Source organism: Streptomyces sp. NPDC038135 (genome assembly GCF_055601245.1).
The window spans coordinates 169,713-391,741 of record NZ_JBVJXS010000010.1 but is presented as its reverse complement, the minus strand read 5'-3'; the positions used below and the strand labels follow the sequence as shown (position 1 = coordinate 391,741).

The following is a 222,029-nucleotide window of genomic DNA, read 5'->3' as shown; positions in this document are numbered from 1 at the left end:
AAACCACCCAAACCATCAACATCCACCAGTAACACCCCCACCCCCGACACCCCACCCCCGACAACCAAAACCCAAGACACAAACCAGAATTGACCGAGACCGGAGCCGGGGCCGGGTCAGGCCGAAGCCACGCCGGGGCAGCCCGGACCGGGATTCAAGGCCGGGGCCGGGTGAAGCCAAGGCCGGGCCGCGGCCCGGACCGGAATTCAGGGCCGACATAAGGCCCGGACCGGACCAGGAGCCGGCCCTGAGACCACAACCAGAGCCGGGACAGGACCCGGCCCGAGGCCGGGCCCGCCCCGAACCAGGACCGGGGGCCGGGATAGGGGCCGGGACCGGACCGACAAACACACCCGACCCCGGCCCCACCCCTCCGCACACCACGCCCATGTGTCCAACCGTCAACCGCGCCCAGGAGAAGACCATGCCGGCGTCCGACGACCAGAGCCGCGCCACCCTGCAGGCCCACTCTCCACACCCCGGGCAGATCCCCGGCCAGGCAGCCGCCCCCCTCGCACCCGACGGCCACGCATCCGACGACTCGGCGCACTCCGCACCCTTCGCGACGGCCCGTACCCCCGCACCCCTGCAGGGCGCACCCGTGCCGCGGCCGAGCCAGGGTCTGCAGACTCTCGGTGAGTACCAGGGATCAGGCTTCACCGAACGCCGTTACATCGTCCGCCGCGGTGACGGACAGATGATTCAACTCTCCCGCCTGCTGTATCTCGTCGTCGCCAGCATCGACGGCATCCGCGACGCCGAGGCCATCTCCCACCGGGTCAGCGGCCGCTACGGCGACGAAGTCACCACCGACAACATCCTCCATCTCGTGGAGCACAAGCTCACCCCGCTCGGTATCACCCTCCCCCTTCACGGGCAGCCCGCTGAGATCGCCGCGCCTCGCTCCGATCTGCTGCTGGCCCTGCGCGGCCACAGGACGATCTTCCACGAGAGGCACGTGGCCCGTATCGCCGCCGCCCTCGCCTGGCTGCACCGCCCTTCGGTCGTGGCACTGACGCTGGCCGGCGCCGTCGTCATGGACGTCTGGCTCTTCGCCGTCCACGGCGCCATGACCGCCGTGTTGCAGGTACTCGAACAACCCCTGTGGATGCTCATCGTCTTCCTGCTGACCGTGGCGTCCCTCCTCTTCCACGAGTTCGGCCACGCATCCGCCTGCCGCTACAGCGGAGCGGTACCGGGAAAGATCGGCTGCGGCATTTTTCTGATCTGGCCGTCCATGTACACCGACGTCACCGACGTCTATCGGGTCGGGAGAGCCGGCCGGCTGCGCACCGGACTCGGCGGCGTCTACTTCAACGTCCTTTTCATGCTGGCCCTCACCGCCGCCTATCTCCTCACCGGCCAGCCGTTCCTCCTCGCCGCCGTCTATCTCGCCCACTTCGAGGTCCTCGAACAGCTCATGCCCGCCGTCCGCCTTGACGGCTACTACATCCTCGGTGACCTCGCCGGCGTACCCGACCTCTACGGCAAGATCAAACCGATCCTGCTCAGCCTGCTCCCCGGCAGACGACACCGCGCCGCCGCCGCACAGGTAACCGAGCTCAAACGCTCCGCACGCACCATCATCACCGCGTGGGTCCTCACCATGGTCCCGCTGCTTCTCGCCGAAGCCGCCTACGCCCTGTGGAACCTGCCCCGTCTCGTCGCCACCGCCGCCCGCGCCCTGCACCAGCAAGTCCTAGGAACCATCGCGGCGTTCACCGACGGGCACCCGGCGGCCGGGCTGGTCGGAGTCGTCGGCACCGTCATGCTGCTGTGCCCCCTGGCGGGAGGCGCCTACCTCACCGCCCGCATCACCACCCGCCTCTGGCGCGCCGCCGCCAAAGCCACCCGGGGAAAACCCCTGATGCGTCTGGCGCTGGCCACCGCCACCGTCGCGGGCTGCGCCGTCCTCGCCACCGCCTGGATCCAGGGCCTCACCCCGAAGCCGCTCCCTCAAGCGGCCCCCGCCACCCCCGCTCTGCAACCCGGCACACCCACCCGCACCCCCGACGCCAGCCCCAGACAATCGGCCACCGCCGGCCCGGCCAGCAGTCCTTCCCCGGCCGCCACGCCCGGTCAAAGCCACTCCGTACAACTTCCCCGCCCAAGCGAGGGTGTTCAGCGCACCCCCACGGCGACACCCTCCACCACACCCCTGGCAAGCGAGGCCTCTGGCACCCGCACACCCAGCCCTACGACGTCGCCCCGCGCCACCCCCACCCGCCCACGGCCCAGCACATCACCGACTCGCACCCCCACCGAAACCCCCTCCCAGACCTCCTCACCCTCACAGCCTCCCCCCACCTCGCCCTCACCGACGGCGACCACGCCGCCGAACCCGAGCCAGTCCTGACACCACGTCACGCATCCCTTCGCAGGAGAAGACCATGCACCACCGCAAGCCCCGCACCCCCAAGAGCAGCACGACGGCTGTCCGGCTGGGCGCCGTCGTCACCGCCGGCCTCGCCATCACCGCCGCCACCACCACAGCACGCGCCACACCCAACCGCACCGGCTTCCCCCACCAGGTCGCCATCGCCGTCGACACCGCCCTCAGCCACGCCGACAGGACCCACGTGAACCAGTCCGACAGTTCCTTCGCCATCCACGAGTACGGCCCCACCATCGCCGTGACCGCCAACAACCGCGCCACCGCCGTCTCCGCCGGCTGCTCACTGAACAACCCTTGCCGCTCCGTCGCGCTCTCCTACCAGATCGTCACGACAGCCGGCCGCAACGCTCGCCTCATCAACGCCACCAACATCAGCAGGTCCGTCAATGAGCACTGCCCGGCCTGCGAGACCGTCTCCGCCGCCTACCAGTTCGTCGTGGCCACCCCCCGGCAGTTCAGCCTGAGCCGCCAGGCGCGCAGCGAACTCAACGGCATCAACCGCCAGGTCGACGCCCTCAGGGCGTCCCGCCTGCCCATCGACCAGATCACCCACCACGCCGACGAACTCGCCCGGCAGGTCAAAGCCATCCTCGACCGCGAAGCGGCACGCGCTCCCCGCACCAGCGGCACCACCGACCCGCTGGCCAACTTCGCCCCCACCGTCACCATGCACCGCCACATCCGCTGACCTGCCAAGCCCAAACCCCGGCCGGCCCGGACCTTCGACTTGCCGTCGAGGGCCGGCGCCGGCGTCGTAGAGGGTGTGCTGCACCCGGTCGACCCGGTGCCCGTCGGCGGTCATCCCCGGGATACTGGTCGGCCATGGACGAGGTCGAAGTCGTAGTCGCCCATTCCGAGCGCGCGACCCTACGCGTCGGCGACACGTTCCTGAAGGTGGACGCCGATCGGGGGCGCATCGACGTCGAGGTCGAGGCGATGGCTCTGGCGCCGGTTCCGACGCCGGAGGTGCTGTGGTGCAAACCGCCGGTACTCGCGATGGCCGCTCTCCCAGGGACGACGCTCGGGCGCCTCGGCGGCCCCTCGACCGGGTCGCCGGCGGCGTGGGCCGCGGCGGGCGCCGCCATCCGGACGCTGCATGACGCGCCGTTGCCGGCCCGGCCCGGCAGGGCCGGCCGGAGCATCGTCGCGCTGGCGGCGGAACTCGACGACGAGTGCGAGTTGCTCGTGACGAACGGCGTCCTGCCCGCCGACCTGGTCACGCGCAACCGCCAGGTCGCCGAGGCCGCGCTCCGGCCCTGGACTCCGGCGTTCACGCACGGCGACCTGCAGATCGACCACGTCTTCGTCGACGGCGACGAGGTCACCGGCATCATCGACTGGTCCGAGGCGGGCCGGGGCGACCCCCTGTACGACCTCGCCACCTTCACGCTCGGGCACGAGGAGCACCTCGACGACGTCATCGCCGGGTACGGCGTCGACGTCGACCTCGAGGTGATCCACGCGTGGTGGTCGCTGCGAAGCCTGCTGATCGTTCGCTGGCTGACCGAGCACGGCTTCGACCCCTTCGCGCCGGGCTGTGAGGTCGACGTGCTGAGAGCCCGGATGTGAGGCCGCGCGGGCCCGCCGCCGAAGCCGTCTGACCTGCAGCATCGATCATGGGCCGGATGATCTCGGCAGGTCGCATCCAGTCGCGAAGATGTCTCTGTGTTTGTCGTGAGCGACTTGTGATGGCTGCGCCGTGAGGGCTGCTGTCAGTGGGCTCTGCGATCGTGTGCACCGTGGACGAAGTCGTGGAACGCGTTGACGCACAGGACCGCGCGCTGGGGCCGGTGAGCCGGAGGGACGCCGTCCGAAAGGGCTGGCTGCACCGGATCGCCGTGGCCGTGTGTCACGACCGGCAGGGTCGGATCCTCGTCCATCGGCGTGCTGATCAGGTGTCCAGATTCCCTGGGTGCTACGAGGTCGGAATCGGCGGGGCTTTGGGAGTTGGGGAGTCTTATGAGCAGGCAGCCACCCGTGAACTGGAGGAGGAGCTGGGGGTGTCGGTGGCAGTGCGCTACCGGTTCAAGTTCCTCAACCGAAGCGGTCTGAGCCCTCACTGGCTCGGGGTGTGCGATGCCGTCGTTCCGCGGGCTGTCATGCCGAACTCGGGCGAAGTCGCCTGGCACGGCTGGCTGAACGAGTCCGACCTGCCGCGGATCCTCCAGGAGTGGACCTTCACTCCCGACAGTCCGGAGATACTGCATCGGTATTTCGATGATCGCCCCGATGGGACCTCTGTGCGGTGACCGTGCTCTGGAGCTGGCGGTCTCGTGATCCGGCTAAGCGTCGAGGTAGCGGTAGTCCCCATCGGGAGGGCCCATCACCAAGCCGCCGTTCTGGACCCTCCACTCGCTCATGCCGTCGACGTCGTGGCTGACCAGAAACAGGCCCCGGGGCCTCTCGTCGTACTCCTCGTCCTGGTAGGAGGCCGGTATTCGGGCTATCTGACGCAACCTCTCCTCGAACCAGTCGAGGGACACGGCGCGGATGTCGCCCCCGTAGAAGGCCCACCTGACGTTGTTGTACTGCCGAGCGGGGAAGGCCCAGCCACCGCTGTAGGTGCGCTCCGGATCGTCCGCTTCCACGATCTCCTTGATCTGGGCCAGCTGTCCGTCGTCACACTGCAGCCAGCCCCTGACCGAGACCATGGTTCCCACGGCGGTTGCCCCTCGTGCGTGTGGTGCGCTGCCCCGGCGCACCGTTCCTGTGCGCTTGCACGCTAGGTGTGAACTGCTCCGTCAGGCAAAGGGTTTGGCAGGTGGGTCAGCCGCCTCGGGCGGGCGGGTGGCAGGAGGGCGCCATCTCCATACGGTCGGAGGGCCCTCACGAGTGGAGTGTCAGGGGGTACCGCGTCGGCAGAAGGATCGGGCGTCATCTCACGCTGTGGCCTCCGTTGGCTCCTGCACCGAAACCGACGGCCTCGGTGGCGCGGATCAGGTGGTCGAGGCTATCGCTCGGGTGACGGCCCTGATCGCCGAGGTGGGGCGCCCCGGGAGTCGGGCCACGAGGACCCGGCGGATCTCGGGCGGTGCTCCTTCGACGTGCAGCAGGCTCACCCCGGGCGGCAGCACGGGCGAGAGTCGCGAGGGCACCGTGGTCACTCCGAAGCCGCCGGCGACCAGCTGGAGCTTCGTCAGCCAGTCGCGTGCGGTGTGGACGATGTTCGGCCGTCCGGGCAGGCCGGGCCAGACGCCGAGCAGTGGTTCGGCGTTCGACGCCGGGGTGGCGATCCACCGGGCGTCGACCAGTTCGTCGATGTGCACCGCGGTGCGGCCGGCGAACTCTCCGGTCGAGGGCACCGCCACGACCAGTTCGGCGTCCGCGACGGTCTCGACGTGCAGGCGCGGCGACTCGCCGTCCAGCGGCCGGTGAGGCGGGCGGGACGTCAGTACGGCCAGGTCGATCGAGCCCGCGCGCAGTGCCCGGATCAGGGAGGGTGTGGTGCCCTCGGTGGTCGTGACCGTGATCTGCGGGTCGGTCGCCGCGAGGCGGGTGAGCGCGGGAGGCAGGAGGGCCGCGCCCGCGCTCAGGAACAGCCCGAGCCGCACCAGTTCGGTCCGCGGGACGGTGCCGGTGAGGTCGCGCTGGGCAGCCGTCAGGCAGTCCAGGATCGTGCGAGCGTGACGCAACAGAGTCAGACCCGCGGGGGTGAGCCGCACACCGTCGGGGCGGCGTTCGAACAGGGCGGCGCCCGCACTTCGTTCGAGGGAGGCGGCCTGGCGTGAGACCGCCGACTGGGTGTAGCCGAGCCGGGTGGCGGCTGCGGTGAAGCTGCCGGACTCGGCGATCTGCCGCAGGACCCGTAGGCCTGCGCTGGAGATGTCCATGCGCCAGAGGCATACCACAGATGCCTGATCGTCGCTTCCCGCATGCCTGCCGGGCTCCTAGTGTCGATCTCGACGAACCAACACGGAGGTCATCACGTGCGAGCAGCAGTTCTGACGGGGTTCGGCGCCCCGCTCACAGTGCGGGAGGTTCCCGACCCGGAGGCGGGCGGCGGCGAGGTGGTGGTCGAGGTCCTCGCCGCCACCGTGGCGCCCTACGCCGCCGAGGTCTTCAGCGGCGAGCGGAAGTACCCTCTGGTCCCTCCCGTCGTGCCCGGGATCGGGGGCGTGGGACGGATCGTCCACGTGGGCCCGGACGCCACCCGGCTGCGCTCCGGCGACCTGGTGTGGTGCGACTCGACGGTGCGCTCACGGGACGACGCCCTGACGCCCGACATCACGCTCCAGGGCTGGAGCTCCCGCGGCGAGGGCGGCGCGCGCCTTGCCCGGTACCTGCACGACGGATCGTTCGCCGAGCTCATGAGGGTCCCGACGGAGAACGTCTTCCCGCTCCCCACAGCGGCCGGGGACGACCCGGCCCGTTGGGCCGCGCTCGGCGTGCACGTCATCCCTTACGGCGGGCTGCTGGCCGGCGGGCTCGCAGCCGGTGAGACGCTGCTCGTCAGCGGGGCCACCGGCAACCTCGGCAGCAGCGCGGTCGCGGTGGCGATCGCCATGGGGGCGGGCCGCGTGGTCGCCCCGGGCCGCAACCAGGCCGCGCTGGACCTCCTCGCCGACCGGTTCGGACCGCTCGTGCGCCCGGTCACGCTCACCGGGGACGAGGCCGGCGATCGCGCGGCCATGTGCGCGGCGGCCGACGGTCCGATCGACATGGTGATCGACCTGCTGCCGCCGAGCGCACCCAGCTCGGCGGCGCGTACGGCAGCCATGACCGTGCGCGAGCAAGGCCGCGTCGTCCTCATGGGCGGCGTCGGCATGCTCGGTGGTGACGACCTCGCGCTCCCCTACCCATGGATCATGCGCAACTCGATCACCGTGCGCGGCCAGTGGATGTACCCGCGCACAGCGAACGTCGGCATCATCCGGCTCCTCACCTCGGGCACCCTGGACCTCGCCCCCGAACGAGTCCGGTCGTTCGGCCTGGACGCGGTCAACGACGCGGTTTCGTACGCGGCCTCACATGGCGGCCCGTTCGACCGCACAGCCCTCATCCCGGCAGCTCGCTGAGGCGGTATAGCCAGTCATCTGCCTCAGAACGCCCCGAGAATCGAGAGCCTGGGCAAGCCGGCGCCCGCCACGCACACGTTCGCTACTCACCCGTCTGATGCTCCGAACGGTCCTGAGTGAGAGGCTCGTTGTACGTGATCACGACCGGCGCGTTCGCCTCCGCCCGTGCGCGGTCGGAAGCCGCTGCTATCTCCTCGTAGGTCCATTCCTTGTACAGCCGCTCTCCGTTCGCATCGGTGATGTCGATAACCAGGCCGGTCCATTCCTCGGCGGGCTGTTCGGGGACGAGCCCCAGTTCGTACGTGGCATCCTGAAGGAGGGATTCGGTAACGCGTATGCCGGTGAGCCTCTCGGTCAGAGCGAGGACCGCCGCCTTCCCGTCGACGCCCGGGGCGTTCTCGTCGTGTTCTCCCTCGGGGGTCAACGGAAAGCCGACTTGCCGCAACAGGGCGATCAGTTCATCGGGGCTGCTGCCATCGCGCGCCGAGGGGCCCTCGAACGTCGTACGGAGTTCACCGTCCTCGAACCAGTGGAAGAGGTGGATGGGTTTGCCGCCGTTGCTCGAGTGCGCCACGACCCGGCCGCCCACCGATAGCGTCTCCGCACACGGCAGCCCGAGGCCGCCGTCGAAGCCGAGGACGACTGTCCAGTCGCCGCTCTCGCCCGGGGCTTCGAAGGCGCCCGCGACATAGGAATCGTCCCAGTAGTCGTGATCCACGCCGGCACGGTGAGCGTCGTCGGCGTTGATCAGCCCGGCCGTGCCTTCCCCGGTGCCGCGCGGTTCCGCCTCCATCGCGCGCAGCACCTCCTGGGGGCTCCTCCCCCGTATCAGTGTCAGGGTGTATCCGCTTCTCATCATGTGGCGGAAGAGTGGCGAGGTGCGGATCCAGGCGTAGTCGTGTGCGGTTACCGAGTTCATACGGCGCAGTGTGCCGGACGCCCCTGACAGTGCACCTGGCAGGAGCTTCCCCGCAGTAGAAGTGACTGACCGCTGCAGCCGACGCGGCGAGCTCTCAGGCCGTGTTCATCCGTATCTCAGGACGCCCGTCGGTCCACTATGTGTGGAAACACCCCATTCATCTGGAGGCCTTGCATGCACCGTGAGGGTTTTCCTGCCCCGGATTCCGGGCTTCTCCTCACTCACTTCCTGACGGTGGCCGACGTGGACCGGTCTCGCGCCTTCTACACCGACGTGCTCGGCGGGGAGGTGGTGCTCGAGGAGAACCCTTGCACCATCAAGCTCGCCAACGGATGGATCATCATGAATCCGGGCGGCGGCCCCACCCCGGACAAGCCGGACGTCACCCTGCGGCCACCCTCCGACCCGAGCACGGTCAGCAGCTTCCTCAACCTCCGCGTAGCCGACATCGAGGCATGTCACCGAGAGTGGAGCGCGAAGGGGGCCGAATTCCTCACGCCGCCCATCGATCGCAAGGCCGAAGTGCGGTGCTACCTGCGCGACCCGGACGGCTACCTCATCGAAGTGGGGCAGGCCACCGGCATGCTGCGGGGCGTCTACGCGGACCCGCCGGCCGGTAGAGGCTAGGCCGTGTCCGCAAAGTCGCGTCTGCGTCACGACGCCCGGCACGCACTCTCGCCGCGACGCCCGCCCTGCGGGCGAACGACGCGACTTTGCGGACACGACCTAGGGCCTCGTCGTCGGACGGACCCTGCCGCGCGCGGGAACGGAGCGGGACTGGCCGCTGTCTCCTGGGAGGCGGCGGTCAGCCGCGCGCCGCCCCACGCCGTTCGTGCTCGGAAGTATGGTCAGCCGCCATGGCCGGCGCTGCCCACCGGACCGACCGTCACCTGGGAGGCGGTGCCGTCCGTGACGGGCAGCGTGGCGGCGCCGGGCCACTTGAGGGTGACCGTACGGGTCTCGTTCGGCGGCGTCACCTGCAACCCCGTGACGCGGACGCCGGAGCCGCCCGAGTCGTTGGACGGGTAGTGGATGCCGAAGGCGATCGACTGCCCGTTCCTGAGGACCGACGAGGTGGCCTTCTCGCCCGTGCGCTTCGCGGACAGCGAGCCCTCCCTGAGCTTCAGGTCGACTCCCGCGTACCCCGAGATCGTGCAGTCCCGGCCACCGTGGTTCTTCATCGTCACGGCGACGGTGCGGTCGGGATCGCCGTCGATGGTGCTGTCCACCGCCGTGATCTCCAGCTCGTCGGTACGGCACCTGGCGGCCTTGCCGGTCCCGTCCGCCGCGCCGGATCCGCCGCCCGCGGCCGCGCCCTGCGCGGAGGAGCCCTTGCCCGCTGAGCCGTTTCCGGCGGAGCCCGCGCCGTCGGAACCCTGCGCGCCGCCGCTCTGACCGGAGCCGCTGCCCGCGCCCTTACCACCGTCCGAAGAAGAAGCGGTGGACGCGGCCGACGGTTCGTTCCGTCCCGTCGTGCCGCCGTCGCCTTCCTGGCAAGCGGTGAGCGAAAGGCTCGTGGCGACTGCCAGAGCGGCGAGGGTGAGCTTGTGAACGCGCATCGTCAGTTCCTCGGATCGGTTGTGGGGACCGGCCGCTCGGTACCGTCCTGCACATCTCCGTACGAGGTGGTGTCAGTCGGTACCGGCGAGCGTTTCTGACCAACAGGAGTGGTCGGGCACGGCGAGCCGTTCCCCCGGCGGACCGCTGGGTACATGCCTGTTACACGCGCGCCGTGGCATCGCATGCCACCACCGGCCACGCCCCTCCTCCGCCTGTCGGAGACCGGTACCCGCTGGGACAGAACCGGGACCTTCGTGCCTTGGGCCGGCCGCACTGATGTCCCGGCCCCCGGCGGACGTTGGGTCAGTGAGTCTCCTGCAGGTGGCTCAGAGCCTGGCGGAAGTCGTCGAGGGCGCCCCCGAACTCGTGGGCTGCCGCATGGAAGGTCGATCGGTCGATCAGCGCTCTGGCCAACGCTCGCGCTCCGTCCGCCGGAGCGTGCTGAAACAGGCGACGGGCCAGACCCACCCCGTCGTCGAACAGAGGGCGCACTCGCTCTGCGAACTGATGGGTGCGGTGCTCCCAGTGAAGGGCGGAGCGGATGGTGAAGGCCCTCTGCAGCCGGACCAGTTCGGCCAAATCCTCGTCCGGGTTCTCCATGGCTCGCACCGCAAGGGAGTCCACCGCTTCCCGGAGAGCGTGACGGCCGTCGACGTAACGTCGCCTGGCATCGGGCGACCAGGGCATTGGTGCCGCCCCTGAGTCGAGACGCGGTTCACCGGGCGCGGGCCGATCGCTCTCCGTGCCGGAGAAGGACAACAGCACCGCCCAGAAGGACGACTGATAGCCACTCCAGACCTTCCGCTCACCGGTGTCGGCCAACTCCGTCAGCAAGGCGAGTGCCTCCTGCCGGACGAGGGTCGCCTGTGCGCCTCGGCCATAGGTGTCCAGCATCAGGGCGTACCCGATGAGCGAATAGAGGTGGCAGGCCATCGGGCCGCGGTCGTGCGCCGCTTCGTCGGCTTCCAAACTGACGAGTCTCCCGAACGCGGCGAGTGCCTCGTCTGCCCGGCCGGCGTCATGGAGAGCGCCTATCCAATCCAGGAGCGACCAGGCGAGAGAACCTTGATGGGGTCCGTCGGGCAGGAGCGCCGAGACCAACTCGGTCATGGCATCGGCAGCCTCGGCGTACCGGCCTTCCTCGGCAAGGCCGGCGGCCCACTCACGTAGCCCCTTGACCACGGGATCTCCGGACAGTTCGGCTCGGGCGCGGCCGATGGCGAGCATCTCCGCACGCATGGCGAGTCCTTCGGCGCTGCGCCCCTGGATGTACAGCTCGCTTTGGCATGCGTCGAGAGCCCTGTACAGAACCTCCGCACGGGTCGGCTCGGCGGGATCGATGGACCGTGCCGCGGTCACCGCCTCCTCGTACAGCGCGAGACAGGCGGCATGCTTTGTTCCGGTGCTGGTGTCATAGCTGAGGCGGTGCAACGCCCTGACCAGGAGCGGCAGGTACGAGGCGGGACCGACCTGGGCGAGCACCCTGTAGGCGTCGACCTCCTCGCGCGCGGTGCGGCGCCCCGTCCCGAGCAACGCATTTCTGGCTCGCAGGACGTCGTCTTGGTCGATTTTCCCCGTGTGATTCATGACGGAGATTCTGAGTGTCCGGGAGAGGGCCGAACAAGGGTGGTCAGCTGTGCCGTTCCTCCTACGAAATGCCACTACGACCTGTCATGATGGGTGTGGCATCACTCTTTCTCCTTACTTTGCTCATGGCTCTGGGTTCCAGCAGTTTCCAGCTCCCTGCGGAACAACCCTCTACAGTGCGGTACCGGCACCGACGCCTCGATATCCGTGGGAGCCGCTCTCATCGGAGAAGGTGATTCAGGGTCTGGTCGTTCACAGGGTAGGGGCGTTCGCTGGGCAGGAGTTGCCGTGCGGCGTCCAGGTCTCCGTCTCGTACGTGCGCGTGGATCGTGTGGGCGAGCGGTGTGACGTCGGTGATGGAGACGGTCCACTCATCGGCGTAGAGACGCGCGGCTTCGCCTGCGAGGCCGAGTTGAAGCGACCGGTGGGCGAGCGGCTGTAGGCGCAGGTCGCGCTCGGGGTCCCATTGCACCCGGGCCGGGGCCTTCCTCAGTTGGTGTTTCCATGCGGCTCGGTCGGCGTGGAGCCCGCGCTCATAGTGGGACAGGCAGGCGTTTTCCAGTGCCCACTCGAAGCCGTCACGGGAGATCTCGACGGCGAGGACGGTCTCCTGTCCTTCTTTGGTGCCCCAGCCGCAGCGGTACATCATCCATAGGAACGACGGCTTGATCCATGTCATGCGGTCCCGCTTCCACACCGCTGGGAAACGGCCCTCCCGGGCCGCCGGGAGGCCTATCTCCTGGGCGTACGCCTGGTACACGGTGACCGTGGAGTCCGTGTGCAGGGCTCGAATCTGGTACTTGGGTTCTGACACGGGAACCAGGGTGGGCGCGCTGTTCGATACGCGCCATCCAATTACGGTGACGCGAGCCGCCGTTCCTGCAGGGTGGGTGCCAATTTCGGGCTCGGGATGCGCCATGATGCCTGGACGAGTCCGGGTTGGGCTTTCGCGGTGGTGGCGAGCGCGGGGTCGTTTCTGGAGGAGGAGGGCGACGACGTTCGGCTCCCCCACCGGTGGACGCCCGGCGGCGTCGGGGTGCGGTCGGCGTTCACCGGTGGCCACGTGCTGAACCTGGCGGTTAGCGGCGTGCGTACTCAACGACCTCTACCGTGAGGCCGAGGCCGGCGGGGTGGAACTACGGGGTGTCCGGGTCCGGGCAGAGGGCGGCTTCGACACTTCCTGCTGGAAGTCCGGTCCTCACACTGGAGCTGCAACACTGAAGGTGCTCACTCATCGGCTCAGCGGTACTTCCGAACCGTCTTCACCATGGCCTCGGCCTCTCCTGAGCAGCCGGCCAGCTCCCCAGCATGACGAATGTCCTCGTCGGTCAGGCTGCGCGCGAGGGTGATCGCATCGTGGAGCACGTCGGCGTCGCCCGCGTGGATCGCCGCGAAGTAGCACGTCAGGGCCTCGACGCTCTCGCCCATGGCGGTGAGCAGGTCACCGAGCGGGCCGTACGCCTCTTCGACCCCGCCCTCGGCGGCGGAGCGCAGGAGCTCGGCCACGGTCTGAGGGTCGCGCTTGCCCCACCACAACCGTGCCAGGTTGAACCGGGCGTGAGCGTCGTCGGCTGCCTCCTGGAACAGTCGCTCTGCCTCAGCGAGGTCTTGGGTAACCCCCAGCCCGTCGGCAAGGAGATGACCGAGGCTGCGCTTACCCGCGGGACTGCCCGCCCCGGCGGCTTTGCCGAACCAGAAGGCGGCGCCGGAGGGATCCCCTATGTGTTCGAGGAGGATGCCGCCGAGCACGTTCTGAGCACCCGTGTCACCCGATTCCGCCGCGGCGGTGAGGGACGGCATCAGATCGCCCAGCTGGTCGGCGGCGGCCGCGTCCCCGTTGTGCGCCGACTGCAATAAAGATAGAGCGGTTGCGGCTACGTCGGAGAGGTGGTCTGTCATCTCAGTCATCCTACGTAGGTGCCACTGCGGCCGTGGTGCGCATGTGGCCGCACTCACGATCTGACCGCCGCACGCACCCACCGGATCATCCGAATCTGCGAGCGCCAGGGCATTCCCATCGTGGCCGATCTCGCCTACCAGGGCGCCGGCCCGTGGCTGACCACCGGCATCAAGCGCAGGCCCCTCCAGGAGCTCACTCCTGCCGACAGGACCCGCAACCGTACCCTGGCCGCGGCACGAGCACCCGTCGAACGCGGCGTCGCCCGCCTGAAGTCTGGCGGATCTTCCGCAGATCCCGCTCCAGCCCCAACCGCATGACGTCAATCGCCAAGGCCGTCCTCACCCTGGAGCGGCAACGCTGAAGAAACTCACTGATCGCAACCGTCGACGAGGTCGCCGAGGTCCCCCTGCGCCAGGGTGCCGCGGTCACCCGCTCGGCGGGCTGAGAGGCACTGGCAGGGTGGCGGATGGGTTCTCCGGACTCCACGCTGCGGAGCCAGGCACGAGCGGAGGCCGGGGTCCCGTGGACGGGTGGATGCCCGCGAAGCGGCAGGGGTTTTCAGCGTCGGCCCTTGACCTCGTCGAGCGTTACTTCGACCGGGCCCGCCAGGACGTCGAGCAGGCCGTAGCGGCTCCGGACCTCGCGGTTCGTCTGCTCGGAGAAGGTGCGGTTCTCCTCGCCCACCGGCGCGATGACCGGCACAACGTCGACACCGTGCACGCCGAAAGACCAGTAGGTAGTGATGCGGCGTTTGTGTCTCGTGAATTGATCAATCGCGTTGTTTTCTTGCATATTGGCCGTTTGAATGATGGTGTCGAACTTTTTCTCCTTCTGCTCCTTCTTCATCCATTGCGGTACAGCACTGCCCCGCCAGGAGTAGCTGAAACCTGCGAATTGATCCATCCTGAGCCGGTCTTTACGCGCCAGGTTCAAGGTAGCGTAGAACGTCAGCTTGTCGAAGTCCGTGTTGCTGGGAAGCTGAACAACGGTTCGCGTGAGCAACTCGTCGTTCGCCTCGACCCAGTATCCGGGCAGCATCCACGGCTGCGCCGCCACCAGCTTGCCCGGTTGGTAGACCTCCCTGCGGGTGAGCGGGTGCTTCTCCCTGTATTGAGCCCATTGCTCGGCGTCCCGTCGCCACTTCTCCGAGGCCTGGTCCCTCGGGCTCACCGCGACGTCCTCTCCCATGGCATGGAACTCGGCGCCCAGCACGTAGAAGCCCATGTCGTTGTGATTCACGAGCTTGATGTCGACCGGCACGGAGAGCACCTTGCCGTCCGCGCTGAGCACAGCCTTGCCCGGATTGAGCTGCACGAGAGGGGTGGCCTCGCGTCGGTACGGCTGGAAAAGGTACTGGTAGCTGAAATTGGCGACCGCTACGAGCGTGGAGATGATGAGCGCCGCAGCCACCCGCTTCGGAGTGGGGACCTCATCCAGCCTTCGCCACACCAGGGCGACAGCGGACAGCGAACTTACGCTGAGCACAATGGACAGCACTTGGTAGACGACTTTCTCGCCGTCGTTCCATGCCTGTAAGGCGAGCAGGACGTTCGTCAACAGCGCCACGCCGGTGGAGATCAGCGCGACCACCCGGAAGTTGGAAGTCGGCCCGCGGAGCCAGCAGTCCACGACCGCTCCGACGCCCACGAGCATGATGAGAGCCGCCATCATGAGGGCCGCTCCGGTGACGCACCCCGCGAAAGTCAGGGCCTGGCTGAAGTCCTGGAAGCCACACCAGCCCACGGGCACCGCGGTCGCGAGCAGGACCAGCACGACCCATGCCATTTCGGTCCGCGAGCACGGGCATCTCAGGCCTCTTCGCCCCATCACGTAGGCGCCGAAACGGGCCTCTGGGTCGGGCCCTGCGGAAGTCGTCACGTGATCACCTTCCTGGTACACACCGGCATCCGATCACCATGCTCCGAGTGATCAACGCGGTGCAGTGAGCGATCCACGCGATCACTGCGCACATTCCGCCAAGATCACTACACGCATTCCATCGGTCGGCCCACTCGTCCGGCGCGACGGCATGCGGTGTTGCCGCCTTTACCGGGTCAGCGTTCCGGGCCGCGGATGCCCTCGAGAAGACCGGTGGCATGGCCTTCCCGCCAGTGTCGGCTGTCGGGGGGTGCCTGCGGGACGGTGAGCCGGTGCGGCGATTGGCGTCTGGGGCGTGCGTGGGTACGTATTGAGGACCCGTGGCTACGCTGACGCGGTGACAGCGATGAGTACGGCCGCGATCGCGACGGACGAGACCGATCCACCAATGCGTCCCCTCCCCGGGCGCGCCGCGGAGCTGCTGGCCGGCGTCGACGCCTCGCCGCGGCTGGTGGCCCACCTGCGGGCGGTGCACGATGTGGCGGCCCAGCTCGTTGAGTGGGTGGAATTGCGGTGTCCAGCACTGGAGTTCGATGTCGAAGCGGTGCTGTTCGGGGCCGCGACCCACGACATCGGCAAGGCCCTCCACCCGGCCGAGCTGTCCGGCCCCGGTGCCCGGCACGAGGAGGCGGGCCGTGAGCTGCTGCTCGGGCACGGCGTGGAGCCGGACCTCGCCCGGTTCGCCGGCACGCACGCCTCTTGGGCCGCCCCCGGCGTCGGGGCGGAGGATCTGCTGGTGAGCCTCGCCGACAAGATCTGGAAGAACAAGCGCGTCACCGAACTGGAGGACCTGATCGTCGCCCTGCTGGCCGGCGCCGACGAGCGGGCCGCCTGGGAGTGGTTCATGGAGCTGGACGAGGTGCTCACGGAGATCGGAGACGGCGCCGACCGCACCCGCTGGCGTACCAGATGTCCCACTCACTCACCGGGTGACGCCAGCGCGCCCGGCCGCCCCCGGGGTTGCGAGGAACCACCCCGGCCGGGTTCACCAGGTCCGCCCCTCCCGCACCAGCAGTTCGCGGACGCGGACCACGTCCGGGTTGTCGGAGGCGCCGGGGCGCTGGACGAGGAAGCCGGTGTTGATCGGCGCGTCCTCGGGCTCCAGCAGTTCCACCAGTGCCCCGGATCGCAGCGGCTCCGCGCACAGATAGCGGGGCAGAACGGAGAATCCCGCGCCCGCGACCACCGCCGCCAGCACCCCGCGCAGGTCGGGCACGGTGACGGCGGCGGTGCGAGACAGCCGCTGACCGAAGACGTGCCGCCAGTAGCGGCGGGCGATGGGCAGGTCCTCGGCGTAGGTGATCAGCGGGACCGGCTGCAGGGCGGCCGGGCCCTCGGCGGACAGCCGGCCGGCCAGCCGTTCGGCCCAGACCGGGGCGGCGACCAGCACGAACTCCTCGTCTCCGAGGGGCACGGCGTGAAGCGTTCGGCCGCGCGGGCGGGCGGTGGCGATCACCAGGTCGTGGCGGCCCGCTCGCAGCTCGTCGAGCAGCGGCTCGGTCAGGCCGGTGGCCACCCGCAGCCGTACGCCCTCCGCGATCAGCGGTGCGAGGGCGGGCAGCACCTGCGTGCACAGGAACTCGGCGGGCCCCGCGATGTGGACGGGTTCCGGGCGGGCGCCTTCCAGGGGGTCGGGGCCTGCCACTGCGGCCAGTTCGTCCAGGGGTGCGGCGACGCGGGCGGCCAGTTCGTCGGCCACCGGCGTCGGAGTGACCCCCCGCGGCAGCCGTTCGAACAGTTCCCGCCCGCTCAGCCGTTCCAGCGTGCGCATCTGTGTCGTCACCGTCGGTTGCGACAGGCCCAGCAGGCGGGCGGCGCCGGTGAAGGAGCCGGAGCGGTAGACCGCGAGGAAGGTACGCAGCAGGTTCAGGTCGAGCGAGGGGGTGTCCACACGACCGAGTATTCCGCGCGCCCACGCCTCAGTGACCCATAGAGGATCCAATGTCTGTCATCCAGGACTTCATTGGTTGCCTATGGGTCGGCTCGCCTACGTTTTGCCCGTAAGCCGCACTTACCGAGAGAAGACGACCATGACGAAGATTCTTTTTGTGCTGACCGGCGCCGACCGCCTGACCCTTGCCGACGGTACCAAGCACCCCACCGGCTTCTGGGCCGAGGAGGCTGTGGTCCCCTACCGCGCCCTGAAGGCCGCCGGCCACGAGATCGTCGTCGCCACGCCGGGCGGCACGCTGCCCCCGGTCGACCGGGCGAGCCTGGCCGCCGAGGTCAACGGCGGCCAGGACCGGGCCGACGACATCGCGCGCGGCCTTGAGGAGATGACCGAGCTGCGGGAGCCGGTGAAGCTGGCGGAGGTCGACCTCGACGACTTCGCCGCGGTCTTCTACCCCGGCGGGCACGGGCCGATGGAGGACCTGGCCGTGGACGAGGACTCGGGGCGGCTGCTCGTCGCGGCCCTCGACTCCGGCAAGCCGCTCGCCGTCGTCTGCCACGGTCCGGCCGCGCTGCTCGCGGCGGTGCGCGCCGACGGGGCGAACGCCTTCGCCGGGCGCCCGGTGGCCGCCTTCACCAATGAGGAGGAGACGCAGGGCGGCCTGGCCCCTCGTGTCCGGTGGCTGCTCGAGGACCGGCTGACCGAGGCGGGCGTCGACGTCCGGACGGCCGCGCCGTGGGCGCCGCACGTGGTCGTCGACCGCAATCTGATCACCGGTCAGAACCCGGCCTCCTCGGCGGGGGTGGCGCAGGAGCTGCTGAAGCGGCTGGGCTGATCCCGGGGCACCCCGGATGCGGTGACGGCCGCGCGCCGGTGAAAGGGCTCGCCCCGAACCACCCAGGAGCGCGCGGCCGACCACACGCTTGAGCCTCGTCCGAGCGACGTCGTACAGGGAAGAGCTGAAATCGCTTCCCCCGGTGTCTCTGACATCGCGTGTGATGCACTGCGCCGAGTGCCATGATCGAGGGGCTCGGGGCGCAGAGTCACGGTGAGTCCACGATTGGGGGGGCGTTGTGGAGGGCCAGCTACTAGGGGGCCGGTACCGGTTGGTCCGGCAGCTCGGCGAGGGCGGCATGGGCGAGGTGTGGGAGGCGCGGGACGAGACGCTGGACCGGCCGGTGGCCGTGAAAGTGATCTCCCTACTCGCCGGCGGCGGAAGCCGTGGCGATGAGGCCCGCGCGCGCTTTCTGCGCGAAGCGCGGATCACGGCCCGGCTGGAGCATGCGCACATCGTGACCGTCCACGATCTGGGCGAGAGCACTACGCAGAGCGGCACGGCGCCCTTTCTGGTCATGGAGTTGGTGCGTGGCGAAGGCCTCGATGCCAAGATCCGCAAAGGGGCCGTCGATCTCGCTGAGGCGGCCCATTGGGGTGCTCAGATCTGTGACGCACTGGGTGACGCGCACGCTCACGGCATCCTGCACCGGGACATCAAACCGTCCAACATCCTTGTCACACCTGCCGGATCGGTGAAGGTGCTCGACTTCGGTGTCGCTCGCGCCGCCGACCCCTACGCGACCGCGGACCGGCTGACCCAGACCGGGTTCATCGTGGGCACGCCCCCTTACATGGCACCGGAGCAGGCGCGCGGCTACCCGGAACCGAGGAGCGATCTGTACGCCCTGGGCTGCCTGCTCTTCGAACTGGTCACCGGCAGGCTGCCGTTCCAGGCCCCGGACAGTGTCGGCTACCTGACGGCGCACTTGAGTCAGCAGCCGCCCGCGCCCAGTTCCGCGGCCGAGGGTGTGCCAGGGGCATGGGACGCTCCCTTGCTCAAGCTGTTGCGCAAGGACCCCGCAGAGCGGTACGCGGACGCCGCCGACGCCGCCCGGGCCCTGCGCAGGCTCGCGGCCGCGTCCGATCCCGTGCCGGCGGCGACCGCGCCGCTGCCGGAGCCTCTGCCGTCGCCGCCTTCGGTCGGCTCGGCTTCCGGGAAGCCTGCTGTGGCGCGCTCCTGGATCGCGGTTGCGGTCTGGTTCCTCGCCACGCTGGTGGCCGCCACGGTGACCGCGGTCAATCTCGACGGAGTCTCCGACGGTCGCGACGTAGCCAGCGGCGCCGGTGCGGTCGCCGTCGCCACTGGAGGGCTGATCGCGTGGTTCGCCGTCCGGGCACGACCCCACTGGCAGGCACACGTGGCCCTGTCGCTCCGATTCCTCGCGCCGATGCTCCTCTTCGGCGCCTACGCCGTGGTGGTCGCGGTGTCCATTGCCGACGACGCATCGCTTGGCGGGATCGACTGGAGTCGCTGGCTTCGCGTCGGCGGGATCTCCACTCTCGCGTTGGCAGGTCTCCTGGCCGTGACCGCAGCCCTCACCCCCCGGGCGAGGCGCCGGACGCGTGGAATCGGCTACAGCCTCGTCGGCGTCAACACCCTCGCGGTACTCGGCACGTTCAGGGAAGTGGTGTCGGATCATCGGTTCTGGTTCCAGTACGTCTGGTTCGTCTCACCGGAATGGGTCCCCCTCGCCGTGGGCGTGTCGGCCATCGCGCTCTACTGCACGCGCGAGATCACGACGCGCCGGGCGAGTTCGGCGTCGGTGCGTGCCCAGACCGTGGCTCACACACCGGACCGCGTCTGACCGCCGTGGAGTTTGCTGCGGCCGTGCATCGAGGACTGACGCCGCCGTTCGGTCGTCGGATGTGCCGCGTTCCTGGCCTTGCGGGTGCGATCAGCGAGGGGGACCCATCGACCGGGAGACCAGGGTGTCGAAGGCGCGGTCGCTGAGGAGGCGCCGTAGGCCGATGAGGGGGCGTGCGCCGAAGCCGGTAGCGTAGCGGGTCCTGGGCCGGCGTCCCGTGACGGCCTTGCCGATGGCGTCGGCGACGACGGTGGGCGGGGACATGCGCTTGGTCATGTTCCCGGAGCGCATGGCGGCGGCTACGGCCTCGGCCTCGTCGGAGTAGGCACCCGTGGCGGAATACTTCTCCAGCCGGTCGGCGACGATGCCGCGCCACTCGGTGCGGATGGCGCCGGACCCAGACGCCGGCCTGACGCGCTCCTCGCCGACCGCGGCTACGACCACGACAAGCACCGGCGCCTCCTCTGGCAGCGCGGCACCCGACCCGTGATCGCTGAGCGAGGCGTGCAACACGGCTCTGGCCTGGGTATTGTCCGCAGCGTGGTGGAACGCACCATCTCCTGGCTCCGTGGCTTTCGCCGCTTACGCATCCGCTGGGAACGACGCGACCACATCCTCGAGGCCTTCCTCTGCCTCGCCACCTGCCTCATCACCGCCACGTCCAACGCCTTTGTCAGGACCTTTTAGCAGCGGAAGTCTCGGTCATCACGCAAACGAGCAGCTTGCTCTCGCAGAGAGGCCACCGTTGCAGCAGTTTCCGCCCGTAGACGAGCGGCCTGCTGACGCAGCGCTTCCAAAGACGCAACTGTCTCTTCCTCGAGCCGATCCGCAAGCGCTTCTAGCACCTCCGGCATCGGTGTCTCGGCAACCTCAGCCCCATCAGGCCGCATATTCTCGCTCCCTCCCCACTAGACGACTTCGCGGAACCATACCGTCGATCTTGCTCGCCAGGCTTGGGGAAACACTCACCGACGGACGGCAGGCCTGGAGGACGAAGACTAGGTCGGCGGAGTCTTAGACGTCGTTTCTTATGGCTCCGGTGAGGGTTGGGCGGCCTGGGGAAAGCCCAACTCGTCCAGCAGCGCGCTGAAGAGGTCCTCCGCCAAGGTCTCCCGCGAGCGCAGTAGCTCTTCGATCCGGGGCTGCTGCCCTGTGGCTGGGATGCCAGCCGCTGCCGCCCAAACAAGGGCGCCTTCAGCGTCGGCTGGAACTTTCACTTCGAGCTCCGCGCGCTTGCGCCTCACAGCCTCGTTGAACTCGGGTGTGCCCACCCAAAGGCTCACGTCGTCCAGATCCTCGGGTTCCTCGGTGAGGAGTGCCGCAGCGTTATCCAGGTTGAGCCACGCCTGCCAATGCTGCCTGTTGGTTCCCAGCCCGGTCACGAGGGCGATGTCGCTCTCAGAGACGTCTGCGACGCAGGCCGGTGCGCCGGTCCATCCGACCAGGGCGGACAGGTACTCCTCTTCCCATAGTCCGTGATCGAACTGGAGGGTCTGCCAACCGCCCGGTCGCGGCCACCACGCACGCACGGTGTCCTTCAGCTCCTGATGAATGCCGTCGAACACGGGAGCTTCCAGCAGCGGACGCTTGCTACGAGCAAAGACCAGGTGACCCGAAAATCCCACGGAACCTCCTCCTCGGAGACGCTGCGCGCACCTTATGGGTTGCCACCGACACAGCAGGCTTGAGCCGGCTCAGCTGCTGAGCCGGCGGTAGCCAATGGGGGCGGCAGCTATGCCGACGAGAGCGAGGAAGTGCTCGGCCTTGCCCTCGCAGCGGCGGTGCACTTGTGTGGCCAGGTCCGCGGTGATGCCCGCGGCCGTGTCCTGTCGCGGCCGCGCAGTTGGATGTGCTGGGCATGCACTGCGGTGAGAGCGATGGCGGCGACCGTTTCGGCGTGGCGCACGCCTCGTGCGGCGAGCCAGCGGGTCAGACGGGCCTGGCCGCAGCCGCGCAGGGCGCCGGAGGTCTGGTAGCCGGTGAGCAGGACCAGGGCGCCCTTGTGGCCGGCGTGGTCGAAGGCCGCTTCTAGGGCAGGGCTGATGCCGCTGAGCACGTCGTGGAGACGGCTGAGCAGAAGGACCCGGTCGGCGATCAAGTGGGAGCGGTGTGTCGTGAGCAGAGCCAGGTCAGCAATCTGGTTCGTGGGCACCTCGACGGGGGGCGAAGTCCCTTCTCAAACGGTCTGTCTCGGCGATGAGGTAGGCGTCGCGGGCATCGGTCTTGGCCTCGCCCCGGTAGGCGCCGGCCATGCCGTTGACCGTCCGGCCTGGTACGTAGACGACTCGTTGGCCGTGGTCGGCTCATCGGCCCGGACCGGGTGGTCGGGGTCGGCGGGGTGGATGCGATCGGCCAGCTCGTGCTGCGCGGGACCGCGCAGAAGGGTGGTGCGGGCGACCATGCGCGGCTGCGGCTCGCCGTCGTAGCGGGCGAGGAGCAGCGTGGGGGCGCGCTGGCGGGTCTGGTGCGCGCCTACTGGTGAAGATTCAGTATCTCAAGCCTGCGCAATTCGCGCATGAAACAGGACATTGACCTCCGTCGGCGAATCGGCAGCGGTCATAGGCGGCAACGTTACATCCAGGACATTTTGGGCACTGGTGAGCGCCGGGGTATCCGACGAGGAGGGTCCGGTCATGCGGGAGTCGTCGCAGGGCGTTACGGTCGTGGCTCTCTTGGCGGATCCGGATGCGCCGACGGAGATCGCGCAGCATATGGCCCGGGTACTTCCTGCCCGGCTCGCCAAAAAGTCGGGGCAAGGGCGGCGGTTCGCGGTGGAGGTGGTCAGTGAGCCCTTCACCGCGGGGACCGAGGACCTGTCCACACTGACGCGCAGGATCTTGGACCGCAGGCGAGGGGAGAACTGGGACATCGTCGTGGCCCTCACCGATCTTCCGCTGCACACGCACGGGCGCAAGCTCGTCGTGGATCTGAGTCATGAGCACGGCTTGGCGCTACTGTCCCTTCCTCCGCTGGGAGGCCTGCGTCTTCAGACAAGAGCCATGCGGGCGGTGGAAGAAACCGTGCTCAGCTTGGCGAGTCCGCAAGCCACCGGGGCTGAGAAACCTCCGGAGCGTCAGCCGCTGGGGCGCTTCGTCAGTCGTCTCGCGCCGATTCACCGGGGCCCTATCGGTGAGGAGGAGACCGCTGATCTGCGGTACGTCGTCAGCGGGCCGCGCGGTTACCTGAGGGTGCTCGGCGGTATGGTCCGCGCCAACCAGCCGTGGCGCTTGGTGCCGGGGCTGACGAAAGCCCTGGCGGCCGCCCTCGCCACGGGAGCCATCGCCACCATGAACTCCACCATCTGGAGCCTGTCCGAGGCCCTGAGTACGCCACGCCTTCTGATCGCCATGGTGGGGTCTGTGACGCTCATGATCGGCTGGCTGATCGTGAACGCGCACTTGTGGCATCGATCAACAGACACCTCGCCGGAGGAGAGGAAGAGGACGAGCCTCTACAACGCCTCGACGGTCATGACCGTGGGTATCGGGGTGATCGTCTGCTACGGAGGCTTGATCGTCATCAATTTGGTGTGGGCCCTGTTCATCCTCAACGACCGCGTCTTCGCCTCCATGACACGGACCCCACTGCATGCCGCGGAGTATTGGACTCTGTCCTGGTTCGTCGCTTCGGTCGCCACGGTGGGCGGCGCGCTGGGCTCGGGCTTCGAGAGTGACGAGGCGATCCGGGCAGCCGCCTTCTCCAAGCGCGAGCAGGAACGTCGCGACACGCTCCGCGACGACCACGGTGACCAGCCCTCGAAGTGAACCGAGTGAACCGATACCGGTGTAAATGGTTTCTGGGTGCGTGTGCCCGCATCGCCGCTCACCGCTGGCGAGCGTGTCGGCGGTACAGGCTGCACACGCCGGTCATTCCAGACCAGCCCACGCCTGTTTCGCTTGAATGACCGCTGTGCGGGTTCAGCTTTGCGAGCGTCCGCGTACCGGCGTGACGAATGCCCTCGCGGCAGCCGCGAGGGCGTGAGCCAGCGTGCGCTGAGGGCCACGTCACCCGGATGGCCCTGAGCGGCGCCACCCGTACGACCTCGGGCATACCATCCGGACGGGCCATAAGCCGCCGCGGCTGGACTTCGAGCGTGCTCCAATCCCTATAGTTCCGGTCACGGACTTCCGCCCACGGGTACGCCCTGCCACCGAGGACCACGGTCGGGAACGGCGACTGTCAACGCGGCGGTGGGCGCGACCGTTGACCTGCCAGGCCGGTTCTCAGGACAGAGGTAATCCGATGAAAGTGCTGGTGACCGGCGGGACGAGCGGACTCGGACTCGCCATGGCCTCCGCCCTGGCCGCGACGGGAGCCACCGTCGCGCTGACCGGACGGTCCGGCGAGCGTGCGGAGTCCGTCGCCGCAGGGCTGCCAGGGGCGACCGGCGTCGAAATGGACGTGCGGGACGAGTCGTCGGTGGCCAGGGCCGTCGACCGAGCGTGGTCGCGGCTCGGTGGCATCGACATGCTGGTGAACAACGCCGGCATCGGCATGCGCACAGTCAACCCGCGCTTCATGACACAGCCGCAGGGATTCTGGGAGGTACCGTCCGACGCTTTCCGCGCGGTGATCGACACCAACCTGACCGGCTATTTCCTGGTCGCCCGCGAGATCACGCCACGGATGCTGGCATCCGGCGGTGGCCGCATCGTCAACATCTCGATCAACCACTCGACCATGCGACGCGCCGGCTTCGTTCCCTACGGGCCGTCGCGTGCCGGCAGCGAGGCGCTGTCCCGCATCATGGCGGCCGACCTGCGGGGCACGGGCGTCACCGTCAACCTGCTGCTGCCCGGAGGCGCGACGGCCACCGGGATGCTGCCCCAGGACGTCGTCGCCCCCGAGGGCCACGGGTTCCTGAGGCCGGCGGTGATGGGCCCGCCCATCGTCTGGCTGACCTCCGACGACGCAGCCGGCGTGCATGACGAGCGCATCGTCGCCACGGAGTTCGAACAATGGCTGCGGGACTGGGAGAGCCGACAGTGAGGGCGTGAGCGTGCGTCTGGGCCTGGAGGCGTGGGTTAGCGAGCGCCGCCAAGCAGTGACTCTCAGACACGGAGCAATCACACGGGGTACTGGGGTTCTCTCATCGTCGCCCGCCATCGGCACCCGCTCAACAGGGCGGCAACCTTCACGGACGGGGTGGACATGGAGCTGCTTCAGGAGCGCGCTGATGACTGGCGGCTCTGGTCGCTGGAAGGGCAGACCTCACTCAACGAGGAGACCCTCATCGAGCTTGTGGGAGTCACTGGCCGCCCGGTCCTTGCCGGATCACCTCGCGGATCGGTTCACGGGTCGTGCCGCCCTCGCTGACGGGTCGCTCTGCGCGAGCCCATGCTGTGTGCACTTCCTATGCCCGGCGGCGGTTCACCGGACTGCAGTAGCGCGGGGGCCTCGGCCGCTGTAGGCGACGGGGTCGCCACACCATGCGCAGGTGCGTTCCGGAAGCTCCTCGCGGATGGGCCATGTCTCGTGCGCGTCGCGCGGTTCCGTACCGTCGCGCTCATTGGCACTGGGCTCGTTTTCGTCACCCGGTCCAGGATCGGCAGCCGAAGGAGCGGGCCCTGGCTGGAGTGGCCGGCCAGGGCCCGCGGTGCACGCGGCGCACCCGATCAACGATCAGGCGCACGCCTGCCGGTCACCGCTCACACCCCCGGAGACGGCGGCTTCGCCATCACCATCCGCGCCTCTTCGAAGAAGAGGCCACGCAGCTCGTGCAACTGCTGCAGTCGCTCCACCAGCTCCATCCCTTTGTCATCCACCTCATCCGGTGTTCGCTCATCACGAGCGAACGTGACCAACTCGTTCACCACGTCGTTCAAGCCGTCCCCCATCGCCCTCGCCCTGGCCGCCGCGTCCGCCGGACCGAGCAACTGCACACTCTCCACAGCCTTCACCGCCGGCCCCGTCGCACCGAGAAGGTCCCTCACCACTGTCGCTACGTTCAGCGCCCAGCCCTGCATGCCGCGGCTTCCGCCGAGCCTGAGGTGGTCGCTCAGGTGGGTGAGGATCGGTCCAGTCTGGTTGATGGCGGTATCCCAGGCGGCGAGGAACCGGGTGTAGGTCTGTTGCCGTTGCCCGCGTATCCACTGCTGGTGTTCGACGTCGGCTTGGTCGCTCGTTTGTCGGCGGCCGACATAGATGCCGGCGAGGATGCCTGCGATGCCGAATACACCGCCGGCAATGGCCGCGATGATGGCGGCCCATGCTTCGTTCATGCCCACATCCTGCCGTGATGGGGCGGGGGTTGGGGATCCCTAACACCTCCGGCACTCCGCCACACCGGGCCGCGTGCGGACCCACGCCCTGACCCTCATGCTGCGGCGCGCCAGGACGACACCCCATGAGCGCGGAACACCGAAGGCGGACCGCACCTAGTGGGTGCGGCCCGCCTTCGGTGGAAGTTCTCAGCTTCAGCTCTGGGGCACCTGGAGTCGCTCGACGAGCCACTGGTCGACCTCGATCGCGCCTCGCACCCAGCTGACCGTGGAGGAGACGGCGTGCTCCAGGCTCACCCCCGTACCGTCCAGATGCTCCTCTCCCGGTGCGCTGCCTGGTCACGATTCACCTGCCCCGGACACAAACTGAGGGGCAGGCCGGTAGGTGAAGCGGGCTGGAGGGTCGGTGGTCAGCGGACGAGATGGAGTCGCGGGGCTTCATGCCCACTTCGCGGGCGTCAGGAGTCGGCTTTCGCCGACTCGTCGTCCGCGCTGAGCACCGGGGCACTGCGAATGAGGCGCAGTCCGGTCGTCAGCAGGAGGCCGCCGACGATGTTGCCAAGGACCGCCCAGGCCAGCCACCTCAGCCAGTCGGCGTAACCGTAAGACGTCCTGCCGGTGTGCAGGCCGGCGAACGCGATCAGGGAGTCCAGCACTGAGTGCCACAGCCCGAGCCCCGCCAAGACGAACGCGGTGGTGATCGATGCGATGATCTTCCCGGTCATGGACTCGGTGCCGTGATGCATGCGAGTCATGAGGGTGATGACGCCGCCGCCCAGCACGGTGAGGCAGAAGGTGCCCAGTGTGTAGCCTGCGTCGACGAAGTGCGCGCCCAGAGCAGCCGCGGTGCGGTGCAGGTCCGGGTAGGCCTGCATGACCAGCCACATGAAGAGCCAGCCGCCGATCAGGTTCATCACCAGGACCGTCGCCCACATGCGCACCAGATCGAGCCAGGTGGCCGCGCCGGCGATGACGGTGGCGACGGGCACCAGGAACCCTTCCGTGAAGAGCTCGCTGTGCCCGAGCAACAGAGCGATGAGCCCTACGGAGAAGGCCAGTCCGGCCAGAAGTTCGCTGCCGGTCGTGTGCCGCACGAACAGCAGCGTCATGACACCGACACCGACGTCGATACCGCCCAGCAGCGAGGTCGCCACCAGCGACGTCCAGGTGCGGTGCAGCCGTGGCCGGCCCTCGGCCACGATGCGTTCCGCCGCTTCAGCGACTCTCTGCTCCCCGGGACCCCGCATGATCTGGTCATCCGGCTCCATGGCGGTTCCTCCGGTCTCGCGTCAGCACGGAAACGTTCCCCGGCCCAGTGACGTGAACGTTCCCCGAGAGATCTTCGGTCAGCCCGCCTCCGGATTCCGTCACCCACGCCATCCGACCCTGCAGAGTTCACAGACCTGATCGAGCCGCCGACTACGGCTGAACCCGCGTAGTGCCGCCAGGCAGCACTGCGCGCCCGCCGCCGGCGCGAGCAGGACCGCGCGCGAGGTCAGATCCACCCCGCGCAGCGGTGAGGATCCCGCCCGTCCGGCCGCCGCAGGCGGCGGGGCCACGCACAGCGACTGCCCCGGCACCGGACGGGCCCGCCGGAGGACCGCGCAGCGGGCACGGTGGGGTTGAGGGGCAGGAAAAGCGTGCGCAGGGCGCGTCCGGGGCGCGCAGCGACCCGGCCTCTCACCCGGGCGTGAGCGCGCGCAGCGCGCGATCCGCGAGTGCGCAGCGCGCGCGGGCACGCCCCAGCGACACGACGGCCGGGCCCCGCCCCGCTGCTCCCCAAAGGGAGGGCCCACTCCCCCGACCGGCGGCCGCCGGACCGCCGCACCCGAGCCGCCGTCAGACTCCCGGCCTCGGCAGCTGACTGGGGTGCTGGGTACGCGCACGTAGCGACTCGGCTGAATTAGGCTCACCTGCGCACAACAATGGGTGCTCGAGCACATCCTCGGCATCGCACGGCCGGTGAGGGAGAGAAGCCCAAGCCGCGGCGCAGCCAGGCCGACACATGGGCCACCGGCCTCACCACCGGGGTCGGCCTCGCCACCCCGTGAATCGTTTATGACACGACCCGCATCGGATGTCTGTCCTGGGTCGGTCACCGGGTGCGGAGACTGCCGGTGTACACATCCGTGCGGTTCGATGGTGAGCCGGAGTGGGTCTCGGTGAGTACCGCTCGTACTCGCTTTGCGTCCGCCACCAGGCCTTGGTAGTCGCCGAGGAAGTAGCCCCCGGCGAACGGCGCCTGCAGCCAGTCAAAGACCCGTGAGATCCGTCGTTCGGTCCGGCGCTCGGGGTCTCCATGCGGCAGTGTGACCAACTGGTAGGCGGTGGGCAGGGTGGTGGTGTCACCCGGCTTGAGAAAGCGCAGGTCATAGTAGGTGAGCGCGACTGTGCCCCGTTCGTCGACCGCGATCGACGGTGAGAAGGCCGGCACGCCTTCCGGGCTGATCAGCTGCGGGGTCTCCCAGGTGCGTCCGCCATCGGTGGAGCGCACGAGCTGGACGGAGTCGAACTTACCGCCGGAGAAGTCTGAGCCCTCGTAGGCCATGTACAACGCGCCGGTCTCGGGGTCAACGGCCGGGCTGGGCAGGGTGGCCGCGGCGCGCAGCGGTTTGTCGGGGTCGTTCGGGTCGACCTCTGGTACAGAGGTGTCCCGGGCCACGATCACCGGCGCGCTCCAGGTCTTTCCGGCGTCGGTCGACGTGACCATCGCGTAGTGGGCTTCTGTCACGGTGTTCAGGTCATCGGAGTAGGTGATCTGGTCGAAGTAGTCATACAGGGTGGCGGTGCGCCGGTTGGCGACGATCACATGGCCGATGGTCTGAGTGTTGGGGACGGTGCTGGTGTCGACGAAGGCGCGGCCCTTGCTCCAGGTGCGGCCACCGTCGCGGGTGAGCGAGATGTAACCCGGACCGTCGAGGGAGCTGGGGCCGGGCGGATCGTTGTCGAGGCGGTTCCAGACCTGGTAGGCGGTGCCGTGGCGGACCGGGTCGGCGGTGAGCGAAGGCTTGTCGTTGAAGAACGGCTGCTGGTCGACGTGCGTGGTGGTGAGGTTCTGCCAGGTGCGGCCGCCGTCGCGGGAGGTGGCGGCCAGGAGGGCGCTGCGTGTGCTCCTCGTGAAGTCGACGCCCTCTCCGCTGGCGTAGACGGTACCGTCCGGTCCGGTGCTCACCCAAGGGTCGGAGGCCCGTTCAAAGTCCGCGCCGCCGGGGGCACACAGGCTGAACGGCAGCGCGCTCCGGTGGAAGGTGTGGCCGTCAGTTGTCCAGCTGGCCGCCAGGCCACGGGCGCCGCCATCATTCCAGCGATCCTGCTGGAACACAGTGACCACGCGCTTGGGGCGCGCGGATCAACGGACAGATACGGTTCGACCTCGGTGCCCGGGTAGACGACGCTGTCGGGGGACCTCCTACCGATGGTGCAATCCGCATACGGGTCGCCCCGGGACACCTTGATCAGTGGTGTGCTGTCCGGGTTTCGGTCCGCTGCGGCGGGATTGGCGCCGGCGACCGCGTTGAGGAGGAGTGCGGCGGTGGTGACGGCGGTCAGGGGCAGGAAGACACGCATGCGGAAACTCCTCCGGGCCTGACGGCCGGAATACGGGACCGCCGTATCACGGGGCGGCCAGTGACGCGGAGGGATGCTGGACCGGCAGGAGCGGGGCGACTCCGCCTGATCCTTTTCGGCGTTGCGTCCGGCGCCCTTGATGGGCTGAACGGCGGAGTTTCCCCCAGGGGCCGACGACGATATCGGTCCCGGGCCGCAGGGCATGGCCGATATCGTCGCCGGCCCCTCCCCCCACCACCCCACCGGCCGGTACCTGCTCACCCTGAGACTCAAGGCGTACGCGAGTAACGGCGTTCAAGCCATCCGCCCCAACCCGTAGCCGCCAGTCGGCCGGATGCCAGCCCGACCTCCTTGTGCGCCCGCGGTACGCGTACTTCAGGCATGTCCTCGGGGGCACCTGAAGCACTACGCACCTCTTCTGCGGATGGTTTGGAACGACCACGATCCACGGCCTCTCGTGCCTGATCCACGGTTGCTGCTTCCACGGCGGGCCGTCCAACGATGCCGGGAGTAGCGTCCTGCAGCCCGAGCCCCGGCCAAGGCGCACACCGTGAAGGTCCCGGCGCCCCGCCGGCCGCCCCGCCCCTCTCCACAGGCAAGTGGTGACCGCCACCCCCTCGAGCGGGCTGGGCTCGGGTCGCGCGACTTCCCCGGTCGGAGCGCAGCCGTGCGCGCCGCCCTTAGGGTGCGGGCACGACGGCCCCCGCCCCGCTGTCCGCCCTCCTCGCCGACCGGCTCATCGCCGCCCTGCGGCACGGCCAGGCCGTCGACGAAGCGGCCGCCGGGCTGGGCATCGACCTGCGTGCCGTCTGAGTGCGGCCGCACCAACACCCACTTGGCCGTCGCGCTCGCCGGCCGGAACCGGGACGCCCTCGACGAACGCGGCCGCGCCCTGCGCGCCGACTACCTCCGCCTCCTGGCCCTCGGCCTGCCCGTCCCGCGCCGAGCTGATCCTGGGCACCGGAGACCCGGGAACGTGGCGCGTGACGACCCGGCTTTCGCGGCCGCCTGCGACGTCATCAGCGCCGCCTCGGTGCCGCACGGCTTCCTCAAGCCCATGCGGCTGGCCCCGGAGCGCGTCGCCCGGTTCCTCGCCGAATTGCGCACTCCGGGGACGACCGTCCTCGCGGCCGCGGCCGCTGTCGGCGTCTCCGACGCCGCGATCTACCAGCGGCGCACCCGATCAGCAACGAGGCGGTCCGACCACCGGTGAGGGGCCCTCAGGAGCCGTACAGCGCTTCGATGTCGGCCGCGTACGCCTGCACGATCGCGGCGCGACGCAGCTTCAGCGACGGCGTCATGAGGCCGTCGGCCGTGCTGAACTCGTTCGGGATGATCCGGAACGCGCGGATCGCCTCCGCCTGGGAGACCGCCGCGTTCGCCATCGTCACGGCCCGCTGGATCTCGCCACGCAGTTCCTCGTTGATCGGCGCCTCCCCGGGGCGGGCGTGCTGCTGTGCGCGAAGCCGGCACCAGTGCTGGGACGCCTCGGGATCCAGGGTGATCAGTGCCGCGATGAAGGGACGGTTGTCGCCTACGACGAGGCACTGGGAGATCAGGGGATGTCTGAGCAGCCGCTCCTCGAGCACCCGGGGATTGACGCTCTTGCCGCCACTGGTGATGAGGATGTCCTTCTTGCGTCCGGTGATGACCAGGAAGCCGTCGTCGTCCAGCCGGCCCACGTCGCCCGTCGCGAACCACCCGTCGCGCAGCACCGACCCGGTGGCCGCCGGATCGCCGAGGTAGCCGGAGAAGACGACGTCCCCGCGGACCCAGATCTCCCCGTCCCGTGCCACGTGGACGGAGCAGCCGGGCAGGGGTCTGCCGACGGTCCCGAAGCGGGGCCGGCCCGGTGGCTGGCTGGTGACGGCGGCGGTCGTCTCGGTGAGCCCGTATCCGTCGTGAATGGTGACCCCGGCTCCGGCGAAGAACAGGCCGAGTTCCCGGTCGAGACTCGACCCGCCGGAGGTGGCGTACCGGACCCGGCCGCCGAGGACGGCCCGCAGCCGCCCGTACACCAGACGGTCGAAGACGGTGTGCGAGGCCTTCAGCAGCGGTCCGGGCCCCGAGCCCTCGCCCCTGTCCCGGCGCTCCACTTCCTCGGCGTAGCGCACCGCGACGTCCGCGGCCCGGTCGAAGAGCGCCTCCCGGCCGGCTGCTTCGGCCGAACGCCTGGCCGAATGGAAGATCTTCTCGAAGATGTACGGCACGGCGAAGACGTACGTCGGCCGGAACGACGCCAGGGCGGGCAGCAGCGCGGCGGGGGACAGGTCCGGCTGATGCCCCAGCCGGATGCCACCGCGCATGCAGACGACCTGCACCATCAGACCGTAGATGTGGGAGAGGGGCAGGAAGGCCAGAACGGCCGGCTGTTCACCGGGCTCGGCGAGGACCTCCCGCCAGCCCGCGTTCAGGGTGTCGCATTCGGCCGCGAGACCGGCGTGGGTGATCAGGCAGCCCTTGGGGTGGGGGCCGGTGGTGCCGGAGGTGTAGGCGATGGTGGCGACCGAGCCCGGCTGCACTGCGCTGCGGTGCTGGTGCACCACGTCGTCGGGGATGCCCCAGCCCGCGTCCGCCAGCCACTGGACGCAGTTGGCGTCCAGTTGCCATATCGCCCTCAGCAGCGGCAGCTGGTCGCAGACCGCCCCCACGGTCATGGCATGGTCCTCGTGTTCCACCACGACGGCCACCACCTGCGCGTCCGACAGGATCCAGCGGACCTGGTCCGCCGAGGAGGTGGGGTAGACGGGGACCACCTGGGCGCCGAGGGACCACAACGCGTAGCTGAAGAGCGTCCACTCGTAACGGGTGCGGGACATCACGGCGACGCGGTGACCGAATTGGATCCCGCCGGCCAGCAGCCCCTTGGCCAGCGCCAGGACCTCGTCGCGGAACTCGGCCGCGGTGACCGCACACCATCTCTGGTCGTCCAGGGGGTCGCACCGCGCCAACTGCTCCAGTTTCGGGTCGCGTTCCGCCACCTCGTACACCGAGTCCGCAAGGCCTCCCGCCGCCAGGGTCTCCACCAGTGCCGGAAGGCTGAAGTCGCGCACGCTACCCCCATGATGAGCCGTTCACCGTGCCCGCCTCGCGGCGGGCAGGGGCGCAACATACCGGCCGTCATCCCGGGAGCCTAGGGGCTGTCCGCCAATTCTCGTTGCATTGGTGCGCGGTGTCCGGTGCCGGGGGTTCTCCCACGCCGTAGAAGCCGGTGCAGCCGGCGCGGGACCGTCCCCGCGGGCGCGGGGAGCACGGAGCCGCGGCGTCGGTCCGCGACGTGATGTTGGGACTATCCGCGCGGGCGCGGGGAGCACGAGTGCCCGTGGGCGGCTCCCTTGACGTGCCCCCAGGAATCGTCTCGCCCCGATCATGCCCCGACAGCCACGAGCAGCGCTTGAGGCCACCCCTCTCGAGGCCGCGCCGCCATCGCCGGTCGCGTCCGCGACGACGGTGCCCTGCGACCGCAGCGGGGCAACTGCCACTGTCAGACCCAAGTGGCAGCATTACCGAAGTGAACGCCCTGAGGCGTCCTCAACTCACCTCCGTAGCAAACGAAGAGGAGCACTCCCCTTGCGACTTCATCGCGTAACGCCCTGCATCGCCGCGGGCATCCTCGCCCCGGCCCTGCTGCTCGCCACCCCGTCCTTCGCCGCCACGGCGGCACCGACCGCGGTGACGGCGTCTCCGGTGCCCTCGTCCGCGGACGAGCCGGACGCCGACGACCTGAGGGTGGCCATAGTCCGGATCCTCGCCGACCCGGACAGCGGCCGGCGTGTGACACGAGAAGCCAACGCCCTCCTGGACGCCAACGACCCCGAGGCTATGCGCGCCTGGCTGGAGACCGGCTACCGCATCGCCCAGGCCGAGGACGACCGCGTCGCCATCACGCGCCTGCTCGCCGACCCCGACAGCGGCCGGCGCGTCATCGCCGAGGTCAACGCCCTCCTGGACGCCGACGACTCCGACGCGATCCGCGCCTGGCTGGAGACCGGCTACCGCATCGCCCAGGCCGAGGACGACCGCGTCGCCATCGCCCGCATCCTCGCCGACCCGTCCGTCAGCCCGGCCCTGCGCGCGGCAGCCAACGCCGCCCTCGACGACAACACACCCGAAGCACTGCGCCACTTCCTGGAAGTCGGCAGGTACCAGGTCGCCTGACCGGCACAGCGCGCCGCACCACAGCGGGTAGCCCGGGCGGCACCCCCTGCCGCACGCACGGTCGCCGGAACGCCGAGAACCCGGGCGAGGTCGCCTGCACCTCTGTGTGCCGGCGGCCCCGCCCGGCAGGCCCTGTGCCGGATCGACGCCCTCCGCAGAGCTCTGTGGCCTCGCCGCCCGGTGCGGCACGGGCCACTGACCCCTCCGACAGCAGAAAGCACATTCTTCGATGACCACACAACCCCTACGCACCGAACGCAGCGGTCCGCGGACCGCTTCCGTCGTGACCGACCTGCCCTTCAGGCCTCAGCTCGTCAAAGCGGTGTTCAGGGACGTGACCTCGTTGCCCGTCTCCCGGCCGGCCGCGTGGGCCGCCGCGTCGGTGACACGGACCGTGCTGACGGAGATCATCGACGGGGCCAGAAGCGCGGCGGCCGAGGAGACCATGAAGAGGCTGATTCCCAAGGACCTCATCTCGGCGATCGACCGGAACGTCGAGTTGGAGGTGGGATCGGCGTGGTACCTGCACAGCCCGACCTTCCACGGCCTGATGGGCGAGGTACGCAACGCCGATGGTGCGCTCGTGTCTCTTCGTGAGCGCCGCGGGGCGCGTACACCGAGTGGTGTGGCCGGCGCCCACCGGTTCGAGGCCGGAGTGAGAAGGCTGCTGAGGAGCCGGCGGGTAAGGGCGGTCCCGGCGATGGTCCGCGACCTGGACGGCATCGCAAGCGTGTTCCTGACGGACCTGGCCCGGGACGCGGCCAAGGTCGTCCGCGAGGGCGGGGTCAAGCAGTTCGGGACAGTCAGCCTGGTCATGCCCGGCGAGCCAGCCCCAGCCCCGCTGCTCAAGAACCCCCTCCTCACCCTGTCCACCCGCCGCGGGGACGGGCGGACTGTTGGCGGGGACGACGTCCTGGCCGCCGTCACGATGCAGCTGTTCGGCGATCTCAGACAACGCGCCATCACCGAGGCAGCCGAGATGACACGGACCACGTCGGCCAACTGATCGGGCTGCGCTTGTCGGGGTCTGGGGTCTTGCCGTCGGAGCCGAGAACGCGGTCACTGTTCATGCCGCGCAGGTAGACGGATACTTGCCTGCTCTGTGTGCCGGTGGAGATACCGGTGAGGTGGGTGACCTGCTGGTAGCCGCGCCATATGGACCAGGTGCGCTCCTTGGCGGGAGTCAGAGCAGACCTGCCAGTAGTACCAAGCCTGTTGCGCTGGCGATACGCGCGGACCAACGTCTTCTGGCCCTAGGCCCACGACCCTTCCGGAGGCCGCGGTATGGCAAACGGGTTCATGATGGGTTCTTCCTACGCGGCGCCTGGGGGCTGGCCTGGCCGGGCGCGTGCCGTTGAGAACGGGAGTGCAAGAACGGTGTGGCGGGACTGGGGGGATGGCTGTTCGGGCGGCCTGCTCGCTGAGCGGGCCGCCCGTCGAAACGCGTCCTACATCCCGTCGAGGGTGCCCAAGACCTGGGAGTGCACCTGGTCGTAGGTCATGGCGCCCGTCCAGACCCTCAAGTCCTCCAGGCCGCCGGGCAGGTAGTGGCGAGTGTCTAACTGCGTGACAAGGCAGACGAACAGCAGCGGACAACCGCTGACGCCTGTGGACCGTTGCACTAGGTGAGAGCCAGATCAGCCCAAGGCCACACCCCCGCCGTAGTTGCTTCGGGACGAAGAAGTCATTACCCATCTCTCGCCGTAAGCCGTCGCGGTCGGCTTGGAGTACGCGACGCTTGGGGCATGGCCCCTGAACCCAGCGCTGCCCCGTCGACGAACACTCACCAACGCCGGACCCGCACCTAAGGGAGCCTGCCGCCAACCGTGGCGCACCGCACACAGCGGGCGGCACCTCCTCCGGACAGGAAGGGCCGCCCCGCTCATGGTCGTCACCGCGTCGCCGATGGCTGCGGGGGCTCCAGCACGGGCTCCGCGGGAAGCCCGCCGTTCTTCTCGCAGCGCAGTTCCTTGGCCATGGCCAGGGAGACGGAGTGCGCCACAGTCGCGTAGGCGTCCTTCAACGCCTCGACGTCGCCCTCGGGCGGCTTCGGCATGTCCCAGCGCTCGACCCCCACGACGATGTGGGCCGCCTCCGACGAGCCGGCCAGCTTGTCGCTCCGGCACGCGAAGAAGACGTACGCCATGTCCGCCGCCGTCACGGCTCGCTCCCCCATCTTCAGCACCGTGAATTTCGGGGCCGAGGTACCGGTCGGGGCGCCGTCCTTCAGATCCCAGGTGATCCTGAGCTGGACCTCCGGCGTGCCGATGGGCGTGAAGACACGGCAGACGTCCTCGGTCACGGTGGAGCCCGCGGAGGCCTCGACAAGGTTCGCCGCAGCTTTTGCCACGGAGTACTCCTTGCCCGACGCCTCGAACCGCGACGACCCTGTGATCACCTTCAGTGCCTTGGATGCGTCGGCGGACACGGCATTGCCACCGCAGAGCTGTGTCCCCGCGACCGCCTTGTAGTCCTTGGGCGTTTTCTCCTCGTCCCCGTCCCCGTCCCCTCCGCAACCGGTGGCTCCGAGAACCAGCGAGCCGGCCACGGCCGCGGAGAGCAGTCCCGCGCGTACCGACCCACGACTGATCACTGTCCGCATCCTCATGTCTCCTCGGCCGGCCACCGGAATCAGCCGGTCTCCGGGTCGTTGCCCTGCTGGTTCTCCCGGTCGTTACCGACCCCGTAGCCGATCAGCATCGACTCGCGCAGATCCTGGCCGAACACGCTGTCCTTGCCTACACCGTGACGATCCAGGAACTCCCCCATCGGGGCCTCGGCCATGCTCTCACCACCGGAGTAGATCTTGGTCTTCTCCTCCCTGGTGAGCTCCTCCAGCTTCTCCTTGTGCTCATCTACCGAGTTGTCGGAGAAGTCGCCGACCATCTGGCCGATGACCTGCTCGGCGGCACCACTGGCGGTGTCCGTCGCCAGCGGGATGAGTACCGCGGCCGTGCCCACGGCCGCGGTCGCGGGCAGGAAGGCGACACCTGCCGCGAGGCCCGCCGTGGCCCCGAACTCGACCCAGCCCGACCGCTTGGCGACCGCCTTCTCGTAGTCCTCGTGGGTCTTGAGGTTCGTCGCCTCTACTTGGTCGGCACGGGACTGGTCGAGCATGCCCTGCACCTCGGCGCCCACGCGCATGGTCGCCCTGGCAGCGCCCTCGTGGATCTTTCCGTCCGGGCCCACTGTGTCTTCCAGCGCGCTTCGGGTGTAGACCTGCTCCGCGGTCGAGACGGTCGCGTAGGCGTCCGGGTGCTGGCCGAGGGTGCTGAGGAAGCCCCGGACGGCGCTCCGCCCGTTCCCGTCCGCGGTGTCCGCGAAGTCGATGTGCCCGTCCGCGTTCCCGCCGGGCGCGAACACGCTGTCCGGATCGTTCTTGTCCAACGCCCAGTTGATGTCGTCGATGTAGCCGGCGCCCATGACGCCCAGGCTGTCGGCCATCGTCTCCTGGTGCTCCTTGAGCAGACCCGGGTCCGCGCCGTACTTCTCGATGACCTTCTGCATGACCGCGGCGTTGTCCCCGTCCCGCTCCACGCCGGCGTCCGGGTGGCCGGCAGGGTAGCCGAGGGTCGCCGCCTCCAGGGCGTGGCCGAGGGCGTCGGGCATCTGGCCGAGCGACGCCTTGAGTTCCTTGTCGTCGAGCGAGTTGACGTCGGGGAAGGACTCCCACTTCTCGTTGCCGAAGAAGTCGAGGTAGTTGTCGATCGCCTCGCCGTCCTTGTTCTTGCCGAGGCCGGCCGTGGCACCGTGGTTGACCGTGCCGTCCTCGTTGTACGCGGTCGGCGGATCGGCGAAGAACCTCTTCGCCGCTTCCGGACTGTTGCCGAGCGCTTCCAGCATGGCGGTGGTGGGGCCCAGCCTCGCCGGGCCCCACGGGGCCAGGCGTTGCACCTGGCGCATCGGCACGGCCAGCCTACGGGCGCCGGAAGCGTCCGTGCCGCCCGGGCCGAGCTGCAGGAGGCTCTTTCGGCGACGGAGCAAGTGGAGGCGGCGAAGGAGCGGTTGGAGGACATACGAACCCGCCAGGATGCGGACGTCAAACTCCCGAAGGCGCGCCTGGCCCTGGATGACGCTCGGCGTGCGTGGCAGAGCCGTACGGGACAACGTCCTCGGTAGGCGTGGCTCGGTGACGGGCGCAGCCAGCGCCCATCAGGGTGCCGCCCCAGACCGGTTTCGAGCCTCTCCCCCACCGGTTGGGAGGCCCCCATGGGGCGCAGGCTCACCGGTCGGCGTCACCTACAGCTACTGGCAAAGGGGGGATCAGTGGCGGTGCTCGCGGTGGCAACCCACCCGGACACCTCGTCGACGAACCGGCCCCGGTCGTTACGCAGCATCGCGGTGTCGTGGTCGTTGTTCAACACGTACGCCCGCCGGTCCTGGAAGACGTCGGTGACGCCCCCGGGGTGGACGCGGGCCGTGGAACGCCCGTCGAGGCGAAAGTGGGAATGTGTAGGAGTGACCCTCCTCGTCCTTGAGGGTCCAGCCGTCCTGGTTCACCACCCGGCGGGTGTGCTGGTCTTCCGAATCCTCATTGGAACAGCAAGCGGTCGCGTACGCAGAAGTCCGGAGTTACCTGGATCTCCAGTGCGCCGGCACTTTCGCCCATGTGGAAGTCGACTGAGATGTGCATGGCCGCAGAAATCAATGCTAGCCGCGTCCCGCCCTCGCGAAAGATGTCCAGCAGCAGCTCACCGCCATTCGTCCAGTGGACTCTCACGGCCGAGCCTGCCGAGCGGTGGGGCGGTGGCCCAGGCGGAGACGCCGCCCAGCATAGCGAGAGCGGCGACGGCGGGATTGGCATTCGGCCTCCAACACAAGATCGCGAGAGCTCGTGCAGCGGTGAGACAGCGAAGCGAGAACGTGTGAGTCCGGCGGCGTGCACGGTGAACTCGTTCAAGGGACCTTCGGCTGTCCGGTCCTGCTGGTCCCGCAGCCATCCATTCGAACCTGCTCGAATCATGGCACCAACCGTCGCGGTACCAGGCCTGACCGACTCAAGCTAGTGGCCAGCTGTCGGTGGTCGGAACGCCGGAGCATCACGACCCGCACACCTGACCCATGTCTCTCGCGCTTGGAGGACGATCGTTTTGAACCGTACGAGCCGGTGCCTAGTCGCCGCTGCCGTCACTGGTGCCGCCGCCCTCGGAGGTCTTGTGCCCGGCACTGCCGCGGCGGCTCCACAGGCCGTCTGCGCGCCCAACTACCTGCACTACAAGTACTACACGTCAAGCGGCACCATCGCCGACTGGGCCAAGAACTGTGAGGGCAGCTACACCCTCAACTCCGGTGGCTACAGCATCCAGGCAGGAGAGTGGTCGGGGTACGTCTACTTCAAGGACGGCACCTCCAGCACGTTCTGCCAGGGGGAGACGCGATACCTGGGTGGCCGCCGGGTCATCAGGATCTACATGGTGCACGACAGGATCGAGCCCTGCTTGTAGACACCTCAACGAGGCAGACCCGCCGGCATTACAGCACTCCAGCTGCGGCGGTGTGCTGAAGGCGGCAACCTCATGCAGCATCCGTGACTGGGCCTGCTGCGAGCACCGCTGCCCTACTCACAACGAACGCATGGACGATCGCATGGCGTCCATCTTTCGCGCCCCGTGCGTACGCCGGGGGTTGCTGGCTGGGTCGCCCCGAGCGGCGGCCCAGCCAGCGCCGCATCAGCCGAGGAGCCAGTCCAGTCCGAGCAGTCCACCACCGGTCAGACGACCGCTGTTGACTCCCGCCGTGGCCTGGGTGCCGTATGTCGTCACGTCGTCGGGGTCCGCCATGCTGCCGCTGCTGGAGAAGTAGGACCCACCGTCCCCGTAGGTGAGGACGAGGAGGACGGGCGGCAGACCCAGGCTGATGAGATGGCGGGCAAGCTGCGGGGCTGCCTGGAGGAGCCGAACTGCACATCGTTCTCCACATGGGGATTCACCGACCGGTACGGTTCCACCGCCGACACCAAGATCTATCCTGCGCGCACGGCCGATTCTCTGCCATGGGACGCAGCCCTACGGCCGAAGCCGGCGTACGAGCGCCTGCTCGAGGCCTTTGACGAGGCGTGAGGAAGCAAGGTGCGATCTCTCGGTTTGGAGATGCTCGCCGGGCCCCTGCCCGGCATCTACGAACCCGCCGGTCCGAGGAAACTTCTGTTCGCGTTTTTCGCGGCGATGGCGGAGACCGAGCGGGAGAACATCTGCGAGTCGACGCTGGAGGGCTCGACACCGCGGCCCGCAAGGGCAAGCACGGCGGCCGGCCGCCGGTCATCACCGACGACATGCTGCACACCGTGCTCCGGCGCCGCGCAAGCGGCGAGTCCGTCGAGCAGATCCAGCCCGACCTGATCATCCCCACCGGCAAACGCCAGGGACACCACCCTTCGGTGGCCAGCATCCACCGGGCGCTCGCCTAGCACGCCAAGCGCGAGGCGTACCCGGAAGCCGTCGAGCAGGCCCACACCGCGGCCCTGCCGACCCTGCGGCTCAACGCGCCCAAGCAGCGGCAGGCCGCCCCGCACCGCCTTCCGCCGGCTGCATCCACGGGCGCTCCCCGGCCGGAGAGCGCCACGGGCAGCCCGGGGTCAGCCGCCAGCCGAGCCGGCCGAGGCCGAACCGCCGGAGGTCCAGCCGGAGTTGGACAGCGGCCGAGGGCGCGTGCTGCGCTCGGTGCGCAGCTCCACCACGACCCCTGCCGGACCGAGCAGGGCCTCCAGCGCGTCGGCGAGCCGCTGCGGGTCGCCGCCGAACGGGAGCGGGGCGAGCCGCTCCCGGCCGCCCCGCAGGACGAGTTCCAGCGCGAGCGTGGAGACGGTCGGCTTGCGGTCCCCCTCGTACGGCTCCACCACCTCGTGCGTCAGCCGCACCTCGCGCAGGGTGTCGACGGGAAGCCAGTCGTCCGGCCTGGCGGCCCGGACCAACCGCAGGGACGCGGGCACCCCGGCCGGCGCGAACTCCACCCGCAGGATGCGCCGGGCCCGGGAATAGGCCACCGCCGGCCAGCCGAGCAGGTACTCCAACCCGGCGATCACCCCCACCACCACGAACACGGTCGACGCCCGCGCCCCGGCCAGCGCCATCCAGAAGGCGACGAGCAGAGTCGGCACGACCAGGGCGAGCGGAGTGAACAGCGCCGGCCCCGCCGAGGTCAGCGCGATCCGCGCCGGCCCGGCCGGCGAGCCGCCGCGCAGGATCAGATCCGTCGAGTCGGGACCTTGTCTGAGCAAGGGATCGGTGGCCATGCATCCAGCGTAGGACCGGTCCGCAAGAGCGCCCCGACCCCACCACGGCCGCCGTCCTGCTGAGCCTGCTGGTGTCTCAGCAACTCAATGCGCTGAAGGCACCGGATCCAACCCGGCTCACTGCCATAGCCGCACGGCCCGGCGCCCGGCCAGCACTACCGCGCGCCAAGGTGCCGGGGACGGGTACATCGGAGCAGTGGCTCAACGCCTCGGCCGGCGCGGACCGGGCAGGCTGCGGCGTCGGCCGAAGCACCGCTGCCTCCCCGGCGGGGAAGTCCGCACTGAGGGCGCTACCACTCGCAACGCGAGGATCGATGGGTCTTCGGTGACCGGAGACGGAGAGATAGCTGTACAAGTTCGCCTGGACCAAGATCGTGAGGCACATCCCCGTCAAGGGAACGGCATCAAAAGACGATCCGAGCCTCATGGACTACTGGGCCGAACGCACCCGGAAGCGCAAGCATCCTCAGGCGGACGGAGCCAAGCGCTTGGGCCGGCCTCCCGCCTGGTGCCCCCGCTCGCCGTGGACTTTCCGGCCTGACCCACCAGGCGAGAACCACCGCGCTGCTGTCCACCGTCGTCCGCGCTGCCAGGGCGAACTGGACGGAAGCCCGTGAGGGGATGGACGCCCTGCAGGCCGCCCCACTCGGCGGCCAGTTCACGTTCAGGGGCCGTACCTACACGCGCCAAAATAAGGACTCGTCGACTCCGTTCCGGGCCTACGACGAGTCCGGCCGACGCCTCCATCCGGGGCTGCTCGAGGAGCGGGCGTTCTGAGCCTGGGCCACGATCGACTTCCTGCAGCACACCGGCGTCCGGATCGAGGAGATGCTGGAGGCCAGCCATCACGCCCTGATCCAGTACAAGCTGCCCACCATACGACGACCAGGTTCAACGGGGCGGGCGGGGCCGGGCGGTAGCGGCCGATGTGGCAGCGGACCGCCTCGGCCAGGCGCGGGGGGTCGTCGGTGACGGTGGCCCGGCCTTCGAGGGTGACCCAGCCGAAAGCCGTCCGCCTGGCAGAGCGCGACGCGGACCGCCGGGCAGCCCGCCGCCACATTCCGGGGCTTTCGGGCCTTGGCCCGGGTGGTGACCTGGGCCAGGCCGGTGGACGCGTCGAAGGTGAAGGGGACTGGGGTGACGTGCGGGGTGCAGTCGCGGCGGAGGGTGGTGAAGGTGGCCGGGTACGTGTGCCTGCAACTCGAACCGTCTCCCGGGCATTGGGGCCGTATCAGCGAAGGCTGCCCAGCCATCGCCACTGGGGGGAACACGCGGCTGCAGGCGACGAGCCGGTGCATGACGTGCATGGGGACTCTCGGCGGCTGACGATCGGCAGGGATGCTGGGCCGTGGGGTACCAAGCAGAACGGGTTCTTCCTCTCGCAGCCGTTCCTCGACGCGGAGGTCGTGCCCACGATGCGCCGGCTGCCCGCCGCAGCCACGTTCCGTCCGGGCTTACGTCCACGGCCTGCGGTCGCACGGCGACGAGTTCATCGACCTCTGCCGCTGCGCACGGCATCCGCTCACCGCGGAGATGTTCGACACCGACACGCGCTGCCAGGTGGTATGGGAGGCCCGGCTGGGCATGGGCACTCCCGCTCTGGGACCGCCGAACAGCTCGCCGGCCTCGTGGCCCGGCTGGAGAGCCTGCCGGACGAACGATCCGCGGCATCCGGCGCGGGCGTGCCGGTCATCGTTGGTTCTTGATGTCCCACAGGGTCGTCTCAACCGGACCCGCGGACACCACGCGTACCCCGTACCGGTTCTCCACCACTTCCTGGGACTCGTCCTTTCCGGTGCCCGCAATGTTGATTGTTTCCATGATGTTGACGCCGTGCAGACCGAACTGCCAGTACACGGTGATGTACCGCGGCTTCCTCGTTCTTGCGTCGACCGAGTTGTTTTCCCGTATCTCGCTCTTGTATATGACGGAGTCGAAGTCCTTCTGACTCTTCACCCATGCGGGCACCTGGGCTTTCTTCCAGGTGAACGCAGGGGGACCGAAACGCACTACGGAAGAGAGGTCCTTGCGTGTGAGGTGCGCGTTGGCGTAGAAGGTCAGCTGGTCGTACGGGGTCCTCTTGGGGAGCTGAACGACCACTCGCGCGGAGAACTTGTCCCTGGCGTAGATCCATCGTCCCACGGGCATCCACGGCTGCGCCGACACCAATTGGCCGGGCTGGTGGATCTCCCTACGGGATACCGGGTTGAACGCTTGGAAGTCCCTCCATTTCTCCGAGTCGCCCTGCCATTCCCGACGGGACCTGTCCTTCCGGCTCAGGTGCACCGTCTCCGCCATGGCGTGGAATTCGGTGCCCAGGACGTAGAAAGCCGCATCACCGCGGTTCTCGATCTCGATGTCCACCGGCACGGAGAACGACTTGCCGCCCCGGTTCTGCATGCTTTTCCCCACGGTCAGTTTGACGACCGGCGTGGTTTCGTGCTGGGACGGTTGGTAGAGGTTCTGGTAGCCGAAGTTCGCCACCGCGATGACCGTGGTGACGATCACCGTGGCGGCCACTCGCTTGGGAGCGGGGATCAGAACCGATGTGCGGAACACCGCAAAGGCAGCCCAGGCCGAGCCCACCGTCAGGACGATGAACAGCGCCTTGAAATACCAGTAATCACCGTCCTTCAGGATCTCGGCCGCGACGAGGAGGTTGGTCAGCGCGGCCGCGAACGAGGCCATCAGAGCGATCACCCCGGAGTATTCGTACTTGTGCGACAACCAGTGGTCCGTGGCCGCGATAGCGCCCAACAGCGTGGTGAAGGCCACCGCCATGAGCACGGCACCGGTGAGGCGGCCGGCGAACGTCAGCGCCCCCACGAAGTCCTCGTAGCCGAACCAGGCCAGCATCCCGATCGTCACGAGGAGAACCAGCGTGATCAACGCGAGAGAGACGGGCGATGGTCTGGGCCACGCCTGTGCCAGCGTCCGTTGCGCCCGCTGGCGAGAGCTGGCGGGTGAGTTGCTGTGAATCCTCACGGGACCACCTCCTCGCGGCCGATCGGAGCCCGGGCAGCGAGACCGTGTCCGTGAACACGATTCGTTCCTTGCTCTCGTCCGGCGTGGACGTGCGCAGGAACGCGCCCTCGCGGGGTTCGTCATGTGGGATGAACTCGACCTCGCGGACCCGTACCTGCAGGGGCCCCGGTGCCCGGGGGCGGCCGGAAATCGCCCGTCCACTCCCTGACCCGCGACAGGCCGACCACGACCGTCTTCGGGGCCGGACTGAGCACGTACTCGCGCTGCCATGCCGGGGCCGCGGCGGGGCTCGTGGGAAGCGACGAGGTCGACCTGAACCGCCGGCCCGTTCGTCGGCGGACGGCAGGGTTCCAGGACTATGTCGACCCGGCGGATGCGCGCCGCGGACTCGCTCACTCCCACGCTAGTCACCGTGCGGGCGTGCTGCACCCCGGCGGAGGCGGCGGAACCGCCTGGTGCGGCCAGCCGCGGGTCGCGGTGACGGTCACCTCGCCGCCCGGGGCGGCCAGGACGCGTGCGTCGCCGGCGGCCGTGACGCGCCAGGGGCCCGGCGGCAGGGACAGGGTGGTCGTCCGGGGACCGTGGGGGCCGCGCGGTAGGTGAGGCGGTAGACGCCCGCCCCGGGGTCGTACCCGGCGGAGCGGATCGTGCCCGCCACCGCCTCCGCGGACGGTTCGGCGGTCAGCTACTTGTGGGGGCGGAAGGCGCCGGTGTCGTCCACGGCGCAGCACCCACCGCCATAGCACCACACGTAGCCCGCCCAGCCGGAGTCTCAACGGCGCAGGGAGGCCAGCGCGTCCCGGTAGAAGAGATTCATGTGCGGCACAGCGTGCTGTCCGGCGGCCCCCACTTGCCGACGACCACCCGGACCCGGTAGCGCCTGGGGTACCCGGTGACGGCCCGCTGGTGCGCCTCGACCCAGCCGGCCCCGGGGTCGTAGTCGGCGCCTCCTCCATGGCGGTGCCGTAGAAGTGCGGCGCGTACACCACCCGAGGGGCCTCCACGCGGCCGAGGCCGGTCGGTACGCCCTCGCCCACGACCGGGGCAGGCTCCACGAACAGCCAGGCGTCCCGGTCGGCCGAACGGACGGCGTGGGCGAGGCGGTTGTACATCGGTGACAGCGGCTCGCGTTCGACACGGCGCGCTGCCGTCGCCAAGTCTTCTCCCGGCCGCTGCTCGCCCATCGGTTCCTTGATCAGGTCGTAGCCGAGCAGGGCCGGGTGGTGGGCGAACCGGGCGGCGAGGGTGCGCCACATGGCAGCCTGGGCGCGCCGTAGGTCCGCTTCCTCGTACAGGTGGGTGAAGGCCCGCTGCACGGCGGGCTCCAAGTACTCGGCGAACCAGTCGTGCGGGTGCGCGGTGCACGGCAGTCCGTCGGTCCTGTTCGCCGACTCGGGTATGCCGCGGTGGCCGAACGCGGGCCGTAAGACGTCCTGGTGGGGGTCGAAGACGACCTTCACGTCGCGGCTCCAGGTCGTCCCAGAAGACCAGCAGCCGGGCGAAGTCCAAGCCCCGGGCCCGCAGGTCGCGAAGATGGCGTTCGGTGACGGCGGTCAGGCCTCCTCGCCCCGATGCGTCTTGTCCCGATGTTCCAGTCGTGCCCGGTGAGCACCCGCCCCTGCCGGTCGGTGAGCCGGGGGACGTCCTGCCCGGTTTCCTCGGCGTGGGTGGTGGCGCGGGCCAGGAAGCCGGCGAGGACCGCGTCCGCCGTCAGCATCGCAGGCAGTACAGGAGACCTCCGGTGAGCCGGCGTCGGGTTCCGTGACTTCGCGTGCACTTCAAGCCGAACACTCCCGTGCTGCCAGCCATGCACGGGGAGGACCAGCATGAAGTACCGCACCGTCGGCACCGATCCGGCCACCCGCCGCGACGTGAGCGTGCCCGCCCTCGGCGCGATGCTGTTCGGGTCGCGCACCGATGAGAAGACCTCGTTCGGCGTCCTCGACCGCTATGCCGAGGCCGTCGGGACCCTCGTCGACACCTCCGACAACTACGCCTTTCACACGGATGGGTCTAGACGGTCAGCGTGATCGACACGACATTGCGGAGCCCGCGTCAGCGATGTGCCCTGAGAGTGCCTCGGGGAGGGCGGCCGGCCCGGAGTCCCCTGCTGTGCGCAGAGGGTGCCGCCTCTCCGTGTATGAACTCTGACCCGGTGCCTCCCGGGCTGCTGCTCGATGCACCCATCAGCGAGGACGGTCAGACGTTGGGGACCTGCAGCTTGTCCCAGCTGATCTTGCCGGGGATGCCGTTGGCGTCGTCACCTGTGAGGCCGAGCTTTCGCTGAAAGGCGGCGTAGGACTTCACATCGCCCGGGCCCCAGACGTCGGTGTTGGCGCTCGACTGGTACCGGTCGCAACCTTCGGCGACGAGCCGACGGTGCATTGCGGCGATGATCGGCGATTTCCGTCCGGTCTGGAAGAACGACGCACCCGGGAACGGCTCGGTGTGCGGCCCGGGGGCCGGGTGTGAATCCTTGAAGTGGTCGTACGCCTCCTGAGCCGCCGCGAGGACCTTGTCGTAGATCTTGTCCATGTACGGGCCGGCGCAGGCGGTCGAGGACCAGTGGTGGTGGTAGAAGAGGTTGTTCCTGCTGGGGCGTTCGCCGATCACCTTGGCGAAGTGCCAGCCGGCGAGACGTGCGGCGTTCTTCCAGGTGGCCTCGGTGATCGTCCAGCCGGGCGCGAGCGTTTCGTTCGCCATTTCGATGCTGATGGTGCTCTGGTTGCCGGCCGTGTCGCCGACGGCCCAGGCGTACTCGTTCACCTTGACGTACTGAGCGACGGCACCGGCGGCGTCCACGTCGAAGTGGGCCGAGGCCGGACGCGTCTTCCAGACGTTGAGCACACCCTGGTGCGAAAGCCGGGCGCCGTTGTGGTGCAGCGTGACCGACGTCTTCCTGTAGGACTTGTGGGTGACGTGGCCCGTCGCGCTGAGCTCGTCGATGAGGTTCGAGACGGCACGGTCGTAAGCGATGGTGGCGGTCACTTGGAGTCCTCCGCGTCGTTCTCGACGTCGTCCTCGGCGAAGGCGACGAAGTCGCTTTCCGGAAGGCCGTCGAGGTTGTCGGTTCCGGGTCCATCGCCGGTATCGGTCTTCTCGAGGGCCGCCTTCACGTCCTCGTCATCGAAGTTCTTGTGGGGCATGAGCTGTCCTTTGAGTTCCACAGATTCGCGTCGCCGGTTCACATTCGACGAGCGACCGGGGACGAATTCCCTCGTCGCCGCTCCTCCGATCGCTTCTGCGACGACCATGGCCTCGGCCTCTAGACGTTGGGGACCTGCAGCTTGTCCCAGCTGGTCTTGCCGGGGATGCCGTTGGCATCGTCACCTGCGAGGCCGAGCTTTCGCTGAAAGGCGGCGTAGGACCTCACATCGCCCGGGCCCCAGACGTCGGAGTTGGCGCTCGACTGGTACCGGTTGCAACCTTCGGCGACGAGCCGACGGTGCATTGCGGCGACGATCGGCGATTTCCGACCGGTGTGGAAGAACGACGCCCCAGGGAACGGTTCGAAGCTGCTTGGGGTGGCGGGCCCGCCGTCCATGTACTTCTTGTAGGCCCCGCTCGCGAACGTGGACCATTGATTCCAGTCGTGTGCGTCCTTGATGGCCTTTGCCGTCTTGGCGTTGTAGAGCGGGTCCTTGAGCTTTCCCTCAATCCTGAGCGTGTCCGGCGGGGAGAACTGCCCTGGATGCTTGAGGGAGCGTATCTGGAAGAGACCAATGGACGGCCCCCACTTGTGGTCGACCAGACCCTGGTCTCCGATGATGCCTGGGTCTCCTTTGGACTCTGCCATGGCGACGGCCGCCGCGATTTTGATGTCACTGTCGGTGAACCCGGCCTGTTTGGCGAGGGCGCGCAGCTCGGTCAGGCTCATTGTCATTATTTCGACGCCCCTCTAACTTGTTGATCAGACTTGTGATCAGAAGTCGTGCCCGCATGGCGCATGGCGCATCACGGTGGGATCGAGAAACCGGGAACTGCCCGGAATTCGAACCGGGAGGGGATATTGCCGAAATGTGCTAACTAGGCCTGCGGGTTAAGGGATGATATTCCGCCGCGAGCTTCCCCCAATTGACACGCACACACATAGGAGATCACGGATCCTCTTAACCGCGCCTCCGTGGAGTACGGGGCGGCTGCACGAGGCGTGAAAACGTCACTTATTTCCACCGTATGACGATGCCGGGGGTCGCGCAAACAGAGCGGGGAGGTCCGAAGCTGCCCGGCGCTCTTCCATTGGGAGATCGACCCGCTTGGAGGACGGGAAGGCTACCGAGCCCTCCACACCTCACTTTTGATTAAGAAGGCCTGACTGCCGGCACGAGGGAAGCCGCTGCTGAAGGTGCCCTGAAAGTGACTTGGTAGAGGCGGCAGTTGGAAGGTTCCCGGCTCAGGTTGCTGTTCTTACACCCTGTGCGGGGGTGCCGCCCCTTCGCACGCCGTCCGCGGAGACTTCTCGGCTACGCCGGGAAGGCTGCCGCTCGTTGGCGTCGGTCGCCGCCGAACCGGCCCGAAGCCGCTGTGCCATAGGTGTGGCCGTAGATGCGGGCGGAGGCGCCCGGGGCGCGGACGGGGAGGTAGGCGTTGAAGATGGTCAGCAGGACGTACAGGCGGTTGCCGGTGGCCCGCGCCGGGGCCCGGTGGACCTCGACGTCCGCGAGCTGGACGGCAGCACGTCGGACGCGTCCCCGACGGCCGAGAGCAGTGCGCGCAGTTGGTCCCGCTGCCGTTCGGTCGCGCGGGCGGCGGCGCGTCCGGCGATCAACGTGTCGATGTGGCATCGCACTTCGCAGACCTCGCCGATCCAGTCGGGGCTGTGCCGGACGAGCATCGGCAGCAGGTCGGCCCCGCCGAGCCGCAGGTAGTGGCGGACGCGGGTACCGAGGCCGTGCCGGGTCTCCAGCAGACCGGCCTGCGTCAGACGGCCGAACGCGTGCCTGAGCGTGATGCGCGTGACACCGTACCCGTCGGCGAGGGTGCGCTCAGGTGGCAGGTGACTGCCCGCCGGATGACGGCCAGCGAGGATGTCCTCCCGCAGCCGGGCCCTCCAAACCGTCGACGATGGTCTCGCGGGGCAGTGCCTCCACGCCGTTCTCCTGAATGGCTCAGTGGATGAGTCCTCAACCAACACGAGCCCGAGCAGTCAATGGCCGGGCGTGAAGATCGGCTACTCGGCCAACGGCTCCTGGTGCGAACGGGTTCGGTAGCGGGCGCGGAACTCGGCCAGCAGCTCGTCGGTGGCCTCGGCGCCGGCGCTCACGGCAGCGTGGACGTCGCGGAAGTAGTCCTCGTAGCCAGCGGGCGTGTAGAGGCACAAGGCGCGCGCCGTGACGTCCCCGGCGTTGCGGAAGCCGTGCGGGGTGCCCCGGGTCGCGGCGAGCAGGGCTCCTGGAGGGGCGGCTGTCTCGCCGTCCCCGGTGTGGAGTGTCAACTCGCCCTCCAGGACGTAGAAGTACTCGTCGTGCCCCTCGTGCACGTGCGGCCTGGCACCGATGGTGCCGGGGGCGAGGCTGAACTCCTCGAAGGCGAACCGCCCGCCCGTGTGCTCGCCGGTGAGCCGGAAGAAGTGCGCGACCCCGGCGATGTCGATCAGCTCACCCTCACCGGGGCGGCGCAGGAGCGGGTGGTCGGGCGTGCGGGGCTGGTCTGCGGTCATGGAGGCATGGTGACAGGCCGGGGCGCGCGTACCGGGCGGTCGGCGTGGCGCGCCCCGTCACCCGACCGGCCGCGCTCACCTTGATACCCGACCGGCGTGGTCCCGTACTGACAGTGAGGGCCTCCCGGTCGGAGCTGCCCTGTGGGGGGATGCCATCAACTCCCATCTCCCGATCCCATGGAGGCGCCATGACGGTGCAGCAGCACGCCGCGATGCCCACGGTTCTGGTGTACGAGGACGACCCGGGATTTCCTCCCGAGGTCCACATGCCCGTACCGCATCCGGTCCCGCACCTCGACGGCCAGCCCTTCCCGATGGCCATAGCCGATCCCGCGCCGCAACCCGACGGCGCCGGACCGGGCACCGAGGCCTTCCGCTACTGGGTGGCGGCCGACGGGCTCAGCAGGGCCGGCCAGACCTGGGGCCCGCTGGTCCCAGCCGGAACGCGGTGGCACGCGTCGGTCGGCAGCGCCCTCACCGCGCACCTCGACGCGGGCGACGACCTCAACGCCTTCTACGACCGCGAGGGCCTGTGGTTCTTCCGCCACACGGTGGCGGGTGTCACCGTCGCCGCATGCGAGAGCACCGAGGTCGTCGCACACGAGACGGGACACGCGATCCTCGACGCGCTGCGCCCGCAGCTGTTCAACACGGCGAGCGCGGAGACGGCCGCCCTGCACGAGGCGTTCGGCGACATCAGCGCGCTGCTGACCTCGCTCAGGCTGGAGTCCCTGCGGGTCGCGGTGCTGGCCGAGACGCAGGGCGACCTCGAACTGTCCTCGCGGGTGTCGCGGATGGCCGAGCAGCTGGGTGCCGCGATCCGCAAGGGCCACCCGAACGCGGTCGACCAGGACTGCCTGCGCAACCTGGCGAACAGCTTCTTCTACCGCGACCCGGTACAGCTGCCGCCGAGCGGACCGGCGAACACGCTGTCCAGCGAGCCGCACTCCTTCTCCCGGGTGTTCAGCGGCGCGTTCCTGAAGGTCGTCGCCGGGATCTTCCGGCAGCAGGACCCGCAGGACCAGGCGGGCCTGGCCAGAGCCGCCGAGATCGCCGGACAGCTGCTGGTGGACGCAGCGGTAGCCACGCCCGTGGTGGCCGCGTACTACGCGCAGCTCGCGGGTCACATGATCGCGGCGGACCAGCGCCGCAACGGTGGCCTGTACGGCCAGGCTCTGCGCTCGGCGTTCATCCGGCACGGCATCCTCTCCCTGGAGGCCGCCGCGTCCCTCACCGAGCCCGAGGTGACGCGCCGGGCCGCCGGGATCGACGAGTCGATGCCGGGCGGTGCCGACGACGACGGGCTCGCGGACGTCACGGTCCACGGTGCGCCGTACGGCGTCACGCAGCCCGTGACCCTCTCCGCTCCTTCGGGGGAACGCCGGTTCGGCATCGCCGGTTCCGACCCTGCCGGCGGCTCCCTGCAGCCCGCCGATCCCGACCGGGTGGCCACGTCGTACCTGGAGGACCTGTTCCGCCGCGGCCGCGTCCACGTGCCCGCCGAGCACCGCTCCGCCGCCGCGTTCGTCGACGACAGCCCCTCGCGGATCAAGACGCACGAGATCGTGCCGAGCACGACCGGTGAGGGTCTCGCCCTGGTCCGGCGGGGCTTCGACTGAGCGGTCGGCCGGACCGGCGGACGACCGGATCAGTGGAAGCGCAGACGACGGACGGTCAGCCGTCCGTCGTCCTCGCGCCTGACGACGTGCGTGGTCCTGGCCGTCGGCTCCTCCCCTTCGAATACCGCCTCACCGCGCGCCAACAGATCGGTGACGAACCTCTCGGCGGCCCGGCGCTCGGCGTCACCGCCCTGCTCCCCCGCGTCGCCGCCCGCCGGGTCCTCCTCGCCGCTCGCGGTCGTACCGGGCACGGTGTCACCGGCCGGGTCGCGGCGCGTTCGCGAGCGGCGCCTGCGGCACCGGACGGGCCTGCGCCGAGGGGAAGGTCTCCGTGGCGTCGACCGGGCCGCGCGGTTCCACCGTGAAACCGGCCCGCTCCAGCGCCTGGGCGCCCTCGGTGGTCACCATGGCGAGGGCGAGCCGCTCGGAGACGGTCTGCACGACGACGGCCTCGGTCTCGTTCATGGCCGTGGTCAGCTCGGACAGGTCCCGTCCGTCCGGCAGTGCGACGCGCGCCCGGAGCACGGCCCGGTTCTGCGTCGCGGCGAGGGCGAACACCGGGTGCGCCGCCGTCCGTATCCCCGCCTCGCGCGCGAAGGCGCGCTCCTGGGCGTCCTCGCCGACGAAGACGCACGCGTCGGGCGCCGTTTCGCCGGTGCTCGCGACCGCCCGGTCGAAGATGCCACGGCCGTCCTTCACGCCCCAGTGCAGCAGCGCCCCCTCGCTGAACCGGCCGGGGAACGCCGTGTGCAGCGCGGCCGCGACGCGCCGGACGTCGTCCTCGCTCGGGCCGGGGTTGGAGATGATGCCCTGGCGCACCTCGTGGAGGGCGTCGAGCACGGCCATGACGCGCGGCAGGGGCCGGAGCACCAGGGAGCCGTCTGGTCCCGTACGGACGTCCGCCAGGGTTGCCCCGATGTCGAAGAAGATCACAGGCATGTGCGGTGCCTGCCCTCGGTGAACCCTTCCGAGTCGGTCCGCCCGGGTGAAAGAGCCGCGGCGGGCCGCCCGGACACGGCGACGCCGCGGGGGCCCGGGCCGGTCGGCCCGGGCCCTCGCGGGGGTGTCGCGTGGTCGTCACACAGTGGTGGCCCGCAGGCTCGCGCCCGCCGTGACGCCCTGCGGGGAGGCGACGGCCAGGAGGTCGACGCCGACTGTCCCGAGCGGGGCTCCAGGTAGAGGCAGCCGGCACCCGCGGCGGCGAGACCGCCGGAAACCCCGCGGCCGAGCTCCCGCCGATCGAGCAGCTCCTTGCATGGCCGTGGCCGGAGTGGGTCACTGCCCCCTTGAACGATGGTGTTGAGGTGTTCGCTCTGCCGCCGCGGTTGATCCGGGCATTGGCCGACGCCACCTCCGTTGAGCTGGAGGAACTGGCAGATCGCTGGACCGCGATGCTCAGGTCCGCCGACGGGGACGAAATGACCGACGAAGATCTCCTGGCGGTCCTGCAGGCAGTGTCCCGGCTTGCGGCGTCTGCGGGGACCACGGGCGGCGGCCTCTACAGCTGGAGTTTCTGACCGTCCAGTGAACCTCTTCTTGGGCGGCGGCGTCGCCGTTTCTGGCTGGGCGAGCCGGGAAAAGGACACGGCGCTGGGAATCCAGCACACGACATGGCGTGGGAAGTCCAAGAACCGTCGAGGTCAGAGGTACGGCAGATGACACGGGTCGAGGGAACCTACACCTCTTTTCGGCGCTGGCCCACACCGGCCGGGGCGATGAAGCTGCCGCAGGTGCTGCTCGCGTCCGTTGCCGGCTGAGGCGTGGTCCGGCCTGTCGGGGCCTGCCATCGAGTTTGGAGCGGTTACGGGCTGCACCATCCTCATCGAGCCGGTCACGTTTCTCCTGATGGCGCTCGGGCGCCGGGGCCAGTGGGGTCCCCTCGCTCAGGGCCGCATCCTGGTCGGGGGCGCAAGCCCTGGCTCGCTCCGCGTTTCCCGGCTCTGTTCAAGGCGCCCTGAGCGCGACGGGCCGCGGCGGCCCGACGGTGGCCGGCTGCCTGTGGTCGTACGGGCTCGGTGGTCACCCGGGTTCGGGGGCGGTGACGGCCGGGGCGGCGCCGAGGAGGCCGAGGAGGGTCTCGCGGTGGAGGTCCGCGATCGGGCCGAGGAAGTCCGGGTGGCGCAGCAGGGGGGCCGCGCGGTGGTCGCGCGGGCTGGGGATGGTCAGCCGGCGCGCGTCGCCCACGCTGTCGGGGCCGTGGTGGGTGGCGGCCAGGCAGGCGGCGGCCAGGGCGGCGAGGTCGGCGTCGGCCAGCAGGCAGGCAGCCCAGCTGACGACGGTCTCGTCGACCTGGGTGCGCCAGGCGTGGGTGGCGTCCGTCAGCGGGGGTGCGTCGGCGCCGGTGACGAAGTCCAGCCGGCCGGAGCCGCCGGGGCCGAGAAGGTCCAGCAGTTCGGCGTCCAGCGCGGTGGGGTAGCGCAGGGCGGCGGCGATGGTGGCCGCATGGCCTGCCTGGGCTTCGGCCAGGGCCTGGTTCAGCGGGCCGGTGGCCGGGGGGAAGGCCGCCAGCAGCCAGCGTGCGGAGGCGGCGATGACGGGCGAGAGCGCGGTGGGCATGGTGGACCGTCCTGTGCGTATGCCCGCCTGTCCTGGGTGTTCCGGTGTGGGTGATTCGGTCGCGGGCACTGCGCGCCCGGGCGGGGAGGTGCGGACAACGGTACGGCGGCCTCCCCCGGGGGCGACAGGAGCTGCGTCACAGCCGGGGTCGGTGGGGCCTGGCCGGGCGCGGTCTAGCCGGGCATGTCCGCCCCTGGATGATCAACGTATCCGATGCAGCTTTGAGGTCTGCCCTCATCATTATCAGGTCGACACGGGGGGCCGGCGACGTCGATCAACCGGCTGAAATCCTCGGCTGATCGGTCGTCGACGTTCGGCACAGGTCGCGGTTGTCCGTGCCTTTCGAGCCTTCCGTCGCTGGACCGGACTCACCCCGGAGGCCGCACGCGCCGGCGGCCGTCTCGCCCGTGCATGATCGGTGTATCGATCCACATCGCCCGGACGATCACAAGGGGTGTCCGCGGAGGGTGCGGGAGCGGGCGGTCAGGCGTCGGGGTCGACTTCGGGGTGCGTGAACCGCACGGGCCTGCCCAGCGACCGGGCGTAGGCGATTTCGGCTCGGGTGCTGTCCCCGATGTAGTCGCCGACTACGAGCACCTCGTCGGCGAGCCGGATCTTCGCCCGGTGCAGATCGTCGAGTCGGGCCTTCAGCGCCTCGGCCTCGACAGGATCGGACCAGAGTTCGTGCGGCGACTTCATGTCGAGACCCGGCTTGACGACGATCTTTCCGGCTGTGGTCTCCCGGAGATCGGCCTCGGCCATCTCGGTCATGAAACGGGTGGAGCCGCAGATCACGACGATGCGCGGGAGGCTCAACTGTCTTTTGGCTTCGACGAGTTGTTCATCGGGGGTGAGCGGTTGAGGGTACGACACTGGTTCTTCCTCCTGGTGGTGCGGTCCACGGAGGCCTGCGGAGACGAGAACCTCGCGACCAGGGAAGGCGATCCGGGTAAGGCTGCCTAGTCCTGCGGTGCCAACGTGCGCACGACGTCGAACTCGTTGCCCTCCGGGTCGGCCATGACGACCCAGCTCCGGTCCGCTCCCTGGCCCACGTCCACCTTGACGGCTCCGAGACCGAGCAGTCTGGTCACCTCGTCCTCGGTGCTGACGTCGATCGGGCTGACGTCGAGGTGAAGCCGGTTCTTGACGGTCTTGCCCTCAGGCACACGGATGAACACCAGGGTGGGCGGCATCTGGCGGGCCCGGACATCCTCGACGGTCGGCTCCCAAGAGCCGATCTCGACCTTGTCCTCGCCGCGGTCGATCACCTTGAAGTCCAGGACCTCGCACCAGAAGGCCGCGAGCCTCTCCGGATCGTGGCAGTCGACCGTCAGCTCGGTGAACCTGCTCGTCATGCTTCCCCCCAGGTAGTGCGGACGGGGCTCAGCCTAGGCCGCCCGCCCGGCAGGTCCGAGATCCTTTCGGCCAGAGACTTCGAACGGGCTTGATCTGGAGGAGACCACCCAAGGGGGCGCCGACCTTGCGCTCGCCCGCGGATGCAGGGCGCCGGGAGCGCTCTACCGGCGGACCGCCGAGATCAGACCCCCGGGTCCCTCCTCGTGCTGCGGCGGTGTGCTGATCGGGCGGCCGTAGGCGGCGGCGCGGTCGCGCAGGGTGTGGCTGCCGGCCTCCCAGCCGTGCTCGGCCAGCCAGCGCACCGGGTCGTCGGGCGCCTCCGAGATCCACATGGACGCCGCCGATCCTGGCGCGGCGTCCGCGCCGAAGCGCTCGATGACGCCGCGCGAGCCCAGTGTCAGCCCCATCCGGCTGCCCGCCGCCGACTGCGAGCTGATGCGGGCCAGCAGCAACTCCACCGCGTCCTCGGGCAGATAGATCAGTAGTCCTTCGGCGATCCACACGGTCGGCGCGGCCGGGTCGTGGCCGGCGGCGGCCAGCGCGCCCGGCCAGTCCTCGCGCAGATCCACCGCGACGGTGATCCGCTCGCAGCGCGCGACGGCCCGCTCCTGGCGCAGCACCGAGGCCTTGAAGTCCAGTGGGGCGGCGGTGTCGACCTCGAACAGCCGGGTGCCCTCGGGCCAGTCCATCCGGAAGGCCCGGCTGTCCATGCCGGCGCCGAGCAGCACGACCTGCCGGATCCCGGACGCGCAGGCCTGCCGCAACAGGTCGTCGAGGAACTTCGTCCTGATGACGATGGAGAGCGACACGGCCAGCCGGCGGCGTCGCGCGGCCTCGTCATCGGGCAGCGGCGACGAGGAGGGCCACAGGCCGCCGGCGGCGGCGAAGGCCCGGGCCAGTGGGTCGCGGAACAACGCGTTCTCCCGCTCGGTCTCCAGCGCCCGAACCCTGGCCACACCCACCGCCGTTGCCCACACTCCCGACGGCCGCACGGGCCCCTGCTCATCAGTCACCGCGCCAGCCTAGGTGATCGACCACTCGGCCGCGCCGGGCCGCTGCGTTCGATTCCTGGCCCCCCGCCGGCTCGTGTTCGGCTTCTGCCGCCGTGGGTGAGAGCCTTGACCCTCACGTGGCGTCAGGCTGCACAGTCGGTGCCGTGGAAGATCACTGGACCGTAGGACGCGTGGCCGAGCTGGCCGGCGTGAGCGTCCGCACGCTGCACCACTACGACGCGATCGGGCTCGTCCGCCCTTCGGCGCGGACCGCGGCCGGGTACCGGGCCTATTCGGCGGCCGACGTGGAGCGGCTGCGGGAGGTGCTGGCCTACCGGCGGCTCGGCTTCGGGCTGCGTGAGGTCGCGGAACTGGTCGGTGACGCGTCCGCCGACGCGGTCGCGCGCCTGCGTCGGCTGCGCGGCCTGCTCCTGGAACGGCGTGATCGCGCCGATGCCATGGTGGCGGCCATCGACAGGGAACTCGAAGCACGGTCGAAGGGACTGACGGTGACACCGGAGGAGCAACTGGAGATGCTCGGTGCACGGCTGTACGACGCGATCGGCGGCGCCTACACCGCGACACGGCGTACCGAGCCGCGGATCGCCGCACAGATCTGGGACGCGCTCGGGGACGCGCGGACGGTGCTGAACGTCGGGGCGGGCACCGGCTCCTACGAGCCTGCCGACCGCGACGTGACCGCGGTGGAGCCCTCGGCGGTCATGCGCGGGCAGCGGCCCGCAGGCTCGGCGCCCTGCCTGGCCGCCGCCGCGGAGAGCCTGCCGTTCGGCGACCGGTCCTTCGACGTCGCGATGGCCGTCTCCACCGTTCACCACTGGGGTGATCCGATAGCGGGGCTGCGCGAGATGCGGCGCGTGGCCCGCCGCGTGGTGGTGCTCACCTTCGACACCGACGAACCCGGATGGCCGGACCGGTTCTGGCTCACGCGCGACTACCTGCCCGAATTCGTGGCTCTCCTCGCGGAGTTCCCCTCCCTCGCCGCGATGGCCGACGCGATCGGCGCCCGCGCCGAGCCGGTGCCCATCCCGTGGGACTGCGCCGACGGGCTGTTCGAGGCGTACTGGCGCCGACCGGCGGCGTATCTGCAGGATCACGTGCGCCGTGCCATGTCGGTGTGGACGAGGGTCGGGCCGGAGGCCGAGCAGCGGGCGGTGCGCGCCCTCGGCGACGACCTGGCCTCCGGCCGCTGGACCGACCGCAACAGCGACATCGTCGACCTCGACACGGCGGATCTCGGCCTCCGTCTGCTCGTAGCCTGACCGCGTCCCGGTTCGCTGTTATGGCTGTCTTGGCGGCTCACGTCTGTCCGGTCCGCGCTTGTCCATGGTGGTGCAACCGACCGACGGCACAACCGGTCTTCCTCTGATGAGGCCGCGGCCTCGCGGCCGGAGGAGGAGCGAGGATGCCGAGAGCGCGGTCGTTATGGACGGAGTACTGGCCCCTGGCCGTACTCCCCCTCGCCGCCGGGGCCATGGATCTGTTCCTGTGGTGGCGCGGCGAGCCGTGGAGCTGGTCGGACTGGGCGTCCAGCTTCGGTTTGGGAGCCGTCACCACGATGATCGTCGGCATGCTGCTCGCCCGGCGGCAGGGGAACATCCAGGAGGCACTCGCCGATCTCGAACTCACCGAGAAGGTCGCCTACTTGACCTTCTCCCTGTCCCAGTTGCGCGCAGCCGGCGCGCCCGAGCTCACCTACCGGGCGCTGTACGACTGCAGAGCCGGCCTGTCACTCGTGCCCCTCGCCCGGCGGCCGATGCAGGAGGAGTATCTGCGGACGGTGTCGAGAGTGCTGGAGACGATCACCGACAGGCTCAGCTCCTCCCTTCGTTCCCGTGCTCAGTGGACGCACGACGACTGGTCCGATTTCGCCTCGGTGGTCGGGACACTGCGGGAGACCGCCGTGTTCCATGCGCGGAGATCGAAGATCGTGGCTGCTCACTGGGCCGGCGGAATCGACACCAGGACGCAGGAGCTCCTGCGGATCGGGACCGATCCCGTGCCGTTCGACGTGTTCCGCGCCCACTTCACCGAGGGCGCCGACCGGATCCGCACCACCCTGGACTGGGAGGCGTTGTCGGAGATGGCCCGACGGGACGACGGAACCGTCCGGCTGTCCATGATCACCACCGAGCTCACGCCGTACCGTCCGGCCGCCCTGGAGGGCTACCACGCCCCCTGGTACCGGGACGCGTCCTGGTCCGGCGAGGTCGCGTACGACCAGCACGACGCGGTGCCGATCCGCCACACGGAGCTCGTGACGGACTTCTCCGTCCTCAAGATCGACCGGCGCCTGCGGATCGGGGCGTTGCGGGACCAGTACGCGACCCGGCTCGACGACCAGGGTGTCTCACTGATCCTCGCGACATATGCCCTGGGTCCGGACCGGTTCCTGGTACTCGACGGCAACCACCGCCTGACCGCTCTCGCGCAGCTGGTCGCCAAGGGCTGTCCGGCCCGGCTGATCGAGTTCCGGCTGACTGCTCCGGTGAGTCCCGCGATCCTGCCGGACCTGATCCACTACCGGACTGGCTGATCACCCTCGCCCGTGCCGTCGGCACGTGTGTCGCGCCCTCTTGTGTGGCGGTGCTCCCGGTCGCGCACGAGACTGGGAGGGGCCGGGCCCGGCAGGCGACGACGCGTGGCGAGACGGGGTGGCAGATGGCGAGCGGCACACCGGGGACCATGGGGGCGTGGGAGGTGGCCGAGCCCGGCCCCGTCGAGGGGACGCCGCTGCGTTTCGTCGAGAAGCCCGTGCCGGTTCCGGGCCCCGACGAACTCCTCGTGCGTGTGCGCACGTGCGGCGTGTGCAGGACCGATCTTCATGTCGTCGAGGGCGATCTGCCGCTGCACCGGCGGCATGTGACGCCGGGTCACGAGGTCGTCGGTCTGGTCGTGGCCATGGGCGAGGCGGTGAGCGGGTACGCCGTCGGGGACCGGGTCGGTGTCGCCTGGCTGCGGCGCACGGACGGCACGTGCGCGTACTGCCGGCGCGGGAACGAGAACCTCTGCCCGGACTCGCGGTACACCGGCTGGGACGCCGACGGCGGCTACGCCGAGTACACGACCGTACCGGGCGCTTTCGCCTATCCGCTGCCCGGTGAGGTGGAGGACGTCGCGTTGTCTCCGCTGCTGTGCGCGGGCATCATCGGCTACCGCGCGCTGCGCCGGGCGTCGCTGCCTTCGGGCGGGCGGCTCGGGTTGTACGGGTTCGGGGGCAGCGCCCATCTGTGCGCCCAGTTGGCGCTCGCGCAGGGCGCTGTCGTACACGTGCTGACGCGTGGCGAGGCGTCGCAGCGGCTGGCGCTCGAGCTGGGTGCCGCGTCCGCCGGCGGAGCCTACGACATGCCGCCGGAACCCCTCGACAGCGCGATCCTTTTCGCGCCGGCCGGTGAACTGGTCCCGGTCGCGCTGCGTGCCCTGGATCGCGGCGGAGTGCTGTCCGTCGCGGGCATCCATCTCACCGACACACCGCCGCTGGACTACCAGCGAGAGCTCTTCTACGAGAAGGAGTTGCGCAGCGTCACGTCCAACACCCGGGCGGACGGCCGCGAGTTCCTGGTGCTGGCCGCGCGCTACGGGGTACGCGCCACCATCCACCCGTATCCCCTGTCCCAGGCCCCGGTCGCCCTGCGGGACTTGAAGGCGGGCCGGTTCGACGGGGCAGCGGTGCTGGTCAACGACATCGGCTAGGCTGCGCGGGCCCCGTCGGATCAGCCGGAGGTGACCGGCGAAGGCGATGCGGGTGGCGCCCCTCCCCCACGCCGGACGACGCGGCGCGCGTCGTCCGGCGTGGGGGCTTTCACGGGGCGGGGGCCCTGCGGCCGGGCGTCAGCCCTGGCGGGCCTTGAAGCGGGGGTCCTTCTTGTTGATGACGAAGGTCACGCCCCTCCGGCGCACCACTTGGGCGCCGGGCCTGGCCTTCAGCGAGCGCAGGGACTTGCGCACCTTCATGAGGGCTCCTCTCGGGAGATCGAACGGGGCCCGCGGTCAGTGGCGGGCCGGGGTGGTACGGCCGTAGCGCCGCTCGAAGCGCTGCACGCGGCCCGCGGTGTCCACGACGCGCGTGTTGCCGGTGTAGAACGGGTGGCTCGCCGACGAGATCTCGACGTCGACGACCGGGTAGGTGATCCCGTCCTCCCACTCGACCGTCTGCCGGGTGTCGACGGTCGAGCGGGTGAGCAGGTGGAACCCCGACGCCCGGTCGCGGAAGACGACGGGGCGGGAGACGGGGTGGATGCCGGGCCTCATGGAGTGTCCCTCCTCGGGAACCTCCGTCGCCGGGCGACGAAGGCGGGTGTCAGCGTTCCTCGCGGAACGGGACGTGCTTGCCGATCACGGGGTCGTACTTGCGCAGGACCAGCCGGTCGGGATCGTTCAGACGGTTCTTGCGGGTCACGTGGACGGCTCCGGTACCGGCCGTCGACTTCAGCGTGACGACGAGCCGCGCCGTGCTGCGTGCCATGGGGGTCTCCTTCCGTCGTCCCACATCCCGAGTCCATGACTCGGTCATGTCAGACAGCCTGCTCAACAACACCCCCCGGCGGTCCATTCCCACCGGCCGGTCCCCTCGACGCGATCATGGTCGGGGCACCGCCCTCTCAGAGGCGGGGCTGCAGGACCTCCAGGGCGCCGGTCTCCGTGTCGTAGCTGCGCAGGGTGACGAGCCGGACCGACAGCGGTGGCGCCGGCAGCAGGTCGAGGACCCGTCTGCCGGTGAAGGCGCCGGCTCGCCGGGTGCGGCCGAGAGTGATGTGCGGGCTCCAGCGCGCGGGCTGGTGGAAAGGGTTCAGGGCCGCGGGCGGAGTGTCCGAAGCCACCGCCTCCCACACCCGCCGGTGCAGGTCGGCGAGGACGGAGTCGAGGTCCAGCGCCCACGCCAGCACCGAGGTCGGCCGTTCGAAGCGGACCACTCCGGTGAAGCGCACCGGCAGCGGCAGGGCGGCGGCCACCTCGGCGAGCTCCCAGCGGATCGGGGCGGTCAGCTCCGGGCAGGCGGCCAGGGTGAGGTGCGGACTGTTGGTCGGTGAGCGGTGGCGCGCCTGACTGGGCAGCCCCGCGTCCGCGAGCCGTCGCCAGGCCTCCCGGACCTCCAGCTCCGCCGCCTCGTCCAACAGGAGCTCGACCGTGCGCACCGCCGCAGCCTACCGGCGTGTGGGACCGTGCCGCACGGCCGGGAGGAGCGGCGGTGGGCGGCGGGCCAGGTCGCCGCGGAGAGGGGGCCGCGCGCCGGCCATCGGGCCAGTGGCGTCTATCCGCCGGATCCGCGCACCGCGCTCCGCAGGTACCGCAGGTGTTCCTCCGCGGCGGCGCGCTCCTCACGGGTGGCGCTCGGGTGCGCGGCCGGCCAGTTCTCCCAGTGGCGGATCGCGCGTTCGGCCATGTGTGCGGTGGACGGCTCGTCCGTCCCACCGGGGAGGCCGGGCCGGGGTCTGGTCGGCGTGCCGCCTTTGTGCCGCAGTCTGTGTGTCACCTGTTGCAGCAGGGCGGTGGCCCGGGCGTCCTCCGGCCAGGCGTCCAGCCAGTCGAGCGAGACGCGCACCACCTTCTCCATCGGTGTCCCGCCGTCGGCCTCCGCCGCCGGGAGGGCGGCGAGGTCACCCTGGCGGAGGAGCTCCAGGAGCAGCCCGCCGCCTTCCCGCTTGCGCACGGTGTCCGGGGAGACCATCCGGCAGCCGGCCGCGGAGACGGTGCGCCGGGCGGTCGCCGAGAGCGGGCGGGTGGTGAGCACGGTGCGCAGGAGGGCGAGCGCGGTCGAGGACAGCGGGCGGACCTCGCACCAGGCGGCACACGTCGCGAACAGGGCGTCCCTCGTCGGCTGGTCCAGTCTGTCGGCGCCCTCGAGCATCGGGCGCAGCACGGTCAGGCCGGACGGGGGGAAGCCCGCGGCGGCCAGCACCTGACCGGCGCGGGCCACGAAGCGGTTCCATTCGGGGACTATCTCGTCCCGGTGCGCGAGGAGGCGCTTGGTGAGGCGGTGCTGCGCGTCGGTGGCGAGGAGTTCGGCGGAAAGCAGCTCGATGACGCGCCCGGCCAGCCTGCTGCGTTCGGCCGGTCCTGCCAGGGGGCTGTTGAGGGCGCCGGACAGGAGACGGAAGGCGCTGGTCTGTCTGGGGTGGGCGTCGATCCAGTCGAGGGTCGCGGTCATGACGTCCTGGAACTGCCGCTCGGTGAGGTCCTGGCGGGAGACGAGCACGGTCAGCGGAAAGCTGGTGTGCTCGCTTCGGGGATGGCGCCGGAGGTAGCCGAAGGTGGCCTCCAGTACGGCCTCCCTGTCCTGGGCCGGAAGCGAGTTCTTGGCCAGGAGCGGTGGCAGCAGCGCCCGTGCCGCGGTGGGGACCGGGGATCGCCGCAACAGCTCCAGTGCCTGCCCGGCGAGGCGGGGCAGCTCCTCGTCGTCGCCGTCGAAGAGCCGGGTCCGGAGCAGCGCGCCGAGGAGACTGATCTTGTTGCGGGGTTCCGCGCCGGGCTCGCGCAACCAGGACACCGCGTGGGTCGCGAGCTCCGCGCACTCGTCGTCGGTGAGCATCGCCTCGGCGCGGGTGGCGGGCTTGCGGACCTTGGTGAGCAGCGGAGCGAGCACGCGCCAGGCGTCGGGATGGGTCGCCCGCGTCTCCAGCCAGTTCAGGGCGCACTGCGCGGCACGGGGGGCGTCGTCGCGGCCGGGCAGCTCGCGGCGCAGGAGCTCCCCCAGTACGTAGGCGGCCTCGGGGAGCAGCCCGAGGTTGCCGTCCTCCAGCCAGGCGAGGGCGTCCTTCACCGTCTGCTTGAAGACCGGGTGGGGCAGGTCCCGGCGCAGCCGGTGCCGTTTGAGCAGCGGCTCCAGGGAGTAGCTGGCGTTGCCGCGGGCGCGGGGAATCACGGTGTCGAGCAGGTACTGCGCCGTGGTGGCGAGTCGCCGGCCGGTGAGTTCGGGCCGGAGCACCAACTGGGGTGCGAAGTAGCCCGCTTCGGTTCTGGTGGGATGGCGCCGGAGCCAGGTGAGGGCCCAGTCGATCACCTGCGCGACGCGCGGGTCGCCCTCGCTCAGGGCCAGCCCCTTGGCGCTGTCGAGCAGCCGGTCGTAGACGCGCGAGGCCTCGGGGCGGTCCCAGTTGCGGGTGAGGTACTCGTACATGCCGTCGACGGTCCACTCGGTGAAGGCCGGGTCCGCGTCGGCGGCGGGGACCGCGTGGTGGAAGACGTAGGCCGCTTCCGGCAGGACGGCGTTCTTGTCGATCCAGCCCATGAGGTACGCCATGCTGTGCGAGGCGTCGAGGTGGGACCGCACGGCCACCAGGGCGTGCCGGGCGGCGGAGTCACGGTAGTGGGCGCGGAGCCAGGGCTCGACCATCTGCTGCGGGTACCGCTGGGCGAGGTGCCGCCAGGGGCGGCCGCGCAGCAGGGTGAGCAGGGCGCGGCCCCGCGGGTCCGCGGCGATGAGCTCGCCGGCCCGGGCGGTCCGTGTTCCGTCCGCCTCCCCGAACCACTGGGCGACGGCTTCGGCGAGCAAGTCGCTGCGGGACTCCCCCAGTGCGTCGTGGAGCCGGCTGACGGACCTCAGGACGTTGCCGAAGAGTTGCGGACGAGCGAGGCCGGTGTCCAGCACCGTGCCCAAGGCTTCGTGGCGTACGGTCTCCTCGTCGCCCATGAGGACGGCGCGCGCCAGCAGTTGGTCGGTGAAGAGGCCGTGCACCATGTGCACTTCGCCGCCGCGCTCCTCCAGCAGTCCGCGCAGGCGCAGTCCGTTGACGCACTTCTCCGCCGTGTCCTCGCCGAGGACGCCGGCCAGTTCGCGGGAGGCGCAGGGGGTGGCGGCCGCGACCCTGGCGGAGTCCATCAGCAGGGGGGAGGGCGGCGGCTCGTCCTCCCACTGGTCGGCCGCGGTCCGGACGCCGGGTCCGGCGAGGCCTTCCGCGTCCAGCACGTCGCCCATCCACACGGTGACCCGGCGCGCGTCGAGGGGGACGGCGCGGCGCAGGTCCTGGCCGCGGGAGGCCTGCAGTCCGCGCAGGTGGGCGAGGTGGAGCGCGATCGCCGGCGGGCCGCCGCAGAGCCGCATGGTCCGCCGCTCCCCGATCTGGCGTACCGCCGGGCCGGCCAGGGCGCGTACCGCGGCGCGGCGGACGCCGGCGTAGTAGGCCGAGTCGTCGGGTGCCTCGATCCGCTGGAAGAACGGCTTGAGGCGCGTCTGGTGCAGACGCCAGGCCGTCGTCCGGGCGGCGACCATCACGGCCAGCTCGACGTTCTTGTCGTCGGCGGCCCAGCAGAGCCGGTCCGCGACACGGCGGCTGAGTTCCGAGAGCGACGCGACGTCCTCCACGACGAGCAGGATGCGCCGGGCGAGGGGGTGCACGCACGACCAGGCGGCGTCCAGCGGGACGTCGTCGAGGTGGACGACCAGCCAGCCCTCCCGGTCGGCGAGCCGGGCCGTCTCCAGGCAGATCCGGCTCTTGCCGGTGCCCGCCGGGCCGGTGAGCACGACGCCGAGCGGCGCCTGGACGTCGCCGGCGAACTCGCCGAGCTTCCTGAGGACGTTCTTGGGGGCCGCGGGGTGACCGGGTTCGGGGTCGACGAAGGGCAGCGCGTGCCGGGTGAACACCGACTCGTTGCCGGCCAGGGCCGCCATGTGCTGATGGTGGAGGACCAGGCGGCCTCCGGTGGTGTTCCAGCCGTCCGGCGGGGCCAGGCGCGGTTCGGGGTGGACGCCTTCCTCGTCCAACAACTCGCGCCACCGGGTGTCGTCGATGGCGGCCAGGTCGGTGACGTCGTGTGCGCTGACGCCCATCGCGGGCACGTGCTCGCGGAAGACCCCGACGAGCAGTCCGCTGTCCCGGGTGACGACGGCCGCTCCCGACATGCCCCGCCACGGGCTGTCGCCGCCGGCATAGGGGTCCGGGGTGCTGTCGAGCTCCAGGCGCAGGGTCTTGGGGCGCCCCCTGGCCGCGGTGACGACCCGGCACCGCACGTGCTGCCTGCCGCGGTAGTGATCTCCGGTGAGGTCGTCGACGACGAGGGCGTGGACGGGGTAGCCGAGCGCGTCGGCGGTCACCCGGCCGGCTGTGGTGCCGTCCACCCGGCCCAGGTGCACGGGCGTCACCGTGGTGTCCGGCGTCGGCTCCAACCGCAGTAACGCGACGTCGACTTCGGGGTCCTCCCACACGCGCTCGGCAGCGGACCACTCAACGTCGTCGCCGAGACTCACCAGGACGTCGCCGTCGCCCTCGACGACGTGGGCGGCGGTCAGCACCAGCCGGTGGGAGATGTGGTACCCGGTGCCCAGGGCGTAGTTCCCCTGACGGGTGTCGTGGACGGCCACCCGCGCGACGCGGGAGGGCTCGACGGCGGCCTGGGAGGCCTGCCCGCCCGTCATCGCGGCAGCTGGGTCAGCCGGTCCTTGGTCTGCACCGGGGTGCCCGCGGTGGTGCGGGCGTCGAGCTGGATCCGCAGGGTTTGCACCGCGCTGTCGCTGTGCGAGCGCTTGCCGCCCGCGGAGATGACGTGGACCTTGATGCCGCCGTTCAGGTCGCTGCTGCGGGTGAGGGTGGTCTGCAGCTCGAGTTCCAGCGAGGTGACGCCCAGGCGCACCGGACCGCCCTCGTGCTCGGCTTCCGCCATGGCCTCGGCCAACTCGCGGCGAATGGCGCCCAGAGCGGCCGACAGGCCGATCTCCTGGAACTCCTCCGAAGAACTCACTGCCCCTCCTCCGAGGTCCGCCGGACCGCCCCGCTTCCGGCCGCTCGCAGGCGGCCCAGTGCTGACGATGGTAACCCCACGCATGTTCTCCAGGTCAGGGGTTGACGGATCTTCGGGACTCGCGGGCGGGGCCGTCGCCCTTCGACCATCCTTCGTTCTGCCGTCGGGCAGGGCGAGCCCGAAGGCAGGTCACTACTCTGCACGAGTGCTCTCATACGACGAGTTGGCGGCCCCGGAGCGGGAGTTGTGGGACGCGTTCCCCGAGGGGTGCCGCGTGGACCTGCGCACGGGCTCGCAGGAGGACGACCGGGTGGACGCGGGCGGGCGGTGGGGCCATGAGCGGAGGGTGCGGGCTGCCGTGATCGCGGCGCTGCTCCTGGGTGCGAACACCACGCAGCCGGGCGCCGTGGCGTGCCTGAGACTCGCCGGGGCGCGGATAACCGGACGTCTCAATCTGGCCGGCGCGCAGATCGCTCACGCCTTGTGGCTGGACGGCTGCTGGTTCGAAGAGTCGGTCGACCTGCTAGGAGCGTCGACTCGGACCGTCGTGATCTCGGACAGCCGGGTGCCGGGCATCGAAGCCGACGCGGCCAACATCGAGGGGGTCCTCGACCTGCGGCGCTCCGTCGTGGAGAGCCTCGACTCCTCGCCTTTCAACCACATCGGCACCGCGCTGTCGCTGACCGACGCCCGGGTGAGCGGCGGCATCCTCCTCAGCGGGGCCGAGATCAGCGCGCCCGGAGGATGGGCCGTGGCCGCCGGCGGCCTGGTCATGGAAGGCGGCGTCTTCTGCAACCGCGGGTTCGTGGCACGAGGTGAAGTACGGCTGCTGGGCGCTCAGTTGCCGGGCGGACTGTTCATGAAAGGCGCCCGCCTGGAGGGCCCCTCCGAGCGCGGAGTGGCTCTCGCCCTGGACAACGCCGTGGCCTCGACGATCGACCTCTCCGGCGGGTTCACCGCGAACGGGACCGTACGGCTGCGGGGCGCCCGGATCTCCGACAGCCTGTCCTTCGCGGGAGCCGTCCTCAACGGACCGGCCGAGGGCCACGGCCCGTCGCTGGTGGCCCCGCTGGTGCAGACCGTCGACCTCGACTTCACCCTCGCCCAGGCGCCGTCCGGCACGGTGGACCTGCGGGGCGCGCAGGTGTCCTACCTCTATGACAGTGAGCGCAGTTGGCCGGAGGTGGTGGAGCTGGACGGATTCGTCTACGGCTCCATCAAGACGGACGAAGCAGGCGAGCGTCGGGAGGCGGTGGGCCAGCGGGACTCCGTCGCCCGCCGCGTGGCGTGGATACGCCGCAGCCCGGGGTACAGCCCGCAGCCCTACGAGCAGTTGGCGAGCTGGTACCGGAAGGCCGGCCACGACGACGACGCCCGCCGTGTGCTCCTGGCCAAACAGCGCCATCGTCGTGGGACTCTGCACGCGGCCGCGCGCGGGTGGGGGCACCTGCTCGACCTGACCGTCGGTTACGGATACCGCCCCTGGCTGGCCGGCGTCTGGCTCCTCGCACTGACCCTGCTCGGCACGCTGTCCTTCAGCGCCAGCACCCCCAAGCCGGTGCAGAAGGGCGAAGGCGCGCCGTTCCAGTCCTTCGTCTACACGCTCGACCTCCTGATCCCCATCGGTGGTTTGGGCCAGCGCTCGGCCTGGTACTGGCCCGACGGCAGCCTCCAGTGGCTGGCCTATCTGCTGACCGCGTTCGGCTGGGTGCTGACGACCGCCGTCATCGCGGGTGTCACCCGCACCGTGCAGAAGAGCTAGCGGGCGCTGCTCATCGAGCCAGTGCGCCCAGGGCGGTGAGGCGTCGCGGAGGTCGATGCCGGGCGGGGGTAAGGGGCGGACTCGGCCAGGAGCAGCGGACAGGCCCTAGGCCGTGTCCGCAAAGTCGCGTCTGCGTCGCGACTTTGCGGACACGACCTAGTAGGGGCCGCCCCGGAACAGCATGCTGCGGTGGTGGCGCGGGCGGTCGCCCCGGTCGTGGGCCGCGTCGGAACGGTCCGCGGGCGTCGAGAGCGCGGCGAGGGACCGGAGGGCTGCCAGGCCGGCCAGTACCTCGTCACGGTGCCCGGCCGACTTCATCCAGGCCGGCAGGCGGGCGAACATCCCCATCGTCGGGGAGGCGTGGCGCTCACGGAGCCGGGCGCGCACGTAGGCGTCGAGGGCGTCCACGTGCTCCTCGTCGTAGGCCCACAGGACGCGTCCCGCACAGCGGGTCTGCAGCCAGAGCGGCCGCCGGAAGAAGGGGTCCTCGGTGCCGCCGGGTACCGCGCCTACCAAGCCGGCGCCCCGCTCCTCAGCCGTCCAGTCGGCGGTCGCGCCGCAGTGGGCGCAGGCGAGGCGGCGGGGCTGGAAGAGCAGTGCGCTGAAGTACTTCGGCGGCGCGACGCCGGGCCGGGGGACGACGAGGGCGCGGCCACCGCACCTCGGGCAGACCACGAGCACCTGACCGGTGAACTGGACGAGCCACTGGCCGTGGTCGCGGTGGCGGACCGGGGCGGGATGGGCGGGCTCAGTGCGCATGAAGGACACCCTGCCAGGCCGCCGTCCGCTCCGGCGACCGAGATACCGCGCGACGGCGAGAGGCAGATCGCTGCCGTCGGCGGCCGACGAGAGGTTCGCTGTCCTCGGCGGTCGGCGCAAGGCCCTTCACTGACCGTCCTCGGCGGCCGGCGCGGGGCGCCGCACACGGCGCTACCGCCCCGCCTCGGCGCCCAGTTCGGCCAGGCGGGTCAGGGCCGGCAGGGCCGCGGCGATCGCCTGTCGTTCCGCCGGTGTCAGCTGGGCGATCAGCGGGACCAGGTGGCGGCCGCGGTCCTCCTGCCGGGACTGGCCGATCCTTCGGCCGCTGTCGGTCAGGACGACGAGGACGGCGCGGCCGTCCGTCGGGTCGGGGCGGCGTTCCACGAGACCGTCGCGCTCGAGCCGGGTGACCAGCTGGGTGAGGCCCGGCTGGCTGATCTGCTCCGTTCTGGCCAGTTCGGTCAGCCGCTTCGGGCCGCCGACGGCCAGGGTGTCCAGCACGGACAGCGTCGTGAAGGACAGCTTCTGCACGGCTGGCAGCCGGATGTAGTAGCGGTTGAAGTTCTCGATCGCCGTGGTGAGGTCACCGACGTCCAAGTCGGTCTCGTGGTCGGCACGCTGAGGAAATGTCACCCTGGAAATATATCGCAGACTTATATAAGCTCCTGATCGATTGCGCACCGGCCGTCTCGTCCAGGCGCACGGTTCGCAGTGCAGCTCGGCGCAACGGCGCGTCGCTGGATTTGTAGAGCGCTAGGTGAGGAACACACCCATGACTGTGCGAATCGGCATCAACGGCTTCGGGCGCATCGGCCGCAACGTCTTCCGTGCCGCGGCCACGCGGGCTTCGGAGCTGGAGATCGTCGCCGTCAACGACCTGGGCGACGTGCCCACGATGGCCCACCTGCTGGCCTACGACTCGATCCTGGGACGCTTCCCCGAGGAGATCACCGCCGAGCCGGGCGCGATCCGCGTGGGCGACCGGACGGTCAAGGTCCTCGCCGAGCGCGACCCCGGCGCCCTGCCCTGGGGCGATCTGGGAGTGGACATCGTGATCGAGTCCACCGGCATCTTCACCGACGCCGCGAAGGCGCGCTCGCACGTCGACGGCGGAGCGAAGAAGGTCATCATCGCCGCTCCGGCCAGCGGCGAGGACTTCACCGTGGTGCTGGGCGTCAACGACGGCGGCTACGACCCCGAACGCCACACCATCATCTCCAACGCCTCCTGCACCACCAACTGCCTCGGCGTGCTGGCCAAGGTGCTGCACGACGCCGTCGGCATCGACTCCGGCATGATGACCACGGTCCACGCCTACACGCAGGACCAGAACCTCCAGGACGCCCCGCACAAGGACCTGCGCCGGGCGCGGGCCGCGGGCCTGAACATCGTGCCCACCTCCAGTGGCGCCGCCAAGGCCATCGGCCTCGTCCTGCCGGAACTCGCCGGCCGGCTTGACGCCTTCGCCCTGCGCGTGCCGGTCCCCACCGGTTCGGTCACCGACCTCACGGTCACCACCCGACGCGGCACCACTGTGGAGGAGGTGAAGGAGGCGTACGCGGCGGCTGCCTCGGGACCGTACAAGGGCCTGCTCTCCTACGTGGACGCGCCGTTGGTCAGCACCGACATCGTGGGCGACGCGGCCTCCTGCGTCTTCGACGCCGGGCTCACCCGGGTGTCCGGCCCCCAGGTCAAGGTCGTCGGCTGGTACGACAACGAGTGGGGCTACTCGAACCGCCTCATCGACCTGGCGCTGCTCGTCGGGTCGTCCCTGTAGTACGCCGCCGCGGGGCTCAGTGGCATCGCCCTCGTGGTGGTGCTCGTCGGATGCGTCCTCCTCTGAGGCTCCTCAAGTCGCTTGGTCCGCGGTGGGCTTGACCGTCAGGCTTGTTCTCATGACAGGAATCATGGGACTGAGCAGGAAGAACAGCGTCGTGCTGACGATTCGGGACGCGGACGTGGTCGGGGCGGCTCTGCGCAGGGCGCTGGCCGAGGCCTCGCCGGAGGAGCGCCCCGGTCTGGAACGGGCCGCCGCGCTTGTCGAGGCCACTGCCGCCGCCAGCGAGGGCGAGCTGCGTGCGCGTTGGGTCCGCTCCCGGCTGGCCGCCGTCGGCTTCACCGGCGACATCGCCTCGGTCTCGGCGGTGAGGGCGCTGCGCCAGGCGGCTCCGGAGCTGAGCCTGCTCGCGGCGGTGCAGCTTCAGAAGGAGGCCGTGGCTCGTCCGGAGTGATCCGGTGCCCCTGGGGTGGTGTGGGCTTCGGTCGGCGGGTGCGACCCCGATGACGGGTTGCTTCCGCTGATCGGGCGTCCCAGGCAGTCCTTCGGCGGTGCGTTCAGCGCGGTAGCACCCAGTCCGGTGTCCACGTCCCGGGGGCGTCGTGGCCGGTCGTCACGGCGGCGAGGTGGGCGCGGAGGGTGGGCAGGGCCGGGTGGGGGTTGTCGCGGTGCCAGAGGAGCGAGTGCGGGTAGACGAGCGTCGGGTCGGTCACCGGGATGCGGCGCAGGCCGTGTCCGGCGGGCCAGACGAGGCGGGTGTGCTCGCTCATGAAGGTGGCCAGGGCCGGGGTGTCGGCGATGGTGTCCAGGAGCGCGTCGGAGCCGAAGTTGGGGCCGGTGGCCTCGATGGTGAGCCCGTATTCCGCCACCAGGTCGTCGTAGTAGGCGGCCCACTCGGTGCCGGGGACGATGCCGGGCATCCAGATGCGGTGCCCGACCAGCTCGGCGACGGTCACCGACGTGGCGTCCGCCAGCGCGTGGGCGGGGCCGGTGAGGAGCTGGAGCGGCTCGTCGAGCACGCGGACGGACTCGATGTCCTCGGGAAGGGGCCGGCCGGGCGCGGCGACGGCGCGGAAGGACGCGTCGACCATGCCGGAGCGGATGGCGGCGACGGCCGTCTCGACGTCGAACAGCATCACCACGTCGAGGTCGACCTCGGGGCGCGCCCGGTGGAAGCCGCGCATCAGGCCCGAGGCCGCGCCGCGTGAGTTGATCACGTCGACGCGCAGTGGGCGGTGCCCGGTGCGCACGGACGCGACCGCGCGCTCCGCGACGCGCAGCAGCTCGCGTGCGTGCGGGAGGAACGCCTGCCCGTCGATGGTGAGTTCGGCGCCGCGCGGCGTGCGGGTGAACAGGCGCACGCCGAGCTCGCGCTCCAGCGCGGCGACGCGCTTGGAGACGGCCTGCTGGGTGACCGCCAGGTCGACGGCCGCCTTCTGGAACTGGCCGGTTCGCGCGATGGCGGCGAAGGTGCGCACTGCTTCGAGATCCACGCCGCCACCTTAGGAGACAACCGGTGGTTGTGCGAAGTCGGCTGGGTGGTTGTTTGACCTGCTGTTGTGCCGCCCGGTTTGCTCTCGTGGGTCAACGCCGGTTTGTTCGGCGGGGACGGCGGAGGGAGTGGACGAGCATGGCGGGCAGGAGACGGCTGGGCCGGGAGTTCGGTTGGCTGTGGGCGGCGTACGCGGTGAGCGCGTACGGGTCCGGGCTGGGGTTCGGGGCCCTGCCGCTGATCGCCGTACTGGTGTTGCACGCCGGCCCCGCCGAGGTGTCGGCGCTGTCCGCGGTGGGGCCTGCGGTGGGCGCGCTGATCGCGGTGCCGCTGGCGCCGTGGGTGGAGTTCCGGCGCAAGCGCCCCGTCATGATCGCGATGGACCTGACCCGGTTCGCGGCCATGGCGACGCTCCCGGTCGCCTATGCCGTCGGCCGGCTCGGGTTCGTCCAGCTGCTCGTGGTGTCGGTCGTGGTCGCCGCGGCCAAGATCGCTTTCAACGCGGCGAGTGGCGCCTACCTCAAGGCCCTGGTCCGGCCGGGGGACGACCTGCTCGTAGCCAACGCGCGGTTCGAGTCGACCAACTGGAGCTCCATCGCGATCGGCCCACCACTGGGCGGGGCGGCGATCGGCCTCTTCGGGCCGGTCACCACCGTGGTGGCCGACGCGCTCAGCTATCTGCTCTCCGCGCTGGGCATCACCGCGATCCGCGGCCGGGAGGAGGCACCACGGCAGAAGACGGTGCGGGCGGGCGCGATCCTCGGCGGCTGGCGGCACATCATGGGCGAGCCCGGCCTGCGGGCGCTCTACCTCAACAACATGCTCGTCGCCGGGCTGATCATGGCGACCGAACCGGTGCTCGCCGTGCTGCTGCTCCGCCAACTCCACTTCGCACCCTGGCAGTACGGCCTCGCCTTCGCCGCCCCCTGCCTCGGCGGACTCATCGGCTCACGGCTGGCCCAGCGGGTCGTGGCCCGCTACGGCCGGCACCGGGTCCTGAGGACCGCCGGCACTCTGCGCGCCGTCTGGCTGATCGGCCTGGCCTTCGTCCGCCCCGGCGTCGTCGGCCTCGTCACCGTGATCGCCGTCGAGCTGGCGATCATCATCAACATGAGTCTGTACACCCCGGTGCTCGCCACCCACCGGCTCGAACTCACGCCCCAGCACCTGGTCGCCCGCACCCTGTCGGCCTGGGCGATCGGCCAGCAGGCGGCCATCGCCGTGCTCACCGCGCTCGGCGGGCTGCTCGCCGACCTCACCAGCCCGCGCACCGCTCTGACGGCCGCGGGGCTGCTCATCCTGGCCACGCCGCTCCTGCTGCCCCGGCGCGAGCACGCCTCGCGAAACGAGCCGGAGCCGTCCCGCAGCCGCGTATGACGCACCGCCTCACGCCGCGGCGGCGGCCCGCGGGTCACGGCATCTGGACGACGAACGCAGGACGCGGCCGATCACCGGCGCATGTCCTGCGACCGGCCCGGCCGCGCGTGTCGTCAGCGCGTGGAGTCGGCGCCGGAGGCGTCGTCGGCGAGGGGCAGACGGGCGGTGACGCGTTTGCCGACCGGCTCCCGTACGGCTTCGACGCTCCGGCAGACGGCCGTCACGATCTCCAGGCCGTGCTGTCCGACCCGGCTGACGTCGGCGTCCCGGGCCACCGGCATGTCCGGGCTGGAGTCCCACACCTGCACCTCCACCAGGTCACCGACGATGCTCAGATCGAGCAGGATCGGGCCCTCGGCGTACTTGCGGGCGTTGGTGACCAGCTCGCTCACCACCAACTGGGTCAGCTCCAGAGCACGCTGGGAGACCGGGATCCGGTGCTCGCTCCGCATCCGGGACAGGAAGCCGACGGCGAGATGGCGGGCCTCGGCGATGCAGCCGCCCCGTCCGTCCAGGGCCGCCGCGGCACGTAGGTGACCGTCGTCGCGGGACATGGTGCTGTCCTCGCCCGACAAGGTCCGATTCATCCGGTTCGCCTCAACCACCTCACAAGTCCACACCCGGATACCCGTGATCGGCCGCCGTACACAAAGGATTTCACGCGTCGATTCGGCCGAGGGCAACGACGTGTGCCGGTGAGTCCTGGCTGACCGGCAGGGCGGACCGCTCCGGCCTTGTGGCACGAGCCGCGGGCGCCTCACCGGGCGCCGTCTTCACCCTCGTCGGAGTCGGCTGTGCGCTGACCCTGTGGTCCACGGCCGCCTGGTCCATCGCCGGGGCCAGACGGGCCGCCGCCCGGGCGTAGCGAGATTGCGGGGCGGGCGTAGCGAGATGGCCGAGCGCGCCGACGTCAGGGGCCCCGCTTACCGTCGGAATCCTCACCCGGCCCGCTCGTCCCACGGGGCCGACCGGCACCTGAGTACCTTCTGAGTAGGCGCGCTCATGCCCTGCGGGGCGGCGCGGCCCACACTTTCGAACCATGACACCTGTTCCGCCACCGGCCGAGGAACTGCGGCTCATCGACGCCGAGCTGTGGCAACTGGACGCCCGCCGCGTCCAGTTGCTGGCGCGCCGCGCCTGGCTGCTCGGCCTTCTTTCGTCACCGCCGCAGCCCGGTGCGGTGCCGCCCGCCGCCGCGGCGGCACCGCAGCGCCCCGAGGCCACCGCGCCGCGCGTGCAGAATGTGCTGCTGCTCCTGGGCGGCCTGCTGCTGACCATCGCCGCGGTCGCGTTCACGCTGGTGGGCTGGGGGCATCTCGGCATCGCCGGACGCTCCCTGGTGCTGGGCGCGGTCACCGTGGCCGCCCTGGCCGCCCCGCTGCCGCTGCTGAAGCGCGGCCTGCGCTCGACGGCCGAGGCGGTGGCCGGCCTCGCGCTGGCGCTCACCGTGCTCGACGCCTACGCGCTGCACGCGGTCGCCCTCACCGGCGTGGACGCCACGGCGTACGCGGCCTGGGCGTCGGCGGTGCTGGCGGCCGTGTGGTCGGGCTACGGACTGCTGCCGCGCGTGAGGACGCTGCGGCTGCCGCTTCCGGCCGCGCTGACCGCGGCCCAACTGCCGCTGCCGCTGGGGGCGGTGGCGGCCGACGCGGGGACGCTGGCGATCACCGGTGCGCTGCTCCTGATCGCCGCGCTCGACACGGCGGCGGCACTTCGCGCTCCGGCCGGCCTGATACGGATCACCGCCACGGCCGGCGCGTACGGCGTGGGGGCGTGGGGAGCGCTGGGTGCGGTCTGGCTCTCGTGGACGGCGGGTGGTCCTGGTGCCGGCGCCCGGGCGGCCGCGCTGCTGGTGTTCGCTGCCGGTGTCGCGCTGGCCGCGGCATGGCGGGACCGTGCCGCCGGGCACGCCGTCGGGCTGTCCATCGCGGCCGGTCTGCTCGCCGTCATCGCGCTCGGCGGCGTCGTCCGCCCGGTGCTGCCGGCCGTCTGGGCGGTTCCCGCCCATCTCCTGCTCGGGGTGGCGCTGCTGGCGGCGGTACGGGCCGATCGGCTGCCGGAGCGGGTGCGGCGCGGGCTCGCCGTCGCCTCCGCAGTCGTGCAGGCCCTCGCGGTGCTGTGGGCGCTGCCGCTGCTCGCGCTGACGCTGCTGGGGCCGGCCGGCTGGGCGGCACAGGTGTGGTCGGGGGCGCCGAGTGGGGCCCGGCAGGCCGTGTCGGTGTCCGCGCCGTGGCTGCCGTGGGCGCTGCCCGCGCCGCTGGTCCTGGCCACCGTCGCCACCGTCCTGGCACTCGCGATCCGTAGCGAGGCCTGGCGGCCCAAGGCGCTCACGGGCGCGCTGGTCCTCGGATGGGCCGCGGTCGTGGTCGTCCCGGTGGTGACGGACCTGCCCTATCCGGCGGTGCTCGTGATGGAGTCGCTGACGACGGCGGTCCTGCTCGCGATGGCGACACGACCCCGGCTGACGGAGCGCACCGGCACGCTCCCGGCGCTGGTCCTCGCCCTGCTGACGTCCTTCTCGCTGGCGCTTCTCTCACTGCCGACGAGGTTCGCGACCGTGGCCGTGCTCACCGCTCTGACGGCGCTCTTCGCGGGCGTGTCCCGCAAGCGGCGTCTCGCCGCGGTCACCGTCCCGGCCGCGCTCGGGTACGGCGCCGCCTGGGCCTGCGCTGTGGGCGCCGCGGCGGGCTGGGCACCGCAGCACACCGCCCTGCTCGTCCTGCTGGTACCGGCGGTCGCGGCGCTGTTCGCCGCACGCGCCGCCGACGCGCGCACGACCGTGGTCGCCGAGGTGACGGGTGCGGCCGCCGGTCTCCTCGCGATCGGGCTGGCGCTCGGCGATCCGGCGGTCCTCTCCCTGACGCTGGGCCTGTGCGCGGCGATCCTGGCCGGGACTGCCCTGCGCGCGGACCGCCGCCCCGCCGCCCACGCGGCCACCGCGCTGTTCGCGCTGGCTGCCTGGGTGCGTCTGGCGGCCTGGGGCGTGACGGCGCCGGAGGCGTACACGGCGCCCGTGTCCGTCGTGGCGCTCGTGCTGGGCGTCCTGCGGCGGCGCCGGGACCCGCAGGCGTCGTCGTGGGTGGCGTACGGCCCGGGGTTGGCCACCACGCTCGTCCCGAGTCTCGCGGCCGCCTGGACCGACGCCTACGCCACCCGCCCGTGGCTGCTCGGCGCGGCGGCTCTGCTGGTGACCCTGGCAGGCGCCCGCCACCGGCTGCGGGCGCCGCTGCTGCTCGGCGGCGGGGTGCTCGTGCTGGACGCGCTGCACGAACTCGCCCCGTATCTGGTGCAGATCACCGGCCTGCTCCCCCGCTGGGCGCCCCCGGCGCTCGCCGGTCTGCTGCTGCTCGCCGTCGGCGCGACGTACGAACAGCGGCTGCGGGACGTGCGGCGGGCGCGGGACGTGCTGAGCCGGATGAACTAGGGGTGTCGCCGGCGGGGGCCGGGCGGGAGGTCTGCCGTCCGGCAGCTGGTGCGCGGCCCTGCCCCACCGTGCCGAAAGGGCCGGCAGCAGTTCTTCGCGCCAGCGTGCTGAAAGCACTTCTGATCGCCGCCAGAGTTCGGCCGTGTTGGATAGGCCCATGAGCCAGACAGCAGCCCTGCGCCTTCGGCAGGCCATCGCCCGGACCGAAGATGCGACGCGAGAACGTACCCCCGTCGGGCGCCGCCCGGAGGAAGCCGACGATCTACTGGGCACCTTCGCCACCGACGGGGCACTCGGCTTCGACCCTTTCCCCTTCCTCCAAGCAATCCACGACGCCGGCTCGCGCGCGATAGTTGTCGGCCAGGTCGCCGGCATCATGCACGGCTCCACCGAATTGACCGGAGACCTCGACCTGCTCTGGGACGGCACCCGTGACGAGGCGCAAGCCCTGCGCGACGCCCTGACCCTGTGCGGCTGCTCCGAACTGCCCGATCTCGACCGCTCACAAGCGGGCTACCGAGTCACCGGCGCCAGCGGAGACCTGTGCACTCCCGAGCTGCGCTGGGGTGCGATGGATGTCACCCCCTGCCTGACCTCGGCGGAAACCACCCGCGACCCCGCAGGATTCGTCATCCGCTACGCCGCACTCGAAGACCTGATCCGCATGCGTCGGGCCCTCGGTCGCCCAAAGGACCACCGTCGAGCAGACGAACTCGCCCGACTACGCACCTGACTCGATATGACCAGCGCTCACCGTCGTTTTCCATGAACAGCCGTGCTAGCGGGGCATCGTCGGCGTCATCCGCTCTTGGCGTACCTCCAACTGAGACGACGTTTTATGCGTGCGGGTCCCCTGCCGAGTGGGTCTGTCCCAGCATCGCCCGTGCCCCGCGTCCCTGCATGGGCAGCGGGAGTCGCCGGAGAAGCAGGATGGCCAAGAAGAACCAGGGGCCGCACAGCGGCGGGTTCTCGCTGTACTGAGCCCTCGCCGCAGGGGTCAGCTCCGCTGCCGGCGGTACAGGTCGATGGCCGTATGCGTCGGGTAGTTGGGCACGGTGACGGCCTCGCCGGTCTCCTTGGAGACCACGATCCTGCTGCCGCCCGGGGGAGCCGGCTGAGGCCGTCCCGCGGCATCCGTGCTCGCACCTTCTGGCCGAGATCGAGACGGTCTGTGACGTCCTGGTCGTCATCCGTTTCGGCCACGGCCTCACCCCGCGCGGCCGAGCGAAGTGCCTGTGCCTCCTTCTCCGCCTGGTCCTTCTCGCGGACCGGCTGAACGCCTTTCGCATCTCTCAGTGCGCCGTCCCACCGGGACATCGCCAGAGCCTAGGTGCAGTGCCTCCCAGTACGCCATGACGGCCGCATCGCCACCGTCCCCCACCAGCTCGGAGCCACTCTCCGTAACGAGCCCGACCCCCTCTGTTCGCATCCCCGCACGCTAGAACGCACCCGTACCGCACACTCGTGGAATCGGGCAGAACGATCCCGAACGCCCTGCGGCGTTCAGCTCCGCATCCCTGCACAGGCCATGTGACCTGCAACGAACGGGTTCATACGCGGGCGACCTGAGCCCTGTCGCCAGTCCCCGGCGCACCCGACGATGACCGTGCACCGCACCCCCGCAGCCGGCGCCGGGCCGCATGAACATGCGCAGCCACGGAACACCAGACGCCCCGGCAAGGCGAAGCGAGGCCGCCCACCAGACTGCCTCCAGGCCATGGCAGCGGCCTGCTCGCAGGCGCTCGCCTCGCCAACCTTGTCCAGGCGTTTTGTCATGGAGGTAGGGGGCATTTGCAGCCTGCGCCGCAGCGTTCATCGTTACCGCGAACCGGCGACCAGGACGGGACCGGCCGAAACAGATGACGAGGGACTGATCACGATGACCACGGCACGGCAGCAGGGCGGTGGAGGCGGTTCCAGCGGCCTGTACGACGTCCTGGAACTCATTCTCGACCGCGGGCTGGTCATAGACGCGTTCATACGCGTCTCCGTCATCGGCATCGAGCTCATCACCATCGACGTCCGGATAGTCATCGCCAGCATCGACACCTACCTACGCTTCGCAGAGGCATGCAACCGCATGGACCTGGAATCCGGGCCGCGTAGACCAGTCGGCATCCCCCAAACCGCCGAAGACCCTGCGGGCCAGCCCGACGCCGAGGGCGAGAAGTCCAAAGGCGTCCTCGCCGACGCAGCCGAAACTCTCTTCGACGCCTACCAGCAGGCCCGCGACCAGAGCGCAGAACGCACTGGCGGGCGCACTTCCCCCGAGAGTGTCGGCGACCGCTGAAAAGGGACCGGTAGCGACGCTTGAAGTTGACCCTCCAAGGGGTCTGGCTCGTTGAGTCAGGCCGGGTCGAGTGGTGATCAGCGTCGAGGATTACGGACGCGCGGCCACCGAGACCCTGATCGCCCTGAGCCCGCGGCCGCGATACCTGGCACCACAGCGACCGCACCGCGTTCGAACTCGGAGCCCAGCGGCTCACCTACGCCGATCCGCACGCCTTCGCCGGCCGCACCGCCGCCTTCCTCGCCGCCCGTGGCGTCCGCCCCGGCGACCGGGTGGGCCTGATGCTGCCCAGTGTCCCCGAGTTCCCCGTCCTGTACTACGGCATCCTGCGCGCCGGCGCCGATGAACCCACTGCTGTGGCACCGCGAAACCTCTGGCGTATCGACATCGACTGGCCGGTGTCGGTTCGACTCCGACACGATGACGGTGCTTCAGGAGATCACCGAGCGGTACGCAAACGGCATATATGTCGGCACCACCTACGTCTACACGCTCTGTCGCGCGGACGGTACGACGCTCAAGGTGACCGGCTTCTACGACCAGCCCGAGCGCTGGGGCCCGGCGTTGCAGCAGGAGATCACCCACGCAGCTCCCCGGACTGCTCACCGGGCTGGAGCAGGGCGGGACCCTGACCTACGGGGAGCTCTCGGCTACGGCGGGCCGCGCCAGGACGCGTGACCACCGGAGCGCCGTCAAGGGCAACGCGTGGAGGGGCAGTCGCAGATGTGGAGGCTTCCCAGCCGGCGTACTGCTGCCAGCAGCGCCTGGCGGGAAAGAACGGGGAACCACGGCGAGCCCTCCACATACCAGGCCTCGTGCGTGGACGGGTGCTTGACCAGTAGAGGCAGTTGCAACTCAGCCGCCATGGCTGGTGCTTGGGTCAGTCCCCCTTCGAGCTTCCGCGATGTGGCGGACCGTGTTCGGCAGCTCGTAGCAGTGACTGGGCCACCCGTTCGGCATCGTCGGGGTGCAGGTAGATCTGCTGGGTCCACAGGTCCGCCCGGGACGTGCCGCGGGAGGGAATCTCGCGGCACGTCGGGCACTCGAGCACCGCCGTGACCGAGGAGGCCTACCGGAAGCAGATCCGGCCCGTGCTTCAAACCGGTGCCTGGTCCACGACCTCCTCGTCCCGAAGCAACTTAGGCGAGGGATCCGCCTGATTCACGGGCGCCATGGCCCGAGCATGTCCTTCATCACGTCCGCCAAGGCGAGTTGCAGCAGTGGGCCGTTGGTGATGCGTCCGACGCCGAGGCGGCGGAAGCGGTCGAGGTCGTGCGTTCCCGGATGGGCGGTGGAGTTCACAGGAACGGCGACGGCGCCGGTCACCGCCGCGAGCAATTCGTCGTTGTCCTGGATACCCACTGGATACACACTGTCGGCGCCTGCCTGCTCCAGGGCCCGCAGTCGCTCGATCGCCTCGTCGAGGACAGCGGAGGCGTCGGCGGCGTGTTTGAAGAGGTCGGTGCGTCCGTTGACCCACACCGGGATCCCTTTGTCGTCTGCCGCCGCACGCAGACCGGCAACATACTCCGCGTGCTCCTGCGTGCTGCGCACACGTCCGCCCTCCGAGTGGACGGTGTCCTCGATGTTGAGGCCGGCGCCGCCGGCTTCGGTGAGGCCGGCGATCAGTTCCGCAGGCGTCTGTCCGTACCCGGACTCGAGGTCGACGGACACGGGAATATCGACCGCCGCGATGATCGGCCGGACAGCGACGAGTACCTCCTCGAAGGTCTGCCCTTCCTGGTCGGCCGCCCCGCGAGAGTCGGCGAGCGGATGGCTGCCGATCGTCAGCGCGGGGAATCCGGCCCTGGCCGCCGTCCGCGCGGACCAGACGTCCCACACGGTCGGCAGCACGAGAGGCTTGTACTCAGCGTGCAGGCGCCCGAGGCGCTGAGCGCGCTCAACAGTGGTGCGGAAATCCATGATGTGCTCCTTAAATGAGCGAGACTCCGCCCACCCGGCGCTGGGTGGGCCAGGAAAACGGTGACAGATCGGCCCCCTTAGGCCTGCCCACCCATGGCCGATAACGGTGTCCGCCACGCAGGTGTACCCGAGGAGAACGGGGCGCCGTGTTCGCTGCCTCGGGCGCCGGCTCTCCCCTGCTGGTCGTCGAAACGGCGGGGAGGTCCCCCGCTCCCATTTCTCTCGGCCGGACGGCCCGACCAGCCCAGAGGTTCCCGGTGTCGAAGCCGGTGCCGTGCCCCCTTAGGCGCAGGCGTCACCGCTGTGTAAGAAGACCGCATGCCAAGGGCTGCCGTACTCGAACGTGTCCCTGCAGTCCCGGGACACGCAGCCGCTGACTGCCATATGGCGAAAGTCGTCGAAAGCCCTCAGCCACGTGGGGGCAGCGCCATACCGCAGCTTCTGCGTGTGGCCGCCTCAGCGACCACCTCCGCCCTGGTCCGAGAAACGCGAGGCTGGTGTTCGTGGACGGTGGACGGATTCGCCGCGGCCACCATCGTGCCGCAGCTGGTCTGCACGGGCGTGGGGCGGTCACGGCGTCTTCGGGTCTCCCTGCGGGAGACCGAACGGTCCCGCATCCAGTAGCCTCCCTGAGCGGATCGGCTGCAGACCCTCGATAAGGCGCGTATTACCCCGTTGCGGCGGCGAGTTGACTCCGCTACCGCCCTCGGCGACGGGCCGCCCCGTACCGCGGGGCATGGCCGCGGCTTCCCATGTCGACAGTGTGGTGAACCAGATCGCCCAGCGGCGCATTTTCGGTGGTCAGCAGCCACAACGAGAGCACGGCTTCAGGGATGAAAATGCTCACCACGGACTCACTTGCCCCGCGTCAAGCTCGCTCGCGCTGTGTTGGCCCTGAAGGTCGCGGCAATCGTCGTCGGACGACGAAGCGAGGTGAAGCACCACGTAACCAGCGAATGGCATGAGGCGGATCCACGCCGTCGACAACCCGGCGACCCCATAGGGCAGACCAGGTGAGGCCAGGTCGTGTATACGACTTTCCGACCCCTACGGGCCCGCATCGGACAGCGTCTCCTGGCTTCATGTCGTTGAAGGCTGGTCAAAGATGAGGCATAAGAGTCGAGGTCGAGGTTGAGGGAGCGGCTGGTGGTGGAGGCGTCGGTGACGAACTCGCCCGCGAGGTGGTGCATGAACCAGGTGTCGTTGGTGGTCACGACTCCCTCGCGCGTGAGGTTGCGGCGCAGCCAGGCCCTCTTCGGGGCGGAGAAGTACGGGTCGAGGACCAGGCCGGTGCGCTGGGCCAGGGCTTCACCGTGCTCGGCGAGCACCCCGCAGATGCTCTTCGCGGGGCGGTCCTGGAGGACGATCGCCGGGGTCAGGGGCGTTTCCGTGGCCGGACTCCAGGCCAGGACGGTCTCTCCCTGGTTGGCCAGCGCCACCGCGTCGATGGGGCGGCTGGCCAAGCCGACCTCCCGGCGCCCGGCGGTGAGGACGGAGTCGAGCAGTTCGTGCAGGTTCTGCTCGACGCCTCCTCCATCGGGGTAGGTGGGGCGGACGGCTTCCTCGGCGACGACGACGGTGCCGTCCTCCGCGTCGAGGACGATCACCTTGGTGCCCGAGGTGCCTTGGTCGATCGCGAGGATCGCGGTCATCGCGCAGTCCTTTCGGTGGCGGCCGCGGGCGGTGTGCCGACGGCGCCGTCCAGGGCGCGGCCGACGTCCGCTCCGCCCGGGGTGGCTCGGTGCGGCGGGGCTGTGCCGGGCGACGACGCGGCGGCCGGCGTCGATCGCGCACGGCGCCGGGATGCGGGTCCCGGGTCCGCGCAAGGAATCGTGGCGGAAGCCGAGCGGTTCGTACGCCGGCCCTACGGCGGCCAGGGCGCGGACCGGAACCTGCCGGAGGGCTCGGGCAGAAGCCGCGGGAGGGTGGCGGGGAACGCCGCTCGAACGCGTTCGTCGCATCGTCGTGGGCTGATCACTGCGGCCCGGCCCAGCCCCCGGGTCTTTCGAGATGCCGCCGAGGGCCGCCCGGAGCACGCTGTAGATGGGCGGCCGAGAAGTACCGGCGCGGCCGGCACCGCCCGCACGGTCCTCCGTCGCGGCGGAACTCCGCGTCCTGGTCGTGGGCCTCATTCAGCAGGGCCGGAAGGACGGTGTCGCACGATGGCCGCTAGTGGGACGGCCGAGCGGGTCCTGGCGGGTCTGGACGCCACTCTGACCCGGGATCTCGAAGCGCTGTACCAGGATCTGCACGCCCACCCCGAGCTTTCCTTCGCCGAGCACCGCACGGGCGCGGAGGTCGCGCGTCGTGGCCGCGAACTGGGTTACGAGGTCACCGAGGGTGTGGGGCGTACCGGTGTGGTGGCCAGGCTGGTGAACGGGGCCGGCCCGACCGTGCTGCTGCGCGCCGACTTCGACGCGCTGCCCGTGACCGAGCGGACCGGACTGCCCTACGCCTCGACGAACCAGGGCGTCATGCACGCCTGCGGGCACGACGTGCACGCCACCTGTCTGCTGGGCACCATGGCCCTGCTCGCCCGGGCACGCGACGAGTGGGCGGGGACGGTCCTGGCCGTGTTCCAGCCCGCTGAGGAACTCGGCCAAGGGGCTCAGGCCATGGTCGACGACGACCTCTACGCCCGCTTCGGGCCCCCCGAGGTGGTTCTGGGCCAGCACGTGATGGCGATACCGGCGGGCACGGTGGCCTGTCATCCCGGTCTCGCCTTCGCCGCCACCGACGCGTTGAAGGTGCGCATGGCCGGGCGTGGCGCCCACGCGTCGATGCCGGAGGCGGCCATCGACCCGGTGGTGATGGCGGCGTCCACCGTGATGCGGCTGCAGACCGTGGTGTCCCGTGAGATCGCGTCCGAGGACCGGGCCGTCGTCACGGTGGGCGCCCTCCAGGCGGGCACCAAGGACAACGTCATTCCGGACCTGGCGGAGCTGCAGCTGAACATCCGCCCCTACACCCCGCAGGTGCGGAAGGCGGTCCTGGCCGCCGTCGAACGGATCGTGCGCGGCGAGGCGGCCGCCGCCGGAGCGGAGGAGGAACCTGGGATCAGCACCATGCACACCTTCCCCCTCATGGTCAACGACGAGGGCGCCTGCACCCGCACCATGGCCGCTATCGGTGACGTGATCGGCCAGGACAGGCTGACCGACCCCGGCGCCTCCTCCGGCAGCGAGGACGTCGGCGTCTTCGGCACCAGCGCGGACGTCCCGGTGTGCTACTGGCTGATCGGCGGCGTCGACCCGGACGTGTATGCGGAGGCCGACGCCGCGGGCACCAGGAACCGCGACATCCCGCAGAACCACTCACCGTTCTTCGCACCCGTCATGCAGCCCACCCTCACCAACGGTGTCACGGCGCTGACCGCCGCGGCCCTCGCATGGCTCGGCCCGCTCCCGGATGCGTCCTCACCAGCCGCGTGACCACGCCGTACGACCCGGCGGGCCGTGCGGCGGCGCGGGCGCATGAGCCGACGGGTCCCACACCGGAGGAGGTACGACGATGAAGGTCGGGGTCATCGGGGTGGGGGCGGTGGGATCGGCCACGGCCCTGTCACTCGTCGAACGCGGGGGCATGTGCAGGGAGATCGTGCTGATCGACCGCGACAGGGCCCGCGCCGACGGGGTGGCCGCCGATCTGCGCTACGCGGCCCCGCTGTCGCCGACGGTCGATCTGCGGTCGGGCGACTACCGGGACCTCGACGGCGCCGTTGTCGTCGTGATCACCGCAGGGGTGAACGAGAAGGCCGGCGGCGCCACCGACCGGTCCGACCCCGAGGGGCGCCTGCGGCTGCTGGAGACCAACGCCAGGGTCTTCGCCGACATCGTGCCGCGGGTGATGGAGGTCGCGCCGCAGGCCGTGCTCATGGTCGTGACCGACCCGCCCGATCCGCTGGCCGACCTCACCCGCCATCTAGCGGGCCACGACCGGGTGTTCTCGACCGGCACGCTCATCGACAGCCTGCGCTTCCGCGTACAGCTCGCGGACCGCCTCCGGGTCCGGGCGCGTGACGTGCAGGCTCTGGTGGTGGGCGAGCACGGCACCTCCGAGGTGCTGCTGTGGTCCTCCGCGAGCGTCGGCGGCATCCCCGTCACCGACCTGCTGGCCCGGGACGGCCGGCCGGTGGACCGGATACGCGCGGACGTCGAGGACGGCATCCGGTACGCCAACATCACGATCATCGAGGGCACCGGCGCGAGCCAGTACGGGATCGGCGCCGTCTCCGCCCGGCTCGTCGACGCGGTCCTGCGGGACGAACACGCGGTGCTGCCCGTCGCGGCCTACTCGGCCACCCGTGAGGTCACCCTCTCCCTGTCCGCCGTTCTCGGCGCGGGAGGCGTGCAGCAGATGCACGAACCCGCGATAACTCCGGAGGAGTCCCGGGCGCTTGACGACAGTGTCGGCGTGCTGCGCGAGGCCGCCCAGCGAGCCATCGCCATGGGGAAGGCCTGACACGGGCAAGGCTCGAAGGGCGGGTTGGTGTTCGTCGGGCGGTGTGCTCGGAAGACTCCGCACCCCGGGGCTCCCGGCCGGGCGGCGGCACCCGCCGCCGAGCCGGGGGCCGGGGCGGCGCGGTGTTCACCGCACCAGGCAGGGCCGCTTGGGGTCGAACTCCCAGCCGGGAACCAGTTGCCGCATCCCGGCGGCGTCGTCCCGGGCGCCCAGCGCCTTCGTGCGGTAGAGCTCGTGAGCGGCCAGGAGGCGGTCCATGTCGAGTTGTACGCCGAGGCCCGGGGCCTTGGGTACGGCGATCTCGCCGTCGACGATGCGGGGCGGGGCGACGGTGAGCCGCTCCAGGCCCTCCTGCCAGATCCAGTGCGTGTCCAGGGCGTTGTACTCCCCGGGCGCCGCGGCTCCGCAGTGCGTGACCATCGCCAGCGAGATGTCGAAGTGGTTGTTGGAGTGGCAGCCCCAGGTGAGCCCCATCGCGTTGCACAGTTGCGCCACGCGCACGGAGCCCTGCATGGTCCAGAAGTGCGGGTCGGCCAGGGGGATGGAGACCGACTGCAGGGCGAGGGCGTGGGTCAGCTGCCGCCAGTCGGTGGCGATCATGTTGGTCGCGGTGGGCAGGCCGGTGGCGCGGCGGAACTCGGCGAGCACCTCGCGTCCGGAGTAGCCGCCTTCGGCTCCGCAGGGGTCCTCGGCGTAGGCGAGCGTGCCCACGAGCGGCTTGCACAGTTCGACGGCTTCCCGCAGCGACCAGGCGCCGTTGGGGTCGAGGGTGATGCGGGCCTCGGGGAAGCGGGCCTTCAGGGCGCGGACCGCCTCGACCTCGTCGGCGCCGTCCAGGACTCCGCCCTTCAGTTTGAAGTCGCGGAAGCCGTAGCGGTCGTAGGTGGCTTCGGCCTGGCGGACGATGGCCTCGGGGGTCAGCGCCTCTTCGTGGCGGATGCGGTACCAGTCGACGTCCGCGTCGGGTGCGCGGTGGTACTCCAGGTCGGTGCGGCCCGGGTCGCCGACGTAGAAGAGGTAGCCCAGTACGCGGACGCTGTCGCGCTGCCGGCCGTCGCCGAGGAGCGCTGCGACGGGCACGTCGAGGTGCTGGCCGAGGAGGTCCAGCAGGCCCGACTCGACGGCGGTGACGGCGTGGACGGTGGTGCGCAGGTCGAAGGTCTGCGCACCGCGTCCACCGGAGTCGCGGTCGGCGAAGCGGTCCCCGATCTCGCGCAGCACCCGCTTGTAGTCGCCGACCTTCGCCCCGACCACGAGGGACTCCGCGTCCCGCAGGGTCTGGGTGATCCTCTCCCCGCCCGGCACCTCGCCGAGGCCCGTACGTCCCTCGGAGTCGGTGAGAACGACGATGTTGCGCGTGAAGTAGGGGCCGTGGGCGCCGGAGAGGTTGAGTTCCATGCTGTCGCGGCCCGCGACGGGATAGACGGAGTACCCGGTGACGGTCGGCCGGCTCGTGCTCATGCTGCCTTCAGACTCCTTGGACGAGGGTGAGCGGGAAAGGGGTTGGGAATCGGGCGAGGGGTCACAGGCCGAGGGCGCCGACGGCCCACTCGCCTGCGAGGACGCCGCCCAGGCCGAGGACCGACAGTACCGTCGTGTACGTGGTGCGAACCTTGAGCGCCTGGACGACGGAGAGGTCGAAGTACTCCTTGAACAGCCAGAACCCGGGGTCGTTGACGTGCGAGAAGGCGATGGAACCGCAGGAGACGGCGAGCACCATCATCTCGGGGCTCGCGCCGCTGCCGGCCATCAAGGGCAGCACCACACCGGAGGCGGTGACGACGGCGACCGTCGCCGAGCCGAGCGCCACGCGGAGGATGACCGCGACGAGCCAGGCGAGGACGATCGGTGAGACGGACCAACCGCTGGTGAAGTCCTTGATGTAGTCGGAGATGCCGCCCTCGACGAGGACGTTCTTGAAGGCGCCGCCGGCGCCGATCACCAGCAGGATCATCGCCATCGCCTGGGCGGCCGAGGAGCACGAGGAGCTGACGTCCGACAGGCTCCGGCCGATCCTCGGCCCGAACGCCCAGACGGCCAGGACCAGGGTGAGCAGGAGCGCGATGGGCGCCGAGCCGATGAAGGCGACGGTGTGCAGGAACGGGTTGTCCCCGGGGACGGCCATGTCGATCACCGCGGCGCCGGCGATGAGGACGACGGGGAAGAGGGCCACGAACAGCGACCAGCCGAGGCCGGGCATCTCCTCGTCGGTGAACTCGCCGTCGCTGACGAGCCCCTTGGGGATGGAGGGGGACATGGCCCTGACGAACGGCAGGCGCGGCCAGAGCAGGGCGATGAACGCGCCGACCGGGACCGCGATGAACAGTCCGTAGAACAGGGTGAGTCCGGCGGAGGCGTGGAAGGTCGCGGCGACGGCGGTGGGTCCGGGGTGCGGCGGCAGGAAGCTGTGCATCGTGGACAGGGCGATCGACATCGGCAGGCCGACCCACAGCAGGTTCGCGCCGGTGACCCTGACCAGGGTGAAGGCTATGGGCACGATGATGATGAACGCGACCTCGTAGAACATCGTCACGCCGATGAGCATCGAGGTGACGACCATGGCGACCTGGACCCAGCGCGGGCCGAAGGCGTCGAGGAGTTTGCCGGCTATGCGCTGGGCCGCGCCGGAGTCGCCCATGACGCGGCCGACCATGGCGCCGAGCCCGATGGTCAGCATCGTGTCGCCGACCTGGCCGCCGATGCCCTCCGAGAGGACGTCCGGGATGTCCTTGACCGGGATGCCCTGGACCACGGCGACCCCGACCGCCACCAGCAGGAGGGCCGCGAAGCCGTTCAGCCTGAGTCTGGTCATGAGCAGGAGCAGAACCAGAACGCTGATACCGACTACGACAAGTGGCATGTCAGTTCCCCTTTGAACTGTGGTTCGGGCGGGCGGGCTTGAAACGGCGGTTCGGCGTGGTCGGGTGGTGCGGCGAGGCGTACGGCGGGACGGCGCCGCGGCGGGTGGGGGCGCGCCGCGGCGGTCGAGACGCGGGCACCGCACGGTCGGGCAGCTCCTTGTGAGGGGTCCGACGGCCGTGCTTCAGCGACCGCGCGCCGCCTGCGCTTCGGGGCCCGCCACCGGCCGTGCGCTCCCCGACGCGGGTCGCGCCGACGGGGCTCGGTGCCGGTGGCCGCCGGCTCCTCCCGCCGGACCCGAGCGGGCATGATCCATCTCTCCCGGACCCTGGTCGCGCGGCAGCGGCGCCGTGCGCTCCGAGCCACGCGACCGGCGGCTGCACCGACCGTAGAGACGGTTCTGATTCACGTCCATGTCAAGTTTTGTTGGGTGCGATACCTTGCCCGCATGACCGCCGTCCGCCGGGCCGGGCGGCCGGGTGTCACATGTGCCGCAGCAGGGCCTCGAGAGCCGGGTTGTCATTGCCCTTGCGCCACACGACGTTCAGCTCGACGGGGTTCGGGTCGGGCAGGGTCACCGGCCGGAAGGCGATTCCGCCGAAGCGCATCCGGGCCGCCGACTCGGGTACGAGGGCGATGCCCCAGCCCCCGTCGACCAGGGCGAGGATGCTGTGCACCTGGGTGAGGTACTGCGTGAAGACCGGCCGGACCCGCGCCGTCCGGAAGATGCTGACCAGCAGCTCGTGGAAGTAGCGGGCCTCGACGGGCGAGTACATCAGGAAGTCCTCGCCCGCGAGGTCCGCCACCGGCATGGGTCCCGTCTGCGCGGCCAGCGGGTGCTGGGCGGGGAGCGCGGCCAGCAGCCCTTCGCGGACCACCATGTGGGCGGTGAGATCGGCTCCCACGGCGGCCGGCCGGATCAGCCCGAGGTCGAGCGAGCCCTCCGCGAGCGCTTTCAACTGGTCCCTGGTGACCAGTTCCTGCAGCAGGATCTCCACGCCCGGCAGGGCGGCCCGCGCGGTTTCCAGCAGACGGCCGAGGGCCGAGTACGCGCTGGCGGCCGTGAACCCTACGGCGATCGTGCCCGCCTCCCCGGTGGAGACCCGGCGCACGGCGAGGGTGGCCTGCTCGGTCTGGCGCAGGATCCGGCGCGCCTCGACCAGGAAGGCCCGGCCGGCCGGGGTCAGCCGCACGGAACGGTTCGTGCGGTCCAGCAGTTGGACGCCCACCTCGTTCTCCAGCAGCTGGATCTGCCGGCTGAGCGGCGGCTGCGTCATGTTGAGCCGTTCCGCGGCGCGGGTGAAGTGCAGTTCCTCGGCGACGGCTATGAAGCTGGTCAACTGTGTAAAAGTGAACACTGATGCTCTCCGGGTATCGCCACATCCAAAATCCGTGTTGGACGTGAATCATTCGCGGAGCGTAGCGTCAGCCGTCGACGGGCTGCGGGGCGCCGGTGGTCGCACCCCTCGTCGGACAGGGACCGGCGTCTGCGCCGCCGGCGTCCGCGGGGACCGGCGCTGACGGCTCGGACGACGAACGGCCGCCCCTCCCCCGCCGGTTGCACGTCACGGCGGCGCCCGTCCGGCACCCGGCCGACGACTGCGGTGCACGCCGCACCGGCACACGACTTCGACCCTCAGGAGCAGTCCGATGACATCGTTCAGCCCGGCAGAACTCGGCCGCCGTATCGGCTCCGGGCTGCTGTCCTTCCCCGTGACGCACTTCCGGGACGACCTGTCCTTCGACGAGGACGCCTACCGCGCCCACATCGTCCGTATGGCCGGGTACGACGTGGGCGGTCTCTTCGCGGCCGGCGGCACGGGCGAGTTCTTCTCCCTCACGCCCGCCGAGGTCGAGCGCGTCGTCACCGCCGCAGCCGGCAGCGCGCCCGCCGGCACGCCGGTGCTGGCCCCGGCCGGCTACGGCACCGCGACCGCCGTCGAGTTCGCCGCGGCCGCCGAGCGCGCCGGCGCCGACGGCATCCTGCTCTTCCCGCCGTACCTGACCGAAGCCTCCCAGGAGGGCCTGGTCCGGCACGTTCAAGCCGTCTGTCGCGCCACCTCCCTCGGTGTCGTGGTCTACAGCCGCGCCAACGCGGTCTACTCCGCGGACAGCGTCGCGCGCCTGGCCGAGTCGTGTCCCAACCTCGTCGGCTACAAGGACGGCGTCGGTGACATCGACACCATGACCCGCATCCACGCCCGGCTCGGTGAGCGCCTCACCTACATCGGCGGCCTGCCCACCGCCGAGCTGTTCGCGCTGCCCTACCTGCAGTTGGGCGTGACTACGTACTCCTCCGCGATCTACAACTTCCTGCCCGAGTTCGCCTTGGCCTTCTACGCCGCCGTACGCGAACTCCGGCAGGCCGACGTCACGCGGATGCTGTCCGACTTCGTGCTGCCGTACACCGAGATCCGCAACCGCCGGGCCGGTTACGCGGTCAGCGTGGTCAAGGCCGGTATGACGGCCACCGGTCACGGCGCGGGTCCGGTCCGGCCGCCGCTCACGGATCTGACCGCGCAGGAACTCGACGAGCTCAGGGCACTGATCGCCAAGCTGCCCTCCCCCGCGGCCTGACCGCGCACCGGCCGTCGCGGAAGGACGGCTCCGCGTCCGGGCGCGGGGCGGGATGTCCCCGACCACTCGGGGGCGGGGGCCTCGCCTGGCCGGACAGACTCTCGGACGACGAGCCCACCCCGATGCTCTACAGCGGCACGGCCGGGATCGTCCCCGTCCTGCTGGAGGCGTGGCGGCACTTCGGCGACGACTCCTACGCCGACACCGCCCTGCGTGCGGCCCGCGGCATCGCGGACCGCGTCGACGGCATGGACGACGACTCGCTCTACTTCGGACGCACCGGGATGGCGCTCGTCCTGCGGGCCGTGCACGACGAGCTCGGCGACACGGCCGCCGGCGCCGCCGCGGACCGCGCGCCGGCACTCGTGCGCTCACGCTTCGACGGCACCCGCTGGGGCGAGCTGTTCGAGCTGATGGGCGGCAACGCGGGGATCGGTCTCGGCGCCCTCGTCGCCGGCGACGCCGAACTGGCCGTCCTCGCCGTGGAGCCGGACCTGCTGACGGCCGAGCGGACCCCGGCGGGTGTCCATTGGGCGTGGCGCACGGATACCGACTCCCGACTGCACCACGTCTCGCACGGCACGCTCGGCATCGCCCTGGCGCTGGCCCGGGTCGGCCGGGCCGTCCGCCGCGCGGACCTGGTCGAACTGGCCCTGGCCGGGGCCGCGGACGTGACGGCGCGGGACGAGGCGCCGCCCGAGGGCTTCCTGGTGCCGCACTCCACTCCGCGGTACCGCCCGGACGTGATCGATCCCGTCAGCTACGGCTGGTGCCACGGCCCGGCGGGCGACGCCCAGGCCTTCCGGCTGCTGCGGGACGTCACGGCCGACCCCGGCTGGGCCGACCTGGCCGACCGCTGCTGGCACACGGTCGCCCACTCCGGTCTGCCCCGGCGGCTGCGCCCCGGCTGGGCGATGGGCAACGCGGGCATCGTCCGCGAACTCCTGCGCTTCGTACGACTGAGCCGCGGGGGCGACCCCCGGTACGCGTTCGCCTGGCCGGACCAGCCCCCGGTCGCGATGCCCCGGCCCGGTTCCGACGCCGGCCCCGCCACGGCCGACGCCCGGGCGCTGTGACGCACCGCCGCGTACGCGGCCGTAGCGTGTCGTCGCCGTCGGGACCGTCCCCCGTTCGACCGCCGTGTGCCGGGGCGACGACGCGATGCCCGATCCCGCCGCCGACCCTACGGTGGGGTCATGGTGGTGATCAGCGACCAAAGTCGGAAAGCGCCGGCCCGGACCAGTGTGGCCGAGGCGCTGGGCCTGGCCGTCCTCTTCCTGCTGTCCGTGGTGGCCGCCTCGGTCGTCCCGCATGAGCACCGGTTCTCGTTGCGCTGGTCCGCCGTGCTCCTGGCGGGCATCGGCTGCTCCGCGCTCGTCCGGCGGCGCAGTCACCCGATCGGCGTACTGGCCGTCGCACTCGGCTGCGGGGTGAGTTTCCTCGTCCTGGGGTTCCGGGAGAGCCCGCTGGTGCTCGGCCCTGTCCTGCTGTCCGTCTACACCGTGGCCCTGCTGACCGACCGGCGTACCACCTGGATCAGTGCGTCCGCCTCGGCCGCCATCCTGGTGGGCGCCGCCATCCTGTGCGCCCCACGTTCGTGGCTGAACCCCGACAATGTGGCGCTGCTGGCGTGGACGGCGCTGCCGGCCGCGGTCGGCGACGGCCTGCGCTCCCGCCGCGCCTACGTGGCGGCCGTGGAGGAACGCGCGGTGCACGCGGAGCGCACGCGCGAACAGGAGGCGCAGCAACGGGTGGCGGCCGAACGGGTGCGCATCGCCCGCGAGTTGCACGACATCGTCGCGCACCACATCGCACTGATCAACGCCCAGGCGGGCGTGGCCGCCCATCTCGCGAAGCGGCAGCCGGAGCAGATACTGACGGCCCTGGAGGACATCCGGGACACCAGCCGGTCGGCGCTGGACGAGCTGCGCGTCACCGTGGGGCTGCTCAGGCAGTCCGGCGATCCGGTCGCCCCGCGCACCCCGGCGCCGGGGCTGGCCGACGTGCCGGTGCTGCTGGCGTCCTTCGCCCGGGCCGGCCTGGCCGTCGACCACACCCGGCAAGGCACCGCCGCTCCCCTGACGCCGGCGGTCGATCTGACCGCGTACCGCATCGTCCAGGAGGCCCTGACCAACGTGCGCAAGCACGCGGGCGCCGACCACGCCCGGCTGATCCTGCACCACCACCCGGAGCGGCTGACGATCACCGTGGAGGACGACGGGGGGACCGCGCGGAACAACCCGCCGCCCGCCGGTACCGGGCACGGGCTGATCGGGATGCGGGAGCGGGTGGCCACGGTCGGGGGCCGGCTGCACGCGGGACCGCGACCCGGTGGCGGCTTCAGCGTGACGGCGGACCTGCCGCTGCGTCCCGGCCGGCTGGTCGGCGAGACACCGAGGAGAGACGGGCATGACGATTCGCGTACTGCTTGCCGATGACCAGGCCCTGCTGCGGGGCACCTTCAGGATGCTGTTCGAGTCCACCGGTGACATGGAGACGGTGGGCGAGGCGTCCAACGGCCAGGAGGCGGTGGAGCTGGCGCGGACCCAGCACCCGGACGTGGTGCTGATGGACATCCGGATGCCGGAGATGGACGGCCTGGAGGCCACCCGGCTGATCAGCGAGTCCGAGGACCTCGCGGCGGTGAAGGTGCTCATCCTGACCACGTTCGAGGACGACGAGCACGTGGCCGAAGCGCTGCGCGCGGGTGCGAGCGGGTTCCTGGGCAAGGGCGCGCGCCCGGAGGAACTGGTCGAGGCCGTCCGCACGGTGGCCGCCGGCGACGCCCTGCTGTCACCGGCGGCCACCGGCGCGCTGATCAGGCGTTTCCTCGCCCAGCCGGACCTCTGCCCGGGTGAGGTGCACGAGCGGCTCGAGTGCCTGACGCCGCGGGAACGCGACGTCCTGGCGCTGGTCGCCCTCGGCCTGTCGAACGACGAGATCGCCGAGCACCTGTTCGTGAGCCCGCTGACCGCGAAGACGCACGTCAACCGGGCCATGACCAAGCTGGCGGCGCGCGACCGCGCACAGCTCGTGGTCATCGCCTACCAGTGCGGCCTGGCCAGTGCGGTGTCGTGACCGCGTCCCGGGGTGCGGGCCGGCGGGTCTGTCGCGGCTGTAGGCGGGCGCTCCGGCTACCACGGCCGTGGTAGCCGGGAATCGCTGCGGCAGGACGACGCGCGAGGGGGTGCCGCTGAGGGAAGGTGAGAGGGCGAACGGAGGTCTCACCATGATTGAAGCTCCCAGCCGGATCAGCGAAGGCGACCGGACCACGGCGGCGGACCGCCGGCAGGACGACTGCCTCGAGGCCGTGGCACCGCATCTGTCCCTCCTGCGGCATTCTCTGGCCGGCGGAACCCGCCGTGACCGGTACGGACGCGCCGGCGGCCGATCGGAGCGCGGTCACGTGCAGCTTCCGCGCCGCAGGCCGGCTCCCGCGGCCGGGCGGCTCACGCTGCCGCAGTGGGTCAGCAGGACCAAGAACGTGGGCTGACGGCGCCGGCCCCGCGGAGATAGGAGGCGCAGGGTTCCACTGCGGCTTCCGCGGGGCCGGTGCATGGCACACATACCCCGCGGCGCGCCCGATACGCCCGATCCATCCCGGGGACCTTCAGCGGTCCCCGCCCGCACGACGAACGTGGGGCCCGGCCGTACCCGGCCGGGCCCCACGTCGATTGCCGTCACCGGCAGCGCTTCTCACACCGGAGCCGCGCCTACCAGCGATACCAGCGGCCCTTGCGGCCCGCGCCGTCCGCGGATCGGACGACGAAGCCCAGCAGCCACACGATCAGCACGATCACTGCGATCCACCACAGTGCCTTCAGGGCGAAGCCCGCACCGAAGAGGATCAGAGCCAGCAGAAGAACCAGAAGCAGGGGAACCATTGTTATCAACCTCCTGGCCACCGGTTGCCCTTATCTCATCCCTACAAGCCCACGAAATATGAGTTATTTCCGCAGGGTGCGGGGAACGCACGCCACGCACGATTCCCCCTCCCTGGCATCTGATGCACCGCCGCCGCGCCTTCACGATGCACTCAGCGCGAATCTCTGGCCCAAGGTTTGCCGGGGTCGAGCGGGGTCATGCGCACAGTCAGCACCGCACGCGAGAGCCAAGGAGGGTGAGCAGCATGGCCGCCAGTGAGAAGGCCCGTGCCAAGGCCGAGCAGGCCGTCGGCAAGGCCGCCCAGGCAGTCGGACGAGCCACGGGCAACGAGAAGCTGATCGCCAAGGGCCACGTGGCCGAGGCGGCGGGCCACGCCCGCGAGGGCAAGGAGTCGCTCAAGGACACGGGCCGACCCTGACCGGCATACGTCAACCGCGTGGGGCGGTCCCGGTATCGGGGCCGCCCCACTCCTTTTCGTGAGGCTCGGCGGGAACACCTGGTCCGGCCGGTGATGTTGCACCACCCTGGGGACCGGCGCCGGGGCGGGAACGGATCGAAGAGGCCGAGAGGCCGTCCGCTGCGGCATGATCCGGGCCCGATGCCCACTCACACAGGAGGACAGTTTCATGAGTGACCGACCCTTGACGCTCATGGCGGTGCACGCCCACCCCGACGACGAGGCCACCGGTACGGGAGGCGTCCTCGCGCGGTACGCGGCGGAGGGTGTCCGTACGGTCCTCGTGACGTGTACCGACGGCGGTTGCGGTGACGGACCGGGGGGCGTCAAGCCGGGCGATCCCGGCCACGATCCCGCTGCCGTCGCCTCTATGCGGCGTGCGGAGCTCGAGGCCAGCTGCGGCATTCTGAAGGTCGGTCACCTGGAGACGCTGGACTACGCCGACTCCGGGATGATGGGCTGGCCGGCGAACGACGCCCCAGGGTCCTTCTGGCGGACGCCCGTGGAGGAGGGCGCCGCCCGGCTCGCGGAACTCATGCGCCACTACCGCCCCGATGTGGTCGTCACCTATGACGAGAACGGCTTCTACGGCCACCCCGACCACATCCAGGCGAACCGCATCACGATGAAGGCGCTGACGATGACCGAGCTGACGCCCAAGGTGTACTGGACGACGGCGCCCCACTCCATGATGCGGCGGTTCGGGGAGCTCATGCGCGAGTTCGGCGGCGACTGGGAGGAGCCGGACCCCGCCGAGACCGACGCGATGGCCGAGATCGGGCTCCCCGACGAGGAGATCACCACCTGGGTGGACACCACGGCGTTCGGCGCTCAGAAGTTCGACGCGCTGGCCGCTCACGCCAGCCAGGGCGAGAACATCTTCTTCCTCAGGATGGGCCAGGAGAGGTTCACCGAGCTGATGGGCGTCGAGACCTTCGTACGCGTTCGGGACACCACCGGCGCGGCCGTGCCCGAGAACGACCTTTTCGCCGGTCTGCGCTGAGCGACCGCGCGCGGGGTCCGCCCCGGCGGACCCCGCGAAGCGGCCCCGCCCGGTGGCGGGGGTGAGGTCAGGCGGGTTCGAGTTGCGGTTCGGGCTGCTGTGCCGGCGCGGTCGCCGGTTCCCACAGTTCGGTGGTCCGCACATAGCCGTAGATCACCGAGACCATCGCCAGAACGAGAAGCGGCCCGAAGAGCCACGGATGTCCGGCCAGCTGCGTCGGCAGGTAGCGGTAGGAGACCAGGAGCGCGGCGAAGACCGTGACGCCGTAGCAGGCCAGTTGGATTCCCGCGCGGTCCCAGCCCCGGTCGAATGAGCGCAGGGCCGCCTCGACCGTCAGGGCGAAGACCACGCCGGCGATCAGGTCCGCTCCGTAGTGGTAGCCGAATCCCAGCGTCGCGCTGAGCGTGGCGACCAGCCAGAACGTGCCCGCGAACCGCAGGATGCGTGGCGCCCTGCGGGAATGGATGAAGATCGCGGTGGCCCACGCGGTGTGCAGACTGGGCATGCAGTTGCGGGGGGTGATCCCGTCGTACGGCATCGAGTGCGGAGTGCCGAGCGCCGGCGGCGCGTCCGGCCACAGATCGGCCACCGCCCACTGCACGCCGCCGGTGCCGGAGGCGCCCGGGCCGTAGGCGAAGACGGGCCCGACCACCGGGAAGATCATGTAGATGGCCGGCCCGAGAAGGCCGATCACCAGGAAGGTGCGCACCAGGTGGTGGCGTGGGAAGCGGCGTTCGGCCGCCACGTCACGCAGCTGGTAGAGCGCGACGACGACCGCGGCGACCGCGAGCTGCGCGTAGACCAGGTGGAGAACGTGGGGGCCGATCGGGTCGGTGGCGTCGACGATCCGGCCCATCAGCCACGACGGGTTGCCCAGCGCGTGGTCGGCGGTCGCCACGTACTGGTCGAGCACCGCCGGTCTGGACTTCGCGGTGATGAGCAGCCAGGTGTCGCCGGTCTTGCGGCCGGCCACCAGCAGCAGGCCCAGACCGACGCCCTTCAGCAGCAGGGTGCGTTCGGCGCCGGTGCGGCGCGTGACGGCGACGACCGCGCAGCCCAGCATCACCCAGAGCGCACCGTTGCCGAAGAAGCGGCCGTCGGCCGTCTCGGCCCCGACCGCCCACCGCACCAGCACGAAGACGGCGTCGATACCGACGGCCGCACCAGCCGCGATGAACCGCTGCCGCCAGGTGAGGACCACCATCATCAACGCCAGACCGCCGTACAGCGGACCCGGTTTCGGGGCGAACAACAGCCCGCTCAACTGGTCCGTGATCGGACCCGGTTGACCGTAGCGGCGTGCGGCGATCTCCAGTGCGACGAGGATTCCCAGGGCAGCGACGCCCGCCACGGCCCACAGCACGGCCCGTCGTTGACGGCAGGCCGCCAACGCGGCGCCGGCGTCTATTCGTGAGAACACCCGCGATGGTTTGAGTATCAATCGTTTGGCCGATTTGCTCGATATGGAGTGAATGGACGGAAAGCGATGACGGTCGCCATCGCGAGTTCGAACATGCTATCGGAGCGTCGCACGGCTTCCACGGCTCAGCCCTCCCGCTCCCGGAAGGCCCTCCGTACGGCTGCCAGCACGGTGTCCTCCTCGAAACCCAGGGCGGCCGCCCAGGCCACGAAGTCCCTTGTGCCCGCACTCAGTTCCGGTGATTCCCGGAGGCCGGCGCCCGGCAGCGGCGGAGCCACGCGGGTTCCCGCGCCGCGGCGGGTACGGATCAGGCCGGCCGCCTCCAGCTCGCGGTAGGCCCGGGCCACGGTGCCCGTCGCGAGGCCGAGGTCCGAGGCCAGTTGCCGCACCGTCGGCAGCCGCTCGCCCTCGGTCAGCCGGCCGGCGCCGATCAGGTCGGCGAGCTGGGCGCGTATCTGCTCGTACGGCGGGACGGGTGTGGTCGTGTCGACCCGGACGGCGGCGCCGGTCACCCGCGCGCCCCCCGGTCCGTACGGTGCCACCACGCGGCCCGGGGCGAGCAGACGGTGAAGAGCATCCAGGGCGCGGTCACCAGGGAGACGAGCGCCAGGGGCAGGAGGACCGCGTTGGCGGCCGTGCCGGCGGCGCCGTCGCACGTCATATCCGACAGGGCGCCCGAGGCCGTCGAGGCCGCGCCGAGCAGCGAGGTGGAGACGACGACGCCCCATGCGGCCACGATCGCCAGTGAGCGGTCGCGCCGCGAACGGTCGTCGCCGGGCCGGGTGGCGATACGCCGCAGCGACCAACCGCACGCCGCCGTGGCGATGGCGAGGGCGGCCAGCATGGGCGCACCGTAGTGGAACCCGGGCCAGGCTCCGTGCCCCTCGGCCACTCCCCCGCAGGTGAGGATGAGTCGCCGACCGGCCCGCCCGAGGTCGTCCGGACCGGCCACCGCGCCCGCGACCGCCAGCAGGGCCACCAGGGCGACGGCGAGGACGAGCAGCAGGACGGTCATGCGAGGCGGTACGTAGTCGCGCACCCGGCGCGGCGTGAGGCCGGCGGCGCGGACGGCGCCGCGGGCCGGCGCGGTCAGCGCGTCCCCCAGCAGCACGCCGCCGACGGCGCAGAGGCCGAACGCCGGGATGGCGTAGAGCACGCCGTCGCCGTCGCGGAGCGGGGACAGCAGGCCGCCGGCCAGGGCGCCCACGGCCAGACCCGTGTACCTGGCGTAGCGGTCGACGGGACCGTGGGATGCGGTCGGCGCGGTGCGCACGTCGGAATCAGCCATGGAAATACCCCCCGTGTCGGGGCGACTTGCGCCCCCTGTTTGTATCAACCCCTGGATACAAGATGGCCGCCTCAAGGGGCTTGTGTCAACACGTCGCTACAAGTCGGCGATCATTCCCCAGCTCGTCCCGCCTGCCCGTGAAAGGCCGTCAGACCGCGGGGCGGCGCAGCTCGGTGAGAAGGGGCGGCTTCGGCGAGGAAGCCCACCGCATGGGGCCAGACCACGTCGGCGTCCCGGGACATGTGCGGACGCGACCGGGCCGCCTCACGCCTCCGAGCGACGGCGTCCGGGGCGGAGTCGAGGCGAAAACACGAAGGCGAGGAGATCCCTCTCCTCGCCACTCTCAACTTATAGCGCACCGGGGGGCTTGCGGCAAGGCCCCGGTCCTGGCGCAGAATCGTCCGCCGAGCCCACAAGCTGCGGAAACGAGGCACGACCTGTGTGTCGTGGCCGACGTACGGGGGGCGAGGCGACGTCGATGCGGTGGTGGGAGAGGTCATGACCGAGCGGTATGTGCTGGATCTTCGAGAGGTCGACGAGAGCCAGGTCGAGGCGGTCGGCGGCAAGGGCGCGAACCTGGGCGCGCTGTCGCGTGTCGCGGGCGTGCGGGTGCCGGACGGCTTCTGCGTGACGACGGGCGCCTTCCGGCGGGTCATGGCGCAAGCGCCGTCGCTCGACGCCCGGCTGGAGGAGCTGTCACGGCTGCCGCTGAACGACCCGGAGGCGATCCGGACCCTCAGCGCGGAGATCCGCCGGACCGTCGAGGACATCGCCGTCCCCGACGACATCGCGGCACAGATCACACGCGCCCTCCTCGGCGACGGCGAACAGGCCGCCTACGCCGTCCGGTCGAGCGCGACGGCGGAGGACTCGCCGACGGCCTCCTTCGCCGGCCAGCAGGACACCTATCTGAACGTCGTGGGGCCGGCGGCGGTCCTCCGGCACGTCGGCCGGTGCTGGGCCTCGCTGTTCACCGAGCGCGCCGTCGTCTACCGCCTGCGCAACGGCATCGACCACCGCACGGTGCGCATGGCAGTGGTCGTGCAGCGGATGGTCTTCCCGCAGGCCGCCGGCATCCTGTTCACCGCCGACCCCGTGACCGGCGACCGGAAGACGGCCACCGTGGACGCCGGGTTCGGCCTCGGCGAGGCACTGGTCTCCGGCCTGGTGAACCCGGACGTCTTCCGGGTGCGGGACGGCGAGGTCGTCTCCGAGGCGGTCGCCGCCAAGCGGCGCGCCGTTCAGGCCCTGCCCGGTGGCGGTACGCGGGAAGTCGCGGTCGACGCACAGCGACAGGAGGAGCCGGCGCTGACGCGTGCGCAGGTGGTCCGGCTCGTGCGGCTCGGACGGCGGATCGAGGCGTACTTCGGCCGGCCGCAGGACATCGAATGGTGCCTGGTCGACGACGACTTCCGGATCGTCCAGAGCCGGCCGATCACGACGCTGTTCCCCGTCCCGGAGCGGGACGACCAGGAGAACCACGTGTACGTCTCCGTCGGTCACCAGCAGATGATGACCGACGCCATGAGACCCCTGGGGCTCTCCATGTGGAAGCTGACGGCCATGATCCGGATGCACGACGCCGGCGGCCGGCTGTTCGTCGACGTCACCGGGCGTCTGGCGTCACCGGCGAGCCGCGGCGCCTTCCTGGACCTGGTGGGGAGGTCCGATCCGCTGATCAGGGACGCGCTGGACACGGTGCTGGAGCGCGACGGCTTCGTCCCGTCCCTTCCGGAGGCCGCTCCCGCCGGGCCGCCCGCCGGCGGCGCCTCCGCCTCCCCCTCCGTCGAGACCGATCCCGCCGTCGTCACCGAACTGATCGAACGCAGCCGGAGGTCGGTCGCCGCCCTGGAGCGCGACATCCGGACGAAGACCGGACCGGAGCTGTTCGACTTCCTGCTGGACGCCTTCGAGGAGCACAAGCGGGTCCTCGCCGATCCGCTGAGCATTCAGGTGATCATGGCGGGGATGGAGGCCACCTGGTGGCTCAACGACAAGCTGTACGAGTGGCTGGGCGAGAAGAACGCGGCCGACACCCTCACCCTGTCCGCTCCGGGCAACGTCACCTCGGAGATGGGGCTGGCGCTGCTCGACGTCGCGGACGCCGTCCGCCCGCACGCCGAGGTGGTCGCCTTCCTGCGGGGTGCAAGGGACGAGGGCTTCCTGGAGGAACTGGCGAAACTGCCGGGCGGGACCGAGGCCCGCGACGCCATCGAGGGCTATCTCGATCTGTACGGCATGCGCTGCGTCGGCGAGATCGACATCACGAGGCCGCGCTGGCGTGAGCGCCCCACCGCGCTCGTACCGGCGATCCTCGACAACGTGCGGAACTTCGCGCCGGGCGCCGCGCGACGGCGTTTCGAGCAGGGGCTCCGGGAGGCGGAGAAGAAGGAACAGGACGTGCTGTCACGTCTGCGGGCCCTGCCGGACGGGGAGCGGAAGGCGGGCGAGGCCAAGCGCATGATCGACCGGGTCCGCACCTTCGCCGGATACCGGGAGTACCCGAAGTACGGCATCATCAGCCGCTACTTCGTCTACAAGCAGGCCCTGTTGGCGGAGGCCGAGCGCCTGGTGCACGCCGGTGTGCTCGCCGAGCGGGAGGATGTCTTCCACCTCACGTTCGAGGAGTTCCGCGACGCCGCGCGTTCGAACCAGGTCGACCACCGGCTCGTCCGGCGGCGCAGGGATGCCTTCCGGTCGTACCAGGCGCTGACGCCGCCCCGGGTGCTGACATCGGACGGGGAGTGCGTCACCGGCGCGTACCGGCGTGACGACGCGCCCGACGGCGCCCTGCTCGGCCTGCCGGTGTCCGCCGGGACGGTGGAGGGCAGGGCCCGGGTCGTCCTCGACATCTCCGAGGCCGACCTCGAGCCGGGCGACATCCTGGTCACGGCCTACACCGACCCCAGTTGGTCGCCCCTGTTCGTCGGGATCGCGGGCCTGGTGACGGAGGTGGGCGGCCTGATGACCCACGGTGCGGTGATCGCCCGGGAGTACGGTCTGCCCGCCGTGGTCGGTGTCGAGCGGGCCACCCGGCTGGTCCGCGACGGGCAGCGGATCCGGGTGCACGGCACCGAGGGGTACGTCGAGATCCTTCCCTGACGGGCCCGTCGGCGTCAGGTCCCCGGGCGTTGAGCACTCCGGCGTTCACCGTGCCCTCCGCCGCCGCCTGATGGGCTCTCCGACCCGGTGCAGATGGGTCAGCGCCTCGCGGTAGGAGCGGAGCAGTCCTGTCTCGTGGTAGGGCACGCCGATCTCGGCGCAGTACCGCCGGACGACGGCCTGGGCGCGACGCAGGTGGGGCGTGGGCATGCTCGGGAACAGGTGGTGCTCGATCTGGTAGTTGAGGCCGCCGAGCAGCGCGTCGGTGATCCGGCCGCCGCGCACGTTGCGGGAGGTGACGACCTGGCGCCGCAGGAAGTCGGGCCGCTCGTCGCCGGTGAAGGTGGGCATGCCCTTGTGGTTCGGGGCGAAGGTGCAGCCGAGGTACACGCCGAACAGGCACTGGTTCAGCGCCAGGAACGCCACCGCCTTGCCGGGCGGGAGAACCAGGAACAGGGCGGACAGCACGCCCGCGATGTGCAGCAGGAGCAGGGCGCCCTCCAGCGTCCGGTTCCTCATGTACGGCGAGCGCAGCGCCCGCAGGCTCGCGACGTGCAGGTTGAAGCCTTCGAGGGTGAGCAACGGGAAGAACAGCAGGGCCTGGTGGCCACCGATCAGACGGGCCACCCCACGGCTGGCCCGCGCCTGATCGGTGGACCACACCAGGATGTCGGGGGCGACATCGGGATCCAGGTCCTCGTGGTTGGGGTTGGCGTGGTGGCGCGTGTGCTTGTTCATCCACCAGCCGTAGCTCATGCCCACGCCCAGATTCCCGAACAGCCGGCCCATGATTTCGCTGGGGCGGCGTCGCCGGAAGACCTGGCGGTGGGCCAGGTCGTGCGCGAGCAGGGCGACCTGCCCGAAGACGAAGGCCAGGAAGGCCGCGACGGCCAGTTGCCCCCAGGTGTCGCCCAGGGCGAAGAAGGCTCCCCAGCCCGCCGCGTACAGCGCGACCACCAGGCCGACGCGCGCCGCGTAGTAGCCGGGGCGCCGGCGCATCAGGCCGGCCTCGGCGATCCGCCGGGAGAGCCGTGCGAAGTCACTGCCGCCGGGGGCGCCGGACCCGTCCGCGACGGAACTGTCCGTGACGGACCTGTCCGCGGCGGCAGGACGGGACCGGGACGAGGAGATGTCGGTGGATGTCGTCATGCCCGGAAGTCTTCTGTCGGGCGGTGCCCGGAGTAAGCCTGCCAGCCACCCACTGCCCGCCGGGCATTCCCCCTGGCCGGCCGGGGGTTATCCCCCGCCACGACGGCCCGGCGACGCCGAGCCGGGCGGTGTGCGGGAACGGCTCGGACGACCATGAGGCGGACGGCCCTGGAGGGCGCGTCCGTTACGCTCCCGGCCACGCCGGAGAAACGGGCGCCGAAGGGGAGCCGCCGGCTCCGGCCCGCCCTACTACTCTCGCTCAAGGGGGACTTGGCGATGTGGCCCAGCATCGTTGCCGTGGTCGGCACACTGCTCGGAGGCGCCCTGACGGGGCTGCTGCAGATCAGGAGTACGCGGATCGCCCAGAGCGCCGCCCGTGCCGACCAGAGGGCGGAAGCCCTGCGCCGGGCGCTGGGCGAACTGGTGGCCTCGCTCGGCGACCATCGGCGGCCCATGTGGCACCGCGAGGTCCTCCGTCTGGACGGCGCGGGCGAGGAAGCCGTCGAGGCGGCCCGCACGGCTTCCCGTGCCACGCGTTCGGCCGTGACCGCCCCGCTGGTCGCGGTGTCCGTCCTCGACCGCTCCCTCGCCGAGCCGGCCCGGCAGGCCGCCCTGGCCGCGTTCGGCCTGCGCGAGGCCTCCGACCACACCGACCTGGCCGCCCGCCGTGAAGTCGCGATCGCGGCGACCGACGAACTGGTCGCCGCCGCCGGCCGCGCGATGGCCTGACGTCCCGGCCCGGACGGCCCCGCTCGCCGCCCTCGTACTGGTGTTTTGTCCCAGGTGGCGGGGGCATCCGCACCTTGAAGCCCAGGTCGCGGCGGGCGCCCGCGAGGCCGTCGCGCCGCCGACGGGCTCCACCCACCACAGCATGCCGGAACCGGACGATGAGGGGTTGGTCGCGATGACCGTGGCGACACAGCAGGGCGGCGGAGGCGGTTCCAGTGGCCTGTACGACGTTCTGGAGCTCATCCTCGACCGCGGGCTGGTGATCGACGCGTTCGTGCGGGTCTCCCTCGTCGGTATCGAGATCCTCAAGATCGACATACGGATCGTGGTCGCGAGCGTCGACACCTATCTGCGCTTCGCGGAGGCGTGCAACCGGCTCGACCTGGAATCGGGGCCGCGCAAGCCGGCCGGGCTCACCGAGCTGAAGGGCAAGCTCACGGAGTCCGGCGCGCAGGGTGCGGCCAAGGGAGCCCTCTCCGGTGCCGCGGAGACCATTTCGGACGCCTTCAAGCAGGCACGAGACGAGCACAGGGCGCGATAGGGCGACGGGGCCCGGCCGGTTCGCGAGACCGCGCCGGGCCCCGCAGCAGAGGGCCGCGGGCAGGACTCGCGCAGGACCGCCCGGCGGCCGGGCTACCCGAGGCGCGCGGCGTCCTCGCAGACGGGGTCCGCGAGCGCGAGTCGTGCGGTCATGCGCTTGCCGACCGTTTCCCGCACCGCTTCGACGCTCTGGCAGACGGCTTTCACGATCTCCAGGCCGTGCTGCCCCACCCGGCCCGCGTCGGCCGCCCGCACAATCGGCAGCGCGGGGTCGGAGTCCCACACCTGGACCTCCACCGAATCGTCGGCCAGCCGCAGATCGAGCAGGATCGGCCCGGAGGCGTACTTGCGGGCGTTGGTGACCAGCTCGCTCACCACGAGCTGGGTCAGCTCGACGGCTCGCTGGGAGACCGGGACACGGTGTTCGGCGCGCATCCGGGACAGGAAACCGGCGGCCAGTCGGCGGGCCTCCGCGATGCAGGGGCTCTGCCCGTCCAGGGCTGCCGCGGCACGTGGACGACCGTCGTCGTGGAGCGTCATGCTGTCCTCACCGACCAGATTCGTTCGGTCCGCTCGCGGCTGATGCCGCTGCCTCCACGTCCAGGTACCCGAAGACGCCGGGTACATCACACGTGCGTTGCGCGGCATTTGTCGGGGCGGACGGGGTACGGATACGGACTCGCGCGCCGCCGAGCCGTGATTCGGGGATGCCTCGGCCGCTACCGGGCACTAGTGCGAAGAGGTATGCGCGCTCGTATCTGATCTCGAGGATGTTGAGGAACGCCGTGGTGGAGACCGACACCGACAAGCCCCAGGAGCCCGAGCTGCTGGAGGTGGTGACGAGCACCACCGACGGCGTCACGGTGGTGAGCGCGGCCGGTGAGATAGACCACGGCAGCGCCGGCCACCTCGTCCGGGCCCTCGACGTCAGCGGTCTCGGTCAGCGGCCCCGCGTGATCGTCGACATGGCGGGGGTGACCTTCATCGACTCCAGCGGCATCAACGTCCTGCTCGCCGCCCACCGCGACCTCACCGCGGCGGACGGCTGGCTGCGCCTGGCGAACGCCTCGGCGTACGTGCTGCGCACCCTGCAGATCGTCGGCATCGACACCCTCGTCCCCTGCTGCGGCAGCGTGCGCGAAGCCCTCACGGCCTGACTCGGCGGGCCGGCCCGCCGCTGCCGTTCCGGCGGGGCTACGGCACCGTGCGCCAGGCGCTCGGTGTGCGGCCGGTGTGGGTGTTGTTCCAGTCCAGGCGCAGGACGGCGAGATCGTCGGTGTGCCGGTCGGCGTTGAGCGTGCGGCTGCGGGCGATGAGCTGGTCCAGGTGGGAGCCGGGATCCGGTGTGTCGATGGTGCCGATGATGTCCAGCAGGCCTTCGACGCCGAGCCGCGCGGAGCGGTCGCCGGCGAAACCCTCGATCAGGCCGTCCGTGTAGGCGACGAGTGCGCCGCGGTCCGGCAGGGCGATGGTGGTGGACGGCCACTTGCCCAGCCCGGGGACGATCCCCAGCGCGACCCCGTGGGCGGCGGTCACCACCCGTGCTCCCTCGGGCGTGACGAGGAGGGGTTCGTGGTGCCCGGCCAGGTGGAGGGTGACGGTGGCCGCGTCCGGGTTCAGGGTGATGAGGGTGCAGGTGGTGAAGAGGTCGCTGCCGGCTCGTTCGGCGATGTGGATCTGCTCCAGCAGATGGAGCAGCCCCTGGTCGCGGTGCCCGCCGAGGACGAGGGCCCGCCAGGCGATGCGCAGGCAGACGCCCAGTGCCGCGGCGTCGGGGCCGTGGCCGCTGACGTCGCCGATGACCGCGTGGATGTGCCCGTCGTCGGTCTGGACGACGTCGAGGAAGTCCCCTCCCAGCAGGGCCTGGGCCCGGCCGGGGTAGTAGCGGCTGGAAGCCGTGACGGTGGAGGACGACAGGAGGGGTTCGGGGAGCAGACCGCGTTCGAGGCGTGCGTTCTCCTCGGCGCGCAGGCGGCCGATCTGCAGCGCCGCGTTGGCGCGTTCGGCCTGCTTGCGCTGGACGGCGTAACGCAGGGCACGCTGCATGAGGTCGGGTTCGACCTTGCCCTTGATCAGGTAGTCCTGGGCGCCGGCCGCGAGCGCGTCGACGCCCGCGCGGGGCTCGTCCAGGCCGGTCAGGACGATGATCGCGGCGTGGGTGTTCGACTGGATCGCCCGGACCGACTCCAGTCCGGAGGCGTCGGGCAGGTGCAGGTCGAGGAGAACGCAGTCCACGGCGTCCGAGGCGAGTGCCGCACGGGCCTCGGCGGCCGTGCGGCAGCGCGTGAGGGTGTGCGGCAGGTCGGTGTCGTGGAGGAGTTCCTCGACGAGGAGCGCGTCCCCGTCGTCGTCCTCCACGAGCAGGATGGCGTACCGCAGGTCGCGGGTCGGGGCCGGATCGGTCACGGCTGGACCTCTCTTCGCGGGGCCTCGGACGCGGAGCCGGTGGCGGGCAGGGTGAAGACGACACGGGTGCCCGAAGTGTGGCCGGCGTCGATGCCGATCGTGCCGCCGTGGAACTCCACGACCTTCTTGCACATGGCGAGGCCGATGCCGGTGCCCGGGTAGGCGTCCTTGGTGTGCAGGCGCTGGAAGAGGACGAAGACCTTGTCGTGGAACTCGGGCGCGATGCCGATCCCGTTGTCGGTCACCGAGAACGTCCACACGCCTCCGTCGCAGGCCGCGCCGACCCGAACGCGGGGCGGCCGGTCGGGACTGCGGAACTTGATGGCGTTCGAGAGCAGGTTCTGCCAGAGCATGCCGAGCTGGGTGGCGTCCCCGACGACGGTGGGCAGCGGGTCGTGGATGATCTCGGCGCCCGTCTCCTCGATGGTCACGCTGAGATCGTCCAGGACCTTGCCCAGCACCGATTCCAGATCGACGGTCTGGTGGTCGTTGTGGACCCGGCCGACCCGGGAGAATGCCAGGAGGTCGTTGATGAGCGTCTGCATGCGGTTGGCGCCGTCGACGGCGAAGGCGATGTACTGGTCGGCCTTGTCGTCCAGCTGACCGCCGTAACGGCGCTGCAGGAGCTGGGTGAAGCTGGACACCTTCCGCAGCGGCTCCTGCAGGTCGTGCGAGGCCACGTAGGCGAACTGCTCCAGTTCCGTGTTGGAGCGCCGCAGGTCCTCGGCCTGCTCGTCCAGGAGCCCGCGTGCCTGCTCGCTGAACTGCAGTTCCCGCACCAGCCGCTGACGCATGGCCTCGGTGTCGGATGCCAGTTGCCGCAGGTCGGCGGGTCCGGTGCCGGAGAGGGAGCGGTCGAATCGGCCCTGCGCCACCTCACGTGCCGCCGAGCCGAGCCGGGTCAGCGGACGGGTCACGCCGCGGCGCAGCCCCTCCGAGACGAGGACCGCGACCAGGACGATGACGACGGCGATGACGGCGAACATCCAGTTACGCAGCGTCTCCGCTCGCTTCAGCGTCCTCGTGGCCGCCGACCGCTCGCTCTGCAGGTGGTCCTGCTGGCGTGCCATGGCACGCCGCAGCACGTCGAAGCTCGACTTGCCCTCGCCCGCACGCCGGGTGGCGAGTTTCACGGCCTCGTCGGGCGAGGCTTCCGAGATGGGGCGGGCGAAGTTCCGCTGCCAGGTGTCGGCGAGCCTCTCGACCTCGGCCAGGTCGGCGGCGGCCCGCTCGTCCGTGACCAGCGGTCGCAGCAGGCGCAGGGCGGTCTTCTCGTCGCTCACGCCACGCGCGTAGGGCTGGAGGAAGTCGGTGCGGCCGGACAGGCCGTATCCGCGGATGCCGGTCTCCTGGTTGACCAGGGCCTGCTCCACCCGCATGGCCTCGATCAGGGCGGGCGAGCGGCGGTCGACCAGCTCGGAGGTGATCTGCGACGTTCGCCACATCGCCCAGCCGCCCAGTGAGCCCAGGACCGCGAGGACCGCGAGGGTGGTGGCGACTCCGGTACGCAGCCAGCGCCGCGTCGTCCAGCCGGAGAGAACGCCGTTGCCGGACGACTCGGTTTCTATGGCGGTCTGCATCTTTTCCTCGGACGAGTGGGCCGCTGTTGCCATGTGGCAAGCACAACTGTACCCACGCCTCGACAACGCATGTTGTCCCTGTCGGGAACATCACCGTAGAGTGACGTCATGCCTGGTCACGCTTCCACTCCGCCTTTGCCCGGGGAGACGGCCGCGCTGGTGACCCAGGTGGTGGACGAACTCACCCGGCGACTCACGCAGGACGTCCCCCACCCACCCGCGGACCTCGCGGACACGGCCGGTGACGCCCGACGGCACGCCTTGGCTCGCCTGCGTGTGCTGCGCGGCGTCCAGCAGGCCGTGAGACGTCTGGAGGACCAGGCGGCGCATGCGGCGGCAGCGAGCGGGGCGGGCTACCCCGAGATCGGCCAGGCCATGAGCATGAGCAGGCAAGGGGCCCGTCGCCGCTGGCCCGGTCTCATCACCAACAGCACACCCACCCCGCCGTCCCCCGAACCCCGGAGCTTGTGAAACATGGCTGCCGCCGCTACCCGCCCCTACGACGTCCTGCTGGTCGAAGACGACGTCGCCGATGCCATGCTCATCCAGGACGCCCTCGCCGAGCGCGGTACCCGCAACCTCACCCAGGTCTCCGACGGCATGGCGGCCCTGGAATACCTGCGCGACCCGGAGAACGAGCGCCCGGACCTCATCGTCCTGGACCTCAACATGCCGCGGATGAACGGTCGCGAGTTCCTCGCCGTGGTCAAGGAGGACGCCGATCTGCGGACGATTCCGGTGGTCGTGCTGACCACGTCCGCGGCTCCCGACGACGTCACCGGCGCCTACCACCATCACGCCAACGCCTACGTGACCAAGCCGGTCAACCTCGAGGAGTTCGAGGCGGCGGTCCGCAGCATCGACGCCTTCTACCTCGACATCACCGTCAAGCCGCCCAAGGAGTAGGGCCTGTCCCCACGCCGGGAGCAGCCGTGCGCCGTGACGCGGCACACGGCTGCTCCCGGCGTGGACCTCTCATGGGAACGACGGCAGCGGGTAAGCGGAAGTGCACGACACAGAGATCACACGGTCAGAAGGCAAAGACACCCCCCACAGGAACACTCATGGTCATCCCGCTTAGGAATCAGGCGCCGGATGGACGAGAACCGGCAGGGGCCCTGCGGTACAGCACGGCCTGGGACGAGGAACAGCCGCCGATAGCCGACGCTCGCCAAGCCGTGCGCGCACTGCTGGCCCAGGCAGGACATCCGCCGGAGCACCGGGCGTGCCAGGACGCCCAGCTCGTGGTCAGCGAGCTCGTCACGAACGCGCACCGGCACGCGCCCGGCCCCGGCGGGCTGGAGCTGGAGGTCGTACCGGACGCCGCCCTGCTGCGGATCACGGTCCGCGACAGCTCTCCGCTGCGGCCCGAGCCGCAGGAGCACGACGCCCGCCGCGTCGGAGGCCATGGCCTCCGCCTGGTGACCATGCTGTGCGGGCAGTTGCACACCGTCGCCCTGGCGACCGGCAAGCAGGTGGTGGTCCACCTGCACCTACCGGCCCCTCCGCCCGATCAGGCCTAGCCACGGCCCCGACGAGGCTGGACGGCCGGCGAGCGGGTAACCGGACTCCACCGGGCCCGGCAGCAGCCGGGCACCCATGGCGATAGGAGTGACATGCCGGGCGTTCTCCAGCGACTCAAGCAGTTCGCACAAAGTCCGCAGGGTCGGCGCACCATCGAGCAGGCCCGACGCGCCGCGGCCGATCCGCGCCGCCGGGCCCAGGCCCAGCGCCTCTTCGACAAGCTGCGTACCCGTCGGCAGGCCTAGCGGAGTCGCCCCCCGCGACCGCGGTTGATCAAGTTTGGCCCAAAAGCTTTCACGCGACAACAGTTGAGCATTGGACTGGTGTAGACCGGGTAGCAGTGCACCGCGCGCGGTCACGGTCAGCGCAGACACCGTTTTTGGGGGGAATGGATGCCGAGGTTCGGCGGACGAAGACGTACGACGATCTCCGGCCCGGCCGTCGACGCCGCGCTCGTCGACGGCCGCCGGGACGACGGACCGCCGGTGTTCGAGCTGTCCCCGCCCGAATACCGGGCTCTCCTCCGCGTCATCGAGCACGCCCGGGCCTGCCTGGTGCTGCGCAGCGGCGCCGACGCCGAGACGATCCGCAACGCCAGCGGCGCCGAGCTGGCAATACTGCTGCGTCGGCGAGCCACCGCCGGGGCCGGGGAGGACGGCGCCGTGATCATGCGGGCCGACGAGATCCGGCACCTGGAGGCGGCGGTCGTGAACCTGGAGTCCTACGGCGGTCACGAAACCGCTCTCTGCGAGGGCTACGCGCTGCTCGAACGGTGCGAAGCCCTTCAGCGGGGCGCCCGGACGGGGCACGAGACCGAGGGCATTCTCAGCATCGGCCGACTCGCGCCACCCGCGCCCGGCCCCTGAGCCCCGCCCCCCTGACCGGGCGCCCGCCTCTGTCCCGGTGGACGCCCGCGTTCACCGCCGCCCGCCCACCCGTTCGGCGGGCTCCCCGTCATCGGCGGCCACGCCGGCCCGGCCGCGGTCGCGCGTCAGCGTCCGCATGATCCCCGCCCCCGCGAGCACGGCCGTGAGGTGCAGGGCCACGGCGAGCGTGGCGTTCTCCGGGTAGGCGACGTCGCTCGGGTGGGCCAGGGCCACGTACACCGTGGCCGGCAGCCGCCAGCCGCTCCACGCGAACATCGAGCCGGAGCCGAGCCACGCCAGGGCGAGCACGAGCGGATACGGCAGCCTGGCCGGGCGACGGCGGCCGAGGACCGCCACGGCGGCGGACGCGGCCAGGGCCCAGCACGCGCTGACCCCGACCAGTACATGCCAGTCGGCCGGCCGCTCCTCGCGGTGCGCGATGCCCAGCAGGCCGCCGGCCGCCCAGTAGAGCCAGACCAGGCCGGTCACCGCGCCGGTCACGGCGGGCCACAGCGGTTCCCGGGAAGCGGGCGCCCACTCGGGCCTGCGCAGCGCGTGGGGCCAGCGCCGGCGCAGATAGGCGGGCAGCGCGACGGCGAGCGCGATCCCGGTGCCCACGAAACTGCACTGCAGCAGCACCGCCTCCCAGCCCGGCATCGCCGCGTCACCGCCGGAGCTCCCTGAGCCTCCCGAACCCGGCGCCCGCGCACCGGAGTTCATCAGCGTGCTGACGACCACGAACGGCAGGATCGACACCAGGAACCCCGCGCCCACCCAGCCGACGAATCCCACCAGACGACCGGGGATCCGCATCCCCCACGGCCGCACCAGCGCCAGCCCCAAGGTGATCCCGGCCCCGGCCATGCCGATCGTGACGGTGTTGAGCACCAGCCACCCGCCGAGGCTGAACCCCCGTCCGACGGGCAGCAGTCCGAGCAGCGAACCGACCACCCACGACACCTTGATCACCAGGTACGGCACGAGGGCCAGTGCCGCTCCGTACGCCGCCGCACGCCCGATCCGGTCAAAACGCTCCACGACGTCTCCCTCCGCTGGGCCCCATCGTCCGGCGCCCCCGCGGGCCTTCGCATCAGCCCCCGGGCGTGCCCCGCTCCCCCGCTGGGCGAACCCGGCACTCCACCCCGCGGACGATGGCGTGCGCACCGCGGCCTGGAACGGCAGGGCCCCCGCCCGGCTGCGACGCCGGACGGGGGCCCCTCATGCTCTTTGGGGTGTCAGCCGTCGGACTCCGACGACGGGATGTAGGCGCCCGGCACGTCGTCCGGCGCGAAGAGCCTGCTCTCACCGGGGTACGGCTTCTTCCAGTTGTGCGTCTCGTACCACGTGAAGTGGTTCATCTGCGCGGGGTTGGCGTAGTCGGGCACCGCGTTGGGGCCGGTCAGACGCTGCTTCGACTTCCAGCGGTCCCACTTCGCGGCGAGCGACCGCTGGTCCGCGGGGACCTTCGCCGACGGCGCGGGGGCCGCCGCGGGGTCCTGCGGCGCCGGTGTGTCCACGCCGCAGGCGGGCGGGGTCTTCAGGCCGCCGGTCAGTGAGGTCCGGTTGGGCAGCGCGGTGAACGGCGTGGGGTCCTCCTTCTGGGTGAAGGCCCCCCGCATCGGGGTGGCCGCGCTGTCCTTCTGGTTCATCGGATGGATCCCGAGGATCTGCTCGATGGTCCGGATCACCGTGATCTGGGAGTAGTAGCGGCTGTCGACCGTGCCGTGCCGGGCCCAGGGGCTGATGATCTGGATCGGGGCGCGGTGGCCGTCGACGTGGTCGAGGCCGGCCTGGGAGTCGTCCTCCACGACGAAGATCGCCGAGTCCTTCCAGTACTTGCTGTGCGAGATCTCGTCGACGATCCGGCCGGTGGCGAGGTCGTTGTCGGCGACCTGGGCGGCCGCGTTCGCCGGGCCGCCGGTGTGGTCGCTGGAGAGCCAGAACATGTTGAGGTTCGCCGGACCGTTCTTCTGGAAGTCGCGCTTCCAGATCTGGTGCCGGTAGATGTCCGGGACGCTGGTGTCGAACTTCGCGAAGCCGTGCACGGACACGTCGTTGAGCGACGGGATCGGCGAGGACGAGTTCAGCGTGTACGCGGTGTCCTGCCCGGTCGCGTCCATGTTCTTGGCGTCGCAGTACAGGTTCTGCCAGCTCGCGTCCGCGGGCTTCGACAGGAACTGCTGGAACTCGCCGAAGTTCCGCACGCTCTTGCCCGCCGCCTGGGCGCCGGACCAGATGAACCCGGTGCGCTGGTGGCCGAGAGCGTCGTCCTCGGTGTCGTAACTGCGCTTGTACTCACCGGCCGAGGACTCCGTGTACTCCGGATTGTCGGCCTGCATCAGCCAGTTGTGACCCTCGGCGGAGTTCGTGCCGATGTCGTAGGTGTTGTCGTACAGCCCGAACTGCTCGGCGAGGGCGTGCTGGTTCGGGGTCACGTTCTCGCCGAACTGAGCGAGCGACGGGTCGCCGTTGCCCTGCGGGAGATCGCCGAAGAGCTGGTCGTAGGTCCGGTTCTCCTTGACTATCAGGAACACGTGCTTGATCGTCGAGGGGTCGCCGAGCCGCTGCGGGACCGGCACCGGCTTCGCGTGGCCCTTGCCCTCGGCGAACTGCACCGAGCCGCGGCTCCAGCCGTTCTGCCGGAAGACCTTGGGGGTCTGGGACCTGATGACGCTGTCGTCGGGCAGCGCGAACCGCGTCAGGCTCGACGTCGTGTCGTGGGTGGCGTGCCCGGCGGCGCTGGTGGGACGGCGGGCGTCGACACCGCGCGTGTTGGAGACCAGCACCTGGTCGCCGACGGTGGCGATCTCCGCCGGGAAGTAGTCCGTGGGAAGCAGACCGACGTAACTGACCGGCTCCTGGGGGGTGCTGTACCGGTAGACGGCGACCGCGTTGGCGCGGCCGAGCGTCACCAGCAGGTGGCCGTCGTCGGTGAGCGTCACCGCGTCGGGCTCGTAGCCCACCGAGGCCTCGGGCCAGGGCTGCGTCGCGATGGTCTGCACGACCTTGTCGCGGCGGGTGTCGATGACCGACACGTCGTTGGTGGCGGTGTTGGTGACGAACAGCGCCCCGCGCTTGGCGTACAGGGCGGTCGGGTGCAGACCGACGTCGATGCTCGTGGGGGCGGCGTCCGGGTGCGCCAGGTCGATGACGCCGACCGTGCCGGTCGTGGTGGCGCCCGTCTTCGGGTCGGCCGGCACCTGGGTGTCGTAGGAGTTCAGGGTGGTGTCGCCGGATCCGGCCGGGCGCCCGCCCTCGTTGCTCACGTACAGCTTGTCGCCCACCCGGACCAGGTCGCGCGGGGCGTTGCCGACGGCCCAGCTCCGGCGGACGGCGCCGGTCGCCGCGTCGAGGGCGACGACCCGGTTCTGGCCGTTGACCGCGGAGTACACGGTGGAGCCGTCGGGCGAGAACACCGCCTCCCCCACCAGCGCGTGCCTGGTTCCGTCCGCCGGGATCTTCACGGAGGTGGGATCGGCGACGCTGCCGTCCGGGTTCACGCTGAACCTGGTGTAGCCGTCGGTCTGGCCGAGCCAGAGCTGCGAGCCGTCGGGCGAGTAGGTGGGGCCTTCCTGGCCGACCTCGTTGCTGCCGAGGCGCGGGCTGGACGAGGCGGCGGTGCCGACGAGTTGCTGCACCGTCCACTTCTTCAGGTCGACGATGGACAGCGCGGCGCCGCCGTCGGTGACCGAGGCTGCCAGGTGGGTGCCGTCCGGGCTCACCGAGGACGACATGATCTTGCCGTTGTCGACGACGAGTCGCTCGCCGTACGGCGCGATGTACTGGTCGGCGGAGACCACCTGGCCCCGGTCGGTGACCTGTCCGACCTGGTCGGTGCCGAACTGGTGCGTCTGGGCGAACGCGGTGCCCGCGGCGGTGACGGCGACGGCGGTGATGCCCGCGGTCAGCAGCGTCCGGCGGCCGACGCGTCTGCCGAGGAGAGTGACACCGTTCGTCTGGACACGCCTGCGGTGGCGTGTTACCTGCATGGGTTCATCCCTTCGAGGTGGACAGCAGAGCGACGTTGCCGTCGAACTGCCAGAGCGGGTTCGGCGCGTCCCCGGTCGGGGTGCGCACCAGGAAGTAGCCGTTCACTTCCTTCGGTCCGTCGCCGTCGGCGACGAACCGCCCGTCCGCGGTGACGTCGAGCTGGTAGACGGCCGAGCCGGTGGCAGCGACGCCGGGCAGGTGCCACGAGACGACGCAGCGCCAGTCGTTGCCCGGTCCCTCGGCGGCGACCCGGACACTGCCCTTGTCACAGGTCGCGGTCGTCCTCAGCTGCGCCTCGGAGACGTCGGGGCGGTGCAGTTGACCGGTCTGCAGCCGGTAGAGATGGGCGAACTCCGTGGCGAGGGAGCGCTGTACCTTCTCCTGCTCGATCCCGGAGCCGGAGGACGGGGTGGTCGTGGCGACCACCAGCACCGTCGCGGCGAGCAGTCCGGCCGGCACGAGCACCCCGGCCGTCAGGGCGCGGCGCCCCGAGCCGTCGTAGGCGGCGTTGGTGAAGTCGCGGCGTACGAAGAGCAGGCAGGCGAGCGTCGTCGCGACCACGGCCCAGGCGAGAGCGACCGCGACGCCGATCAGCAGCGGCCGCAGCTGCGCCGGGCTGGTGAACAGGCCGTTCCAGGCGATGAAGGCGTAGCCGGGCAGGGCGAGGCGCACGGCGACGGGCAGCGGCAGCATCTGGGCGAGCTGTGTGGCGAGCGCGAACAGCGCGGGCAGCAGCAGGCCCATCGGGGAGCGCCCCAGCGTGACGGAGCCGAGCAGTCCGATCGCGGCGAGAGCCAGCGTCGGGGCGAGCCCGCAGGTCCAGGCGAGCAGGACCCGGCCGGCGGCGTCGGCCGGTGTCAGCAGGTGGCCGTCGAGGCCGACCAGCGGATGGTCGCCGACGGCCGCGGCTCCGCCGGCCGCGCTGGAACAGGCGAGCCCGGCCACCAGCAGCAGGATGACGGTGAGGGCGGCCAGTGCCTTGGCCGCGAAGATCCGCCGCGGTGACCGTACCGCCACGAGCAGGTGGCGCCAGGTGCCGAGACGGTCCTCGGCGGCGAACACGTCGCCGGCGACCACCGACGTCAGCAGCGGCAGCGCCCAGGTGCCCGCGAATCCGAGCACCACCAGCGGCCCGGCCCAGCCCGTGGCGTGCATCCAGCGGCCGAAGAGGGTGTCGACGGGGAGCGTGCTCTGCCGGCTCACCGCCGCCACGAAGAGCGCCGGGATGATCCAGCAGGCGAGGACCAGCAGGCGCGTGCGCCACTGCGAGACCAGTTTGACCAGCTCGAACCGGTAGCCGCGCAGCAGCGGAACGGGGCGGGGTCGGACGTCGCCGCGGGGTGCGAGGGTCGTGGTCATGCGGCCCGCTCCTGCTGGTGCTGCTCGGTCAGGGCGAGGAACGCGGCTTCGAGGGGCGACACCACGGGGGTGAGCTCGCGCGGCGCGACGCCGGCCCGTACGAGTGCCGTCACCAGTTCGTCGAGGGCGGGCACCAGCGCGCGTACCACCAGTACCTGGGCGCCGTACCGGGTCCCGGCGTCGTCGACGGTCTGGACGCCCTCCGTGCCGGCGGCCAGGCGGCGGGCGGCCTCGGCGTCGGAGGTCACCAGCCGGTATTCGAGTTCGCGCTTCTCGGCGGCCAGCTTGTCCAGCGGGCCGGAGAAGACGACCCGTCCGGTGGCGATGATCGTCACCTCGGAGCACAGTGTCTCGAGGTCGTCCATGCGGTGGCTCGAGAGGACGACGCTGGTGCCGTCCGCCGCGAGCCGGGTGAGGACCCCGTGCACATGCCTCTTGCCCGCCGGGTCGAGGCCGTTGGCGGGTTCGTCGAGCACGAGCAGCCGGGGCCGGGTGAGCAGGGCGGCGGCGAGTCCGAGCCGCTGGCGCATGCCGAGGGAGAATCCCCGTACCCGGTCGTCGGCGACGTCGGTGAGCCCGACCTCGCCGAGCACGTCGTCGATGCGCGTCGTCCGTGCGCCGTTCGCGTGCAGGGCGGCCAGCGCGGCGAGGTTCCGCCGGGCGGTGAGCGAGGGGTAGAGGCCGGGCCCGTCCACGAAGCCCGCGACCCCGCCGGGGGCGGTGAGCGCGCGGCCGACCGGCGTGCCCAGGATCTCGAGGCGGCCGCTGTCCGCCGCGGCCAGCCCCAGCAGGAGGCCGAGCAGTGTCGTCTTGCCGGCGCCGTTCGGTCCGACCAGGCCGTGGATCTGACCCTGCGTCACATCCAGGTCGACGCCGTCGAGCGCGACCACGTCGCCGAAACACTTGGTGATCCCGCGAGCGCGGACGGCGAGGAGTTCGTCCATGAGTCCCTTCTTCCGCAACGCTCAGGGACCTTACGGACGGCACACAGCTCCGGCGGGGTAGGCCGGTTGAACGTCCGGGGAACGAGTTGTCAAAGCATGGACAAGATCGGGGGTGCGAACCGGGCGTCATGCGGCCAGACTTGGGCAGAACTCGGTGCGGTCGGCACCGGACGGTCGTTCACGGGCGGACCGTCGCGGTGAGACGTTCGAGCGCGGCGTGGGCGGGCGGGCCCCAGGTCCGCTTGCCTCCGGGGCGGCCGTGGACGCCGGCGTCCCCGATGTGGATGCCGGCCAGTGCGCGCAGCACCGCCCAGCCGCGGGCGCGGCGCAGGGTAGCGCTGTCCGGGCGCGGCCGGTAGGACGCGTGGAAGAGGTCCGCGGCGCCGTCGGGCAGCAGGATCCAGGCGGCGGCCAGGTCGCAGGCCGGGTCGCCGGCGAAGAGGTCGCCGAAGTCGATCACTCCGGCGAGACCGCCGTGCGCGGTGAGGACGTTGGCCGGGTGCAGGTCGCCGTGGAGCCAGAGCCGGGGGCCGGCCCACTCGGGCGCCGCGGCGGCGTCCTCCCACACCGCGCGGACGGCCTCCGGGTCGCGGACCAGCCCTCGTTCGACGGCCGAGTCGAGCGCCCCGGTGAACCGTCCGGCGGTGCCGGCCAGCGAGCCGCCGCGGTCCCGGCCCGCCGGTGCTTCGTCGGGGGCGGGGCGGTGGAGAGCGGTCAGGAAGCCGGCCAGGGCGGCGGCCGCCTCGGCGGGGCGCGTGACGGGGGCGCGGTCGGCGGGCTCGCCCGGTACCCAGGTGGTGACGAGCCAGGGCCGCGGGAAGCGTTCGGAGGGCTCACCGAGGCGCCGCGGGACCGGAACCGGGAGCGGGAGGTGCGGGGCGAGCCGGGGCAGCCAGGCGTGTTCCTTGCGCAGCAGCGCGTCCGCGGACTCGGTCGCCCAGGGCATCCGGACGGCTAGGTCCTCGCCGAGCCGCCACACCTGGTTGTCCCAGCCGAGCGCTCCCAGTTCCAGCGGAAGATCCGCCAGGTCGGGGTGCTGTTCGCGGAGCAGATCCCGGATCAGGTCCGCCGTGATGTCCGTCTCGGTCGCCGTCATGCGGAGCAACGCTAGCCGGGGCGGCACGGTGTGCCACCCTCCGTTCCGTTCCGTTACGGAGGACGGTCCAGGGCGGCGGGCGTCGCGTCCACGTGCGGACGGCGGGCGTCCGTTTAATCGCACGCTGGGCGGCCGCGCTTGCGGGTAGACGCACAGAGCCGCCGTCGGCGGCCGATGAGGAATCGGGGGGCGGCAGATGCCTGGGACAGTGACGGCGGCCGGGTGCGGCGTCCGGGTGCTCCCGGCCCCACCGGGCCGCGAGGAGAGGTGAATGGGCACCGCCACGAAGGTTCCCGAGACACGGGACATGAGCGGGGAGGAACTGTCCGGCGACGAGGCGTGGGCGGCGCTGCGCCGTTACGGCGGCTGGTCCCTCCTGCGGGACGCGTTCGTCCGCTTCCGGTACGCCGACGGCTTCAGCCACTCACGGGCCCTCGCCCTGCAGACGGTGCTGGCACTGGTCCCGCTGGCCATCGCCTTCGTCGGGCTCTCGACCGTCCTGCACACCGAGAACGTGGGCCGGCTGGCGGAACTGACGATCCACCGGATCACCCGCGGACCCAGCGCCGGCGTCGTCGACGACGCACTCGCCCGCGGCCGGCGGACCGCGGGGGACGGCGCGGCCGTCACCCTCTGGCTATGCGCCGCCTTCTCCCTCGTCAACGTCACGACCGCGATGTGCCAGATAGAGCGGGGCGCCAACCGCATCTACGGCAACGAACGCGACCGCCCCTTCCACCTCAAGTACCTTCGCGGCCTGCTGATGGCCGTCGGCGCTGGGCTTCCGCTCGGCCTCGGCTTCGTCGTCATGGTCGCCGGGGGCGACCTCGCCTCGGCGGCGGTGACGGTCTACCACCTGGACTCCGGCGCGCGGACCGCCTGGGACGTCCTGCGCTGGCCGTTCGGGCTGCTGCTCGCGCTCATCTCCGCGAGCACGGTCTTCCGCCGATCGCCGCGCCGCAAGCAGCCCGGCTACACCTGGCTGGCCTTCGGTGCGGCCGTCTACCTGGTGCTGTGGATGACGCTGACCTGGCTGCTGAGCCTCTACCTGAACGTCAGCGGCTCCTTCGACACCCTCTACGGGCCTCTGAGCGTCTTCATGTCCCTGCTCCTGTGGGCCTACCTGACCTCGATCGCGCTGTTCCTCGGGCTGTCCTTCGCCGCGCAGCTGGAAGCGGCGCGCGGGCGTCGGCCCGGCCCTGTCGAAGCCGACCCAGGGGTCTGAGGGTCCGGCTCCGCGGGCCCGCGGGTCACTTCCCGCCGGGGGTGAACTGCGCCAGCTGGTCCTTGACCCAGGGGTCGTAGACCGCGAGCCGCCGGGCGGCCGCGGGGTCGAACTGCGCGATCTGGCCCGCGACCCAGGAGTCGATGTGCCGGTGTCCCGCGGACGGCTGTGACGGGTGGTGACCGGCCGTCGCCTGGGCGGAAGCGGGCGACGCCTGCGGCGTCGTGGCCGTGGCCGCGCTCGCGGGACCACCCACGGCGACGAGGGCCCCCACAGCGGCGAAGGCGGAAACGCCCGTGACGGCACAACGCCGTATCAGCTTGCTCACGGTCTGTCCTCCAGCATCTCTAGCGGCGGATCCCTGAGTGGAATCATCCGTTCCGGTTGGTTCGCTTACCCACCCGCACCGCCGCCACACACCTCCGTCATCGGCGCCGAGCGATCTGATGTGGGCGAAGCGACTCCCGGTGTTATTCAATGAGGTGTGCGATCAGGGATCTCGGGGCCCCGACGCACGGGTCCGCGTACGGCCCCGGCGGCGCGCCGGGGATTGCTGAGAGAGCCGCATGGACTCCACACCGTCCCCTTCGTCCTCTTCGCCGTTCGAACTGGTCAGCAGCGCTCTTGGGCGCTACATCCCGCGCGGCGGACGTGCGGCGCCGGCCGGTACCGCCGACGCGCCGGCCGACCGCGCGGTCGGCCGGCGCGTGCCGGAAGACGCGGCGGACGGCCCGCAGGACCAGATCCTCGGCGCGATCAACGTGGACACGGAGCTGAGGATCACCCGCTGCAATCTGGACGCCCCCGTCTTCGCGGGCGTGGAGGCCGTGCCCGGACGTCCCTTCGTCGATCTCCTGCCCGCCGGGGACGTACCGACGGTCACCCGGCGGTTGCGCCAGGTACTGGAGACCGGTGAGGCGCACGTGGCGCGGATCCAGCGCCTGCGGCGCCGCGACGGTTCGGAGCTGGTGGTCTCGCTGAGCATCCTGCCCGCAGCGGTGCCTCAGGACGGCCTGACGGTCTCGGTGATCGCCATGGCCACGAGGCTGCACCTGTACGCCGCCGAGACCGCGATCGGCACCTCGCTGGACATCGGCGAGACCGCGCAGTCTCTGGCGGAGTCCCTGCTGGCCTGGGGAGACGTGGCAGCCGTCGACCTGGACTTCGCCGTGTGGACGGGCGAGGGAGTCATCGAGCAGGGCCGGGGACGCATCCGGCTGCGGCGGGCGGCCCTGGTGCCGGACCGGGCCTGGCCCGAGGGCTACGTCACCCCCGGCCACGATCTGCCCGGCGACGCCAGTCGCCTGCTGGCGCAGGCGGTACGGCGTGGCGACGCTCCGCAGGCCATCGTCATGCCCGACCGGGAGGCCGTCGAGCGGGTCCTCGGCACCCCGCGGGTGATGCGTGCCCTGGTGCCCGGCGACCCGTCGGCGGGTGTGGCGTGCATACCGCTGGTCCTCGACGGCGCGCCGCCCGTCGTGCTGGGCGTGGCGGAGGTCTGGCGGCGGGCGGACGTCCCCTTCCGCGACAACGAGCTGTTCGACCTGCAGGAACTGGTGGCCAGAACCGCCCACCACGTGGACCTGGCCCGTCAGCACCAGCGGGAGCACACGCAGGTGCTGGCGCTGCAGCGCCGGCTGCTGCCCCGGACCGGCGGCGACACCGTCGAGATAGCCAGCGTCTACCAGCCCGCCACCCCTGACAGCGCGGGCGTCGGCGGCGACTGGGTGAACAGCTTCCCGCTGCCGGACGGCCGGACCGCGCTGGTGGTCGGCGACGTGGTCGGGCACGGCCTGGGGGCCGCCGCGACCATGGGCCAGCTGAGCATGGAGGCCCGCGCGCTGCTCTCCGCGGGGCTGGCCCCCGACGAGGTGCTGGAGCACCTGGACGAGACCGTGACGATGCTGGACGACTCGGAGTCGGGGCTGGCGGCCGGCTACAGCGCCCTAGGCTCGACCTGCTGCATCGCCCTGTACGACCCGGTCGGCCACCACGTGACGCTGTCCAGCGCCGGTCACCTGCCCCCGGTCCTGGTGTCGCCGGACGGGCGCGCGGGCCCGCTCGCCATCCGCCCCCACCCCGGGCTGGGGGCCGAGTTCGCGCTGCGGGAACCGTTTCACGTGCACACGTTCGACGCGCCCCCGGGCTCCCTGCTAGCCCTCTACACCGACGGGCTGGTGGAGGATCCGGCCGTCCCCATCGACGAGGGCATCGACAGACTGGCGGGCGCCGTGTCCGCGGTGCACCCCTGGGACACCCTGCAGCAGGCCGCACGGCGGGTCGTCGCCACGCTGGCGCCGGCGCGGCAGCGCGACGACGTGACCCTGCTGCTCGCGCGCATGATCGGCTACCGCAAGGAGGACACGGCGACCTGGCGGCTGCCCGCCCGCTACGACGCGCCCGGCCGTGCCCGCGCGCTGGTGTCCGCGCTGCTGCGGCGGTGGCGCACCCGGGACGACACCCGGGAGAACGTGCTGCTCCTGGTCAGCGAGCTGGTCACGAACGCGGTGCGCTTCGCCACCGGTCCCGTCACCGTGCGGCTGATCAGGTCCGGTCACGGTCTGCTGTGCGAGGTGGGCGACACCGGCAACGGCAGGCCGCGGCTGAGCCGGGGCGGCCTCCTCGACGACGGCGGGCGCGGCCTGCACGTCGTGCACGGGCTCACCAGCCGGTGGGGGGTGCGGTGGACGGACACCGGCAAGGTGGTCTGGGCCGAAGTCGGACGCTGACGGGGGTGCGGGCCCGCCGTGTCCCCGGGCCGGCCGGGCACCGGCGGGCGCGGACCGGGACTAGAGCCACTCCCCTTCGAGGGCGGTGGCGGTGAGCCCGGGCGCCGCCGCGTACAGCACGGCGCGGGTGCCCGGCTTCTGCCCGGCGTCGTGCGCCCGCCGCATGATGTCGAACACGGCGGCGCCGCCGCGGTTGCCGCTGGCGTAGCTGTCCCGGCTGTAGTCCAGGAGCCCCGAGGGCCAGGTGTCGGGCATCGTCTGCTCCATGTACTCGAGCACCCGGGTGCCGCCGGGGTGCGCGAGCAGCACGTCGGGGTGCCAGGAGTCGGCGTCGTCCTGGCAGCGGGTGCGCAGCCACTCCCACATCGCGGTGACCGTCTCCTGCACGGCGCGCGGACCGCGCCGGTCCATCACGAAGTGGGTGCCGTCGGCGCGCGTCTCCAGGCGGTGCAGGTCCTGGGTGCCGGGCAGAGTGTGGTGCCAGGCGGCGTCGAGCCGCAGCACCGACTCGCGCCGCGGGCGGCCGGTGACCACCGTGGCGACCGCGGTGTCCGCGAACAGCAGGCGCACGATCAGGGACTCGAGGGTGTCGTCCGCGGGCTGGTAGGTCGTGCTCAGCGCCTCCGAGATCACGACCAGGACCACCCGGTCGGGGTCGGCGGCGACGAGATCCGCCGCCAGCGCCAGCGAGCGGGTCCCCGCCACGCAGGCCCACTGCGTGGCCGGCAGCAGCATCGCGTCGGAGCGGAGCGCGAGCTTGTTGGCCAGGGCGACGTCCAGGCCCGGCAGCGCCGGAGTGGTGGAGTGACTGGTGATCAGGCAGTCGACGTCGGCGACGTCGAGCCCGGCGATCTGCAGGGCTCCGCGCGCCGCACGCTCGCCGTAGGACTGCACGGCCTCCCAGGCCGGCGCGGTGCGCTCCTGGACGGTCTGCGGCGCGGGTACCGCCTCGAGGGCGGCGATGGCGCGGTCGACGTCCTGCTCGGTGAACCCCTCGCGCGCCAGCGCCTCTTGGGCCCGCCCGACGCCGAGGTTCCGCAGGCCGCCGCCGTCACCCGGGGCCACGGCCGTCTCCAGCGGCAGCATCCAGCCACGGGTCTCGATGCCCGTGCTCGCCGCGATGCCGTCGATCCGCGGCGCCCACGCCGCGTCCGGGTGCCGGTCGCGCACCTCCGCCACGATCTCGCTGGTCTTCACTGCGTGCTCGCCGTGTATCACGGCAGGAGGACAGAGGTAAGCAGCCATGGTGGGCACCTTTCCGGGAGAACTGGGGAGAACTTCGCGAGTGGTATGGCGGGCGTCACATCGGACTTCGCGCCCAAGGCGACGCCGACTGGCCCCACTTCGGAAGCCGGTAGCCGCTTCGAGGATGGGGCCTAAAAGGACATTTGCGCTGTGATGCACACAACTTGGGCGACATTTCGGGTGCGTGACACGGCACACACCATCGGTCGGCCCCGGATGGCTCCGAGGTTCGAAACTGACCCACCGTCAGTCATGAGTCGCGCCGTCAGGGTGTCAGCAGGACCACCCCTGATCCGGGGCTCACGCCCAGCGACGAGGAGCGGCGGGAGCGGCAGCATTCACCTCACCGGCAACCGACCGACCAGGGCCCCGGGGCACGGGGCCGAGGGGGATCTCCATGAACGAAACCGGCGTCAGGCGCCTGACGGGGCTCGCGGGCATCGCCACCGCGGCCGCGCTCATCGTCGAAGTACCCCTGTACTTCCTCTACTCCGGGCCGCCACCGGACTCGAACGTCCTGGCCAGACTGCTCATCGGGATCCTGGCGCTGGCGTTCCTGATCGTCTTCGCCACCGCCTTCCGCGAGCTCGTCAAGAGGGCGGACCCCGCCTGCGAGTGGGTGGGCACGACGGCCTTCGCCGCCGGGCTGGTCTACGCGACGATCACCTTGGTCTCCCACGGGCTGGAGGCCGGCGCTGTCATCGCCGCCGACCACCCGATCGACCCGACCGTCACGGTCGAGGGCACCTACATCCTGTACGGGTCGATCGGCCGCGTCATGCTCGCGCTCTTCCTGACCGCCGTGGGCCACGGGATCTCCCGGACCGACCTGCTCCCGCGGTGGACCGGCCGCTCCGCGTTCGTGCTGGCAGGGGTCAACCTGGCCTTCGTGCCCTCACTGTTCTTCGGCAACACGCCCGCGCACTTCTACGCGGCGAACGGCTGGGGCACCACCGCGCTGATGGGCGCCGTCCTCAGCTACTGGATGCTCGCCCTGGGCATCTCGATCCACCGCAGCGCGGCCCGGCGGCCGTCCAGCTGATCCCGGACCGCCGGCTCACGGCCGCACCGGCGCGTTCGGCGCCTTCGAGGAGGCGGGCGAGGCGGTCCGTCACTCCCCCACCGGCCGCAGCCGCCGGACCCGCGCGGGCACGGGACCGGTGGACTCGCGCGAGACGTAGGCGGCGCGCAGGGTGTGCCTGCGGGGACGGGCCGTGGAGCCGTTGATCCGGCGGACCAGGATGTCGGCCGCCAGCCCGCCCAGTTCCTGCACCGGCTGGCTGACCACGCTCAGCCTCGGCCGGACGAGGGTGGCCCACTCGGCGTCGTCGAAGCCGATGACCGAGACGTCGGCGGGGATGTGCGCGTCCAGGTCGAGCAGGGCGTCGAGTGTGCCGAGCGTGGCCACGTTGTCGGTGGTGAACAGCGCGGTGGGCCGGTCGGGGGCGGTCATCAGGTCCAGTACGGCCGATCGAGCCCAGGCCCGGTCGTACCCGGTGTGCCGGATCAGCTCCGCCCTGCGCGGGATGCCCGCTGCGCGCAGGGCCTGCCGGTATCCGGTGAGCCGCTCCGTGGTGGTCCATATGTCGGCGCCGGGAGCGAGCCGCGCGGCGTCCTCGTCGGGGGAGGCCGAGGTGACCACCGCGATACGGGTGTGCCCCGCTTCGGTGAACCTGGACACCGCCGCCTTGGCGGCACCGCGGTTGTCCACCACGACCGTGTCCAGCGCGGCGCCGCCGAGCGCGCGGTCCAGGAGGACCACGGGGATGCCCGCGGCGACGGCCTTGTCGAGGTGTTCGTGGTCGGCCGCGGCGGGCGCCACGACCAGGCCGTCCACCCGCCGCTCGATGAACATCTGCACGGCGGACCTCTCGGTCTCGCCCTTCTCGTCGCTGTTGGCGAGGACGACCTGCAGTCCGGCCTTGGCCGCGACGTCGGTGACGCCGCGCACCGCGCGGGCGAAGTAGGCGTTCTCCACGTCGGCGACGACCACGCCCAGCGTGTGGGTCCGCCCGCTGATCATGCTCCGGGCCACCGCGTTGGTGCTGTAACCCAGTTCGGCGGCGGCGGCCAGCACGCGTTCCCGGGTGGCCGCGCTGGACGAGCCGTATCCGCCCAGGACCCGGGCGGCGGTGGCCTGTCCCACGCCGGCGTGCCGGGCGACGTCGGGGATGGTGACGCGACGCGGCGGCCTGGGGGTGCTGGGCATGGGCGGTCTCTCATGGGTGGCGGGCCGGCGGCGGCCGGGGAAACGGCCGATGGAATTCGAGGCCATTCAACCATTGACGGACGAGGCATGTCCGTGGGTAAGGTCGGCCTCGTTGGTAACGTTATCAACTCTCACCGGCACCCGCCCCGGTCCGCCTTTTCCCCGGCCGGCCACGGCATGCCCCTGCCCGCGTCAGCCCAGATCCCACGCCCCGAACACCGGAGGTACCACGGATGGCAACCGACACCCCCTCGCCGCCGAAGACCGCTGGCCCTGCCATCACCCTCGTCGATGTGGTCAAGGACTTCGGCGGCGCCGGCGCCCGGGACGCGGCGGTCGTCCGCGGCGTCAGCCTCGCCATCGGCGAGGGCGAGTTCTTCTCGCTCCTCGGGCCCTCCGGCTGCGGCAAGACCACCACCCTGCGGATGATCGCGGGCTTCGAGGAACCGACGTCCGGGCAGATCCTGCTGCACGGCCGCGACATGGTCGGGGTGCCCGCCAACAGGCGTGACATCAACATGGTGTTCCAGTCCTACGCCCTGTTCCCGCACCTGAGCGTCGCCGACAACGTGGCGTTCGGACTGCGCCGCAAGCGCGTGCCCAAGGACGAGATCCGCGAGCGGGTGCAGAAGATCCTCACCACCGTCGAACTCGCCGACAAGGCCGACCGCCGCCCCCGCCAGCTCTCCGGCGGCCAGCAGCAGCGCGTCGCCCTCGCCCGCGCCCTGGTCAACCGCCCGCGCGCGCTGCTCCTCGACGAACCCCTCGGCGCCCTCGACCTCAAGCTCCGCCAGACGATGCAGCTGGAACTCAAGCGCATCCAGCGCGAGGTCGGCATCACCTTCGTCTACGTCACGCACGACCAGGCCGAGGCCCTGACCATGTCCGACCGGATCGCGGTGATGAACCGGGGCCTGGTCGAGCAGGTCGGCGCCCCGCAGGAGGTGTACGAGCGGCCCGCCACCGCGTTCGTCGCCGGGTTCATCGGCACCTCCAACCTGATCGGCGGCCGCCTGTCCTCCGTGAGCGCGGGGACCGGGGTGATCGACCTCGGCGACGGTCAGCGCGTCACGGTCCCGCTGCACGGCTCCCACGCCGCCGGAGAGTCGGTCGAACTCACCGTGCGGCCCGAGAAGATCACGCTGACCACAGAGCCGGCCGGCACCGCCAGCCAAGTCCGCGGCACCGTCCGGGAGGTGGTCTACCTCGGCACCTCCACCAGCTACACGGTGGACACCGGCGCCGGTGCGGAGATGACGGTCTTCCAGCCCAACGACGGCACCGCCTGCGCGTCCCCGTCCCGCGGCGACACCGTCTGGCTCTCCTGGGCCACCGGCCACTCCTACCCGCTCAACCCCGCCCCGGCCCCCGCGGCGACCGCCGCCGCGGACCCGGTTTCCCTCACCTCGCGCTGACGACAGGCGGACCGACCACCATGCCCGAGCACTCCACACCCTTCGCGCCCCGGCCGCGCGGACTGGTCCCGCGCGGCTGGACGCGGCGCGGCCTGCTGCGCGCCGCGGCCGGCGCCGCCGCGCTGGCCCCGCTCGCCGCGTGCAGCGTCCCCGGCGCCCGCGTGCACGTCCCCACCGGAAAAGCCGAGATCGCCGCCGCCGTCACCGACTTCTGGGCCGGCAGGAAGCGGTCCGGAAAGCTGGACTTCGTCAACTACACGCAGTACATCGACGTCGACCCCGCCGACCAGAGCAAGCACCCGACCCTGGACGCCTTCACCCGCGAGAGCGGCATCGAGGTCGCCTACGACGAGCTGATCGACGACAGCGCCTCCTGGTTCGGCAGGATCCAGCCGGAGTTCGCCTCCGGCCAGGGCATCGGCTACGACCTGATGGTCGTCGGCGGCGACAGCTACCTCGGCAAGTACATCGAACTCGGCTACCTCGCCCCGCTCGACCACAGCCGCCTGCCCAACTTCGCGAGGTACGGCGGAGCCGCGTTCAAGAACACCTCCTTCGACCACGGCAACGTCTACACCGTCCCCTGGCAGTCCGGCATGACCGGCATCGGCTACGATCCGGCCCGGGTCGGCCGGAAGATCACCAGTTGGCAGGACCTGCTCGACCCCGGGCTGCGCGGCAGGGTCGGCATGTGGAACGACGCGGTGCAGATGGGCAACATCGCGCTGCTGGCCGTCGGGGTGGACCCGGAGACCTCCACGCACGCCGACTGGCGCAAGGCGGCGGCCTGGCTGCGCGGGCAGCGCGACGCCGGGATGGTCCGCTCCTACTCCACCTCGACGTACCAGTCCTCCCTGCAGCGCGGCGACCTGGCGGCCTCGCTCGTGTACTCGGGCGACGTCTTCCAGGCCAACCAGAGCGGCTCACGACTGGAGTTCGTCATCCCGGAGGAAGGCGGTCTGCTGTGGACCGACAACCTCTGCATCCCGTCGACGGCCGCCCACCCCGTCGACGCGCTGACCTACATGGACTACGCCTACCGGCCCGAGGTCGCCGCGCGGATCAGCGAGACCGTGCAGTTCGTCTGCCCCGTCCCCGCCGCGCAGCGGGTCGTCGCACGCGACGCGGCCGCCGCCACCGGCAAGCGGCGCACCGTGCTGGACGCCCTGAGCACCAGTCCCCTGGTCTTCCCGACCGAGGCCGACCAGTCGAAGCTGCGCCGTCTGCGGGTGCTCGACGAAGAGGAGGAGAAGCAGTGGAACGCGCTGTTCGAACCGATCTACCAGGCGTGACCCGGCGGTGGCGCCGCCGTCCCGGTGATGCGCTGGCCCCCTATCTGATGATCCTGCCGGGCTGGCTCTGGCTGGCCGCCTTCTTCGTCACTCCCGTGATCGTGATGGTGTCCCTGTCGCTACAGACCGGCAACTTCATCGACGGCTTCCGCCAGACCTTCCACTTCGGCACCTACGCTGACGTGGTCCGCACCTACCACGTGCAACTGGTCCGATCCCTGGTCTACGGCGCCGCGGCGACCGCGGCCTGCGCCGTCGTCGGCTACCCGGTGGCCTACTGGATCGCCTTCCGGGCAGGCCGGCACAAGTCGGTGTTCCTCTTCCTGCTCCTGCTGCCGTTCTTCGTGTCCTTCGTCATCCGCACCCAGTCCTGGAACGTGGTGCTCGCCGACCACGGCGTCCTGCTCGGGCCGCTGAAGGACGTCGGTCTGCTCCCGGCGGGCTTCCACCTGCTGGCCACGCCCTACGCGGTGATCGGCGGACTGACCTACAACTTCCTGCCGTTCATGGTGCTGCCCGTCTACGTGGCGCTGGAACGGGTGGACCCCAAGGTGATCGAGGCGTCCACCGACCTGTACGCCTCCCGGGCGGGAACCTTCCTCCGCGTGGTGCTGCCGCTGTCGCTGCCCGGCGTCTTCGCGGGAGTGCTGCTGACGTTCGTGCCGGCCTGTGCCGACTACGTCAACGCCGGCATCCTCGGCGGCCCCTCGACGACGATGATCGGCAACATCATCCAGACCGAGTACTTCACCAACCTGGACTACCCCGGCGCCTCCGCCCTGTCCTTCGTCCTCATGGGCGCGCTGCTGCTGGCCGTGTTCACCTACGCCCGGGCCCTGGGCACCGACGAGGTCCTGGAGGCGGCCGCGCGATGACCACCACGACCGCCGCCCCCGTGACCGAGGCGCCCGCCGGGCCCCGTGCCCGGCGCGCACCGCGCCGCCCGGCCCTCACCGTGTACACCGTGCTGGTGCTGGTCTGGCTGCTGCTGCCGATCGCCGTCATGATCCTGTTCGGGTTCAACGACACCGGCAGCAAGGTGAACTTCACCTGGCAGGGCTTCACGCTCGACTGGTACCGGCACCTGTTCGCCATCCCCAACCTGACCTCCGCCCTGGTCAACAGCCTCACCATCGCCCTGGTGGTCGCCGTGGTGGCCACGCTCCTGGGCACTCCGATCGGGCTGGCGCTCGGCCGGCACCGCTTCCGCGGCAGGGGCTCCGTCGACCTGCTGATGTTCGCCGCCATCGCGGCTCCCGAGATCGCCCTCGGCGCCGCGCTGCTGTCGCTGTTCATCGTGCTGGGCGTGCCCCGCGGCTACTGGACGGTCGTCATCGCGCACGTGGCCTTCTGCATCCCCTACGTCGCCATCACCGTACGGGCGCGCATGGCGGGGCACGACCCGACGCTGGAGGAGGCCGCCCGTGACCTCGGAGCGGGCCCCTGGACGGCGTTCCGGCTGGTCACCCTGCCGATGCTGCTGCCCGGCGTGGCCTCCGGCGCCCTGCTCTGCTTCGCCCTGTCCGTCGACGACTACGTCATCACCAGCTTCAACGCCGGCCGTACGGTCACGTTCCCGCTGTGGGTCTACAGCGCCAGCCGTACCGGCGTGCCCCCGCAGGTCAACGTCATGGGAACGCTGATCTTCGCCGGCGGCCTGATCATCGCCGGGGCCAACGTGCTGTTCTCCCGGCGTCGCGCGGCCTGACCCGATCCGGTCCCCGCGCACCTCGCAACACCGGCTCCCCGGCACACGCCGGCCGGTGCGGAACAACCCCTGAGGAAGTCATCACCGTGCTCAAGTTCAACGAAGCCGAGTTCGTCTCCCAGACGGAGAGCCTGCTGGCGCTGCGTCCCGAGATCGAGAAGACCGTCGACCGGCTGGCCGACGAGGGCTACGACAACGTCCTCCTCGTGGGCGCCGGCGGCACGTACGCGCAGATGTGGCCCTACGAGCACCTCGCCCGGCGCAGTTCGGTGCTCCCGGTCCGGGCCGCCGTCGCCGCCGAACTGGTCGTCTCCGGCGACGCCCGCCTCGGCGAGCGCACCATCGCCGTCTTCACGTCCGTCTCCGGCACCACCGACGACAGCCTCCGCGCCATCGACTACTGCAAGTCCCGTGGCGCCCACACGATCGGCTTCACCGGCTACCCCGACTCCCCCGTCGCCCGGAACGTCGACACCGCGCTGGTCTCCGAGCCCAAGGCCTGGCCGTTCGACGTGCAGTTGCTGCTCTTCATGGGCCGACTGCTCTCCCGTCGCGGTGAGTTCGACGGCTACGAGCGGCTCGCCGGCGAACTCGCGGCGCTGCCCCGCGTCCTGGTGGACGTCGCCCGGCAGGCCGAGCCGGTGGCGTCGGACTTCGCCGAGGCCCACAAGGACACCGACTACCACTTCCTCGTCGGCGGCGGGAACCTGTGGGGGTTCACCTACCTGTACTCCATGTGCATCCTGGAGGAGATGCAGTGGCTGCGCACGACCCGGGTGCACAGCGCGGAGTTCTTCCACGGCTCGCTGGAACTGCTGGAGGAGGACACCAGCGTCATCGTGTTCCAGGGTGAGGACGAGACCCGGGCGCTGACCGACCGGGCCGAGGCCTTCGCCAGGCGCGTCTCCAAGGACGTCACCGTCTTCGACACCCGCGACTACCCGCTCGACGGCATCAGCCCGGAGTTCCGCGGACTGCTCGCGCCGCTCGTGCTCGACACCGTGATGGACCGGGTCAGCAAGCACCTCGAGCGGGTGCGCGACCACTCGCTGGACCTGCGCCGCTACTACCGCGTCATGGACTACTGAGCCCTACGACCGGTTCCACCCCGTCCATCCGCCCCGCGCGCCGGTGCCCCGGCCCCGGCGCGCCCACGGCGGGCGCCGCGCACCAGCGCATCCGCGTCCGCGCCTCGGGAGACCCTGATGAACGTCCTCGGCTTCGGCGACAACACCGTCGACCGTTTCGTGGACCGCGGCACCGACTACCCCGGTGGCAACTGCGTCAACGTCGCCGTCTACGCCCGCCGGCTCGGCCTGGACGCCGCCTACCTCGGGGTGTTCGGCGACGACGGTCCCGGCGCCAGGCTGCGCGCGGCCGTGGCGGCGCAAGGCGTCACCGCGGACCGCAGCCTGGTCCGCCCTGGAACGACCTCGGTCTCCACCCTGCGGGTGAAGGACGGCGACCGGGTCTTCCTCGGCTACGAACCCGGCGGCGGCGCGGTGGCGGAGCCGCTCCCCCTCACTCCCGAGCTGCTCGCCTACGCCGCGTCCTTCAGCCTCGTGCACTCCAGCGTCTACTCCGGCACGGAGGCCGAACTCCCCGCGCTCGCGGCGGCCGGACCGCTGGTCAGCTTCGACTTCTCGGACGAGGAGGAGTTCCGCGCGCCCGCCTACCTCGACCGCGTCTGCCCCCATGTGGACCTGGCGCTGCTGTCGTGCTCGCACCTGGACGAGACCGCGACCCGCGGCCTGCTCGCCGAGGCGGTGCGGCGCGGGGCGGGACTGGCGCTGGCCACCCGCGGCCTGCACGGGGCGGTCGCGTACGACGGCCGGAACACCGCCGTCGCGCCGGCCCGCACCGCGGATCCGGGGGCCATGTCCGACACGATGGGCTGCGGCGACGCCTTCCTCACCGGGTTCGCCGTGTCCCTGCTCCGCGCCGGATGGTCCCGAAGTGTTCCACCGTCCCCGCAGGCCCTGCGGGACGCTCTGCGCCGGGGCGCGGAGGCGGCGTACGACCAGTGCTTCGTGGAGGCCGCCTTCGGCTGCGGCTGGCCGGCGCCGGCGGGCCGGGACTAGTCCGCGTCGGCCCCGCCGCGAGCCCGCCCGCCCGGGCCTGTCGCGTGCCACTCCGGTTCCAGGCTGTCGAGGAGGGCCTGGAAGGCCGCGTCGGCACGGTCCCAGTGGCCGTCCGCCAGCGGGGCGAGCAGCAGGCCGAAGGTGGCGTCGGTCAGGAGCGTGGCCTGGGTCCGGGCCCCGTCCCGGGGCATGCCCAGGTCCTGGAGGACGGACGTCAGCAGGTCGGTCCACGAGGTGACGACGTCGCGCATGACGGAGCCGTAGCGGTCGGGGTGCAGGACACCGGCGCTCATGATCTCCAGGTAGAGAGGGAGCGCGGTGCGTACGTCGGAGGCCCGGAACTGCCGCCACACCTCGGTCATGAAGCGCCTCAGGGCCGCTGGGTCCCTGGGCGGGCCGGCCGACTCCAGCAGTTCGCGGGCGCGCAGGAGGGGGCGGCGTTCGTAGTCGGCGAGAGCCTCGGCGACCATCCGCTCCTTGGTGCCGAAGTAGTAGAGGAGCATCCGGTCACTGGTGCCCAGCGCCCGCGCCAGCGGCCGCAGCGAGAGGTTCGCGAGACCGTTGCGCAGCACGTAGTCGCGGACCTGGTCGAGAAGGTCTCGTCGTCTGGCCGTATCCGGTGGGCGGGGCATGACGGCTCCTGACATCGCAGTGGTCTCACATCTGTCCGGTATGAGATTTTTTGTATAGGTCTTTACCGTAGCAGCCGCTACGTGTATATTTTTTGGTGTAGCAACCGCTACATGTTTGCGCCCGACGTGTCCAGCAGCGCGCATCTCGGGGAACCGAACAGCTCACTTCCGGAAAGGACTGATTCCCATGGCCGTCCTGGCCATCGGCCTCCCCGCCGCGGCTCGCCGCAGGAGGCCCCTCTCGCGCGCCGCAGTGAACGCCTGGGCCGTCAGGCAGTGGGCCCTGTGGTCCCGTACGCTCGCACCCCTGCGCCCGTTGGACGCACCCCGTGCACGCGCCACCGCCTGGGACGCGTCCTGGCCCCTGAAGCAGGAACCGCTCTCCGTGCGCCAGGCGCGGCGGCTGGTTTCCGCGCAGCTGGCCGACTGGGCCGTGCCCGACCTCGGCGACACCGCCGAGCTCCTGGTCAGCGAAGTCGTCACCAACGCGCTGCGGCACACCCGCGGTCCGCTCCGGCTCAATCTGCGCCTGAGTGAATCCCGGCTGCTCTGCGAGGTGGAGGACACCGAGTCCGCAGGACCGGTGCGCAACATCGCCGGCCCGGACGCGGAGGGCGGTCGCGGAACGGAACTGCTGGACCTGCTGGCGGACGCCTGGGGCAGCGCGCGAACGGCGACCGGCAAGAGCGTCTGGTTCGCGCTGCACCGCCCGGCCGGGCCAGCGGAGCCCGAGCAGGCGCCGGTCGCACCACGGTGACGACGCTCCGGGAGAGCCGTCCCGCATCGCTCAGATGCGGGAGTCCGGCGTCCGCCGCTCGGTGCGCGTCCGCGCGTCCGCATGGGCCGCCAGCTCCAGCAGTTCGTCGACCGACCACTGGTCGTAGGCGTGCTCGCCGTACTTCGCGGCGAGCACCCGGCCGTCCGGCGCGACGAGGAAGTCGCCGGGGAGACCGAGCCGGCCGCCGTGCGGGCTGCGGGAGGGCAGCCGCTCCCGCCCGCGCGCCACGTTCCACACCCCGCTGACGACCGCCCACAGGATCGGCCCCCAGACACGCGGGTCGAGCAGCGCGCGCGGCGAACGCTCCACACCGAACTCCTCGTAGAGCCGCCGGTCCGGGTCGGCGACCACCGCGAACGGCAGATCCGCCACGTGCGGCGCCAGTTCACCGGCGGGCGAATGGAACACCACGACCTCACGGACACCGGCGGCCTCGATCTCCCGGTGCCGCAGCACCACCGAGCGCAGGTGCAGGTTGCAGACCGGGCATCCGGCGAAGCGCCGGAACTGCAGGTGGATGAGCCGATCGGGGTCGGGAACGGCGATGCGATCACCCGAGACGCATGTGAGTTCGCGTCGCTCGACGGTGGTCCTGTGCTGTGCCGTGCTGCGGGCCATGGCGCATGCCTCTCTTCGTAGGCGTACGGCGTACGCTCACCAGCGTAGGCGTATGCCGTACGCTGTCAACCGCCATGCCACGCCCGCGTTCGCTCACCGACCACCGGCTAGCCTCGGCCGCCCTCGCCGTCATCGACCGCGACGGCCTGAGCGCGCTGTCCATGCGCGCCGTCGCCCAGGAACTCGGCATGAGCACCATGGGGGTCTACCGGTACGTCCAGGACCGCGAGGACCTCGAACGACTCGTCGTCGAGCGGGTACTGAGCGAGGTGGACACCGGCGCGCCGGACGCCGGCGTGCCATGGCGCGACCGGATCGAGGTCATGGCACGGCGCCTGCGCGACACCGTGGGCGCCCACCCGGCGGCCATCCCCCTCACCGTGGTGCACCGGCACCGCTCCCCCGCCGGGCTGCGCTGGTCGGAGACCGTGCTCGCCATCCTCACCACGGCCGGTATCAGCGGCGAGCGGCGCGTCATCGCCCTGCGCGCCCTGCTCGGCTATCTCATCGGAGCCATCCAGCTCGAACACCTGGGCCCGCTGGCCGGGCCGGGAACCACGGCCATCACCCGGCTACCGCCCGACGAGTTCCCCCACATGACGGAGACCGCCCGCACCGCCCGGACCATGGACGCCGACCGGGAGTTCCTCGGAGGACTCAGGTTGCTGCTCGACGGACTCGACGGGTGACACGGCGTGCCCAAGGACCCCCTCCTCGCCCTGTCCACCCGCAGCGGGGAGAGGCGGACTGTCGGCGGGGACGACGCCCTGGCCGCCGTCACGGTGCAGCTGTTCGGCGATCTCGGACAACGCGCCAGCACCGAGGCAGCCGAGATGACACGGAACATGTCGGCCAACTGATCGGGCCCGCCCCCTGCGCTCTGCGACGAGACCTGTGGCCGGTCCTCGATGTCGCTCAACGTCAACTCCCTGTCCATGGCCCGGTCTGAGCCTGGACCTGTCCTCTGCAGTGGACAGGTAACAGGTCACGCAACACGGTCTTCGACGGCCACGGCGACAGGCCGGCCGGCGCGATCGGGAGAGCGAGGACGCGCCATCCGTCACGAACACCGAGCGGGTGTGCGCGGGCGGATGCCCGGGGCGTGCAACCGGTGACGGTCTCCGCTCCCTGCTCATGAGGCGGTCACCGTGCAACTCTCCATGTTGGCCCGCAAGTTCGACGCAGGAGGTGCGCGGTGACCTTGTCCCGGCCTGACTTACTCCGCCTGCTGGAGTCACTGCGTTCGGCGGACCGAGTCGAACTCGTGCGGAGTGTGGCCGAGCGGATGCTGCAGGAGCTGATCGAGTCCGAGGCCGCGGCCCGGATCGGCGCCGAGTGGACGGAGCACACCGAGGCCCGCACCGCCTACCGCAAGGGGCTCCTGCGGCTGGTCACCGCCGTGCTCTTCGAGACGCACAACCAATGGAGCGTCTTCCCCCGCCGCTACCGACCTATCCGACCAGGCCGGTCGACATCGGCGGCCTTCTGCTTCCGGGCGACTGCCGGTGGTCATCGGTCACACCGCCTGAAACACCGACTCCCGGCTGGGATCCCACCGGCCGCTGGGCACTCGGGCCTACCCGGCCCGCACCCTGCCCGGCTGGATCGCATGCGTACCTCATCGCGGAAGCCGGCGTCCTCCTCGCCGTCGACGCTCTGCCCGTGATGGACCTCGACGGCCATCGGGACGACGTCGTCTGGCGTCCCGCTCCCTTCCACCGGTGCCTGATCGCCCGGCCCGTCACGTTCCCCACGAGCTGAAAGAGACCTCACCGTGTCCGAACAGCAGATACTCGTCCTCGACCCGACCGGATCCGACCCGGACGCCGAACACCAGGCCCTGCGCGAGCGCGGCCCTGCGACGCTGGTGGACATCCTCGGCGTGCGCGCCTGGTCGGTCTCCGACCCAGCCCTCCTCAAGCAGCTTCTGACCAGCAAGGACGTCTCCAAGGACGGCCGCGCCCACTGGCCGGCCTTCGCAGAGACCGTCACCACCTGGCCGCTGGCCCTGTGGGTCGCGGTGGAGAACATGTTCACCGCCTACGGCAAGGATCACAGCCGCCTGCGCCGCATGGTTGCCCCCGCCCTCTCCGCCCGCCGTACCGCCGCCCTCCAGGCGGACATCGAGGCCCTCGTCGACGGCATCCTCGACGGCCTCCCGGCCGGCGGGACGGTCGACCTGCGCGCGCACCTCGCCTACCCGCTCCCGATCGCTGTCATCGGCAAGCTCGTGGGCGTCCCCGCCGACCAGCGCGCCGAGTTCCGCACCGTGGTGGACAACGTGTTCGCCACCCATCTCTCCGTCGAGGAACAGGCGGCGAACACCACCGCCCTCTACGGCCTGCTGGACGTCCTGATCGAGACCAAGCGCAGCGAACCCGGTGAGGACATGGCCTCGCTGCTGATCGCCACCCGCGACGAGGAAGACGGCTCCGCCCTCAGCCACGCCGAGCTACGCGACACGCTCCTGCTGGTGATCAGCGCCGGATACGAGACCACCGTCAACGTGATCGACCAGGCCATTACCACCCTGCTGACCGATCCCCAGCAGCTCGCCCACATCCGGGAAGGCCGCTGCACCTGGCAGGACGTCGTCGAGGAGACCTTGCGCCACCAGCCCGCGGTCAAGCACCTTCCCCTGCGCTACGCCCGTACCGACATCCCGCTCCCCGACGGCCGGACGATCAAGGCCGGCGAGGCGATCCTTGCCTCCTACGCCGCCGCCAACCGCCACCCCGACTGGCACAAGGAGGCCGACCGTTTCGACGCCACCCGCCCCAGCAAGGAACACCTCGCCTTCGGACACGGCGTTCACTTCTGCCTCGGTGCCCCGCTGGCCCGACTCGAAGTCGCCACCGCGCTGCGCCTGCTCTTCGAACGCTTCCCCGACGCTCAACTCGCCACGGAGCGAAGCGCGCTGAAGAAACTGCCGAGCCTCATCAGCAACGGACACGCCTCCGTCCCCGTGCGCCTGCGCCCGATGCCGGGCCACTGACCGATACCGACGCGGAAGACCACCATGTTTCCGGCCCAGGTTCCCCGAACGAACCCTGAGCAGTCCGATGACAGCACACCGGACAGCGACGGGTCGTCGGTCAGGGAAGCGGCCCGCGGCACAGCACAGCAAAACGCCCACGCCTACGGCGTGGGCAAAGGGAACTTCCGAGCCACGACAGCTGACGCGGACGGTACACGCCCGCACACGCTGTCACGACAGGAAACAAGTACACATTGTGGACCGTGTGCGGGCAGGTCCGCCGTCTGGGGCGGCAGGCGCGCTCAGGTCAAGCCGCGGCCGTCGGATTCGCTGATTCGGCGGCGCGACGGTACTCGGCGTTGATGCGTTGGGCCTCTTCGAGCTGGTCCTCGAGGATGACGATCCGGCAGGCCGCCTCGATGGGGGTGCCCTGGTCGACGATTTCCCGGGCGCGGGCGGCGATGCGCAGCTGGTAGCGGGAGTAGCGGCGGTGTCCGCCGGCCGAGCGCAGCGGGGTGATGAGGCGGTGCTCTCCGAGGGCGCGGAGGAAGCCCTGGGTGGTGCCGAGCATTTCAGCGGCCCGGCCCATGGTGTAGGCGGGGTAGTCGTCGTCGTCGAGACGGCCGAACGAATCGTCTGCGGTCATTGCACCTCTCTGTGGAACGCGTGGAGGGGCCCGGGAGCAGGTGACTCCCGGGCCCCGAAGGAACTGCTACACCATCTGCCGGCCCTGCTACTGCGCCGGCCTTCTGTTTCCGCAGACCCGACCTGACTGCTGCCGGGGGCGCGGGGATCGCGGATGCGTGACCGGAGACCACCTCACTATCGATGTCCTGCGGTACCCGGGCTCCCTTGCTCTCCCGGGCGATCCTGATGGCGCTTCGCTCCTCCGTTCTTCCCTCTGGATCGATCACTTACCAAACGGGAACTGCGTACTGCTGGTGGCCTCTCACAGCGCCACTTCGGCAGCCAGCCCCGTCGCCCATCCTGCATCTGCTCTGGCTTGGAACCCCGCTGCCGAACCTCCCGGTGCGTGCGCCCGCAGCCGACGCCTTCACCGAGGTACCGCTCATTGACTTCGCTGCTGGGTACTGCCGACTGCACTTCCTACGGGTACTGCTCACGGCGGCCCCTGATCACCGCGGGCCACCCGGTCCGGTCACCAGTCCCGTCGCCGTCCTGCAACCAACCTGGCTTCGAAACTCCGTCACCGCACCGTCCTGCGCACTGCAACTGCGGGAACTACGGTCCCACTGCCCGGCAGTTCGTCTCTGCCGGGCCTTCGATCCCTTCGGCTACGACAGAAACCATAACCAGATCACAACCCAATGTCTACTCCGGCCAGCATAGATTTCCGAGCGTTCGACGATGAGGTAATCAACCTCGAGCAGCGACACCGAAAGGCGCCAAGGTGGCCTTCGCCGGGTGCCCGCCACGAGTCCGGCGCACAAGCACTGAACGGACGGGACCGGGCATCGGCGATCCAGAGGAGGGCGTTGGTCGCGGCCTCGCCTGACATCCCGACGCCCGCGACCGCCGACCGCACCGGACGGCACCGGACGCGGAGGGTGCGGAGGGCAGGCTCCGGGGGCTTCAGCGACCTGCTGCGGGGTCCGACCGACTGCCGCGCACGCTCGACGCCGGCGGCGACCCGTCGGCGGTGTGCGCCGCGCCCACCCCGCCGTGGGCGGGGCGGGCGGGTCAGCGATCGCCGGTGGGGGCCTGCAGGACGCCGACGCTGGCCGGGCCGGCGGGGGCCAGCGGTGGCGCCTCGGCGGCGGCAAGGCTTTCCCGGGCCGCGGCGACGACCGCGTCCGCGGTGAGCCCGAACTGCTCGTACAGCACGGTGTAGGCCGCGCTGGCGCCGTAGTGGTCAAGGCCGACGATGCGGCCGGCGTCGCCGACGAACTCCCGCCAGCCCATGGGCACGCCGGCCTCGACGCTCACCCGGGCGCGCACCGCAGGCGGCAACACCTGCTCGCGGTAGGCCCGGTCCTGGGCCGCGAACCACTCCCAGCACGGCAGTGACACGACCCTCGTCGGGATGCCGTCGGCCTCCAGCGTCTCCCGGGCGGCGACGGCGATCTGCACCTCGCTTCCGGTGCCCATCAGAATGACCTCAGGACTGCCGCTGGAGGCTTCGGCCAGCACGTAGCCGCCCCGGGCGACGCCCTCGGCCGACGCGAACTGTGTGCGGTCGAAGACAGGCAGGTTCTGCCGGGACAGGGCGAGTCCGGCCGGGCGGTCGTTGTGCTCGAGGATGGTGCGCCAGGCCACCGCGGTCTCGTTGGCGTCGGCCGGGCGGACGAAGTCCAGGCCGGGGATGGCCCGCAGCGCCGCGTAGTGCTCGATGGGCTGGTGGGTGGGGCCGTCCTCGCCCAGCCCGATGGAGTCGTGCGTCCATACGTAGGTGACCGGGAGCTGCATGAGGGCGGCCAGCCGCACCGCAGCGCGCATGTAGTCGGAGAAGGTGAGGAACGTGCCGCCGTACACGCGGGTCCCGCCGTGCAGCGCGATGCCGTTCATGATCGCGCCCATGGCGTGCTCGCGGACGCCGAAGTGCAGCGTGCGCCCGTACGGGCCGCCCGACCACATCTTGGTCTGCCGGTTCTCGGGCAGGAACGAAGCCTCCCCCTTGACCGCGGTGTTGTTGCTCTCCGCCAGGTCGGCCGAACCACCCCACAGTTCCGGCAGGACCGGGTACAGGGCGGCGAGGACCTCGCCGGATGCCTTCCGGGTCGCCACGCCCTTCGGATCGGCGTCCCAGACCGGCAGGTCGTCCGCCCAGCCCTGCGGCAGCCGACGGGTGGACATCCGGTCGAGCAGCGCGGCGCCGTCGGGGTTGCCGGCCCGCCACGCGTCGAAGCGCTGCTGCCACGTAGCGTGCGCCTGCGCGCCGCGCTCGGCGACCCGGCGGGCGTGCTCGAGGACCTCCGGGTCGACCTCGAACGTCTTGTCGGGGTCGAAGCCGAGGATCTCCTTGGTCGCCCGGACCTCGTCCTCGCCCAGCGCGGATCCATGGGCCGCGCCGGTGTTCTGCTTGTTCGGCGCGGGCCAGCCGATGATCGTGTGCAGCACGATCAGCGACGGGCGGCCGGTCTCGGCCTTGGCAGCGGCCAGCGCGCGGTCGACCGCGGCCAGGTCCTCGCCGTCGTCGACGTGCTGCACGTGCCAGCCGTAAGCCTCGTACCGCTTGCCGACGTCCTCGGTGAACGCGACGTCGGTGTCGTCCTCGATCGAGATCCGGTTGGCGTCGTAGACCAGGACCAGATTGCCCAGCTCCTGAGTGCCGGCCAGCGATGACGCCTCGCCGCTGACGCCCTCCTCCAGGTCGCCGTCGGAGGCGAACGCCCAGATCGTGTGGTCGAAGACGCTTTCGCCCTCGGGGGCGTCGGGGTCCAGCAGACCGCGCTCGCGGCGGGCGGCCATCGCCATGCCGACGGCGTTGCCGACGCCCTGGCCGAGCGGGCCGGTCGTCGTCTCCACCCCCGGTGTGTGGTTGACCTCGGGATGGCCCGGGGTCGCAGAGCCCCAGGTGCGCAGCGCCTGAAGGTCGGCCAGGTCCAGGCCATAGCCGGAGAGGAAGAGCTGGATGTACAAGGTGAGGCTCGAGTGCCCCATCGACAGCACGAAGCGGTCACGGCCGACCCAGTTCGGTTCGCCCGGGTCGTGGCGCAGCCACTTCTGGAACAGCAGGTAGGCGGTGGGGGCCATGCTCATCGCGGTGCCGGGGTGGCCGTTGCCGGTCTTCTGCACGGCATCCATCGCCAGCACGCGCACGGTGTCGATCGCGCGGCGGTCGAGATCGCCCATCCCCTCAGGGAGGGTGGGGTGCGGCTGGAAGGGGTTGCCGGTGGCTGCGTCGCTCGCGGCCTCGGCGGGAGCCTCGGGGCGGGTGCTCTTCGCCTCGGTGGCGGGGTCTGCCTCATTGGCGGTCATGGTTGGCGGTACTCCCTTGGGGGTGGGACGGTAGATGCTTTTCACCGAGCGGCCGATATCGGGCGCCGCAACCGGGCGGGCCCGGCGACGGTGGGGGCGTCAGGCGAGCGGGGTGTCGTCCAGTGCCTTCGCGAGGTCGCCCGGGGTGTCATAGAGGGCGATGGCGCCGGCCTTCCGCAGCTCGTCGTCCCCGAAGCCGCCGGAACGGACGACGATCGCCGGCATCCCCGCTCTCTTGGCCGCCTCGACGTCCCACACCGAGTCGCCGACCATCACACTCGACGCGTCGGGCGGCGCTCCCAGCTTCTTCAGCGCCACCTGCAGCAGATCCGGCGCCGGCTTGGAGGACTCCACATCGGCGCTGGTGGTCCAGTCGTCGACGATGTCACGGGCGTCCAGCATGTCCAGAAAGACCTCCACGTGACGCTGCTGAGCAGAGCTGGCCAGCACCAGCCGGTGCCCGCGCTCTTTGACCGCCAGTAGGAGATCGCGAGCACCGGGCAACGGCGCCATCTCCTCCAGCAGCTCGTCGACCTCCCTGCCCTGCTGCTCCCTGGCCCGGTCGCCCACCCGGCGTTCCAGTTCCTCGCCACCGACAGCGGTGACCAACTGGTCCCCGCCCATCCCGATCAGCCGGTGCAGCCGCCACACCGGATAAATCTCGCCCACCGAGCGCAGTGCCCGGTACCAGGCGAGGGCGTGGTGGTAGTTGGAGTCGATGAGTGTCCCGTCGATGTCAAGGACGGCGATGGCGGATGCGGTCACGCTCACCGGCTACCCGCCGGCCCGATACCCACACGGAGACCGCGGAACCAACAAGGCGATCGTCGGTACGGTTACGGCTCGCGTACCCAGAAAGCACCTGCGGCGGCGACGAGGAGAAGGAGCGGCAGCCCCGGCTCGGGGCATGGATCGGGAACCAGCGCAGCCGGGCCGCAGCACTTCGAAGTGGCGGGTGGCGGCTCCTCCGGAGAAGGTCGCCGCGACGGCCACCGGGTCGCCAGCCGACCGGCTCTGGGTCTGGGCGGCGAGGTGGTGGTGCACGTCGTACGACAGCCGGTGGTCCTCGAACCGCCGCGCCGGCGTGCGCTCGGCCGGCCACAGGTGCACAACCATCGGTGACGCCTGTCCGGGGCGTCGCCGACGTCGGTCACGTTGCTCGACGGCGGGACTCCGGCGCGCACCCGTGGCACGGGAGTTCCGGTCGGCCGTCGCACCTGTGCCTACTTGGAGCCCGCCGACGTGGGCGAGGGTGCTGTGCGGGGCGCGGTGTCCACGGAGGCGGCTGCGCCGTGAGCCCGAGACGGCCGCAGTCCTCCGGCCAGCCCTCCGATCACCACCGCGATCCCCAGCCACACCGAGGATTCCGGCACCCCCGTGCCCGTCGCCGTGCCGGCCGCTGCCGCCGCGAGCGGGGCGATGCCCGTGAGTAGGCCCGCGCGACCGGCGCCGACAGTGCGTACGGTCGAGTACCAGAGCACGAAGGCGACCGCCGTGACCAGCAGTGCGAGGTAGCCCACGGCCGCCCACTGCGCTCCCGTCAACTCTCCCGCCGCCGTGAGACCTTCGCGTGTCACGCCGAGGACGGTGAACAGTACCGCTCCCAGCCACGACGCGTGCACCGACACCCCCCAGGGCGTGTGCCGGCCGAGCACGGGTACCGCCAGCAGCGTGAACGCCGCCTCACAGCCCAGGGCCAGGGCCGCCCAGGCCACCCCGGCCGCATCCGTACGGCCCGTGCCTTCCACCAGGACCGCGCCCGCCACCACCACGGGCGCCGCCAGCAACACCTGCCGGTTCGGAGCGCGCCGTTCCAGCAGCGGGCCCAGGACCCCGAGGACCACCGGCACCGACGCCACCGCGACCGCGATCACCGCGGGCTCCGCATGCGCGACGCCCCGCACCACGGCCACGTTGAACAGCACCAGCCCCGTCACCGCGAGCCCCGCCAGCCACAGCCACTCCCGGCCGCGCGGCCGGACCGGGCGAGTACCGGCGAGCCGGGCGAGGAGCAGCAGGATCGCGGTCGCGGCCGCGTAGCGCACGGCCTGGGCGGTGAACAGGGGCGCATCGACGAGCGCGTGCGACACGCTGACGCTGCTGCCGACCAGCACCATCCCGAGCATGCCGGGGGCCAGGGGCGCGAAGGATGCGGAAGGGGTGTCCATGGGTCCACCCTGGTCGCACAATGGACGCCATGGGCAGGTCCAAAGAGCCGTCGGCCGAGGGGTCCAAAGCCGCCGCAGCGGACGCGCCGGTGAGATCGGCCGGTACGGCTTCCGGGGCCGGCGGTGCGGCCGACGGCCGTCCGTCTCGGCCCGGCGCCTCCCTCGGCTCCGACTTCCTCCAGCTCGACATCGCCGACGCGCCCCCGGGCGGGCGGACCGCCTGGCTCGCCGACCGGCTGCGGTCGGCCATCGCCGACGGCCGGCTGCCGGTCGGGACGCGGCTCCCCGCCAGCCGCGTGCTCGCCGAGGAGCTGCGCGTCACCCGGGGCGTGGTCACCGAGGCCTACCATCGGCTGTCCGAGTCAGGCCAGATCGCCGGCCGGGGCAGAGGCGGCACGGTGGTCGTCGCCGCCCCGGCGCCCCCGGCGTCCCCTTCAGCACCGCCCACAGCCTCCTCGGCAACCGGCCGTCCTTCGTCCTCGTCACCCCCCGCCGCCGCCGGGCATCGGGCCTCCCCCTTCCCCGACGCCTTCTTCGCCTCCCCCCACCGCGACGGCCTCGTCGACGCCCTGCGCGGCCTGCCCTGCCGGATCGACCTCTCCCCGGGCGTGCCCGACCTCGCCGCCTTTCCCCGGACCGCCTGGCTGCGCGCCGAACGCGCCGTCCTCGCCGCCGTCACCCCAGCCGACTTCGGCTACGGCAGCCCCCAGGGAGCGCTCGCGCTGCGGCGGGCCGTCGTCGGCTGGCTGGCCCGCAACCGCGGCATCCGCGCCGACCCGGACGAGGTCGTGGTGGTCGCCGGTGTGGCGCAGGCCCTGGGGCTGCTCGGGCAACTGCTGCGTGCCGAGGGCGTCGACCGTGTCGCCGTCGAGGACCCCGGCTCGCTCGGCGCCCGTCAGCAGCTGGAGTACGGCGGCCACACGACCGTCCCCGTCCCCGTGGACGCCGGCGGCCTGGACGTCGACGCGCTGCGCGCCTGCGGGGCCCGGGCGGTGCTGATGACCCCGGCGCACCAGTTCCCCACCGGCGTGGTCCTGGACGGGGAACGCCGACGCGAGCTGCTGCGCTGGGCGGCCGAGGGCGGCGTCGTGATCGAGGACGACTACGACGCCGAGCACCGCTACGACCGGCCCCCCGTACCGGCACTGCGCTCCCTCCTGCCCGACGGGGTCTGCTACGCGGGCAGCGTCTCCAAGCTGCTCGCCCCCGCCCTGCGGGTCGGCTGGCTCCTGGTCCCGCCGCGCCTGCGCGACGCCCTGGTCACCGCCAAGCGGTACGCCGACCTCGGCAACGGCATCCTCACCCAACTGGTCCTGGCCCGGCTCATGGACTCGGGCGAGCTCGAACGGCACCTGCGCCACGTCCGGCGCCGCCACCGCAGGCGCCGGGACGTGATGGTGCGGGCCGTCGATGCACACCTGCCCGGCGCCCGCGTCCACGGGGCGGCCGCCGGACTGCACCTCATGGTCACCTTCACCGACGGGCCCGGCAGCCGCGTCCGCGACACCGACCTCGCCGCGGCCGCGCTCGCCCGGGAGGTGAAGGCCCACCCCCTGTCCTGGCACCGCCTCACCCCCGGCCCACCCGGCCTCATCCTCGGCTACGCGGCGGGCGCCGCCCACGAGATCGAGGAAGGCATCGCCCTCATCGGGGAGGCGCTGCGGGCCCTGCCCGCTGCCGCCTGACCCCGCCGCAGCCCGGGACACCCACGGGCAGCCTGGCGGGCCGCGCCGCGCGAGGAACTGAACGCGACGACGGTGAGCCCGACCGGGCGGGCCTTGTTCCGGGAGCCGGAGGATCGGCATGCGGTGGACCTGACGGCGAGCAGCTCGGCCGGCCTGGCGTAACGGCTACGCCGCCGAACCGGCTGTGAGGCAAGCAGGGGGATGGCGGTGGCACACCTCAGACTGCCACTGGTCAAGCAGTATCAGGCAAGCATCGTTCGGACGCAGCGTTGCAGTCCCGCGTCACCCCCGAGATCGACCGCGCGCATCCACGGCAGCGGCGCCATCAGCCGGGCAGTGGCGTCGGTGGCACACTCGTCCATGGCAGTGCGCAACTCGTCCGGCACGGCCGCATCGGTCAGGCACAGCCATCCCAGCGCGGCGCTCACCCGCATCTCGCGCGGCACCGCGGGGTCGGACCACAGCATCCGGGTCCATGCCTCGCCGTCGGCGTCACCGTCTTCGAGGGCCAGCTGTGCGAGGGCAAGGACCATACCGGCGCGCACGGCCGGGTCGTCCTCGGCGCTCAGCCTCGTGCGCAAGGCGCCCTTAATATCGCTTTCGCTTCTGAAAGAGGCGGCCAGCGCGTAGGCGGCCGCGCAGCGCACATGCGGCTCGGGGTCGGCGAGCAGCGTCATGACGAGGCCGGCGTCCGCGGTGATCGCGTCGCGGGCGGCTTGGATCGACCAGTGCCCCGGGTAGCCGCTCGGCTCGCTGATCCAGACACCGTCGGCGTAGGCGACGCGCAGCAGCTCCTCGCGTGTACACAGGCCGGGGCCCGTGGTCTGGCGGGCGATCTCCGCCGCCATGACCAGGATGTCGGCGCGGAAGTGGGCGTGAGGATCGGCACCGATGCGCAGGAGGAACGGCACGGTCAGCGCGCACGCCGACCGTGCGCTGTTCGCCAACTCGCCCTCCAGACCGCGGAGTCCGTGGCGGGCGGCCTCGGCATCGACGTCTCGCAGGTGTTCCAGGTCTGCCCGGGTCTCGGGACCGCGTGGGAACCGCCCCCAGGGAACGTCGTCAAACCCGAACGCGTCCTTCGCCCCCTGCGGCAGGGACGCCACCACGGCACGGACATCGAGGAGACCCCCTAGCTGGTCGTCCGGATCACCGTCCAGGAACGCCTCCTCGATCGCCTGGTAGACCGGATCGTCTTCCCACCCCGACATACCCAAGTCCTTCCCGCCCCTATCCGGAGCGCCGCATCCCTGAACCCTAGGACCACTGCTCGACACGCGCGTCGGATCATCTCCCAAGCGCTGTCGACGAGGTCCGAGCAGCCCGTCGCTATCAGCCGCCGTTGTCCGCACATGAGGGATGATCAGCCGCAGGTCACGTCCGACCAGTCCCACACCCGGGCACGAACAGCAGGCGGCCGACGCCGTACCTCAGTGGGCGGTCAGCCGAGACGTTGACCGACGTCGGCGTCCCCCACGATCGACCTGATAAGGATGCCAGGTGGTGCGGAGTGCGGAGCCAACCTGGTCGGCGAGGGTGACGGCGACCAGCCGCGCCTGGAGAGGCGGAGTGTGGCCGGGCGTCGGTTCCAGGAGGAAGCGGCCTTGGACGTGGCCGCCCGCGCAGACGCGCAGCTCGATGTCCTGGTCGGGCAGGCCAAGGCGGTCGACGTCTCAAGCTGACGCGGCGCATCACCTTCCACCACCGCACCATCGCAGCCCGGCCCCTCGCCGAAGGACTGGGACGGGCCGCGAAGCGGTTGCACGCCGAAGCGCCTCGGGGCGGCAGCGGGTGCGCGGCCCCGATGTCGCATGCCCCGGCCCCCGGAGGCCACGTGCACTCTTGATCGTCTTCTGAGCGGCGCCTAGGCTCTCATGCCCATGGAGATGGGGGAACCAGACCCCGGGCGGCGGGCACGGCACGACGGGCTGGTCAGGCGTCGTGTAGCCGCAGGTCTGCTGGCCGTGGCAGGACTGGTCGTTCTGGGCACAGTGTTCGTCGTACTGCCGGAGGTGGTGGTCGACCACGATCTCGGCGGGGCGAGCGTCGCCGCGCAGGATCGGCTGAAGGCGGTGAACGATGTCCGTACGACGCTTCTGCAGGTGGTCGGCGGCCTGGTCGTGCTTTTCGGCGCGTACGCCACCTGGCGGCAACTGCGTGTGAGTCAGGACGGTTTGCGCGCCACCCAGGAGGGCTACGTCACCGACCGGTTCAGCCGGGCCGTCGACCAGCTCGGCAGCGACAAGCTGGATGTGCGCATCGGCGGGCTGCACGCGCTGTGGCGGATCGCGGAGCAGTCCGCCCGCGACCGGGAGGCCATCATCTCCATCCAGGCCGCGTATCTGCGTACACACCAGCCCTGGCCACCCGCCGGGTCGGAATCACCGGCGGCAGACGTGCCCATCAACGACATCGCACCCCTGGAGACCCGCGCCGCCGACACCCAGGTGGCGCTGACCGCGCTCGGCGTGCTGTGCCAGCACCGTGAGCAGTCCTGGGTCAATCTCAGCGTCACCGACTTGCGCCGGGCCGACTGCGACGGACTGTGGTTCCCCGAGGTCAACTTCGACCGCGCTTGCATGGAAGCGGCGGGCCTCTACCACGCCAATCTGACCCAGGCGTCCCTGGTCTCGGTCAACCTGCGACACGCCGACCTCACAACGGTGATTCTCCGCCGGGCTCGCTGCGTTCTCGCCGACCTACGGGCCGCGAAGCTGGTCGAAACCGACTTGCGTGACGCCGACTTCACCCAGACGGACCTGCGCGAGGCGAACCTGCGCAAGGCCTCCGCCCACGGTGCGGTCTTCCACCGCGCCGACCTCCGCCTGGCCGACTTGCGCGGCACCGACCTGAGCACCGCCAACCTCGCCGAAGCACGCCTGACCGGCGCCCTGGCCAGCGAGCACACCCGCTGGCCCGCCGACTTCGACCACACGGCCGCTGGAGTCGTCGACACCGACGACCCCGGACCCGAGCCCTCACCCCTACTCCAGCCACCCGGGATGACATGGCAGGCACCACCGCTGCGGTCCACTCCCTGACCAAGCACGGCGCGGGCATGGGTCTGTGGCAGCGGGCCGGGCGGGCGGGCCCATGCGGGCGGGACTGCTCAGCCGCCGGCCGGCGACAGCCGCACCGTGACCGAGCATGAGCCGGCGGGAAGATGCGCGGGCCCCGGGGCGGTACCCGCCCCTCACGCGCACGCAACAGCCACATCCGGCGACGACGGCGGTCGACACGAGAACGGACCGGAAGATGCCACGTATCCGGCGGGACGAAACGGGCGCATCATCACCGGCGCCCCCACAGGCACCGGCCCGGAAGGACCGCAGGCGGAGAGTGGCAGCGGACGCAACAGCCGCGGGCCGGGAGCCCGGCCTGGCCCTCGACGACCCGCAGCAGCTACCGCGTCAACACCGGAGAGACGTTCGCGGAAGATCTCCCCCGCGCGGGGGAGAAAGTCCCCCCGCACGCGGGATCTCGCCACAGCGCCCGACGGCTGTACTGGAACGGTCAGCAGGCCGAGGAAGAGACCGCTGCGCCGCTCGGGTACCCGGTGCCGTCGCTGCGGCCGCCGCACAGGAGGAATCACATGCACACGTGGACGAGACGGCGTCTTTTGACCTCGGCGGCGGCGACTGCAGGCCTCACCGTAACGGCGGCCGCACCCGCGACTGCCGCGGGGAGGCCCCGCAACCGCCTCGGCGGCGACATCCTGACCGCCCTGCGGGCCCTGCCGGGGCTGAGGGTGATCGAGGAACGCCAGGGCGCCGAGGCGGGGTACCGCTTTTTCGTCCTCGGCCTGCGCCAGCCGGCAGACCACACAAACCCCGCGGCCGGGACCTTCGAGCAGCGCCTGACCCTGCTCCACACCTCCGTCGACCGCACCACCGTCCTGTTCAGCACAGGCTATGAGGCGTCGCTCACGCCCCGGCGGGCTGAACCGACCGTGCTGCTGGGCGGCAACCAGCTTCAGGTCGAGCACCGCTTCTTCGGGACCTCGCGCCCGGCGAACGCCGACCACTCCCTGCTGGCCATCCGTCAGGCAGCCGACGACCACCACCGCGTCGTCCGCCTCTTCCGCCGGCTCTACCGCGGCGCGTGGATCTCGACCGGCAGCAGCAAAGGCGGCATGACCACCGTCTACCACCGCCGCTTCCACCCCGGCGACGTGGACGGCACGGTGGCCTACTCGGCCCCGAACAACGTCAACGACCGTGACGACACCGCCTACGCGCGGTTCCTGGAGCGAGTGGGCAGCGCGGAGTGCCGCGAAGCCCTGCGGACCGTGCAGCAACAGGCACTGCTGCGTCGCTCCGACCTGGTCGCCCGCTATGAGTCCTGGGCCGCCGCGAACAACACCTCGTTCCGCGTCGTCGGCAGCGCCGACAAAGCCCTCGAAATCGCCGTCCTGCGAGCTCCGTTCATGTTCTGGCAGCGCAATACGGCCGCGGACCTCGCCGCCATACCCGGCTCGAACTGTAGCGCCGACGAGCTGTACAGGTGGCTGGACGACATCACGGGCCTGGCCCTCTACGCCGACACGGCGCTGCAGCGCTACATCCCTTACTTCTACCAACTCGGCACCCAGCTGGGGTACGTCAGTTTCCCCACCCGACACTTGGCCGGACTACTGCGCTACCCGGACGCCGGCGAGCCCCGTACCTTCGTTCCGCGCGACATCCCCATGCGGTTCGATCGTGACGCCATGCCGGACATCGACCGCTGGGTCCACCGCCACGGCAGCCGGTTGCTGTTCGTCAACGGCGCCCAGGACCCCTCGGTCGCCGAGCCCTTCCGGCCCGGCGTCAGAGACTCACGTCTCCTCTGGGCGCCCGACGCCAACCACAGCACCGCGATCGCGGAACTGTCCCCCGCCGACCGTACGGAGGCCATCGGCATGCTGACCCGCTGGACGGGGGGCACGTCGCCCTCGGCGTGAAGAAGAAGTGCGCAGGGGCCGTCGACGTTCTCGCGATGAGCGGCGGCTCCGCCAGAAGACAAGACAACTGGCTGCTTGCCGCTCGCGAGCATGCGGTGCCCTCACGCGAGGGCAGGCGTTTCGCGGAGCAGGCGATCCAGAGGAAAGGTGGCCGGGTTGGTCTCCGCGGCCAGACGCAGCAGCCGGAGCGGCTGCGGGCGCAACCCTATGAGGGTGATGCGGCGGTCCGGACGGTCGGGCGGGGTGGATCAGCAACCAATGCTCCAGAGCCGCCACCCTCTCGCCGGAACGCATCGAACAGCTCGCCGCCATCGGCATGCGATGGACCCGACCACCACCACGCTCGGGCCGCCCAGACGCAGCGGCCGCACCGCCTAGCCGACGTGAATCATGCCGGGTACAGGGGCCGCCGCTCCCTGGTGACCCGGCGCAGGGCCCCGGGCAGCGGCTCCACGCCTATGCCGGGGGTGTCCGGGACGGGGAGATGGCCGCCGTCGAGGACGAACGGCTCGGTGATGTCCTCGGTGAAGTAGCGAGAGGAGGCGGAGGTGTCGCCGGGGAGGGTGAATCCGGGCAGGGCGGCCAGGGCGAGGTTGGGGGCGCGGCCGATGCCCGTCTCCAGCATGCCGCCGCACCACACCGGCACCCCGTGCGCCTGCGCCACGTCGTGGACGCGGCGGGCCTCCAGGTAGCCGCCGACCCGGGCCGGTTTGACGTTGACCACCCGGCAGGCGTCCATGGCGATCGCGGCGGCGGTGTCCCGTGCGTGGTGCAGGGACTCGTCCAGGCAGACCGGGGTGCGCAGCCGCTTCTGCAGCTGGGCGTGGGCGTGCAGGTTGTTCTCCTCAAGCGGCTCCTCGATCAGCAGCAGCCCGTACTCGTCGAGTCGCCGCAAATGCTCCACGTCCGCGAGGGTGTAGGCCGTGTTCGCGTCGACCTGCAGGGGCAGCGCGCCGCCGAAGCGCTCGCGGACCGCGCGGACGGGCTCGACGTCCCAGCCCGGCTCGATCTTCAGCTTGATGCGGACGTAGCCCTCGGCGAGGTAGCGCTCGACGTCGTCCAGCAGCTCGGCAACGGAGTTCTTGATGCCGACGGAGACTCCGGCGGGCACTCGGTCCCGTACGGCGCCCAAGTAGGTGGCGAGCGGCATGCCGTAGGCCCGCAGCTCGGCGTCGAGTACCGCCGTCTCCAGGGCCGCCTTAGCCAGCTCGTGCCCCTTGACCTTCGCCAGCGCCGGGGCCAGTGCGACCGTGGTGAGGTGCGGCAGGGCGGCCGCCCGGGGGAGCAGGAAGTCGCGCAGCACGATCTCGGCTCCGGCGACGAACTCCGAGCAGTACAGGGGCTCCGGGTCGGCGGCGAACTCCGACCAGCCCTCCGCCTCGTCGGTGACGACGTGCAGCAGGAAGGTGTCCTTCGTGGTCATCGTGCCGAAGGAGGTGCGGAAGGGGGTCACGAGCGGGATCGCGACGTGCACGATGTCGACGCGTTCGAGCTTCACGCCGCGGCCTCCTCGTGCGAGAGCGTGTACCAGCCGTCGCGGGACATCCCCGTGGCCCGGAATCCCTCCTGGAAGGCATCGAGGAACACCTCGCGCACGGCGTACCGCCAGCGCAGCGCCAGGGCGGGCTCCGCGGCGCGCAGCTTGACGACGTCGTCGGGGACGCGGCACCACAGGTGCCGGCCGTCCGGGTCCCGGCGGGCGAGCGGGCCGCCGTCCGGAGCCATGCGGACGACGGGCCCCTGGCTGTCGACGCCGGACGGCTCGCTCTGCGCGGTCAGGTCCCAGGTCACCGTCAGCCGGTCGCTCTCGTCGCCGTCGTTCACGCCGTCAGCCATGGGGCCGTAGAAGTCGACCAGATATTCCGTGCCGACGGCACCCAGCTTGACGAGGTTGAAGCGGGCGTTGCGGGCGACCAGCGGGTCGAACGTCCAGCGCATGGTGTGGGCGCCGAGCCCGGCCGCCCAGTCCCGCTGGGCCTGCTTCACCTGCAGTCCGAGCCCCCGGTCGGCGGCGGCGACCAGCGAGTATGTGCTGCGCTCGGGACCGAGCACGGCCACGGACGCCCCGGCGAGGCGCGGGCCGTCGTAGGCCGCGTGCACGGCACCTCCGGCATGCACCAGGCTGTGCAGGACCTCGGCCGGATAGGGCGGGGCGGTGCGGGGGGTCTGCCAGACGTCGCTGAAGTAGTCGGACACGGCCGCGAACCCGGTGACGTTGTGGACGGTACGGATGGTGACTTCTGCTGTCATGGCACGAGTGTCGCCAGGCGACGCACCCGCGGTGTTGTGGGAACAGCCAACAGATGCGTACTGTCGTTTCACGATCAGCCAATCGCCTCGCCAAGGACCCGCCATGGACGCCTGCACCCTCGGCGATCTTCTGGACGTCGTCGGCGGCCCCACCCTGCGCCTGCACACCGCCCCGGCCGGTTGCGGAGCGCCGGTCACCGAGGTCCTGCTCTACGACGGTCACACCCCGCTCCCCCGGCTGCCCGGAGCGCTGCTGTTGGCGGTCGGGACACGGGCGGCGGACGCGGGCCCGTTGCTACGGGCGGCCGCGCAGGCGGAGCTGACCGGCGTGGTGGTGCGGGGGGCCGACGGCCCGGTCGCGGAGGCCGAGGCCCACGGCGTGGCGCTGCTGTCGGTCGCCGAGGACGCCGCCTGGCACCATGTCCACCTGCTGCTGGCCTCCGCCATCGCCGCCCGGCCCGCCGCGGCCACCGCCGACCTGGGGCTCGGCGACCTGTTCGCGCTGGCCGACGCCATCGCCACGGCCACCGGCGGCGCCACCGCCGTCGAGGACGCACGCCAGCGGATCCTCGCCTACTCGACGGTCTCCGGCCAGCCGGTGGACGAGGACCGCCGGCAGGGCATCCTCGGCCGCCAGGTGCCGGCCAGCGAGGACAACACCCAGCAGTACCGGCGCCTGTTCGCCGCCGACCGGCCGCTGCGGCTGCCCGCGCTGACCGGCTCGGACCTGCCCCGGCTGGCGATGCCGGTACGGGCCGGCGGGGAGACGCTGGGCTCGGTGTGGGTGGTCGACGGCGGCTCGCTCGCGCCGGACGCGGAGGACACCCTTGCCCAGGGCGCCACCACGGCCGCGCTGCTCCTGCTGCGGGCGCGTGCCGCCCGGGAGCTGGCCCGGCACCGGGGCAGCGACCTGCTGCGCCGCCTGCTGGACGGCACGGCACCGGACCCGGCGACCGCCGCCGCCCGCCTGGGCGTCGACGGCCCGGCCCGGGCGGCCGCGTTCGTCCTGGACTCCGCCGCGAGCGTCCCGGACGCCGAGCGCACCGCGCTGCGTCTGCTGGACGTCGTGCGCCTGCAGTGCGAGGCCCGCTACGGACGGCACGCGTGCGTGCTGCTCGACGGGGTGGTGTACGCCGTACTGCCCGGTCCCGGCGAGCGGCACAGGAAGCTGGCCGAGGACATCGTGGCTCGGGCCGGACAGGCGTTGCGCGTGCCGGTGCGGGCGGCGCTGGGCGAGGTCGTGCCGGGCGCGGCCGGGCTGCCCGGCTCGCGGGCGGACGCCGACCTGGTGCTGCGAGTGCTGGACGCCCGGCTGCCGGTGGCCACCGTGGACGAGGTCCGGCCCCGGGTCACGCTGCTGCGTCTGGCCGAAGTGATGAGCGAACACCGGGAGTTGAACGCGGGGGCGTGGCGGCGGGTGCTGGCGTACGACGCCGAGCACGGCACGGAGTACGCCCGCACGCTGGTCTGCTGGTTCGACGCCGGTTGTGACATGGCGGGCGCGGCGCGACTCCTCGCCGTGCACCCCAACACCTGCCGCTACCGCCTCCGGCAGTTGCAGCAGCACGCCGGGGTCGACCTGGACGACCCCGACGAACGACTGCTGCTGTGGCTTCAGTTGAGGGCGCTCGCGGGGCTCAGCTCAGCCACGCCCTAAGCCTGCTCTCGCACCGCTCGAGATGCTCGACGGGGACGTGCTCCGCGGCCGTGTGGGCGAGCGACGGGTCCCCCGGGCCGTAGTTGAGTGCGGGCACGCCGAGCGCGGCGAAGCGGGCCACGTCCGTCCACCCGAGCTTGGCCCTCGGCTCGGCGCCCAGCGCGCGGGCCAGCCCGCCGATCCGGTCCAGGTGGGGCGGGGCCCCCGCAACGACCTCGGTGACGCGGACCTCGTACTCCGGGAACAGCCCGCGCACGTACGCCTCCGCCTCCTCGGCCGAACGGCTCGGTGCGAAGCGGCAGTTGACGGTGACGACGCACTCGTCGGGCACGACGTTCCCGGCGACCCCGGCCCGCACGGCGACCGCGCTCAGCCCCTCCCGGTACTCCAACCCGTCCATCACCACCCGCTCGGGCGTGTGGTCGTCCAACCGCTGCAGCACCCGGGCTGCCTTGTGCGCGGCGTTCACCCCCTGCCAGGCGCGGGCGGTGTGCGCGCGGGCGCCCTCGACCACGATGTCGGCGGTCAGGGTGCCCTGGCAGCCGGCCTCGACGCCGGCGTCGGACGGTTCCATGAGGATCGCGAGGCCGGCGTCGGCGAGCAGGGCCGGGCGCTCGGCGCCGATGCGGGCGAGCCCGTTCCTGTCGCCCTCGACCTCCTCGCACTCGTAGAAGACGTACGTGACGTCGCGGACCGGCTCCAGGATCCCGGCGGCCAGCCGCAACGCCACGGCGACCCCGCCCTTCATGTCGCAGGCGCCGAGCCCGTGCACGCTGCCGTCGGCGAGCCGGGACGGCAGGTTCCCGGCGGCCGGGACGGTGTCCAAATGCCCGGCGATCAGTGCCCGTTCGGGGCGGCCGAGACCGGTGCGGGCGACGACGGAGTTGCCGACCCGCCCCACAGCGAGGTGGGGCAGCGCCCGCAGGGCCGCCTCCACGGCGTCCGCCAGTTCCGCCTCCCGGCCGCTCTCGGACGGCAGGTCGATCAGGGCGCGGGTGAGGGTGACCACGCTGGCGGTGAGGTCCAGGGAGTGGGTCATGCGAGGTCCTGCTTCCGGTCGAGCCTGGAGTGCCGGATGCCGTAGAGGCCGTAGATCACGAGCCCGGCCGCCATCCACGCCCCGAACGCCACCCAGGTGTCGGTGCCGAGGCTGCCCAGCATGTAGACGCAGAAGCAGACCCCGATGAGCGGGGTGAACGGGGTGAACGGCACCCGGAAGGAGCGCGGGGCATCGGGGCTGCGCCGACGCAGCAGCACGACGGCCAGGTTGACCAGCATGAACGCGAAGAGTGTGCCGATGCTGGTGGCGTCCGCGAGGCTGCCGAGCGGGACGAGGGCGGCGAGGACGGCGATGAACGAAGAGACGATCACGGTGTTGGCCCGAGGCACACCGGTGCGCGGGTGGACGCGGGAGAACAGCGGGGGCACGAGGCCGTCCCGGGACATGGCGAACAGGATGCGGATCTGCCCGTACTGCACGGTCAGCACCACGCTGGTGGTGGCGACCACGGCCCCGATGGACAGCAGGATCGGCCACAGGTTCCCACCGCCGACGGACCGCACCAGTACCTCGCTCAGCGTCGCCTCCGTCCCCGCGAACTGCTTCCAGGGCATCGCGCCGAGCGCGGCGACTGCGACGAGCACGTACAGGGCGGTGACGAGGACGAGGGACAGGATGATGGCGCGGGGCAGGTCCCGCTGCGGGTTTCGGGCCTCCTCGCCGGCCGTGGAGGCCGCGTCGAAGCCGATGTAGGAGAAGAAGAGGGAGGCCGCTCCGGCACTCATCCCGGCGGCGCCGAGAGGAAAGAGGGGATGGAAGTTCCCGGCCCGGAAGGCGGTGAACGCGACCGCGCAGAACAGCACGAGCGCGGCGATCTTGACGGCGACCATGACGGTGTTGGCGACGGCACTCTCCCTCGCGCCGCGCAGCAGCACCACCATCGCGAGGACGACGATGAGGGCGGCCGGGACGTTGAGCACGCCGCCCGTGCCGGGCGGGGCGCTCAGCGAGTCGGGAAGGGTCATGCCGAACACGAGACTCAGCAACTCGTTGACGTACTGCCCCCAGCCCACGGCGACGGCGGCCACCGACACCCCGTACTCCAGGATCAGACACCACCCGCACACCCAGGCGACCAGCTCCCCGAGGGTGGCGTAGGCGTAGCTGTAGGACGATCCAGAGCCGGGGATCATGCCTGCCAGCTCGGCGTACGACAGCGCCGAGAACAGGGCGGTGACACCGGCGAGGACGAAGGAGACGACGACGGCGGGCCCCGCCTCGGGCACGGCCTGCCCGAGCACCACGAAGATGCCGGTGCCGAGGGTCGCCCCCACGCTGAGCAGGGTCAGCTGGGCGACGCCCATGGTCCGCTTCAGGGGGCTCGCCGCCGCTTCTCCGACCAGCGTTCCCATGGCCTGCCGCCGGGTGAACCGGCCGGTACGTGTTCTCTCCTGTCCGGCCGATGGCCGGGTCCCCACACTTCCCATCACACCGCTCCTCCGCCTCCGGGTTTTGTCTGGCCCTTGATGATGCGGAGGGGCGAACACCCACGGTTGTACGGATCGGCCAAAGGTGCGGCGAGCACATTGGGCAGAGGGCCAAAACAGTCCACGTCCGCCAGCACCAGCGCAGCACTCGGCGCGTGGCCGACCTGCTCGGCATCAGCCAGCGCACCGTCGAACGCTATGTGAAGAACCAGACCAAAAGCCCCGCCCGGAACTCGCTGATCGCCTCGAGTGTGGGGTCCGCAGGTGGGGCCATGCGGTCCATGGCGTAGACCGTCCCCCACAGATCCTCGTACTCCCCGTGCCCCAGGTCCGCCCGGGTCAGATCCAGATACATCCGCAGCTTCCTGTGCCAGACGATGTTGGCCACCCACAACCGGCCAAGTGCCGCCGCCGCGGCTTCGGCCGCTTGAGGGTGAACACGTGCGTACCGCTCGAAAGGATCACCATCAGCGGCAGCGCGGACGGCCACGACGGTGAGAACGACGGCCGCGGCAGTGGCGGGTCAGCAACCTAGTAACAGAAACGACTCAGCCGGCTGGGCGTGACAGCCGAGCGGATGCTCAGGGGCCGCCTGAACCCCTCCTCCCTGCCTTGCAGGCGGCTCACAGAATGCCCAGGCTGGAAAGAGCGAGGCCGGGAAGTGGTCGTCGGCCGCGCCGGCCGGCGACCGGCCGTCACCGTGCCGGTGCGACGTCCCGGCGTACGGCAGCGACGACCCGTCTCGAGGTGGCACATGACATCAGCGACGACGACCGACGCGGCGGAGGAGTTCCGCCGGCTGAGCGACGACGATCCGGAACTGCAGGCCCACGGCACGTACTACTCGTGCAGCTTCCTGCTGGACATGGACCCGCACCGGTTCCTCGTGCGGATGCACAAAGGAAAGGTGGACGAACTGATCACCGACCCCGAGCCATTGGCGGCCTACGACTTCGCGATCCGCGCGGACGCGGAGACATGGCAGGGCTTCTGCCAGCAGACGCCTCCACCGATGTGCCACGGCATCTGGGCGGCCACGTTCCGGCGGGGCATGCGCCTGGAGGGCGACCTGCTCGTGCTCATGCAAAACCTGCGCTGCGTGACGCGGCAACTGGAACTGCTGCGCGTCACGGGCCCCCTCGGGCCGGCGGACGAGACCGGGCCCGCCCCATCCTCTCGTGAGACATAGGAGCTCCCCATGGTCAGCGGCAGGATTTCTCCGGTCACCGGCCACTACGTCACCATCGACGTGGAGGACGCACACTACAAGGTGTTCTACCTGGAGAACGGGCAGGGCACGCCTCTGGTGTGCCAGCACACCGCGGGCTGCCACAACCACCAGTGGCGGGGCCTCCTCGAGGACGAGGAGATCACCGGCCGCTACCGGGTGATCGCCTACGACCTCCCCCGGCACGGCAAGTCGGACCCGCCGTCGAATCAGGAGTGGTGGAAGGAGGAGTACCGACTCACAGCGGACCACTTCACGTCCTTCATCGTCGCCTTCTGCGACGCCCTCGAACTGCAGGACCCGATCTTCATGGGGTCGTCGTTCGGGGGGAACGTGGCCCTGCAACTCGCCCTGCGGCACCCGGACCGATTCAAAGCGGTGATCCCCGTCGAGGGCGCGGACTACTCACCCGGCTTCTACCTCGACTGGTGGCAGCATCCCCACGCGAATGCCGCCCAAGTGTGCGCCAGCGGCGTGTGGGACCTCATGGCACCGCAGTCCCCGGAGCAGGACCGCTGGGCCACCTGGTTCTACTACACCCAGGGATCGGAGGCGTTCAAGGGCGACCTGTACTTCTACTCCGTCGACCACGATCTGAGGGACCGGCTGGACGACATCGACGGCGACCGGTGTCCCGTGATCATGCTGACCGGCGAGTACGACTACCTCACCACCCCCCAGGACGGGCGCCGGACCGCAGAGGCCATCCGTGGAGCAGAGTTCATCGAGATGAAGGAGATCGGCCACTTCCCGATGAGCGAGAACCACCCGCGCTTCGCTCAATACCTGGGGCAGGCCCTGGAGCGGATCGAGAAGCGAACCGGCTCCTGAGGGCCACGGCGTACGTCCGTGTGTCCCGCACCCACGGTCGCACGCGTGCCACTGACGCACAGCGACTCGGCTTCGACAAACTCACCGGCGCCTAGATGGCTGTGCGAACACATCCTCGGCATCCAACTCGCCGGTGACAACGAGAAACCGGCACCGCGGCGCAGCCAGCACTACCTCTGAGTCCCGAGGAAGCACATTGAGACGATCGCCATCGGCGGCGAGGCCTGTGGCCGCGACGGTGAGGCGGAGACGCCAAGCTCCGCAACGCGAACCTCTTGGACATCTCGCGGGGTCGACGGCTCACACATCCGGGCGTTCAAGGGGGCTTGAAGACGGGACGAAATCCCGTTGACCGGGGCAGGACGGGCAGCAAGCATCACCTGATCACCGATGCCACCGGCATCCCGCTCGCCGTCACGCTGACCGGCGGCAACCGCAACGACGTCACGAGGCCGGCCCCGGAGCCGCCCCGACGTAGTGCTGGGAGACCGAGGCTACGACCACAACAAGTACCGCCGACTGATCTGGGACCTGGGTGTGAAGCCGCTCATCGCCCGCCGGGGCACCGGGCACGGCTCCGGCTTGGGCGCCCAGCGCTGGGTCGTGGGAGCCTCGGATGCTCGCTGATCTGCTGGCGTCGACTGGCGGCAGACGACGCCCCGGCAGCCAGGCGCGAGTCAGCATTCAAGGGGGCGTGGATGACGTCGAGCAGGACAGCCGCCGAAGAAGCCTTGACCGGCTCACCCAACCGCGTACGCGGCGAGAAACGGACGTACCACCGGCAGGGCGAGGTCAAGACGCAGGAATAGGTCAAGACGCAGGAATACGTCGAGGTGCCCGCAGCCAGGCAGTTCGGCGCAGGTTGCGCCCGAGATCGAGCAGCGGTGTCCTGGATCGACCGTAGCCGGGGGTGCCGGGAGTGGTCCTTGACGTTCCAGCATCTCGATGAAGGAAGCGGTTCCCCGAGCGCGGATCAGTCCGACCTCCTGCTGAACCGCCGCCGGAGCAGCTGTGACGCGTCCGCCATGTGCCCCGCCGGCAATCAGCGCGGTCAGCCGTTCGGGATGCCCCGCTAGCAGGTTGAGGCACCCCCTTTTCGCCCGGACGGACGCGGCGTCGATGATCGCTGAGGTCCAGTCAAGCTCGCCCCATGCAAGGAAGTTCGTCCAGGAAGCATCGAGACCCTGGTGCGGACGTGGGACGGTGATGGCCTCGACGCCTTCCTCTCCTCACTGGCCGATGACTTCCGCGGCTGGGAAGGAGCGCGCACCTGGCGCTCCCTGGAACGCGACCTGACGATCTCGGCGGAACACCGCCCGGGCGGTTATGTCCACCTGACGTGGGGCATCCACGACCGGCCTCCGTCCGAGGAGTGGCACTTCGAGACCACCACCGTTCATGCGGCCGGCGAGGACATGCGAATCCTCGCCGCTGAGTTCCACACATTTCTCACGAGTGCGGTCGAGTAGCTACACCACCACGTGAGACAACCTCTAAAGGGTGAGCGGAAGGCCCTGACTGACGGGCATGGACGGAGCGCGGCGTCTCCAGCAAGGCCTGACCGCCCGTCACACGAGACGCATTATTGGACCGAGACCCAGATGAGGTCACAAACGCGAATCTGCCGCTCGGCAGGGTAGATGCTGTAATTGAAGAACACGTTCTCCCAGGGAACAGGAATGCTATACCATACGATTCCGTCGATAACAATCGGAAGGCCTGGCGGTGTCTTGCCGACTTCCACCGCACTCCCGACTTCCAGAGCCAGTGCCCGCAGGAAGCGAACGATCGTTTGTTGCAGTTGAGCCGCTCCCGACGCCTGCATGTGCGCCAACACCTGGGACGCTGTGGCCTCGGTGACAGCCGTCCAGCCTATGGAGTCTGTGCTCAACTGGCTTCCTCTACGATTTCAGGCAGCGGGACGAGCCCGCGACCGGCGACGGTATTGGCCAGACGCTGTTCGCGTCCGGGAACTCCCTCGAACATCGCTTCCATCCACCAAAGGCTCATCACGTCGTTCAGCCTCTCACCCTGCTCCGCCCCGCCGACGGCTGCGAAGAAGGCCATGCGCCTGCCGGGGCTGAGCGCGTCGCCGATGGCGTTGATCGTGCGTGGTATCGCCGCCACCCGCGGGTCTACTATCGGCCGCTGGCTGAGTTCACTCATGTTGTATCTCCTGGGTCTGTGCGATGAGAGCGAGCCAATCGCGCTGTATCTGAAAGATACTCATCCCTCGCCGATCACCGCGAAGATCTGAGAATATGCATCGCAGCGCCTGCGCCACCCCTATACTGTCAGCGCCAGTGCCAGCTGGTTTCGCTGTGCGGGATGCGGTCGGGCCGATGACTCACCGAGCGCGAGCGCCGTGAGTGCACGCACGACGTCCACGTCATAGGCGGCGGCGAGCAGTCGCGGAACGCCGTTTCCGCCAAGACGTGCGTTGGCCTCGATGAAACGCTCCTGGCCATCCGTGCCGAGGACGGCGTCGAAGTTCGCCGGCCCATCGAAATGCCGAGGGCACGACAAAGCCGTTCGACGGTGGCCTTGAGTTGATTGTTTGTCCTCGAGGGCAACTGAGCGGTGCTCAGCCGCCAGACGACGAAGGTCCCGGCGACGATGACTGAAGATCTCGATGGCTAGTGGGCGGCCTTCGATGAACTTCTCAGCGATCACGGGCGTAGGCGACGGCGTCGGGCAAGTCGTCAGAGCGGGTGATGCGGGTGACGCCCTTGCTGCCTGATCCGTCCGCAGGTTTGATCAAGAGCGGGAAGCGCAGCGCTGCCGCCTTTGCGACGACCTCGATGCCGCAGGTCGCGGCGATTGCGTGGAAGGTGGCTCGTCGCGAGCCGCGAGGGCGAGGGGAGCGACTGCCGCTCACCGCCAACTCTCCGTAGGTCAGGACGCTGTCCAAGTCGCCCTCGGGCGCTGCGAGCGCCCCTCGGCATCGGTTGATCAAAGACTGTACGAGCAAGTGACACAGCTCGAAGAGGAAGTCGCCCAGCTCCGCCAGGCCGTCGTCTCTCACGCCATCGTCGCCCAGTTTGCCTGCACCAGCTCAGGCCAGCTGACGGTTTCACCGTCCTGCGTGCGGCCTCCAGCTCGCCAACATCAAGCTCCACACCATCACCCAAGCGATCACCGACTGGGCCCAGACCCGTCAGCCCCTGCCCATACCCCTCAAAAAACCCTCGACGATGCCCTCCAGGCGTACCCGAGCGCAAGCACTCCCGGGACCTGATCACTCCAGCCGACCGGGAGAGCCGAAGCCCTCAACACTCACAAGCGGCGCGCGCTCCCCGGCCGCTGACGGGTGTGCCGTGGCCAAGCGACGGCGACCGGACCGGGGGGTAGCTGTTGGCCACGGCTCGTAAGGTGATCACGGACTCCTGCACGAAGCTTCACCGCCCGCCGCACCGCCCACCTCCCGGAGCGGCACCAACTCTGTCCCCCCGGTTGGCCGCGCAGACGAGACGGAACGGTAGGCCACCGCTCATAGGCGGAAGAGGCGATGCCAGCTGCCGTCCTGGGCCAGGGGACAGGCCCTCGACTCGCTAGTAGCTGTCGTAGCCGGGCTCGCCGTGAGGCCGGTAGACGCTGAGGATGGTGCCGCTCTTTGTCGTCGAGACACTGACCGGCTTCAGTGCAGTGGGGATCGCTCCGTCGGCGAACAGCCGCTTGCCGGTGCCGATGATCACTGGATGGATGGTCAGCCGGTATTCATCGACGAGGCCGTGCTGCATGAGGGTCTGGGCGAGATCGCCGCTGCCGACGACATTGATGTTGCCGCCGTCGGACTCCTTCAGCTTGCGTACGGCATCGACGATGTCCCCTTTCAGCAGCGTGGAGTTCTGCCACTCGACGGACGTCAAGCTCCGAGACGCTACGTACTTGTGCATGCCGTTCATCCGACTCGTGAACGGGTTGCCGGGATCGGCGGTCGGCCAGTACGACGCGAAGATCTCGTACGTCTTGCGGCCGAGCAGCATCGCGTCGGAGTGCTCGTACCACCCGGCAACGGCCCTGCCGACCTCGTCGTCAGACACGGGTTTCTGCCAACCGCCGTGCTGGAATCCGCTCTCAGCATCCTCATCCGAAGCGCCAGGCGCCTGCATGACGCCGTCCAGCGTCAGGAACGTGCAAACGATGATCTCGCGCATGGTGCGCTCCCTTCGTCGAAGTGGGTAGACCGCGCACCCGCCCAAAACTCATCGCCGGTTCCGCGCCGCCGGGCCCGCGACGGCCGGCTGCCAATCGCGTGCCACGGCCTGGAGGGCGGCAACGGCGCGGAGGATTGAAGCGGAGCCACTCACGGCAACCAGCGCCATTCCTCAGGTGGGGCTGGTCTGGTGACGGGTGAGGCGCGCGGTGAGGAACGCGCGCTCCGCCTCGTTGCCCGTCAGCTCCAGCGCCTGCCGGTACGCGGCCGCCGCCTCGTCTGTCCGGCCGAGGCGCTGCAGTAGGTCCGCCTTGACCGCCGGCAGGTACTGGTACCGGGATAGCCGGCCGTCCTTCTCCAGCGCCTCGACCTGCGCCAGCGCGACCGCCGGTCCGTGGGCCATCGATACCGGCACCGTCCGGTTCAGTGCGACGACCGGTGAGGGCCATAGCGACAGCAGCCTGTCGTAGAGGGCCACGATCTGTGGCCAGTCCGTCTCCTCGTACGTCGGTGCCTCGGTGTACAGCGAGGCGATCGCCGCCTGCAGCAGATAGCGTCCCGCGCGGTCGCCGCGCAGCCCGGCCACGATCAACTCGTGCGCCTCGGCCAGCGCGGTACGTTCCCACAGCGAGCGGTCCTGCTCCTCAAGCCGCAGCAGCCGGCCGTCGGCGCCGGTCCGGGTCGCGCGCCGGGCGTCGGTCACCAGGAGCAGCGCCAGCAGCCCGCGGACCTCGGGCTCGTCGGGCATGAGGTCGTGCAGGGCGCGGGTCATGTGCAGTGCGCGGGTCATGTGCAGTGCGCGGTCGGCCAGGTCGGTGCGCATGAGCGCGGGGCCTGATGGGGCGGTGTGCCCGGCGGTGAACAGCAGGTGGATCACGCCGAGCACGGCCGTCAGCCGGTCCGGTAGCTCCGCCGGTCGCGGCACCCGGTAAGGGATGCGGGCGGCGGAGATCTTTTTCTTCGCCCGGGTGATTCGGGCGGCCATCGTCTGTTCCGACACCAGCAGCGCCCGGGCGACGTCCGGTGTCGGCAGTCCGCACACCAGCCGCAGTGTCAGCGCGAGTTGTGCCTCCTGCGCGAGCGCGGGATGGCAGCAGGTGAAGATGAGCCGCAGCCGTTCGTCGGGGACGACACCCTCCGAGTCCTGATCCTCCTTCTGTCCGCCCAGCTCTTCCAGGGCGAGCTCGTCGACGGCCTCTTCCGGCTCCACCAGCAGCGGCAGCTTCGATCGGAACGTCCGCTCGCGGCGGATCGCGTCCATCGCCCGGCGCTTGGCCGCAGTGGTCAGCCACGCCGCGGGGCTGTCCGGGATCCCGTCGCGTTCCCAGGCCGACAGCGCCGCGGCGTACGCCTCCTGTACACACTCCTCGGCCAGGTCCAGGTCGCGGGCGACGCGCACTGTCGCGGCGAGCACGAAGGCCCACTCGCGCCGGTGTGCGTCGGCGACCGCCTGTCCTGTGTCGGTCGCAGCCGTCATCGGGCCATGGGCGGGATGCCGCCCGCGACGGGCCGCACCTCGACACCGCCGCGGCCCCACTGGACGGCGGGGTTACGCCGCGCCAGCTCCAGCGCGGCGTCCAGGTCGGGGGCCTCGATGATGCAGACGCCGGCGATGACCTCCTTGGAGTCGATGAAGGGGCCGTCGGTGACCACATCACCGCGCAACGAGGTGGCGGTGTCGGCGGACTGCAGCGCGTAAGCCGTGATCATGGCGCCGGAGTCGATGAGGTCGTCGGCGTGCCGCTTGCTCGCCGCCTGTTGGTCGGGGGTGTAGTCGCCGGCCGCGGGGTTGTCGAAGATGAGGATCGCGTACTGGGCCATCACGGGTCTCCCTGGCTGTGTGTCTGGTCGGTACGCCTCTACGTCGGACGGGCGACGCGAATTCGACAGACCTCGCTGAAGTTTTTCAGATGCCCCCGGGCCGGCTCCCGGTACCTCTGCTGCTCAGAGGCGTCGGTCCTGGCATGGCGAGGTTTGTCCCGACGTTCCTCAGCCCCTGGAACCGGGGCGCGCCCATGTGCGCAGCCAGATCATGAGGGCCGTTGCCGTGGCGCCGCCCAGGCAGACGTAGCCGCGCTTGTCCTACCGCGTGGCCACGGCCCTGAACTGCTTCAACCTATTGATCGCCCGCTCCACCGTGGCGCGCTTGTTGTACCGCTCCGCATCGACATCGCAAGGCCGCCCGCCGCGCGAACCCCGGCCCTGGCGGGCGGCCTTGTGGTTCTTCTTCACCGGGATCACGTGCCGGATGTCGCGACTGCTTACCAGGAGCCGCAGGTTCACCGCCTTCGGTACTGGAACCGATAGTGCTGGAACCTTTTTGAGAAGTTGGGCGGTGCCGGCGGAGGCTCCGTGGGGCCCCGGCGGCGTGCTGGTGGGCACGAACGGAGGTGGCGTCGCGCACGGCGGGAGAAGACTTCAGCTCCCGCGAAGTCCTCGACCGCCGAACACCGGCGGCCGATCGCGGGTGAACCCACGCGTGCTGCGCCACGTCCTGCAAGAGAACAGCACCACAGCTACGGCACCGACGCCCGCCTACGATGTTTACGCGCGCCACGGGCAGGCATGCAGTAGTCCACTAAACGCCCCAACTGCCCGAGTACTGCTTCGTTGGCTTCCCGGACCGCCCCGCCCAGCCCAGCAACGGCCGCAGCCACACCAGCGTGCCCAGCCGGGACGAGCAGGTGGCGCGGCAGACGGGTTCGCGGTGCTGCGGGAGGTCTCCCAGCACACCAACGATCAAACTGTCCGGCGTCGCGGAACACATTCTCAAATACGCCCAATGCGCCGCGCTGCCCGACGTCCTGCTGGAAGAACTGCGCGGCCTTAACCCGCCACGCGGTCAGCGACCGACCCCTTTGAGCGGCAGGCGGTCGACCGGTGTTACAGAGGTGGGCGTCCTGCGATGGCACCGCCGGGGTCGTCGGCCAGAGCGAGGCGGGGCGGTGATGTCCCACCGGACGCGGTCCTGTTCCACCAGCGGCACCACCTCGCTGGAGGGGCTCGTGCGGGCGGGGCGGCGGGGCGGCGCTGGCCGCAGGGGCTGTGCCTGCGCCGTGCTTGTGTCGCAGGATGGGCGACTACGACTACCGGCCGCGGGTGATCGTCTTGTGCTCGATGTAACCGGTCAAGCCGACCTTGCCGTATTCACGGCCGAGGCCACTCGCCTTGTAGCCGCCGAACGGACCGTCGAAGCTCATCGGGGAGCCGTTCAGGGTGACCGTGCCGGTGCGCAGTCGGCGGGCGACGGCGAGGGCCCGCTCAGGGTCGGTGGTCCAGATGCCGCCGGACAGGCCGTAGGCGGAGTCGTTCGTGATGCGGACGGCGTCGTCCTCGTCGTCGTAGGCGATGACGGACAGAACCGGGCCGAAGATCTCCTCCTGCGCGATGCGCATGGAGTTGTCGACGTCGGCGAAGACAGTCGGGGTGACGTAGTTGCCCTTCCTCAGGTCTTCGGGGATCTGCGGTCCGCCGGTGACCAGCCGGGCGCCCTCCGCTATGCCGACGTGGATGTAGTCGATGACGCGCTGCTGCTGGTCGGGGCGGATCATCGGGCCGATGAAGGTGTCCGGAGCGGACGGGTCGCCGACCTTCAGCGATTCGACCATGGCCTTGATAACGGCGACGACCTCCTCGTAGCGGCTGCGCGGGGCCAGGATGCGGGTTTGGAGGATGCATGCCTCGCCGTTGTTCGCCAAGGAGCCGAATCGCAGGCCCTGGACGGCGGCGTCCAGGTCGGCATCGTCGAGGATCAGGGCGGCCGACTTGCCGCCCAACTCCAGGCTGACCCGCTTGAGGTGCTCGCCCGCGATGGAGGCGATGCGCCGACCGGCGCGGGTGGAGCCGGTAAAGGCGATCTTGTCGACGTCCGGGTGAGAGACGAGGTACTCGCTGGTCTCGCGGTCGGCGGGAAGGATGCTGAGCACGCCCGCGGGAAGCCCAGCCTCGTGCCACAGGTCCGCCAGCAGCATCATGCTGAGAGAATTCTCCGGGGAGACCTTCAGGACGACGGTGTTTCCGGCCAGCAAGGCCGGGACCAGCTTGGCAGTGGCTGCGGAGAACGGCGAGTTCCACGGGATGACGGCGGCGACCACGCCGATCGCCTCCCGTCGGATGATGGTGTCGAAGGACACCGACGGGTCGGACGGCTCGATGATCTCCTCCCAGCCGAACTCCTCGGCCGCCTTCAGGTACGCCTTCACCTGGCGGGTCAGGAAGGGCTGGCCGGCCCTGGTGAACCAGCCGGCCGAGCCGTTCTCGAGGGAGATGGCCCGAGCGACCTCGTCGGCGTGGGCAGCGCGCAGGGCGTCGTAGCGCCGGACGATCCCCTGTCGTTCCTCAGGGCTGGTGCGCGGCCAGAGCCCGTCGTCGAAGGCCGCGCGGGCCGCGGCGACGGCGGCGTCGACGTCAGCGGGCGCGGCCTGTGCGGCGCTGCCCAGCAGGGACTGGTCGTGCGGGGAAAGGATGTCGATCCGCAGATTCGGGTCGCTGGGCGCGACCCATGCGCCGCCGATGTAGAGCTTGTCGCGAACAGTCATGTCTTTCACGGTTCCTTTGTGCGAAAGGGCGAGAGGGCGGTGGGGAGGCGGGAGCGGGGAGCGCGCGGGCTTGCCACTCCACAGTAGAGGAATTTCCCCTCACTGCAACAGTAAAGATGCACTTATGGCTTGTGTTGCCGCTCACGCGCCGTGTTTCATGTCGAAAGTGACGACTGGGCGTAGAATCTCAACATCATGAGAGCTGACGCCGCACGCAACCTCACCGCTGTGCTCCAAGCCGGGGCCCAGTTGCTGGCCGAGGACCCGGGCACCTCGATGGCGGCCATCGCCGCCGCTGCCGGAGTAGACCGCACCACCGTCCACCGCCGCTTCTCCAGCCGCGAGGCGCTGCTCAGTGCCGTCTTCCAGGCCAAACTCGACTCCGCCGAACAGGTCCTGGACGAGGCACGCCTCACCGAGGCCCCTGTTCCGGTCGCCCTCCACCGCTACCTGGAAGGGATCATCCCCGTCAGCCGTAAATGGCCCGTCGACACGCGCCGCATGATGCAGAGGGACCCCGAGGCCGGCATCCGACGCCAGGAGCAGAGCGCCCGACTCGACTCCTTCGTCCGCCGCACCATCGACGAGGGCTACCTGCGCGCCGGCACCGACGCGGCCTGGGCGCGGGCGGTCCTCGACCAACTCGTCGACACGGCCGCCCACAAGTTCCCCGCCATGGATCCCCCGCAAGCCGCCGACCTCATCGCCAGCACCTTCCTCAGCGGCCTCGGCGCCACCTGACGACCGACCGGCCCGGCCGCAGTGGCCCAAGGCGACCTCTGGGCAGCCGTGCGGATTGCCCTGCGGATGCAGCAACTCGCCAGAAGCCGCAACCCTGTCGCCGGAGCGGGTGGAGCAGTACAGCAGGGGCGGTGACAGCCGCCAACCTGATCCAGCATCCGCATGGACGTGCCCGCACCCAGCGCCGCCACATTCCCCGCCTGCGCCCAACGGATCCGGTGCGGGGCGGGCTGGTGACGACGTTCCTGGGCGGCGGGCACGGGCTGTCGCGGGTGTCTCGGTCGGCTTCAACTGCGAAGTCACCCGCCCGTTCCTCGGCGAACGGACCGTCCTCGGCCACCGGATCGGCGTGAACCGCCCCCTGGTCGGCGCGGACACCCGCCTGTCCGCCAACGTCACTGTCGCCGCCATCAGCATGTGAAGCCCCCACATGAGCAACCCCGAACGAGAGATCGTGCTCCGCGCCCCCGGCGGCCTGTACCGATGCGGCACACCCCAGTTCGGCGCCCTGATCGGTGACCGGCTCTAGACCGGCAACCACATCAGCCTCGGCCCTGGCCTCGCAATCGGCCGTGACTGCCGGATCGCGAGCGGCGTCACCCTTGCCGGACCCACCATCCCTGCTCACAGCGCCATCACTGCCCCGCACACCGCCGAAGCCCACGTTCGGCAGCGCCCGCTCGGCGTACCCCCCCGGCTCCGGAGGCTGCAAGCAAAGACTTTCCTGGGCAGGTGAACACTTGACCCACCCCGCGGACGGTCACGGTCCCGGGTGCCTCTAGCGGGGCCATCGGGCAGTGTTCCCTGAGCTCAGGTCGCGGAAGGCTCGTCAGCGATGAGCTACAAGAGCTGGTCGGGGGTGAGGGTGGCAAGATCGACGGAAGAAACGGGGTGACGGGGTGCCAGTGATCGGGCGAGACTCCGGTCGTGCGTGATCACATGGAGACATCATCCGGACTACTGCTGCGTCGCTGGTGCGGGCTGGACGCCCGCGCGGTGATGAGCGCGTTTGCAGATCCTCTGATGCGTGGGCAGTCCGCAGAGGCCATCGACTCGGAGGCCGCTGCAGAGCAGTGGATCCTCAGGTGGACAGAGCGATGGGACACGGGCTCGGCGCATGCCTTCGCCGTGGTTGACGGCGACGGCGGCATCCTCGGGCACGTTGCCGTTGGCGCCGTCGATCGGCGCCATGCCGTCGGGTGGGTCTCGTACTGGACAACGGTCGCAGCCCGGAGGCGGGGCGTCGCCTCGCAGGCATGCCGAGCTCTGGCGCGGTGGGCGTTCGATGACGCTGAGCTGTTCCGCCTCGAACTAGGACACCGGGTCAACAACCCGGCGTCTTGCCGGGTCGCTGCGGCCGCTGGCTTCGCGGTGGAAGGGCTCCAACGGCAGAAGCTCGAATACGACGGTATTCGCTATGACGTAGAGCTCCACGCGAGGTTGGCGAGCGATCCACCGCCTCAGGGCTGAAGCTCAGCAGTTCAGCAATGTCGCCTTCGGCCTGGAGAGCCCATCAGCGCTTGCTCCGTCCTCGGCGCGGAGAAGCGCTGCGATCGCGGCCCGCTTTTGTCCGTCGATGACAAGGCTGCGTGCCTGCACCACCCCGAGCAGTACCCGCTCGCGAGGCGTCGCGAGGGTATACCGCTCACGCTCCACGGAAGCCGTGGCGGGGACGACGGCTGCCCGCGAGTGGCCGATGTCCCTTGCCTGGTGAGCCACTGCCCGCAGGATGTGGCCGGGAGGGGCGCGTCGTCGGCTTCCGCCGCGGCCTGAGCGCCTGCTCACCGCCACCTGACCGGCGGCAATCACTAACGACGTCCCCCAGCTCATCCCGCTGCTCGAAGCCGTTCCGCCGGTGCGCGGCAAGCGTGGCCGGCCCCGGCGCCGCCCGAACATCGTGCTCGGTGACCGCGGTTACGGCCACGACAAGTACCGCCACCTCGTCTGGGCGCTCGGCGTGAAGCCGGAGATCGCCTGCGGCACCGAGCGCGGCTCGGTGCCCGGCACCCAACGCTGTGTCGTGGAGCGCGCCTTCGCTCACCTGCACTGGTTCCGTCGCCTGCGGATCCACCTGAGAGGTCCGCGCCGACGTCCACGGGGCCTCCCTGACCCTCGGATGCGCGCTGATCGGCTGGCGTCGACTGGGTCAGCTCGGTCGCAGCTGTCCGTGATGGGACGACGAAACGCCGACTGCCTACTTCGACGGCGGCTGACGGACGCGCTCCAGGCGCCTGCGCAGCTCTGCAACCCGGCCGGCTCCAGGTCGAAGGCGAACCGTTGGACCGAGCTGGAGCCATACAGGCCTGCTGCCCCGTGCAGTAGGTCAGCGAGAGCGTTTGTGCAGTAGCTGACATGATCATTGCGTTCCGAAGATCCGTCCGCGATGCGGCACGTTGCCCAACCGGCTCCGCCCAGTTCCCTCAGAAGCGGAACAGCTCGGCGAACCGACGGAGAAGGACAGGATCGCCCTCAACGCGCACGCTGCCGTCGGAGAGTACTTCGTCGGGGGCCTTGCTGCCGCTCATCAGCTCGCGGACCGGGTGTCCGGATAGGCGCTCGATCACGAGGTCAGGAGCAGGGTGTGCGCCGAGGCCGACGGTCAGCACACCGCCTGTGATCTGGAGGTTGATGGTGAACTCACCCAGGCGGACCTCAAACCCGACGGTGGCACCCTGGGCCGCTTCCGGCCGGTAGGCGGTGCGGAAGGACATGGCCACCGATTCGGCGGTGATGACTTCGCCGGGGCGCGGCTCGGTCATCGTTCGGGCTCCCCAGCGGCCCAGTGCAATGAGAGCCGGTTCCAGGTCACGCCCACAGTCGGTGAGCTCATAGACGACCGCGCGCTCAGGGTGCGGCAGTGCTCGGCGGGTGGCCAGTCCGTGCTCTTCAAGCTGCTTGAGACGGGTCGAAAGGATGTTGGTGGGGATCGCGGGCAGGCCGTTGCGAAGGTCCGTGTATCGCTGGGGTCCGCTGAGCAGATTGCGGACGATCAACACCGCCCACCGTTCACCAAGCACTTCCATTGCCCGGGCCAGTCCACAGAACTGTCCGTACTCGCGAGTCGCCATGATGCAGATAGTAACCCAAGATTCCCTTGACAAAGCATGCTTGCAAAGAACAAGCTCACTTCACATTCGGTTGTCCGCGAGTCCCAGACTCATCCGAGGAGTGATCGCATGACCGCAGCACGCACGATCGTGGCCGGGCTGTTCGTCCCGATGGACGGCGTCGTAGAAGGCCCGGAGAGGTGGGGTATGCCCTACACACCGGCGAGGCGGCCGAAGCAGTTACGCGGCTGTTCGACGACGGCGACGCCCGGCCTGCTGGGCCGCAGCACCCACCAGCTGTGGAGCTCCCCTTCCCGCGAGTCACCAGCGAGCAGCTGCCCACCGCCGACTGGCTGAATGCCGTGCCGAGGTACGTCGTCTCCTCCACCCTCACCGACGTCGGCGAGTGGTAGGGCAGCCGCCTGATCACGGGCGAAGACATCGCCGGCCAGACCCGAGCCCTCAAGCACCAGCCCGGCGGCAACATCAAGGTCGGCGGCAGCATCACCCTCGTCCAGTGGCTCATGAGCAACGGCCTGCTGGACGACCTCTACCTGCAGATCGCCCCCGTCATCGCCGGCACCAGCCGCACGGCGACAGATCCCCATGCACCTAGCGGCCACCCGCGCCTTCGCCAACCGCGTCATCGAAGCCCACTACACCCCCCAGCCCCGCTGACCCGCCCCACACCATTCCGTCCGCCCGTAACGACGACCAGGAAAGAACTTTGAAATGTCCCAGACACTCAAACCCCCGGCGGCCCTCAGCATGAGCCCGGCCCGCCCGGCGCCACGACTCCTTTCGGCCGCCGGCATCGCAGCGGGCCCGCTCTTCCTCGCCACCGGCCTGGCCCAGGGCCTGACCCGGCCCGGATTCGACTTCACCCGCAACGCTCTCAGCCAGCTCAGCCTCGGCGCCCTCGGCTGGATCCAGGTCACCGTCTTCCTACTCATCGGCCTGTTGGTCATCGGCGGTGCGATCGCGATACGCCATACGCTGCGCGATACGCCGGGCGGCACTTGGGCACCCCGACTGCTCGCTGTGTTCGGCACGTCGTTCCTTCTCGCTGGGGTCTTCAGCGCAGACCCAGGGGCCGGATTCCCCGCTGGTGCCCCCGAGGACCGGGCCACCTCGCTGAGTGCACACGGCACCGTCCACATGCTCAGCGGCGCCGTTGGCTACCTCGCGCTGTGCGCCGCCTTCCTCGTGCTCGCACGGCACTTCGCCGCCGACCGACAGCGCGGCTGGGCGCTCGCCGTCCGCCTCGTGCCGGTCGGCGTCCTGGCCGGATTCGCCGCCTCCGCCACCACCGCCGCGGCTTTCACCGCCGGAGCGGGACTAGGCCTGCTCGCACTCAGCGCCGTTACCGCTCGCCTAGCCGTGCCCAAGTGCCGGTAGCGGCCCTGTACCGCCGCCACATAAACCGCACCAGAACCGTCGCCAACCGACAGGAGCCTTCCCTCATGACGTCACCGGCCAAAGGTCCAGCCAGCTACTTTCCCGCGATCGAGAGGAAGTACGGCCGCCCGATAGAGGAGTGGCGTGATCTCATCCGCACCTCACCGCTGACCAAGCACATGGAACTCGTCGCCTGGCTCAAGGCCGAACACGGCCTAGGCCACGGTCACGCCAACGCACTGGTCTCGCACACACTGGCCGGCAACAACAGGTGATGCACTCCACCTCGCGGGCATTCACATCTGGACCCGACACTGACCGAAGAGACGCGAATGAACCGTGCCCCCTGGCGCGTCATCGGCGAGCGTCCGCGAGCCACTCGTCGAAGGTGATTGGCGCGATGCGGGCGCCCTCGCCGGGCAGAAGGACGTTGCCGGCCATCTCTGGCCCCAGGAGCGAGGACCATGTCGGGATCAACTTGACCGTGTGCCCGCGGGCATCGCTCGTGCGGCGGGCCATGTCCACCAGATCCTGCGGTTCCGGGCCGGCGACGTCGCGGTAGCGCCCCTGCGGTGCGTCCGTGGCGATCTCGGCGAGGATGTCGGCCACGTCCGCGGGCGCGATTGGCTGAACGAGCAGCGGCGGGATCGGGGCGACGCCGTCCTGCTCGGTCCAACTGGTCACCGTGGCGGCGAAGTCGTGGAACTGGGTGAAGGGAACGATCGTCCACGGCACCGGGCCCTGGGCCACGAGGCGCTCCTGCTCACGCTTACCGGCATAGTGGGCGTTGCCTTCGATACGGTCGATGCCGACGATCGAGAGCAGTACATGGTGACGGACACCGGCCCGTTTCTCGGCGGCAAGCAGGTTGCGGACGACGCGGTACCGAAGTGCGCCACCGCGTCGTCCGGATCGGCCGCCTCGTAGCTCGTGGTGTCCACGACGGCGTCGACGCCCCTCAGGTCGAGGGGATCTGGTCCCTCCTGCGACGCGGCTGGCTCTCCAACGTCGCGTTCAGTACCCCCGAACACCTCGTCCAGCGCATCCGGCGCGGCCTACGGCACATCCAGTACCGCAGCGAACTCATAGACGGCTGCCTCGCCGAGACCGGCCTGACGATCAGACCCACCTGAGCAACCCGGCCACATCACAAGTTCAACCTCAGTCATGCAGGGCGGCCGCGAGTGCCTCGGCCAAGGTCACGGGCGGGCGGCCGATCAGGCGGCGCAAGTCGCCAGAGTCGGTGTACATCTCGCCGCGGTTCATACCGCGGTCAGCGTCAGCGAGGACCTCCGCCAGCTCGGCGGGCAGGCCCGCGGAGGCCAGTACCTGGGCGAAGTCGGCCACCGGAAGGTCAGCATAAGTGACCTGCTTTCCGGCCGCAGCGGAGATCGCGGCGGCGAGCTCAGTCAGGGTGAAGGATTCGTCGCCGCCAAGCTCGTACACGGCGCCGGTGTGGCCTTCAGCGGTGAGGACGACCGCTGCGGCCTCGGCGTAGTCGGCGCGGGACGCGGCGCTGATCCGCCCCTCGCCTGCGGCGCCGACGACCGCGCCGTTCTGCAGGATCTGCGGCAGTTGGCTGGTGTAATTCTCCAGGTACCAGCCGTTGCGCAGCAGCACGCTGGGGATTCCGCGGTCCCGCAGATACGCCTCGGTCTCGCCGTGCGTGGCACCGATGACGGTGGTGGCCGTGTCCGCGTGCGTCGTGCTCGTGTACGCCACTAGCGACACGCCTGCGGACGCCGCGGCGTCGATCACGCGGCGGTGGTTGGCGACCCGCTCGCCCACGGGGACCGAGGCCGAGATCAGCAGCAGCCTTTCCGCTCCCGCGAATGCCTCGGCCAGGCCGTCGGTGTCCGCGAAGTCGGCGCGGCGTACCGTGATGCCTCGGTCGGCCAAATCCTTGATCCCGGCGATGTCCCGGCCGGTCGCGATGATGTCCGTGGCCGGGATCCCGCGCCGCAGCAGTGCCTCGACGGTGAGCCTGCCCAGCTGGCCGGTGGCTCCGGTGACGACGATCGGCATGATGGTCATTCCTTCCTTCCGCGCGTGCCTCGCACGCCTGCCGCGGTCCGTCCGCCGCGGGATGGAATACAGAATGACCTGGACACTCTCTGTTGGGGAGTAGCCACTCCTTGGTAGGGTACTTACCGCAGCGAAAGCATTGAGGTGAGCCGTATGGCTGCTGTCGAGAATGTGACCGGGCCCATTCCGTCATTCGATCCGTACGAGCGCGGCTGCCCGTCGCGGGACCTGCTCGACCAGATCGGCAGCAAGTGGGCGGTCCTCGTGCTCGGCGAACTCGGCCGGAACGGGACCTCCCGTTTCGGCCAGCTCCGGCAGGCGCTGGCGGGCGTGAGCGAGAAGATGCTCACCCAGACGCTGCGCACCCTCGAACGCGACGGGCTGGTCAGCCGGACCGTCTACCCAGAGGTGCCGCCGCACGTGGAGTATGAGCTGACCGCGCTCGGCCAGACGCTACGGGAACCGCTGAAGGCGCTCACGGAGTGGTCCGTGCTGCACATCGAAGAAGTCATCACCGCCCGCGAAGAGTACGACGACCGCACTGAGCGCACCAGGTAATCAGCGGCGGCCAGCGGTCTGGTCATAGACGGCCGCCTCGCCGAGACCGGCCCGACAGTCAGACCCACTTAAGCCACCCGGCGACATCACGAGTTCAACCTCAGTTAGTCATTCGGGGTGCTCCTCCGACTCAGGCGCAGCGGAGCAGACGCGGCCCCTGGAGTCCAGCTGGTCGTGCAGCGGCGAACCGGACTGGACGAGCCCGGTGTCCCTGCGGTCGCCAGACCACCGACATCTTGGGGGTCACCCAGGGTCTGGGGCCGTGCTCGACATGATGAGGCCAGTCGCAACGCCACCCTCCGGTACGGGCGCCGTGCGCACACCATCGGCCGGCGCCCGTCGCCTTGACTCAGTCACAGGCTCCGCGGCCCTACTGACGCCCTCATGTAGTTGATCGCTTCTACATCCGCGCCCCGTCTCTCTCCGGCTGGGCAGGCGAGGGCGCGGCCTTGGGAGGGCGCTTCCGGAGCGGCTTGCGCTCGGGAAGGGCGGGAGGGTTACTTGCCGACCTGGCTTTCCGCTTGGTGCTTGAGGTTGTTGACCCAGTTGTGGAGGGAGTTGTCCAGGGCAGTCTGCAGGGTGTCCTTGTTGGCGGTGACGGGGTCGCCGGTCCAGGATTCCTCGGTGTGGACGAGGACGCCGTCGGCGGCGGGGGTGAAGGTCCATACGTGGATGGCGGTGATGCCCTGGGCGGGGCCGCCCCAGGCCAGGCGCTTGCCGTAGTCGACCTGCTTGACGGTCGAGGTGATGTTCAGTCCTTCGGTGGTCCAGCGGAAGACGGAGCCGGGGCGCAGGCGTCCGGGGGTGTCTTTGACGACGACGTCGACGTTGGGCTGCCAGGTGGGCCAGTTCTCGACGTCGGTCTGGATCTTCCAAATGGTGTGCAGGGGGGCGTGGATGAGGATGTCGTCGCGGCTGATGACCGGGGCGCTGGCGTCGATCTGCACGTCGTCGGTGTGAGTGGCGGTGCCGGCCGTGATGGTGGTGGCGGTGGTGGTGGGCGGGTCGTCGTTGAGAGCGTGGGCGGTGCCGGTGGCGAGGAGGACAGCGCCGGCCGTGGCGGCGGCGAACTTCGTTGCGGTGAGGATGCGCATGGTGGGGCCTTTCATCACGTGTGGCGGTGGTTGTCTGCTGGCAGCGGACCGGGCCGGGCAAGGGAGTGGGTGTAGTTACGGGGCGCCTGAGGCGGATCGCGTCAGGCGTGCAGGACGACCTTTCCTGCAACGGTGCCGGACTCGGCCAGCCGCATCGCCTCGGCGGCCCGGGCGAGGGGTAGTTCGGCGGCGATGTGGGCGGTGATCTCACCGCGCCGGAGGGCTTCGAAGACCTCGGTGAGGTCGGTGCGCAGCCGGGCGCGGAAGCGGCTGCGGTTCAGGGCTCGGCCGGCCCAGACGTTGAAGAAGTAGGCGCGGCGGCGGTTGGGCAGGGCGTTCCACAGCCAGACCCGACCGAGGAGCTTGAGGACGGGCCACTGCTTGGAGCCCTCGTCGTCGCGGGTGGAGGCGCTGCCGTAGGAGACGAGGGTGCCGCCGGGCGCGAGCAGGCGCCAGGAGTCGATGATGCCGCGGCCGCCGACGTGATCGAAGACGGCGTCCACGCCGCGCGGGGCGAGCTCGCGGACGCGAGCGGGGATGTCCTCGCTGCGATAGTCGATCGGGCTCACCCCCCGCTCCCGCAGGGCAGCGTGGTGGCGCACGGACGCGGTGCCGATCACCTTCGCTCCCGCGGCCTGCGCGAGCTGGACGAGCACGGAGCCGACGCCGCCGTTGGCCCCGTGCAACAGAACCGTCTGCCCGGCGCGGACGCGGGCCTTGCGGTGCAGCATCTGCCAGGCCGTGATGCCGTTGATCACCACGGTCTCGGCCTCGGCCGCGCTGATCCCCTCCGGGACCGGTACGACGTCGGCGGCGTCGACGACCACGTGGCTGGCCCAGCCGCCGACCTTCAGCAGTACGGCCACCCGGCTGCCGGCAAGCGCGGGGGCGACGCCGTCCCCGGTCTGCGCGACGGTGCCGACCAGGTCGTAGCCGGGGACGAAGGGGAAGGGCGGCTGGTCGTAGTAACGGCCGCGGCGCATCTGCTGCTCGGCGAAGGAGACACCGGTCGCCTCCATGCGGATGACGACCTGCCCCGGCCCCGCACTGGGGACGGCACCCTGCCGCACCTGCAGTTCCTCCGGCTCGACCTTGCCCGGCAGTACGACCTCGATCATTTCTGCGGCGTTCATGGCGACCTCCATCGACTCCACCAACTTCGTTAGTGGCTAGTGCGTTCGTTAGAAGTTATAACTGGACGCGCAGTGACAGTCAAGCGCGTTCGTAATAGGGTCTAACTCAGAGCGGGCGGGCAGCCGCTCACCCGGACTACGAAAAGCCGGCGAACACGCCAGGGAAGGGATGAGCACATGGCCATCGCGGGCAAGGACACCCCACGCGAGCGCTACCGCGCCCAGCTACGCGCCGAGATCAAGCAGCACGCCTGGGAACAGATCGCCGCCGCCGGAGCGCCCGGGTTGTCCTTGAACGCCATCGCCAAACAGATGGGCATGAGCGGCCCCGCGCTCTACCGGTACTTCGCCAGCCGCGACGAGCTGATCACCGAACTGATCCGCGACGCCTACCGCAGCCTCGCCGACACCATCCGCGCTACCGCCGACTCCGGCGCAGACCTGGCCGGACTGGGACACGCCCTGCGCGCCTGGGCCCTGGACGACCCCCAGCGCTACTTCCTCATCTACGGCACACCCGTCCCCGGCTACCACGCCCCCGACGACATCACCACGATCGCCTCCGAGATCATGGACGCCCTCCTCAACGCCGCCACCGGCGGCACCCCCGCCGACACCCCGGACGACGCCCGCTTGGAGGCCCACCTCGCCGAGCACCGCGAGTGGGCAGCCGACCACCCCGCACCCCCCTCCGCCCTGCGCCGCGCCCTGCTCTTCTGGACCCGCCTGCACGGCATCCTGTCCCTGGAACTGGCAGGCCAATTCACCGGCATGGGGCTCGACCCGGCAGAGCTGTACAACAGCGAATTGCGCCACCTGACCTGTACCGATCTCTGCAAAGCTACGGACCAGGAGGTCGCTGACGTCCACGGCTGACAGGGAGGATCGGTTTCTCCCGCCGGACCTCTGCTCGGACTGTGGGGGGCGCAGTACTGTGCGGAGCGCAAAGTGCCGGAAGACGCAGAGGTGTTGATCGATGCAGTGGATGACCCGGGTCGATGTCGAAGCGTCGCCGGAGGCTTTGTGGCGGGTCGTCGCGGAGGTGGAACGCTGGCCGGAGTTCATCGTCACCATGCGGCGCGTCGAGCGCCTCGACGGCAAGGAGCCGGGGCCGGGCTCGCTGGTGCGCATCGCCCAACCACGCATGCCGGTGCTGACGTGGCGGATCACCGAATGGACACCCGGCCGGTCCTTCAGCTGGCAGTCCGCGTCCGGCGGTGTGACGACGACCGGCACACATGTCGTCGCCCCCAGAGGCCACGGGAGCACCCTGACCCTGGGCATCGACCAAACCGGTTTCGCAGCACCACTCGTAGGCCTGCTGACGGGCTGGCAGACGCGACGATACGTCGAGGTCGAGGCGACGAGCCTGAGGTCGCGTGCCGAGGCATCGGGCTGACGCAGTTCGGGTGACGCCTTCTCGCCCCAGCCGGTGACCCGGGCACCGGCCCGTGCTCCCAGTGGGTGCCCGAAGGGCGGCCGGGACAGCCTGCGGATCTGGCGGCAGCGGTGGAGACGAAGGGGGGCGAGGAGTGGCGTGCGTTGCTACTTCTGCCGTCGCCGCATGCTTGCTCGTACGAGCTCTTAGGGCTTCGTAATGGTGCCCTTCCAACCGGGCCCTCACTTCAGCGACGGGCAGGTGGCTGCCGGAAAGAACATCACGCCGAACTGGCAGACCACCAGGTCGAAGCCTCCGTCCGAGAACGGCAGCCGCTGCGCGTCGGCCTGCCGCCACTCCGCGCCTGAGGCCCAGGCCGACCCGAAGACGACCACGGCCTCATTCAGGTCAGTGGCCGTCACGCCGGCCGACGGTGCTGCGGCGAGTAGGCTCGACGTCAACACGCCTGTACCCGCAGCCAGTTCGAGAATGCGCCGAGGGTGGGGTGCCGCCGCCCTCGCGGTCAGGTCCGCGGCGAAGGGCCGGAAGACCACGGGCACGAGGTACTGCTCATAGGCCGCTGGCATGGACTCGGGCCACCGCTGGTCGGCGTTGATTCCCGTCACCCTTATGACGGAAGTGCCGCACCCGGAGGCCCCCTGTTCCGCCGCGCCGCCCTGCACCCCGGAGCCGGCCCTGCCTGACAAGTCGGCAGGGCAATCGTTCTCCGACGCGGCACTACCGACAGCTTTGCGCGGGGGATGAACTTGCCTGGACCCCCTGAACGACCTGCACGGGTTTCGTAACGCGTCCAATCTCGTCGCTCGCCTGAGCGATCCGGTGGAACGTCGTGTGCGCCATGGTCGCTGCATGACTGATACCCCCCACCACAACGCCACGGACCCGCAGTGCGCCCCCGAGCCGGCCACCCGCAGGTCCGTCATCGCCGCCCTCGGCGCCACCGCGCTCGGCGTGGCCGCAGCTGGACTCGCCGCCACGCAGACCGCGGCGGCGGCGCCCCCGAGCGCGGACCGGTCCGCTCCCCCGCTCGCTGCGGCGTGCGTCCTCACGCCCGAGCAGACCGAGGGCCCCTACTACCTGGACCTGGAGCGAGTCCGCAAGGACATCACCGAGGGCAAGGCCGGCGTTCCGCTGACCCTGCGCGTCACGGTCATAGACAGCACCACCTGCGCCACGCTGCCCAACACGGCAGTCGACATCTGGCACTGTGACGCGCTGGGGATCTACTCCGGCTACGTCGCCGGCGGATCCACCCCCGACACGACCTTCCTGCGCGGTGTGCAACTGACCGACGCGTCCGGGGTCGCGGAGTTCACCACCGTCTACCCGGGGTGGTACGTCGGCCGGGCCCTTCACATCCACGTCAAGACGCACGCGGGCGGCACCGTCTCCAACGGGACCTATCACGGAGGCCATGTCTCCCACACCGGCCAGCTCTACTTCCCGGAGACGTACAACGCCAGGGTCGCCGCCCTGTCGCCTTACCGGAACAACACGGCCTCGCGCACGCTCAACGCGAGGGACGGTATCTACCGCAACGGCGGTTCGGCCACCCTGTTGACCCTCACCCAGACGGGTAGTGACCTGGGCAAGGGCGTAACGGGGTCCGTCGTACTCGGGATCGACCCCACTGCCACACCCTGACGGTCCCGAGGGAGCGGTGGCCGAGTCCGGCCGCCGCGCTCACTGCCCAGTCGTCTTGCATGGTTTCGGCGCGAGAACGTGCGGCCAGGAATCGGGGATGAGCCGGAGTCGAACGTGCGAGGTATGCGGTACGGCGCTGATTCCGAGGCCGCGGAGCGGCCGGCCGGCTCGGTACTGTTCCAACGCCTGCCGGCAACGGGCGTTCCGGCGTCGGACGGCAGCGCGGGACACCTTCCGGGCCCAGGGTGCCGCGTCGGCCGCGGCCCCCACAGCAGCATCCGCCGCGGCGATCGCAGCAACCCGTGGCCGAGCCCTGCCGCCGGCGCTCGACTCCTTCGTCGGCCGGCGGCAGGAGTTGTCGGACCTGCGCGCGCTGCTCAGGAGCACACGGCTGCTCACGCTGACCGGAGCGGGCGGTGTGGGCAAGACGCGGCTGGCGCTGGAGTTCGCCCGCGGGATATCCAGCCGGTACGCCCGGCTCGACCTGGTGGAGCTCGACGCGCTGCGGGACGGCGCAACTCTGACCCAGTCCGTGGCCGCCGCGCTGGGCATGGGCGAACGGGCGGGCCCTACCGGCGTCGACGTCGTGGTCCGTGCCATCGGTGATGCCTCCCGGCTGCTGATTCTGGACAACTGCGAGCACCTCGCCGAGCCGTGCGCCAGGCTGGTTGTGACACTGCTGGGCCGTTGCCCCCGGCTGCGGATCCTGGCCACGAGCCGTGAGGCATTGCGGGTGCCCGGGGAGACCGTGTTCCGGGTCGGCGAGCTGTCCCTGCCGCCGGCTGACGCCGGGAACGACGTGACGGCCCTGCAGCGGGCGGACGCGGTACGGCTGTTCGTGGAGCGTGCCGCGCACCGCTCGCCCGGGTTTGCGCTGGACCGAACCAACGGCCCATTGGTCGCGGAGATCTGCCGACGGCTGGACGGCCTGACTCTCGCCGTAGAGCTAGCGGCCTGCCACATCGGCGCCTTCGCGCCGGGCGACATCCTCGCGGGCCTGGACGACCATGCGTCTGAGCTGGACCTCCTGGCCGGTGGCAGCAGGACCGGGCCCCGGCGGCACAGCACGCTCGCCACCGCCGTCGACTGGAGTTACCGGCTGCTGGATCCGGCGGAACAGGCCGTCTTCCGGCGCCTCGCGGTCCTCGCCGGAGGGTTCGATCTGGCCGCGGCGCGCTCGGTGTGCGCCGGCGGCGGCATCGGGCCGCAAGACGTCTTTCCCCTCCTGCGCGCGCTTGAGGCGAAGTCACTGATCGCACGGTTGCCCGGGGGTACGGCACCCACCCGCTTCCGGCAGCTCGGTGTCATCCGCGCCTACGCCATGGAACGTCTGCGCGCATCCGGCGAGCTGGGCCCCACCCTGCGCGACGCCCTCGCATGGCTCCACGAGGTGGCCGAGCGAGCTTGTGGGGATGTGTTCGCCGACCAGGCGAGCAGCCCGCTGACGGTGGAACGGGACAACCTCGCCTCGGTGCCGGCCCACGCCACCGGCCAGGACGAGACCACGCGGGTACGGCTGACCCTTGAACTGGCCCGGGTGCACTACCAGCAAGAGCAACCTTCAGTTGCGGGCGCACTGCTGACCGGACTGCTGCGAGAGCCCGGCGGTCAGGCACTGGGCGGGGAGGTGGCCGCGCTCGCCACACGGGTGGCCGCCCAGCAGGCCGACCCGCACCGAGCACTGTCCCTGGGCGAGCGGGCGGTGAACCTGGAGCGGCAGCGTCACGTGCCCTCCGGACTCGCCAACGCACTCGACGCCAGGGCCGCGGCGTGGCTGTGTCGCGGCGAATTCACCGAGGCCGTCTCAGATCTGCGCGCGTGCCTGGACGTCGTCGCCCCGCTCGGCTCGCCCGAGGACGTCGCCTGGTGCACCCAGCACCTGGCCTGGGCTCTGCTCCAGGCGGGCGGGGAGCGCGAGGCCGACGAGCTGATGGCGGATTGCCTTCCGGTGCTCAGGGAGCAGGCGCCCTGGCCCCGGGTCGCGGCCGCGCTACACACGGCAGGCGCCGTTCGGCTGGCTCTGGGGCAGATGGAGAGCGCCGAGGCCCTCTTCACCGAAGTGCTGCGCATTGCCCCCGGGGGGAGCTTCCACGCGCTGTACCCCGTCGAGGGCCTGGCGCTGGTGGCTGCAGAGAGCGGTGACATGCAGCGCGCCCTGAGGTTGTGCGAGGCGAGTGCGCTGGCGCGACGCCTGCTGGACACCGAGCCCGAGGCGTCCTGGCGACGCACGATCGAGGAGGCGGCGGCCCGCGCCCGGACTGTGCTGCCGACGGCGGCGCGGGAGGCCGCGGTCGTCGGCGCTCACGAGCTGCGCGGGGACCGGCTCGTCGCCTACGCCCTGCGGACAGGCAGCGGTGAGCAGGTCCGGCGGGGGCTGGACACCATGGGGGTCGACGACGAGCGGTGGCGGCTGACCGCGAGGGAGTCCATGGTGGTCGAACTCGTCGCGGAGGGGCTGACGAACCGGCAGATCGCAAGTGAGCTCGGCCTTTCGGCGCATACGGTCGCCACGCACCTGGACAGGGTGCGCGACAAGCTGGGTCTTCGCTCACGTACACAGATCGCTCTGTGGTTCGACCGGCCTCGGAGCTACAGGAGGTAGGACGGCGGGGCGGGCAGACGTCATCGTGGTGATTCCTTCTGGTGCGACCTGCGCTCGGGGGTTCGGGGCTCGTCTGGCGGACAAGCTGCACGTCGACAGGCAGTGCAACTGCCGGCACTGTCCTGCCGGACAGCACGGGGGCGACGCGGTGTGCAGGCGTCGCGGTATCGGAGAGTCAAGCGCCTACCACCTCCTCCCCGCCGAAGGCGTCACCGACGACACCGCCCTGGTCGTCTTCAGCCTGTGAGGGGGAAAGCTGGGGGGCTGACCAACTTCAGCGGCTCGCCGGCCTCGGCCTCGACCGGGCGCAGCAGTTGGCTGTCCGAGTCTCCGCGCTGACGGGCCTCGGCATTACCTGCGGCTCGCCCGCCACCGCCCCGTCGTCGAGCACGAACCGGCAGCCCTCGTCGTCGGTCACGACGCCGACCACCGGACCCCGACGGTCGCCTACGCCATCGAGCTCGGGTACGACGCGGTCCGCTGCGGGCGTGGGTGTGCCGCAAGAGCGGCCGGTTCCTGGACGGCTGGTCCCAGCAGCACGCCGTGGCAGCCGGTGTGGGCGTGGTGGCGGCCGGCCCACTGGTTCCTGGTCCACCCGAGCCTGGACGGCGACTGCGGCCGGGGTCGACGACACCTTCGGTGGCGCGCGGCACGTGGTGCGCATCGCCGAAGGCGACCTGCCCGTGGGGCTCATCCACGCAGGCAGCAGGGGGTATCTGCGGGAGGTCTGCGGGAGATCGGTCTGCCCGCCTGGGGGATGTGCCACAGCGCTCAGTACGAGATCCACCCGCTGGACGCCTGCGCCCGCCGGCGGAGGATGCCCTGCCGGACGAGAGCTGCCCGACGGGGTGGCCGCCGCGGACCTGATCGCCTTCGGCGCCACCGAGTACGGCGAGCTGTGCCTCCACCGTCACGACGGCACGGTGCGCATCCGCAGCCGCCTGACCCGCCATACCGACGAGGTAATGGTGCCGCTCGCCCCGGGCCTCGACGTCTTCACCCGCGCCCTGGAGGCCGTCGACCGCTACCGCAATGCCTGCTGGCACCCCTACCCGCTGGAGGGCGGTCAGACCCGGTCCGGCTCACTGCTCGCTCGGCGGACCGATGTCGACGACCGCCTGTACGCCCGGGGCTGCGGGCCCGGGGACCGGCTCGGCGCTCTCGCCGAGGAAGCCGCCTGACTGGTGCTGCCAGAGCTTGGCATAGGCACCGTTCGCCGCGAGCAACTCCTCATGGGCGCCCTGCTCGACGACGCTTCCGCGGTCGAGGACGACGAGACGGTCCATTCCGGCGACGGTGCTCAGACGGTGGGCGACCACGAGGGCCGTACGCCCGTCCATCAACCGCCACAGGGCGTCCTGGACGAGGACCTCGCTCTCCGAGTCCAGCGCGCTGGTCGCCTCGTCGAGCAGCAGGATCGGGGCGTCGCGCAGGATGGCCCTGGCGAGGGCGACGCGCTGGCGCTGCCCGCCCGAGAGTTTGACCCCCCGCTCCCCCACCAGGGTGCCGAAGCCGTTGGGGAGTTGGTCGGCGAACTCCGTGACGTGCGCGGCTGCGGCGGCTGCGTGGATCTCCTCGTCGGTGGCGCCGGGCCGGGCGAAGGCGATGTTGTCCCGCAGGCTGCGGTGGAACATGGCGGGTTCCTGCGGGACGTAGGCGATCAGTGAGCGCAAGTCGGTCTGGCGCAGCCGGCTGATGTCCTGCCCACCGATCAGGATGCGTCCGTCGTCGATGTCCGACATGCGCAGCAGGAGCCGGGTGAGTGTGGTCTTGCCGCCGCCGGACCTGCCGACCAGACCGATCCGTGCGCCTGTCGGCACGTCCAGGTCGAGCCCTTCGAAAATCGGCTTCGCGCCCGTGTGGGCGAAAGTCACCGCCTCGAACCGGATGCCGGCGTCCCGCGGTGCGAGCGGTTCGGGTTCCGCCAGGTCGAGCACGGTGGGCGGATCCAGCAGCAGCTCTGTGAACTGCGCGGCCTCGGTCATCGAGCTTTCCAGACGCCGGTAGATCTGGTTGAACTCGAACATGATCTGGGTCGCGTTGGAGTAGTAGGTGAACGCGACGACGACCTCCTCAACTCCCTGACCTGGGCCGCCGAAGGCAACGGCGATCAACAGGCCCAGCACGTTGGTCAGCACGGACAGGGGGGCGATCAGGGTGTCGACGCGCAGGTTGCCGTAGTCCCACGACCTCAGCGTCAGGCGCCGGGAGTCCGCGACACGGGTGCGGTGTTCGGCCGCCTCCCGCCGCTCGGCCGCGAACGCGCGGATGGTCTCCATGTTCATGAGACTGTCGGCGACGTGCCCGGAAACCCGGGCGATCGCAGCCTCGCGGTCGTTGACGAGCCGCTGCCGGCGACGGATCAGAGGCGTCGCGGCCACCACCGTCGACGCGATCATTGCCAGAAGGCCGACGACGAGCATCGGCTCGTAGCTCCACAGCACGACGGCACCGAACACCAGGGGGACGAGGCTGCCCACAATTCGGTACGTCACCGTGTCGACGAAGTCTTCGAAGCGCTTGCCGAAACTCAGGACCCGTTTGGTCAGGGAGCCGGCGAAGTTGTCGTGGAAGAACGCCGCGTCCTTGGCGAGGAGTTCGTCCATGCCGCTCACGTACAGGTGTTCCATGCCCAGGGCGTCCACGCGGTTCAGGCAGTGCTGCCCGACCCGCCACACGGCCTCGGCGAGCAACAGCGTCACCCCGAAGCCCAGCACGTACGGCAGTGCCGAGCCGAGGGTGAGACCGCCGCCGCCGGCGGCCTGCCCGGCCAGTTTGGCGATCAGCAGCGGGGCGACGTAGCGAATGCCGATGTTGCCCACGGCCGGCAGCAGCAGGGCGGGCAGGGCCAGTCGTCGTAGTCGCAGCAGCTCCCGGCCGTAGCGGCGCAGTGCCAGAACGACCGCGCCCCTGCCCGGCGTCGGTCCTCGCGTGTTTGTCGTCGCCATCACACTCCCGGAGATTCGGAAGTCGGAAGTGTCCCGTCAGGGGAGGTCCCCAGTCCAGGCATTTAACGCGGAACGGCGAGAATCGGACACCGCTGCGTTCGCGTCACGTACTCCCTCAGTGGCCGTGACCGCCGTACTCGTCGTGCCACCTCGCGCCGGTCGTCGTCATCGTCGCCCCGGTTGCCGCGATGGTTGTCACCCATGGGTGGGAGGTCGACGGTGTAGCGGTAGATCACCGGCCCGGCAGGCGTCGCCGGGGTGGGGCCGTCGGCCGGGATGCCCTCGGTCTCCATGGCCAGCAGGCGCAGGGGGACCCTGGTGCCACTGTGCTGATGCCCCTTAACCCTTTCCTCGTTCATGACGCCAGCGCAATGCGTCTGGGTGCCCGGGTGTTCCTCGCGTTGTCGAGCCAAGCGGCAGCCACGCCGGACAGTAGCGACAAGCTGTACGTCGACAGGGAGTGCCACTTCCTGCAATCCCGCCCGGTAGCACGGGGACGAGGCGGTGTGCCGGCGTCGCGGTGTGGGCGAGTCGATCGCCGACCACCTGTATGTGAAGGGCGCGCTGCAGACATCCTTGGCGAAGCACGGGCGAGCGGCCAGCTTCTCCTATCCGACCTGATCGGCTCGGCCTGGACGTCGACCGCTGCAGAAGCTCGCCGCTTCCTATGCAGGAGTCGGTCGACGGTCGCAGGGTCTTGAGCATGATCCGACGTCGATACGATCGCGCGGCCGCCACTCGCCGACCTTGCTCATAACAGCATCGTCCCCTGCCTCTCCCTGCCACCGGGCGAGGTCGTTCCGTGAGCGGAGGGTGTGGGGGGTGGTTCGGGCCCAGTACCCGCATCCGGTCGGCCAGCAGTTCGGCGAAGGCGGCGGCGGCTCCGGCCGCATCGCCCGCCTCCCCCCACCACACGGCAAGGCCATGCTGGGAGACGGAGGCTTGGGGGCGGTCGGGGCCCAGTACTGTTCCAGCAGTCCCGGTGAAGAAGGGCAAGACCCTCACCGTCACCGGCGCCCTCACCCGGGCTGACTGGGAGTCGCTCAAGTACGGCGGTTACGGCTCCCAGGCGGTCAAGCTGCAGTTCCACAAGAAGAGTTCTAGCAGCTACACCACGCTGAAGACCGTCACGGCGGACTCCAAGGGCAACCTGAAGACGACGACCACCGCCAAGGAGGACGGCTACGTCCGCTTCTCCTTCGCGGGCAACTCGACCACCGCGGCTGTCAGCGCCACGGGCGACCACGTCGACCTGCAGTAGGTTCTCCGAGCCAACGGCCGCGCCACCGGATTCGCACCGGTGGCGCGGCGGTTCGCTAGGCGGCGTCGCGTTCGGACAGGAAATGCGATCAGCACGGTGAACAGATGGTCCACCGCCACCTGCTGCCGGCTGTCCGACAATTGTCGCCAGTGGTGGATCCCGGCGCCGGGAAAGGCGTCCTCGAGGACGAGTGGGATGCACGTGAAGCTGCTTTCCTCACCCTTGCGGGCGAGTATCGGCCCCTTGCAGTTTCACCGGCCGGGAAGAGGACTCGGCCGGGCCGGGTTCAGGAGACGGCAGCCGTCAGGTACGTCAGGTACACCCCTCCCTCGCAGTCGGGCATCTTCCGCAGGGCCCAGCGGCCCCGGACGGTCTCGGTAAAGAAGTTGGACTCGGCGTCGTCCTCCTCTACTTCGCCCTCCTCGGGGATGTAGCCAGCTTTGGGCAGCTGCGTGTGCAGGAACGCCAGGGTGGTGTCGAAGCCGCCCCGTACGACGGTAGCGACGACGAGTCGGCCGCCGGTGCGGTGCTCCACCGAGGTCACAACCGCGCCGTCGGGCACCGGCAGGTTGTCCGGGAAGTCCTTGGGGAGCGGCAGTGAGGCTGCCGTGGGACAGCCGTGGGGCGCGGCACTGGCCGTGTTCCCGGCCGGCGGATCGGTTACCCGCTTCGCCTGGTACGGCGTCACCCCCGGGCGCTCGGCGTGTTTGCTCGCTGCCGAGCATCCGGTGACTGCGGCCAGGCTGAGGACGGCTCCTGCTAGTACGGCAGCCGAGAGCGGTGTTCCCATCTAGTGGCTTCCTCCGGGCTTCTTGTGCTTGCCGCTGACCATGGCGTCGTATGCTCCGTACAGCGTGTTGCCGGAGGACTGGCGGGCGATGGAGGCCAGCGCGTCGTAGTTCTGCGCTCCTCCGGTCGCGCAGGCGCCGGTGCAGCCGTCGGCGTAGGCGGCGAGCACGCGGCCCTGGGCGTCGGTGGTGACGTCGATGAAGTCCAGGAGATTGCGGTCCTTGCCGCAGGTGGTGCCGCCCGTGCAGATCGAACCCTTCTGGACGGGGTCGGTGGGGGTGGCGTCGGCGGTGACCCAGGACTGGCCGCTGTCGTAGGTGGTGGCCACGTAAAGGTGCCACACTCCCTGGAAGGCCGGGTCCTGGTAGTTGCCGCCCGTGGTGGTGCCAAGGAAGGCGAAGGCGGCGCGGTTGTCGTCGCCCGCGGTGACGGTGGGGAAGACGACGTTCTTGATACCGAGGGCCGCGCCGACGTTCTGGTCGTACAGCCAGGTCTTGCCTTTGTCGTGGCTGACGGCGATACGCGGCGTGCCGTCGCTGTTCTGGTAGCCCATGTAGACAGTCCCGCCGAGTCCGATCCCCACGCTCGGGTCCGAGTCCCCGGCCGTGCTGGACGGGTTCTTGCGGACGGTCCACGTCAGCCCGTTGTCCTCGGAGACGGCCACGGCTTGATGGCCACCGCAACCCTTGTTGGGCACATATACCGTGCCGTCCGGGGCGACCTTCACATGCCCGTGCAGGCCACCGCAGTCCAGCAGCGAGTACATCGGAACGGCGGGCCCGTACGTCAAGCCGCCGTCCCGGCTGACCGCGCAGGAGGCATCAGCGATGTCCTGCGAGCAGTAGTAGACGGCGTTCGGGTATGACGTGAGGGCGCCTGGTCCGCCCGGGGCGAAGGGACCGCCACCGATGGTCTGGTGGTCCACACCGGAGTTGAGGCCCGAGCCGCCTGTCGGCGTCCACGTTTCACCGTCGTCGTCGGTGTAGCAGGTCAGCGCGGTCTTGCCGGCGAGCTGCGACTCGAAGGTGCGGTGGGTGACCGGGTCGGTGAACAGGATCGGGTCGAGGCTGGCGGTGCTGCCCTGGGGACAGCCGTTGGCCGTACTCGCGCTTTTGTCCTGCCATTTCGCGGCACCGGCACTGTCGTAGGTGACCTTGAGCGTCGAGGTGTACGCCTGGAACATCGCGGCGCCACTCGCACGGTCGACGCCGATCGAGGGTTCACCGGCGTTGTGCGCATCCGTGATGCCATCGGGTGCCCATGAGTTCGCGTACGTCGGCGGTGTGGCCGTACTCGGTGGTGGATCGACCGGAGCGGTGATCAGGCTTGCGGTGCCGGTGAAACTGTCGCCGAGCGGCGCGTACGGCACCACGCGCACGGTGTACGACGCCGACACCGCCGGAAGCAGCACGGTCTCGGGGTCGCTGGATGAGGCTGAGGCGGCCACCTCCCGGCCGTCCGCATCGAGGACGTACAGGTCGAAGTCTGCGGCGGAGTCCGGCCATCTGACGTCGATACGCAGGCCGTGACCGACGTCGTAGTCCGCGGGCACCGACACCTTCAGCGCGTAGTCGTCGCAGGGTTGCGCTGTCGCGCAGCTCACCGTCCCGGCAGTGCCAGAGACGTTCGGGACGGCGAAGGGCCCGGCAGTCCATGTGGTCGTGGGCGCGGTGTCGCTGACCGATCCGGAGGGCGGGGTGGCGGCGTCGGCGGCAGCACTCGGCAGGGTTGCGGCGATGAGCGCCAGCAACCCGACGGCGAGACGACCTCGTGATCTCGGGTGGTGGTGAAGACGGAGCGTGGAGAGCAGAGCCACAGGTACCTCGTGGGTTCGCGAGTCGGACGAAGGGTGGTGATGTGTGGCGGTAGGGGTGATGCCTTCGTGTGCTCTACGGGGAGGCAGGCGGCGTCCGTCGCGAGAAAGCGAACTCTTCTCGAAAGAGGAGGAACGCCGCGCGGGGCCGCCATACCATTCGGGCCGCGCCCCACTCCCCTGTGCGGCTGCGCAACAGCACTTACGGAGGCTTGGTCAGAGGGCGTCGACGCCGCTCACCTTCCAGCCGTCGGAGGCGCGGGTGAGTGTCATACGCACCCGGTTGAGGTCTAGCCGGGGCTGTGGGACCTGAGTGCTTTGGGTGACCTGGTTGACGAAGAGCAGGACGACGGCCCGGTCCGACGTGGCCGACACGACGGACACCGCTGGGGCGCTGCCGTTCGCGGGTGTGGCCACGGTGGCTTTCACAACGCCGTGATACTTCGTCGCGGTCGGCGCGACGGCCGCCTTCGTGGTCTTGCCGTATTGGTCGCGGAAGTGCCCGGTCAGCAGGGCGCGGGCCCGGGAGAAGTCCCGGTCCAGGTGCCGGTAGTCGTACGACAGCACGACCGGTGCCGCCTTACGGGCGGCTGCCAGGGCCTCGCCACGGGCCTGCTCCGTCTGTCGCTCCTGCAAGTACTGCCACCCGAGTACGGCGGCCGTAATCAGGGCTGCTACGAGGACGACGCTCGGCACTGCGGTGAGCACGCCCGGCAGGCCGGCCTTGCGCGGGCGCGCGCCGTCCTCTGGCTCAGCCTCGAACGACTCGGGCTCCGGCGGGTCCTCCAAGCCGTTCGTCGAGGGCTCGGCGAGCATGGTGCGCCCGGAGGGAGTCTGCTCTTCCTGGTGGGCGCCGCGCTCGGGGCGCACAGGCCGCCCGGCGCGCTTGGCTGCCGCGCGGGCGGCCGCAGTCATGGTGCGCCGGGCCGGTGAGCCGGTCCCGCGGGTGCGGGAGGTGGGGTTCGCCACGGTGTCTCTCCTCATTGATGGCCTCACATCGGTTCAGCCCACGAACGTGACATCGGAGGTCAGCCACCGGCCGGCCACGGGCGTCAGGTCGAGCTGGAGGCGGTAGGTGCGCGCCTGGCCCTCGGGCGCCCCGGTGTTGGTCACCTTGCTGTCGGCCACGATCAGGACCCGGGCGGAGCGCGCGTCCGACCGCACGATGCCCGCTTCCAGAACCTGCCCCTGTGAAACCGACTTGTTCTGCGCAACCAGCTTGGTCAGCTGTGCGGTCTGCGCGGCGAACTGCTTCTTAAACTCGCCGGTGGCGCCCCTCAGCACATTGCCGCTGTCCCGGTCGTAGTGCCGGTAGTCGAGCGAGGTGAAGTTCAGCGCCGACTGGCGGGCCGCCGCCAGGACGTCCTGACGGCGCTGTTCGGCCGCGCGCTGGTCGGCCAGCTTCAGGCCCAGCCAGACACACAGCACGGTCGTCAGCACGGTCGTGGCGACGAGCCCTGCCGCCAGCAGCCTCGCCCGGCTTCCTGTCACGCCATCGGTCCTACGAGCAGCCATTGCCACGACTCCTTTCCGAACACGGTCTGTTCTCCGCCCGTCGAGCCGATCTCCACGGGCGTTCCGTCCGGGCCGGTCACGGTGCCCGTCTCCGGGTCGTAGGGGGCCACGAAGGCGGCCTGGTCGGCGCTGTATTTACCTGTGGTCGGGCCGGGCGCGTTCTGGGCACCACGCACGGAGGTCTTGCTGCCGCGCGGTACCGTGCAGCGCGCGTCGGTGTTCGCCGGGCGGGTGCTGGTGTCGGCCGGGTCGCGCCGCTGGGTGCTGTAGCCCTGGGTGCACGCGGGGGGATCGTCGGCGTTCACGGTCAGCCCGAAGTGGGTGGTGCCGTCACCGGGGATGACCGTGTAGCTGCCCGCGACCGTGAGCGGAAGGGTGACCAGAGCTTGTTCGACGCCGGGCAGCCGGGCCAGGGTGATCTGGCCGCCGCTGATGAGGTTGGCCAGCAGTACCGGTACGTGCGACCGGGTGGACTTCAGCAGGGATTCCAACTGCTGAGCAGTGGGCGTGGTGTTGCCGACCAGCCGGCGCAGATCGCCGTCGCTCGACTTCAGTTGCTCGGTGAGCGTGGCCAGGTCGTGGGAGAACGACTTGATGGCCGAACCCTGGTCGGCCTGTGTCTTGAGCACCTTCCGCGAGTCTTCGATCAGCGAGACCGTCTGAGGGAGCGACTCGGATCCGGATTCCACCAGCGCGTTGCCGGAGTTCACCAGTCGGCTCAGGTTCGGTCCGGTGCCGGCGAAGGCCTTACCCAGCTCGTCTACGGTGACCCGCAGATCGTCCTTGCCGACCGAGTTGACCAGTCGGTCGAGGCTGAGGACAAGGTCGGTGACCGGCAGCGGGGTCCGGGTGCGGCTGCGCGGGATCGGGCTGCCATCCGTGAGGTACGGCTCGCCCGACCGCCGCGGCTGGAGGTCGACGTACTGCTCGCCCACCGCCGAACGGTCGGCTACCACCGCGAGCGTGTCGGCCGGGATTCTCGGGGCGCCGTGCTCGATCTTGAGCGCCACTGAGACCCCGGACCCGGTCAGCCGCAGATCGTCTACGCGGCCTACCGGCACGCCCCGGTAGGTGACCTCGGCGCCGGGGAAGATGCCTCCGGACTCGGCGAAGTCGGCGCGCACGGTGTACCCACGGTGCAGAACGTCGTCCGCGAGCCCTGTGTACCGGGCGCCGACGTACGACATCCCGAGGGCGGTGACGGCCGTGAAGGCGAGCAGTTGTGCCTTGACCGTGCGTGTGATCACGGCAGTATCCCCTTCAGCATCAGTTCGGCGAGGCCGGGGTCGATTCCTGGCGGGAGGCGATTCGAGTCGTCCCCGGTGCTGTAGGCGGCGGTGCACACTGGCGGGCACAGCAGGCTGCTGCCGTCGGAGGGCGTCGAGGGTGCGGAGGGCGCGGGCGGGTTTGAAGGCAGAGACGGGGTGGACGGCAGGGTAGGGAGGGACGGGAGGGGGGTGGGAGTGGGCAGGCTGGGATGACGCGGTGTTCCGGGTTTCGGGGACTTCCTGCCCTTGCCGGGCTTGCCGGTGGCGTTGCCGTAGAGGTCCGCCAGGTCGAGGTCGGCGGTGATCTTCAGGTTGACGTAGTCGCCCTTGACGGCGTCCGTCGCGTTGCGCGGGAACGGGTACGTGGTGAGGATCTCGAGGGAGTCGGGCAGGTCGTCGCCCGCCTTGTTGAGCTCCTGCAGGATGGGCTGGAGCTTCCTTAGGTTCGCGACGGTGTCGTCGTGGGAGGCGTTCACCACCTTGGTGGCGGTTTTACCGAGCCCGGACAGGGCGGTGAGCATCTTCGTCAGGTCCTTGCGCTGGTCGGCGAGGGCCTTCAGGGCGGACGGCATGGTGTCGACGGCCAGGGTGATCGTCTTCTTCTCTTTCTTCAGCCGCTTAGCGAGCCGGTCGACGCCCTTCAGCGCGCGCACGATCTCCGCCCGCTGGTCGTCGAGGCCGCCGAGGAACGTATCGAGCTGCTTCAGCAGGGACCTGACCCGGTCCTCGCGGCCGTCGAGGGCCTTGTTCAACTCGACGGTGATCGTCTTCAGCTGGGCTACCCCGCCGCCGTTGAGCAGCGCGGACAGGGCCGTCAGCACCTCCTCGACCTCCGGGTTGCGGCCGCTGCGGGACAGCGGGATGCGGTCGCCGTCGCGGAGCCGTCCGAGGGGTCGCGTGCCGGCCGGCGTAGACAGGGCGACGTACTTCTCGCCGAGCATGCTGGTCTGCCTCAGATCGGCGATCGCGTTGCCGGGCAGCTTCACCGAGTCGGCGACTCGGAGCCGCACTCGGGCGTGCCAGCCGTCCAGTTCCACCTTCTCCACCGCGCCGACGGTCACGTCGTTGACCTTGACCGCCGACTGCGGCACGAGGTCCAGGACGTCCCTGAATTCGACGGTGATGTGGTAGGCGTGGCCGTCCGAGGCTGCGCCGCCGGGGAGCGGGACGTCGTACCAGCCGTTGAACTGGCAGCCGGTCAGCAGCAGCGAGCCGACCGTCGCCCAGGCGGCCGTCCGGCCCTTGCGCCGCGCGCTCATGCCGGTGCCTTCAGGATTCCGCCGAGGGTCTTGTCGACCGTGCCCGTCGACGCGGGAGTCGACGGAAGCTCGGGGAGGGAGTCGAGGAGTTTCTTCAGGCCGGCACAGTTGTCGTGGTCCTTGCCGGTCGTCTTCAGGATGGAGCAGAGGAGGGAAGCCGGATTCTGTGGGGTTTGCGCGTTGTTGCGGGTGTCGAGCGTCCCGGCGGCGGGGTTGTAGGCGTTCTGCAGGTTCGACAGGCCCGTGGGGGTGACGGTCAACAGCTCCTCCAGAGCTTTCCGTTGGGTGACGAGGACCTTGGTGACCTTGGCCAGGCCCCGCACGTTCGAGGTCAGCGCCTTCTTGTTGCCCTTCACGAAGTCGGACACGTCGCCGAGGGCGGCGGCCAGGTACTTCAGCGCGGCCGCGAGGTCCTTGCGCTCCCCCGCGAGCTGCCCGGCCACGACGGCGAGGTCGGTGTTGAACGACCGCACGCTGGTGTCGTCCGCCGCCAGCGCGGCCGTGAACACCTGTAGGTTCCGCACAGTCCCGAACAGGTCGCCGCGCCCGTCGGACAGGGTGGTGACCGCCTGGGACAGGTCTTGCACCGTCTGGTGGAGGTTCTTGCCCTGCCCCTGGAGGTTGTCCGCGCTCACCCCGAGTAGCCGGGACAGCGAGCCCTTCTTGTTGGCGCCGTTCGGGCCGAGCACCTCGGCGGTGGTGTGCAGGCTGTCGAAGATCCGGTCGAGTTCCACAGGGACGGCTGTACGGGACTCGGGGATGACGTCTCCGTCCCGCATCACCGCGCCCTTGCGATACACCGGCAGCAGCTGCACGTAGCGGTCGCTGACGACGGAGGAGTTGATGATGGCGGCCTGTGCGCCGGCCGGCACCTTGCGGCCCCGGTCGTACTCCAGCTCGACCCGTACCCGGCCGCCCTCGGGCGTGATCTTCCTAACCTCGCCGATGCGGACGCCGAGGACGCGGACGTCGGAGCCGGGGTAGATGCCGACGGTACGCGGGAAGTACGCCGTGACGCGGACGGGGCCGGGGCCCGGCCAGAGGACGACGGTGATGCCGACGAGAATAGCGAGTGTGGTGAACAGGGCCAGGAGCCTGCGGGTCATCGGGTGCCTCCCGTCCGGGGCGTGACCGGGGCGGCGACCAGGTTTTGGATGTAGGAGTCGAACCAGCGCCCGTTGCCGAGTGTGTTGGTGAAGAGCCGGACGTAGGGGGCGAGCAGCCGGACGCTGCGGTCGAGGCTCGCCTGGTTACGTTCGAGCATCGTCACGAAGGTGTTGAGGTTCTTCAGCGCGGGCCCGATCTCCTTGCTGTTGTCGTCGACCAGGCCGGACAACTCGATGCCCAGCAGCGCGGAGCTTTTGAGTAGCGCGTGGATCGCCGTGCGTCGCTTGTCGATCTCCTTGAACAGGGCGTCGCCGTCCTTCACCAGCGCGGAGAAGTCCTTCGTGTGACCGGCCAGTACCTTGGTGACGCCGTTCGCATGGTCGAGGAGTCCGCGCAGAGCCTTGTCACGGGCGGCGACGGTCCGGGAAATCCGTGACAGCCCCTTGATCGACGCCCGCACCTCCTCTGGGGAGTTCTGGAAGGTGACGGAGATCGTGTCCAGCGCCTTCGCGAGCCGGTCGGTGTCGACCTCCTCGGTGGTGGTCGTCAGGTCGCTGAAGGCCTGAACGACGTCGTAGGCCGACACGGTCCGCCGGAGCGGGATCTCGCCGCCCGCCTTGAGCTGACCGGGCCCTTTTGGGTACAGGGCCAGGTACTTGGCGCCGAGGATCGTCTTGACCCGGATCGCCGCACCCGTGTCGGTACCGAACGCCGGGCCGCCCTTCACCTTGAAGGTCACCTTGACGTGGTCGCCGTCGAGGTCGACCTGCTCGACCTTGCCGACCTTGACCCCGGCGATGCGTACCTCGTCGCCCGGCTTCAGCCCGCCGGCTTCGGAGAAATCCGCGCTGTAGGTGTCACCGCCGCCGATCAGCGGCAGGCTGTCTGCGTTGAAGGCAGCGACGGTGAGCAGCGCGAGGACGGTGAGGCCCACGGCGCCGACGATGACCGGGTTCCTCCCCCGGCTACCGCTGGGAGGTGCCCCCGTGCGGTAGAGGTTCAGGCGTGGGTGCTCGAGCCGGATCCTGGGCAGCTTCGGCGGCAGGACGCGCACCTTCACGAGGGGCTCCGGGCGACGTGCGCGCCTGGGCAGCAGTCTGGGGAGTTTCGGCAGCTTCGGCGGCAGGACCCGGACCCTTACCAGCGGCTCGGGGTGGGGTGCGCGCCTGGGCAGCAGCCTGGTAAGCCTCGGCAGCTTCGGCGGCATTACACGCACCTTCACCAGCGGCTCCGGGTGGCGGGCGGTGCCCCGCCTGATGCGCGTGCTCATCCGCCGCACCTCGCCCGCGCCACGTGCATGTCTGGGGTGATCACCTGCTTCGTCTTCGGCAGCACGATCCGGCCGTCGAAGTCGCAGAGGTAGAAGTTGAACCACGAGCCATATGAGGCGGTGCCCGTCAGTTTGTCGAGCTTGTTCGGCAGCCGCTTCAGGACGCCCTCCACGGTGTTCTCGTTCTTGTTAAGCGTTCCGGTGAGATCGCCGATCCCGGCGATGTCGTCCTTTAGCGGCGGACGCGCGTCCTTCAGCAGCCCCGACGTGACGTCCGTCAGGTCGCCGATGCTCGCCAGCGACTCCCCGATGGGCTTGCGGTCGGCCGACAGCCCCGAGACCACCCGGCGCAGCTGCGTGAGCAGACCGGAGAAACGGGAGCCGCGCTTGTCGAGCGTCTCCAGGACGGTGTTGAGGTTGTCGATCACCGACCCGATCAGCTTGTCGCGGTCGGCGAGGGTGCTGGTGAGCGAGGCTGTGTGCGCGAGCAGGCTGTTCACCGTGCCGCCCTCGCCCTGGAGGGTCCGGACGATCTCGGTGGCGAGCTGGTTGACGTCGCTCGGGCTGAGCGCGGCGAACAGCGGCTTGAATCCGTTCAGCAGGGCGTTGAGGTCCAGCGCCGGCCGGGTCCGGGACAGCGGGATGGTGGCGCCCGGGCGCAGCCGGGTGGTGCCGTCGCCCGGGCCCTCGGTGAGTGCTATGTACCGTTGCCCGACCAAGTTGCGGTAGCGGACGACCGCGTGAGTCCCGGCAAGCAGCGGCCGTTGCGTGCTGACGGTGAAGGTGACCTCCGCCAGGGTTCGGTCTTTGATCCGGATGCCCTCGACCTCTCCCACCCGCACTCCGGCCACCCGGATGTCGTCGCCGGTTTCCAGCCCGGTGACGTCGGTGAACACCGCGTGATACGTCTCCTTGGAGGTGAAGGAGACGTTCACGATGGTGGCGGCGAGTAGCGCCGTCGCCGCGATTGTGACCAGCGCGAAGAGACTGAACTTGATCAGCGGGGCGGCGGTCTGCCGGGCTCCTGACTCGCTCATGCGACACTCACCGCCGTCCCGCGCGCGAGCGGCCCGAACAGCAGAGTCGCCACGGGCGGCACCTGGTCCGCGGGGACGCCCATGACCGGGGCCACGAGGGAACCGACGGCCCGCTGCTCGGCCCGGGTGGCGGACACGCCGGAGCCTCCGGGCGGTGCGCCGCCGGAATCTCCGGCCAACGTACCGTCGTGGAGTCGAGGCTTAGGCCCCGGCACCTGCGGATGCGGCAGGCCGCGGCAGTCCGGGCCGGACCGCTCGCCGTACACCGGCTCCTCTCCGGGCCGATACGCTCCCTGGGGCCGGACGACCTCGAGGGTGATCCGCATCTCGCCGCCCCGGAACGCGTCCTCGGACGCCTTCTCCTGTCGGACAAGGCCCTGCAACAGGCACGGGTACTCCGGGGAGTAGCGGGCGAACAGCTCCAGCGTGGGGCGGGAGACCCGGCCCAGAGTGATCAGCCGGTCGCCGTTCTCGGTCAGGAAGTCGTTCGCCGTGCCCGCCACGGAGGCGGTCGCGCGCAGAGCCGATGCCAACTGGTCCTTCTTCTCGACGATCGTCCGGCTGGTGGTGACCGTGTTACGCAGGATGCGCATCAGGTCCGGGGCGGCGTCGCCGTACACCTCGGCGACGTCCGCGAACCGTGTGATGTCCTCCTTGAGGGAGGGCATGTGCGGGTTGAGGCGGCGCAGGTAGCTGTCGACCCGGGCGAGGTTGCCACCGATCCGGTCGCCGCGTCCCTCCAGTGCCGTGGCGAACGCCGAGAGGGTGGCGTTGAGTTCGCCCGGCCGGACCGTGCGCAGCAGTGGCAGCAGGTCGTTCATCAGCTGCTGCACCTCGATGCCGGCCCTGGTGCGGTCCTGGGTGATGACGTCGCCTGCTCGGATGGGCCGGGCCGTCGGGTGCGCGGTGCCGGCGGGAGCGACCAGGTCGACGTACTTCTCGCCGAACAGGGTCTTGGGCAGCAGCCGCGCGTGGACGTTCGAAGGGATGTCCGACGCGTACTGCGGCTTGAGCGCGATGTCGAGGGTCGCCTTCGTGCCGTCGGCGTGCACCTCGCGCACCTCGCCGACCAGCAGCCCGCGCAGTTTGACGTCGGCGCGTGGCTCGAGCTGGTTGCCCAGAGTGCCGGCCTCCAGGGTGATGGGTACGACGGAGGTGAAGGCCTGCTGGTAGACGGCCACTGCGAGCGACAGCAGCAGCGCGAGCACGGCGAGGAATGCGATGCCGTACAGCCTGAGTTTCGTTCTGTGCGTATACACCGCTCTCACCCCGCTATCCGTACGGTCGTGTTGGCGCCCCAGATCGCGAGGCTCAGGAAGAAGTCCAGGACGTTGACGGCGACGATGGAGGTCCGCACCGCCCGGCCCACCGCGACGCCGACGCCGGCCGGGCCGCCGCTCGCGTGGTAGCCGTAGTAGCAGTGCACCAGGATGATCAGCAGGGCGAAGACGATCACCTTGCCGAAGGACCAGAACACGTCGACGGGCGGCAGGTACTGGTGGAAGTAGTGGTCGTAGGTGCCGGTGGACTGCCCGTAGTAGCCGGTGGTGATGGTGCGGGCGGCCAGGTACGAGGACAGCAGCCCGACCACGTACAGCGGGATCACGGCGACGAATCCGGCGATCATCCGCGTCGTCACCAGGAACGGCAGTGACGGTACGCCCATCACCTCAAGCGCGTCGGTCTCCTCGCTGATTCGCATCGCGCCGAGCTGCGCGGTGAACCCGGCGCCGACCGTCGCGGACAGGGCGAGTCCGGCCACCAGCGGGGCGATCTCCCGGGTGTTGAAGTACGCCGACAGGAACGCCACGAAGTTGGAGGTGCCGAGTTGGTTGAGGGCTGCGTAGCCCTGGAGGCCGACCTCGGTGCCGGTGAAGAAGGACAGGAACGCGATCACGCCGACCGTGCCGCCGACGACGGCGAGCGCGCCGCGTCCGAAGCTCACCTCGGCGAGCAGCCGCAGGATTTCCTTCTTGTAGCGGCGCAGGGTGCGGCCCGTCCAGGCCAGGGCGCGCCCGTAGAAGGACAGCTGCGCGCCCAAGTCTTCGAGTGAGCGCAGGGGGCGATCGAGGAGGTCTCTCGGATTCATCGGCTAACCCCTCTGCGGGACGACCTGGAAGTACACGGCGGTCATCACGAAGTTGGTCACGAACAGCAACATGAAGGTGATCACCACGGACTGGTTGACGGCGTCGCCCACGCCCTTCGGGCCGCCCTGCGCCGTCAGCCCCTTGTACGAGGCGACGATCGCCGCTATGGCCCCGAACACCAGCGCCTTGATCTCCGCCGCCCACAGGTCGGACAGCTGCGCGAGGGTGGTGAAGGACGCCAGGTAGGCGCCGGGCGTGCCGTGCTGGAGGACGACGTTGAAGAAGTAGCCGCCTGCGACACCGACCACCGAGACGAGGCCGTTGAGCAGGACGGCCACGACCATCGACGCCAGCACCCGCGGTACGACGAGCCGGTGGATCGGGTCGATGCCGAGCACTTGCATCGCGTCGATCTCGTCCCGGATCTTGCGCGCCCCGAGGTCCGCGCAGATCGCGGTGCCGCCCGCGCCCGCGATTAGCAGCGCGGTGACGATCGGCGAGGCCTCCCGCAGCACGGCGAGCACAGACGCGGCACCAGAGAAGGACTGCGCGCCCAGCTGTCTGGTCAGGCTGCCGATCTGCAGCGCGATGACCGCACCGAAGGGGATGGAGACGAGAGCCGTCGGCAGGATCGTGACACTGGCGATGAACCACGCCTGCTGGATGAACTCCCGTGCCTGGAAGGGCCGTCGGGGAAGGGCCCGGGCCACGTCAAGCGCCATCGTGAAGAGGGTGCCCGAGTGCCGGAGCGCACCGGTCGGGGAGAACCTCATGGGCCCGTCACCCCGGTCGCGCGCAGCTCCGCCTCGCGTCTTGCGATCGCCTCCCAGCGGGGCGGGCGGGTGATGCCGGGGCCGGGGAGCAGCCGGGGAGTCGGCGCGTCGGTCGGACCGTCTTCGTCGATCTGAGCCAGTTCCTGCTCCACCTGGGCCGCGTCCTTCTCCTCCGCCATGCCGATCGGCCCCTGCATGCGGCCGTTCAGGAATTGCCGTACGACGGGTTCGTCACTGGCCAGCAGTTCCTCGCGGGGGCCGAACATCACCAGTTCGCGCCGGAACAGTAGCCCGATGTTGTCCGGAACCTGGCGGGCGGAGGCTATGTCGTGAGTGACGATCAGGAAGGTCGCGTCGATCTGCGCGTTGAGGTCGACGATGAGCTGGTTGAGGTAGGCCACGCGGACCGGGTCCAGGCCCGAGTCGGGCTCGTCGAACAGGATGATCTCCGGGTCGAGTACCAGGGCACGGGCGAGTCCGGCGCGCTTGCGCATACCGCCGGAGATTTCGCCGGGCAGTTTCCCCTCGGCACCGATTAGCCCGACCATGTCCATCTTGTCGAGGACGGTCCGTTTGATCTCGGCCTCGGACCTTCGGGTGTGTTCGCGCAGCGGGAAGGCGATGTTGTCGTAGAGGTTCATCGAGCCGAACAGCGCTCCGTCCTGGAACAGCACGCCGAACAGCTTCCGCACCTCGTACAGGTCGCGCTCGCGGAGCCTGGTGATGTCCCGGCCCTGGATTGTGATGGAGCCCCGCTCTGGCTTCAGCAGTCCCACGAGCGTCTTGAGGAACACCGACTTGCCCGTCCCTGAGGGGCCGAGCATTACCGAGACCTCGCCGGCCGGCAGCGTCAGCGAGACGTCCTGCCAGATGACCTGGTTGCCGAAGGACTTGGTCAGCCCTTCCACACAGATCTCGACACCCATCCGGTATCACCCTTCGCCCGTGGAGCAGCTCCGACGTCTGCTCTACGGGGAGGGGAGGGGTGTCCGTCGCGGCGGACGAAGAATTTTTTGCGGACGTGGGTGCTGGGCGCTACGGCAGCTTCGGCGACGGCGTCCCCTGGGCGGGGACGGAGAGCGGGGCGGCCGGTACGGCCGAGGCCGGGGGAAGCGACGGGAGCGACGGGGCGGCCGGCTTCGTCGGCAGGTCCGGCACGGCGGTCGGCAGGTCCGGCGCGGCGGCCGTCAGACCCGGCACCTCGGGCACCTGCGGAACCCGCGTCACCGCCAGCTTCGGGAGCGCGGACGCGGCCGGCAGGGACGGCACCTTCGCCATCCGCAGTGCCTCCGACCCCGGCAGCAGAGACGTTTCTCCGGTGGGTGAGGGCATCCGGCCCCAGTCCCCCGGCGCCGAGCGGGAGGTAGCGGGCGTCCCAGGGGTGCGCCCTCGGCCCGCGGCCTCGCCGCTCAGGACCTGCACTTCGCTGGAGATGGCCGGTCTAGGCACCGGACCGCTTCCGTGTCGGCCCCCGTCGAGCGCGAACGGCATCACGAACCCCGCCACCACCAGGGTCGCCGCCGTCGAGGTGACCGCGACCGCCTGGGCATTGCCGCCCCCACGCAGCCGCCCGCGCTCGATCAGGACCAGCACCAGCCCGAGCGTCCCGGCCAGTGAGGCGCGCAGCGTCCGCCGGGCCCGGGCCAGCAGCGACTCGACCGTCCGGTAGCTGAGCCCCATCCGCACCGCGACCTGGCTCACGTCCAGGTCCTCGGCCCTCAACCGAAGCGCCTCCGCCTGCCGGGCGGGCAGCTCACCACTGCGCACGGCGAGCCACTGCGCCTCCGCCCGGTCGCACACCACCTCCTCGACGGGTACCGGGCTTGGCGCGATGAGCGTGGGGCGCCTGCCTACCTCGGCCTCGCGGTTCACCTGCCGGTACCGGTCGACGCACAGCCGCATCGTCACCGTCGTCAGCCAGGCGCCGAGCCGCTCGTCGTCGAGGTGCGGGCGCTCCGCTGCTCGCAACATCGCCTCGTGAACGGCGTCCTCTGCGTCCTCTTGACTCATGGACCGTCGCCGGGCCACCTTCAGCAACTGCTCGCGATGGCTCCACATGCGCTGCCAACGCTCGTCGGCGGCCATTGTGTCCGCAGGCATGTCCGTCGCCATGAGGGCCCCTTCGCACTCAGCCGCCGGTCCTTTGCTCCCGGCCATGGCGACATTACCGCCGAGTAGTGGCAGTTGTGGAGGGGGAAGGCACCCATCATGTTTCAGCCGTTGTCGGTGATCAGCGGCCTCGCGTCGGGCAGCACACCGCCGCCGGGGAGCGTGAGGGTCGGTTCGGGGACCGGAACCAGCGGTGTCCTGGTCTCCTTGGGGACGCCCGGTCTGGGGGGCGGGCTGGGGGAAGATGAGGTGGGCGGCGTCGACGGCGAGCGCGAGGGACCGGGGCCCGGCTTCCGGTCATCTGACGGCTTCGACGGTGAGGGCTTCGGCCTCTTCGGGCGGGACGGCTCCGGCCAGTCCGCCCGGGATCCGTCGGACGCGTCCGGCACCACGCGGTGTCCGGTCAGGTAGTACGCGTACCACGCCTTGACCGTGCGCAGGTAGGCGTCCGAGTGGTTGTAGCCCAGGATCGCCCGGTCCAGGCCGGCGGGGTTCGATAGGTGCCGGCCGTCCGCGCAGAGATAGCGGGCGGCGGCGAGCGCCGCGTCGTAGACGTTGTTCGGATCCGTCCGCCCGTCAGCGTTGCCGTCGGCGCCCCAGCGAGCCCAGGTGGACGGGATGAACTGCATAGGGCCGACCGCGCGGTCGTACACCGCGTCCCCGTCGTACGCGCCGCCGTCGGTGTCCGGCACCCTGGCGAAGGCACCGCCGGTCAGCCGCGGGCCGAGGACGGGTGTCACAGTCGTACCGTCCCGGGTCACCCGGCCGCCCTGTGCCTGTCCGGACTCCACCTGGCCGATCGCGGCCAGCAGTTGCCAGCGCAGTCGGCAGCGTGGCGCGCTGCGCGCCAACTCCTCCTCGGCATGCCGGTAGGCGGCGAACACGGTCGCGGGCAGGGCGCCACCGCCCGCCACCTCCTGTGCCGAACCCTTCTTCCGCGTTCGCAGCGGGGGAAGACCGGTGCGGTACGGGGTGTCGCCGGTCATGCTCAGGCCGTGCTCGGGAGGTGCCGCCTCCCGCCCAAGCTCTGTGGTCTCGGCCGAGAGCGCCCTCGGTGCCTGCGACGCGGTCAGCACGGCCATCACCGCCGCCGCGATCGCCGTAGCCCTAGCACCCCTCAGTGCCTGCTTGAGTGCACGCGCTGTCACTGTGCAGCCCCCTCCGTGGGTGAATCCGTCGTCCGCTCTACGCGGCCGGAGGACGGGTCCGTCGCGCGAAACTGGAGGGATCGGGCGGCTGCATCTGCTGGAGCGGAGTACGCATGCGTGTCTCTCAAGGTCTCAGGGGCGCCGTCGCAGCGGCAGGCACAGCACTGGCAGGGGCGGCGCGAGGCGGAGCCAGTCCCTCGGTCCGCTCGTGGCCCCCGCCTGGCGGGCTTCGAGATCGGGCAGGAGTCGCAGCAGCCGTCGCTGGAGCTCCTCCTGGGGCCCCGGCCCCGTCGACCGTAATTGCGCGCTGAGCTCGATGCACGGGCGGCGCAGGGACTGTTGTGCCACAGTGGGCAGCAACTCAGCCGTCAGAGTGCTGCTTCTTACTTTCCCCCCGCCCGTGCTTGTGTTGGCCTCTGTGCTCCTGGTCGTCGCCGCGTTCCCGTGCGGGCAGCACGGTGCGGGTCGGAGCGGCGGAGGAGGCGGCCGGGGACGGTGTCGGGTTTGCGGGTTCGGAAATGACCGTGGCCGGGGCGGCCGTCGCCGGGGCGGGCGAGGATGGCGACGACGGGGCACCCTCGCTGGATCGCATCGACGCACCTAGTGCTGCTGCGGCAGCGAAGAGACCTAGGCCAATGCCACAGAAAGTGGCTTGGGTGGCCAATCTGCGGCGGCCGCGCGGGCGGGAATGCGTCGCGCTCCGGGACTGCGGGCCAGGAGCGGGAGCGGGAGCCATGGACGGCGCCGACATGACCGTCGCACTGCGGGGCGCGGGCGGGGTCGATGTCCGGTGAGAGCCGGCGAGCCAGTAGGCCGCCTGCTCGGCGGTGGGCCGGTGGGCCGGGTCCTTGGCGAGCAGGAGTAGCACATAGTCAGAGAGCTGCTGCGGTATCTCGGGGCGCAGCCGGTTGGGCGGTGCTGGGATGACGTCGACGTGCTGCTGCACCACGGCCAGGGAGGTCGCGCCGCGGAACGGGGGCCTGCCCGTGAGGAGTTCGTGCAGCACGCAGCCGAGGGAGTAGACGTCGGACGCGGGTTGGGCGGGGCGCCCGAGGGCGCGTTCGGGGGCAAGGTAATCGGCGGTGCCGAGGACCTTCCCGGTGACGGTCAGAGCACTGGCCGCCTCATCGGCGAAGCGAGCGATCCCGAAGTCGGCGATCTTCGCTGTGCGGTCCTGGCTCAGCATCACGTTGGCGGGCTTGATGTCCCGGTGGATCACTCCGCGCTGATGCGCCGCGGCCAGACCGGCTGCCGCCTGAGCGGCGATGGCCGCCGCGTCCTGCGGGCTCAGCACACCGCGCAGGGACCGTTCCTGTGCGAGAGTCCAGCCTTCGACGAGTTCCATGACGAGGTAGTACTGGTCATAGTGCGAGCCGAAGTCGTACATGCCGACGACGTTGGGGTGGTTGAGCCGGCCCGCGGTCTGCGCTTCCAGGCGAAGACGCTCGGCGTCCGCAGCCGCCTCCGCGAACAGCAGCTTGATGGCAACGGGGCGTTCCAGGAGCTGGTCGGCGGCCCGCCACACCTCCCCCATCGCCCCGCGCCCCAGCCGTTCCTGCAACTGATAGCGGTCCGCCAGCAGCGCCTGCACACCCACCCCGATCACCACAACGCTCGCAATTCCACGGCCCCTACCCCCCCAACGGGCCGTGGTCCCTCGGCCGCAGGTGCCCGGCCGACCGGTACTGCGGCCGAGCGCGTCGGCCCTCGACAGCACCCCGTGCGGGGCAGGCAGACGACGGGGGGACGTACCTGCCTGCCGCTTGTACGCGACTGCTCACTCAAACGGGGGACGAGCGAGCGTCACGGGACCCCTGGGTCCACCCCATACAGCGCCGAAAGTACCGACGGTGTCACAGCCCTCGCGCACAGACAGCGGCGCCTGCCTGGGAGTACTCCGTGGAGCGAGCGAGGGCAGGCCCGGTTACGGGGGAAACCGGGCCTGCCCCTGAGGCGCCCGTTTGCCTCCCCCCGGAGACTGGGCGCCATGACCCCGCCCGGGGTCACTTAGATCAGCGCCCGGCCCGACGGGAGTGTCACGGGTTGACGGGGATGATTGCTGGAGCAGCACCTTCATGGAGGTGCACGTCGACAGCCGTCACAACTTGATCACCCATGACACACACTGTCCCGGGCTTCTTCGACGCAACCTGTCACAGACCGCTTAGCCGACGGTCAGCGCTCCAACCGGCAGACGGGCGCTGCCGCTGACGGGACACATCCATACGCCCTTGACCGCGCGCCGGGCTTTACAGGGGGCGGTGTCCGGCGATGGCGCCGCCGGGGTCGTCCAGCAGGGCGATGCGGGCGGTGATGCGTTTGCCGACCGGTTCCCGCTGGGCTTCGAAGCCCTGGCAGACGGCCATGACGATCTCCAGGCCGTGCTGGCCGACCCGGCCGGCGTCCGCGGCCCGGGCGATGGGCAGCACCGGGTCGGAGTCCCACACCGCGACCTCGACCGTGTCCCCGGTGATCCGCACATCCAGCAGCACCGGGCCGGGAGCGTACTTGATGGCATTGGTGACCAGCTCGCTGACCACCAGCTGGGTCAGGTCCATGGCGCGCTGCGAGACCGGCAGGCCGTGGTCGGCCTGCACGCGGGTGAGGAAGTCGGCGGCCAGGTGACGCGCGTGGGCGATGACCGTGTCGTTCCCGTCCAGGGCAATGGTGGCCTGCAGAGCCTGTTCGCCCGGCGTGATGCCGTCCTCACCCACAGGCACTGCTTCCATCCTGGCCACCTCAAATGCCCCATTCATATTTGGCGCGGATACCCGCCTCAGCGAGAGTGATACACGATGCCCCTGTGTTACTTCCGTCTCACTCAGCATCACCCGATACATCCAGGGCAGCGATTTCGGATGAAGACCTGGCTGTGCCAGGATCACCGACATGGCTGAGGAAGAAGTGTCAGACGCCGAGCAGCTGGAGCAGCTGTCCATCGTGGCCACCGCTACCAACGGCATCCACGTCCTGACAGTGGCCGGAGAAATCGACCACCACACCGGTGACGCCCTTAGCCAGGCCCTTGACCTCTCCGGCACGTCCCGCCCCCACGTCGTGGTGGACCTGCAGCAGGTGGCGTTCATGGACTCCAGCGGCATCAACGTTCTCATCGCCGCCCACCGCGCCCTCAGCGAGGCCGGCGGTTGGCTCCGCCTAGCAGGTCCGACAGGTCCGGTGCTGCGCACCCTGCAGCTCGTCGGCCTCGACACTGTCATCGACTGCCACGAAACCCTCGACCAAGCGCTGGCCGACTGACCCTCGCCGGCCGACTTGGAGCGGGGCCTGCATGCCGCTGCCCTGTTTAGGGCCGCTGACGCGGTGATGAGGGTTACTCGTACCCCGCGCCGGCCAGACCAGGACCTGTCAACAGCGATGCTCTCGGCGCCTTCCGTGAGGTTTGCGCGCCGCTGTCGCGCAGCACTCCGCGGACGGTGGCGATGTGCTCCGCGGCCTGCGGGGAGAAGGCGTCGACGACGTGCAGGACCAGATCCGACCGTGCGACCTCCTCGAACGTCGACCGCAAGGCGTCGACCAACTGATCGGGAAGGTGACGGACGAATCCGACCCTGTTGGTGACGGTGTAGGACCCTCCGTCAGTGGTGCGGACCTGGCGCACGAGCGGGTCCAGGGTGGCGAACAGCACGTCGCGACCTCGGCGTCCGCGCCCGCCAACCGGTTCAGCAGAGCCGACTCCCCGGCAGCGCTGGTCAGGCAGGGAGGTAGCAGCGAATGGTGGTGCCGTTGGGGCCAGTGTGGACACGGACCAGGTCGGCGAGCTGGTGGACGAGTATGAGTCCACGGCCACCAGGCTGCGTGGGATTCGGCGGGCGGCGGCCGGCCAGAGGATCGGCCAACTGTCCGCCGTCGTGGACCTCGCAGATGATCCGGTCGCTCTCGGCCCAGATCCGCAACGTCCCTGAGCCAGCGCCGTGGACAACGCTGTTGGTGGTCAGCTCCGCCACCGCGAGTTCCAGATCCCCCAGGTTCACGCCGGACACGCCGAGAGACCGCGCCTGGGACACGGCGAAGTCCCGAGCGTTGGGAAGTGTCTGGGTGGCGAAAGGGCAGGACGCGGCGCCAAGTGGGGCGAGCAGGGACTCGTTGTAACGGGCGATGATCTGCTCAGGGCTGTACGCGGCAGACTTCGTCTCGCCGTCCGCGTCGATGACGACTGGGTGGGTCGCCAGAGCGTCACTGAGGACCTGCTTCTCCAGCCGGTCGGCGTCGTAGGGGCACAAGATGGTTACCGAGCGCCCGGCGAAAGCGGCGTTGATCAGCGCCTCGTGCTGGACGCACGCCGGATACTCCACGGCGGAACGACTTCGCCAGATCGGCTCGCCGATGATGCGGACCCGGCGGGCTCCCATGTGGGCGTCGGCGAACTTGCGCAGCACACTGGGGATGATGCGGCCGGGGTTACGGCCGGCCTCGGTCATGTCGATGAAGCGGACCTCTGCTGCTCGCTCTCCGAGCCCCTCGCGGATCAGCTCCAGGCGGTCCGGCGGGGCGGCGACGGCAGCGGGCTCACCGGCGTCCAGCCCTTCTCGCAGGAAGGGAACCGTTCCCGCGATGTACTGATCCGTGCCGCGGTAGAAGAGCGCCGGGTGAACGAACGGCTCGTGCGAGGTGGCCGTGCTCATCACGCAGTCACCTCGATCGCGGCAAGCCCGGGCCAGAAGAGCTCAAGGATGCGTGGCACCTGCGCCGGAGGTCGGTGAAGCACCATCCGCCGGCCTTCGGGGAGACACTCGGCGGTGACCGCCAGGTCCGTTACACCGGCCACATCTACGAACCTCACCCGGGACAGATCCACATGCAGCACGTCCGTGCGACGCTCGACCAGTTGCTTCAAAGCCTGCTGCCAAACGGTCCGTGTGCTCACGCTGATCTCCCCGATCACCCTCAGACCAGCATTGTCGGGCAACGTATCGATCTGCAGCACCACGCCACGAGGCGACACGACAGTCGACTCGCCAACGCCAGGTGCGACGCCCACGCTCTGCCCCCAGTTCCCCGGGCGGCCGCACGGCGGCCCCCTACCGATCAGCCAGCACGATACCCGGTCAGGCACCGAGGACGCCCAGCCTGGCCAAGAGATGGAATGCGGCCTGCGGTCCTCTCACGTCGAGCGCGAACTGTGATCCGCGCCTCACATCCGTTGCCGCGGCGGTGGCAGGCGGCAAGGCAGGAATCGTTGAGTGGTGGCCGGGGAATGGCGGCGAGCATGCCGACGTGATGGATGCCGTAGTCGTGTAGCACGACCCGGCCAAGCCGGTGCCCTGCTGGGCGCTGCGATTTATTCGGTGACCGTCTCAGGGGAGATAGACGAGGATCGCTCCGGGACCAAAGCCTGGCCGGGAGGCGGTCATCATGGGCGGGGATGGACGCGATGCCAGCGGGGGCGTGCTTCCCCGCCTCGGCGTCCGGCTACGGAGGCGCAGCGTCGGCACACCCGCTGCACCCGGTCTGCGGCACCGCCGGATTCCGGGAAGATGTCGGGCCAGCCGACATGCGAGAAGCGCGCGAGTTGCGAGCGGCTGAGCGACAGCCCGCAAACGGTCTCGTTGCGGCCCCGGCTCCCAGGCGTGGACCTCGCCGGCGGGAAGCCTGCGTCGGCCGTCCTCCTCGTCCGTCCACGCCCGGAGGCAGCAACGGCGAACTGTTTGCCGCTTTTCATCGACTGGACCGCCTCATGAGCGGACTGTCTTCCGTCACCTCGGCACCGCCCTCCACTCGGCTGGTACGACACCTCTGCGGCCACGCCGTCAGACCGGGCCAGACCGGGCCGCACACGGCGAGTGCCACGCGCGCCTTGTCTCACACCTACCAGGTGCCACCGACGATCATGCGATGACCGCTGCATGCGCGAGCTGAGCCTCGACGGGGCCGCCGCCCGATACGCTGGCGGCCCCGCACGGTTCTGGGTGCAGGGACGTCCCTCGAGGAGGGCTCTCCCCCGGCCGTGACCAGCTCACTGACTACCAACGAGGCGGCGTCGTTTGATCACTGGTCGCGGAGTGTTGAGTGCGCCAGTCATGGCCGGCTGCAGGGTCAGAGACACCTTCTAAGACGTCGTTCCTTCTGGCATGGTGGGTCGTTGAACGGTTCATGGTGGACGTGGTGCAGCGGCAGGTGCCGGATGACCTGTGGGTGCTGTTCCGACGGGTGGTGCTACCGACCGAGGTGAAGCGCCCCCAGGGCGGTGGCCGGTGTCGTGCGGGTGATCGCGATCATCTTTGTTGCCACTTTGGGCTGCACTTGGCGCCAGCTGCCGCCGGTCTTCGGCCCGGCCCTGGCCCACGGTCTACCGGCGCTTCGCTCAATGGAGCAGGGGCCGATCCGTCCTTCGCTGGAGAGGGTGCTGGGGCCGCGGTTGCAACACCCGGCCGTCCTCACGCTGCTGGAGCGGTTCGGATCTCCGGCCCAGATCCGCAAGGCCGGCCGTCGGCGGCTGGTCACCCTGCTGCGGCCAACGGCGCCGAGGATGGCCGAGCGGCTGGTCGAGGAGATCTTCGCCGCCCTGGAGGAGCAGACCGTCACCGTTCCGGGGACCGAGGCGGCCACGCTGATCGTCCCGAGCCTGGCCGCCTCATCGACGGCCGGAGCCAGGCCCCAGCGGGCGTGACGCCTTCCCGGCGAATCGGCACGGTCGGCAAGATGATCGCGGCCGCTTCCGAAGGCATGTGAGAGGGACCCGGTTGATGCCGGTCCCTCTTCGTAGCGGGGGCAGGAGTAGGAGACGGCGTGACCTTTCCGTACGCTCCGGCGTTGAGCACGGCACGCATGCGGACCCCCGTGCAGGCGTGCGCAGCGGAGGGGCCCGGACCGTTGCCCGGCTTGCGGGCCCCTCCTGGCGCGCAGTGGTCCCTGCCATGAGGCCCGCGAAGTCGGGTCCGCGAGACGATGAACGCGTCCGCGGGCGTCAGGTGGCAGTGGGCCAGGTTCGCAACAAAGCGGCGATCTTCCCCGCGGTGCAGGCGGGATCGAGAAGCAGGTCCTTGAGTGCGATCGCGTCCTCGCGGGCGGGTTTGACGGTGATCCCGGCGGCTTCGAGGTACATGACGCCGGACGCGGCGGCGACGGCCAGGTTGGAGCGCTCCAGCCAGCGGCAGCGGCCCAGCGTGTGCACCAGGGCGGCGGCCTTGGCGTAGGGACCGTCGTAGACGGGCTGCTCGAACAGTTCCGCCCGGTGCCGGGCTACCGCAGAGACGGGCACGCCGTAGTCGTCGGGAGCCGGATCGTTCGCCCCGGCGGCCTCGGCGACCTGCAGGATCCAGGGAACGTCGATGTTCAGATCCATCAGGCTGCGCGCGCTCCTCGAGGCGTCTGCTGGGCTTGTTCAGCCTCGTCGAAGAGTGCCTGGTGTTCGGCCAGGAAACGTGCGGCCGCGTCCACCGCGCGGGCGCGCAGACCGCTCGTGTCGTCTTGCACCAGGCGGCCGAGGTAGTCGCCGATGCTCAGCCCCAAGTCAGCGGCGCGCTTCTTCGCGAGTTCCGCCACGTCCTCGTCCACGCGCGCGCCCAGCTGTGTCTTCGCCATGCCAGCATGGTAACAGCTGTTACCGGGCGGGCGGGGCAGCGGGTGGCGCGGGCGCCGGCCGCCGAACGGGCGTGAACGGCGCGCCCGGCCATTCGGTGCCCCGGGAGGGGCCGGAGGGCTTATGGCGAATGGTCCGCTGATTCGCGGTACGGCTGTCCCACGGGTCCGGCGCGCCCAACACACTCGGGCAATCGGCGCACCGTCGCTGAGCGAGTCTTGTTCAAGTAGCTGCGACCGAGGATATTTGCGCCGGCCGGTACAGGAGGCGCTGACGGACCGACTCCGAGGACCGCCCGGCCGGCCGCCGCGGTCACGGCTTCCGGCCATCGAATGCGCATCAACGGCACTGTGACGCAGATCACTTGCGGGACTGGAACTCCCTACCCGGCATCGGCGAACAACGGGTGACCACGACCCGACCCGACCCGACCCGAGGACGTGCATGAACCACAGAGGTGGAACGTGACCCCGATGCGAGACAACGGCGCCGCGACCGTCCCGGCGACGGCCGCGAGCGGCGGGTGCGACGGCTCGGTCATCGAACGGTCCTGGGAGACGCCCGACGCGTTCGCCGTGATCTTCGACCGCTACGCCGACGACATCCACCGCTACATCGCCCGGCGCCTCGGCTCCGACACCGCAGACGACCTGATGGCGGAGACCTTCGTGATCGCCTTCCAGCGGCGGCGGCGCTACGACCCGGCCATTCCGCACGCCCGCCCCTGGCTGTACGGGATCGCCACGAAGCTGATCGGACGTCACCGCCGCCACGAGGCACGTCGGTTGCGGGCGCTGTCACGGGTGGCCTCCCTGGCGCCCGGCACGGAACACGACGGTTCCGAGGACGGGGTCGCCGAACGGCTCAGCGGCAACTCGCACAGCGCGCTGGCCGGCGCCCTCGCCGGGCTGCCCGCCCGGTACCGGGACGTGCTGCTGGTGATCGCCTGGGGCGAGCTGAACTACGAGGAGGCCGCGCAGGCCTTGGGCGTGCCGGTCGGCACCGTGCGCTCCCGTCTGCACCGGGCCCGCGCCAGGCTGCACAAGGCACTGACCGCAGCCGGCCACCCCACCTCGACCGCACCTCAGAAGGAGACCGATCGTGGATGAGCTGACGCAGGTGCGGGACTGGGACACCGGCGCCGAGGGTCTCTCCGACCAGGCCCGTGCGGCGGCCCGGGCCCGCCTGGAGACCGCCGTTGCCGAGGAGTCCCGCGGCCGCACCGCCCGCACGGGCGGGCTGAACCGGCGCCTGATGCTGCGCACCGCGCTCGCCGGCGCCGTCGCGGCGGGCGCTGGCGTCGCCGTCGTCGTCACGCGCGACGGCGACGGACACGACCGCACGACCCGGCTGGACACGGTCAGCGCCGCCGAGGTGCTGCGGCGGGCCGCCGACCGGTCCCGCACCGCGAACCGCGACCTGCCCGTCCCGCGCGACGACCAGTACTTCTACACCCGGACGTACGTCGTCCAGACGTACCTCAAGGGCGGCAGGACTCGGACGTGGACCGACGAGAGCTGGACGTCGGTGGACGGCTCGAAGCCGTCCCTGCGCCAGGAGAACGGGAAGATCCACCATGACCCGCCGCTCGGCAAGCACGAAGTGCGCTGGCCGCCGACCGTCTACTCCAAGCTCCAGCAGATGCCGACGGATCCCGACCGGCTCCTGGACCAGTTCAGGCACGGCATGAAGAGCTCGCCGCTGAACGACGTGCAAGCGTTCTTCGAGGGGTGCATGCTGCTGACGGAACCCCGGGTGCTGCCTCCGGCGCTGCAGGCCGCCGCCTTCGAGGCGCTGTCGAAGCTTCCGCGGATCAAGCTCGACTACCACGACGCGACCGTGACCGGCCGTCGCGCCGTCGGCGTCTCGCACCCTAAGGCCTCCTTCACCTTCCTCTTCGACCGCAAGACCTACGACTACCTGGGCCTGCGCACCAAGGGCAGTTCCGCGAAGAAGGTGCACGGCGAGTGGAAGCAGGTCAACTACTACTACAAGACCACGACGCTGGAGGACATCCAGGTGGTCGACCGCATGGGACAGCACCACTGAGCCGCCCGACGAGGGGCTCCCGCGCCCGGACCGGCTGCCCCTGCGGCCCGTCTAGGTCTCCCGCCGGAAGGTGAAGTCCACTCCCTCGTCGGAGAGTTCGGCCAGCCACAAAGCTGCACGGGCGGCGGTCTCCGCCGCCCGTTCAGGCCGGCAGGCAGGGATCCGGCGAGGATGTGACGGATAGCCCAGGGCGGGGGCTTGGTGAGCCGTACGTACCTCGACGTGCCGATACAGACCGAGTGACACCACCCGTCGGCACAGGGCCCGCGCCGTAGCCCCCCTCGGGTGCCCAGGCGCGGGCCCTTGGCGCTGCCGCCGTGCTCCGACGCGCCGGCCGCATGCGCGCCGACCACCTCCGCCTCCTGGCCCTCGGCCAGCCTGCCCCCGTCCCGCGCCGAGCCGATCCTGGGCACCGCAGACCCAGGATGCGCGGCGACGAGCCAGCGTCACGGCCGCCTGCGACGCCGTCAGCGTCTCCTCAGCCGTGTACGGCTCCCTCAAGCCCATGCGGCTGACCCCGGAGCGCGTCGCCCAATTCCTCGAGGAAGTGCGCACTCCGGGGATGGCCATCTCGCGGCCGCTGTCTGCGTCTTTCGACGTCGCGATCTATCAGCGGTGGACCCGGGACCGAGAGTTCGCCAAGGCCATGGACGTCGCCCGCGCCGAGGCGAAGCCGGCGATGTGATCAGGTGACGGCACGCGGCCAGAGCTTGTTTTCGCGTCACGTCAACTCACAGCGCACCTTGCTACAAAGCCGTCTCGGGCGGCGTGGACCCGGTCACTAGAGTAAGCCGCATGGACATGCGGAGGGTCGTCGCGGTGCTGGCAGAAGAGGCCATGCAGCAACTCCAGGACCAACTGTGGAAACTGGCTGCGAGCGACCGCGCCCTCGCTTCCCAGACCGAGGCTCGCCTGCGCAACGTTGTCGGACCGGCAAACAGCCAGGAGGCATTGCCGCAGATAGACCGGCTAGAACATCTACGGGAAGCGCTCGCCGTCCTGGCGATCTCCCTCGCTCGCACTCACGGCCGCATGGCCTGGTTCCTCTCCGGTGCCCTCAACGCGCTCGAACCGGTTCTGCGCTGGCGTGCCCTGCCAGCTGAAGGTGGTGGCACCTTTGGCACCGTCCTCGCGGGCCCCGAGGAATACACGGAGGCGGAGGAGGCCGTCCGCCAACTCCAGGACGCCCTTGCGCGGATCACCGCCGCGTAGGTCAGCTTGCCGCAGGCCCTGGGAGTGCGAAGGCACTGGCTGTCTTCCGTGAAGGCGGGAATCCGGCTGGGCTGAAGTGCGCGAGTCGCGAAATGTACCGGTGCCCGTGTGGCCAGGCAGCGCGCCGGTCACCACTCTCACCGTGAGGGTGGTGACGGTGCGGAAGAGCAACTGTCGCTCTGTCACAGTGACTAGCATCCGGCAGCAACAACCAGGCGCAAGGAGTGTGAGGGAGACAGAACACCGTGGCTCACGGGGACAAGGGTGCAGCAAGACCAGGGGGACTGATGGGGTGTCGCACAGTCAGCCTTATCCCTTCGCCCTCGCCGCGTAGAGGGGCACGTACTCCTGGCCGGAGACCTCTGCTATGGCCTGCGTGATCAGGTCGGAGACAGCCCTTCGGGTGCCGGCGTCAGCGGCGGAGCCCTCGTACATGGAGAGGTCGACGGGCTTGCCGAAGGTGACCTTGACCTTGGCCGGACGCGGAAGCATGCGCCCGGGCGGCAGGACGCGGTCGGTGCCGCTCATGGCCACCGGCACCACGGGCGCGCCGGACATGAGAGCCAGCCAAGCCACGCCTGTTTTGGCCCGGTAGAGCCTGCCGTCCGGGGATCGTGTGCCCTCAGGGTAGATGCAGAAGACGCTGCCGTCCTTCACCACCCGAAGACACGCGTCAAGCGAGGCTACTGCCGCGCGTTGGTTCGCCCGGTCGACTGGAACCTGCCCGCTGCCCCGCATGAAGGACGAGACGATCCGCGTCGGCCAGGAACCTCCCTCAAAGTACTCCGCCTTCGCCATGAAGGTCACCTGCCGGTCCAGCACCAGCGGCAGGAAGGTGGAGTCCACGATGGACAGGTGGTTGGACGCGAGGATGACGCCGTTCGACTGCGGCACATTTTCCAGGCCCACGGCTTCGAGTCGCGCCGCGGCACGCAGCACCGGCCCGGCCAGCCGCTTCACGTGCTCATACATCAATTCGTTCCCCTATTGATCCGTGTCCATCGCGCGTCAGCGCGACCGCCCCGGCCACGCTGACGAGAAGCGGGACCGGGCGTCGCAGCCGCCCGGTCATGAGGCCATCGGTCCGAGATGGGCGTCCAGCACTGCTTCGATCAGCCGGTCGTGACTGTCAAAACCCTCGCCGCCGAGGGCGAGTTGCAGGCTGCCCCAGGACCACAGTTGCGCGATGCCGTGCAGGTTCGCCCACAGGGCGGCCGCGGTGACAGCCGCCGAAGGTTCCAGCTCCTGTGCCCGGCACCGAGCGACGAGCTCGGTGACGCGCTGGAACATCGGGAGCGTCGCCTCTCGCAGCCGAGGGCCGTCCGGAGCTCCGCTCCGCTCGCTGCCGTCGAGCAGGTCGTGACGGAACATCAACTCGAACATGCCGCGCCGTTCCAGTGCGTAGGTGACGTACACCCGTGCCAGCGCCGCCAACTCATCACGCGGCACGGCCATGCCGGCCGTGGCCGCCGCGGACCGCGCGCCCAGCTCTTCGAAGCCTCTGCGCGCGATGGCCAACAGCAGCGCCCGGTGTGTCGGGAAGTAGCGCCGCGGCGCACCGTGCGACACACCTGCCCGGCGGGCGATCTCCCGAAGACCAACCGAAGCGGTGCCCTCAGACAGCACCAGTTCTACGCCTGCATCGACCAGCCGTTCCTGCAGGGATCCCTCAACATCCACAGACAGTGTCTACCAGAGACGCGTAGACAGCGTCTACCGATAACTCATCTGCAGGAACTGAGACTTGCGCGGAAGGTTGGTGCGGACCCAGATACTGCAGCGCCCGCCCGGAGGGGATGGACAGGCGGGGCCGGGGCGGGTACTGGGACGGGGAGCCGCGACACCGCGGCGAGCTCCTCCCCCGGTCGGGTGGCCACGTACGGCCGGGCGGACTCCAGCGGGCGGATGACGGACAGAGAGCGGGGCGAGAACGGGCGCCTGCTCACGTCCAGGGCTCCTCAGAGAAGACGGGAAGCGTTGGCTGGGCATGGGTGATCTCAGCAGGGGCGGCCCTCCACCAGAAGGGACAAAGCTGGACCCAATGCGTTCATTCCTCAGGGTGGCAGAGGAGTTGGTCCGGCGGTCTGGGCTGCGGAACGAAACCTTTCCCACGCCGCGGTCCCGATCTGTCCGACGGACCGCCTGGCCGCCCTCGCCTCGTGCCGCTGCCGGGTGGTTCCGGCTACTTCAGCAGCCGGAAGCCGGGCTGCCGAGCCCATGCTCTGAGGAACTCCGCCGAACCGTACGCGGTGGGCCATGGATTGCTTCCCATTGCGATGACGCCGGGGAGACTGGCCACGACGGGTACCTGGTGCTCCCTCAGTTCGGCGTTGGCAACGCCGCCGATGACGTCCATGACGGCGGCGGTCAGCAGGGCCGTGACGACGTGGTCGACCGGACGGTTGCAGAAGGCGATGACCTGGACGGCGTGGGTCGGCGTGAAGCCGATGAGAGGCTTCGGATCGACTTGGTCGGCGTGCTCGGCCTCGAAGACGGTCTCGTCGCCGATGCCGGGCCCCATCGCGGAGACCAGGACGGGCCGCCGTCCGTCCACGCCCCCGGTGGCCGAGATGCCGAGGCTTTCCGCACGAATGGTCAGGTCGTACTCGCCGACCCGCTTCTCCTCGAACCGTGCCGAGGAGCGCACCAGAAGGTCACGAAGCTGCTGAAGCGCAACGCGGGGGACGGCCTCCGCCAACTCGATCACCAACACCGGTCCACTCATGGCTGGGAGCCTAACCAGCCGTAGCCGTCCTTCCCATCGCGCGGCTCGTCTCACACCGGGGTGGGTGCGGGCGCGGTGCGCGTCGAGAAGAGCAATGCGCAGCCGGCGGCGGCCACGAGCGGGACGGTGAAGTGGCCGTCGAGGGGGCCGTCCAGGGCCGCGCCGCGGCCAGGCCGAGGCGGATCGCGCTGAACATACAGCCGACCGCCTCGCTTGGCCGGCGCGTCGGTGATGCGGGGGACGTACGCGACCTGCGCGTGGGCCATCGCCTGTCTTCCTCTCGAGTCGAGATGCTGCGGGGGGGCGGCACGGCGGGCTCGTCAGGGGCAGGCCGTGCGGACGATGGGCAGCGGCACGGGGACACCGCCGGGTGAGAGCAGCCCAACAGGCCGGTGGCGCTTCAACGCCGCTTCCTTTTCCACGGTCGGCATCAGGCATCCGTCGCAGCCTCTGATGCGGCGTTCCCCCGCACCGGTCCGCCTCACAGGTCCGCCGGGCCGCACCGCTGCTCCCGCCCCGGCGACGACGCTGACGGCACCTGCTTGCGGTGGCCCCGCCTGCCGGTTCCGCTGGCCGCGCTTTCCCCGAAAGGCCGCATCCGCCGGGCGCCAGCCGGTGTCTGGTGTGGTTGCAGCGCCCGGTCGGCAGCTATGTCCGTGGGACGGGAGACGCAGCCGGGTTGTTCGAGAAATCGTCCCGCCCGGCGACGTGTGAGGCGCGCAGGCGGCCTGCGGCAGCGAGGGCGGGCGTAGATGGGGTGGCATTTGCTGCCTTGAGCGGTCCGTATGGAGCCGATGACGTGAGCCTCCGCGCGTCCGTTGGTGACGATCACGGCGATCTCCGCCCCGTGCACCTGCCGCGCAGTCCCGTTGAGGACCTGCAGATCAGGGGTGCCGAGCCGGCCAGCCGCTGCGCGCACAACGGCTTGGGGCAATCCGGCTCGTGGCGGTGCGGGGGATCCGCCGGACCGGCGGGTTCGCTGGCCTTGGCACCTCGCCTGGTCCCACCTGGCCCGGCTTGATCCGGACCGGTGCGGACTGATCCAGTTGGCGTCCGGTTGCAGGCGAGGCCTCAGCCGCCGAGCCGTTCGGCGACCGCCGCCTCGATCTCGCGGGCCGTGGCGCTGTCGGACGCCCAGGCCGCGTGTCCGTCGGGGCGGACCAGCACGGTCGTACGGCGCTCGCTCGCCCAGCGAGCCACGGTCAGCCGGTCCGCGCGGCCGGCGCCGGCCGTGTACGGCTCGGCGGTGATCAGCACGAACCGGCCACCGCGCAGGGCCTCGTACAGGCGGGTGCCGCCGGCGAGGGCGACGTCCGGGACGCGGGCGCCGGTGAGGCGGTGGGCACCGCGGGGTGCGGGATAACGGTAGCCGATGCCCGTGACCTGCGCCGCGAGTGCGCGGCGGGCGGGGCCCACTGCGTTCAGGAACGCGGTAAACGCGGCGCGGGCCGCCAGGGTCCAGGGACGCTTGGCCATGGCGAGGCGGACGATCCCGCCGCTGCTGCGCAGCACGGCCCTGCCCACGGGGTGCCGCTCGGCCTGGTACGTGTCGAGCAGGCCGGGGTCGGTGTAGGCGGTGAGGACCGCGGCCAGCTTCCAGCTGAGGTTCGCCGCGTCCTGGAGGCCGGTGTTCATGCCCTGCCCACCGGCCGGGGTGTGCACGTGGGCGGCGTCACCGGCCAGGAAGACGCGCCCGACCCGGTAGGCCGGCGCCTGCCGTTCGTCGCTGTGGAAGCGGGACATCCAGCGGGCGTCGTACATCCCGAAGTCCCGGCCCAGCGCGAGCCGGGCGATCTCCTGGACCTCGGCCAGTTCGAGCGGCTCGTCGTCGGCGACGTCGCGGGCGCGGTTCCAGCCGATCACCCGGTAGTAACCGTCGCCGAACGGCGCGATGAAGGCGAAGGCGTCGCCAACGGCGCTGACCGTGAGCAGACTCGGCGGCTCCTCGGCGAGCCGGACGTCGGCCAGGACGACGGAGCGGAGCACCGACCGGCCCGGGAAAGGCAGCCCGATCGCCTCCCTGACGGAGCTGCGCATGCCGTCGGCGCCGACGACGTACGCGGCGCGCAGGCTGTGCGTGACTCCCGCGGGCCCGCGCGCCTGGGCCGTGACCCCGTCCGCGTCTTGAGTGAGCCCGGTCAGCTCGGTCGCGTACAGAAACTCCACGCCCGCCCGCTCGGCCCGCTGCCGCAGGACCTTCTCCAGCTCGTACTGGGGCAGGACGAGGAGGTGGTTGAAGCGCGAGTGCAGAGCGCCGAGATCGATGCTGAGCCGGCCGAACATGCGCAGGCGCTCCAGGCACTGCCCGGCGGCTTCCAGACCCTCGGAGAGGCCGCGGGCGTCGAGCAGTTCCAGGGTGCGGGCGTGCAGAACGAAGGCGCGGGACAGGTTGCTGATCTCCTCGGAGCGCTTTTCCAGGACGGTCACCGCAACGCCGGCGGCGGCGAGGTCGCCGGCGAGGAGCAGGCCGGTCGGCCCGGCGCCGACGACGATGACGTGCCCGGGGGTGGGCGCCGTGGTGCCGGCCATGGGAGCCTCCCTATGATGCCAACGATCGTTGGCCAACGACTGTTGGTCAACGCTTGTTGGCAACAGTAGGCCGGTGCCCAGCGGGAGTCAACACTTGTTGGCCCACACGTGTGGGCATACCCTCGCCGCCATGAACGCCAGCACGAACGCACCCTCGTCTCGCCGCTCGGACGCCAGCATGGCCCCCCCGTCCCGCCGCTCGGACGCCACCCGCGGCGCCATCCTCGTCGCGGCCCGCGAGCGGTTCGCCGCCGACGGCTACGAGCGGGCCACCATCCGGGCGATCGCCAGGGACGCGGGCATCGACCCGTCGATGGTGATGCGGTACTACGGCAGCAAGGAAGGCCTGTTCGCGGCGGCCGTCACGCTGGATCTGCGGCTACCCGACCTGCGGCGGGTGCCACCGGACGAGGTCGGGCGGGCGCTGGTGGGCCACTTCCTCGACCTATGGGAGGAGAACGGGGAGCTGACGGCCGTGCTGCGGGTCGGCGTCACCAACCGGACCGGGGCCGAGCGGATGCAGGCCATCTTCGGCGAGCAGCTGCTGCCGGTGGCCCGGCAGGTGTGCCCGGACCCCGAACGTGCCCCGGCCCAGGCCGCACTGTGCGCCGCTCAGCTGCTGGGCGTGGCCCTGACCCGGTATGTTCTGCGCCTGCCCGCGGTGATGGATCTGCACCGGGACGAACTGGTGGCCTGGCTAGGCCCGACCATCCAGCGCTACCTCACGGCCCCGAGCCCCTGAGCGACGCAGCGGCGGCGCAGCAGCAGGAGCCGCTGCGCCGCCCACACCGTGCCCGCCCAGGCACCCCGTGCCTTCCTGCCCGCCGGGTCGGCTCGCCGCCGGGGAAACGAGCGCCCGACCGCATCAGGCGGAAGCCACTGCCGGATCAAGCCGCCTCAGTCGTCGCCGAGGCACTGGGCTGAAACACTCACTACTGAACCGGTGCTGCGCACCCGCAATCCCGATACAGGGGGCCGGGCGCCGCAGGCCGGCTCGCGGAAGTCGGTGACACCTGTGGAGGATCTTCGTTGTCACGACGGCTGACGCCCCGCTGCTGACCGACCGCGCCCACATGCCCGGAGCCGTCGTCCGGCCGGCCATGCTGGGCTACGGCGCCGGCGCCCTGCGTCGCGATGCCGGTGAGGCGGCGCCAGCGCCGGGCCAATCACACTCGGGGGCACGGCTGCGGTCATCGACGATCTCCCGTGCTGGGACTGTTGCGGGCGCCGTCGCCGTTGGGCGGGCGTACTGTCCTCTTGCCCCGTAGACGCATTGTCCGTCACTCATGTTCATCCTCTGAAGTGCGAGGCCGCACCTCTGCCCATAACGTCGCAGGTGGGGAGCAAGCAGGGAGTGGAAATGAGCCCACCTAGGCGCGGCAGAACCTTCAGCGCGACTCGTAGGCGGACGCCGAGGATCGCGTCCCGCGTCGTGACGGAACCGGCGGCGCCCGCCTTGACGGAACACGAAATCGAGTCGCCGAAGCCGGGGCCGGTTGCTCATCCGGCGCTGCCCCAGACTCCGTCACATTGGTTCACCCGAATGCGCATATTCGAGACCAATCCCTGGTCGATCACGGTGATGAGCTTCCTGGTACTGGGGGGCTTGGGGGTGTGCGTTCTCGGCGCCGTGTTCACCGCATCCATGATTTTGTACGTCGTGGCCCCAGGCGAGGGGCCGTCGCTGACGCGAACGCTGGTCATCGCCATCGTGGTCGTCGCCCTGGAGGTCCTCGTAGGCACTGTCATGGCATGCCTGTGCAGCCTCGCGCTCAACCACACGGCACGGCTCAGCCGCGGTGTCGAAGTGGCCCTGACCGGCGATTGCGGCGATCCGGCACCGGCACCGGCACCGGCACCGGCACCGGCAGGAAGCCTTGGAGAAGAAGCGCACTGTTCATCAGAGGCGTCGACGCCGGATGACATCCCCAACTGACGAAACGGCAACGGACGCGCGGGCATCTGATCTCGCATCGCCGCCCAGACGCTCCAACAGAGCGTGAGGGTTCCACGTTCAGGCCTCCGGCGGACTCGGCAACCTGTACGCGCCGGCGCTGTCGCCGACGGGCGGCGACACGGAACGGCCCAGCCTGCTCGGCTCGCTACATCAAGGGGCTACGGTTCATCCGGATCGAGGCGTTCGACACCGACGTCGCGGTCACCTATACCGAGTTGCTGCGGTTCGGGCGCTCCTGGGCCCGTCCAAGCCATCCACTCCGCCCGCCCCTCCCCCACTCACCCCACCGGGCGGTATCTGCTCACCCTCACGCCCAAGGCGGACGCGGGCACCGGCGTCCACGCCGTTCACACCGATGAGTAAGCGCCAACCGCCCCGACCGGCAGACCTCGGACGCCCGGACCGTCGGTACGTTGGGGAGAAGAAACTTGAGGATCATGGTCGTATCGGGCACCACTGGGTAGGCCGCGCCCCGGACGCACATCCGCCGTTCCTCATCCTTGAGGAGTACCTGGCCCGCTTCGGGCTCGACGGCCTGTGGTCGAACATCGAGATCCTCGACAAGAAGCCAGGCGTCTAGATCCGTCGGCGTCGGCCTCCTGTCCGGCGCCGAAAGGCCTGCCGAGAAGCGCGGCCGCTGCCGGCAGTGGCGTCCGCTAAGTACGCCCCAGCACAGGACGGCTTCGTAGGCGCCCAACTGCCCGGCGACGGCCAACCCGGCACGACGACCGGCCCCCAGTCCTCAGTCCCCGGCCCGCCCGAACACCGGCGCCAGCAGCAACCGCGCGGCCCCTTCGCCGACGATCCGCTCCCAGCCGCCGGCCGCGTTCGCACCGACACGACGCGCGCCTCGTCCAGCACCAGCAGCGACCTTCCGTCGCCGGGCCTTGAACGGGTGTCGTCAAGCATGTGATGCATCCGCGACGGGGAGCCGTTCCGTCACGCCGCCGAAGGGGAGGAAAACAGTACGGCTGGCGAGGAACCACGTGCCGTCGATCTTGCGGAAGATGTCCTCGTAATGGCCGACGTTTGCCGGGAGTCTGGGCTCGATCATCCCACCTGAATAGCCATCGACCCGGTATGTCGTCAGATAGGAGACGCCCCGCGCTGTCGCCTCGGAATCCACCGTGACCAGGATGTTCGTCATCAGACGGCGTGACAGCCTGTCCGCCGGCCGAGAGGCGAAGTAGGCGCGCAGGGCCTCGCACCCCTCGATACGCCGGTCCCCGGATGGCCAGTGCCAGACACCATCGGGCGTGAACAGTTCGGCCACCGAACTCGGGTCACCGAGGTCGAGACGGTGGATGAAGTCCACAATGATTCGCTCGCAAGCGCG

204 protein-coding genes and 22 pseudogenes (1 of these 226 only partly in view) are annotated in these 222,029 nt (G+C 70.5%); 101 read left to right on the top strand and 125 right to left on the bottom strand.

Going from position 1 to position 222,029, the window contains the following annotated elements:
• The first annotated feature begins 388 nt into the window (after positions 1 to 388).
• The 4 genes from ACZ7JA_RS29170 to ACZ7JA_RS29155 all read left to right on the top strand — a co-directional run bounded on the left by ACZ7JA_RS29170 (position 389) and on the right by ACZ7JA_RS29155 (position 4,644).
• Positions 389 to 2,356: a hypothetical protein gene (locus tag ACZ7JA_RS29170; RefSeq protein WP_470811336.1), complete on the top strand. Its 1,968-nt coding sequence runs from the start codon at positions 389 to 391 to the stop codon at positions 2,354 to 2,356.
• 34 nt (positions 2,357 to 2,390) lie between these two features.
• Positions 2,391 to 3,083: a hypothetical protein gene (locus ACZ7JA_RS29165; RefSeq protein WP_351673607.1), complete on the top strand. Its 693-nt coding sequence runs from the start codon at positions 2,391 to 2,393 to the stop codon at positions 3,081 to 3,083.
• Positions 3,084 to 3,217: 134 nt separating this feature from the next.
• Positions 3,218 to 3,964, top strand: coding sequence for a phosphotransferase family protein (locus ACZ7JA_RS29160; protein ID WP_470811334.1), 747 nt, complete (start codon positions 3,218 to 3,220; stop codon positions 3,962 to 3,964).
• 170 nt (positions 3,965 to 4,134) lie between these two features.
• On the top strand, positions 4,135 to 4,644 hold the full coding sequence (locus ACZ7JA_RS29155) for an NUDIX domain-containing protein (RefSeq protein ID WP_450751278.1): 510 nt from the start codon (positions 4,135 to 4,137) through the stop codon (positions 4,642 to 4,644).
• 33 nt (positions 4,645 to 4,677) lie between these two features.
• Here ACZ7JA_RS29155 and ACZ7JA_RS29150 read toward each other — a convergent pair whose 3' ends face one another.
• Both ACZ7JA_RS29150 and ACZ7JA_RS29145 read right to left on the bottom strand, forming a co-directional pair.
• The gene (locus tag ACZ7JA_RS29150) at positions 4,678 to 5,046 is read right to left on the bottom strand and encodes a hypothetical protein (protein WP_351673611.1); all 369 of its coding nucleotides are present in this window, start codon (positions 5,044 to 5,046) and stop codon (positions 4,678 to 4,680) included.
• Positions 5,047 to 5,331: 285 nt separating this feature from the next.
• The gene (locus tag ACZ7JA_RS29145) at positions 5,332 to 6,225 is read right to left on the bottom strand and encodes a LysR family transcriptional regulator (RefSeq protein WP_470811332.1); all 894 of its coding nucleotides are present in this window, start codon (positions 6,223 to 6,225) and stop codon (positions 5,332 to 5,334) included.
• Between the two features lie 96 nt (positions 6,226 to 6,321).
• Between ACZ7JA_RS29145 and ACZ7JA_RS29140 the strand changes: the two genes are divergently transcribed.
• On the top strand, positions 6,322 to 7,410 hold the full coding sequence (locus ACZ7JA_RS29140; protein WP_470811330.1) for an alcohol dehydrogenase catalytic domain-containing protein: 1,089 nt from the start codon (positions 6,322 to 6,324) through the stop codon (positions 7,408 to 7,410).
• 82 nt (positions 7,411 to 7,492) lie between these two features.
• Here ACZ7JA_RS29140 and ACZ7JA_RS29135 read toward each other — a convergent pair whose 3' ends face one another.
• Complete coding sequence (locus ACZ7JA_RS29135) at positions 7,493 to 8,329, bottom strand: DUF6461 domain-containing protein (protein ID WP_470811328.1); 837 nt, start codon at positions 8,327 to 8,329, stop codon at positions 7,493 to 7,495.
• A gap of 174 nt (positions 8,330 to 8,503) precedes the next feature.
• Between ACZ7JA_RS29135 and ACZ7JA_RS29130 the strand changes: the two genes are divergently transcribed.
• Positions 8,504 to 8,956, top strand: coding sequence for a VOC family protein (locus ACZ7JA_RS29130; RefSeq protein WP_351673597.1), 453 nt, complete (start codon positions 8,504 to 8,506; stop codon positions 8,954 to 8,956).
• Between the two features lie 221 nt (positions 8,957 to 9,177).
• On the opposite strand, the gene ACZ7JA_RS29125 is transcribed toward ACZ7JA_RS29130, so the two are convergent.
• The 4 genes from ACZ7JA_RS29125 to ACZ7JA_RS29110 all read right to left on the bottom strand — a co-directional run bounded on the left by ACZ7JA_RS29125 (position 9,178) and on the right by ACZ7JA_RS29110 (position 13,375).
• Positions 9,178 to 9,888: a DUF4232 domain-containing protein gene (locus ACZ7JA_RS29125; RefSeq protein ID WP_470811326.1), complete on the bottom strand. Its 711-nt coding sequence runs from the start codon at positions 9,886 to 9,888 to the stop codon at positions 9,178 to 9,180.
• Between the two features lie 304 nt (positions 9,889 to 10,192).
• Positions 10,193 to 11,476 carry a hypothetical protein gene (locus ACZ7JA_RS29120; RefSeq protein ID WP_470811324.1) on the bottom strand — a complete coding sequence of 428 codons (1,284 nt, stop codon included), beginning with the start codon at positions 11,474 to 11,476 and terminating at the stop codon, positions 10,193 to 10,195.
• Positions 11,477 to 11,696: 220 nt separating this feature from the next.
• The gene (locus tag ACZ7JA_RS29115; protein ID WP_470811322.1) at positions 11,697 to 12,290 is read right to left on the bottom strand and encodes a DUF4291 domain-containing protein; all 594 of its coding nucleotides are present in this window, start codon (positions 12,288 to 12,290) and stop codon (positions 11,697 to 11,699) included.
• A gap of 425 nt (positions 12,291 to 12,715) precedes the next feature.
• Entirely contained in the window at positions 12,716 to 13,375 is a 660-nt protein-coding gene (locus ACZ7JA_RS29110) for a tetratricopeptide repeat protein (protein WP_470811320.1), read from the bottom strand.
• 45 nt (positions 13,376 to 13,420) lie between these two features.
• On the opposite strand from ACZ7JA_RS29110, the pseudogene ACZ7JA_RS29105 reads away from it, so the two are divergent.
• Positions 13,421 to 13,737, top strand: a pseudogene (locus ACZ7JA_RS29105) (transposase family protein); the annotation flags it as partial.
• Between the two features lie 197 nt (positions 13,738 to 13,934).
• On the opposite strand, the gene ACZ7JA_RS29100 reads toward ACZ7JA_RS29105, so the two are convergent.
• Positions 13,935 to 15,254 (bottom strand): hypothetical protein, encoded by a 1,320-nt coding sequence (locus tag ACZ7JA_RS29100; protein WP_470811319.1) that lies wholly within the window; start codon positions 15,252 to 15,254, stop codon positions 13,935 to 13,937.
• A gap of 346 nt (positions 15,255 to 15,600) precedes the next feature.
• Between ACZ7JA_RS29100 and ACZ7JA_RS29095 the strand changes: the two are divergent.
• A pseudogene (locus ACZ7JA_RS29095) lies at positions 15,601 to 15,948 on the top strand (HDIG domain-containing metalloprotein); the annotation flags it as partial.
• A 291-nt stretch (positions 15,949 to 16,239) separates the two neighbouring features.
• Here ACZ7JA_RS29095 and ACZ7JA_RS29090 read toward each other — a convergent pair.
• Entirely contained in the window at positions 16,240 to 17,145 is a 906-nt protein-coding gene (locus ACZ7JA_RS29090) for a LysR family transcriptional regulator (protein WP_351673312.1), read from the bottom strand.
• Between the two features lie 139 nt (positions 17,146 to 17,284).
• On the opposite strand from ACZ7JA_RS29090, the gene ACZ7JA_RS29085 reads away from it, so the two are divergent.
• Together ACZ7JA_RS29085 and ACZ7JA_RS29080 are read left to right on the top strand one after the other, a co-directional pair.
• Positions 17,285 to 17,980, top strand: a complete 696-nt coding sequence (locus ACZ7JA_RS29085) for a type 1 glutamine amidotransferase domain-containing protein (protein WP_351673310.1) — start codon at positions 17,285 to 17,287, stop codon at positions 17,978 to 17,980.
• A 271-nt stretch (positions 17,981 to 18,251) separates the two neighbouring features.
• Positions 18,252 to 19,787 (top strand): serine/threonine-protein kinase, encoded by a 1,536-nt coding sequence (locus ACZ7JA_RS29080; protein WP_470811316.1) that lies wholly within the window; start codon positions 18,252 to 18,254, stop codon positions 19,785 to 19,787.
• 90 nt (positions 19,788 to 19,877) lie between these two features.
• On the opposite strand, the gene ACZ7JA_RS29075 is transcribed toward ACZ7JA_RS29080, so the two are convergent.
• Positions 19,878 to 20,240 (bottom strand): hypothetical protein, encoded by a 363-nt coding sequence (locus ACZ7JA_RS29075; protein ID WP_450746675.1) that lies wholly within the window; start codon positions 20,238 to 20,240, stop codon positions 19,878 to 19,880.
• Between ACZ7JA_RS29075 and ACZ7JA_RS29070 the strand changes: the two are divergent.
• Positions 20,202 to 20,474 (top strand): annotated as a pseudogene (locus ACZ7JA_RS29070) (transposase); the annotation flags it as partial. The gene ACZ7JA_RS29075 and the pseudogene ACZ7JA_RS29070 sit on opposite strands and share 39 nt — an antisense overlap.
• A gap of 341 nt (positions 20,475 to 20,815) precedes the next feature.
• On the opposite strand, the gene ACZ7JA_RS29065 reads toward ACZ7JA_RS29070, so the two are convergent.
• Both ACZ7JA_RS29065 and ACZ7JA_RS29060 read right to left on the bottom strand, forming a co-directional pair.
• Positions 20,816 to 21,412, bottom strand: a complete 597-nt coding sequence (locus ACZ7JA_RS29065; RefSeq protein WP_470811313.1) for a hypothetical protein — start codon at positions 21,410 to 21,412, stop codon at positions 20,816 to 20,818.
• A 159-nt stretch (positions 21,413 to 21,571) separates the two neighbouring features.
• Positions 21,572 to 22,090: pseudogene (locus ACZ7JA_RS29060) on the bottom strand (IS110 family transposase); the annotation flags it as partial.
• 35 nt (positions 22,091 to 22,125) lie between these two features.
• Here ACZ7JA_RS29060 and ACZ7JA_RS29055 point away from each other — a divergent pair.
• The 3 genes from ACZ7JA_RS29055 (at position 22,126) to ACZ7JA_RS29045 (ending at position 24,776) form a co-directional block, all read left to right on the top strand.
• The gene (locus ACZ7JA_RS29055) at positions 22,126 to 22,269 is read left to right on the top strand and encodes a hypothetical protein (RefSeq protein WP_389298852.1); all 144 of its coding nucleotides are present in this window, start codon (positions 22,126 to 22,128) and stop codon (positions 22,267 to 22,269) included.
• Between the two features lie 151 nt (positions 22,270 to 22,420).
• On the top strand, positions 22,421 to 23,551 hold the full coding sequence (locus ACZ7JA_RS29050) for a hypothetical protein (RefSeq protein ID WP_470811311.1): 1,131 nt from the start codon (positions 22,421 to 22,423) through the stop codon (positions 23,549 to 23,551).
• Between the two features lie 478 nt (positions 23,552 to 24,029).
• Positions 24,030 to 24,776 carry an SDR family NAD(P)-dependent oxidoreductase gene (locus ACZ7JA_RS29045; RefSeq protein ID WP_470811363.1) on the top strand — a complete coding sequence of 249 codons (747 nt, stop codon included), beginning with the start codon at positions 24,030 to 24,032 and terminating at the stop codon, positions 24,774 to 24,776.
• Between the two features lie 659 nt (positions 24,777 to 25,435).
• On the opposite strand, the gene ACZ7JA_RS29040 is transcribed toward ACZ7JA_RS29045, so the two are convergent.
• The 4 genes and pseudogenes from ACZ7JA_RS29040 to ACZ7JA_RS29025 form a co-directional block, all read right to left on the bottom strand.
• On the bottom strand, positions 25,436 to 26,008 hold the full coding sequence (locus ACZ7JA_RS29040; protein ID WP_470811309.1) for a hypothetical protein: 573 nt from the start codon (positions 26,006 to 26,008) through the stop codon (positions 25,436 to 25,438).
• A 195-nt stretch (positions 26,009 to 26,203) separates the two neighbouring features.
• Positions 26,204 to 26,320, bottom strand: a pseudogene (locus ACZ7JA_RS29035) (YbjN domain-containing protein); the annotation flags it as partial.
• Positions 26,321 to 26,466: 146 nt separating this feature from the next.
• Complete coding sequence (locus ACZ7JA_RS29030) at positions 26,467 to 27,276, bottom strand: formate/nitrite transporter family protein (RefSeq protein ID WP_470811307.1); 810 nt, start codon at positions 27,274 to 27,276, stop codon at positions 26,467 to 26,469.
• A gap of 827 nt (positions 27,277 to 28,103) precedes the next feature.
• The gene (locus ACZ7JA_RS29025; protein ID WP_470811305.1) at positions 28,104 to 29,339 is read right to left on the bottom strand and encodes a sialidase family protein; all 1,236 of its coding nucleotides are present in this window, start codon (positions 29,337 to 29,339) and stop codon (positions 28,104 to 28,106) included.
• Positions 29,340 to 30,410: 1,071 nt separating this feature from the next.
• Between ACZ7JA_RS29025 and ACZ7JA_RS29020 the strand changes: the two genes are divergently transcribed.
• Positions 30,411 to 30,788: a hypothetical protein gene (locus ACZ7JA_RS29020; RefSeq protein ID WP_470811303.1), complete on the top strand. Its 378-nt coding sequence runs from the start codon at positions 30,411 to 30,413 to the stop codon at positions 30,786 to 30,788.
• 7 nt (positions 30,789 to 30,795) lie between these two features.
• On the opposite strand, the gene ACZ7JA_RS29015 is transcribed toward ACZ7JA_RS29020, so the two are convergent.
• Complete coding sequence (locus tag ACZ7JA_RS29015; RefSeq protein ID WP_470811301.1) at positions 30,796 to 32,628, bottom strand: AMP-dependent synthetase/ligase; 1,833 nt, start codon at positions 32,626 to 32,628, stop codon at positions 30,796 to 30,798.
• 517 nt (positions 32,629 to 33,145) lie between these two features.
• Between ACZ7JA_RS29015 and ACZ7JA_RS29010 the strand changes: the two genes are divergently transcribed.
• Positions 33,146 to 33,733: an ALF repeat-containing protein gene (locus tag ACZ7JA_RS29010; protein WP_450751253.1), complete on the top strand. Its 588-nt coding sequence runs from the start codon at positions 33,146 to 33,148 to the stop codon at positions 33,731 to 33,733.
• Between the two features lie 306 nt (positions 33,734 to 34,039).
• Here ACZ7JA_RS29010 and ACZ7JA_RS29005 read toward each other — a convergent pair whose 3' ends face one another.
• Positions 34,040 to 34,180, bottom strand: a complete 141-nt coding sequence (locus ACZ7JA_RS29005) for a hypothetical protein (RefSeq protein ID WP_470811367.1) — start codon at positions 34,178 to 34,180, stop codon at positions 34,040 to 34,042.
• Here ACZ7JA_RS29005 and ACZ7JA_RS29000 point away from each other — a divergent pair.
• Positions 34,116 to 34,739, top strand: coding sequence for a hypothetical protein (locus ACZ7JA_RS29000; protein ID WP_470811361.1), 624 nt, complete (start codon positions 34,116 to 34,118; stop codon positions 34,737 to 34,739). The genes ACZ7JA_RS29005 and ACZ7JA_RS29000 overlap by 65 nt on opposite strands.
• Here the strand turns inward: ACZ7JA_RS29000 and ACZ7JA_RS28995 are convergent.
• The 4 genes and pseudogenes from ACZ7JA_RS28995 to ACZ7JA_RS28980 form a co-directional block, all read right to left on the bottom strand.
• Positions 34,738 to 34,920: pseudogene (locus tag ACZ7JA_RS28995) on the bottom strand (hypothetical protein); the annotation flags it as partial. The gene ACZ7JA_RS29000 and the pseudogene ACZ7JA_RS28995 overlap by 2 nt on opposite strands.
• Before the next feature lie 261 nt (positions 34,921 to 35,181).
• A complete protein-coding gene (locus ACZ7JA_RS28990; RefSeq protein WP_470811299.1) occupies positions 35,182 to 35,355 on the bottom strand; it encodes a hypothetical protein in 174 nt (57 codons plus the stop codon).
• A gap of 269 nt (positions 35,356 to 35,624) precedes the next feature.
• Positions 35,625 to 36,335: a hypothetical protein gene (locus ACZ7JA_RS28985; protein ID WP_470811297.1), complete on the bottom strand. Its 711-nt coding sequence runs from the start codon at positions 36,333 to 36,335 to the stop codon at positions 35,625 to 35,627.
• A gap of 29 nt (positions 36,336 to 36,364) precedes the next feature.
• Positions 36,365 to 37,588: pseudogene (locus ACZ7JA_RS28980) on the bottom strand (hypothetical protein); the annotation flags it as partial.
• Between the two features lie 1,301 nt (positions 37,589 to 38,889).
• On the opposite strand from ACZ7JA_RS28980, the gene ACZ7JA_RS28975 reads away from it, so the two are divergent.
• Both ACZ7JA_RS28975 and ACZ7JA_RS28970 read left to right on the top strand, forming a co-directional pair.
• On the top strand, positions 38,890 to 39,177 hold the full coding sequence (locus ACZ7JA_RS28975; protein ID WP_351673110.1) for a hypothetical protein: 288 nt from the start codon (positions 38,890 to 38,892) through the stop codon (positions 39,175 to 39,177).
• A 297-nt stretch (positions 39,178 to 39,474) separates the two neighbouring features.
• Positions 39,475 to 39,792, top strand: coding sequence for an endo-1,4-beta-xylanase (locus ACZ7JA_RS28970; protein WP_470811358.1), 318 nt, complete (start codon positions 39,475 to 39,477; stop codon positions 39,790 to 39,792).
• Positions 39,793 to 39,848: 56 nt separating this feature from the next.
• Here the strand turns inward: ACZ7JA_RS28970 and ACZ7JA_RS28965 are convergent, their stop codons facing one another.
• The gene (locus ACZ7JA_RS28965) at positions 39,849 to 40,184 is read right to left on the bottom strand and encodes a hypothetical protein (protein WP_470811295.1); all 336 of its coding nucleotides are present in this window, start codon (positions 40,182 to 40,184) and stop codon (positions 39,849 to 39,851) included.
• A gap of 123 nt (positions 40,185 to 40,307) precedes the next feature.
• Positions 40,308 to 40,964, bottom strand: a complete 657-nt coding sequence (locus tag ACZ7JA_RS28960) for a hypothetical protein (protein WP_389451168.1) — start codon at positions 40,962 to 40,964, stop codon at positions 40,308 to 40,310.
• 621 nt (positions 40,965 to 41,585) lie between these two features.
• On the opposite strand from ACZ7JA_RS28960, the gene ACZ7JA_RS28955 reads away from it, so the two are divergent.
• Positions 41,586 to 41,741 (top strand): hypothetical protein, encoded by a 156-nt coding sequence (locus ACZ7JA_RS28955; RefSeq protein ID WP_389298824.1) that lies wholly within the window; start codon positions 41,586 to 41,588, stop codon positions 41,739 to 41,741.
• 912 nt (positions 41,742 to 42,653) lie between these two features.
• On the opposite strand, the gene ACZ7JA_RS28950 is transcribed toward ACZ7JA_RS28955, so the two are convergent.
• Positions 42,654 to 43,949: a hypothetical protein gene (locus tag ACZ7JA_RS28950; RefSeq protein WP_470811293.1), complete on the bottom strand. Its 1,296-nt coding sequence runs from the start codon at positions 43,947 to 43,949 to the stop codon at positions 42,654 to 42,656.
• 407 nt (positions 43,950 to 44,356) lie between these two features.
• A pseudogene (locus ACZ7JA_RS28945) lies at positions 44,357 to 45,666 on the bottom strand (cellulase family glycosylhydrolase).
• Positions 45,667 to 45,775: 109 nt separating this feature from the next.
• Here ACZ7JA_RS28945 and ACZ7JA_RS28940 point away from each other — a divergent pair.
• Positions 45,776 to 45,967 (top strand): annotated as a pseudogene (locus ACZ7JA_RS28940) (aldo/keto reductase); the annotation flags it as partial.
• Positions 45,968 to 46,148: 181 nt separating this feature from the next.
• Here the strand turns inward: ACZ7JA_RS28940 and ACZ7JA_RS28935 are convergent.
• The 5 genes from ACZ7JA_RS28935 to ACZ7JA_RS28915 all read right to left on the bottom strand — a co-directional run bounded on the left by ACZ7JA_RS28935 (position 46,149) and on the right by ACZ7JA_RS28915 (position 49,608).
• Positions 46,149 to 46,937 (bottom strand): peptidoglycan-binding protein, encoded by a 789-nt coding sequence (locus tag ACZ7JA_RS28935; RefSeq protein ID WP_450746339.1) that lies wholly within the window; start codon positions 46,935 to 46,937, stop codon positions 46,149 to 46,151.
• A complete protein-coding gene (locus ACZ7JA_RS28930; protein WP_470811291.1) occupies positions 46,934 to 47,203 on the bottom strand; it encodes a hypothetical protein in 270 nt (89 codons plus the stop codon). Before ACZ7JA_RS28930 ends, ACZ7JA_RS28935 begins: the two co-directional genes overlap by 4 nt.
• 11 nt (positions 47,204 to 47,214) lie before the next feature.
• Positions 47,215 to 47,826: a peptidoglycan-binding protein gene (locus ACZ7JA_RS28925; protein WP_470811289.1), complete on the bottom strand. Its 612-nt coding sequence runs from the start codon at positions 47,824 to 47,826 to the stop codon at positions 47,215 to 47,217.
• A gap of 720 nt (positions 47,827 to 48,546) precedes the next feature.
• Positions 48,547 to 49,083, bottom strand: coding sequence for a FadR/GntR family transcriptional regulator (locus tag ACZ7JA_RS28920; RefSeq protein WP_470811286.1), 537 nt, complete (start codon positions 49,081 to 49,083; stop codon positions 48,547 to 48,549).
• Positions 49,084 to 49,119: 36 nt separating this feature from the next.
• Positions 49,120 to 49,608: a cupin domain-containing protein gene (locus tag ACZ7JA_RS28915; RefSeq protein WP_351673093.1), complete on the bottom strand. Its 489-nt coding sequence runs from the start codon at positions 49,606 to 49,608 to the stop codon at positions 49,120 to 49,122.
• Between the two features lie 188 nt (positions 49,609 to 49,796).
• Between ACZ7JA_RS28915 and ACZ7JA_RS28910 the strand changes: the two genes are divergently transcribed.
• Positions 49,797 to 51,227 (top strand): gluzincin family metallopeptidase, encoded by a 1,431-nt coding sequence (locus ACZ7JA_RS28910; RefSeq protein WP_470811284.1) that lies wholly within the window; start codon positions 49,797 to 49,799, stop codon positions 51,225 to 51,227.
• Positions 51,228 to 51,256: 29 nt separating this feature from the next.
• Here ACZ7JA_RS28910 and ACZ7JA_RS28905 read toward each other — a convergent pair whose 3' ends face one another.
• Positions 51,257 to 51,478, bottom strand: coding sequence for a hypothetical protein (locus tag ACZ7JA_RS28905; protein ID WP_351673089.1), 222 nt, complete (start codon positions 51,476 to 51,478; stop codon positions 51,257 to 51,259).
• A 4-nt stretch (positions 51,479 to 51,482) separates the two neighbouring features.
• Positions 51,483 to 52,166 (bottom strand): HAD family hydrolase, encoded by a 684-nt coding sequence (locus ACZ7JA_RS28900; protein WP_470811282.1) that lies wholly within the window; start codon positions 52,164 to 52,166, stop codon positions 51,483 to 51,485.
• A gap of 347 nt (positions 52,167 to 52,513) precedes the next feature.
• On the opposite strand from ACZ7JA_RS28900, the gene ACZ7JA_RS28895 reads away from it, so the two are divergent.
• Both ACZ7JA_RS28895 and ACZ7JA_RS28890 read left to right on the top strand, forming a co-directional pair.
• Positions 52,514 to 52,744, top strand: coding sequence for a hypothetical protein (locus ACZ7JA_RS28895; RefSeq protein ID WP_470811280.1), 231 nt, complete (start codon positions 52,514 to 52,516; stop codon positions 52,742 to 52,744).
• 292 nt (positions 52,745 to 53,036) lie between these two features.
• A pseudogene (locus tag ACZ7JA_RS28890) lies at positions 53,037 to 53,185 on the top strand (maleylpyruvate isomerase family mycothiol-dependent enzyme); the annotation flags it as partial.
• A gap of 61 nt (positions 53,186 to 53,246) precedes the next feature.
• Here ACZ7JA_RS28890 and ACZ7JA_RS28885 read toward each other — a convergent pair.
• From ACZ7JA_RS28885 to ACZ7JA_RS28870, 4 genes are all read right to left on the bottom strand, one after another.
• A complete protein-coding gene (locus ACZ7JA_RS28885; protein WP_020937384.1) occupies positions 53,247 to 53,783 on the bottom strand; it encodes a hypothetical protein in 537 nt (178 codons plus the stop codon).
• Between the two features lie 483 nt (positions 53,784 to 54,266).
• A complete protein-coding gene (locus ACZ7JA_RS28880; protein WP_470811278.1) occupies positions 54,267 to 54,656 on the bottom strand; it encodes a hypothetical protein in 390 nt (129 codons plus the stop codon).
• A gap of 86 nt (positions 54,657 to 54,742) precedes the next feature.
• The gene (locus ACZ7JA_RS28875; RefSeq protein ID WP_351672971.1) at positions 54,743 to 55,138 is read right to left on the bottom strand and encodes a VOC family protein; all 396 of its coding nucleotides are present in this window, start codon (positions 55,136 to 55,138) and stop codon (positions 54,743 to 54,745) included.
• Positions 55,139 to 55,300: 162 nt separating this feature from the next.
• Positions 55,301 to 56,116 carry a class I SAM-dependent methyltransferase gene (locus tag ACZ7JA_RS28870; protein WP_470811356.1) on the bottom strand — a complete coding sequence of 272 codons (816 nt, stop codon included), beginning with the start codon at positions 56,114 to 56,116 and terminating at the stop codon, positions 55,301 to 55,303.
• A gap of 179 nt (positions 56,117 to 56,295) precedes the next feature.
• On the opposite strand from ACZ7JA_RS28870, the gene ACZ7JA_RS28865 reads away from it, so the two are divergent.
• From ACZ7JA_RS28865 to ACZ7JA_RS28855, 3 genes are all read left to right on the top strand, one after another.
• Positions 56,296 to 57,411 (top strand): MerR family transcriptional regulator, encoded by a 1,116-nt coding sequence (locus tag ACZ7JA_RS28865; RefSeq protein WP_470811276.1) that lies wholly within the window; start codon positions 56,296 to 56,298, stop codon positions 57,409 to 57,411.
• 212 nt (positions 57,412 to 57,623) lie between these two features.
• Positions 57,624 to 58,685 carry a ParB N-terminal domain-containing protein gene (locus ACZ7JA_RS28860; RefSeq protein WP_450751230.1) on the top strand — a complete coding sequence of 354 codons (1,062 nt, stop codon included), beginning with the start codon at positions 57,624 to 57,626 and terminating at the stop codon, positions 58,683 to 58,685.
• 149 nt (positions 58,686 to 58,834) lie between these two features.
• A complete protein-coding gene (locus ACZ7JA_RS28855; RefSeq protein WP_470811274.1) occupies positions 58,835 to 59,842 on the top strand; it encodes a zinc-binding alcohol dehydrogenase family protein in 1,008 nt (335 codons plus the stop codon).
• 138 nt (positions 59,843 to 59,980) lie between these two features.
• Here the strand turns inward: ACZ7JA_RS28855 and ykgO are convergent, their stop codons facing one another.
• From ykgO to ACZ7JA_RS28825, 6 genes are all read right to left on the bottom strand, one after another.
• A complete protein-coding gene (ykgO, locus tag ACZ7JA_RS28850) occupies positions 59,981 to 60,103 on the bottom strand; it encodes a type B 50S ribosomal protein L36 (RefSeq protein WP_026084623.1) in 123 nt (40 codons plus the stop codon).
• 36 nt (positions 60,104 to 60,139) lie between these two features.
• Positions 60,140 to 60,400, bottom strand: coding sequence for a type B 50S ribosomal protein L31 (locus tag ACZ7JA_RS28845; RefSeq protein ID WP_389298777.1), 261 nt, complete (start codon positions 60,398 to 60,400; stop codon positions 60,140 to 60,142).
• A gap of 49 nt (positions 60,401 to 60,449) precedes the next feature.
• The gene (rpmG, locus tag ACZ7JA_RS28840) at positions 60,450 to 60,614 is read right to left on the bottom strand and encodes a 50S ribosomal protein L33 (RefSeq protein ID WP_351672961.1); all 165 of its coding nucleotides are present in this window, start codon (positions 60,612 to 60,614) and stop codon (positions 60,450 to 60,452) included.
• A 136-nt stretch (positions 60,615 to 60,750) separates the two neighbouring features.
• Entirely contained in the window at positions 60,751 to 61,284 is a 534-nt protein-coding gene (locus tag ACZ7JA_RS28835) for a 2'-5' RNA ligase family protein (RefSeq protein WP_389298773.1), read from the bottom strand.
• 116 nt (positions 61,285 to 61,400) lie between these two features.
• Complete coding sequence (locus ACZ7JA_RS28830; protein ID WP_470811271.1) at positions 61,401 to 65,501, bottom strand: trypsin-like peptidase domain-containing protein; 4,101 nt, start codon at positions 65,499 to 65,501, stop codon at positions 61,401 to 61,403.
• Positions 65,498 to 65,824 (bottom strand): trypco2 family protein, encoded by a 327-nt coding sequence (locus ACZ7JA_RS28825; protein ID WP_351672955.1) that lies wholly within the window; start codon positions 65,822 to 65,824, stop codon positions 65,498 to 65,500. The genes ACZ7JA_RS28830 and ACZ7JA_RS28825 overlap by 4 nt, the downstream gene beginning before the upstream one ends.
• A gap of 205 nt (positions 65,825 to 66,029) precedes the next feature.
• On the opposite strand from ACZ7JA_RS28825, the gene ACZ7JA_RS28820 reads away from it, so the two are divergent.
• The gene (locus ACZ7JA_RS28820; protein ID WP_470811269.1) at positions 66,030 to 67,586 is read left to right on the top strand and encodes an oxidoreductase; all 1,557 of its coding nucleotides are present in this window, start codon (positions 66,030 to 66,032) and stop codon (positions 67,584 to 67,586) included.
• 156 nt (positions 67,587 to 67,742) lie between these two features.
• Here the strand turns inward: ACZ7JA_RS28820 and ACZ7JA_RS28815 are convergent, their stop codons facing one another.
• Entirely contained in the window at positions 67,743 to 68,345 is a 603-nt protein-coding gene (locus ACZ7JA_RS28815; RefSeq protein ID WP_351666855.1) for a hypothetical protein, read from the bottom strand.
• A gap of 171 nt (positions 68,346 to 68,516) precedes the next feature.
• Positions 68,517 to 68,978: a MarR family winged helix-turn-helix transcriptional regulator gene (locus tag ACZ7JA_RS28810; protein ID WP_470811267.1), complete on the bottom strand. Its 462-nt coding sequence runs from the start codon at positions 68,976 to 68,978 to the stop codon at positions 68,517 to 68,519.
• A gap of 139 nt (positions 68,979 to 69,117) precedes the next feature.
• On the opposite strand from ACZ7JA_RS28810, the gene gap reads away from it, so the two are divergent.
• Complete coding sequence (gene gap / locus ACZ7JA_RS28805; protein WP_450753171.1) at positions 69,118 to 70,122, top strand: type I glyceraldehyde-3-phosphate dehydrogenase; 1,005 nt, start codon at positions 69,118 to 69,120, stop codon at positions 70,120 to 70,122.
• A gap of 118 nt (positions 70,123 to 70,240) precedes the next feature.
• On the top strand, positions 70,241 to 70,576 hold the full coding sequence (locus ACZ7JA_RS28800; protein WP_351666861.1) for a hypothetical protein: 336 nt from the start codon (positions 70,241 to 70,243) through the stop codon (positions 70,574 to 70,576).
• 103 nt (positions 70,577 to 70,679) lie between these two features.
• Here ACZ7JA_RS28800 and ACZ7JA_RS28795 read toward each other — a convergent pair whose 3' ends face one another.
• Positions 70,680 to 71,615 carry a LysR family transcriptional regulator gene (locus ACZ7JA_RS28795; RefSeq protein ID WP_470811264.1) on the bottom strand — a complete coding sequence of 312 codons (936 nt, stop codon included), beginning with the start codon at positions 71,613 to 71,615 and terminating at the stop codon, positions 70,680 to 70,682.
• A 137-nt stretch (positions 71,616 to 71,752) separates the two neighbouring features.
• Here ACZ7JA_RS28795 and ACZ7JA_RS28790 point away from each other — a divergent pair, with 137 nt between their 5' ends.
• Positions 71,753 to 72,991 carry an MFS transporter gene (locus ACZ7JA_RS28790; RefSeq protein ID WP_470811262.1) on the top strand — a complete coding sequence of 413 codons (1,239 nt, stop codon included), beginning with the start codon at positions 71,753 to 71,755 and terminating at the stop codon, positions 72,989 to 72,991.
• Positions 72,992 to 73,104: 113 nt separating this feature from the next.
• On the opposite strand, the gene ACZ7JA_RS28785 is transcribed toward ACZ7JA_RS28790, so the two are convergent.
• Positions 73,105 to 73,545, bottom strand: a complete 441-nt coding sequence (locus ACZ7JA_RS28785; RefSeq protein WP_393439846.1) for an ATP-binding protein — start codon at positions 73,543 to 73,545, stop codon at positions 73,105 to 73,107.
• A gap of 485 nt (positions 73,546 to 74,030) precedes the next feature.
• Here ACZ7JA_RS28785 and ACZ7JA_RS28780 point away from each other — a divergent pair, with 485 nt between their 5' ends.
• The 5 genes and pseudogenes from ACZ7JA_RS28780 (at position 74,031) to ACZ7JA_RS28760 (ending at position 79,383) form a co-directional block, all read left to right on the top strand.
• Complete coding sequence (locus tag ACZ7JA_RS28780) at positions 74,031 to 76,415, top strand: SCO7613 C-terminal domain-containing membrane protein (RefSeq protein WP_470811259.1); 2,385 nt, start codon at positions 74,031 to 74,033, stop codon at positions 76,413 to 76,415.
• 157 nt (positions 76,416 to 76,572) lie between these two features.
• The gene (locus ACZ7JA_RS28775) at positions 76,573 to 77,148 is read left to right on the top strand and encodes a hypothetical protein (protein ID WP_351666873.1); all 576 of its coding nucleotides are present in this window, start codon (positions 76,573 to 76,575) and stop codon (positions 77,146 to 77,148) included.
• A 1,140-nt stretch (positions 77,149 to 78,288) separates the two neighbouring features.
• On the top strand, positions 78,289 to 78,705 hold the full coding sequence (gene gvpJ / locus ACZ7JA_RS28770) for a gas vesicle protein GvpJ (RefSeq protein ID WP_470811354.1): 417 nt from the start codon (positions 78,289 to 78,291) through the stop codon (positions 78,703 to 78,705).
• 212 nt (positions 78,706 to 78,917) lie between these two features.
• Positions 78,918 to 78,986 (top strand): annotated as a pseudogene (locus tag ACZ7JA_RS28765) (hypothetical protein); the annotation flags it as partial.
• A 139-nt stretch (positions 78,987 to 79,125) separates the two neighbouring features.
• Positions 79,126 to 79,383: a hypothetical protein gene (locus ACZ7JA_RS28760; protein ID WP_470811257.1), complete on the top strand. Its 258-nt coding sequence runs from the start codon at positions 79,126 to 79,128 to the stop codon at positions 79,381 to 79,383.
• A gap of 483 nt (positions 79,384 to 79,866) precedes the next feature.
• On the opposite strand, the gene ACZ7JA_RS28755 is transcribed toward ACZ7JA_RS28760, so the two are convergent.
• A complete protein-coding gene (locus tag ACZ7JA_RS28755) occupies positions 79,867 to 80,628 on the bottom strand; it encodes an isocitrate lyase/PEP mutase family protein (protein ID WP_470811255.1) in 762 nt (253 codons plus the stop codon).
• A gap of 854 nt (positions 80,629 to 81,482) precedes the next feature.
• On the bottom strand, positions 81,483 to 82,280 hold the full coding sequence (locus tag ACZ7JA_RS28750) for an FGGY family carbohydrate kinase (RefSeq protein WP_470811253.1): 798 nt from the start codon (positions 82,278 to 82,280) through the stop codon (positions 81,483 to 81,485).
• A gap of 510 nt (positions 82,281 to 82,790) precedes the next feature.
• Here ACZ7JA_RS28750 and ACZ7JA_RS28745 point away from each other — a divergent pair.
• Complete coding sequence (locus tag ACZ7JA_RS28745) at positions 82,791 to 84,059, top strand: amidohydrolase (protein ID WP_470811251.1); 1,269 nt, start codon at positions 82,791 to 82,793, stop codon at positions 84,057 to 84,059.
• 79 nt (positions 84,060 to 84,138) lie between these two features.
• Positions 84,139 to 85,089 carry a lactate/malate family dehydrogenase gene (locus tag ACZ7JA_RS28740; RefSeq protein WP_470811249.1) on the top strand — a complete coding sequence of 317 codons (951 nt, stop codon included), beginning with the start codon at positions 84,139 to 84,141 and terminating at the stop codon, positions 85,087 to 85,089.
• A 126-nt stretch (positions 85,090 to 85,215) separates the two neighbouring features.
• On the opposite strand, the gene ACZ7JA_RS28735 is transcribed toward ACZ7JA_RS28740, so the two are convergent.
• The 3 genes from ACZ7JA_RS28735 to ACZ7JA_RS28725 form a co-directional block, all read right to left on the bottom strand.
• Positions 85,216 to 86,550 carry an enolase C-terminal domain-like protein gene (locus ACZ7JA_RS28735; RefSeq protein WP_470811247.1) on the bottom strand — a complete coding sequence of 445 codons (1,335 nt, stop codon included), beginning with the start codon at positions 86,548 to 86,550 and terminating at the stop codon, positions 85,216 to 85,218.
• A gap of 61 nt (positions 86,551 to 86,611) precedes the next feature.
• Positions 86,612 to 88,093 carry a gluconate:H+ symporter gene (locus tag ACZ7JA_RS28730; RefSeq protein WP_470811244.1) on the bottom strand — a complete coding sequence of 494 codons (1,482 nt, stop codon included), beginning with the start codon at positions 88,091 to 88,093 and terminating at the stop codon, positions 86,612 to 86,614.
• Between the two features lie 337 nt (positions 88,094 to 88,430).
• Complete coding sequence (locus ACZ7JA_RS28725; RefSeq protein ID WP_450744695.1) at positions 88,431 to 89,306, bottom strand: LysR substrate-binding domain-containing protein; 876 nt, start codon at positions 89,304 to 89,306, stop codon at positions 88,431 to 88,433.
• A gap of 292 nt (positions 89,307 to 89,598) precedes the next feature.
• On the opposite strand from ACZ7JA_RS28725, the gene kdgD reads away from it, so the two are divergent.
• From kdgD to ACZ7JA_RS28700, 5 genes are all read left to right on the top strand, one after another.
• Positions 89,599 to 90,525, top strand: coding sequence for a 5-dehydro-4-deoxyglucarate dehydratase (kdgD, locus tag ACZ7JA_RS28720; protein ID WP_470811242.1), 927 nt, complete (start codon positions 89,599 to 89,601; stop codon positions 90,523 to 90,525).
• Between the two features lie 122 nt (positions 90,526 to 90,647).
• Complete coding sequence (locus ACZ7JA_RS28715; RefSeq protein WP_470811240.1) at positions 90,648 to 91,601, top strand: lanthionine synthetase LanC family protein; 954 nt, start codon at positions 90,648 to 90,650, stop codon at positions 91,599 to 91,601.
• Positions 91,602 to 91,721: 120 nt separating this feature from the next.
• Entirely contained in the window at positions 91,722 to 92,963 is a 1,242-nt protein-coding gene (locus tag ACZ7JA_RS28710) for a sensor histidine kinase (protein ID WP_470811238.1), read from the top strand.
• Entirely contained in the window at positions 92,935 to 93,603 is a 669-nt protein-coding gene (locus ACZ7JA_RS28705; RefSeq protein ID WP_389298734.1) for a response regulator transcription factor, read from the top strand. Before ACZ7JA_RS28710 ends, ACZ7JA_RS28705 begins: the two co-directional genes overlap by 29 nt.
• Positions 93,604 to 93,754: 151 nt before the next feature.
• Positions 93,755 to 94,018, top strand: coding sequence for a hypothetical protein (locus ACZ7JA_RS28700; RefSeq protein ID WP_351666899.1), 264 nt, complete (start codon positions 93,755 to 93,757; stop codon positions 94,016 to 94,018).
• Positions 94,019 to 94,238: 220 nt separating this feature from the next.
• Here ACZ7JA_RS28700 and ACZ7JA_RS28695 read toward each other — a convergent pair whose 3' ends face one another.
• Positions 94,239 to 94,409, bottom strand: a complete 171-nt coding sequence (locus tag ACZ7JA_RS28695) for a hydrophobic protein (RefSeq protein ID WP_121790737.1) — start codon at positions 94,407 to 94,409, stop codon at positions 94,239 to 94,241.
• Positions 94,410 to 94,654: 245 nt separating this feature from the next.
• Here ACZ7JA_RS28695 and ACZ7JA_RS28690 point away from each other — a divergent pair, with 245 nt between their 5' ends.
• Both ACZ7JA_RS28690 and ACZ7JA_RS28685 read left to right on the top strand, forming a co-directional pair.
• The gene (locus tag ACZ7JA_RS28690; protein WP_470811235.1) at positions 94,655 to 94,828 is read left to right on the top strand and encodes a CsbD family protein; all 174 of its coding nucleotides are present in this window, start codon (positions 94,655 to 94,657) and stop codon (positions 94,826 to 94,828) included.
• 208 nt (positions 94,829 to 95,036) lie between these two features.
• A complete protein-coding gene (locus tag ACZ7JA_RS28685; RefSeq protein ID WP_351666903.1) occupies positions 95,037 to 95,870 on the top strand; it encodes a PIG-L family deacetylase in 834 nt (277 codons plus the stop codon).
• A 67-nt stretch (positions 95,871 to 95,937) separates the two neighbouring features.
• Here ACZ7JA_RS28685 and ACZ7JA_RS28680 read toward each other — a convergent pair whose 3' ends face one another.
• From ACZ7JA_RS28680 to ACZ7JA_RS28670, 3 genes are all read right to left on the bottom strand, one after another.
• Positions 95,938 to 97,290 carry a phosphatase PAP2 family protein gene (locus ACZ7JA_RS28680; protein WP_470811233.1) on the bottom strand — a complete coding sequence of 451 codons (1,353 nt, stop codon included), beginning with the start codon at positions 97,288 to 97,290 and terminating at the stop codon, positions 95,938 to 95,940.
• Between the two features lie 125 nt (positions 97,291 to 97,415).
• Positions 97,416 to 97,802 carry a GntR family transcriptional regulator gene (locus ACZ7JA_RS28675; RefSeq protein ID WP_470811231.1) on the bottom strand — a complete coding sequence of 129 codons (387 nt, stop codon included), beginning with the start codon at positions 97,800 to 97,802 and terminating at the stop codon, positions 97,416 to 97,418.
• On the bottom strand, positions 97,799 to 98,578 hold the full coding sequence (locus ACZ7JA_RS28670; protein WP_470811229.1) for a hypothetical protein: 780 nt from the start codon (positions 98,576 to 98,578) through the stop codon (positions 97,799 to 97,801). Before ACZ7JA_RS28670 ends, ACZ7JA_RS28675 begins: the two co-directional genes overlap by 4 nt.
• Before the next feature lie 498 nt (positions 98,579 to 99,076).
• On the opposite strand from ACZ7JA_RS28670, the gene rph reads away from it, so the two are divergent.
• Positions 99,077 to 101,680: a rifamycin-inactivating phosphotransferase gene (rph, locus tag ACZ7JA_RS28665; RefSeq protein WP_470811227.1), complete on the top strand. Its 2,604-nt coding sequence runs from the start codon at positions 99,077 to 99,079 to the stop codon at positions 101,678 to 101,680.
• A 45-nt stretch (positions 101,681 to 101,725) separates the two neighbouring features.
• Here rph and ACZ7JA_RS28660 read toward each other — a convergent pair whose 3' ends face one another.
• Positions 101,726 to 102,829 carry a fatty acid desaturase family protein gene (locus ACZ7JA_RS28660; RefSeq protein ID WP_389298721.1) on the bottom strand — a complete coding sequence of 368 codons (1,104 nt, stop codon included), beginning with the start codon at positions 102,827 to 102,829 and terminating at the stop codon, positions 101,726 to 101,728.
• Between the two features lie 297 nt (positions 102,830 to 103,126).
• Here ACZ7JA_RS28660 and ACZ7JA_RS28655 point away from each other — a divergent pair, with 297 nt between their 5' ends.
• A complete protein-coding gene (locus tag ACZ7JA_RS28655; protein WP_389298719.1) occupies positions 103,127 to 103,558 on the top strand; it encodes a protein kilB in 432 nt (143 codons plus the stop codon).
• A 175-nt stretch (positions 103,559 to 103,733) separates the two neighbouring features.
• On the top strand, positions 103,734 to 104,099 hold the full coding sequence (locus tag ACZ7JA_RS28650; protein ID WP_351667179.1) for a gas vesicle structural protein GvpA: 366 nt from the start codon (positions 103,734 to 103,736) through the stop codon (positions 104,097 to 104,099).
• A 92-nt stretch (positions 104,100 to 104,191) separates the two neighbouring features.
• Here ACZ7JA_RS28650 and ACZ7JA_RS28645 read toward each other — a convergent pair whose 3' ends face one another.
• Positions 104,192 to 104,638 carry an ATP-binding protein gene (locus tag ACZ7JA_RS28645; RefSeq protein ID WP_470811224.1) on the bottom strand — a complete coding sequence of 149 codons (447 nt, stop codon included), beginning with the start codon at positions 104,636 to 104,638 and terminating at the stop codon, positions 104,192 to 104,194.
• Between the two features lie 248 nt (positions 104,639 to 104,886).
• Between ACZ7JA_RS28645 and ACZ7JA_RS28640 the strand changes: the two genes are divergently transcribed.
• Positions 104,887 to 105,255, top strand: coding sequence for an STAS domain-containing protein (locus tag ACZ7JA_RS28640; RefSeq protein ID WP_389298716.1), 369 nt, complete (start codon positions 104,887 to 104,889; stop codon positions 105,253 to 105,255).
• 37 nt (positions 105,256 to 105,292) lie between these two features.
• Here ACZ7JA_RS28640 and ACZ7JA_RS28635 read toward each other — a convergent pair whose 3' ends face one another.
• Both ACZ7JA_RS28635 and ACZ7JA_RS28630 read right to left on the bottom strand, forming a co-directional pair.
• Positions 105,293 to 106,504 (bottom strand): PP2C family protein-serine/threonine phosphatase, encoded by a 1,212-nt coding sequence (locus ACZ7JA_RS28635; RefSeq protein WP_389451283.1) that lies wholly within the window; start codon positions 106,502 to 106,504, stop codon positions 105,293 to 105,295.
• A complete protein-coding gene (locus ACZ7JA_RS28630; protein WP_450752613.1) occupies positions 106,501 to 108,084 on the bottom strand; it encodes a sensor histidine kinase in 1,584 nt (527 codons plus the stop codon). The genes ACZ7JA_RS28635 and ACZ7JA_RS28630 overlap by 4 nt, the downstream gene beginning before the upstream one ends.
• Before the next feature lie 108 nt (positions 108,085 to 108,192).
• On the opposite strand from ACZ7JA_RS28630, the gene ACZ7JA_RS28625 reads away from it, so the two are divergent.
• The 4 genes from ACZ7JA_RS28625 (at position 108,193) to ACZ7JA_RS28610 (ending at position 110,474) form a co-directional block, all read left to right on the top strand.
• Positions 108,193 to 108,555: a hypothetical protein gene (locus tag ACZ7JA_RS28625; RefSeq protein ID WP_470811222.1), complete on the top strand. Its 363-nt coding sequence runs from the start codon at positions 108,193 to 108,195 to the stop codon at positions 108,553 to 108,555.
• 3 nt (positions 108,556 to 108,558) lie between these two features.
• Positions 108,559 to 108,990 carry a response regulator gene (locus ACZ7JA_RS28620; RefSeq protein ID WP_389298711.1) on the top strand — a complete coding sequence of 144 codons (432 nt, stop codon included), beginning with the start codon at positions 108,559 to 108,561 and terminating at the stop codon, positions 108,988 to 108,990.
• A 212-nt stretch (positions 108,991 to 109,202) separates the two neighbouring features.
• Positions 109,203 to 109,607, top strand: coding sequence for an ATP-binding protein (locus tag ACZ7JA_RS28615; protein WP_470811352.1), 405 nt, complete (start codon positions 109,203 to 109,205; stop codon positions 109,605 to 109,607).
• A gap of 393 nt (positions 109,608 to 110,000) precedes the next feature.
• A complete protein-coding gene (locus ACZ7JA_RS28610; RefSeq protein ID WP_450744713.1) occupies positions 110,001 to 110,474 on the top strand; it encodes a hypothetical protein in 474 nt (157 codons plus the stop codon).
• A gap of 51 nt (positions 110,475 to 110,525) precedes the next feature.
• Here ACZ7JA_RS28610 and ACZ7JA_RS28605 read toward each other — a convergent pair whose 3' ends face one another.
• The 5 genes from ACZ7JA_RS28605 to ACZ7JA_RS28585 form a co-directional block, all read right to left on the bottom strand.
• Positions 110,526 to 111,512, bottom strand: coding sequence for a hypothetical protein (locus ACZ7JA_RS28605; RefSeq protein ID WP_450752606.1), 987 nt, complete (start codon positions 111,510 to 111,512; stop codon positions 110,526 to 110,528).
• A gap of 197 nt (positions 111,513 to 111,709) precedes the next feature.
• The gene (locus tag ACZ7JA_RS28600; protein ID WP_470811219.1) at positions 111,710 to 114,463 is read right to left on the bottom strand and encodes an alkaline phosphatase family protein; all 2,754 of its coding nucleotides are present in this window, start codon (positions 114,461 to 114,463) and stop codon (positions 111,710 to 111,712) included.
• 4 nt (positions 114,464 to 114,467) lie between these two features.
• Positions 114,468 to 115,823, bottom strand: a complete 1,356-nt coding sequence (locus ACZ7JA_RS28595) for an ABC transporter permease (protein ID WP_470811217.1) — start codon at positions 115,821 to 115,823, stop codon at positions 114,468 to 114,470.
• Positions 115,820 to 116,767, bottom strand: a complete 948-nt coding sequence (locus ACZ7JA_RS28590) for an ABC transporter ATP-binding protein (RefSeq protein ID WP_470811215.1) — start codon at positions 116,765 to 116,767, stop codon at positions 115,820 to 115,822. Before ACZ7JA_RS28590 ends, ACZ7JA_RS28595 begins: the two co-directional genes overlap by 4 nt.
• Positions 116,768 to 116,945: 178 nt before the next feature.
• Positions 116,946 to 117,863 carry a phosphotransferase gene (locus ACZ7JA_RS28585; protein ID WP_470811213.1) on the bottom strand — a complete coding sequence of 306 codons (918 nt, stop codon included), beginning with the start codon at positions 117,861 to 117,863 and terminating at the stop codon, positions 116,946 to 116,948.
• 271 nt (positions 117,864 to 118,134) lie between these two features.
• Between ACZ7JA_RS28585 and ACZ7JA_RS28580 the strand changes: the two genes are divergently transcribed.
• Positions 118,135 to 119,088, top strand: a complete 954-nt coding sequence (locus tag ACZ7JA_RS28580) for a YihY/virulence factor BrkB family protein (RefSeq protein WP_351666939.1) — start codon at positions 118,135 to 118,137, stop codon at positions 119,086 to 119,088.
• A gap of 25 nt (positions 119,089 to 119,113) precedes the next feature.
• Here ACZ7JA_RS28580 and ACZ7JA_RS28575 read toward each other — a convergent pair whose 3' ends face one another.
• Positions 119,114 to 119,416: a hypothetical protein gene (locus ACZ7JA_RS28575; RefSeq protein ID WP_389298697.1), complete on the bottom strand. Its 303-nt coding sequence runs from the start codon at positions 119,414 to 119,416 to the stop codon at positions 119,114 to 119,116.
• Between the two features lie 238 nt (positions 119,417 to 119,654).
• Between ACZ7JA_RS28575 and ACZ7JA_RS28570 the strand changes: the two genes are divergently transcribed.
• Entirely contained in the window at positions 119,655 to 121,817 is a 2,163-nt protein-coding gene (locus ACZ7JA_RS28570) for an ATP-binding SpoIIE family protein phosphatase (protein WP_470811210.1), read from the top strand.
• Positions 121,818 to 121,877: 60 nt separating this feature from the next.
• On the opposite strand, the gene ACZ7JA_RS28565 is transcribed toward ACZ7JA_RS28570, so the two are convergent.
• Positions 121,878 to 123,062 (bottom strand): type III polyketide synthase, encoded by a 1,185-nt coding sequence (locus ACZ7JA_RS28565; protein ID WP_470811208.1) that lies wholly within the window; start codon positions 123,060 to 123,062, stop codon positions 121,878 to 121,880.
• Positions 123,063 to 123,459: 397 nt separating this feature from the next.
• Between ACZ7JA_RS28565 and ACZ7JA_RS28560 the strand changes: the two genes are divergently transcribed.
• Positions 123,460 to 124,104: a hypothetical protein gene (locus tag ACZ7JA_RS28560; protein WP_470811206.1), complete on the top strand. Its 645-nt coding sequence runs from the start codon at positions 123,460 to 123,462 to the stop codon at positions 124,102 to 124,104.
• Positions 124,105 to 124,173: 69 nt separating this feature from the next.
• On the opposite strand, the gene ACZ7JA_RS28555 is transcribed toward ACZ7JA_RS28560, so the two are convergent.
• A complete protein-coding gene (locus ACZ7JA_RS28555; protein WP_470811204.1) occupies positions 124,174 to 125,271 on the bottom strand; it encodes a LacI family DNA-binding transcriptional regulator in 1,098 nt (365 codons plus the stop codon).
• Between the two features lie 233 nt (positions 125,272 to 125,504).
• Between ACZ7JA_RS28555 and ACZ7JA_RS28550 the strand changes: the two genes are divergently transcribed.
• From ACZ7JA_RS28550 to ACZ7JA_RS28525, 6 genes are all read left to right on the top strand, one after another.
• On the top strand, positions 125,505 to 126,686 hold the full coding sequence (locus ACZ7JA_RS28550) for an ABC transporter ATP-binding protein (RefSeq protein WP_389451304.1): 1,182 nt from the start codon (positions 125,505 to 125,507) through the stop codon (positions 126,684 to 126,686).
• A gap of 20 nt (positions 126,687 to 126,706) precedes the next feature.
• Positions 126,707 to 127,978, top strand: a complete 1,272-nt coding sequence (locus tag ACZ7JA_RS28545) for a polyamine ABC transporter substrate-binding protein (protein ID WP_389451307.1) — start codon at positions 126,707 to 126,709, stop codon at positions 127,976 to 127,978.
• A gap of 47 nt (positions 127,979 to 128,025) precedes the next feature.
• The gene (locus tag ACZ7JA_RS28540) at positions 128,026 to 128,853 is read left to right on the top strand and encodes an ABC transporter permease (RefSeq protein WP_389451635.1); all 828 of its coding nucleotides are present in this window, start codon (positions 128,026 to 128,028) and stop codon (positions 128,851 to 128,853) included.
• Positions 128,850 to 129,686, top strand: coding sequence for an ABC transporter permease (locus tag ACZ7JA_RS28535; RefSeq protein ID WP_389451310.1), 837 nt, complete (start codon positions 128,850 to 128,852; stop codon positions 129,684 to 129,686). The genes ACZ7JA_RS28540 and ACZ7JA_RS28535 overlap by 4 nt, the downstream gene beginning before the upstream one ends.
• A gap of 86 nt (positions 129,687 to 129,772) precedes the next feature.
• Complete coding sequence (locus ACZ7JA_RS28530; RefSeq protein WP_470811200.1) at positions 129,773 to 130,774, top strand: SIS domain-containing protein; 1,002 nt, start codon at positions 129,773 to 129,775, stop codon at positions 130,772 to 130,774.
• Between the two features lie 117 nt (positions 130,775 to 130,891).
• Positions 130,892 to 131,767, top strand: coding sequence for a PfkB family carbohydrate kinase (locus ACZ7JA_RS28525; RefSeq protein ID WP_470811198.1), 876 nt, complete (start codon positions 130,892 to 130,894; stop codon positions 131,765 to 131,767).
• On the opposite strand, the gene ACZ7JA_RS28520 is transcribed toward ACZ7JA_RS28525, so the two are convergent.
• A complete protein-coding gene (locus tag ACZ7JA_RS28520) occupies positions 131,764 to 132,399 on the bottom strand; it encodes a TetR/AcrR family transcriptional regulator (protein WP_470811196.1) in 636 nt (211 codons plus the stop codon). The two genes, ACZ7JA_RS28525 and ACZ7JA_RS28520, sit on opposite strands and share 4 nt — an antisense overlap.
• Positions 132,400 to 132,586: 187 nt before the next feature.
• Between ACZ7JA_RS28520 and ACZ7JA_RS28515 the strand changes: the two genes are divergently transcribed.
• Complete coding sequence (locus ACZ7JA_RS28515) at positions 132,587 to 133,156, top strand: ATP-binding protein (protein ID WP_470811194.1); 570 nt, start codon at positions 132,587 to 132,589, stop codon at positions 133,154 to 133,156.
• Positions 133,157 to 133,186: 30 nt separating this feature from the next.
• Here ACZ7JA_RS28515 and ACZ7JA_RS28510 read toward each other — a convergent pair whose 3' ends face one another.
• Entirely contained in the window at positions 133,187 to 133,795 is a 609-nt protein-coding gene (locus tag ACZ7JA_RS28510) for a peroxiredoxin-like family protein (protein WP_470811192.1), read from the bottom strand.
• Between the two features lie 74 nt (positions 133,796 to 133,869).
• On the opposite strand from ACZ7JA_RS28510, the gene ACZ7JA_RS28505 reads away from it, so the two are divergent.
• The 4 genes and pseudogenes from ACZ7JA_RS28505 to ACZ7JA_RS28490 all read left to right on the top strand — a co-directional run bounded on the left by ACZ7JA_RS28505 (position 133,870) and on the right by ACZ7JA_RS28490 (position 136,790).
• Complete coding sequence (locus ACZ7JA_RS28505) at positions 133,870 to 134,484, top strand: TetR/AcrR family transcriptional regulator (protein ID WP_470811190.1); 615 nt, start codon at positions 133,870 to 133,872, stop codon at positions 134,482 to 134,484.
• A 6-nt stretch (positions 134,485 to 134,490) separates the two neighbouring features.
• A complete protein-coding gene (locus tag ACZ7JA_RS28500) occupies positions 134,491 to 134,655 on the top strand; it encodes a hypothetical protein (protein WP_450747237.1) in 165 nt (54 codons plus the stop codon).
• Between the two features lie 335 nt (positions 134,656 to 134,990).
• Positions 134,991 to 135,173: pseudogene (locus ACZ7JA_RS28495) on the top strand (IS256 family transposase); the annotation flags it as partial.
• 396 nt (positions 135,174 to 135,569) lie between these two features.
• Complete coding sequence (locus tag ACZ7JA_RS28490) at positions 135,570 to 136,790, top strand: cytochrome P450 family protein (RefSeq protein ID WP_351666968.1); 1,221 nt, start codon at positions 135,570 to 135,572, stop codon at positions 136,788 to 136,790.
• 289 nt (positions 136,791 to 137,079) lie between these two features.
• On the opposite strand, the gene ACZ7JA_RS28485 is transcribed toward ACZ7JA_RS28490, so the two are convergent.
• The 4 genes from ACZ7JA_RS28485 to ACZ7JA_RS28470 form a co-directional block, all read right to left on the bottom strand.
• On the bottom strand, positions 137,080 to 137,418 hold the full coding sequence (locus ACZ7JA_RS28485; protein ID WP_351666970.1) for a MerR family transcriptional regulator: 339 nt from the start codon (positions 137,416 to 137,418) through the stop codon (positions 137,080 to 137,082).
• 1,055 nt (positions 137,419 to 138,473) lie between these two features.
• Entirely contained in the window at positions 138,474 to 140,711 is a 2,238-nt protein-coding gene (tkt, locus tag ACZ7JA_RS28480) for a transketolase (protein ID WP_470811187.1), read from the bottom strand.
• A gap of 99 nt (positions 140,712 to 140,810) precedes the next feature.
• Positions 140,811 to 141,476 carry an HAD family hydrolase gene (locus ACZ7JA_RS28475; protein ID WP_351666972.1) on the bottom strand — a complete coding sequence of 222 codons (666 nt, stop codon included), beginning with the start codon at positions 141,474 to 141,476 and terminating at the stop codon, positions 140,811 to 140,813.
• Positions 141,477 to 141,934: 458 nt separating this feature from the next.
• A complete protein-coding gene (locus ACZ7JA_RS28470; protein WP_470811184.1) occupies positions 141,935 to 142,879 on the bottom strand; it encodes an EamA family transporter in 945 nt (314 codons plus the stop codon).
• Between the two features lie 20 nt (positions 142,880 to 142,899).
• On the opposite strand from ACZ7JA_RS28470, the gene pdxR reads away from it, so the two are divergent.
• Positions 142,900 to 144,564 (top strand): MocR-like pyridoxine biosynthesis transcription factor PdxR, encoded by a 1,665-nt coding sequence (pdxR, locus tag ACZ7JA_RS28465; RefSeq protein ID WP_470811182.1) that lies wholly within the window; start codon positions 142,900 to 142,902, stop codon positions 144,562 to 144,564.
• Positions 144,565 to 144,806: 242 nt separating this feature from the next.
• On the opposite strand, the gene ACZ7JA_RS28460 is transcribed toward pdxR, so the two are convergent.
• The gene (locus tag ACZ7JA_RS28460; protein ID WP_470811180.1) at positions 144,807 to 145,775 is read right to left on the bottom strand and encodes a hypothetical protein; all 969 of its coding nucleotides are present in this window, start codon (positions 145,773 to 145,775) and stop codon (positions 144,807 to 144,809) included.
• A gap of 282 nt (positions 145,776 to 146,057) precedes the next feature.
• Between ACZ7JA_RS28460 and ACZ7JA_RS28455 the strand changes: the two genes are divergently transcribed.
• From ACZ7JA_RS28455 to ACZ7JA_RS28445, 3 genes are all read left to right on the top strand, one after another.
• Positions 146,058 to 146,246 carry a hypothetical protein gene (locus tag ACZ7JA_RS28455; RefSeq protein WP_470811178.1) on the top strand — a complete coding sequence of 63 codons (189 nt, stop codon included), beginning with the start codon at positions 146,058 to 146,060 and terminating at the stop codon, positions 146,244 to 146,246.
• Between the two features lie 291 nt (positions 146,247 to 146,537).
• Positions 146,538 to 147,605 carry a pentapeptide repeat-containing protein gene (locus ACZ7JA_RS28450; RefSeq protein ID WP_470811350.1) on the top strand — a complete coding sequence of 356 codons (1,068 nt, stop codon included), beginning with the start codon at positions 146,538 to 146,540 and terminating at the stop codon, positions 147,603 to 147,605.
• A gap of 551 nt (positions 147,606 to 148,156) precedes the next feature.
• Entirely contained in the window at positions 148,157 to 149,506 is a 1,350-nt protein-coding gene (locus tag ACZ7JA_RS28445) for a S28 family serine protease (RefSeq protein WP_470811176.1), read from the top strand.
• Positions 149,507 to 149,894: 388 nt separating this feature from the next.
• On the opposite strand, the gene menC is transcribed toward ACZ7JA_RS28445, so the two are convergent.
• Complete coding sequence (gene menC / locus ACZ7JA_RS28440; RefSeq protein WP_389298652.1) at positions 149,895 to 151,004, bottom strand: o-succinylbenzoate synthase; 1,110 nt, start codon at positions 151,002 to 151,004, stop codon at positions 149,895 to 149,897.
• Positions 151,001 to 151,756 carry a chorismate synthase gene (locus ACZ7JA_RS28435; protein ID WP_470811174.1) on the bottom strand — a complete coding sequence of 252 codons (756 nt, stop codon included), beginning with the start codon at positions 151,754 to 151,756 and terminating at the stop codon, positions 151,001 to 151,003. Before ACZ7JA_RS28435 ends, menC begins: the two co-directional genes overlap by 4 nt.
• A gap of 103 nt (positions 151,757 to 151,859) precedes the next feature.
• Between ACZ7JA_RS28435 and ACZ7JA_RS28430 the strand changes: the two genes are divergently transcribed.
• Positions 151,860 to 153,413 (top strand): PucR family transcriptional regulator, encoded by a 1,554-nt coding sequence (locus ACZ7JA_RS28430; RefSeq protein WP_351666986.1) that lies wholly within the window; start codon positions 151,860 to 151,862, stop codon positions 153,411 to 153,413.
• Here ACZ7JA_RS28430 and dapE read toward each other — a convergent pair.
• Together dapE and ACZ7JA_RS28420 are read right to left on the bottom strand one after the other, a co-directional pair.
• On the bottom strand, positions 153,394 to 154,452 hold the full coding sequence (gene dapE / locus ACZ7JA_RS28425) for a succinyl-diaminopimelate desuccinylase (protein ID WP_470811172.1): 1,059 nt from the start codon (positions 154,450 to 154,452) through the stop codon (positions 153,394 to 153,396). The two genes, ACZ7JA_RS28430 and dapE, sit on opposite strands and share 20 nt — an antisense overlap.
• On the bottom strand, positions 154,449 to 155,900 hold the full coding sequence (locus ACZ7JA_RS28420; protein WP_470811170.1) for an amino acid permease: 1,452 nt from the start codon (positions 155,898 to 155,900) through the stop codon (positions 154,449 to 154,451). Before ACZ7JA_RS28420 ends, dapE begins: the two co-directional genes overlap by 4 nt.
• A 140-nt stretch (positions 155,901 to 156,040) precedes the next feature.
• On the opposite strand from ACZ7JA_RS28420, the pseudogene ACZ7JA_RS28415 reads away from it, so the two are divergent.
• The 5 genes and pseudogenes from ACZ7JA_RS28415 to ACZ7JA_RS28395 all read left to right on the top strand — a co-directional run.
• Positions 156,041 to 156,168: pseudogene (locus ACZ7JA_RS28415) on the top strand (telomere-protecting terminal protein Tpg); the annotation flags it as partial.
• A 486-nt stretch (positions 156,169 to 156,654) separates the two neighbouring features.
• Positions 156,655 to 157,089 (top strand): hypothetical protein, encoded by a 435-nt coding sequence (locus ACZ7JA_RS28410; protein WP_351666992.1) that lies wholly within the window; start codon positions 156,655 to 156,657, stop codon positions 157,087 to 157,089.
• A gap of 9 nt (positions 157,090 to 157,098) precedes the next feature.
• Positions 157,099 to 157,959: an alpha/beta fold hydrolase gene (locus ACZ7JA_RS28405; RefSeq protein WP_351666994.1), complete on the top strand. Its 861-nt coding sequence runs from the start codon at positions 157,099 to 157,101 to the stop codon at positions 157,957 to 157,959.
• A 291-nt stretch (positions 157,960 to 158,250) separates the two neighbouring features.
• Positions 158,251 to 158,580: pseudogene (locus ACZ7JA_RS28400) on the top strand (transposase); the annotation flags it as partial.
• Between the two features lie 566 nt (positions 158,581 to 159,146).
• The gene (locus ACZ7JA_RS28395) at positions 159,147 to 159,428 is read left to right on the top strand and encodes a DUF6228 family protein (RefSeq protein ID WP_470811168.1); all 282 of its coding nucleotides are present in this window, start codon (positions 159,147 to 159,149) and stop codon (positions 159,426 to 159,428) included.
• A 113-nt stretch (positions 159,429 to 159,541) separates the two neighbouring features.
• Here the strand turns inward: ACZ7JA_RS28395 and ACZ7JA_RS28390 are convergent, their stop codons facing one another.
• From ACZ7JA_RS28390 to ACZ7JA_RS28345, 10 genes are all read right to left on the bottom strand, one after another.
• The gene (locus ACZ7JA_RS28390; RefSeq protein WP_470811166.1) at positions 159,542 to 159,850 is read right to left on the bottom strand and encodes a hypothetical protein; all 309 of its coding nucleotides are present in this window, start codon (positions 159,848 to 159,850) and stop codon (positions 159,542 to 159,544) included.
• Positions 159,847 to 160,125 carry a hypothetical protein gene (locus ACZ7JA_RS28385; RefSeq protein WP_351667000.1) on the bottom strand — a complete coding sequence of 93 codons (279 nt, stop codon included), beginning with the start codon at positions 160,123 to 160,125 and terminating at the stop codon, positions 159,847 to 159,849. The genes ACZ7JA_RS28390 and ACZ7JA_RS28385 overlap by 4 nt, the downstream gene beginning before the upstream one ends.
• A 120-nt stretch (positions 160,126 to 160,245) precedes the next feature.
• Entirely contained in the window at positions 160,246 to 160,632 is a 387-nt protein-coding gene (locus ACZ7JA_RS28380; RefSeq protein ID WP_450750900.1) for an ATP-grasp domain-containing protein, read from the bottom strand.
• Positions 160,622 to 160,984: a hypothetical protein gene (locus ACZ7JA_RS28375; RefSeq protein WP_470811163.1), complete on the bottom strand. Its 363-nt coding sequence runs from the start codon at positions 160,982 to 160,984 to the stop codon at positions 160,622 to 160,624. The genes ACZ7JA_RS28380 and ACZ7JA_RS28375 overlap by 11 nt, the downstream gene beginning before the upstream one ends.
• A gap of 526 nt (positions 160,985 to 161,510) precedes the next feature.
• Positions 161,511 to 162,116, bottom strand: a complete 606-nt coding sequence (locus ACZ7JA_RS28370; RefSeq protein WP_470811161.1) for a dihydrofolate reductase family protein — start codon at positions 162,114 to 162,116, stop codon at positions 161,511 to 161,513.
• Between the two features lie 171 nt (positions 162,117 to 162,287).
• Entirely contained in the window at positions 162,288 to 163,592 is a 1,305-nt protein-coding gene (locus ACZ7JA_RS28365; protein ID WP_470811159.1) for an RNA polymerase sigma factor, read from the bottom strand.
• Positions 163,589 to 163,936, bottom strand: coding sequence for a YciI family protein (locus ACZ7JA_RS28360; protein WP_389298631.1), 348 nt, complete (start codon positions 163,934 to 163,936; stop codon positions 163,589 to 163,591). Before ACZ7JA_RS28360 ends, ACZ7JA_RS28365 begins: the two co-directional genes overlap by 4 nt.
• A 261-nt stretch (positions 163,937 to 164,197) precedes the next feature.
• On the bottom strand, positions 164,198 to 164,497 hold the full coding sequence (locus ACZ7JA_RS28355; RefSeq protein WP_470811155.1) for a hypothetical protein: 300 nt from the start codon (positions 164,495 to 164,497) through the stop codon (positions 164,198 to 164,200).
• A gap of 196 nt (positions 164,498 to 164,693) precedes the next feature.
• Positions 164,694 to 164,846, bottom strand: a complete 153-nt coding sequence (locus tag ACZ7JA_RS28350) for a hypothetical protein (RefSeq protein ID WP_450743649.1) — start codon at positions 164,844 to 164,846, stop codon at positions 164,694 to 164,696.
• Between the two features lie 355 nt (positions 164,847 to 165,201).
• Positions 165,202 to 166,653, bottom strand: a complete 1,452-nt coding sequence (locus ACZ7JA_RS28345; protein WP_470811153.1) for an aldehyde dehydrogenase — start codon at positions 166,651 to 166,653, stop codon at positions 165,202 to 165,204.
• Between the two features lie 195 nt (positions 166,654 to 166,848).
• Here ACZ7JA_RS28345 and ACZ7JA_RS28340 point away from each other — a divergent pair, with 195 nt between their 5' ends.
• From ACZ7JA_RS28340 to ACZ7JA_RS28325, 4 genes and pseudogenes are all read left to right on the top strand, one after another.
• Complete coding sequence (locus ACZ7JA_RS28340; RefSeq protein ID WP_470811151.1) at positions 166,849 to 167,394, top strand: TetR/AcrR family transcriptional regulator; 546 nt, start codon at positions 166,849 to 166,851, stop codon at positions 167,392 to 167,394.
• A 167-nt stretch (positions 167,395 to 167,561) separates the two neighbouring features.
• Positions 167,562 to 167,663, top strand: a pseudogene (locus tag ACZ7JA_RS28335) (glycosyltransferase family 2 protein); the annotation flags it as partial.
• A 658-nt stretch (positions 167,664 to 168,321) separates the two neighbouring features.
• Positions 168,322 to 168,864, top strand: a complete 543-nt coding sequence (locus ACZ7JA_RS28330) for a GNAT family N-acetyltransferase (protein WP_351667011.1) — start codon at positions 168,322 to 168,324, stop codon at positions 168,862 to 168,864.
• Between the two features lie 321 nt (positions 168,865 to 169,185).
• Positions 169,186 to 169,565 (top strand): annotated as a pseudogene (locus ACZ7JA_RS28325) (transposase); the annotation flags it as partial.
• A gap of 249 nt (positions 169,566 to 169,814) precedes the next feature.
• Here ACZ7JA_RS28325 and ACZ7JA_RS28320 read toward each other — a convergent pair.
• Positions 169,815 to 170,462, bottom strand: a complete 648-nt coding sequence (locus tag ACZ7JA_RS28320; protein ID WP_450750887.1) for a winged helix-turn-helix transcriptional regulator — start codon at positions 170,460 to 170,462, stop codon at positions 169,815 to 169,817.
• Positions 170,463 to 170,863: 401 nt separating this feature from the next.
• Here ACZ7JA_RS28320 and ACZ7JA_RS28315 point away from each other — a divergent pair, with 401 nt between their 5' ends.
• The 3 genes from ACZ7JA_RS28315 to ACZ7JA_RS28305 all read left to right on the top strand — a co-directional run bounded on the left by ACZ7JA_RS28315 (position 170,864) and on the right by ACZ7JA_RS28305 (position 172,114).
• The gene (locus ACZ7JA_RS28315; RefSeq protein WP_470811348.1) at positions 170,864 to 171,172 is read left to right on the top strand and encodes a dihydrofolate reductase family protein; all 309 of its coding nucleotides are present in this window, start codon (positions 170,864 to 170,866) and stop codon (positions 171,170 to 171,172) included.
• A gap of 1 nt (position 171,173) precedes the next feature.
• Positions 171,174 to 171,839: a DUF998 domain-containing protein gene (locus ACZ7JA_RS28310; RefSeq protein WP_470811149.1), complete on the top strand. Its 666-nt coding sequence runs from the start codon at positions 171,174 to 171,176 to the stop codon at positions 171,837 to 171,839.
• 65 nt (positions 171,840 to 171,904) lie between these two features.
• Positions 171,905 to 172,114 (top strand): DUF4287 domain-containing protein, encoded by a 210-nt coding sequence (locus ACZ7JA_RS28305; RefSeq protein ID WP_351667015.1) that lies wholly within the window; start codon positions 171,905 to 171,907, stop codon positions 172,112 to 172,114.
• Between the two features lie 79 nt (positions 172,115 to 172,193).
• On the opposite strand, the gene ACZ7JA_RS28300 is transcribed toward ACZ7JA_RS28305, so the two are convergent.
• Positions 172,194 to 172,706 carry an SDR family oxidoreductase gene (locus ACZ7JA_RS28300; protein WP_470811346.1) on the bottom strand — a complete coding sequence of 171 codons (513 nt, stop codon included), beginning with the start codon at positions 172,704 to 172,706 and terminating at the stop codon, positions 172,194 to 172,196.
• 83 nt (positions 172,707 to 172,789) lie between these two features.
• On the opposite strand from ACZ7JA_RS28300, the pseudogene ACZ7JA_RS28295 reads away from it, so the two are divergent.
• A pseudogene (locus ACZ7JA_RS28295) lies at positions 172,790 to 172,972 on the top strand (IS630 family transposase); the annotation flags it as partial.
• 28 nt (positions 172,973 to 173,000) lie between these two features.
• On the opposite strand, the gene ACZ7JA_RS28290 reads toward ACZ7JA_RS28295, so the two are convergent.
• Positions 173,001 to 173,873: an SDR family oxidoreductase gene (locus ACZ7JA_RS28290; RefSeq protein WP_470811147.1), complete on the bottom strand. Its 873-nt coding sequence runs from the start codon at positions 173,871 to 173,873 to the stop codon at positions 173,001 to 173,003.
• A gap of 144 nt (positions 173,874 to 174,017) precedes the next feature.
• Between ACZ7JA_RS28290 and ACZ7JA_RS28285 the strand changes: the two genes are divergently transcribed.
• Complete coding sequence (locus tag ACZ7JA_RS28285; RefSeq protein WP_390684160.1) at positions 174,018 to 174,422, top strand: winged helix-turn-helix transcriptional regulator; 405 nt, start codon at positions 174,018 to 174,020, stop codon at positions 174,420 to 174,422.
• A gap of 497 nt (positions 174,423 to 174,919) precedes the next feature.
• Here the strand turns inward: ACZ7JA_RS28285 and ACZ7JA_RS28280 are convergent, their stop codons facing one another.
• Positions 174,920 to 175,516 carry an SRPBCC family protein gene (locus ACZ7JA_RS28280; protein WP_470811145.1) on the bottom strand — a complete coding sequence of 199 codons (597 nt, stop codon included), beginning with the start codon at positions 175,514 to 175,516 and terminating at the stop codon, positions 174,920 to 174,922.
• Positions 175,517 to 175,617: 101 nt separating this feature from the next.
• Positions 175,618 to 176,649: a medium chain dehydrogenase/reductase family protein gene (locus tag ACZ7JA_RS28275; RefSeq protein WP_470811143.1), complete on the bottom strand. Its 1,032-nt coding sequence runs from the start codon at positions 176,647 to 176,649 to the stop codon at positions 175,618 to 175,620.
• 177 nt (positions 176,650 to 176,826) lie between these two features.
• On the opposite strand from ACZ7JA_RS28275, the gene ACZ7JA_RS28270 reads away from it, so the two are divergent.
• Together ACZ7JA_RS28270 and ACZ7JA_RS28265 are read left to right on the top strand one after the other, a co-directional pair.
• Positions 176,827 to 177,525, top strand: a complete 699-nt coding sequence (locus ACZ7JA_RS28270; RefSeq protein ID WP_470811141.1) for a TetR/AcrR family transcriptional regulator — start codon at positions 176,827 to 176,829, stop codon at positions 177,523 to 177,525.
• Between the two features lie 100 nt (positions 177,526 to 177,625).
• Positions 177,626 to 178,048 (top strand): SRPBCC family protein, encoded by a 423-nt coding sequence (locus tag ACZ7JA_RS28265; protein ID WP_351667021.1) that lies wholly within the window; start codon positions 177,626 to 177,628, stop codon positions 178,046 to 178,048.
• A gap of 248 nt (positions 178,049 to 178,296) precedes the next feature.
• On the opposite strand, the pseudogene ACZ7JA_RS28260 reads toward ACZ7JA_RS28265, so the two are convergent.
• A pseudogene (locus ACZ7JA_RS28260) lies at positions 178,297 to 178,614 on the bottom strand (class I SAM-dependent methyltransferase); the annotation flags it as partial.
• A gap of 283 nt (positions 178,615 to 178,897) precedes the next feature.
• On the opposite strand from ACZ7JA_RS28260, the gene ACZ7JA_RS28255 reads away from it, so the two are divergent.
• The 3 genes from ACZ7JA_RS28255 to ACZ7JA_RS28245 all read left to right on the top strand — a co-directional run bounded on the left by ACZ7JA_RS28255 (position 178,898) and on the right by ACZ7JA_RS28245 (position 183,475).
• Positions 178,898 to 179,692 (top strand): intradiol ring-cleavage dioxygenase, encoded by a 795-nt coding sequence (locus ACZ7JA_RS28255; protein ID WP_389298602.1) that lies wholly within the window; start codon positions 178,898 to 178,900, stop codon positions 179,690 to 179,692.
• 355 nt (positions 179,693 to 180,047) lie between these two features.
• Positions 180,048 to 182,294, top strand: a complete 2,247-nt coding sequence (locus tag ACZ7JA_RS28250; protein ID WP_470811138.1) for an ATP-binding protein — start codon at positions 180,048 to 180,050, stop codon at positions 182,292 to 182,294.
• A gap of 848 nt (positions 182,295 to 183,142) precedes the next feature.
• Entirely contained in the window at positions 183,143 to 183,475 is a 333-nt protein-coding gene (locus ACZ7JA_RS28245) for a hypothetical protein (protein WP_470811136.1), read from the top strand.
• Here ACZ7JA_RS28245 and ACZ7JA_RS28240 read toward each other — a convergent pair.
• Entirely contained in the window at positions 183,377 to 185,242 is a 1,866-nt protein-coding gene (locus ACZ7JA_RS28240; RefSeq protein ID WP_470811134.1) for an ABC transporter ATP-binding protein, read from the bottom strand. The genes ACZ7JA_RS28245 and ACZ7JA_RS28240 overlap by 99 nt on opposite strands.
• Positions 185,243 to 186,221: 979 nt before the next feature.
• Here ACZ7JA_RS28240 and ACZ7JA_RS28235 point away from each other — a divergent pair.
• Positions 186,222 to 186,503 (top strand): annotated as a pseudogene (locus ACZ7JA_RS28235) (calcium-binding protein); the annotation flags it as partial.
• A 286-nt stretch (positions 186,504 to 186,789) separates the two neighbouring features.
• On the opposite strand, the gene ACZ7JA_RS28230 reads toward ACZ7JA_RS28235, so the two are convergent.
• The 17 genes from ACZ7JA_RS28230 to ACZ7JA_RS28150 all read right to left on the bottom strand — a co-directional run bounded on the left by ACZ7JA_RS28230 (position 186,790) and on the right by ACZ7JA_RS28150 (position 205,410).
• Entirely contained in the window at positions 186,790 to 187,293 is a 504-nt protein-coding gene (locus ACZ7JA_RS28230) for a hypothetical protein (protein WP_470811132.1), read from the bottom strand.
• The gene (locus ACZ7JA_RS28225) at positions 187,294 to 188,895 is read right to left on the bottom strand and encodes a hypothetical protein (RefSeq protein ID WP_470811130.1); all 1,602 of its coding nucleotides are present in this window, start codon (positions 188,893 to 188,895) and stop codon (positions 187,294 to 187,296) included.
• 426 nt (positions 188,896 to 189,321) lie between these two features.
• Positions 189,322 to 190,074, bottom strand: coding sequence for a hypothetical protein (locus ACZ7JA_RS28220; RefSeq protein WP_389298590.1), 753 nt, complete (start codon positions 190,072 to 190,074; stop codon positions 189,322 to 189,324).
• A 33-nt stretch (positions 190,075 to 190,107) separates the two neighbouring features.
• Positions 190,108 to 190,620, bottom strand: coding sequence for a hypothetical protein (locus ACZ7JA_RS28215; RefSeq protein WP_351667029.1), 513 nt, complete (start codon positions 190,618 to 190,620; stop codon positions 190,108 to 190,110).
• A complete protein-coding gene (locus tag ACZ7JA_RS28210) occupies positions 190,593 to 191,867 on the bottom strand; it encodes an MCE family protein (RefSeq protein ID WP_470811127.1) in 1,275 nt (424 codons plus the stop codon). The genes ACZ7JA_RS28215 and ACZ7JA_RS28210 overlap by 28 nt, the downstream gene beginning before the upstream one ends.
• Positions 191,864 to 193,147 (bottom strand): MCE family protein, encoded by a 1,284-nt coding sequence (locus ACZ7JA_RS28205; protein ID WP_351667031.1) that lies wholly within the window; start codon positions 193,145 to 193,147, stop codon positions 191,864 to 191,866. Before ACZ7JA_RS28205 ends, ACZ7JA_RS28210 begins: the two co-directional genes overlap by 4 nt.
• Positions 193,144 to 194,253 (bottom strand): MCE family protein, encoded by a 1,110-nt coding sequence (locus ACZ7JA_RS28200; RefSeq protein ID WP_470811125.1) that lies wholly within the window; start codon positions 194,251 to 194,253, stop codon positions 193,144 to 193,146. Before ACZ7JA_RS28200 ends, ACZ7JA_RS28205 begins: the two co-directional genes overlap by 4 nt.
• Entirely contained in the window at positions 194,250 to 195,461 is a 1,212-nt protein-coding gene (locus ACZ7JA_RS28195) for an MCE family protein (protein ID WP_470811344.1), read from the bottom strand. The genes ACZ7JA_RS28200 and ACZ7JA_RS28195 overlap by 4 nt, the downstream gene beginning before the upstream one ends.
• A gap of 59 nt (positions 195,462 to 195,520) precedes the next feature.
• Positions 195,521 to 196,561 (bottom strand): MCE family protein, encoded by a 1,041-nt coding sequence (locus tag ACZ7JA_RS28190; protein WP_389451410.1) that lies wholly within the window; start codon positions 196,559 to 196,561, stop codon positions 195,521 to 195,523.
• Positions 196,558 to 197,820 (bottom strand): MCE family protein, encoded by a 1,263-nt coding sequence (locus tag ACZ7JA_RS28185; RefSeq protein ID WP_470811122.1) that lies wholly within the window; start codon positions 197,818 to 197,820, stop codon positions 196,558 to 196,560. The genes ACZ7JA_RS28190 and ACZ7JA_RS28185 overlap by 4 nt, the downstream gene beginning before the upstream one ends.
• 5 nt (positions 197,821 to 197,825) lie before the next feature.
• Entirely contained in the window at positions 197,826 to 198,650 is an 825-nt protein-coding gene (locus ACZ7JA_RS28180; protein WP_470811120.1) for an MlaE family ABC transporter permease, read from the bottom strand.
• Between the two features lie 3 nt (positions 198,651 to 198,653).
• Positions 198,654 to 199,424: an MlaE family ABC transporter permease gene (locus tag ACZ7JA_RS28175; RefSeq protein WP_351667035.1), complete on the bottom strand. Its 771-nt coding sequence runs from the start codon at positions 199,422 to 199,424 to the stop codon at positions 198,654 to 198,656.
• Positions 199,421 to 200,350, bottom strand: a complete 930-nt coding sequence (locus ACZ7JA_RS28170; RefSeq protein ID WP_351667036.1) for an ABC transporter ATP-binding protein — start codon at positions 200,348 to 200,350, stop codon at positions 199,421 to 199,423. The genes ACZ7JA_RS28175 and ACZ7JA_RS28170 overlap by 4 nt, the downstream gene beginning before the upstream one ends.
• A 109-nt stretch (positions 200,351 to 200,459) precedes the next feature.
• Positions 200,460 to 201,524, bottom strand: a complete 1,065-nt coding sequence (locus ACZ7JA_RS28165) for an RNA polymerase sigma factor (protein WP_470811117.1) — start codon at positions 201,522 to 201,524, stop codon at positions 200,460 to 200,462.
• Positions 201,525 to 201,637: 113 nt separating this feature from the next.
• Positions 201,638 to 202,519, bottom strand: coding sequence for a lytic transglycosylase domain-containing protein (locus tag ACZ7JA_RS28160; protein WP_470811115.1), 882 nt, complete (start codon positions 202,517 to 202,519; stop codon positions 201,638 to 201,640).
• 523 nt (positions 202,520 to 203,042) lie between these two features.
• Positions 203,043 to 204,290: a serine/threonine-protein kinase gene (locus tag ACZ7JA_RS28155; RefSeq protein WP_470811113.1), complete on the bottom strand. Its 1,248-nt coding sequence runs from the start codon at positions 204,288 to 204,290 to the stop codon at positions 203,043 to 203,045.
• A gap of 640 nt (positions 204,291 to 204,930) precedes the next feature.
• A complete protein-coding gene (locus ACZ7JA_RS28150; RefSeq protein ID WP_351667040.1) occupies positions 204,931 to 205,410 on the bottom strand; it encodes an ATP-binding protein in 480 nt (159 codons plus the stop codon).
• A 160-nt stretch (positions 205,411 to 205,570) separates the two neighbouring features.
• Between ACZ7JA_RS28150 and ACZ7JA_RS28145 the strand changes: the two genes are divergently transcribed.
• On the top strand, positions 205,571 to 205,939 hold the full coding sequence (locus ACZ7JA_RS28145; protein ID WP_351667041.1) for an STAS domain-containing protein: 369 nt from the start codon (positions 205,571 to 205,573) through the stop codon (positions 205,937 to 205,939).
• A gap of 73 nt (positions 205,940 to 206,012) precedes the next feature.
• On the opposite strand, the gene ACZ7JA_RS28140 is transcribed toward ACZ7JA_RS28145, so the two are convergent.
• The 4 genes and pseudogenes from ACZ7JA_RS28140 to ACZ7JA_RS28125 form a co-directional block, all read right to left on the bottom strand.
• Positions 206,013 to 206,327, bottom strand: a complete 315-nt coding sequence (locus ACZ7JA_RS28140; protein ID WP_351667043.1) for a hypothetical protein — start codon at positions 206,325 to 206,327, stop codon at positions 206,013 to 206,015.
• 64 nt (positions 206,328 to 206,391) lie between these two features.
• On the bottom strand, positions 206,392 to 207,324 hold the full coding sequence (locus tag ACZ7JA_RS28135) for an anti-sigma factor RsbA family regulatory protein (RefSeq protein WP_389298571.1): 933 nt from the start codon (positions 207,322 to 207,324) through the stop codon (positions 206,392 to 206,394).
• The gene (locus ACZ7JA_RS28130) at positions 207,324 to 207,629 is read right to left on the bottom strand and encodes an STAS domain-containing protein (RefSeq protein ID WP_470811109.1); all 306 of its coding nucleotides are present in this window, start codon (positions 207,627 to 207,629) and stop codon (positions 207,324 to 207,326) included. The genes ACZ7JA_RS28135 and ACZ7JA_RS28130 overlap by 1 nt, the downstream gene beginning before the upstream one ends.
• Positions 207,630 to 208,052: 423 nt before the next feature.
• A pseudogene (locus tag ACZ7JA_RS28125) lies at positions 208,053 to 208,361 on the bottom strand (hypothetical protein).
• 431 nt (positions 208,362 to 208,792) lie between these two features.
• Between ACZ7JA_RS28125 and ACZ7JA_RS28120 the strand changes: the two are divergent.
• Both ACZ7JA_RS28120 and ACZ7JA_RS28115 read left to right on the top strand, forming a co-directional pair.
• Positions 208,793 to 209,022: pseudogene (locus tag ACZ7JA_RS28120) on the top strand (transposase); the annotation flags it as partial.
• A gap of 5 nt (positions 209,023 to 209,027) precedes the next feature.
• Positions 209,028 to 209,306: pseudogene (locus tag ACZ7JA_RS28115) on the top strand (IS110 family transposase); the annotation flags it as partial.
• Positions 209,307 to 209,606: 300 nt separating this feature from the next.
• On the opposite strand, the gene ACZ7JA_RS28110 reads toward ACZ7JA_RS28115, so the two are convergent.
• Both ACZ7JA_RS28110 and ACZ7JA_RS28105 read right to left on the bottom strand, forming a co-directional pair.
• On the bottom strand, positions 209,607 to 209,984 hold the full coding sequence (locus ACZ7JA_RS28110) for a fic family toxin-antitoxin system, toxin component (RefSeq protein WP_450743608.1): 378 nt from the start codon (positions 209,982 to 209,984) through the stop codon (positions 209,607 to 209,609).
• Positions 209,984 to 210,223: a hypothetical protein gene (locus tag ACZ7JA_RS28105; RefSeq protein ID WP_351667051.1), complete on the bottom strand. Its 240-nt coding sequence runs from the start codon at positions 210,221 to 210,223 to the stop codon at positions 209,984 to 209,986. Before ACZ7JA_RS28105 ends, ACZ7JA_RS28110 begins: the two co-directional genes overlap by 1 nt.
• Before the next feature lie 471 nt (positions 210,224 to 210,694).
• Between ACZ7JA_RS28105 and ACZ7JA_RS28100 the strand changes: the two genes are divergently transcribed.
• The 4 genes from ACZ7JA_RS28100 to ACZ7JA_RS28085 all read left to right on the top strand — a co-directional run bounded on the left by ACZ7JA_RS28100 (position 210,695) and on the right by ACZ7JA_RS28085 (position 213,482).
• Positions 210,695 to 211,330 carry an RNA polymerase sigma factor gene (locus ACZ7JA_RS28100; protein WP_470811106.1) on the top strand — a complete coding sequence of 212 codons (636 nt, stop codon included), beginning with the start codon at positions 210,695 to 210,697 and terminating at the stop codon, positions 211,328 to 211,330.
• Positions 211,323 to 212,270 (top strand): CU044_5270 family protein, encoded by a 948-nt coding sequence (locus tag ACZ7JA_RS28095; protein ID WP_351667053.1) that lies wholly within the window; start codon positions 211,323 to 211,325, stop codon positions 212,268 to 212,270. Before ACZ7JA_RS28100 ends, ACZ7JA_RS28095 begins: the two co-directional genes overlap by 8 nt.
• A 505-nt stretch (positions 212,271 to 212,775) precedes the next feature.
• Positions 212,776 to 212,955: a hypothetical protein gene (locus tag ACZ7JA_RS28090; RefSeq protein WP_470811104.1), complete on the top strand. Its 180-nt coding sequence runs from the start codon at positions 212,776 to 212,778 to the stop codon at positions 212,953 to 212,955.
• A 110-nt stretch (positions 212,956 to 213,065) separates the two neighbouring features.
• A complete protein-coding gene (locus ACZ7JA_RS28085) occupies positions 213,066 to 213,482 on the top strand; it encodes a hypothetical protein (protein ID WP_470811102.1) in 417 nt (138 codons plus the stop codon).
• 309 nt (positions 213,483 to 213,791) lie between these two features.
• Here ACZ7JA_RS28085 and ACZ7JA_RS28080 read toward each other — a convergent pair whose 3' ends face one another.
• The 5 genes from ACZ7JA_RS28080 to ACZ7JA_RS28060 all read right to left on the bottom strand — a co-directional run bounded on the left by ACZ7JA_RS28080 (position 213,792) and on the right by ACZ7JA_RS28060 (position 218,736).
• Positions 213,792 to 214,454, bottom strand: a complete 663-nt coding sequence (locus ACZ7JA_RS28080) for a lysophospholipid acyltransferase family protein (protein WP_351667059.1) — start codon at positions 214,452 to 214,454, stop codon at positions 213,792 to 213,794.
• A gap of 96 nt (positions 214,455 to 214,550) precedes the next feature.
• The gene (locus ACZ7JA_RS28075) at positions 214,551 to 215,162 is read right to left on the bottom strand and encodes a TetR/AcrR family transcriptional regulator (RefSeq protein WP_470811099.1); all 612 of its coding nucleotides are present in this window, start codon (positions 215,160 to 215,162) and stop codon (positions 214,551 to 214,553) included.
• Positions 215,163 to 215,664: 502 nt separating this feature from the next.
• On the bottom strand, positions 215,665 to 216,207 hold the full coding sequence (locus ACZ7JA_RS28070; RefSeq protein ID WP_470811097.1) for a DUF6368 family protein: 543 nt from the start codon (positions 216,205 to 216,207) through the stop codon (positions 215,665 to 215,667).
• Between the two features lie 50 nt (positions 216,208 to 216,257).
• The gene (locus ACZ7JA_RS28065; RefSeq protein ID WP_389451448.1) at positions 216,258 to 216,473 is read right to left on the bottom strand and encodes a hypothetical protein; all 216 of its coding nucleotides are present in this window, start codon (positions 216,471 to 216,473) and stop codon (positions 216,258 to 216,260) included.
• Between the two features lie 805 nt (positions 216,474 to 217,278).
• Positions 217,279 to 218,736: an FAD-dependent monooxygenase gene (locus ACZ7JA_RS28060; RefSeq protein ID WP_470811095.1), complete on the bottom strand. Its 1,458-nt coding sequence runs from the start codon at positions 218,734 to 218,736 to the stop codon at positions 217,279 to 217,281.
• Positions 218,737 to 218,866: 130 nt separating this feature from the next.
• Between ACZ7JA_RS28060 and ACZ7JA_RS28055 the strand changes: the two genes are divergently transcribed.
• Both ACZ7JA_RS28055 and ACZ7JA_RS28050 read left to right on the top strand, forming a co-directional pair.
• Complete coding sequence (locus ACZ7JA_RS28055; protein ID WP_470811093.1) at positions 218,867 to 219,478, top strand: TetR/AcrR family transcriptional regulator; 612 nt, start codon at positions 218,867 to 218,869, stop codon at positions 219,476 to 219,478.
• Between the two features lie 690 nt (positions 219,479 to 220,168).
• Positions 220,169 to 220,672, top strand: coding sequence for a DUF3566 domain-containing protein (locus ACZ7JA_RS28050; RefSeq protein WP_470811091.1), 504 nt, complete (start codon positions 220,169 to 220,171; stop codon positions 220,670 to 220,672).
• 922 nt (positions 220,673 to 221,594) lie between these two features.
• Here ACZ7JA_RS28050 and ACZ7JA_RS28045 read toward each other — a convergent pair.
• Positions 221,595 to 222,029 carry the 3' portion of a nuclear transport factor 2 family protein gene (locus tag ACZ7JA_RS28045; protein WP_351667073.1) on the bottom strand. Its footprint extends 45 nt past the window's final position, so the window shows 435 of its 480 coding nt (coding positions 46-480); its start codon lies beyond the right edge, outside the window; it ends in the stop codon at positions 221,595 to 221,597.

Coding starts and splice junctions, on each gene's coding strand:
- ACZ7JA_RS29150 (WP_351673611.1), bottom strand. CDS start 5,046: ATGGTCTCGGTCAGGGGCTGGCTGCAGTGTGACGACGGACAGCTGGCC.
- ACZ7JA_RS28670 (WP_470811229.1), bottom strand. CDS start 98,578: ATGGCTGATTCCGACGTGCGCACCGCGCCGACCGCATCCCACGGTCCC.
- ACZ7JA_RS28285 (WP_390684160.1), top strand. CDS start 174,018: ATGGCTGCTGTCGAGAATGTGACCGGGCCCATTCCGTCATTCGATCCG.
- ACZ7JA_RS28060 (WP_470811095.1), bottom strand. CDS start 218,736: ATGGCCGGCACCACGGCGCCCACCCCCGGGCACGTCATCGTCGTCGGC.
- ACZ7JA_RS28760 (WP_470811257.1), top strand. CDS start 79,126: ATGACGGTGCTTCAGGAGATCACCGAGCGGTACGCAAACGGCATATAT.
- ACZ7JA_RS28070 (WP_470811097.1), bottom strand. CDS start 216,207: ATGAGTGGACCGGTGTTGGTGATCGAGTTGGCGGAGGCCGTCCCCCGC.
- ACZ7JA_RS28150 (WP_351667040.1), bottom strand. CDS start 205,410: ATGGAAGCAGTGCCTGTGGGTGAGGACGGCATCACGCCGGGCGAACAG.
- ACZ7JA_RS29160 (WP_470811334.1), top strand. CDS start 3,218: ATGGACGAGGTCGAAGTCGTAGTCGCCCATTCCGAGCGCGCGACCCTA.
- ACZ7JA_RS28265 (WP_351667021.1), top strand. CDS start 177,626: ATGCAGTGGATGACCCGGGTCGATGTCGAAGCGTCGCCGGAGGCTTTG.
- ACZ7JA_RS28360 (WP_389298631.1), bottom strand. CDS start 163,936: ATGGCCCAGTACGCGATCCTCATCTTCGACAACCCCGCGGCCGGCGAC.
- ACZ7JA_RS28085 (WP_470811102.1), top strand. CDS start 213,066: ATGGACATGCGGAGGGTCGTCGCGGTGCTGGCAGAAGAGGCCATGCAG.
- ACZ7JA_RS28175 (WP_351667035.1), bottom strand. CDS start 199,424: ATGAGGTTCTCCCCGACCGGTGCGCTCCGGCACTCGGGCACCCTCTTC.
- ACZ7JA_RS28280 (WP_470811145.1), bottom strand. CDS start 175,516: ATGCGCATCCTCACCGCAACGAAGTTCGCCGCCGCCACGGCCGGCGCT.
- ACZ7JA_RS29030 (WP_470811307.1), bottom strand. CDS start 27,276: ATGGAGCCGGATGACCAGATCATGCGGGGTCCCGGGGAGCAGAGAGTC.
- ACZ7JA_RS28195 (WP_470811344.1), bottom strand. CDS start 195,461: ATGCCGCCGAAGCTGCCGAGGCTTACCAGGCTGCTGCCCAGGCGCGCA.
- ACZ7JA_RS28705 (WP_389298734.1), top strand. CDS start 92,935: ATGACGATTCGCGTACTGCTTGCCGATGACCAGGCCCTGCTGCGGGGC.
- tkt (WP_470811187.1), bottom strand. CDS start 140,711: ATGACCGCCAATGAGGCAGACCCCGCCACCGAGGCGAAGAGCACCCGC.
- ACZ7JA_RS28580 (WP_351666939.1), top strand. CDS start 118,135: ATGGGCACCGCCACGAAGGTTCCCGAGACACGGGACATGAGCGGGGAG.
- ACZ7JA_RS29125 (WP_470811326.1), bottom strand. CDS start 9,888: ATGCGCGTTCACAAGCTCACCCTCGCCGCTCTGGCAGTCGCCACGAGC.
- ACZ7JA_RS28780 (WP_470811259.1), top strand. CDS start 74,031: ATGACACCTGTTCCGCCACCGGCCGAGGAACTGCGGCTCATCGACGCC.
- ACZ7JA_RS29170 (WP_470811336.1), top strand. CDS start 389: ATGTGTCCAACCGTCAACCGCGCCCAGGAGAAGACCATGCCGGCGTCC.
- ACZ7JA_RS28860 (WP_450751230.1), top strand. CDS start 57,624: ATGGATCTGTTCCTGTGGTGGCGCGGCGAGCCGTGGAGCTGGTCGGAC.
- ACZ7JA_RS28695 (WP_121790737.1), bottom strand. CDS start 94,409: ATGGTTCCCCTGCTTCTGGTTCTTCTGCTGGCTCTGATCCTCTTCGGT.
- ACZ7JA_RS28200 (WP_470811125.1), bottom strand. CDS start 194,253: ATGACCCGCAGGCTCCTGGCCCTGTTCACCACACTCGCTATTCTCGTC.
- ACZ7JA_RS28855 (WP_470811274.1), top strand. CDS start 58,835: ATGGGGGCGTGGGAGGTGGCCGAGCCCGGCCCCGTCGAGGGGACGCCG.
- ACZ7JA_RS28485 (WP_351666970.1), bottom strand. CDS start 137,418: ATGACCGCAGACGATTCGTTCGGCCGTCTCGACGACGACGACTACCCC.
- ACZ7JA_RS29050 (WP_470811311.1), top strand. CDS start 22,421: ATGCGGGAGTCGTCGCAGGGCGTTACGGTCGTGGCTCTCTTGGCGGAT.
- ACZ7JA_RS28830 (WP_470811271.1), bottom strand. CDS start 65,501: ATGACGGGCGGGCAGGCCTCCCAGGCCGCCGTCGAGCCCTCCCGCGTC.
- ACZ7JA_RS29130 (WP_351673597.1), top strand. CDS start 8,504: ATGCACCGTGAGGGTTTTCCTGCCCCGGATTCCGGGCTTCTCCTCACT.
- ACZ7JA_RS28515 (WP_470811194.1), top strand. CDS start 132,587: ATGGCCGTCCTGGCCATCGGCCTCCCCGCCGCGGCTCGCCGCAGGAGG.
- ACZ7JA_RS29085 (WP_351673310.1), top strand. CDS start 17,285: ATGACGAAGATTCTTTTTGTGCTGACCGGCGCCGACCGCCTGACCCTT.
- ACZ7JA_RS28550 (WP_389451304.1), top strand. CDS start 125,505: ATGGCAACCGACACCCCCTCGCCGCCGAAGACCGCTGGCCCTGCCATC.
- ACZ7JA_RS28270 (WP_470811141.1), top strand. CDS start 176,827: ATGGCCATCGCGGGCAAGGACACCCCACGCGAGCGCTACCGCGCCCAG.
- ACZ7JA_RS28520 (WP_470811196.1), bottom strand. CDS start 132,399: ATGCCCCGCCCACCGGATACGGCCAGACGACGAGACCTTCTCGACCAG.
- ACZ7JA_RS28715 (WP_470811240.1), top strand. CDS start 90,648: ATGCTCTACAGCGGCACGGCCGGGATCGTCCCCGTCCTGCTGGAGGCG.
- ACZ7JA_RS28585 (WP_470811213.1), bottom strand. CDS start 117,863: ATGACGGCGACCGAGACGGACATCACGGCGGACCTGATCCGGGATCTG.
- ACZ7JA_RS28985 (WP_470811297.1), bottom strand. CDS start 36,335: ATGCGGACAGTGATCAGTCGTGGGTCGGTACGCGCGGGACTGCTCTCC.
- ACZ7JA_RS28815 (WP_351666855.1), bottom strand. CDS start 68,345: ATGCGCACTGAGCCCGCCCATCCCGCCCCGGTCCGCCACCGCGACCAC.
- ACZ7JA_RS28170 (WP_351667036.1), bottom strand. CDS start 200,350: ATGGGTGTCGAGATCTGTGTGGAAGGGCTGACCAAGTCCTTCGGCAAC.
- ACZ7JA_RS28460 (WP_470811180.1), bottom strand. CDS start 145,775: ATGTCGGGGTGGGAAGACGATCCGGTCTACCAGGCGATCGAGGAGGCG.
- ACZ7JA_RS28610 (WP_450744713.1), top strand. CDS start 110,001: ATGCCGAGGTTCGGCGGACGAAGACGTACGACGATCTCCGGCCCGGCC.
- ACZ7JA_RS28775 (WP_351666873.1), top strand. CDS start 76,573: ATGAGCCAGACAGCAGCCCTGCGCCTTCGGCAGGCCATCGCCCGGACC.
- ACZ7JA_RS28690 (WP_470811235.1), top strand. CDS start 94,655: ATGGCCGCCAGTGAGAAGGCCCGTGCCAAGGCCGAGCAGGCCGTCGGC.
- ACZ7JA_RS28180 (WP_470811120.1), bottom strand. CDS start 198,650: ATGAATCCGAGAGACCTCCTCGATCGCCCCCTGCGCTCACTCGAAGAC.
- ACZ7JA_RS28405 (WP_351666994.1), top strand. CDS start 157,099: ATGGTCAGCGGCAGGATTTCTCCGGTCACCGGCCACTACGTCACCATC.
- ACZ7JA_RS28160 (WP_470811115.1), bottom strand. CDS start 202,519: ATGACCGGCGACACCCCGTACCGCACCGGTCTTCCCCCGCTGCGAACG.
- ACZ7JA_RS29120 (WP_470811324.1), bottom strand. CDS start 11,476: ATGAATCACACGGGGAAAATCGACCAAGACGACGTCCTGCGAGCCAGA.
- ACZ7JA_RS28135 (WP_389298571.1), bottom strand. CDS start 207,324: ATGAGCACGGCCACCTCGCACGAGCCGTTCGTTCACCCGGCGCTCTTC.
- ACZ7JA_RS28290 (WP_470811147.1), bottom strand. CDS start 173,873: ATGACCATCATGCCGATCGTCGTCACCGGAGCCACCGGCCAGCTGGGC.
- ACZ7JA_RS28960 (WP_389451168.1), bottom strand. CDS start 40,964: ATGGCCACCGATCCCTTGCTCAGACAAGGTCCCGACTCGACGGATCTG.
- ACZ7JA_RS28255 (WP_389298602.1), top strand. CDS start 178,898: ATGACTGATACCCCCCACCACAACGCCACGGACCCGCAGTGCGCCCCC.
- ACZ7JA_RS28110 (WP_450743608.1), bottom strand. CDS start 209,984: ATGGATCTGAACATCGACGTTCCCTGGATCCTGCAGGTCGCCGAGGCC.
- ACZ7JA_RS28660 (WP_389298721.1), bottom strand. CDS start 102,829: ATGACGACATCCACCGACATCTCCTCGTCCCGGTCCCGTCCTGCCGCC.
- ACZ7JA_RS28560 (WP_470811206.1), top strand. CDS start 123,460: ATGAACGAAACCGGCGTCAGGCGCCTGACGGGGCTCGCGGGCATCGCC.
- ACZ7JA_RS28275 (WP_470811143.1), bottom strand. CDS start 176,649: ATGAACGCCGCAGAAATGATCGAGGTCGTACTGCCGGGCAAGGTCGAG.
- ACZ7JA_RS28555 (WP_470811204.1), bottom strand. CDS start 125,271: ATGCCCAGCACCCCCAGGCCGCCGCGTCGCGTCACCATCCCCGACGTC.
- ACZ7JA_RS29145 (WP_470811332.1), bottom strand. CDS start 6,225: ATGGACATCTCCAGCGCAGGCCTACGGGTCCTGCGGCAGATCGCCGAG.
- ACZ7JA_RS29110 (WP_470811320.1), bottom strand. CDS start 13,375: ATGACAGACCACCTCTCCGACGTAGCCGCAACCGCTCTATCTTTATTG.
- ACZ7JA_RS28385 (WP_351667000.1), bottom strand. CDS start 160,125: ATGAGTGAACTCAGCCAGCGGCCGATAGTAGACCCGCGGGTGGCGGCG.
- ACZ7JA_RS28065 (WP_389451448.1), bottom strand. CDS start 216,473: ATGGCCCACGCGCAGGTCGCGTACGTCCCCCGCATCACCGACGCGCCG.
- ACZ7JA_RS28565 (WP_470811208.1), bottom strand. CDS start 123,062: ATGGCTGCTTACCTCTGTCCTCCTGCCGTGATACACGGCGAGCACGCA.
- ACZ7JA_RS28930 (WP_470811291.1), bottom strand. CDS start 47,203: ATGGTCGTCGCAGAAGCGATCGGAGGAGCGGCGACGAGGGAATTCGTC.
- ACZ7JA_RS28790 (WP_470811262.1), top strand. CDS start 71,753: ATGGCGGGCAGGAGACGGCTGGGCCGGGAGTTCGGTTGGCTGTGGGCG.
- ACZ7JA_RS28080 (WP_351667059.1), bottom strand. CDS start 214,454: ATGTATGAGCACGTGAAGCGGCTGGCCGGGCCGGTGCTGCGTGCCGCG.
- rph (WP_470811227.1), top strand. CDS start 99,077: ATGACCGAGCGGTATGTGCTGGATCTTCGAGAGGTCGACGAGAGCCAG.
- ACZ7JA_RS29040 (WP_470811309.1), bottom strand. CDS start 26,008: ATGAACGAAGCATGGGCCGCCATCATCGCGGCCATTGCCGGCGGTGTA.
- ACZ7JA_RS28845 (WP_389298777.1), bottom strand. CDS start 60,400: ATGAGGCCCGGCATCCACCCCGTCTCCCGCCCCGTCGTCTTCCGCGAC.
- ACZ7JA_RS28525 (WP_470811198.1), top strand. CDS start 130,892: ATGAACGTCCTCGGCTTCGGCGACAACACCGTCGACCGTTTCGTGGAC.
- ACZ7JA_RS28700 (WP_351666899.1), top strand. CDS start 93,755: ATGATTGAAGCTCCCAGCCGGATCAGCGAAGGCGACCGGACCACGGCG.
- ACZ7JA_RS28165 (WP_470811117.1), bottom strand. CDS start 201,524: ATGCCTGCGGACACAATGGCCGCCGACGAGCGTTGGCAGCGCATGTGG.
- ACZ7JA_RS28430 (WP_351666986.1), top strand. CDS start 151,860: ATGGACGCCTGCACCCTCGGCGATCTTCTGGACGTCGTCGGCGGCCCC.
- ACZ7JA_RS28915 (WP_351673093.1), bottom strand. CDS start 49,608: ATGACCGCAGACCAGCCCCGCACGCCCGACCACCCGCTCCTGCGCCGC.
- ACZ7JA_RS28735 (WP_470811247.1), bottom strand. CDS start 86,550: ATGAGCACGAGCCGGCCGACCGTCACCGGGTACTCCGTCTATCCCGTC.
- ACZ7JA_RS28145 (WP_351667041.1), top strand. CDS start 205,571: ATGGCTGAGGAAGAAGTGTCAGACGCCGAGCAGCTGGAGCAGCTGTCC.
- ACZ7JA_RS28320 (WP_450750887.1), bottom strand. CDS start 170,462: ATGGCGACTCGCGAGTACGGACAGTTCTGTGGACTGGCCCGGGCAATG.
- ACZ7JA_RS28800 (WP_351666861.1), top strand. CDS start 70,241: ATGACAGGAATCATGGGACTGAGCAGGAAGAACAGCGTCGTGCTGACG.
- ACZ7JA_RS28240 (WP_470811134.1), bottom strand. CDS start 185,242: ATGGCGACGACAAACACGCGAGGACCGACGCCGGGCAGGGGCGCGGTC.
- ACZ7JA_RS28310 (WP_470811149.1), top strand. CDS start 171,174: ATGTCCCAGACACTCAAACCCCCGGCGGCCCTCAGCATGAGCCCGGCC.
- ACZ7JA_RS28910 (WP_470811284.1), top strand. CDS start 49,797: ATGACGGTGCAGCAGCACGCCGCGATGCCCACGGTTCTGGTGTACGAG.
- ACZ7JA_RS28620 (WP_389298711.1), top strand. CDS start 108,559: ATGGCTGCCGCCGCTACCCGCCCCTACGACGTCCTGCTGGTCGAAGAC.
- kdgD (WP_470811242.1), top strand. CDS start 89,599: ATGACATCGTTCAGCCCGGCAGAACTCGGCCGCCGTATCGGCTCCGGG.
- ACZ7JA_RS28875 (WP_351672971.1), bottom strand. CDS start 55,138: ATGACGAGCAGGTTCACCGAGCTGACGGTCGACTGCCACGATCCGGAG.
- ACZ7JA_RS28625 (WP_470811222.1), top strand. CDS start 108,193: ATGCCTGGTCACGCTTCCACTCCGCCTTTGCCCGGGGAGACGGCCGCG.
- ACZ7JA_RS28205 (WP_351667031.1), bottom strand. CDS start 193,147: ATGAGCGCGCGGCGCAAGGGCCGGACGGCCGCCTGGGCGACGGTCGGC.
- ACZ7JA_RS28505 (WP_470811190.1), top strand. CDS start 133,870: ATGCCACGCCCGCGTTCGCTCACCGACCACCGGCTAGCCTCGGCCGCC.
- gap (WP_450753171.1), top strand. CDS start 69,118: ATGACTGTGCGAATCGGCATCAACGGCTTCGGGCGCATCGGCCGCAAC.
- ACZ7JA_RS28105 (WP_351667051.1), bottom strand. CDS start 210,223: ATGGCGAAGACACAGCTGGGCGCGCGCGTGGACGAGGACGTGGCGGAA.
- ACZ7JA_RS28785 (WP_393439846.1), bottom strand. CDS start 73,545: ATGTCCCGCGACGACGGTCACCTACGTGCCGCGGCGGCCCTGGACGGA.
- ACZ7JA_RS28190 (WP_389451410.1), bottom strand. CDS start 196,561: ATGAGCGAGTCAGGAGCCCGGCAGACCGCCGCCCCGCTGATCAAGTTC.
- ACZ7JA_RS28540 (WP_389451635.1), top strand. CDS start 128,026: ATGATCCTGCCGGGCTGGCTCTGGCTGGCCGCCTTCTTCGTCACTCCC.
- ACZ7JA_RS28370 (WP_470811161.1), bottom strand. CDS start 162,116: ATGCGCGAGATCATCGTTTGCACGTTCCTGACGCTGGACGGCGTCATG.
- ACZ7JA_RS29135 (WP_470811328.1), bottom strand. CDS start 8,329: ATGAACTCGGTAACCGCACACGACTACGCCTGGATCCGCACCTCGCCA.
- ACZ7JA_RS28925 (WP_470811289.1), bottom strand. CDS start 47,826: ATGAGCCTGACCGAGCTGCGCGCCCTCGCCAAACAGGCCGGGTTCACC.
- ACZ7JA_RS29165 (WP_351673607.1), top strand. CDS start 2,391: ATGCACCACCGCAAGCCCCGCACCCCCAAGAGCAGCACGACGGCTGTC.
- ACZ7JA_RS28215 (WP_351667029.1), bottom strand. CDS start 190,620: ATGGCTGCTCGTAGGACCGATGGCGTGACAGGAAGCCGGGCGAGGCTG.
- ACZ7JA_RS28545 (WP_389451307.1), top strand. CDS start 126,707: ATGCCCGAGCACTCCACACCCTTCGCGCCCCGGCCGCGCGGACTGGTC.
- ACZ7JA_RS28595 (WP_470811217.1), bottom strand. CDS start 115,823: ATGACCACGACCCTCGCACCCCGCGGCGACGTCCGACCCCGCCCCGTT.
- dapE (WP_470811172.1), bottom strand. CDS start 154,452: ATGACCCACTCCCTGGACCTCACCGCCAGCGTGGTCACCCTCACCCGC.
- ACZ7JA_RS28570 (WP_470811210.1), top strand. CDS start 119,655: ATGGACTCCACACCGTCCCCTTCGTCCTCTTCGCCGTTCGAACTGGTC.
- rpmG (WP_351672961.1), bottom strand. CDS start 60,614: ATGGCACGCAGCACGGCGCGGCTCGTCGTCACGCTGAAGTCGACGGCC.
- ACZ7JA_RS28470 (WP_470811184.1), bottom strand. CDS start 142,879: ATGGACACCCCTTCCGCATCCTTCGCGCCCCTGGCCCCCGGCATGCTC.
- ACZ7JA_RS28230 (WP_470811132.1), bottom strand. CDS start 187,293: ATGGGAACACCGCTCTCGGCTGCCGTACTAGCAGGAGCCGTCCTCAGC.
- ACZ7JA_RS28090 (WP_470811104.1), top strand. CDS start 212,776: ATGCGGCTGACCCCGGAGCGCGTCGCCCAATTCCTCGAGGAAGTGCGC.
- ACZ7JA_RS28340 (WP_470811151.1), top strand. CDS start 166,849: ATGAGAGCTGACGCCGCACGCAACCTCACCGCTGTGCTCCAAGCCGGG.
- ACZ7JA_RS28650 (WP_351667179.1), top strand. CDS start 103,734: ATGACCGTGGCGACACAGCAGGGCGGCGGAGGCGGTTCCAGTGGCCTG.
- ACZ7JA_RS28745 (WP_470811251.1), top strand. CDS start 82,791: ATGGCCGCTAGTGGGACGGCCGAGCGGGTCCTGGCGGGTCTGGACGCC.
- ACZ7JA_RS28055 (WP_470811093.1), top strand. CDS start 218,867: ATGAACGCCAGCACGAACGCACCCTCGTCTCGCCGCTCGGACGCCAGC.
- ACZ7JA_RS28345 (WP_470811153.1), bottom strand. CDS start 166,653: ATGACTGTTCGCGACAAGCTCTACATCGGCGGCGCATGGGTCGCGCCC.
- ACZ7JA_RS28600 (WP_470811219.1), bottom strand. CDS start 114,463: ATGCAGGTAACACGCCACCGCAGGCGTGTCCAGACGAACGGTGTCACT.
- ACZ7JA_RS28900 (WP_470811282.1), bottom strand. CDS start 52,166: ATGCCTGTGATCTTCTTCGACATCGGGGCAACCCTGGCGGACGTCCGT.
- ACZ7JA_RS28445 (WP_470811176.1), top strand. CDS start 148,157: ATGCACACGTGGACGAGACGGCGTCTTTTGACCTCGGCGGCGGCGACT.
- pdxR (WP_470811182.1), top strand. CDS start 142,900: ATGGACGCCATGGGCAGGTCCAAAGAGCCGTCGGCCGAGGGGTCCAAA.
- ACZ7JA_RS28645 (WP_470811224.1), bottom strand. CDS start 104,638: ATGACGCTCCACGACGACGGTCGTCCACGTGCCGCGGCAGCCCTGGAC.
- ACZ7JA_RS28630 (WP_450752613.1), bottom strand. CDS start 108,084: ATGCAGACCGCCATAGAAACCGAGTCGTCCGGCAACGGCGTTCTCTCC.
- ACZ7JA_RS28750 (WP_470811253.1), bottom strand. CDS start 82,280: ATGACCGCGATCCTCGCGATCGACCAAGGCACCTCGGGCACCAAGGTG.
- ACZ7JA_RS28510 (WP_470811192.1), bottom strand. CDS start 133,795: ATGGCCCGCAGCACGGCACAGCACAGGACCACCGTCGAGCGACGCGAA.
- ACZ7JA_RS28755 (WP_470811255.1), bottom strand. CDS start 80,628: ATGGATTTCCGCACCACTGTTGAGCGCGCTCAGCGCCTCGGGCGCCTG.
- ACZ7JA_RS28710 (WP_470811238.1), top strand. CDS start 91,722: ATGGTGGTGATCAGCGACCAAAGTCGGAAAGCGCCGGCCCGGACCAGT.
- ACZ7JA_RS28885 (WP_020937384.1), bottom strand. CDS start 53,783: ATGCCCACCGCGCTCTCGCCCGTCATCGCCGCCTCCGCACGCTGGCTG.
- ACZ7JA_RS28535 (WP_389451310.1), top strand. CDS start 128,850: ATGACCACCACGACCGCCGCCCCCGTGACCGAGGCGCCCGCCGGGCCC.
- ACZ7JA_RS29005 (WP_470811367.1), bottom strand. CDS start 34,180: ATGGTCTCCTCGGCCGCCGCGCTTCTGGCCCCGTCGATGATCTCCGTC.
- ACZ7JA_RS28740 (WP_470811249.1), top strand. CDS start 84,139: ATGAAGGTCGGGGTCATCGGGGTGGGGGCGGTGGGATCGGCCACGGCC.
- ACZ7JA_RS28455 (WP_470811178.1), top strand. CDS start 146,058: ATGCCAGGTGGTGCGGAGTGCGGAGCCAACCTGGTCGGCGAGGGTGAC.
- ACZ7JA_RS28100 (WP_470811106.1), top strand. CDS start 210,695: ATGCGAGACAACGGCGCCGCGACCGTCCCGGCGACGGCCGCGAGCGGC.
- ACZ7JA_RS28420 (WP_470811170.1), bottom strand. CDS start 155,900: ATGGGAAGTGTGGGGACCCGGCCATCGGCCGGACAGGAGAGAACACGT.
- ACZ7JA_RS28435 (WP_470811174.1), bottom strand. CDS start 151,756: ATGACAGCAGAAGTCACCATCCGTACCGTCCACAACGTCACCGGGTTC.
- ACZ7JA_RS28590 (WP_470811215.1), bottom strand. CDS start 116,767: ATGGACGAACTCCTCGCCGTCCGCGCTCGCGGGATCACCAAGTGTTTC.
- ACZ7JA_RS28685 (WP_351666903.1), top strand. CDS start 95,037: ATGAGTGACCGACCCTTGACGCTCATGGCGGTGCACGCCCACCCCGAC.
- ACZ7JA_RS28955 (WP_389298824.1), top strand. CDS start 41,586: ATGGACGCCCTGCAGGCCGCCCCACTCGGCGGCCAGTTCACGTTCAGG.
- ACZ7JA_RS29045 (WP_470811363.1), top strand. CDS start 24,030: ATGAAAGTGCTGGTGACCGGCGGGACGAGCGGACTCGGACTCGCCATG.
- ACZ7JA_RS28305 (WP_351667015.1), top strand. CDS start 171,905: ATGACGTCACCGGCCAAAGGTCCAGCCAGCTACTTTCCCGCGATCGAG.
- ACZ7JA_RS28410 (WP_351666992.1), top strand. CDS start 156,655: ATGACATCAGCGACGACGACCGACGCGGCGGAGGAGTTCCGCCGGCTG.
- ykgO (WP_026084623.1), bottom strand. CDS start 60,103: ATGAAGGTGCGCAAGTCCCTGCGCTCGCTGAAGGCCAGGCCCGGCGCC.
- ACZ7JA_RS28365 (WP_470811159.1), bottom strand. CDS start 163,592: ATGACGGCTGCGACCGACACAGGACAGGCGGTCGCCGACGCACACCGG.